Consider the following 230686-nt stretch of genomic DNA (forward strand, 5'->3'; position numbering starts at 1 on the left):
ACATCAATTTGGATCTCCTTTTTGGGAACGAATTTCAATCCCAATATTGATGATCATTATGGGTTTTAATTTGGGAAACTCATCGAAGGGAATAAATCACATGAAATTAAAAGATTATTATACCCGATCTTATTTTGAGAAGAAATTGAAGCGATATTTCATCCCCTACCTCATTCTTTACTTCATTCACGGTATAATGAGGTTAATTGTAACATTAGGGGAGATTCAAATAAATTCCCCTGCAACATATGATTCAGCGGTCTTTCGGTACCTAGGATTCACGCTCTTTTACGGTCCAGGCTTGTGGTTCATCCCGGTTCTCTTTGGAACAATACTAGTGTTTCCAATCTTACATTTCTACTTTAAAAAAATGCCATCAACAACTTTTTTTGCAACTTTTTGTATAGAATTTTTGACCCAATTTATTGTATTAATGATCCTTAGTACCAATCAAGGTAATATTCTAGGAGTATTTTACTTTCTTTACAGTGTTTTCTGTTTGTTCAGTGCTATTGGAATGGGATTATGGCTTTCAATTGATCATAATATGTCATCCAAACATAACGTAGTAATTTGGATCCTTTTTCCAATCAGTTTAGGATACATGATTATCGCTATGATATTCCCAGGGCTTTTATTTTTCCCAATTGGTGATTATCAAATGTTTTATTTCCCCTATTCTGCAGTAATATTTATGTGTTGCATGAAACTTATCCCCGAAAATCCCAAAGGTACAGTTAGTGAGTTTATTAGGAAAGTGAGTAAATCCACATATCATATTTTATTAGCCCAGATATTTTATTTCTCAATTGTTTTTCAATTCTTTTTGATAATGACCGATGGAGATGCTTCCACCCTTGATATTTTTGATGCAGCACCTTTGAACTATTTATGGTTCTTTCCACTAAATTTGGTTATTACATTTGGAATTGGATTATTTTGGAACCATCTTGAAGAGAAGTTTTATAAAAAGATGCCTGAAAAGAGAGGATATCAAAAAATATATGCTTTTATGCTAACATTGGCCGTGATCGCATTTGCAGCATGGATAATTGGACAAATTTTATTTTTCTTTGTGGTATTTTAAAGAAAAAATAGTTTACTAAATAAGCTTCTAAAGTTTTTTTTTGTTTTTTTTTTTTTGATTTCCAACATTAATTTATTCTTGATTTGGTTGGATCCAAGGTAGAATGTAACTTAAGCGGATAACATTATAAATATAAGGTGAAGGTGAAAAAAACTAAAACCGGATAATTTCTCCCAAAAGGAACATCACAACCACGGTGATGACAGTTAAAGCCATCAATCCATATACTATTTGAGTTCGTTTTTGATCATCAAGATCGACTTTGTTGCTTTTAGCTTCGGTACTATTTATTAGGAGAAAAATAGCACTAACAATCAACAATGAACCCCCAACGATGGTAAAAATGGATCCTGCCATAGGATCATAATTTGCCCGAAAAATAAAAACTGCAGGAAAACATGCACATGCACCTCCCATGCAGTAAAGCATCAAAATACCACTCAATCGATTTAAGTTTAACTTCATTTATATACCTCAATACAATTCTGTCAAAGTAGTATTTAAATTAGTATGCTCCACATGGATTAAAGCATTTTTTGCTAAATTCGATTGGGTATTGATGCGGTAGATTGTTCATAAAATTTATATATTATTGAAATATTATATCAATTACAAATTTGAAATCTTCAAGAATATGAAGGTAATAAATTTCTCAATTTTTGATGGGACTGTGGATTTAACATAGGTGCATTTGAAAAGCCTTAAAAAGTGCAGGATTTCCATGGTCTTGTCAAATCCAAAGAATTATCACAATATTTTTCCAATTCATTGCACGAATTTAATTTCAATATTTTGAACATTAAACTATTGAAAAAACCCGTTAATAGAATTACAAAATTAGTTCAGCATAATCTTCATACCATTATAAAAATTAAATTTTTCTTCAATCTAATCGATCTATATGCCTAATTCTTCCCATCATTACACCAAATTGTTCCATTAATAACTAAACGGAATAATGGGAAAAAGAATTGTACTAAAGAATGGTAGAATTTTCATTATATTTAATTTCGATCAAAACAATCTATCAAAATGTATTCGAAAATCTGTGACAACCCATGAAAATGAATTGTATAGATTTTCAAATATTAATATAGAAACGTGAAAAAAAATATGAAGGTAAAAAATTTCTCATTTTTTTTGATGGGACTGTTGGTATTTAATGTCGCTGCAATGGTTGGTTTAAATTATGCGGCAGCTTCCATGAATCCAGCGATTCCGGATTATGAACCAATGTCTGTTTCTGAAAAACTACTCCACAACGATATGTCACAATTGATTAATCCAAGTGATGTTGTTGGAGAAGATTCAGATTCTGGTTCTGAAACCGTTGTAGAAGAAGCCATTGTTGGTGAAGTCAAATACTTCCTAAGTTATGATGATGTAAACGGTATGTTTGTTGATGCATATCAGTTACAAGCCGCAGGACCTCTCACCGAAATATGGGTTCAATTAGATATGACATATCCTGAAGGTGATCCTCGAGAAGATCCCGTTGTAACCCAAGAACAATTAGACTATCTTTTAAATGAATTTGAAAGCAATATCTATCCAATAGATACGACGTATTTTGGGACTCCTGACGAACATACTGGCGAAGCAGCACCTTTAGCAGGTATGCTTGGACTTCCAGAAGATTATTATCTTAGCAATGAAGGTAAAATTATTATTCAAATCTCCAACATTCGAGATACCGCATATTATGATTATACATATCCATCATATATTGCCGGTTTCTACTGGGGAACTTATGAATATTACTTCAATCGAAATATTATCAATATTGATTCCAGTGATTGGGAAAATCGAGTGGGACCAGATGTAGCCCGACCATTTTTATATGAAGGTACAATTGCTCACGAACTCCAACACTTAATTCATGCAGATTATAATCCTGCTGATGACACCTTTATGAATGAAGGATGTTCTATGTACTCCGAACCACTTTGTGGGTATGGATACTCGTGGGGTCGAATGGGAGATTACTTTGCAACTCCAGATAACAGTTTAACCAATTGGGAAGATCAAGGTGGTCTCAATGTGTTAGCTGATTATGGATGTGCCCAATTATGGACCGTCTATTTAGCAGATCATTATGGTGGTGCAGCATTTATAAGCCACTTTGTCCAAGCAGGAATTGGTGGAATCGAGGGGATTAATGCAGCCTTGGCTTACTTTAATTATACCATCACCTTTGATGATATCTATCGAGACTGGAGAATTGCTAATATGCTTGATTTAGATGATAGTGTCTATGGATACCCATCAATAGATTTTGATGAAGTAGACAATCCACTTCGAATTTATAATGTTTCTACACCCGTTGCAGATTTGTTAGGTACCGATTTTGGCACCACAACAGGTTATGGGGGAGATTCAGGTATTTCTAAACTCGGATCTTATGGAAGCGATTATATTAAATTTACTCCAGGAGATTACAATTTCTTTGATATCTTCGCATTTGATGGAGATGACACCGCTGAATATGGTTGGGAATTAACCGAAGATGGATGGTATTCTGGAGCAGCAGCATTATATGATGTTTCCTTAATTAGCACAGCAACAGTAGATACTGCAGACCCATACTTGCGATTAGACTCTATGTGGTCTATTGAAGATTACTGGGACTTTGGATTCGTGCAAATTTCTACCGATAATGGAGAAACTTGGACCTCTTTAGCCAATGAAAACACTACCACTGATTTTGATCCAAGTGGTCACCCAGATATTCAAGCCAATTTACCAGGTTTAACCGGAACTGGTGATGGAATCATTGAATTTGATCTATCCGCTTATGCAGGGCAAGAAGTTATGTTATCTTTCCGATACATGACTGATTGGGGTACTGAATTTGCGGGTTGGATTATCCGAAGCGCAAGTGTCAGTGGAGTAGAAATTGAACTCGTAAATGTACAACCTGAAGCCGAATTCTTAGTTACCATTGTAGAAGTATACAATTGGTGTGGAGAAGACTACTATTACATCTATGATTTAAATCTCTATGATGCCTACGAAACTGGATTTGGAATTACTGCTGCTGATGAATATTATATGATCGTCTCGCCAACTATGGAAAATGGTATGGTGGATTACGAGATCAACGTTCTCAGTTTCGGTATGAACTGTCACCGTTATCGACATATGCGTGTCTAATTCAATTTATTTTAGTCACATTTTTTTTTCTTTTTCCTTCTCGTTCCCTTCGTTGCTCAATAATTTTGTTCCGCACTTCATCCTTGAGCGATTCTTGCTCGTTCAAAAAATTGGAATTTTGCATGTTTGCCGCCATGTTAGCAGCCATTATTTCTGCTACACCTTTTGCGGTTTGTTTTGTTGGGGTTATCTTGTCTTCATTTTGATTTTCACCCTTTTTAACTTCGACATCAATTGATGAGTTCATTTTTTTTTGCATAACAACTCAAGGGAGATGAAAGTAAAAATTGTATGTGTCTGGATAATATATCATTTAAACTAAATCGGAACTTCTATAGAGAATTTTCACTTCTTATCCACGAAATTTGATATGAAGAACAACATATATATTAATAAGGATTCAAATCCTAGTGAAAGTACTATGAACCGATTAGTCGAAGCCCTTGCTCAAGCTTATGTGGGTGAATCTCAAGCGAGAATGCGCTATACTGAATATGCAAAAATTGCTGGTAAAGAAGGATATGAACAAATCAAGGAAATTTTCCTCGAAACCGCGAATCATGAAAAAACTCATGGAAAGAATTTCTTCCGTATGATTCAAAAAGTGATGGAAAAAATTGGTGAAAAAACGGAAATGTTGGAAATTCAAAATGTCGCCGTCCCCGTGGTGCGAGGGTCAGTTGTTGAGAATCTCAAAGCTTCTATTGCAGGAGAACACCATGAAACTTCAGAAATGTATCCAGAAATTGCAAAAATCGCTAAAGAAGAAGGTTTTGCGGATTTATCCGTTCAAATCCTAGGAATTGCGAAAGCTGAAGAACATCATGAAAAACGGTATCAAGCAATATTAGATGCATTGGAATCTGCCAGCATGTTCAAAAGCGAAGGGAAAGTATGGTGGTTATGTATGGAATGTGGTTATTGGCACTATGCGGAACATCCCCCAAAGATGTGCCCATCCTGTGATCACCCTATGGCATTTTTCAAAAAGATGGATAGTTCATTTATGTAATTTTTTTATTTTTCTTCTTCTAATGTGATTAATGAATTCATTTGTTCGTGTAAAACCAAACGTTGGTCATCATTTAATTCCGTATAGGTGTTATGATGAAAAGTTTCAATATCATACAATGAATTGATGAGAATTGCAATATTATTACAAATATCATTCGTGGTTATTTCATCTTTACCTAAAGATTGGAAAAGTTCCGTAATCAAGAAGGCTTCCTTGATTGCATATCGTAAAAACACATCTTTCAACTCCCCGTTTAATAAATCTTCATATTTGCTAATAATATGATTAAAATAATTGATATCGTTGGGAATGGAGTTTTTTGGCATTGAAAAATATCCTTTAATCCAAGTGAATTCTCTGTTATCTGTTACAAAGCATCCTACAAAATAAAAATTGAGACTATCAAAAACGTAGTTGTTCAGTCATTATTTTCTTTTTTTGGATGTTCTCGATAGAAGAAAAGTATTGAAATGATCACTACAGTAATGCCGATTAGATGAATCACTGTGAATTTTTCATTTAAAATAATTAAAGCAAAAATAGAAGTCACTATAGGTGTCAAGGCATAAATTGTTGTTGATTTAGAGAGATCCATATATTGAAGCACTTTATACCAGCATATATGGATTATTGAGTAAACAACTCCGGCAAGGAGTAAAGATAATAGATTTTGTAGATCCAATAATATGAAAATACTCCGATCTGGAAAAGCAATGACGTAAAAAATCCCAAGTACTAAGCTTCCTATAGCAGTGCGGGAGATTACAATTGTCATTGGGGGAGATTTTTGAACATCCATTAATTTTTTGGTGAAATAGTGGCCAAACATCCAAAGGAGGGGTAAGAAAAATAACATTATAGCACCGATATTCATTTCAACAACTGCCGCAAAACCATTTGTAAGGGTAAAAAATAGACCAAACAATAAGGTAAGGGTGAAGACTAATTGCTGTTTAGTTACTTTTTCATGAAGTAAAACAACTCCAATTAGCATTGAAAAGATTAAACTTGATTTTAGAACAATTGAACTTAGTATTGCACCTGCTATCGGTAATGCATAAAATTGTATGATTAGGGCTACAGCAAAGATAATACCAATAATGATATTGGATAAAATGATTTGATTTCTTGATAATTTCGTCTCAAGCTCGGTTGCATTTTCCATTAGATATAACTTATTTTTAAATTTTTTTCGTTCTGCAATCATTAAGGGAAAAATGAAAATTGATTCAAAAATCATCGTAAACCATGCAAAATAGAATGCATCCAAGGCATCTGGTCGTAAATTAGTAACAACCGGTAAAAAACTTTCTGCAATGACACCAAAAGCCCCAAACATTAACCCTTTTTTTGTGTTTTTATTCAAGAAGTATCATGATTTTCAACCGTTGAAATATTTAAAATGATGGTAAAATGCACATTTTAAATAGGGCACTTACAGAAATTCAGACAAAACATGCTTTATGGAGTCAATGGTGTAAGGTTTATTCAAAACTTGTGAAAAACCATATTTTTTATAATTAGCAAGAATGGGATCATTCGAATAACCGCTTGAAACTATCGCGATAACATCAGGGTCAATTTTTTTAAGTTCGGATATTGTTTCTTTTCCTCCAATTCCTCCTGGAATTGTGAGATCCATAATTACCAAACGATATTTTTCATTATTCTTTATTGAGTTTGCATATTTTCTTAACAATTCTTCACCATCATAAGCAATATCTACGGACAAACCAAATTTTGTAAGTATTTTGGATAATATCTTCAAGATCATGGGATCATCATCCATAATAATGACTTTACCTTGAAATTCCTGCTTTAAAGCAGATTTCTTTAAATTGTTTCTTATTTCCTTTTCACTTATCGGGAGATAAATATGGAATGTCGTACCTATAGCCATTTGAGATTCAAATGTAATATAACCCCCATGTCTTTTAATAATAGAATAACATGTTGCTAAACCTAAACCATTTCCCTTCTTTTTTGTAGTGAAATATGGTTCAAAAATATGTTGCTGAGTATCTAACGAAATACCTTCACCTTGATCTTTAATTGAAATATGGATATAATTCCCATCCGCTAATGGAACATCAACAGAATTCACCAATTCGATAACTTCAAGAGAGATTAAAATAGTTCCCCCATCTATCATAGCTTGATTTGCATTAATTAGGAGATTATTAAAAACTTGATTCATTTGGCCAGCATCAACTTCGACTACAGGAATTTCCGAGTTCTTTTCCACTACGCATTTTGATTTTGATCCCCGCATTACAAATGAGAGCGATTCTTCAATAATCGAAAGAATATCGTGTGTTTTTTTCAGAGGTGCACCACCTTTTGAAAATGTTAGTAATTGTTTTGTCAGATCTGTTGCTCTTAAAGTTGCTTTTTCTATATCCCGCAATGAGTCTAACATTTCATTAGAAACATCATCTTCTAATTGCATGTAATTAACATTACCAAGTATTCCGACTAAAATATTATTGAAATCATGAGCAATTCCACCAGCCAGAAGAGCTATTGATTCGATTTTTTGAGAGCGTAATTGTTCAGAATCTCGACGTTTTTGTTCAGAGATATCCCGAATTATTGCTTGAATGAATTTTTCACCATCCAATGAAATAATACTAGCAGTTACATTAGATTCGAAGGTCTCACCGTTTTTTCTCTGCATTATTATTTCATAAAGACCACGGGAACCGCTTAGAAATTCATTCGTCAAGTTCTTTTGTAATATCTTCTTATCTGTAGGATGTAAATCATCAGTAACGAAACTTAATAATTCTTCTCGAGTATAACCAAATAAATTGAGAGCACTTTGGTTCGCCTCAATAATTTTCCCAGAAATTTCATGCAATATTATAGCATCACGAGAATTATTGAACAAATCATTATATTTTCGCTGGTTTTCTTGAATTATCTGAAGAGATTTTTTATACGCCGTGATATCTTGATGAATAACTACAATATTTTGCATCAAATTTTGATCATTCTTTATGGGAAAGACTATTGTCCTGAGCCAATGTATCTCTTTATTATTATTATTAAACATTCCCGGTTCTAATTTGAAATCAGGTATCTGAGTATAATTTCCATTAAAAGCTTCTTGAATATAAGGAAGCAAAGCTAACCTATCAAAAAGAGGTTCTTTCAGTAAATTAAATCTTCCAATAGCATTCTCTGGATCAATCCCCCAAAAAACTTGAAAATTCTTGTTAACTATTTGTAAATATCCTTTTGTGTCATAAATTTGAATGTCAAAGGGGGCTTGATCGATCAAATTTCGAAACCTTTCTTCGCTTTCAATCAAAGAAAATTCAACCTGCTTTCGTTCAGTAATATCGATAAGAGATCCAATCATGTAACAAGAATCATTTTGATCTATTATAAAAGCAAAACGATCTAAAAACCACCGATATCCTCCATCTTTATGTCTTAATCGGATTTCAAGCTCACTGGAACGAGAAAAATTATTAAGATTTGTGCGAGTAAACTCAATAATGGACTCCATTTGATCCAAATCATCAGGGTGAAAAATAGTTTTGGAAAAAGAGCGCCCGTCTTCTAAAAATTTATTTAAAGGCCACCCTAAGATTTCTTCAACAGAATTGCTTATATACACATAGGATGAACTGGTTAAATCAATTTTATATGAAATATCTTTTGAATACCTCAGAATTTCATATAGATTTTTTTGGTTTTCAAGCAATTTGTCAACAGACTGATCTGGTAAATTTTGGTCTTGAAATGGCATCTTTTACAAAATATCCTGTTTTCTTATCAAATCTTGAATCTTCTGGTTGAATTCAGCTTCAAATTGAGCATATTCAGATCCAAGAGCTTTGTAGTACAATATCGTGGCGTTTGGTCCTTTTTTTTTATGGAGTTGATCAAGATGGGCCGCAATGAGTTTAATTTGAGGAATCTTGTCGGGATTTTCTTCAACATATCGTTTTAGATTGATTTTAAATTTCTCTTGAACCGATGTAACATATTTAATACCAAGATCAGCTCGCTGTTGATAGAGATCTTCCTCCTTCATAAATATGTAAGTAAATATCGATCCTAAAGGGTTATGGATTTAAGGTATGATGAATGCATCATTAATATATGACCTCCCGATTATATTATGAAAATGGGTATCTTTCAAAATGTCAAGCAAAAGTTATTGAAGTTAAAAATATTAAAAGAAAGTTCGGAATCTGCCTTGACCAAACATGTTTTTATCCCGAGGGTGGAGGCCAACCGGGAGATATTGGTACAATGAATGATATTGAAATTCAAGATACTCAAAAAATCGAAGGTCGAATTTATCATATTACTGACAAATCAATCCCAATCGGTTCAAATGTCGAGCTTAAATTAAATTGGAACCATAGATATGAATTGATGCAAGCACATTCAGGTCAACATGTTATCTCAGAATGTTTTTGGGAGTTAATGCAAGCAGAAACATTTTCAGTCCATTTGGGGAAAAAAACCCTTTCAATTGATGTAAAATTACCCTATTTTTCATGGCAAGATGCAGCTCGAATAGAATCTAGAGCAAATCAGATCATTTTTGAAAATAGACCCATTTTAATTCACTGGCATGATCACCTAGAAGATTTAGAACAATATCCACTTCGTCGACCTCCCAAAAAGAAAGGTGAAGGGGGATTTCGAATCGTGATTGTAAATGATTTTGATTATTCGGCGTGCGGAGGTATCCATACAAGGACTACGGGTGAACTTGGATTAATGAAAATCACAAAATGGACCAAGATGAAAGAAGGAATCAAGGTTGAATATGTTTGTGGTAATCGAGCTTTGAAGAATTATCAGCAAAGGAGTGAGATTTTGCGTGATTCATCAGAGAAATTTAAGTGTAGTGAAGAAGAACTAGTACCCTTGATTGAAAAAGTTCAAGCAGATTTAGAGAAAACACAAGAACAATTATCTAATCTTTCTAAAAAAATGATGGAATATGAAGTTCCAGAATTAATAGCACAAGCTCAACAGATATCCGGAGTGTATTTGATCATTCACCAGTTTTTCAATCGAAATATGCAAGAATTACGGGAAATCGAGTCAAAACTTATTAAAAAGGTAAAATCCATTGTAATTTTTACGAATCTGATCGAAGATTCCAATAAACTTCAACTTATCTTTGGAAGAACCCCAGAAATAGAAAGTAAAGAACTACATATGGGGAATTTACTTAAAGAAACTGCAAAAATTCTCAATGGAAAGGGTGGAGGAAAACCAGAATTTGCTCAAGGCGGGGGAAATCCCACCAATCTTCCCCAAGCATTGGAATTCATAGAAAATAAGATAAAAAATATAATTTTTGAGTAAAAATAGAAAATAAAAAAACTTATTGGCCTGTACTTGATAACAAAATAGACACTACGAGCCCTAAAAGAAGCAAAACTAATAGAATAAAATAATATTTTGGTTTCCATTTTTTGATATACTTCCCATCGAGTGCAAATCCCTTGAATTCGCCCGGAAACATATTAAATGTCCCTAAAACGCAATTTAAGGATCCCCCTTGTAAGAAAATCATCTTCAAAGTAGATAAGGATCCGGGGAGTATGAGTGAAATTAGAATAAATACTAATCCAAGGATGAAATTTGAAGCGGGACCCGCAATTTTAATCGCCCCCATTTTATCTTTATCATCGTCAGGATCAACCCCAACAGATACGGCAGCTCCGGGTAAAGCGATTGGAATTCCAATTATTGCAGAACGAAGGGTTGTTTTCATCCCTACAGTTGTTAAACAAAAACGACTTTGGAAATGAAAATGTTTCCCTGTCTGTAGATGAGCGGTTTCATGCACAATAAAAGACAGAGAAAAGATTAAAGCAATAGGGAGAGGTTCAAAAAATATTGCAGATATGCCGATAAAGTATTGATATTGGATATAATAATATAAAGCAGTTAATCCCATAACATTAATATAAGAGTGATACACCATAATAAAAAGTAAACTAAAGGCAACAAGAATATGCCATGTTTCACTCTTTTCTAATTTATAGACCATTCCCAAATCTAATCCAGAATCTGGACGAAAGGCATTTGGAGGAATAGGCATTTTTCTTTTGACTAAAATGAAACTATTGGAAGTAAAGGAAGGATCCTCTGGATCCATAAAAATTGCATTCCGTCTTCGATAAGCAGGAGCCATAGATGGATCATGAACTGGGGGAACGGTGGGTGCCTGGGTTGGATCAAAATAAACTCCACCAGATGACGATTCTTCGCTAGGTGCCACCGTTGGAGATTGAGTAGGATCAGTGAAGGAATGATGCGAGCGTGAAGGAGGTGCCACAGTAGAAGCAATTGTGGGATCTTTGAATGGTTCTTCATTTAATTTTTCTACTTGACTTGAACCACTTCCATTTGGAGTGTTAATTGTAGTATCATGAAAAATAAGATCCATTTGAATCAACGTACCGTTTTCTTCGACAGGTACAATAATTTTATCACCATTTTTCAAGAGTTGTGGGGTTGTTTGTTTTAAATTCAAGTTTCCCAGGTAAGTTCCATTCGTACTATTTAGATCCTCGATGTAATAACGATCTCCTCTTAAAGAAATAATAAATTGTTGTTTAACATAACTCCCGGTTTTTGGATCTTTTCGAACACTCGAAATAGCGGAAAATAGTGCGGGATCAACGCTAAGTGTTGCAGATTTTTTGATATCCTTCTTTCCTATGTGAAAAACGTGTTGATTTTGAGGGAGGAGAATTTTACCACCAATTTTGGGAATTTCCAGATAAATTTCGCGAACAACCATTGATCAATATATCTGTAAATTAAAGGTAAAAAGGTTCTGATAAGAGAAGAAAAAAATTGAGACCTTCAATAAATGCCCGTAACCACGCGGCGTCCAAATTTATTAAACATTAATTTCCCACCTAAAATACCCATTAGCTGTCCAACATAAGAAGCAGTTGAGATTCCGGTGAAAAATATACCTAAAATTGCAAATACAGAGGAATAAGCAATTAAAAAATAAAGAATATATTTCGCTTTGAGTTTAACGGGAATGAAATAGAGATACATTCGCATTTCTCGATTTAAACCAACAAGATGCAATAGGAAAGTCATCATGCCAAGAATAGCGCACCATTGAGTAGAAATCAAGAATAAATCCAACAATCTCCCGATAGAAAGTATCATTCCTAAAGATTGGACAAGCACTATTGATAAAACACCCAATCCACCGCAAGCTAAATAAATGGTAGCCATGAATTTTGATCCAAATTGCATTTCAATGGATTTACCAATAGAATAGAGCATTAATTCAGCAAAAAGTAATCCAAAAATATCGCGAGGGGCAAACATAGATGTTATTAAAGTTGGAATTGCTAAAATACTTGAAAATAGATTTAATGTATTGAATAGAATATATGGTTCCAATATTGGAAAGAGCGTTAGGACGAAGAAAAACGCTGATAAGCCCATAAACGTATAGGTGACTTGCATCTTATTTGTCCGTGAAATAAATGGACTATAATTTTCACCAGTGGGACGACTGCCTCTAGTAGGAGGAGGGGGCATAGCTTGACGTTCTTGAGCCCGGATATAATCGCGCATTTCCCGTTCCATTTGTTTTTCGGTATCTTCAGGAGTGGTATAGTTCGGAGTATTAAAATTATTTTGAGCGGGATTATAAGATTCTTCTGGCACTGAAGTAGTTGATGAAGCAACTGTCGTCCGAGCACGAGGGTTATCATTCATAGAAAACGTACAATCATGATTTTCAGGTAATCGATGTAGTTTACAAAAAGTTCCGCCACAATATCGACATTTAAAAGGGAGATAAGTCAACGTTTCGTTGCAATCGGGAGTATCGCATTTAACCATTTTTTTTTCCTCTTTATTAAATAATAGAAAATGTGCTTAGTTAAATAATTTAATGACACCTTTGTTCCTAAAGAGCATATTTTTCATGAATAACATTTAAGTTAAAAGGAATAGAATTTGACGAATAGAATAAAAATAAAACAAATTTCATCAATAAATTCAGTTGATTCCTTCGATTAATTGATTCACAAGGAATTTATCAGGCGTGTAGACACCACGGAAATGTTGATAAATTAAATTGAAGATTTCTTGTTTTTTGGAAGATTTCCCACTTTTTTTAAAACTAGTAAAGTCCATTTTCTTTAAAAAATGAGTTATTTTCTCGGTTAAAGCAATTTCACAATTTTTAACCATCGATTTATCAGCAAACCACCATATATTTTCTTCATTTATAGAGAAAATTGGTAGTTTTTTCACCAACTCCATGAATTTCTCGAGATTCGCCATTGGAAATAGTCCTTGTTCGAATAAAAATTCATCAATTAAATTAGAAATCCAAATGAAAGAAGTAGGTTCCCCGCGATGAAAGAGAATTTTTTGGATACAAGTGGAAATTTTGTTAATTATTTGTTCATCTGAAAATTTTTTCTGAGAATTTTCCCTTTGAGTTAAATAATCTTCATGATTTTTAGGTTTTTGAAATCGAATATAATAATCTCCAATAGGAGATCCATTGTAATGAAGCATAGATTTAATTGAAACGCGAGGAGGAAGTTGGAATAAAATTTGTTTTAAAAGAAAAGAAGAATTTACGACAGAAGAAATTAAAGCATTACGAATTTTCAAAGAGGTGTTGTGAAAAGTAATTATCATAAAACGTTCAGGTTTTAAAACCCTATGCATTTCAGAGAATACTTGAGTAAGTCGGTCTTGATAAAAATCGATTTTTTTTCCTTGTTTTGAATTAATAACTATTTCTTCAGCTTCTATTTGTGAAATAAATTTTTCCATGTTCATATTGAGCCATGCACCCCAAAGAGATGATAGTTCCCCATATTGGATAGAATCCCCATAAGGTGGATCTGTAAATATAAAATCAATGGAAGCATCCGGAATGGGTAAAGAAGAGCTAGAAATATTGAGAAGGAAAACGGGAGTTTCAACAGATAACGTAGAGAACGAATCAGCTAAAGAGAATTTAAGAGATGATTGTAAGTTACGTTGATTTGAATCATTTTTACCTCGAAGAATCTTCTTGAATCGTTCGCAAAAACAATTCCACGGATTGACTTCAAAATATGAGGAGGGATCCCAAAAAAAATGATGAGTCCAAGAACCTACTTGTTTCTTTTTCAATTTCTTCCCGTTACGCTTATCGATCACCCACACCATTTTACTCGCTTGTCCAATAGCACTTGAAAACACAAACATAAATATTTCAGAAAGATCTGTAAATGGAGTGGGCAAATTAATAATCAAATCTCTCAAATAAGTGAGGAAGACAAGGTTTCTTTTAGAAAAAAGCATATCCAAACCATTATTAGACCGGAGATTATGACGGAGTTGTAAAAAGGGAACTTCATTTGTATACTTAAAATTAAAGAGAGGAGGATTAATTCGTTTAGTATTTATCAAATTTTGCGCGAATTTTTCTCGTTCCAATATAGTTGTGAATGTTTTTTCTAAATATGAGGTATTTTGAGAAGAATTAACAATAATTTCTTTGCACTTGGAGCATTGATAGCGGACTTCTTCAATTTCATCAACTTTTTCTAAACCATCATTTTTTCTTATTAAATGAGTCAAAATGGCAGATTGCCCACAAATAGGGCAATTAAATTGAAATAAATCATGATATAAAGAAGAGTTCTCCACTATTTGAGTTTGAAGAAATGTGAAGCAATCTTGCATCTTTTTTAGATCAACACGGATTCCTGAATTTTTGCAAATAAACTGGGACATTGGATTAATATCAATCCCAATTGCCTTTCTTCCAGCAAAAATGGACTCTAAAACTGTAACTCCTGATCCTAAAAATGGATCTAGAACGATCCCATTAAGCGGACAATACCGATTAATATATGAAGAAACAATGTTGGCAGGTTTTCTTGCCCAATACTTATGCATCAAATACATCGACGAATGAGTTTTTGGAAGAATGATATAATCTTGCTCTAAATCAGAAATTATATCTTCCTTTTTTTCATGGGCCAAGATTTTTTTGCTCCTAAGGATGGATAAAATTTCAATTTGAAAAAGTTTTTTGGAAATCTCTCCAAAAGTTATATATGTCCAGCCAAATTACTCGGGAATTTAACAAAGAAATGGCAGTCGCTCTGAATGCTAATGTCAAAGTAATCTTAGAAATTGATTATCCAACTCATTTTTACATTGGAAAAATGACTGGGTTTGAAATGGGGTCCCAATCCATTTGTTTAGCAAATGCAAAAGATGATAAAAACAACAAATATGATAAAATTGTTATCCAAGGGTCTAAATGGATTTCATTTACATTGGAAGGAGAACCTTTCCCAATGCAAGAACTCGCTGCTCGTTTGCGTAAAATATTACCTGGTGAAGCTATAGAAATAGCTGAAGATAACACAGTTACGTTATTGGGTGGTAAAATTAAAATTAGTGAAAATGGAGTAGAAGGCAGAGGACCAACTAAAAATCGTGTCCAAACAGTATTCGATAACTTTCTTGCTGATTGGCGAGATTCCCATAAAAAATAATACATTTTTTTTCCTTTTCTTTCAAAATTTTACAATTTAAACTAATCACTTAGAAACCTTTTTTTCCTTCCTCGAAAAATAATATCTAGGAATGAAAAAAAATGCCCGAATTTGAACTTCTTAAGCAAAAGCATAATGATATATTTGGAGAAGACCCCGAATTAATCGTTCATGCTCCCGGGAGAGTCAACTTAATTGGTGAACATACAGATTATTCCAAAGGATTTGTTATGCCGATGGCAATCGATATGGGTATCACCGTGGCAATCTCGAAAATACCAGATTCGAATTTAATTTCAGTGTATTCACTTGATTTTGATAAAAAAATGGTCGCAATGTACTCAGATTTGGTAAAAAGCAATGTAGATTGGTTTAATTATCCTATTGGAGTTGTGAAAGTTTTACAAAAGAAAGGTTACAAATTTGAAGGAATAAGAATAACATTTACAGGAAATGTGCCTCAAGGTGCGGGATTATCATCTTCTGCAGCATTGGAAGTTGGAGTTGCCTTTGCAATTCAAAAAATATATAATTTAGAAATTTCTGGAACAGAGATGGCCTTAATTTGCCAACAAGCAGAACATGAAGTCGTGGGTGTAAAATGTGGGATCATGGATCAATACATCTGCCGCATGGGTGCAGTTAACCAAGCGATGTTAATCGATTGTCAAAGTTTGGAATATCGATTAATTCCTTTGGATCTCGGAAATTATAAAATGATTATCACTAACTCAAATGTCCCTCACAAACTTTCTTCCAGTTTATACAATCAACGTGTTTCAGAATGTGAAGAAGCGGTGAAAATTTTATCGGAAGAAAAACCCGGAAAATTCTTACGTGATTATACAGAAGAGGATTATAAAAAAAGTCATGATATATTTCCTCCAGAGATTAGAAAGCGAGCTTTCCATGTCATTTCAGAAAATCAACGCGTATTAGATGCAGAAAAAGCACTTCAATCTCATGATCTAACAGCCTTTGGTAATTTAATGAATGCATCACATAAATCCTTAGAAATCTATTATGAAGTATCGTCTGTCGAACTTGATTGGCTCGTTGAGGCCGCTCAAACTATCGAGGGATGCATTGGTTCAAGAATGACAGGTGCAGGTTTCGGAGGATGTACAATATCCATATTGTCTCCCGAGGCATTAAAAATATATCTCGAAAAACTTCCCGCCTATGAAGAAAAATTTGGGTATAAACCAATTACTTATGAAGTTACGCCTGTTGAAGGGGTTCATGAAATTTGGAAAAAATAAAAAAATTAAAGATTTGAAACCGTTTTCAAATTCAAATCCTTCATAATATTTTTAAACGCACCCTTTCCTATCGGGGTGATTTCAATTTTTTCCCCACCTTTTGTCCCTTGGAGGGACAAATATTCCAGGGTAATTAGAGATTCGACATCTGACCATACATTTTTAAAAATTTTTTTCATTTTTGCAACGTCCAGATCATTTCCTATTTCATTTGCTGTTGCAATAAGAAGTGCCATGGTTCCGTACATGCTCGGAGTTATTCTTGAATCTTTTCCGGGAGTTGTTACAACGAAATAACGATCTCCTTGAAATTTGGTTCGAATCAATGATAAACCTAGATTTTTAAAATCTGAAACGAGCTGGGGAATAATCTGAGAATACTCTTCATTGGAAGAGCATAAATTCCGGACATCTTGTTCTTTCACCATTCCAGTTTGATTCTGAAGAAGTATTCGACTTAGTCGGGCGGTTAATTGTTCATTTACCATTATTATCACTTTTTTCAATTATCATTTATTAGAAAGATCTATTGTTGGAGAAACATCAAAATTTGTTTGTTCCATGAAAAAAACAACGTGAATTGCCTCTTCTAAAGGCAATAAAAGAATTTGCTCAGACAATAATTGAGTTGCTTTAATGAATGTTTGTTTTGTTACTATTGACGGAGGAAGAGATTTGAATTCAATCGGAATTAGACTTATTCCTAATGTGAGATAACAACTGACAATCAGAGTTAAAATAAGATAAGCTTTTTCAACTCGTTTTAATTCTTCAAGGTTTGTCTCTACTCCTTTTTTATTTTTCAAAATAAGATTCACCTTCAAATCTTCATTAGACTCCCCTTCAATTGAATTTGAGAAATTTATTTGAAAATCCATAGGTTCCAATAACAAATTCATGAAATTTTGAAGAGATTTTAAAGTGTGAATGTAAGAGCGAAAAAGGGTGTCTATTTTATCATTTTTTTCGAATTCACTAACAGAGCTCGAGATATTTTTCAAAATATCTTCCATTTTTGAAATTCGATTTTCTATATCTTTGGAAATAGTGGATGATTCTGTTGAATGAAAGATCTCATCAAGTTTCGAGAGAATTAGATTTTGACGTTGTTTCTTTTGCATCAATAATTCTTCAACTTGAGCCAAAGAAGTATAAGGAATATGATCAAGAGACAAATCAATATTGGATGAGGATGATTTACCAGAATCCACCATCAAATTCAACTCAGTTTCAATTTCTTGAATTTGTTTTTGTAATGATTCAATTTGAGAGCGTAAACTTAAAAATTTGGCTTCAATTTCTTGAAATTGGGGTTGAAAAGAGCGTAATTCCTTGTTTGATTGTTTGAATTCATTTCTGGATTTTAGTAATCTCTGCTTAATACCCTTACTCTCGTTCATTATGCTATTCCGATGAGATTTTAGTTTATCATATTCAACTTTTAATGTATTATATTTCTTCTGAATACGTTTGTAATCTTCTGCTTGAAGTTCGGGATCTAAATCTGCAAGTTTATCAAGATAGGTTTGCATACTTGGATCTCTTTCATCCATCATCTTAGTTATCTCATTAGTTTGGCGAAACAAGACACGTTGTTCTTCTTTAAGAGATTTTTGAATAGAATTATAATCATTCTTCTTTTTTAGATAATTCTGCATTCGATCAGCATAAACAGAATATTCATCTTTTTCAATTTCAAATTTTGGCTGCAAATTGGCCAATTCTTTTTGCAATTTAGCCAATAAATCTTTCTTGGTAATATAAAGACTGTTTTCAGTAATTTCTTTTAACTTAAGCTGATATGCTATCAAAGTCGTTATTTCTTCTTTAATAGTATTTTGTTCAGCTAAAATTGTATTAATCCTTAAGATATTTGGAAATACTTTGGAAACATTATTCAATTGATTAAAGGCATGTACAACTCCTGTCCAAGTTTGAGCCGTAGATGATGAAATTTCTTTGTTAATTAAGTTTGAGCTCGAAAGAATGGATGGAAATAAATGAATAAATGTATTCAGTTTTAGAGGATTTTCAAAAATATCAGGAAAATATTCATTCCATTCTACAATTTTTAAATTTTCTCCTGAAATCGAAGATACATCGCAATCCCCTTTTAGAAATAGTAATGGAGATTCTATAAGAATTGCTTGGTCATTAATTATTATTTTATTATTCATTTTATTAATACTTCCCTCGTCGAGATTTCTTTGTGTATTTTCGTTTACTTATAGATTTTCTTTTAGCCCGTTCTAAATCCCTTTCACTCATTTTAAAATATTCTTGATAATTATCAAAAGATTTTTTTTGTTGTGCCTTTTTTTGCTCCAATTTTTTATGTTCTATAGCTTTTTCAAAATCTTGACGTAATTGTTCGGATTTTTCTGAAGATTCAGATTCTTCTTGAGTTGATGAATCAAATTTTTTAGGTTTATTCAATTCTAAGAAATCCGCAAAAGAAATCTGTTGTTTATAATATATTTTTCGATATTCTTCACGAACTCCGTCATCAATTTCCATGGGAACTTTGCTTAACTCTAAGTCAATCTTCGTATCCAAAAGCTGTAAATAAAAATTTTGCAAATTCGATAAGATGGGTAAGAATTTGTCGGTCGTAAACAAAATTTGTTTTATTTTAGTCCAGTAATCAGGGGATATCGAGGAGACCAAATGAGCAGTTCCAATTGATTTTTCTAAAATCTGATTACCTATGAAATATAATCCAATTTTTTGAGTTTGTAATGGATTTGCTTGATTTTGGATATCATTTATTATTTGGGATTGATAATCTTCAAAAATCACATTTTTTATGGGAGAAAAAATGGAATCGAGTCTTGAAAAGAGAGTGGATAATTTAGTTTTCACATTTTTCAAGGATTCAGGTAAATTTTCATATAATTCCATGTTTAAATCAAGATCTGAAAGATTTCCTCTAATCTGATCTGATATTTGTAAGATTTTCTGCAGGGAAGCCTTGTCAATTATTTGATTCTGAGACATTTTTCATTCACTTTGAAAAATTGATTATAAATCGATATCTAGGTCATCTAAATCATCAATTTTCGATGATTTATTTGAAATAGGGGAATTTGTGTTGGAAATAGCTGCATTATCAGCAGTATCAGGCGTAATGCCAGCAAGTTTCTGACTTTGGATAACATGAGTTTCAGTACCACCACACACTTCAAGTGATCTCATATAATCTTCATACAAGAGAACAGATTTCTTCAAAGCTTTAAATAAGGCAACTCGCATCGCTCGCATCAAATCTGCCCCAGTATAACCCAATGTATGGTACAGAAGACCTTCTAAATTTTTTTGTTTTAACTCAGTGAAAAGAGAATAATATTCAACATCGGTCAGCTCTCGCCCTAACTTCTTCTTTTGAGCATTATATTTATCAATAAGATAATCATATTCCTTTTTTAAAGAACTTGTTAAACGCTTATCAATAGAAATTGTTGCTTTTTCAAGCCGAGTCAAAAAAGATTCCATGATTTGCTTCCTTACGATAAAATTAGGGAAAGGAAAGGACAAATGATAGGTAAAACGCCGCCATACTGCACTATCTAATTGTTTTTCGTGATTGGTAGCTCCAAAAATTGCAAGAGGGATAGCGTCATAGGATATTTTATCAATAATTTGTAAAAAGGAAATAACAGCCCTTTTAATTTCCCCAACTTCGTGTGCATTAGCCCTTTCACCGGTTATAGCATCAATTTCATCAAAAAACAACAAAAATACGCCATTTTCCTTAGTGAATTCTGCAGCAAGATCAAACACACCTCTCATGTTTTTCACAGTATCCCCCAGCAATGGAGAAACTAAGCGATCGGCTTCAACAAGTCCCATTGGAATATCAAATTTCTTTGCCATCGCTCTTGTTAAAGCTGTTTTTCCAGTTCCTGGCGGCCCATAAAGTAACATTGTAAAATTAGGAGTAATTTTCGCTTCCGCTAATCGGGGGGCAATATCTACATATTTTTTCAAACTTAAGAAAAAATCAGATAGCATTTCTTTTTTATCTTCTAAACCAATGATATCGGTAATTTCTTCTTTAATATCTTCCGGAGTATAAATGGTACCAAATTTTTGAAACCGTTGGCGCATTTCTTCAACTGTAAAGGTCATTTTTTTTCACTTCTACTACTAAATAATTTCAATCTTCTTTTTCAATTCCCAATAACTTTTCAAGTTCATCTACAAGATAAAATGTTAATTTATCAATTGCTTCAATCTTTCCACCAAGGAAATTAAACAATTCCTTACGATAAGTAGGAGAATCACGAATTTTCGTTCGATCAAGCCGTAAATATTTATCAAAACATAATAGCTTCATCAAATACGGCAAAATTTTTTCTTCTGTTTTCATATCCAGAAAAAGATTATAAAAAATGTTCTCGTCTGATAACACGGTGTGCAAGACTGCATTGTAAATAATGAAGGCAAAATTCATTGCAATCCAATTCACTAATTCTTTTGATAAAAAGCCCCTTCGGAAGGATGCTTTGGCAAGATATAAAAGAATTAGAGTTTCATTGCTAAATTGAGGAATCCAACGCGTTTTTCCATCCGAATCTTCTTGGGCAGCGACATACTTATGATCTTTAGCAAGTTCAATGAATTTTTCTGTAGGTCCAACAAAAATCCCCATTATTAGTTGTAATTCCATACGTTGAACAATTCGTTTAATTGATTCTTCTTCAGCATTAGCAATAGAATCTATATAAGGCTCAAATACATCAGAAATCATAATAGTAGGAATTACAAAATCTGGATTTTCTTCTAAATCCATGAAGTTTGGATCCAAATTGAAGAGAGAAGTAATATTATTAACAATTTGATAGGCTTTTGGGCTTAATCCGGGTACGGTCATTTCTCCAATTTTCTCTCTATAAAATGTTGTTGGCTGCAATAAATATCTCTGAGCATCATACCATTCGGGAGAATTTTCAATAAGTTGGCTATAAATATCTTCCAATCGATTTCCTTGAGGAAATAACACTTCAATTAACATATTCGCAAGCTTTCCCATAATTGATTCCGATTGTTTATTATAATCATCTTCAGCCAAATCCAATAATACATCAAAGGCTTTTAGCGCTTCATCAATAAAATCAAGAATATAATCTCGAATATCTTGCAAATTAAATTCAGAGTCTTCTTTTAATTCTTCGATATAATTAATAATGTGGCGATAAATTTCATTTCGGAAAAAAGCATTAAATTCTGTTAAGGATTTGACATTTTTTACCTTTCTTTTAGATTCTTCCTCCAAAATTTCCTTCAAGTTATCGATGTTTCCAAGTTGCTCCAAATCTAAATCAAGAATAGTTCGTTTGGTTTCATGAAGTAACGGTTGAATAATTGAAATGTAAGTCTTATAATACGCAACAATATCTTCCCATCTTTCTCGTGCCATGATTTTTTCTCCTAATAAGTTTTAAAAAAATTAATCAATATCTGAATCCCCCGAAACAGTTACTTCTTGGAATATAGAGCTGATCTCGACAAAAATAGGAATTTCCACACGACAGAGGTTTCCTAAAACCCACTTATTAACATCTTTTATTAAGAATCGTGTTTGAAGATGTAACCGTTTTTGTGCATCACTTTTCTCAATTTTATCATACCATTTAGAGGCACCTAATCTGAATGCGACAATTTCAATGGTGGCGGGTAGTAATTCTGTCAACACATTTTTCATCATCCAACTTTTTGGAATAACACTCATCATCCCAGCATCAAATCCAGGATCTCGCAAAATAGGACTGTCTTCGGCCAATTTTACTTTGGGCATAAAGCTGAGTATTAATATAAGAGCAAAAATGGCGCAAATACCATTTATTTTGTAAGGATCTAAAGAATATCGATCAATTGCAAATCGTGCCAGAAAAAGAGCAGTAAAAACATTTTTATCAAAATCATCATTCACCATTGTTTCGCCCTTTTCTGTTCGGATAACATAGGATCCTTCTAATAATTCAAGGATTTCTTCAGGAAAAGTATAAAATCGGACAACTTTTTCTTCACTTCGGGCCAGATCATGCTTAAAGATCCGCTCTTCCACCACAAGTCCCAAAAAATCGGCAATCTTATCCAATTGCTTTTGAATAGTTTTACGGGGTTTTTCGGGATTGCCAAACATAGCAAAAAAAGCGTAATCCGAGATTCGGAAATTTTTGGATTTTTTGAAGGCTTCAATTATGCGATCCACAATTGGTCCTTCCTTAAAAGATCCAAAAGATTTTGATTGGGATGCAATGAATCCATTGATAAGTTCGTTAATAACAAAAGAATTTTCGTGTTGTTGTTCTAGAGTTTTTAACACTTTAGCATAGGCTTCTCCTAAACTGGAAGTTCGAGGGAAGAATGAATTTTGAATCGATTCATCAATACTTTTTACCATTAGTTCACCATTATCCTTGGGAAGATATCGTTTTAATTCCTCAAATCGGCGAATTAACTGATCTTTTGCCCCAGGAATGTTGTCAATATCTCTTTCTTTAATAAATTCGAGAGATTTGTCCAATGCCGTTGTAAAATTGCCTAATAATTCATTCCATAATGCCATTGCCATTTTATTACACCTAATTTTTGTTAGATTCTTTATGTCGAGTCTCAATTTTTTTTACGTGATTTAATAATTCTGTTTTTTTCATTCGTACCAAGGCCGTTTTGTTGTACTCGTTTGTTTCATCATTATCTAAGATCCAATGAACTATATCGACTTTCTTTGTCCGAATATAAGGTACTTCAGTAGAAGGACTAGATTTCTGACTTACAGATTTAGATTTGGTAGATTTTTTAAGAGATATTTGGTGAGCTTTAGCATCTTCTTCTGCTTTCTTAGGATCAATTCCCTTCGCTTTCTGCCATTCAAGTTTCATCGTTTTCAATGCTTCAATCAATAATGGCACATGTTCCTTTTCATAAATATTGGGAGACATCACACCTTTCTTGGTTTCCCAACGCAAACCTTGTGTATTGCCTAACGAATATTCGGTTGTCATGTAACGCTGTAAATTTCTTTGCCACCAATAAAAGCGCAACCATTTTTTTTCAGGATTTTCTTTCGCATAGATGGTGACTAATGCTTTCCAATCAGCCATAGTGGACCGAACACTAATTCCATAGCTGGGAAGATAGAAATTTACAGGAAAATTTGTAGAGTAACTTAAAGGAAGTGCTTCTGAAGGATAATCAAATATTGGATGTCCTTCATCCAATACAATGATTTCTCCACAACGTTCACATTCATAATATCGCTTGTTCTTACTTTTCTTCATCTTCCATTTACATTTTGGACAGATACGTTTCTTTAAATCAAATACAAAATATTTATCTTCAATACCTGCACGTTCTGGAATCGGATCAAAGCTTATGGTGACATTTTCCTTAGGATTAAAATTCTCATCAAAATCTTCATTAATTCGGTTAAGGACAATCAAAATATTTTCTAATTCTTCAAAACTATCTATTTTGAACATCCCTGCATGGACATTGATCGATTTTTTCCACCATGAAATTCGCAGATATTTAATATTAGGAAAGTTGGGAGAATGACACATAAGTACAGCAATCCACCACTTGTCACGTTCTCTGGCAACAGTGATCCCAGAATCAGCAACTTCCCACTTAGGATTGAGGGCAGTATTCTTCATGAAAAATTCCCCATCTTTCAAAATAGATTCTTGGACTTCTATTTTTTCTTCTTGTATCAGACCACGAAAGATTTTCCTACAATTAGAACAGTTCATTACCCCAGGTACAAGTTCTACTAACTCCCCAATCCCACAGCTCGGACATTTTGTCATATTTGATCAGTTTCTCACTTTAAAATTAATATTTTTTTATTCTCAGGAAAAATAGATGTTGTTCAATCATCGTCATCATCATCAAGTCCTTCTTCAATTATTAATCGCTCTACATCTAAATTTATTATTTTTAATTCCTTCTTGGAATAATCTGCCAGGGTTGTGCTGATTTGTTTTAACGCGTTCCGAGCTTCAATTAAGAGATTTTTAATGATTTCTGAAATATTATCTTCATCATAGGTAGATTTTGTAATAAAAGTCATATAGGGCATAATTTGTTTTTTACCAGAATAATATGCGCGTAATTTATCCATTTTTGCATTTATTTCATCAAAAGTTAGCTTTAAACCAATTAGGATGTTGAATGTATTTCTCCATTCTTGATATTCTTCAGGTATTTCATCCTTTGGAAATTCGACCCGGAATTTTGAAGATAGAGATTTTTTTCGGGATTTTTCCTGAAGATATTTAAGAAAATCCGTTTTTTTCAAGTCCTTTGCCTTTCGGAATTTCTTCATCATTGTCGATTTATAAATTTCTTTATCATACAACCCCAGATAATCATTCAAATCTTGTTCAATTTCCGTGTATTTATCCGCCATAGCTCGAATCATAATTTCGATTCGTAAAGCTTGATAGGGATTTCCAAGTTCCTCTATTATATAATAAAAATCATCATCGATAACATAATAATCGCCGTATTTATGAACTAATTCATGAATAACGGAAGTTTTAGGACACATCATTGCACGCAACCTTTCCAATGATGCATGAATGCGAACTTGAGTCATTTCCCTTATATCGGGGACAATCACTCGTTCTAAGAGATTTTCTTGGAAAAATATATGTACTTCTTCTTCCGATTCAGATAGTTCTTCTCGGGCCAATTTAAGCCCACTCGCTAACCGAATTTTGATATGATCCCCTTTCATTTGAAAAACAGAGTGATTTTTAATGTTTGTAATAATGTGAAATTGAAATAGAGATTTTATTAAGTCTGGAGAGCAAATTCGCCTTAGATCCCCCGCAGTGGGTTCATCGACGTCCATAATGGTTTCAAATTCATCCATCAAATCATCGTCCAAAAGATCTTGAAATAATTCTTTCCGTAAAATAAACATGTAAAGAGCAACGTATCGGAGATCGGGAGAATCAAAGACATCTTCTAACAATTCCCTATCATATTCCATTTCCAAAGTTTTATGTTGTTCAGCCATTAGAACCACCAAGGGGAAATACCACTAATTTGCGGTAGAGGTCGTAAAAAAGATAAGTTGGTTAATGTTTATTTACCAAAAAAGTTTTCGTTTTTGACAATAAGACAACGGTGTAGCTAAAGGTAAAAACTTTGAAAATCAACAAAAACTAATTTTAATTGAAAACCTATGGAAGCGAAGCAATTCATTTATGTGTTAAAATTAAGACAAGATCTACTAAAAGATGAAAACTGGACAAAATTTGATGAAAAAAAAGTTGAAGAACATTTCATTCGGTTAAAACGCGATACTGAAGCAGGAAAAGTGATTTTAGCAGGACGTACTCTGACTGATGAAAATCCTGAGGGATTTGGTATTGTTATTTTCCGCGAAGATTCCATTGAGAAAGCACGGGAATATATGCAGGAAGACCCATCAGTAAAATCTGGAGTAATGACCGCAACACTCTACCCGTATAAAGTAGCCTTACAATCAAAAAACTAATGGAAAGTGAAAAAAAGAGAAATATTTCTTATTTTCTCCTAAAAATGCCACTATATTCTTTTTTTGTTATTGAGAATTTTATTTCTTCCATGCCAATATTTGTGAATAATGCACGAATTTCTGAAACAGGCATGCCATGATGTTGCAATATTGGTTCTTTCACATATATTCTTCCATCTAATGTTAATAGGCCTTTAAAACTTGCAGCAACATCATCCAATAAATGTTTAGAAACCTCATGAAGGCTGGCATGGATAAAGATTCTCTCAAATGATGATTTGGGAAGATTCATTTTAGGTAGATACCCCAATTTGAACTGAACATTCGGAAAGTGACGGAGGCGTTTCATAGCCTTTTTCATCCAATATTCAGATATATCAACACAAGTAAGAATTCCACCTTTGGAGAGAGATTTTGCCAAATGTTTAGATACAGATCCGGCACCGCATCCAAAATCAAGTATCTTTTCTTTTCCTTGCAATTGCAAGGATTTTATATATTGATGATTTTTCCTACTGTTAAAGATATTGAATATCATATATTCCAATACAACAACAATTTTCGATTCGGCCATGCACTCTGAGTTTTTATAAAGTTCAAGAGATTCTAATGACAATACATTTCACCTTCAAAATTGTTTTCGATTCATCAGAATTGAAAAGATCAATATAATGATTATCGTAAAGGGCACTCCAATCAAAGTTGAGAAGATTACGGGGTTTATTGATTCAATAATCAAGCTTGGGAGCATAGAAGCAATTGATAATTGATTTCCAACAAATATTGCAAGAATTGCAGCAACCATCACTGAATTCGCTAATAGACCAATTAAGATTCCTGCTGAAGTTGCAATGGCCATAGCCATCATTGAAATGACTATACTTTCCCATAAATTCTCCAAGACTATACTCATTTCTAATTCAAGAGTAATAGAATCAATAAGTACTCCAAGAATTAAACTAAAAACGGAAGCGATAATCAAACACACATAAGTGGCTAAAAACTTTGCAATTAGCAAATTATGGCGTTTTATTGGACGAATCAGGAATAAATCATATACATTTTTATTTTTTTCATTTACAATGGTAGTGCTAAGCATTACGGAAGCCAGAGTACCTCCAATTTGTGCGAGCATTATTCCGACAAAGGGAGTAATTGGAAGTCCTTCCAAATCAGGTTGAATGAAATGCATGAGAATGGATAACATTGGCATTCCAACCCATAGAACTATCATCACACTCGATTTATAAAATCCACGTAATTCATCTTTGAAAAATAACCATAAGCTCATTAATATTGTCCCTCCACATATTTCAAATACACATCTTCTAAGCTTGCTTTGAGAACATTAAAATTCAACACATTGCATTTTTGTTCAGCGATTAGAGTCAAAATCTCATTAGTAATTTGATCTAAATCACTACTTGCCGGAAGATGAACAAGAATTTTATTTGAAGAAACATTTTCAACAGATTGTACACCACTAATCTTTTCTATGCCTGTACAATTACTGATTGCTGATTTGTAGACAATTTCAATATCATTACCAACCTTGAATTGATCTTGCAATTCTTGAGGTGTTCCAACTTTCAATATTTGTCCATTATTCAAAATCCCAATTTGGGTAGCAATTCCTTGCACATCACTAAGGATATGAGAAGAGAAGAAGATAGTTATATCTTTTTCAGCTAATTTTTGGATGATCTTTCGCATTTGGTAGCGACTGGATGGATCTAATCCAGTCATTGGTTCATCTAAAACTAGCACTTCAGGGTCATGAAGGAGTGCTTGAGCCAGTAATAGCTTTTGTTTCATCCCTCCTGAAAGATGGACAATTTTTCGATCTTTTACATCCGGTAATCCGACTAATGATAGCACTTCGTCAATTTTATTATCTAAAATCGATGAATCCACACCAGAGAGTAATCCAAAAGTACGTAGTGCATGATTGACCGTCCTCCATTCTTGGAATCCTACTGATTGGGGTAAGTATCCAATTAATTTGTGAACTTCAAGACGATTTTTAATCAAATCATGCCCATTGATAGAAACTGATCCAGCAAAATCATGGATTAATCCCACTAAGATTTTAATGGAGGTGGTTTTTCCAGCCCCATTCGGTCCAATATAACCAAAAATTTCACCTTTTTTAACTGAAAGGTTAACACCACTTAACGCTTTAATAGTGCCACCATTATACGTTTTGGCAACACTATGGAATTTAATACAAGGTTCTTTAGCTAAATTTGCAGACATTGGTATTTCTTCGGTTCTCCGTTTATCATTTAATTTTAAATATAATGATTACAAAAATTTAAAATAATGTAATGATTACAAATATTATAGAGAAATGCAACCATAAAAATCTTTTCATTGGTCAATTTCTCTCTATAATGAACTCAACATGAGAATGCAAACATCAGATGCATAAAGAGAGAACTTATATGAAATCCGAAAAAGAGTCACCTAATCCAAATCTTAACGATAAACAAGCTAAATCCATTTTAATTGATCGAGAACAATTATTCGAAATTTTAAAAAACGAAATGGATTTAGAAATTCTCCTCTTACTTTTCATGCACCATGAACTTAATTTGACTCAGTTAGCGGAAATTTTTCACAAAAGTAAAGCAACAATTTCCCGACATTTGAAAAAAATGGTTGAAATTGGTATAGTCGATTTTAGATCTGAAAAAATTCGTGGTGTAGAAGCAAAATTCTTCCATGCTGATTTTCAACAATTTTTATCAATAAAATCCTATAGTATTGAAGACACCAAGAAAATGGGTAAAGAAGATCAAGGAGTACGGCAATTAGAGAATATTCGCGACGTCATATTGTCTTTACTTATTTTTGGAAAAAAAAACCTGGATGATATTTCAGATTATTTAAGAAATTTGTCTAGCGGAGTAGATGGAGAATTGGTTAAAATGTTTAGTAAAGAACCTCCTTTTTCATACACTATTAATTTTTTAACTGAAGAACAATATCAAAAGTATAAATTAATACAACAAGAAATTGGGATGAAAGTGTGGCAAATGATGCAAGAAACAAAAACAAATAATGCAGACAAACCATATTTTGTAATAAATGGAATTTTTCCCCATAAATCCTTTTTAAAAAAAACAAAATAGAGTAATCTACTCATTATTGCATTTTCCTCCTGAATTTCAAAGGATATTCATTATCTATACTCATAATCTTTTTATATATTTTAATCCAATTCTATTTATGGTTCTTTTTACAATTTTTGTAGGCACTGGTCCTTATACAGTGGAACGTCCATATACGGCTTTGCGTTTTGCCTATACAGCTCTATTAGATGGAAATTCAGTCAAAATGTTCTTCTTTGAAGATGGTGTTTTTGCTCTAAAGAAAAATCAAAATCCTGCTAATGTTTACAATGTTGGTGAGTGGGTCTCTCAATGTTTAGAAGAAGAGAATATGGAAATTGCAGCATGTGGTGTGTGCACAAAAGCCCGAGGTGTGGATGGATCCGAATTATTCGATGGAATTCAAATTGGAACCATGGAAATGGCTGTCGAATGGACGAAGCAAAGTGATAAACAGCTCTTTTTCTAACAAATTTTGAAGGTCCTAAGCTATGAAAATTGATCGTATTTTGAATGTCAATGGGAAAGTTTGTCCAATGCCAGCAGCATTAACCCGAAAAATGTTAAAACAAATGGGTTCTCATGAAACCATTGAAATTGTGGGAGATTTTGATCCTGCTCTTGTAAATGTAGTCAATATGATTACTAAAAATAAAGCAAAAGTACTAGAACAAGAAAAAAGCAATAACTATTTTAGAGTATTGGCAGAAAAGATGTAAAATACTCCATAAATATGCAATAGACTATAAAATTTCAAATAATTTACTTTTTATCCATTTTTTCAAAATTTTTCATAAGTTCAACCAATTCTATAATAGCGGGATGATTTGGATCAATGCGTTTGCTGAGAATCCAATCTTTAATTTCTGTTGGATTTGATCTATCTAATTGAGCTGCAAGAAAATCACCCTTTCTTTTATAGAAAATCAAAAATCCCCCTTCAATTTCTTCAATATAATATTGAAGACCAAGTAAATTTGAAGCATTAATGGTAAATTGATAATTATCTCGCATGGGTTTCGGATAATTTGCTTCATATTTTAAAACAACATAATTTTGATGGGGAAATTCTCCAAAGGTATTAATAGCCTCGCTATCATTTCATAAGAATAAATCAGCAAATGGGAGATGATTATCTTTTACAGTTTCGATAATTCTCACAAATCTCTCAAAACTATTTCTATAACAATTTGAAAAATACTCAAATGATGGGTATTTAACAGTAAAGCTTAAACTATCACCATTGTTATGCCACTCCGTCTCAACGCGATGAGTTCGGACGAAACGAGATCTAACGATCTCCAAAATTTGCTCTTTAGATAGAGATTCCTCAAGAGTTGAGATAAGAGAAATATTAATGTAAGGAGTAATCAAAATTGAAATCAAGAATACTTGAGTATGAATTTATATAAATTTAATTTCTTTTTCAATTGCCAAATTTTTTTTGGTTTCCCCCATGCTAAGTATATAGATGCGCTCTTTCGAAAGAAAAGTTCCCAAATTAATTAAAGAAATAATTTTAAATCGGGAAGGATACCAAAATTTACCACAAATTGCCCCTTTATGGAGCGCACAGCTTGAAGAAATACAGCACTTATTTGAGAAAATACAGGCACACATTCCAAATATAGTATATTTGGAACAAATTAGTAAACATTTTTCTGATGTTCTAATCATTGGTGATATTCATGGAGACATAATGTCACTTTTAAAGATAATTGAACCATTTCTTCAAGAACAAGTCGAGTCTTTAGTTTTTTTGGGAGATTACGTTGATCGAGGAAGGTATAATTTCCAATGTCTATTACTAATTATTGCTTTGTCTATTGCATGGCCAGATCGAGTAATAATATTAAGAGGAAATCATGAGGATATAGATATCAATCAATTATTTGGTTTTTATCAGGAATTAGAAGCATTTTTCCCCATCACTCATGAATTTAGCAAAGTTATCGCCAGCATTAATGAAATTTATAATAATATGTCTTTAATTGCTATCACCCCCAATCATTCTATTTGCATGCATGCAGGAATTCCGAAGAATATCACAAACTTACATTTACTTAACTACTTTCCAAAACCTCATTATAATTTCTCCCAGAATTTTAGTAACCTTTCAAAAACGGATAAAGATAAAGTATGGGAAGCTTTCGTTCAATTACGTTGGAATGATCCAACAGAAGTATATAAGTTTCCGACCGCCCGTTCTTATCATGGATATTTCTATTATAATAGAAGTGAAATTATTCGTTTTCTTAAAGAAAACCGTCAACAACGGATAATTAAGTCCCATGAATCTCTCCGAGGTGGATTTGAATCACTATTTGATTCTATGTTGCTTCACATTTTTTCTACAGAACCTTATGACTATAAAATAGAGAAAGCTTTTGTAATTCATGAATCCCCAAGTAGTCAAATCACGTTAAGGGATTTAAATTTCAATCAAGTTAAAATTTTAAATTCCCAGTAGATATATACGTTCGGGTGCGAATATTGGCAAATTAGATCAACTAGGGAATCTCGAAAGCTCGAAATAGTGATGGGAAATTAATTAAGAAAAAAAAATGTAAACTTTGAGGATAAAATTATTTGAACTAGTTGAATCGGAGAACGAAGAGAACGATCACAAAGAGTCCGATGATTCCCATTACGCTATACATCCCAATTTTTAGATATTGAATCATTTTTTTTAGATTTTCCTTTGAGGTAGTAGTAGAGTTTGCTGGGAGTAATGCTCGTTCTTCAGGAGAAGGATTCAAAAAGCGTTTCATAATCAGAATCACCGAAATAATTCCGCTGATATCAATAATAATACCAGGAATGATCCAGAGGAAGGAAGGAGTATAATTGAATTGACCTCTTTCATCAAAAAAGAAAAAAATCCAAATAAATATAAAGATCAAACTAAATATAATCAAAATTAAGCCAAGAATCAATAAGCGAAGTAATTGCTGGAAGGAGTAGGTTTTTTTTTCTTTCTGATCCGAATGCATTTTCATCTGAAGGGATTAATGTAAAATTCCATTAAATATCTGATCATATCTTACTGGAGATTAATTTAGCGTTTTTATGAACTTTGATTGTTTCCAAAATCATAAAATTTTTTGGAGATGGTTAACTTTCTTATCATGAACAAGAAATGGGTAGACGAAAACGAAAGAAAATAACCTATCGCCCGGTAAGATCATTGCCTAAAATCTTTACATGTCCGAAATGTGGACATAAGACTATGAAAGCAAACTTGAAACATGCAGAAGATCGAGTGTTAATAGTTTGTGGGCATTGTGGAGAACAACAAGCAGTAGGAAAACATGAATTAACCGAACCCGTTGATGCTTTCGGTGATTTTATTGATATTTATTATAAAGATCAAGAATATGAACGATTAACCAGAAGAGAAGAAAAATTACTGGAAAAACAACAATATTCTGAATTAAGTCTAGTTTATTCCTTTCTCAGCGACACTGCACAAATCAATGCGGATAAAGCCCTTGAAGAGTATGAGTTAAATAAAGATCCGGAAGATCTTTCTAACGCTGAACAATGGCAAGAAACCGCCCGTCAATATAAAGAAAATGAAAAGAAATTAACTGAACAGTTGAAATCTGGGGTGATTGTCGACGCTGAGCTTGAAGACGAAGTTTATGACGAAATTGAAGACAATCCCTTCGATGAAGGAGAAGCGAAGATTTCAGAAAAACCGAAACGGAAATCCAACATCGAAGATGTCTTGGGTGATTTAGGTTTCTTAGAATTTTAGTTTCCCCTTTTTTATCTTTCTCCCATTGATTAGAAAATTTTTGTCATGGGTTTTTTACCAATAAAAACATATTAATAAATATAGGGTTTTTTCATGTTTCAATGAAAAAACGTAAAATTAAGGACTTTAGGCGATTAAACGAATGGCAGAAGAATTCTTCAATACAATGAACACATACTCTGAGCAGCCTTTAAAAGAACGCGTGGAAGGTTTAGCTGATGTGATTGAGAAAATCATGTCGATAACATTAAAAATTCCAGAGATGACAGATGCTTCAATTCAAATCTTAAACTCAAGTATAACAAACCTGTCAACCAAAGTTTCAAGCATTGAGGCACGATTAAATCAATTGGATTCAAAATTAACAACATTACAATCTTCCGGGGGAATTGCTGCCCCAGCAAATGGATCTGCACCACCACCACCTCCAGGAAGAACTCCTGGATCTCCACCACCTCCCCCTGGAAGAGCCCCTCCACCTCCAGGCAGAGCCCCCCCTGCTCAAGCACCAGCAAATCCTGTATCACTTCGTGGAAGTATAATGGATGAATTGAAAACTCTGTTTAGTAAGCGTCGAACTGATGACGATGATGATGATTAATCATCTTCTTTTTTCACTTAAAATGGCCCCTATTAAGTTGATTGCCTAAAATGGAAGATTCTCACTTAACCCCACCACATCCGAAGCCGGAATTTATTCCTCAAGTGAGTCTTCTTCAAATTATTGGATATTTTTTCTTTATTGTGGCAATTTGGGCAATACCTATTGCAAGCGTACTGATGTTAGGTATTATTTACATTAAACGAGTATTGATCCCAGATATCCAGATCTATGCAAATCCATTATTGGTAGTTCAAAATGCATTTAATGGAAATGTAAAATTTCTTCTTATATCTCTCGCTACTCCAGCAGGAATATTGTTACTTTACTTATTTGAACTATTTTTAGTGGCTCTATTGACAAAAATATTCATTGGATACTGTAATTATCTCTCTCCAGAAAAAGAAATGGTGGGAGCAAAGGGTTTAGGAGGAGATGAACAACGAGATGTGGACATATATCATTTACGTGGAGCTATTTATCGGATTATGAAATGGATTTTTGCACGATGTCCTTTTCCCTGGTTAATAAAATGGGCTTTTTCTTTTGCAGGAAACAACAAATATGGAAAGGGAACTGTGCTTGAGGATCAATATTATTGTCAAGAATTCTTTGAAACTGGAGAAAATGTCTATATAGACAAATTAGCAATTGTTAGTTCCCATTTAGTAGAAGGAGCATATGGAGCAATTACTTTAAAGAAGGTTCATGTTGGAGATAATTGTGTCATTGGGGCTAACGTCGGTGTTTCACCAGGGGCATTTATGGAACCAAATTCTGAAATTGTGAATAATTCCATGGTTCCCAAGTTTAAGAAGTTCAAGTCTGGGGCAAAATATCATGGGATTCCCGTAAAAAAAATGAGTCTTGAAGAATATGAACAATTATTACATTTAACGACAACGGATAAATCAAATCCCGCTAATATTAAACAAATTCAACAGAATGAAACAGAACAAAGGTAACAGAAAAAAATGTCGAGTACAGTACCAACAACATTACGGGCTGGTCCCGCAACAACAAATACATTGGCGTCACAAAGTTTTACTGCAATATATGGACTGATCATATGGTTAGCTTTAATTCCATGCTTCTTTCTAACCACCAAACTAATTACATTATTTGATGATACCCTTCTTTTTATTGCCCTGATTTTACCAATCTTTATATTCCTAATCTATTTTATTTTTTTTGTTTCAGTAATTCTTTGGTCTGCGGTAATTCTCAAAACAGTTAATTTGATTCATACTCCCAAGGAAGGAATTTTTCCACGAGATAATAAAAACCGCGATTATAAATTCTGGAGTTTACGAGCAGTAATAAAAAAATTTCCATTATGGGTGTGCCATAATGTCGGTCCCTTCCCATGGACTGATGTTTTTGCTATGAAAGTATTTGGAAATCATGTGACCTATAAGTCTCCAGTGTTTGATGCTTGGGTTGATGCAGAATTCATGGATATCGGACGGGGCACAACTATCGGTCAAGGGGTGGTTATTATGACATCAATGATCACTACCGACTTTTTAATAATCAAAAGAGTAAAAATTGGCAAAAATGCGGTGATTGGAGCGCATTCGGTAATATCACCTGGAACAAAAATAGGAGATAATGCCATTATTGGAGCTTTAAGTGCCACTGAGATTGACCAGGAAATAGAAAGTGATTTTGTGTATATGGGGAATCCGGCAAGAAAAATCCGAAAAGCTGCATTCAAAATTAAAGATGAGCTATCGGCCCATGAACGAGCCCTTCAGAAGAAATATGATGAAATTAAAGCGAAAATTCCTGAAATTGAGCCAAAAAGACATATTGTCGGTACTAAAGCAAGTTTGCAATTGCATAAAAGTGAATTCAAGGAAAAACGAGCGATGCATCACGAAGAAAAAGCATATGTTAAACAAGCTAAAGCGAAATCCAAAGCTCGTAAAAGTGAATATAAGATTGAAAGACTACAATTTAAAGCAGATAAGCATATTTATAAAGCAGAAAAGCAGAAATATGAATCCATTTTAGCTATGCAAAAAGCTCAGCGGGCAATTAATGAAAAGATCGAAAAAGATCGCCATAAATTGCAAAAAATAGAAAATACGGAGAGAGAGAGAGAAATCAAAGATAAACGTCATATAACTTTCCGATTAAAAAAGAAATCAACCGAAACTAAGGCGGAAGAATAAGTTTTCTTTTTTTTTATTTACAACCAAATGCTTTTTTAATTCGCTTAACTTTAAATTACTCGATTTTCATGGAAGAAGCGGGTGAAGAAAAACAAACAAATTCAAATTCTTCACAAGGATTTATTCCTCGAGCCAGATTAGAATTGGATAAATATTTTATTGTTATTGTGCTTATATGGGGATATTCTTGGCTTATTCCAGTTGCGATTCTTTATCAGTACTACAATTTATTAATTCAACCAGACCTACACATTTATGCTAGTGTCATCCAAATTTTTTCTTCTGAAAAATACATTTTAGTTTTTTTTCTTTCCCCAGTTGTTCTTATTGGACTTTACCTATTTAGGTTGTTTTTCGTAATTTTGTTCAGTAAAATTGCAATTTGGTTATGCAACCTCCGATCTCCCATGAAAGAATTAATTGCATCAAAGGGAATTGGGAAGGAAGAAGCAAGAGACATTAATATTTATCATCTAAGGGGGATGATCCTTAGGATATTAAAATGGGAAATCAGTAAATCTCCTTTTCCATGGTTAGTTCCTGCAGCGTTTAACTTTGTGAATGTGAGTGAAATTGGTAAGGGAACCACTTTGGAAGATCAATTTTACACGCAAGAATTTCTCGAAACGGGAGAAAATGCATATATTGGCCAAGGATCAATAGTTAGTTCGCATTTGGTTGAGGGAAAATATGGCGCAATCACTTTGAAAAAAGTTAGAATTGGTCAAAATGCAGTTCTTGGACCATTTAATCCAATTTCTCCAGGAGCTTTGATAGGAGACTATGCTGAATTCTTACCAATGAGCGGAGTTGCTAAATTTCAAAAAGTTCGTGGATTTTCAAAATATTATGGGCTCCCAGTTGCGAGAATCAGTACCAAGCGATATATTAAAATGTGTCAAATTCCCCCAGAATTAGAATTTCGCGTTCGAGACACAAAATTATTAAAAAGAAAAGTTAAAAAGAAGAAAACGGAAGAATAACATCATGTCAAGTAGCATCCCAGCCAGTTTAAAATCTGGACCGAGCACAACAAATACTTTAGTTTCCAAAGGATATTTAGTAATCTATTTCATTATAATGTGGTTGTCTATTATGCCTCCATTTCTACTAACTTTGATATTTCTTGATAACTTTAAAATTGAAATGGTATATCTTCTCTGGAGTTTTCCCTTATTTTTAATAATTGGATATCTTGTTTTATTTTTCTCGGTGATTTTTTGGTCTTGGGTAATTTTAAAGGTCGTAAATTGGATCCATCCTCCAAAAGAAGGCGTGTTTCCACGTGAAGCAAAGAATAAAGATTTCCGATTTTGGAGTTTAAGATCGGTGATTAAGAAACTACCGCTTTGGATCTCCCACAATTCCCCCATACCATGGGGAGATTCCATCGCATTTAAGTTGTTTGGGAATCATGTTTCCATGAAGACACCGTTGTTTGATGCTTGGATCGATGCAGAATTCTTAGAAATAGGTACAGGGACAACGATTGGTCAAGGTGCAGTAATCATGACTTCAATGATCACCGTGGAATTTCTAATCATAAAACCGGTCAAAATCGGAAAGGATTGTCTCATTGGAGCTCACTCCGTTGTATCTCCAGGAACTCAAATAGAAGATCAAGTTATTTTGGGAGCATTAAGTAGTACGACTTTAGGGCAACACCTAGAGAGCAGCTGGGTTTATTGGGGTAATCCAGCCATAAAATTTAAAGAAATGGCATTTAGAGAACGTGATACATTATCTCCTGAAGAAAGAGCGAAAATGAAAAAATATCGAGAAGTCACCGAAGAGTTATCGGATACTGCGGAATTAAAAGGTCGTAAAAGTGCGAAGGCGTTTATTCAAATTCAAAAGAGTGATTATAAGGAGCGAAAAGCCTCAAGATTGCAGGCAAGATCAGATTATCAAAGATCAAAAGCCGCATATAAGGCACGTAAACTTGAATTACGCGCAGACAAGAAGCAAATTAGAGCAGAAAAACAAAGCTTTGACTCATTACGTGCTTTAGAAAAAGCTAAACTTTCGTTGGAAGCAAAAATTCAGAAAAACCGTAGTAAATTAGATAGCATCGAAAAGAAAGAATTTGAGAAGGAATCGAAACGATTAGAAAAAAAAAGACTCAAAAAAGAGCGAAAACTGCAACATCATCAAAAATAAGGTAATAAACACCTCATTCCTAGTGAAAATTTGTTCTTTCCTGTTAAAAAATTTTTAAAAAATTTTTAAAATGCCAATGCAATAATTATATAGAGAAATGAGCCTTGATAATTTTGGAGTGAAGAGCACTCGGAAAAAAACCGACCCAAAAAAGAAAAAAAACACAACTCCGGTGAAGAAGAGAAAAAAAGAGTCCATAGCTCCAAATACTCCTTCTCCCAAAGTGGCGAATACGAGAAAAAAATATTTCCTTAAATGTTCGACAAAGTGTGGCTATAAAAGGACTTTAAAAAAACGTTCTCTTTCTGATAATGACTACACGTGTCGCAAGTGTGGAGCATCAATGAAATTATATAAGGAAGAATAAAAATGGATAAACGAAAACTGATTGGGGGAATCATTTTTCTGGTTCTGACCTTCAATTTTGGATTTGTGACAGCCCAAGAAGATCTTTCTCCTGAAGATCGGCGACCATTTATCTACGGGACCCTTAGCTTGGCAAGTAATATAGATCCCCATTTTGCGTGGGACGGGAGTTCGATAAACTTCATTGATCAAATCTGTGAGGGTCTTTTCGCATATGATTTAGAAAGTGAAAATTTGAATATAGTTCCAATCCTTGCTGCAAATGCAGGGATATGGAATGAGAATTCCACAGAATATACAGTTGAATTGAAACGAGAGATAGTATTTCATGATGGAAGCCCTTTCAATGCACAAGCAGTTAAGTGGTCTTTTGATAGGTTAACTTCAATTTTAATTCAAGGTAGAACCCCATTCGCTGAATTATATAAACCACTGGCAGAAATATATCCAACGAGACCACTTTTGCTCAATGAAACACGAATTGATTCCGAATATGAAGTGACCTTTAAGCTTAATTATCCCTATATCCCTTTCCTTTCGCTTTTATGTTTTTCTGGGTCTAAAATACTCAGTTCTTTATCAACCCCTATAAATGAAAGTCTTCAAGTTAATTCAGACGTACTTATTGGTACAGGTCCATTCATCCAACAATCTCATACCAATGAACGCACTCAATTCAAAGCAAATGAAAACTATTGGAGAGAAGTTCCAGAAATTCGCGAAATGTTCTGGATTAAATATTCCGATCCAACCAGTTTGCAACAAAGTTTGATCGGGGGGGATGTTCATATGTCAGAAATATTAACTTCGGATTTTTATGATAAATTTGAATCAAGCGAAGAAATAGAATTATCCGAACCCATCGCTTCCGCTTCGATTTCTTTTATTGCGATGAATAATGATCTAATCTCATTACCTCTCAGGAAAGCTATAACCTACGCAGTAAACTATTCTTACATAATAAACCAAATTGGACAAGGAAGTTTTATGCAAATGACATCTATTGTCCCACCCAGTATTACCTACCACAACCCAAATGTCTTGGCACCAACAATGAATATAACCCATGCGCGAAAACTCCTCATGGATCACTTCACCAATCAATCCGATCTATTACCAGGAGAGACAATTATAGATTTTGGTGTGATTACTCCTACGAGTAGCGATGAAGATTGGAGAAATTTCGCAGAAAATACACCCATATGTGATCTAAATTACACTTACAATCTTGGATCTAAAAACCGAGAGGATATCGGATTTCTTTTAAAGGATAACTTAAAAAGTGTAGGAATTGACCTTCAAATCACAGGAGTTACTTTTGAGCAATATTTTCTCAAAATTACTGGAAATTTTCATGAATTAGAACTATTTATCGCTGGTTGGGGTGCAGATTATAATGATCCAAGCAATTTTATTAATCCTTTACTGAAAAATACATCATTATCAAATGGAGCCCAGGTGAATGATCCCTATTTAGAACAATTGATGGATGCTGGATTACTTGAATCGAATTCAACACTCCGGAGGGATATATACTATGAAATTCAAGATTATATTTCCAATGATCTATTTCCATGGATTCATCTCTACTACGGAGTTGTACGCATAGCACATTCTACTTGGTTGAGTAACTATCCCATTAATTCTTTGGGATATGTTTATTTTTATCCATGTTCTTGGCAAGCACCTGCAAAGACGATAAGCAGTTTTAATTTGCTCTTGTTTTTCACTATTAGTTTGGGAACAATTTACTTCATTGTAATTCGAAAGAGAAAGTAGAAAATGTCGTTGCTTAAGTATATCTTGAATCGTTTTTTTTCCCTTATTCCGATCCTTTTTGGAGTTCTTTTCCTCTCTTTTATCCTTTCTCGGCAAATGCCCGGAAATCCATATATGTTTAGCACGGATATTGAAACATTACGAGTCACTCCAGAAGTGCTAGCACTCTATGAAGAGAAAGTTTCCGAATTGGGCTTAGACAAAAACCCGATAGAACAGTTTTTAATATATCTTAAAAAATTATTTACAGGAGATTGGGGAATTTCAATTTCTACCAATATGGGATTTCCCGTATGGAACATACTTTATCCCGCATTTACTCGAACAATTGAATTAACTTTAATTTCCATAACGATTTCAACATTTATTGGAATAAAAATGGGAATTTCCTCAGCAGTAAATCGGAATTCAAGAAAAGATAATAGTCTAAGAATGTTTGCTATTGTTGGGACTGCGCTACCATCATTTTTTCTGGCAAATATCCTTCAAATAGGAGCATCTTTCACCAATTTCATCCCAGTTTCAGGATATCGTGCAAATGATGGAGCAGATCCAAAGTGGATAACTGGCTTCCGGCTTTTTGATTCTCTGTTTTCTGGAGACTTTCTCATTTTTTTTGATACCCTATTACATTATTTTCTGCCAATCGTTTCAATGTCGATTGGTCTTATTGCGGGATTTGCACGATATACGAGAGGGAGCATGTTAGATGTATTACACGAAAATTATCTCAGAACCGCACGGGCCAAAGGATGCACAGAAAAATCCATTTTATATAAGCATGCTTTTCGAAATGCTTTAATTCCGATTTCAACTATAATTTCACTCAGTGTGGCAAGTATGCTAACTGGTGCAGTAATTATTGAATATGCATTTAATATCCCCGGAATTGGTTATATTAGTACGATTGCAATTCAAACTCGTGATTATTTTGTAATAAATGCAGCTGTGTTTGTATTCACAATGATATTTCTTCTAATGAGCTTAATATCAGATATCTTTTATGCGATTATTGATCCTCGGATCCGCTTTTCATAGAATAAGAATTAAAAAAAAATAACACAGAATTTACTTTTTCTTCTTCTTAGAAGATTTTTGCTGTTTTAGATTAGAATTATTTTTAATTTGCGAGGGTATTTGGGACTCTACACCTTGATAAATCTGATATCCATTAATAGGTTCACCCAGAGTAATTTCTCCTGCGATATTGGAAGAAATTAAATCAGTAATCTCGGTTTCATTAGAATAATTGCCTAAAATCCATGCTAGTTTAGTCATAGCCACTTCAGGAAGCATATTTTGTCCAGGAATTACTCCATAGGACTGGATTTCGCGTCCATTTTCATAAACATCCATCCCAGTAAATCCCCAAAGGGTTTGCACGGTCATGATCACAGGAACTTTCGCATCTTGAGCGCGAGCCAAAGATTTAAATAAATCGGAGGGTACATGACCCAACCCAGTCCCCGCTATCACTATTCCTTTATAGTTTTTATCCAAATAATAATCTAAAAGATCAATAGGCATTCCCGGATAGGCATAAACCATGCCAACCTTTTCTTCAATATTTTTTGCGGCAGTAGTCTCAATTTGATTATTAGATCGTTTCTGATAATCGGATGTAAACATGGAAATTTGATTTTCACGGATCATTCCTAAAGGCGGTGTATCTATAGAACGGAAAGCATGACGAGCCGAAGAATGCATTTTTCTCACTCGAGTTCCTCGATGGATGAATCCATAATCATGAGCTGATGAACCCAACATGGCTACAACAACTTCTGCAATATCACTTGTCCCCGCAATTGAAGCTGCATTGATCAAATTCATTGCAGCATCGGAAGAAGGACGATCGCTGGATCGTTGAGAACCAACGCAAACCACAGGCACTTGTAGATCCTTTAATAAAAAGGCAAGAGCTGATGAAGTATAGCTTAATGTATCTGTTCCATGAGCGACTAAAACTCCTTCGACACCAGTATTAATCTTCTTAGCAATGCTTTGAGCCAGTTGTAACCAATATTTGGGTTTCATATTTTCCGAGAAAATTTGATACACGACTTCCGTTTCTAAATTACAGACATTCGAAAGCTCTGGAACTGCCGCATATAGTTCCGCTGGTTTAAAAGCAGGTATAACTCCCCCTGTAACATAATCCAACCGGGATGATATTGTTCCTCCAGTTCCCATCAATACTAAATTAGGTAGTTTTTTATTGCGAGGGGGAGTAATGGGATCAAATTTTACTTCCATTTTTGGTTCTTGGCTTAATACTTCAATTTTGGTGGTTTCATCGAGGAAAATACCAATATTGTAACCATTTTTTAATTTGATTTCAACGAACCCATCCGGAGCGTATTTATTTCGCGGTAGAATGGTACCTTCGGAAATTCCAACTTGTGTTTCAATACGAATTTTACTCCATGTTTTTGCCCCAAATTTTGAGAGAATTTTTATCGATTTGGGTTTATATCCTTCAAATTCATCAATTATATCTGTCATTAGTTTTTACCTCCCTTTTTCTGAGACTTGGAAGATTTAGTTTCTGATTTTCGTGCATTTTTTGTAGGTTTTGATGAAAAATATGGTGTCAAAGCTTGATTGAGTTTGGATGAAAGAATTTTCCCATCTACTGCACCCCGACCGACTGCTTTCATCAAATCACCCATTAATGGTCCCATTGCACCTCGACCACGAGATGTGATCAATTCCAAATTTTTTTGAATTATTTCTTTAATAATTGAATCCAATTTTGTAAGATCAAAAGTTGAAATACCCGCTCGATCTTTAGCCTTAGCTAAATCAAGTGCTGGATACTGTGTCCAAATTTCCAAAATAGGTTCCATAGCTTCTTTAGCCACTTCCCCATTTTTCACTCCACTTATCAATTCAATGAAATGATGATCGGTCAAGTTCTCGATATTTTTTTGATCCCGATGAAGAACTTTTACCATATCAGTTATAGTTCTCACAACGAGGGTTGGATTTTCGGGCATAATTGGAATCAACTTCTCAAAAACACCAAGCTTTCCGTGCATAATCAGATCTTCTACAATGGTGGGATCTAATTCATATTTTTTAGCATAAACTGGAATGATGTCCCAAGGATAGGGGCCAAGTGATTCTTTAATACGGTTAATTCGTTCTTCTGACAAAGAAATTGCGGGAGAATCAGTATCAGGATAGAGTCGTTTCTCACCACCTAATTCCCGTAAAAACAAATGAGTGCCATCATCTTGAGCTTGACGGGTTTCTTCTGGCACACCGATAAAAGCAGCCTTTGTCCTTCCTATAATAACATCCAAAGCAGTGTCCAAGGCTTGTCCTTTTGCGAGTAATAATATAAATAAATCGGAATCTTCAACCTGTAATTTTTTTTTAACTTGAGTTATTTCTTCTTCTGAAAATTTATATTTTCCTATTAGATCTTCATCAGAATGGATCAAACCCTTCAATCCAGTCAAAACTTTAACTTTTCCAGCCACTTCCGTGCCAAACCGAATATTTGGAAATACTTCTATACCAAAAATAGAATTAAATCCTTTGAGCTTCATCCCAGTAAACTTCAATCCTTTCTTAATTCCAGCATTCACAAACTTGCACGGAGTTTCAGTAAAGATTGAAGTAACATCTACCGGGTTACGTTCGATATCATTTACAGAAACAGAGCTTTTTGCTAAAATATTTTTAATTTCAATAAGTTTCAACTGGCGATGACATTCAAAATCGACTAATTCGGGAATCCAATCTAATTTTTGGACACCCTTAATTTCAATTCTTTCTCCATTTTTAATGGAAATATTAATATCTTGGCGAGTTGAACCTAAAACACGCTTTACTTTATTGGTGGAGCGAAGTAATAAACCGATCCGATAAGCGGCATCTTTCGCTTCAAAGGGATCATGAATATCAGGCGTCGTGGTGATTTCAGTTAAAGGGATTCCTAATCGATCAATCCGAAAATACGATGTTTTTCCTTCCGTTTTTGATCGCCTAGCGGCATCCTCTTCCAGAAAAATGTTTTCAATCCCAATTTCCTTCCCATTTTGCAATAAAAGTTTTCCATTTTGACCCAATTCCATCGTCCGCTGAAATCCTCCTGGAACACTTCCATCAACATAATTTTTTCGACAGACATGCATCTCGCGAACTATCTGCATTTTGAAAAGATGGGCAATTTCGAGAACAATATCAATACATTCTGGATTGCAGGCAAAGGGTGGAGTTTCATCCAACTCATAAGTACAAGTTGAATCATAATAACCCTCATAAACTACAGATCCTTTTTTTAAAAATTCCACAAGCATACCTTTATCAAACTTTCCTTCTTCACCCAAAACAGGTCGCTGCTTGCGAAGGAGTTCAAAATCAGGCACTCGTGTCCCTTGAAGTTGATTTGGACAATTACAAAAGAGTTTTTTAGCTGAGGCGAGTTGTTGATGAATTTCAATCCCAATTCGTAACCCTAGCTCTTCGTAATTTAAAACGTTCATGACTACAAATAAAACTCGATTTTATTATTTATTTTGTGTTTTTTGAAAGGATGTCATTAAAGTCTTGCAAGTTTCATTTCTATGAAAATATGAGAAAAACTATGAGAATGAATTTTCTAAAATTAACTCACTTTGGTATTCGTTTTGTTCACTTTTTTATGACCCATGGATTTTTCATTTTGCATAAACTATGAAATTTTGGGGAAAAAGCCATCCTTTTGAATTTAAGTTCATGAAATCCCGAATATATGATCATAAGAGAGAACCAAACATTAATATACTAGATTTCATAATTTTATTTTAGTGAAAGGTGACTATTTATGAGCACAAAAACAATTTCAAAACCAACAGAAACTCCTGAAGTAGATGTCAAAGAAGAATCTGAAAAAAACGATAAAATTCTCTCAGACGCTGAAATCGAACAGAAAGTTTTCCAATATGGTGCACTAATCTCAATAGCCCTTTGGGCGTATATTTTTATAAAAGGTGGAAATGCAGTCTATTTTATCATTCCAGCAATTTGCATCTCACTAACCGTACTTGTCTTATTCGTTCGATATCGAAAAAGAAAAGCACACATGAGTTGGGTAGGAGAATCATTTCGCGAATATAAGACAGAACAATTTAGCCATCATGAGTAATTGAGGAGTAAAATTTTTTTCATTATTCATTCTAAAATTGCCTAAATCAAAATATCAAAGCCATTTTGTAGCGTAATACTATGGCGAGAATAAATTTGTTCCAATAATTCATCCCCTGTAGGTAACATTCGCTCAATAATTTGTTGATCTTCATAATCCGCCTCATTAATGATCCGATCCCGTAATGGCGCAGCCAAATATTTCTCTTGAACTAGTTTATCAATCAATTCCTTTGTAGAATACTCATAATATTTATAAAAGGCATCAAGAGTTGTATAATGAAAATTTTTCCGCACACAATTATGAATCAAATCTTGGGCGTGTTCCGTCATCTGTGCAAGTATTTCTGGATTTTTCTCCAAATACTTAATAATAGGAATTAAAGCAAATTGATCGATTCGTTTGATCAGATGAAACTTTTTAGTTTCTAAGATCCTATTTGAAAGAAGAGCATATCGTTTTTCTACAAGACGATGTTGCCAAAATTTAAGTCGAGATCTTCCCAAGAGCATAATAGTAAATTTAAACTCTATATCAGCATAATTTAACACCAATGACATGCATAAAATGGTCAAAATCATGGCGACAATGGCCCCTAAAAATAGACGTGCATTTGTAGTGATAACTGCAAATATCATAATTCCTAAAAAACACACTATGAAGAAACTACCCCAATAAAAGACATTAATGTTCTGTTCTTCTTCGTGATTATCCATTGAAAAATCTTCCTTCTAAAGAATTGAAAAACAATACGTACTTAAATCTTTTTTTAGGAATGTTTTGATTTCTACCAAGTTCATTTTTTATTGACCTTTCCTAAATATTTATTTTCTTAAATAATCGCTTAAAAATCACTCTTTTTTGCCGATAATTGAATCTAAATTCTAATATCATAGTTTAAATCTTGATCCACAGAATCCACCAAATTTCCAATCCCTTAGGATAAATTTATCTTTTTCAATTATGTAGATCATTTATGACGATCAAAATACGTTGGGGAATACTAGGGTGCGGAAAAATTGCTCATTCATTCGCCCTTTCGATGCAAAAAGTCGAAAATGCCGAAATAGTGGCAGTTGCTTCTAGAACACCAGGAAATGCGGCAAATTTTGCAGAGCAATATCAAGTTCCATCGTTCTTTTGCACTTATGAAGAACTTGTAATGTATCCTGACCTTGATGTGATCTATATTGCTACCACCCATAATTTCCATTATGCGAATATGATCTTGTGTCTAAAGCACAATAAAGCGATTCTATGTGAAAAAGCCTTCACCCTTAACCAAATGCAAGCTGAAAAAATTTTTCGGATTGCTAACGAGAAGCAAATCTTTGTAATGGAGGGAATGTGGATGAAATTCAACCCTTGTTTTAGACACCTCCAAAAATTTATTGCTGAAGGAAATATTGGGGATGTTCGTTTAATAAAAGCAGATTTTGGAGTAAACATCCCTTACGATCCAAAAAATCGTCTCTACAATCGAGAACTCGCCGGAGGTGCCCTTTTAGATTTAGGAATCTATCCCCTTACATTCGCCCAAGCAATATTTGGTCATTCACCGGTGCGTATTGAAAGTACAGCATATCTTGGAGAGACCGGAGTTGATGAAGAATCCTCTTATTTCGTGGAATTTGCGGATAAAAAGCAAGCGATGTTATTTTCATCTTGTCGGGTAGAAACACCTCATGAAGCCACCATTTTTGGGACCACCGGAATGATTAAAGTCCCCGATTTTTTCCATCCTTCCGGTTTTGAGTGGAAGCGTCATAACAAACACAAAGTTCGAAAAGTAGAAGTCCAATATGATTTCCCAGGATATCAGTATGAAATAGAAGAAGTTAATCGTTGTCTTCGAGAAGGAAAACTCGAAAGTGAAATCATGTCACATGCAGATTCAATGGAAATGATGGGGATTATGGATACTTTACGGCACCAATGGAACCTTAAATATCCTGAAGAAATCCAATAACTTTGGATTGTGATAAAAATGGGTCGCGAATGCACTAAACACAATCAAATCGCTTTTTTAGTTTTGTGAGCATTTCCGTATAGAGTCGAAGTTGACTTTTAGTATAATTTTTTATTTTTTTCTCCAATTCTGATTCAGTAAATAACGGTAAATGCAAGAATTGAGTAAAATAATCGGAGTTAATCGGAACGGATGAAACTGTTTCAGGAAAATTTGATACAAAGGCTGCTTGAAGCCGATCATGTTCCTTATACAAAAATTTTTCTTCAAATTCCATAATTTCTTCGTGTCGCTTAATACCACCTTTAATTGATTGCATTTCAAGTCTTAGACGAATATTTTGCCCCATAATATACAAATTTTTAATCAAATCTTCGGTATTAACATACTGACGATTGGGACAAATCGCATCTAACCAAAGGGAGACAAATAGACGATCTCTAGACCCAAAATTAATAGGAAATCCACGACATTCTATCGGACGGATATTATACACAGCACACTTTTCATGTACTAGGAACGGGCACGGAGGACTAATGTAATGAAAATACCCTATCTTCTTAGTTTCAAGATCGGGCTTAATCTTGAGCAGTTTTTCATATTCCTCCTGATATAGGGGGATGTAATACGCCTTACAACATCTTCGATCACACCCCGTACAATCCATAAATGTGAGAGTCGTGAGTATATAATAAAGTAAGTGAACTGGAAAGTGATATTTTTTTTTTCAACATTTAATGAAAAATCAAAACTTATTGTGAATAAAAAATCCCCAATTAGTGAAATTATGCACAAAAATGACATTAATTCAAAAAAACGGTAGTCTCTAATGGTAAATTTGTGAATATATATGCATTAATTGTATGTAGCACGATCCTTTACTGACATTTTCCTTTCTTTAAACGGCGACTTTCTCGATATTGCCAATGAAACATAACCAACCCTTATTACACGAAATTGCAAAGTAGATAATAATGATTCATACCCATTTCTATGGGATGAATTTGTGATAAGGTGAAAATAATGGCTAATGGAATGATGAACAAATTTCTTCACGTCAATTTGTCTTCTAAGACGGTTGAAGAAAAACCAGAATATAATGAGTACATGAAAGAATATCTCGGTGGTTCTGGTGTCGGAACGAAAATTATTTACGAATTAACGAAGGGAAAAGATATTAAAACTATGGATGCCTTCTCGCCAGATAATTTATTGGTGATTGCATCTGGAGCAGGAACGGGAGTAGTAGGGTTTCCATCTCCATCCCGGTATCACGTCATGTGTACAAAATCTCCTCTGACAGGGTCCATTGGATCAGCAAATTCAGGTGGAGCTTGGGGATATCACTTGAAGAAGGGAGGATATGATGGGGTGGTCTTTGAAGGTAAAGCCGAAGGACCCGTTTATTTAGCAGTTCTCGACGGAAAAGTTGAAATTGTAGATGGGACAGATCTTGTAGGAAAGGATGTGTTTGGGAAAACCGATGCTTTGATGGAAAAATATAAAGATCTTGGCTATAAAGTCAGTGTTGCGTGTGTTTCCAATGCCGCAGAAAATGGATCTGAAATGGCCTCTATTATGAATGACTATCATCGTGCTGCCGGTCGTACAGGTGTTGGAGCAGTAATGGCGTCCAAAAATCTTTTGGCAGTGGTCGCTGGTGGTATGCAGACAATTGAACTTGCGGATAAGGATGCCTTCAAAGTAGCATCCAAAGAGGCTTTGGGCAAATTGAAAGAAAACGGATTGACAGGTCAAGGTTTACCCGCGTATGGAACCGCTTTATTAGTGAATGTGATTAATGGAGTCGGCTCTTTACCTCAAAAGAATTGGCAATTTGGTTCCAGTGAAGAATCGGATAAAATTAGTGGAGAAACCTTGGCGAAGGATCACCTTCGGAAGAAAAATCCATGTTGGGGTTGTTCCATTGCTTGTGGAAGGGCTACCAAAGTAGATGATGGTCCTTTTGCCATCGCAGAAACGGAAGGTCCAGAATATGAATCTATCTGGGCTTTTGGTAATGATTGCGGAATTTATGATTTGAAACCAATAATCATGGCCAATCATCTTTGTGACCAATATGGGTTAGATACCATCTCTATGGGGTCCACCGTTGCATGTGCTATGGAATTGGCCGAAAAAGGATTTATCCCCGCTGGTGATTATGCAGGAATTGATCTTAAATTTGGAAGTGGCCAAGGATTAGTAGATGCTATTAAAGCTGCGGGTCAAGGCAAAACAGAATTCGGTAAGCTACTTGCTAAAGGGTCACGACGACTTGCTAAACATTATGGCCATCCAGAACTTTCGATGGAAGTCAAGGGGTTGGATATGCCCGCCTACGATCCAAGAGGAATCAAAGGCATCGGATTGAACTATGCGACCTCCAACAGGGGAGGATGTCATGTAACGGGCTACACAATAGCCCCAGAGATTGCAGGACTTCCGGAGCAGATTGACCGATTAGATTACGAAAGTAAACCTTTCTGGGTCATGGCATTCCAAAATTTGACTGCAATGATAAACTCCAGCGGTTCATGCTTATTCACCTCGTTTGCGCTTGGAGGACCGGATTATGCAAATCTTCTCAACCCAATCATGGGCAAAAGTTACACTGGAGATGACATGTTCGCTATTGGAGATAAAATCTATTGTATGCAAAGAGTTTTGATGGATCGCATGGGAGTTGAGAAAGATACCCTTCCAGACCGGTTACTGAAAACACCCATGCCTGAAGGAGTGTCCAAGGGAGAAATTTGTGAATTGGATAAAATGTTGCCCGAATACTATAAATTACGCGGATGGACCCCTGATGGGAAAGTCTCCGAAGAAAAGATGAAAGAACTCGGAATTTAAACATCGATTTTTTTAAATTTTTCATTTTTCTTTTTTCTTTGTCTGCTTCTTGATAATCACTTCAGAATTGGTAGCCAATTGATCAAATTTAGACAATCCTATTGAATGTTTATGATTCATATCCAGATATTATTATTGGGATGGTTGTGCTCTTCTTACTATGAAAAGGTGGAGGTTACTTGGGATTTATGCGCACTAATCGGAAGTTTTCCAAAAATATTTCTGTCAATGAAAGCGGTGAATGTAATTATCCTGAAGGTAACTGTTTTCCTAATGCGAGGGGATTGAAAAAAGAATCTAAGAAGGCTTTTTCCGTCCAGGAGAAAATTTCGGTGATGAAATCCAGTTCAAAAAATTTAAAAATAGAAATTACACATATGTTTTTACAATTACAGAAGCACTATCATGCTTTACGCGCAAATTAGAGGGAAAATTAACGAGCACGATGATTTATTATTATTTGATATAAAAATAGATAAGAATTAAGCTCTTCTTATGATTTGAGATTTAATATTTATATTCCTTAAAAAATTTTTTAAAGTTTAAGTAAAAGTGTAACCAACGTTATTTTTAATGTGAAAAATATGAGTATCCAATTAGATGAAATAATGAAAAAGAAACCTGGCATAATTCGTTTTGTTAATGCTATTTTAGGTGTCGGAGTCGCTGGAATTTGTATAAATTGGATTTCAGAATATCAGAATACTTTCTGTTATATCATTATTGGCACCATTGCATTTGCATGTATCGTGATCAAAGTGATATTTGAATTTAAGAAAAGACATCCAAAGATACCCCAAAGATTTCCATTACTGCATTTACCATTTGATGAGGGATATGGGGATATAGTAAGTGATAAATCAAGTAATAATTATACAGGTATAATCAACGGTGCGCAATGGGAAAGAGATAATATGGGTTTCAGTTTAAAATTCGATGGAGTGGATGATTTTATAGATATTGAAAGATTTAGATTTCAAGATCAATGTTTTAGTATTAGTTTATGGGTGAAACCTGGAGAAAATCAAGTTTCATGTGCTTGTTTGCTAGATTATAGCCATCATAAAAATCAAAGTAACTGGGCACTTCAACAGTATCACGACAACCAGAATATTTTTAACTTTCCATTTATGTCAAATGGTTGGAAAGAAGGAGGACTTTCTGTATACGTAAATCTAACAGCTCAAGAGTGGCAGTTACTAACAATAACTTTCAATTTGGGAGAAATAAAAAACTACATAAATGCAAATTTAGTAAATTCGGGTAATTTAGGAGGTAAAATTCAATATAACTCAATTTCTACTCTCCGAATAGGAGGTGTTATTGATCTAAAAAGATATTTTAATGGCTCTCTTGCCGATATTCGGATTTATAACACCATTTTGAATCAAATCGAAATAGAAAAACTATATGCAAAAAAAAGGAAGGAACAAAAGCGACTTTCAAAAATAGAGCAGAAACGTCAGCTAAATATTGGTAAAAAGAAAAAGACAGAGAACCAAAGAAAATGAAAGAACTCATATTTAATTAAGAATTCTTCATTTTTCTACTTTTTTAATTATTTTTAAGTTTCATCATCAAAATAATCATCAACTGGATGAAATTTCCAGATATGAAACTCATTTATAGAAAATATCTTTGCTGATTCATGGGTCAAAAAATTTAAAAATAGAAATAACATATATGTTTTTAACCCCACAGTTTTGATCCTTCAATTATAACGAAATATTGAAAAACAAGAGGAAAATGGAAATGAAGCGAAATCTTGGCGCTATGGAAAAAATGTTTTACAATTACAAAAGCACTATCATGCTTTACGCGCAAATTAGAGGAAAAATTAACGCAGAGAGATTAAAAACAGTCTTACGAAAGCTCCAAGATCGCCACCCAATGATGAAAGTCACCATCAACTTAGACGAAGCAGGTCAGCCAATGTTTATTACAAATAATCATCTTGAAATACCTTATAAATTAATCACAAACACTTCGGTGGAAACATGGGTACAAACGGCGGAAAAAGAATTAACTCGTCCATTCAAAATTGAGCAAGAATTATTATGGAAGGTGGTGGCACTCACATCTTCCCATGATTTCAAAATTAGTGAGGAATTTGAGCTGTTAGTCTTTGCAGATCACTGTTTAGCAGATGGGATGTCCTTTATGTTTCTTCTTCGAGATTTATTGGAAATTCTATCTAATCCCGATAAAGAAGTGATTCCATTAGGAGATTTTCCTGCAGTGGACGATATGCTTCCCCCAGAAATAATTAACCAAATTCAGAAAATTGAGCAAAGATCGCATGAAATAACCGACATCCAATCGGAGGTTACTTCAACAATCCCTCAACCGATAGAAGATACCAAAATTCCATCGAGAGAATCCCAGAAACTTGGACTCATTCCATGGACTATGAATTCTGAAATATACGGAAAATTCCGAGATCGTTGCAAATTGGAGGGAATTACACAATATTCTGGATTATGCACGGCATTATTGTTAGCATTTGACCGTGACCCCCCACGAATCAATATTCCTGTAGACATACGGAATTATCTAAAACAGGACGTTGGAGAATCGATTGGATTTTATATCTCGTCGATCAATTTGGGATTGAAAGTAAGGCAAGTGAAGCGATTTTGGAAAATGGCCCAGAAATTTAATTCTCGACTCAAGCAAAATCTTAAAATCGCTCAACTTTTTAATTGGTTTTTACTTGAAAAATCAGCCTATGCCAAAGCAATTAAATCGGTCTTGAAAAATGATCCTCTCACGACATTTTGGGTATCGAACCTTGGATCATTAAAAATTCCGGTTATATATGGAGACTATGAGGTAACATCCATGAGGTTTGCTTTTCCAAATTACCAAGAATTAGGAGTAACCATAAATAGCGTAAAAGATCAACTGTTCCTAACAATCTCGTTTCCTTTCATGGTATATTCCAAAGAAACGATAAACGGAAAAATTAAAAATTTGACCGAAATTCTCCAATCAGCAATCGAAATACCCAACGAGTAATACTTCAATAAGGGGATGAAAAAAAGGAACTAGGAAATATATTTTTTTACCGATTCCAATAATTCAAAGTACATCTGTTTGTACAATCTGAGTTCATTTTCTAATTGTTGAATACGATCTTCCCGTTCAGTTTCCTGTTTCACTTCTACATGTAAATTTTGCAATGTAGTATTGGACATACCAGAGCCATATTTGATTTTTAAATTGACTTGGATATCACGATAGGATACACCCATAATTAGTAGACGCTTGGTAAATGCGATTTTCTCCTCACTAGATTTTCCGATTTTGATCCCTTCTTATGATTTCAAGTTTTTTTAAATATCGCGATCCATTTTTCCTTGGTTTAGAGAAGTTAAGATCTTCTGGTGTTCAGTAACTATTTGTTGAGGAGTTTTGGAAACTAAATCGTGTTGGAATATTCTATTTCCGCAATGAGGGCAAAATAACGAAATTGAATGGGACAAATGACTCAAAATGGATTCATCGATTTTTGTATCGCATTGAGGACACTGATATTGCGAAAAATTTGATCGTGGAGAGCTAATATCTTCCTGATAATATGGAGGGAGATTATTGGGACCAGTTTCAGGGATGAGAGAGGGAATAAAGGTCAATTGCTGACACATATTATAAAATTTCAAGCGAAACATTATTGCGATATTAACTCCAAAAAATATAGTTGGAATATATTGTAAAAGGGAAGGGAGAGCGAGATGATCAACGACTACACGGGTTGTGTGTGTAATGCTTGCCGATAACCAAAAAATCATGTTCACCAATCCAAAAATTACCAAAAAATGAAGGACGACACTTTTTTGATCTTGAAGATTAAAAAAGTGATTGATTTTTACCGAAATATATATTCCATATAAGATCGAGACTGGAAAGACAATAAAATTATTCCATAATGACAGAAGACTAAAAATCAGGGCTCCACCAACGATTAAAAGGGATAGCTGAGGATTGGCTTTTTGTTGTGTCAAATAATATTGATTGAGCTCTTCCTTCTGAGAAATTTTTATCGATAAGAAATAAATAATCAAGAATACACCATTGAAAATCAGAAAGAACCATATCAAGGTATTATCCATAGGCTCAATCTGCCAAGTTGTGTATAAAAATAAATCCAAGCAAATAATAACAAATTTAATGATCTCTTCTGGAATATTGGATTCAGTTGGAAGCAGTAAGCTATTTTTGATGTTATGAGTGAAGGTATTGAGCATGAAATAATAATAAATGCAGAAGGCGAACAAAGGAATAAAAACAGCAAGGGCTAGCCCTTCATCAAAATCAGTAACAGACATTTCGATACGATATGCATGAATAAAAAGAGCAAATCCCGCCAAACTGAATATCCAAAGAAGGGTACTTTCTATGAGATGTTGATAAAATTGTTTATAGTTCATCGTCATCATTTTTTTTTTAGTTAATAATTATCAAAATAATGGTAGATAAGCTATTAAAGTGTTATCATTTTTAGCTATTTTTATGCATTATGAGTCATTATAATATTCTTTAATCCATTTAAACCACTTTTATTTCATTATCACATAGAATCAAATGATAACACTACTTGCATTATTGATATGATTTTTGAGGAACAAAATTGGGAATCATTTTTAATAAAAATTAGAGAAATATCCTAAAAACCATTGGAAAATTGATTGTTCCTTCTCATAATTAATGGAATGGAGTCAAAAATGTACTAAAAATTGATTTAAAACCACATCACCTTCAAACTTGTATTGCTTATTCAGAAATGTTTTTGTTCCTCAATGAGGATTTGAAGTTAGAGAAATCCAAAATATTTTCTTTATCGCCGTAAATGGAACTATTTCCGTCAATTCAACTTTTCAAGTAGGAATTTATCCATTGGAAGTAATTATCACGCACACTTCAGGATATGAGTTACGAGTAGTAATAATAGTATCAATCAACGATTTTCCGCCAATAAACACGAAAGTATCAGATATAATAACTTCCACAGTGCTAAAAGATACAACCGAGTTATCGGATGGGGAAGATATTTGTTTGAAAATTTCGGAATTTTCCTCATTATTGATTTTTGGTTTCAGTCTGATTGGAGCATTGAGCCTATTATGGAGAAGGAAAAAGGAAGGATTAGACAGATAATCCGAATTTTTTTCAATATTTAAATCAATAGTTGATACTACAGTGTTTTTTTTTCAATAATAAATCTAAAAGATCAGAATTTATAGGACGTAACAGTCTTATAATTACGACGATGGTGAACTGGACTCTTTTTGCGTTGAATGATTTACTGACGACATTTGTGATGTTTGTGTTATTCTTTGTCGTCTTGTCCAGTTACATCCGCACCAGATATCGTCATCTGGCGATATTATCATTACTCTTCTTTTCTGTGGCTATAGCGAATTTGCTGTTTACTATAGCAAATCTATATTTATCCTACACAATTTTTGCGATGTTCATCATTTTTATGAGTATCGAGGTATTATTTACAAATTGGTTTGTAGATTTCGTGTGTCGCGAAAGAGTTAATACACCCAAAATGGTTTTATGGGCATTTCTAGCAGGAATGATGATCATCAGTGCTTTTGATTTTGAAAATACTTTTTCTTTGTTTGAATATACAGGTGGTATTTTCCAGATCTCCTATAAAGAAGGAAATCTGCAAATTTTGTTTTCATTGATGTCACTTTTCTGGGCAGGGCTTTTATTATTCTTAACTTTACGTATTTATTTTGAAGTGCCAAAACATTTAAAACAAACTTCATTCCATGCATTAATTGCAACATTAGTAATCATAATTAGGGGAATTTTTACATATCAGTTCAATTTGATAAGTCCTTTTATTAACACAGGTCTTTCAATTATAGGTTTCGGCTATCTTACTTACTATTTCATTAAATTTCCGGAACTGGCATTTATGGTCCCATTTAAAACACTCCACTTACATATTTTAGAAATTAAATCAGGAATGACAATATACTCCTATAATTGGCGAGAAAGTAATGCAACACCGATAGTTAATGATACATTATTTTCAGGTTTATGCACTGGGTTGGATGCCATTTTCAATGCAACTCTTCAAAAGGGAAATATCCATGAGATTCATCTCGAGAAGGCCGTATTATTGTTACAAAGAGAAGCGAATTCTCCTTTGCTATTTATTATCATCTCTACAAAAGCATCTAAATCATTGCGAAAGGCATTAAAATCCTTTACAAAACGGTTTAACAAGGCATTTACACAAGAGATTGAGGAAATGGAGAAGGGTGTAATAAATAAAGCCCATTTTCGAAAAGCAACGGATTTATTAGGAGATTTCTTTCCATTCATTCCAGATTATATGCATGAGATAAAAAAAACTGCAAATCGTAAAAATTTTTTAGTTTCTTTGGATGAAGGCAAATAAACGCTGAATAAAATAGTATCGCACGTATAGAGATTGATAATTGAGTTAAAAGGTAGAAACTCTTAATCTTTTTTTTTCTGGGACATTCAATGCAGAAATACTGAACCATAAATTAAGGAATCCGATCAGAAAGTTCCTTTGGAAAGTGTTCAAGAAGAAGCTTTTTAGAGAATGAAGTTCAAAGTAGTAGTACAGAGGTATTAATATGACTGAAGAAAATAAGTTTTGTCCAAGCTGTGGGGCCTCCATTGACGGAGTGCAATTTTGTCAACAATGTGGTTTTCAAGTCAACCAAAAATCTCTAGAAAAACCCATTGAAGGAAACGTCACAGCAACGAATAACAGCCCAACTACCACCACTACTGCATCTCCAAATTATAATCCCAGTACGTGGAATACATTAGAACCATTTATTTCCTTAGCGGGAAAATTAAGTTGGATTTTAATTGTACTTAACATAATAGTAAGTATAATTGTAGCAGCAGTGAATTTAGCCGAATATGGATATGTTGGCGCATTTGTCTGGGCAATTATCGGAGGAGCAATCTCCTTAGCATTGGCAGGCATTTTTATAAAACCTTTTGCTATCATGTGTGGTAAAAAAGATTGGGAAGGATTAATTAACGATGTTTGGAAATTTGGTAAATATCGAGTCCCTAAAATGTTAGTGCTTGGAATCATCTTGGAAATTTTTACTGATGGATGGGGAGGACTATTGGTATTAATTCCTGCAGTATTAATTTTAATCTTGGGTCCCGTGAAGCATCAATGGGAAGCATAATTTTTTTAAATCATTTTTTATTTTATTGAAAAAAATCCCTGAAAATATCCCTCAGAGCGTTTTCTTAAGTTCAGTCAAGATTTGAGTAATATATTGATGATGCTTCCTAAAAATATCTTCTGTGGAGCAGGATTTATTGAAAATCATCATAATTACGACTTTGGGACTTAATCCAACGACAAATACCACTCCAAAAGCAGTTTTGATCAAAATTTCAGAAAATAGGGGAATATTTTCTGGAAATTGTGCTTTTTGATCAATGACTTGAAGCAGATCTTGAGAATAAACATCAATGGTAGCAAGTAATTTTGAAATAAGAGGAACCATCCGAGTTTGATCGATGTTTGGAGGAGATTTGGGAGAAGTTAGAAGTTGTCCAGTGGAGGAAACGAGGAACACCGTATTAATTTCATCCATCAATTCTAATATTTTTATCAATGTTTGGATTTCAGGAATTTGTGCTTCTGGAAACGAGTAGGTTGGAAAACGAGTTTCCCGTTCTTTTTTCCGTTTAACCCATCTCGCGAGAGTCATTTGAGAGACTTCAAATTCCTTCACAGTCTCTTCATAAGTATGGGTTTCCAAAAAAAGTAAAATTTCTTTTCGTTCTTTTGCTGAATAGCGTTTTCCATGTGACAATTTTTTTACACCTTTGTCAATGGGACTAACACTTCACATTAAACTTATTTAAATAACTACCACTATTTAAAAGTAACTAACACAAATAATCATTGAATATCTGAAAATCATGTTAAGAAGTGTTAGTTCGATTTGAATAGTGGTAGTTTAAACCACGCGAATAATACTTTAAGGTTGAGACGATAAAGTTCAATCATGAATGGATATGATCCATTTAAAAAATCAACACTACTCCCCAGTTATCGAGAGCTCATAGAAACATCGGAATTGACCCAATCCAAAAAGTTCCATATCTCCAGTCAAGAAGATCAGATTATAATCTATTATTACAATTTAATAAAAATCATTGTCTTTGGATGCTTTATTATCTTTTTAGTGGGAGTTTGGATTATTAATCTGGTTTTTTTTCACCCATCATGGTTTGGATTGGTGATTATGAGCTTTTCGATTGGGATTGGAATAATAATAGATTATTTTGTTTTTTTGTCAAGAGCGTTTTTCCTCCAACCATTAATAATTGATTGCGATAAGGAAAAAATAATTACAGGAATTCAAACAATTCAATTTCAAGAGATCCAAAGAATGGTGTTGATTCAAACCGCTTCGGAATTTATGAGCGGCGGAAAACAGTTTTTCAATCTTTTCTTACAAGGGACCAACCCTGAACAGAAAGTTCAACTCTACCCTGCTTTCTTTCCATCTCGACAGATTTTCATTAACTTCGGAAAATTTATGGATCAAATATTCGTCCTGCATGGGCTATCCAAGAAAATGGATTATAAAAATGTGGAATTTACCAATAATTTCGAACATTTTCCCCTTATCGATTGATGAAGTTGTATAGGGTGAGGTGAGATTTCTTTTTTGTATTATTATGCGTTGTTTTTTGAATCCCCCTACTTTAAAATAAACAAGGATTTATTATGTCGGATATCCCAACCTACCCTGAAATACTACAAATAGAAATATCTACACTCTGTAATTTTAGTTGTGCAATGTGTCTACGAAATGGGCGCGAAAATCATTCAAAATCAATTGATATATCCCTATATCGCAAGATAGCCAAAGAAGCATTTCCAAATGTGAAAAAAATTGTTCTATACGGAGTAGGCGAACCACTAATGCACCCCGATTTTTTAGAAATTTTGAAAATTACCAGAAAACATCTCCCTCCCACAGGATTAATTGATTTTACCACAAATGGAGCATTGTTGACTCCAGAATTGCTAACTCAAATTCTTCCATATGGAATCAATCGAATTGTCGTATCATTGGATACCTCTAATTTCAACCGTTTGCAAAAAATGCGAGAAGGAGCAAGTGAGGATGTATTAAACAATTTGAAAAATCTTTCAACCTTCCGACAAAGCAACAAAATTCAAGAGTTGGCCATCGAATCCGTAGTAATGCGATCAAATCTTTATGATCTACCGGATTTAATTGAATTTTGTCATAATTTGAAAGTGGATTCTATTTTTATTTCTCATGTACTACCTTATCATGAAGAAATGATTAAAGAAACACTTTACATTCCCCAATCAAAAGAAAGTTGGGAAATATCCCGTCAAATTTTGGAAGAGACGTGGGATCACTTTTCAAGCCTTATTCAAAGCACATTATACACAAAAGCAAACAAGGGAGGGCCAGAAAAGTTACTGGCAAAATCTAAAGCAAAAATCACCCTCGCACGCGAATCGGGGATTGATATCAATCTTCCCGCAATCATTGGAAATTATCAGAAATTGGCGATTATTGAAGATACTAAACGAATTTTCCATGAAGTGCAAACTTTGGCTGATGATTATCAAATTCGTTTAGAACTCCCTTTTATTTTTCCCGATTTAACGCGACGAGAATGCCCTTATGCGGCTAAGAAGGCTATACTGATAAATGTTCAAGGCGAGCTAGTCCCTTGCTATAATTTATTACACTCTCATCAAATTCATGTGAACGATCACATCCGGGATGAAATACCTTTCCAATATGGTAGCCTAGCAACCCATTCCATTGAAGAATTATATAATTCGAAAAAATTCACCGAATTGAAGAAGTTTTTAAGGGACATGAGAAAAACCGCTGAATGGTGTGGAGATTGCACATATTCAAGTTTAGATTGTTTTTATATCAATACCAATGAAAATGATTGTTTGGGAAACTCTCCAAATTGTAACGAGTGTTTATTCAGTGTTGGAATTGTGAAATGTATTTTTTGAAATGAATTATAGAGAAAAGGAAAAAAAAAATTTTTTCTGTTGATGTAGGACGAGTGCCTTTACTTCCTTTTATGGGGTACTAACGCTTGTACTTCGTGAAGACCAGCTAAATAGATAGTATTACCAATCATGGGGATGAAGAGTGATATTATTACCCCTATTCTCATATGTGCACTAGAAAGCGATAACAGTTTGGAATCTTCTGGACGATTCGCATTGGAAATGGTTTCGCTTAATAATCCATCTAAATACCCAATTAATTTATAATGTAAAATTTTCATTAGTATAAGATTGAATACACTTAAAATAGAGGAAATAACTAAAAGACGATAATTTGAGCTAAATATTTTGTACATGAAAGCAGGACCATTGATGACATGGAAGTCATAAGCAGTATGTAAATAATTAAAATTGAACATAAATATTGTAAGGAGAACTCCTTGAATTATCATGAAAAGAAATATCAGCAAAAGAAATAGTTTATATTGCTTAAATCCTGCTTGAAACGAAACAAAATTTGAATCTACAAATATTTTTACGGCACTAAAAGAAAAACCGATAAAACTAACTACACCAAGGATTACAAAACTAATCCAGATTGGTTCAGTTATGTGATGAATCGATTTTACAGTGTCAGTATTAACAGAAGTTATATATAGCGGAATAAGGAGAAATACCCACACATTACACAATATTTCTAATGGATAGAGCAAAATTCTGGAAAAAAAGTAATGTTTTAGAGGTTTATTGGACATTTTAAGTATTGATTCCATATATTACAAATCGATTTTTTATTTAAAAGAGATGAGGAAAGACTTTCGAACTTTCATATTTTTTGGGAAATAAAATAGTTAACTTATCAACTATTTTTCACGGGAGATGGTTGGAAAAACACCCCACAATTGGAACAGAATCTCGCATTATCTTCCGATCGTTGAGAACCACAACATTGGCAGAATCGCTCGCGATTCCAAGTTTTTTTAGGAGAACTTATTTCCATTTGTTGATTTAAGTGCATAGAATTTGTTGAATTCTCCCTTTCCAAGGTATCAGATTTAAGATTTGTATCACGAAAATTCCCCAATTTCTTGAAACCGTTTCCCGATCTGGCAATGCCAACATTGAATAGCGCATCCCCCAAGGGTACTGATACAAATGAAATAATGCATCCCAATTTCATCAAATTTAAACCTGATTCAAGGGAAATCAACTCAAAATTTGTTGGATCAGCATAAACTTGAACCTTTATCCATAGGTTTAACTCAATAATCGATAGGATTGAGAAAACTTTTGTGATCAAAAAGACGAACACAATCAGCATCCCTAATATACCTAAAGAAATTATTTGGCCAGTATTAGTATTTCGCCGGTAGGTTCCGTAATAATCATAATATCCTGATGATTGATTAGTCATTTGGAGTAGTAGAGCAATGAAAACGAGAATCATGAGTATCAAGAAAGCCATGAAACAGAGTCGCAAAATTTCATAGCGGTTTGCCTTCTTGAAGTGGAAATCATTAATTTGAGCGCTTGTATTCCGCATTTGATAAACATATCTGAAATATTTCACAATCACTGGAAATCCAAAGATAATTATACCACCCCCCAATATTAAAGGAATTGCGACACCATAATCATCCAATACATAAGAGATTCCACTCGATGTCAGCATTGAAGGTAATAAATAAGCAACAATTACAGAAAAAAGCGCTTTGAAGGGATAATACACCCAGTAAGGCACGAGTAAATCTTGAATGGCATTTCCAAAATCATGTAAGGCATTATTCCGATACGATTTAATTTCATCAGATGTTGATTGCATTTTTATCAATCAAAATATCTTCATTTGTTATATAAAGAAATGAGGTAAGAAGATAGAACGTTTCTAGAAGTTCAGCAAAACCAATAGCTTTACAAAAGACTTATTGGGAAAAAATATAACTTCTATTTACTGAAAAAGTTACAAAAATGTGGAAATATCATGAGTGATATACAAACTACAAAATACAATAACATATATAAAAAATATCATAAAGCAGATTTCGGGAAGTGCGATGTTTGTGGACGTGCGATTCCTGCATATTACTTAGGAAAATCGAAATTTAAAGCCCACTCACTGCAAAAGCATCATGTATGCTTAAAAGATGACAAAGCCCATATTCAATTTTATATGGATACGGATGATGATTATGTTCTCTATGAAACATATAGACGATTGAGAAAATTACGATTGCAATTTATGGAGAAATATCTGTTTCCGGTAATTTTCGTGGCACTATTTATTTCATGGACAATTGGATGGGGAATTTATATTGATGAACGAACTCGTTATTATAGAGACGCCACATTAGGAATTTTAATGATACTGTTAGGCATTCTTCTACTGTTTATTGGAATTAGTATCGGAATATTTAGAAGCGATAAGGCCAGGGCAATTTTAGGTGATAAAAAGGATTCTGCCTTCTCTCTATTGAAAGAACGAACAATTCTTATCCAAAATCCTCTTCTCAAACTCTATGTTAAAAATTATCGCCCATTAATCACCACTAATGAATGCACATTGTGCGGAAGACCCATACCTGCATATTATTTAAGTAAAAAACGTGGATATTTACCAAATCTACAAGCATACAATGTATGCCTGAATGGTGATTCACAGCATCTACAATTTTATTTAGAGCAAGATGATAAGCATTTAACTAGTGATGTTTACCGGCGATTATCTGCCCTACTTACTAATTTCATTTCATTTATCATTTTTGGTTGTATATTATTTCCACTTGCTATTTTGATTTGTGGAATTGCTAGTTTAGTTTTATTATCAAGTAGTTATGAATTAGAAACAGGAATTATCTTGCTTCTTATTTCTATACTCCTTTCTATCGTTGATTATAATTTATTCCATGAATATTTAGAATATCGGAAGATTTTGGGCTATTTTGATAGGGAAAGGTATCAAACTTTGAAAGAACGTTATTTATTTGAACGAAAGACCTTCTATATCGGCGATAAACGCAACCGACAAAATCTTGATCAGATTCCAACTGAAATTCGAATGAAACGACTGGAAAATTTATTTGAAGTGAGTAATAATGTCAAGATCAACGACGTCGCACAAATTTTAGGATTAAGTCGTATTGAATTGATAACTACCTTATTGGATAATAAAGATAATTTATCCGGCTTCAAATTAGAACAAGATACCCTGATTATCTCCAATGCAAAAGATTTGACAGGATTTATGTTAGTATTAGACAAAGATTTTCAAGATTGGGAGAATAATGAATCTTCGAATCAAGGAAAGGTTTCTACTTTGGAACAATCTAAGGAAATTGATATTGAGTAATTCATTTTTTCTTTCTTCTTTATTTTAACTAGCAAAACTTATTTTAGATCTGACCGCGAAATAATATTGATGGGCGCTTCATTTACCCTACGGGTACAATTTTTTGCGAATTTACGAGAAATTATCGGTATTAAGGAAACTTCCATCAATTTTTCCGAAAATCAATCAGTGGATGATCTTTTACAAATTCTCCGTAAATCCTATCCGAATGGTGAAGAATTTTATCAAAATGTAGTGGACGAAGCCAATCAAAACCTCCAACCCTATGTGAAGATAATAATTGATGGGCGAATCCTCTTCAATAATATCGCTTTGAACACAATAATCTCTCCAGATGTTAAGACCATTCTTATTTTTCCCCCTGTCGGAGGAGGTTAGATTTGGGCTATGAATATCACACTGAAATTATATGCAAATTTACCTAAAATCTTTGGATTTAAGGAAAAAACCTATAGGTTCTCATCCCCAACATCGGTGGATCAATTTTTCACCTTTTTAAAGCAAACAAATACTACGATTGACCAATATATTTCAAAACTTCTTTCTTTACCTGAAAAACAAAGAAAAAATTTCATCCATGTCGCATCTAATTCAATTTGTGATCTAAAACAGAATGGGAAAGATCAACATCATAAATCGATTACGATATCACTATTTCCGCCTATGAGCGGGGGATAATTCGGAAAAAAAAGTCCATGGAATATTTATTTTAATTCTTGGACAAGTAATATTCTTGGATAATCTTTTTCAGGATTATCCGAAAGCATCAACGCACCTCCTGAAGCATCAATGAAACTTTTATAAAAAGTTTGAATATTATAAACTCCTGCAGGGAGTTCCTCTGTTTCATAATAGAGATGAATATGATCTGTACGAATGCGATAATAACTGATATCATTTTCATCATCTACACTAATAACTAAGGTGGAAATGTTACCAACTCCTTCAATTGCCAAAATGATTTGGAAACTAATAACTCGATCTGCCGTACTTGTCAAGGAGAGAGATGTAGGTGTAGAAAAGACAGCAGAAATTCGAGAATTCTCCTGAATTGTAATATTCATTTTGGTTCCAGGTATCTCCAGAAGTGATGTTTGAGAACTTTGTATGTATGCATGATCAGTAAACTGTTGATATTTGGATTGAAGAAGAATTCCTTCATCTGCTGTTAAATTATCCGCTGTAATAAAATCTTTGATATCATCTTGGGTTACAAGATCTGCATTATCACTTTTTAAGGTTGGATAGAGATAAGGAAAGGCAATATACATACCAGATCCGGTGATTATAACGGATAAGAAGATTGCACCAAGTAATTGTCCCATGTCTTTCATAGTTTTCACTTTAATTTATTGGTATAAATTTTAAACCAATAGCAATAAATTTGCGTTTCACCTTATTAGTCTTTTCCTTTCGTGGCTCTATTAATTATCCCTTTCAATAATTTTACTATTAAAATTCAAAATCCTGTGGATGGAAAATAGAAAAAAAGTGATTTCTTCAAAAAAGAAATTTTTTTACTTTCCCCGCCACTTCGGATCTTCTTTATCGAAAAATGAAGCAACTCCGATCTTGAAATCTTTCGTATTTATTAACACCGAATTCACCATGGCCTCTCGATCTAGCCCTTCAGCACAGGATTCTGTGTATAATGCATCTATCATTCGTTTTCCCATTCCAACTGCAAGAGGAGCAGCCCGAAGAAGAGATTGAACCATAGAATTTACATCACCCTCTAAATCTTCAGGAGTATTTGCAACTCCATTTAAGAATCCCATGCGAAATCCTTCAATTGCATTCACCAATCGTCCCGCTAAACATAGTTCCTTTGTGTGGGAAACATTCACTAAACGCGAAAGTCGTGTTGATCCACCAAGATCGGGAATGATACCAAGATAGGATTCCTTCATTTGAAATGTAGATTGAGTCGTTGCATAACGAAAATCGCAAGCAAGAGCGAGTTCAAATCCAGATCCATAGCAAATTCCATCGATGACGGCAATAACCGGTATTTCGAGAGTTGCAATCTTAGTAAAAATGTTTTGCAATGTGGTTTTCATACCGTAACGAAAGGGTGACCCAGTAAAATCAAATTTTGGTGCCGTAGGATCTTGTCCAGCTAAAAATTTCAAATCTATTCCTGCAGAAAAGACTTTTGCTTTGCTTTTGAGTAAGATAATCCGCACTTTTTTATTGAAACTTAGTGCATCAAGATGGTCTGCGAGTTGAGAAAATATCGCCCAATTTAGAGCATTCATTTTTTCAGGACGATTTAACCACAAAGTGGCAATTTGTCCGGTATCATCCATTTCAAGTAAAACTTTAGGTTCTTGCACCATGATGTATGACAATTGGTAGGGGATCTAGAAAAAGCTTCAGTTTTCAAATTCAGAAAAATTAAAAAAAAATACATTAAGATTACATCTTATTGCCTAGCAACTGTTTAGTTAACATTAGCATAAATTTAGCATTTCCAACCTTCTTCTTTAATATATTCAAGTAGAGCTGAGCACTGTTCTTTGGTGGAACTTTGACTTTTTTATTCCTTTCTAAAACAATTGCTTCTTTAGGACACGTTGGAACGCAGATACCACACCCAATACATCGCGTATAATCAACTATACTCTTTTTATCCACAATTTGAATGGCATCCATTTGGCACCGTTGTTTGCAACGACCACACCCAATGCAGAGATCTTCATGAACAATCGCATGATAATTAGTTGCAAAATACTGAACAGGATTATCAAGGGGCTTAGCTGAAGAAAGAATTTCACAACAACATCCACAACACAAACATATAGCAAATAATTTTTGAGTGTTGGAAGGTTGAACCACGAGTCCATCCTTTTCAGCATTAATTAAGATTGTTTTACATTCATCTTTGGTGATCATTCTCCCCCACCCCTTTTGAACATAACTGCGTGCAGCACTACCAAAAACTAAACAAATTTCACGGTTTTTAGTCACCTTACAAGGGTTTCCTAAAAGATCTTCCCCTTGTTTGCATATACAATTTGCCACTGCAATGGGTTTTGTATATTCATTAATTATAGCTCGAATATCATCATAAGTGCTAATTGGGAGATCCGGAGCAATGCTTCCTTCCGTAGGGATCGTTCGCAACTGAGGAATTTTTGTTTGCAAAATCTCATCGCGGAAAGCTTCATCTAAATATTTTTTAAAAAGAGCATAGAATTCCTTCGTCATGCGGTTAACTTGAAATTCAAAAATACCGATGGCGAGAAAGGTAACTGCATAATACTTTATTCCACTTCTATTTATATGAGTCGTTATCAAACCTCTATCACCTAAAGAATCTAGAGTTGATTCCAATCCTTCAATAGAAATGTGATGTTTTTGAAGTCGTTTAATTATTGTAGGGAGATTTTCTGGAGCCAATTTTAAATGAATGGTTATTTCTGCTTCTTCTGGAGTAAAAAGCATCTTCAAAAGATCTATATCAGAGCCAGATTCGGTTGAAGGATAACCAATTGGAAGTTTATCCAACCTTTGTTGTAGTTTTCGGTAAATGTTATTGTTTTCAGCCATCATGACACTACTATTGGTAGAACTAATAAATTTTTTTTCCTAATATTACTGAATTTGAAAGTTTTTTAATTAATTTAAGTCAAATATCAACTATGAAATTACCATTAGCCAACATAAAGATTTTAGATCTAACGAGACTACTTCCCGGACCTTATTGTACAATGATTCTTGCAGATTTGGGAGCGAAAGTAATACGAATAGAAGAGCCCAATTTTTCCTACCCAACCTCTGTTCCATGTTATCAAAAAGGAAATATCAAACAACCTATCTTTGATACGATTTTAATGCGAAATAAGGAATCAATCAGATTAAATCTGAAGAAATCAGACGAGAGAGCAAAATTTCTGGTTTTAGCACAAACTGCAGATGTTATCATAGAAGGATTTCGTCCAGGAATAACTAAGAAATTAGGAATTGATTATAACACGGTAAGAAAATTAAATCAACAGATAATATACTGTTCTCTTACAGGATATGGTCAATCGGGACCCCATAGCGATTTTCCCAGCCATGATATTAACTTCGCAGGGCTATCGGGAAACCTTTTTGTGCCCTATCAAAAAACAGAAAAAAATCAAGGACAAGAACACAAACCACCTCAACTCCCCATGTATCAAATTTCAGATATTAGTGGAGGTTTTTATTCCGCAATTGGGATTCTTGGAGCAATAATTGAACGAAGGAATAATTCAGATCACAAGGGACAGTACATCGACATCTCAATGTTAGATAGTGCTTTTGCATTCAATCCACTCGGCATTGCATCAGTTTTAGCGAATAATCTAAAATCTTTAAGCAATTTTAATGGAAATACTCCAAATTATACAATATACCGCACAAAAGATGGGAAATATATGGCAATTGGCAGTTTGGAACAAAAGTTTTGGTTTCAATTATGCGATACTTTGGGGCTTTCAGAATTGAAATCGCAACTAAATGTCCTTGAAGATGAAAAAGAAAAAATATACTCATTGTTAAGTCAAAAATTCAGCACAAAAACTCAAGAAGAATGGAAATCAATTTTTCACAAAGTTCAAGCGTGTGTTTCCCCAGTGTTGGAATATTCCGAAGCTATAAATCACGAACAATTACGATTTCGCAATATGATTACAGAAGAATTCCATCCACATTTTGGAAAGATTTTAAATTTAGGAACTCCAATCAAGTATTCCCGTACCCCGCTTTCCATTCGAAAATCCGCTCCGTTAGCAGGAGAAGATACAAATGAAATACTCAATGAATTTCAGATTTCAAAATAAGAAGAAAAAAGGGAACGAGGCAAATAATTTATTTGATTTAGCAAGATGGCTAATATAATCATCCAGTATTCTTTTTTATTTGAATTATTTAATTTTTCAGTATTTTTTTTCGTATGAGGACAGTAAACCATTCAACTGAAAACTTATACTTTGATCTTTTCCATAGCGTAGTAATACCATACCATAAAGATAATTGCATCGCAACAAATGTAAACACTTCCAGATGTAATATAAAGGATGTCTGTGGTAGCAGTTTCCAAAGAGGGATGAACCACAACATATTGAGAAGGCATAACACACTCTCAAACATATAGACTGTCATAGTGACACTTCCATATTGACGAAAGATACGAGTCCTTTTTCGCAGAATTTCTGGTGAGGTAGAGGAGAATTCAATTTTTTTTATGAAAAGAAGGGTTAAGATTTGAATAACTGCAAAATCGAGAAGTTGGATTTCAAGAGGAAGAAACAGACCAAATGAATCAGGGGAAAGACTAAATCCATTTAATAATACAACTATACCAGCAGCTCCAAGAAAGATTATTGCTAAAAATCCACAAGACTTCTTAAAGAAGGCATAGTTTTCTCCTTGAGCAAATGCAAAGCCATAGATAATCCCAACAAATCCAAATGCAAAATTAGGGAAAATGCTCTGAGGAGGCCCTACAATGAGTTTTAATAGTAGAGTAATCCCATATTGACCCGCATTGAGACTTTCCCAGAAAAGATCATCGAAAACCAAATGTAGTATAGGAGAAAGGATAAACCATCCAAAAACCAAGCCAAAAAGTATCATTAAATTACGTTTAGGCTTATAAAAACCTTCTTTACATAATAAAAGGCTAATTAAGCCCACATTAAAAATTCCACTCATGGCGATAAGACCGATCGCATCAGTTTGGAAAAAGACCTCATAATTGATGGGAAGTATTTTTCCCGTTTCAATAATACCAGTTAGGATCGTGTGTTGTACGGTACCATTCCAATGAAGCCCATAATGAAAAAGAAATACATGAAGAAGTGAGGCACCAAGTAAAACGGCATAATTGATGAGATTCTTTTTAATAATGCGGAGTAACATGGGATTTCTAAACGAGATCGAGGTTGGATTTTCAGATAAAGTATGTATTTCTTTTTGGGATTGGATGAATTTCTGAACATCTAAATAAAAGTTATACGATAATGCACTTGCTGAGATCTGAACAAATACTGGTGCACAAGTCGCGATGATGATAATTGGAGATAAAATAATAATGGCAACAATCGAAAAGTCTTCTAAAGCAATTAGGCTCATATCCCAAAACATTAGATGAGAAAAAGCGTGAGCGATGATAATGACACATGTATAAAAGCCTCGAGAAGTGTCTAAACTTAAAAGACGTTTCCGTTGAGTTCCTTCCATAAAGAAAAAAACTTAGCACTTCACAAAAAACTTTCCAAAAATTAAGTTCTCAATAAATAACTTCAAAAAAAAAATTGAAACATATAAATCATTTAATAAATGGAATAAAAGTAATTTGATAGATCCGAATGATGGAATAAGTAATCCAAAACTCATTTTTTTTTATTTAGATATTGGAATGAATAAACCACGACTTTTTAAAACATTTGACATTGCCATAACCATATATAACTGATTTGAAGATTCTTGATTTTTTAAATGATTAGACTTGAAAAGTGAAAGATATGCTCGATCCAAAAGAAGTGGATTATGAAAAATTAGGTTTTCATGCTGGACTAGAAGTACATCATCAGATAATTTCTCCTGACAACCGAAAACTATTTTGTTTTTGTCCACCAGATTTAGTCAAAAGTAATCGTGCCCCCGATTATCGCTTTGAACGCTATTTTCGCCCAGTATTGGGCGAAATGGGCGATTTTGATCCAGGTATGCTGATAGAATATGAAAAAGGCTACCGATGCATTTATAATGCATGGGAACATAACTGTTGTATTTACGAACAAGATGAAATGCCCCCTCATTGGCCTGACCTCAGTGCAATCAAACAAGGATATAAGTTAGCTCATTGGTTTGATATGTCTGCTTTAGTGGATGAAATTATTTTTGCCCGGAAACAATATTTAGATGGCAGTATTACAACGGGTTTTCAACGCACAACTATTGTGGGTCGAGATGGCTATTTAATGCTGGACGGGAAAAAAATTCGAATTTCTAACATTACGGTGGAAGAGGACAGTGCAAGACGCATTAAAACTGAAAATCAAGGGCGAACTGTCCACTATAGTTTAGATCGTCTCGGTGTGCCTTTAGTCGAAGTAATTACAGATCATCGCGATGTTGATACTCCTAAAGAACTGGAAAAAACGGCCCGTTTAATTGGTTTAACCCTTCGGATAAGTGGAATTGGAAAACGAGGAATTGGAGCCGCTCGACAAGATGTGAACATCAGTATTGCCGGGGGTGATCGGGTGGAATTGAAAGGAGTACAAAACCTGAATTTATTTGGAAAATGGTGCTGCTATGAAGTTTTACGCCAAGACATGTTAATTAAAATAGCTAATACTTTGAAGGAAAGAGGTCTTGTTAAAGAGGCATTAGAACACACTTATACTGATTTGTCCGAAAAATTTAATCACATCCCAACTGATTGTGTTGTAATGGGCATTCGATTGCCCAAATTTGCGGGTATTTACAATGAAGAAATTCAACCAGGAAAAGATTTTGGATTAGATATTTTGGAAAAAGTAACGCTTATCACAGGAGTTCAACTCGATAGAATGTTTCTCTCCCATGAAATTAACAAAGAAGCACTTCGATATAAACGTGAAGGAGCAGATTCGAATTATTTCTTTGAGAGAATAACGAAGGAAAAGGACTCAGAAATAAGAACTGCACTAAATCTTGGGGATGACGATGCCTACTTCTTGGCGGTAGCGTCTCAAAAATGGTGTATCCATGCTATGAAAAAGGTGATTGAACGATCTAAGATAGCCTTAGATGGAGTCCCTCAAGAAACTCGAAGGGCGACTCTTGATGGAAATTCAGAATTCTTACGCGTAATTCATGGAAAGGGAAGATTATATCCAGATACTGATACTCCAATGATTGATATGGATATGGAAGAAATTCATGGTTTAAAAAGCACAATTGGTCGAAAACCGTGGGATATCGAAGCATTTTATAAAGCGAATTATGGGTTTTCTTTCAAGCAAGTAGAGCAACTTATTCGTCATGAAAAATTAGAAATATTTGAAGAAATGGTAAATACGTATCGAATTAATCCAAAACGAGCTTTTACCTTTTTAGAAAGCACACTGATTTCCTTACGGCGCAATAAAGTGGAAATTGATTCCTTAGCCAAAATTGATATGATCAATATCCTCACAGCCGCCCAAGAAGGTCAATTTGACTTTGCTCAAGTTCCGAAAATAACGGAACAAAAAGCCAAGAATCCCCAAAAGACCATTGATGATATTTTGGATGATCTTAAGATCAAGAAAATCTCTGATGAGGAACTAAAAACAGAATTTTCTGAAGCCTTATCTGAATTTGAGAAATTTCAGAAATCTAAAGCCAAGTTAATTCAAGTTGCAGAATCTAAATTGATCCAGTACAAAACCAATCAAATTACGGGAATATTGATGCGGAAAATTAAAGGATCTATTCCCGGTAAAAAGGTTCATGCATTTGTACAAACCCAATTGGAGGCTACAAATTAAGGAGAGAGTATCATGGCAACCGAAACGAAAATAGAAAAAGATCCTACAGGATATCAAGGAAAACTCCGAGAACGTTTGATCAAGGAAAATATTGGAGTTTGGAGTGTAGTTAAAATACAAAAAGGGAACGCAATCTATGAAGGAGTTGTATTACCCCGCAGTGAAAACACTTCAGAAGGATATTTGGTTATTAAAGTCGATACAGGGTATAATATTGGAGTATTCCTTACTGATGACTGCACAATGGAAGAAATTGGTTTTCAAAAAGGAGCCTATAAACTCCCAGAAGTTGAAGTTAAAACCAAACCTAATCTCCCTAATGTTTCATTGTTAGGCACAGGTGGAACCGTCGCCAGCAGACTTGATTACCGTACAGGAGCAGTATTACCAGCCTTCACCCCCGAAGAATTATTCTCCGCTGTTCCGGAATTAATGAATATATGTAATTTAACCCCCAAGAAAATCTATGGAATTCTTTCGGAAAATTTTAAACCAGAGTATTGGATAAAAACAGCACGGGAAATTATGAAGGAATTTGATAGTGGAGCTAACGGTGTAATTATTGGACACGGCACAGATACGATGGCATTTACAGCTTCAGCTCTTTCTTTTATGTTTCAAGATTTAGCAGCACCAATTGTATGTGTCGGGTCCCAAAGAAGTTCAGATCGACCTTCTAGCGATGGACCGTTAAACATTATGGATGCAAGTACAATTGCAGGTCATGCAGATTTAGGAGAAGTGGTTGTATGTATGCACGGTAATTCCAGCGATAGTTACAATTTAATTCATCGCGGAGTTAGAGTCCGTAAAATGCATTCTTCCCGAAGAGATGCTTTTCGCACACTAAGTGATATCCCTCTTGGGATGATCGATGCCAATCAGAATATTAAATTTCTCAAAGATGATGTGAAACCTCGGGGAAATATAGAAGATACTTGGCTCAATGATAAAATGGATGAGCGAGTAGCGATGTTGTATTTCTATCCTGGAATGAACAACGACATTTTGGACTCAGTCATTGATAAAGGCTATCATGGCGTAGTAATTACAGGTACAGGATTAGGACATGTGAGTTCCTACATGTTTCCAGCTCTTGAACGAGCTAAAGAAGCAGAAATTCCCATTTGTATGGTTGTTGAACCCCTATTTGGATCATCAAACCTTCGAGTATATGAAACGGGGCGAGATATGTTAGCCCGTGGAGTGGTGGAAGGAATGAATATGTTGCCCTCCGCAGCTTATGCTAAAATGATCTGGACTTTGGGTCAAACTCGTAATTACGATGAAGTACGCAAAATAATGGGTACAAATCTCCGAGGAGAAATAACCTATCGCGAACCTAATAAAGGTTATCTTTTCATGCAAGGTGTAGAACCAGGCATGGATGATCTTTTAAAGAAATTAGATCCAAATCCCCGTTTTGATGCCTACAGATAAGCGGTTATTTTCTTTTTCATTTTTTTCCTCACGATTATTGATCAAATTGAACTTTTAGCCAAATAATTTAATAGGCAATTTGAACAAATTTCTATCAACAAAAAGTGAAAAAAATGTGGTACAATAGAATTCATCGAAAGGACTATAAATGTAAGCGATGTGGAAAACATGAATCTACATTGAATCAAAACCCAACATGTGCGGGATGTGGAAAATTAATTTGCAATACATGTACAGTGAAAAAATTGTGTATTGATTGTTTTAAAAAACTTGAACCCGAAGTTCATGATTCTTTAATAAAAAAAAGAGTGGCTTTAAGGTTGTTTTACATCATTGCAATCATATTCCCTTTTTATTGGGGATCTTATACAAACGATTTTTATTTTACCGCTACTGGATCTCTATTGCTATTACTATTTTTGTCAAATATTATTGTTCCCAACTTGGTGAAAGGTCCTTTGCGATTATTCGCCCAACAAGCCTACAAAAAAAATAATATTTTAGAGAAACAGATCTATCGGGAAGAAATCATCGCCGAGCAAAAGGAAGTCCTTTCAAATGATGATATCAAGAAATTGGTACGAAAAAATGGACGCCATAAAACAGTAGACATATTAACTGAAAGGGAGATCTCAATAGCTTCCATTAATGGCGAGAGCATGGGTTCATTTGATGCACGCATTCGGGCTAATGAATTAATTGATGAAGCAATAAGTGACAAAAATAGTCAAGTATAGTAACACAAGTTGGCTGTATTTATTTAATAATTCATATTCTAACACCTTAGCAATGAATTTTTTTTTTATGCAGTATCTTCTATTAAATCGGCAACTATGTTTCTTTCTTGGGAAAAAGAATCAACAACGGAAGTAAAGCGCTGAGTGGAGATGATTAAATGATCTACTTTGCTACAAATAGAGTTATAACCATGAAGAGATGAATATTTTTCTTTCTCTTCGATGAGGGATTTTTGAATTGCTTCTAAGCGGGGAGTGAAATCGAAAATAATCCGATTATCCCTTATTATAAAATCCATATAGTTAAGTGATATATATTTGATTTGGAAAATACGGGGAGTGGTAGGAGATTCAAAAGGAAGCCTACTAATGAGATTCTTATCTAACAATTGTTTCAATTTTTGGGACACCGCACCAGAGGAATTTCCAGTAAGATCTTGTAATTTTTTTTGAGTTATATTCTTCCGTAACATGATATAAGCCATAATTTTGCTCAAAATAGGTTTTGAATCAAAAAGAAACTTATTTTCCACAAGATAGGATACAATATCAAATTCGATAGCTTCAATTTCGGGAGGAAAATCAGTGATTTCTTGGGAAATTGGTAATAATCTATCGTTTTCAGGCAAAAATATTGTTTTTCCTTTTATAGCGAAGTTTCTTTGTTGAGCTTGAATATAATTAAGTATGCCATTGAGACGATAAATAAAAAATTGACTTTTCACAGGATAAATATCCATCAAGGAGTGACATTTTTGGATGGTTTGTTTGATATATTTGAATAGATTATTAAGCCGTTCGAGTATATTGGAAAAAGGTTGATAATTAAATGGGATGAACTCACATGATGGAAGTTTATACAAGTGCGTATGGGTGCCAGCAATTAGGTTTTTTTTTATCACTCGCATTTGAACCAGATGAGCTAATCCAGTAGATATGGTACTATATGAATATTTGGTAAGTTTTTTTAATTGTTTTTGAGTTAAACTATCATATATCACGAGATAAGCATATATAACGGATAATTTTAGATTTCTCCCAAGATTATTTGCATAATTTTTATAGAATTGCACTATTTCTTGTTCAATTTCCTTGAATTTTCCTTCATACAAATGTTCATGGAGTTCCATGGGTATTTAATCCTAATTTGTTTAAATTTTGTGTTATATTACAAAGGTAGAAGCATTTTTTAAGGTTTAATAAATTTTACAAAAAAAGTGTTAGAAAAAATCAGGACTCGACAAAAATAGACTCCTGTATGGGATTTTCTTTAAACAAAAGAAAGGAGTTTTTGAGAATTTGTTGATTTTTGCCTTTATTATAATCAGAATCATCAAATTTTCCCGGATGTAAAACTTTCGCATCATAGTAATAATACATTTTTATTTTCCCCAATTATCGAAATTACTGAAACCTATAGAATTATAGGTATTTCAAGTTTAAAAAGGTTTTCATCCCCTTCGAAATTTGAAAATAATAAAAAACAACAGTTGGAAAAAGTGGAAAACATCAAATTATCCTTGTTCTTTGTAATCAGATAAAAGTTCCCCTTTATCTACTTGCCTATAATCAGAAAAGAATGCAAAAAGGAGAGTTATAACCATATATGACCCTGCCAATATGATAAATAAAATATTTATCCCTATTAATTCAGCGAGGGGGCCAGCGATCAGACTTGATATGGGCATGATTGAAAAAGATAAAGCCATATCCATTGCATTCACTCTTCCTTGCTTATCTAGAGGTACTTTTTCTTGCAAAATTGTCATATACAGGCTATTTAGTATGGGTATTCCAAAGGCAAGGATAAACAAACCGACTCCAATTATTACAAAATTACTTTTAGATGCTAAACCAGTTATTAAATATCCCGTTCCAACAAGAAATTGAGCCACTATCATAATGATGCTTTTATGTTTCCAATTTTTTTTTATAGCGATAAAGATTGCTCCACATATCATTGCAATTTGAGAAACCGCAGATAAATAAGACAATATCTTAGCGTCACCTCCATGATAAATACTTATGAAGTATGGTCGAAGTACTCCTGAGGGACTAAGAAGAAAATTGCCAATTATAGCCATCATGAAAAAGGCAAACATGCCCCGAATTTGCATGATAATGTGATAGCCTTCCTTCATTTCGTGAATAAATGAAGTTTCTTCATCTTTCAATTTTGAAGATCCTAAAATTGAAGGAATCGTAATAAGAAGCGTTGGAATAACTGCAATTAAAAAAGATCCGACGTCAATCCATAATATAAACTTGATATCCATAAATCCAATTAATATTCCAGAAACTATGGGTCCAATTGTAAAAATCGCTGATGATGCAATCATATTAATAGAATTCATTCGAGAAAGTTTTTCTTTTGGAATCATAACAGGAATAATAGCTGCTACTGTGGGTCTATGAATCGATTGAAAAACACTACGAATAATTATAATTCCAAGTACAACCCAAACGCTTTGTAAATTGAACACGAATAAAAAGAAAAGAATGAGGGTGGCCAACGCTTGACAAAAATCAGTAAATACAATTATTTTTTTTCGATCTAGACGATCAATCCACACTCCAGCAAAAAAAGTTACAAATATTCTCGGCAGAATTGAAAGAAATGCAGTAATTGATAAAATTGTTGCACTTTGTGATTCAATTGTAATCCAATAAATGAGAGCAAATTCCACTATCGATGATCCAAGAAGAGAACCCAATTGACCTAACCAAAATAGCAGATAATGGTGGAAGGTATCTTTTGTCGCTGTAATTTGGTTCACAGATGCCATATCTTAACTAATTCAACTTAATTAAAAAATGGCACTTTATTCCATTAATTCTAAAAAAAATGAATTTTTCGATATGAGTTTGGCAAAACACATAAAAAGATGGAATTTATTGAATGATATGACATTTTATGAAAAATATATCATGGCAAAAGCAATCTTTATTTCTTGTTCTTACAATTTTTCTAATGATTGTTTCTTCAATTCAATTCCCTATGTTTGAAAATGCTGCAAGTCAAGAACTCAATCAAATTCAACATTCACGAATTGAAATTCCTTGTTCACAAGATGAAGATAGTCCTTATGTTGAAGAAAAACTATCTAATTTATCAATTTACTTTCAAATTCTGGAATCAGAATCAAAAATAACAGGACACTTAAATTTGAGTTATTTCAATGCAGATCCAATTGCATTTTCTCAAATTCCCTTTCACCTATACTTATCTGGAATGGAATATATTTCACGAAAAGGTAAAATGGAGATTTTAGGAGTTCGATTACTTGAATCCCCATTAACATCTTTACCATACCAAGTTCATGAGGACCAACAGTTAATGTGGGTAAATCTAAGCTCTGATTTGCAACCGAATGAACGAATCAAAATACAGATTAACTTTACATGCACATTACCCGACGGTGGGATTGATCGAGCCAATGAACATGGAAAAGATGCTGATAGTTCCCGAATATTCAAGGCATCTCATTGTTATCCAATTCCTTGTGTCTATGATCAATGGGACGGATGGAATACAGATCCTTATCTTCCCACAGGAGATCCCTTTTATTCTGACATGGCTTTCTATGATATATTTGTAGAAGCACCAGCAGGAATGATCATTGCATCAACAGGAGAATTATTTAGTAAAAAATCAGTAAATGGCAGTATTCTTCATCATTACAATTCAGCATTCCCCGTAAGGGAAATTACCTTTGCAGCGTCACGATATTTTCAAACTGAAACTGAAAACGTCAACGGAGTCAATTTAACAACCTATTTTCTCCCAAAATCCACAATTTTATGGAAAACGAATGCTCTTCGATTTGCAAAACAAGCATTAACATTATTTAATGCAAGTTTTGGGACCTACCCTTACCCTACCTTAAATATTGTTCAAGAATATACCAACTATGGAGGTATGGAATACCCCTGTCAAGTGTATATTTCGCAAGCTTATGATGATATGGAAAATGCAATTTATCGAATTGAGAAAACGATTGTCCACGAAACAGGGCATCAATGGTTTTATCAACTCATTGGAGTTGATGAAGTGGATTGGGGATTTTTAGATGAAGGATTAGTATGTTGGGCAACGGATTTTCACTATATCGACAAATATTATCCAGAATCCTATAGTTTTTCTGGAATTGAAATTCTCAATCGTGTAAGAAATTATGCGATCAACACAGAATTTAAACCCAACACCATCAATTTATCTGTATACGAATGTGAAGAACAAAATGTGGATTACTGGTACGTAGCCTATGGAAAAGCACCAGTTATATTTGAGAAATTATCTCTCACTTTAGGACCTGCAATATTTTTACAAGGAATTCAATTGTTCTTCACCCAATTTCAGTTCCAAATTGCGATGTTAAGCGATCTTCAAGCAGCAATGGAGCAAGTTTCGGGAGAAAATTTAGATTGGTTTTTCCTTCCTTGGTTTGATAATCCCCAAATTCCAAAATATGCCGCAACCGATGTAAGATATGATAAAAACACTCAATCGGTATCATTCACCATTATAGATTCAAATGAGAATTATAATCCATATAAGTTTTCTCAGCAGTTACCAATCAAAATTTTGAAACGAGATAATATTATTTATGAAGGTTTAAAATGGATTAATGGAACCACAACACTCAATATTTCAGTAGAAGAAGCCCCTTCAAAACTTAAAATAGTATTTTCACAAGATATCCTCCACCAATTTGATCTTGAAGAAGAAAATTGGCAGGAATATACAATCAAAGGAGGATCCATCCCGGGATTTGACAGTGTTCTATTGATCGGATGTTCAATCTTAGCAATCGGTTTCCACATCTTTAATACCCGAAAAAGAGCGCAATAATTTTTTTTGTTATATTCTTCCATTTCTCGAAACCCTAAAAAAAACTCATGCGTTAGATTACATACCATGAATTTTCCGAAACAACAAGTCATTCGATGGATAAATGAACAAAAAGAAGATATACTGGAAATATACAAATCTATTTTACGAATTCCCGCCTTGGCTCCAAAAAATGGAGGAGATGGAGAGTGGGATAAAGCACAGAAAATAATAGAGATCATTACATCTTGGGGATGGAAGGATTGGTTGGAAGTCGTAGAAGTTCCAGATCCAAAGGCAAAAAATCAATCACGGCCGAATATCATAATAACTTACAACCCAGAAAATCTTTCAACTCCCGCAATTGTAAGTGTAGCCCATATGGATATCGTTCCTGTGGGTGATTTGAGCGAATGGGATCATGATCCATTTGACCCCATTGTAAAAGATGGAAAGCTTTTTGGTCGAGGCACTGAAGACAATGGTCAAGGACTAATCTGCTCTCTCTACGGTTTGAAGTGCATTGTAGATCTAAAATTAACTATCGCAAATCCAATTAAAGTAGTAATCGTAGCGGATGAAGAATTAGGAAGCACTTATGGAATCCGCCCCCTAGTTGAACAAAACCGATTTTCACCAGAAGATATCGTGGTAGTACCCGATGCGGGAGTGAAGTCTGGATTAGAAATTGAAGTAGCAGAGAAAAAACCATTTCAAGTTCACATTATTACGGAAGGTCATCAAGGCCACGCGGCTCGACCGAACGATGCACTCAACACACAACCTGTAGCAAACGATCTTGCAAGCAAACTTTTTGAAGAGCTCCATACGCGATTTACTGAATCGGATCCCTTATTTTATCCTCCAGTATCAACATTTGAACCCACGAAGCGAGTTAACAACGTTGAAAATACGAATACCTTACCTGGACGCGATGAACAATGGTGGGATTGTCGTTTACTTCCCAATGCACCTGTAGAAGAAATCAAAAAAGTTTTCCAAACTACCGCGGCAGAAATTGAAAAGAAATGGAACGCTAAAATTACAGTAAATATTAGAACGCGGGATATTAAAATTCCTACTATAAACGCAGACACACCTGTAGTTCGACGTTTGCAAAAGGCAATTGGAACAATGATTGAAGGAGAAACTACGCTAGTAGGAATTGGAGGAGGGACATGTGCTGCTTTCTTCCGAATGGCAGGCATAAAAGCCATCGTTTGGGGGCATATGGATCATAAAGCCCATGAAACAAATGAGTACTGTGTTGTTGAAAATCTCTATACCGATATTGCAATCTTCACGGCATTTTTCACAGCATGAATTTCATGTGAAAACATAAATTTCTAAACCAATTTTTTTTTTCTTTACATACATATGAAAAAACTTGTTATCATCGATTGTTATGAAAAGATCATCACCCCTCATCGGGACAAAGGCTTTCAAAACGCTTTTAACAACCTTGATAATCTAAATTGGGAATATATTAGATATGAAGAATTGATAAATCCTTCCAAATATACTCTTGCACTGGAATCGGATGGAATAATTATATCTGGTTCTCAATTGAATATCCCAGATCCTTCTACACAAGAAAAAATGTCTCTTCTCATAAAACTTGTCAAGGAATATTCCAAACCCATCTTAGGTATTTGTTTTGGGCTTCAACTCATCGGGTATATCTTTGGTTTTATAATCCAAAAGATGGAAAACCCCGAAGCTGAATGGGATAAGGAAATAACTTTGACATGTCAACCTCCTTTTGCTTTATTAGATGATCAAACTATTGAAGTTGATGTACATCATGCCTATGAAATCCAATATATTCCAGAATTAGAAGAAATTTTCACTTGCCACGCATCAACCGAAGCATGTAAAGTAGAAGTGATAACACATAGATCTCGCCCTATATATGGTGTGCAATTTCACCCAGAAACCTATAAATCGGAAAAAATTGTTGAAAGTGGAAAAGAATTATTACGGAAATTTGTTGCTTTACTATGATTTCCTAAATAAGTCAACTGAAATTTATATCAAGGTTAAAATCTAAGGATTACAGAAATTTGGACACATAAGGGCCATCTATTTCATATCCTTGTTTGTAGAAATATGGGCGGACTCCGATGCCAGCGATAACAAAGATTTTCTTACATCCATAAACCCGTGCAATTTTTTCTGCTTCTTCCATTAGTCGTTTCCCATAGCCACGATGTTGGATTTGTCCAATTTTAGGATCAGAATTATGACCAACTAATTCCCCAACAACCCGAATTTCACGAACTATTGCTGATTTTTCAGAAATGATCTCCATACGATGAGCTTGAGGAGAAGGAATTCGTAACCGAAGATAACCAATAAGCATGTTTTCTTCAAGATCTTCGAAAGACAGAAAATGTTCTTCTCCTTCTGAGGCTTCATAAGGAAAATCATAAAATTTAACATTAGTCATATTGACTGCTTCTTGAGTAGCATTTCGTTTATGAGCATAAAATCCTTCTTCTCGACAACGAATACAATTACACTTCTTTCCTTCGATTTTCATCTTTGTATGAACAATTTGCCTAAGGTTACTATTTTTTACACCGTCCACAATTAAATTGACTGGAATATCTCGCTGAATCCGTTGAATTCGCACATATCGGGGTAATTCAGATTTGATTTGGGCAATGACTTCTACAATTTTTTCTTGAGAGTAAGGATGATATTCTCCTGCTTTATACAATTTATAGAGTTGTGTGCCTTCAATCACCAAACAAGGATATATTTTGAGCATGTCGGGTCGGAAATTTGGATTATCAAATAATTCGCGAAAGATTTCAACATCAGTTTCAGGAGAAGAAAGCGGAAGATTCGGCATCATATGGGCATTCACTTTGAGTCCAGCATCTTTGCAAACTTGAATCGCCTTTATGTTGTCAGCAACAGAATGATTACGATGGACATAGGTAAGAATATCATCCCGAGTCGTTTGGATACCAATTTCTATTCGAGTAGCACCCAATTCGAGAATTCGATCAACATGTTCTTCTAAGGCATAATCAGGACGAGTTTCAAATGTAACTCCAATTAATCGGGTTTGAGATGACTCCAATCGCTTCTTTGCAGTCACTAAATCGGGAGAGCGGATATTAGAATTATAATCCGGCTCTCGAAAGTTCAAGATCGCATCATAACAGCCTTGGATAAATTCATTTTGATAAGATTGTGGGAAGTAAAGGAATGTTCCTCCCATTACAATTAATTCAATTTTATCTACTTCATGTCCAATAGCGGCCAGATCTATTAATCGATGTAGAGTTTGTTCATATCCATCATAATGATACATTGCTGATCGCATGGCCGCAGGTTCTCGTCCAGTATAACTTTGAGCTACTTTTTCACCAGGCTGAGAATCAGGTCCTGGACAAAAGATACATTCACCCGGACAACTTTTTGACCCTTCGGGAGTGGGTGCAGTCATCACTGCGACAATGGTGACACCTGAGAGAGTGCGAGTTAAACGTCGTCGTAAAAGAAAAGAAATTTCTTTTAATTCTTCTTCAGTAGCATAAGACGCAATGATTGAATCTTTGATAACATTCACAAATCCATATTGTTTCCCAATACGCCCTTTAATCGCGGTCAACTGCTTTTTTTTCATTGTAGGATTGGCAAGAATGTACTCAATAATTGCCCGAGCAGTTTTTTGAGTTATTTCTTCGGAGTTGGGATTAATACCTTTATGGACCATGAATAGACCTTCGTTTTTAATAAATGGAAAAAAATGGAGTTAAGCATCCAGCGGCCGTTTCTTACCACCGAATATTGCAATTTCAAATACTTTAAAGAAAATATCAACGTCTATAAACCCTAAATCGCGTAACCAATCGGTTTGTCGTTCTGCTGTGGCGAGAATATTAGATTGCTTAAGAGCTCGAAAGAAGTATTTATTGGCAATTTCTTCCCGCTTTACATCAGGATTCGATTTTTTATGATAAGCAAAGAGGCTATCCACATAATTTTCAGCATTAAGCTTATCTCCTAAGGGAGAAGGGGATTTGACCCGTTCTAGATTGAGGAAAAATCCACCTGGGGAGAGAAGATCATAAATTTCCGCATAAATTTGACGTTTTCGATTATGGGTTAAATGATGGATCGCCAAACCCGATACAACAACATCGTAAGGACCATGTGCTTTCAGGTCAATATTCCAAGATTCTGAAGACATATCTGCGGTATGATAATACACTTCCGTTGCGATTTTTTCTTCTACAACTTTTTCACGTGCCGTATTCACCATTACATCAGACATATCCGATAGGGTGAGCCTTGCTGTAGGATAATTATGCAGAACAGCTCTTCCTAAAATTCCATCACCACAACCAATATCCAGAATATTTGAAACTTTCTCGGTTCCAAACTGAATGATTTTTAAGAGCAATCGGATTTCTTCTTGAGCTAAGGGAATAGCAGCGCGAGTGCCTTGAAGATAATCTTTAGCAACGGAATCATCTTCCCATACATTTAAATTAGTGTTTTTAGACATTTTTCTTCACATTTTTTATATTTTGAAAGGTTTTCCACTGAAATCACGATGGAATTTTCCAAAATCTGTGGTTTTTCGCAAAACTTCGTTTGTGAAGATAGGTCCATCAAAACAAACAAGTAATCCAGTGGGTTCCAATGCGCACAATCCGCACATCCCAAATCCACAACGCATCATTCGTTCTAAACTCGCTTGAACTTCAACATTATATTTTTCACAAATCTCGAAGACTTTTTTCAGCATGATTTCTGGTCCACAAGAATAAACTGTGATGGGTGAAGTTTCATTTCGAGCTTTTTGAGCTTCAATTTCTTGTTGTAAAAGCATATCCAATTTTTCAGTGGTAAAGCCCTTAAATCCACAGCTTCCATCATCGGTACAAAATTCCATAGCGGTCTCATCTGCATAGATATCTGCGATTTCATTCATAAATAATAAATCGGATTCAGTTTTAGCACCTTCAATACAAATTACTTGATCCAGTTCAAATTGGGTAGGATTTTTTTGTTCTTTTACCAATTGATCAATCAAGGGAAGCACTGATGCCATACCAATCCCGCCCCCAACTATGATGGCAGTCCCATCCTTAGGTTCATACCAGTTTCCATAGGGACCTCGAATCCCGATTTGATCGCCAACTTCCAATTTATGTAACGCTTCAGTGGCATCTCCAACAGCGGCAACAGTAATCGCCATCCGATTTTCCCATCCAATATGAGATATAGACATCGGAATTTCATCAATACCTGGAATCCACACCATAACAAATTGACCCGGTTTCATTTCAATGGGTTCATCAATAGGGTTATAATCCACGATGAAAGTTTTCACGTTCTTATTTTCTTGTTTAATTTCGATGATTGAGGTTAAAAAAGGTTTATTTAACCGGAAATCGATATTGGGTTTTACTGGCATTCTTTCGGTTTCGCCTCCAATTGATCCTTAAAGGTGTGGGCTTTTCCACGTAATTCTTGTAAATTATTAATCTGATTTTCTTCTAGAAAGTTTTCCAAACCAGAGGTAATACTATTAATGATATCTGAGCCTTCAGCAAATGCTGAACCTATTTGAACAGCAGTAGCACCTGCATAGACATATTCAAGGACATCTTTCCATGTATACACACCACCACATCCGATGATCGGAATTTTAATATGAGGAAAAATCTCGTACACCACCCGTACACCAATGGGACGAACTGCTTTTCCAGATAAGCCCCCAACGCCATGAGAAAGAAGAGGTCGTCCAGTTTTATAGTCCAAAGCTAAAGCCCGAACAGTATTAATTACAACAATTGCATCGGCACCAGCTTCTTCAGCAGCTTTAGCAATAGGGACAATATCAGCAATATTTGGGGTTAGTTTTGCAAACACAGGAATATTTACAGCTTCTTTGACAGTTCGAGTAAATTCTTTGGTTAATTTTACAGATAACGAAATGGATGCAACCTCAGCATGAGGGCATGAAATGTTGATCTCAATGGCATCACACCCTGCTTGTTCCGCCTTTTTTGCAATTTCTGCAAATCCTTCAGGTCCATCCCCAAAAACACTAACAATTAAGGGTGAAGAAACAGTATGTTTTATTTCTTGAATTTCTGGAATGAAGGCTTCAATCCCAGGATTAGCCAATCCAACGGAATTTAGATAGGTTCCATCATCAATCTCTATAATACTGGGATTACTGTATCCAATTCGAGGACGTGGCCCTACAGTTTTTGTAGTCATGCCTCCAATTCCCGCCTTGGATAAGCGAATCATCGAAGAAGGCGCAACTCCAAGTATACCTGAGGCAAGAATGGTAGGATTCGGAAATTTTATTCCCGCAATTTCAAACTCTAACTTTTTTGACATTTTATTCCTTGTTCCCTTGCTATTTCTCATCTTCAATAAGTTTTAATGAGCAAAAAAATTTTGTATTTCAATAATCCAAATCTACGGTTATAAAAAGCAAAAAAATTTTGAATCTCAAAAATCCATATCAGTAATAGGAAGATTTTATTGTTCAAGATACCTTGTACTGCAATCCAGAGGAAACCATTTTATTATCTTTTTTATAATGATTAGTGACATTATACTTATTATAAAGAAATTCGAATATCCAGGAATGTTCTTAGATTCCTTATTTTGGAACTTGAGAATTTCCATCCCATCCTCTGCGTCAGCAACATATATAATATTCGATTCTACAAACATATCCATTGCTCTACCTCCATCATTGAAGCGACAGATTTCATAAGGATTAAGTGGGTCTGAAATATCGCATGCAAAAATACCTCCATCAAAATTAGTAATAAAAGCAATATTATCTTGAAACTCTATATCAATTAATCTTCCATTGAACTGAAGTTCATTCAGGACGCTAATATTCAAGAGATCAGAAATATCCAACGTTAATAATTTTCCATCACGCGTAACCATATACCCAAAATTGTAATGTTTCTTTATACATTTCATATCATAAGATAAATTTCCCATACATTGTATATTTGATATATTAGTAGCATCAAAGATAAAAGTGGAATCCCCACCAGAAATAAATAAGTAATCATCAATGAAGTCAATTGGTTGTAAATTTTTTGTTGATGGATATGAGCCAACTTTATCCAAACTCCCATTAGAATTAATATTGAATACTTTTAGTCCATCAAACCAGTCAGTTGCATAAAGATAGTTTTCTTTGATAGTTATATCATTAAAAGTTCCCCGTATAGTAGATATTTTTACTGGGTTGGTTGAATCACTAATATTGATGACTTCTAATCCTCCCTTATTATCGGCAATAAATGCCAAATTTTCATTTATAAGAATTTGATGGGATAAGCCATCATCGTAAAAATTGCTCAGTTTCTGAATATTTTGTGGATTTGATACATTTAGGATTAATAGTCCGGAGTCTCCTTGTGGATCAAAACCCATATCAGTCAAATAGGCGATTTTATCCTTAACTTGGACATCTCTCGCAAATAATGTAGGGTATTGACCTAATTCGACCAATTCATACACCTCAGGAGTTGGAGATGCAGAGGAAAAACTTCCACTATTAATTACGGAAAAACTAATTAAGATTGAAATCCACGCACAAAATTTCAATATCTTTTTTTGTTGCATAAATCATTCATTCAGATATTTCATTAAAAGATTTCATAAATATTTCATTAAAAAGTTCATCAATATTGGTTATTACTAAGGAAAATTGGGTTTGAATCTACTTGAAAGTGATCTAAATTAGTCATTAACGCCTATTTCAGAGAATACAAATGGTATTTCCTGACTTTTATTTTCTTTTTTTTTAGAGTCCTTCATCATATTGTTTTTCCTTTTTCCTACGTATTAACAGCCTCTAATGGATTTTCAAGCAAATAAAACACTTGTTTTTCGGAATTAAGAGCAATATATCCACGCAAATACCTTCCCAATAAAATTATTAATTAGCCTTTTTTTTCTGCGAATTGAAAAAAATTAAAATACATTTTCGCTAATTTTTCTGAATTGCATTATATCTCCAATTGACAAAAAATTTATTGAATATCATGCCTTTATAAAATTGAGAATAATGAAAGCCTTGTTATTACCTTCCGTGCATGGAGTATTGGCGGTTAAAGAACGGACGAAAAAACTATTGGGATATACGTTTAGCGATTTGACAGTCAAAGAACTAGCAAATAACTATCTCATGATGCAAAAGGGAGAAATTCCCGAAGATTTAAAGATAATGCTAAACACCCTTAAAGGACAAGGCGTCACCAGCATTGAAGTTGAAGATCCAACATATAAACCCATAATTGATTCCTTCGAAGGGTTAAATGGTATAATATGTGATGATATTGCTTTTCTGAAAGAATGTCGTGAGAATATGATCCAGTTTTGGATGGATTCAAAAATTCCATTCACCGCAAAAAAAATTACCGAACGAGCAAAAATTCTTTCTGAAATTATGATTAAAGCTCAAATTGCTGAGAGTGCTACCCAAGAAGATTTTCAAGTTAAACAAGCAGTGGATACAATTGATGATTTAGATAAATCAATTAATTTCTTTTCATCCCGCTTACGGGAATGGTATGGACTACATTTCCCCGAATTAACCGATAAATTGATAGGAGATAATATACAATTTGCACGGTTTGTTTCAAAGGTTGGATTAAGAAGTAATTTTACCCCAGAAATTCTTCAACGAGAAATTGGATTAAAAGAAGATCGTGCCATATTTTTGACAGAAAAAGCACAACGATCCATGGGAGGACTTCTATCACCGACTGATTTTCAAATTATTCAAGACCTTTCCAATCGAATTTTAGACTTGCATGCCTATCATGATCAGTTGGAAAACTATATTTCCGAAACATTAGGGCGAATCACCCCCAATTTAAAAGCAGTTATTGGAGCACCCATCACAGCCAAACTTATTTCCATTGCAGGAAGTTTAGAACGCTTAGCATACATGTCCTCGAGCACAATTCAAGTATTGGGCGCGGAAAAAGCGCTTTTTAAGGCGATGCGAGCGGGTGGAGATACACCAAAATATGGAATTATTTTCCAATGGAATAAAATTCGAGGAGAAAAATCCTATTTACGGGGAAAAATCGCTCGAATGGTAGCAGGAAAAATCAGTATTTTAGCCAAAGTAGATTATTATAAAGGCGAATTCATTGGAGATCAGTATAAAGTCAATATTGATAAAAAAATAGCCCACCTCCAGCGTCAATTCCCAAAACCACCTGTGAAAAAAGAATATTCAAGAGATAAATCCAACCAGTATTCAGATCGTTCCGATAGGGGTAAAAAGAAGTATGATAGAAATAAAAGTTCTGGCTACAGTAAAGGTGGAAAGGGAGGCTCCAGTAAAGGTAGAAAAGGGGGCTACAATAAAGGTGGAAAAGGGAGCTACAGTAAAGGTGGAAAAGGGAGCTACAATAAAGGTGGAAAAGGGAGCTATAGTAAAGGTGGAAAAGGGGGCTACAATAAAGATGGAAAATCAAAAAATTATAAGAAGGAGAACTAATTATGGCACGCTTTAAGAAACATCCAAAATTTGAAGGTATTTATACATCTGGATTCAAAGAACGGCAACGAATCTATACAGTAAACTTTGATCGAAATCGTGTGGTTTATGGAGAAAAATTATTTGATGATGGAAATACTCAATACCGAGAATGGAATCCATATCGATCAAAACTATGCAGTGCAATAAAAAATAATGCACGAAAAACCAATATTGGTAAAACCACAAATTTACTATATTTAGGCGCATCAAGTGGAACTACAGTAAGTCATTGTAGTGATATTATTACCCACGGTTCAATTTATGCCGTCGAATTTTCTCCGCGCAGTCTTCGAGAATTAGTTCAAAATTGCACTGATCGAAAAAATGTTATTCCAATTTTAGGTGATGCTAATAAACCAAGCGAATATAGCATGTTTATCTCCGGATCAGTCGATGTTATTTTCCAAGATGTAGCTCAACCGAATCAAACTGAAATTTTAATTAAAAATGTCAAACAATTTTTAAAACCCCGCCAAGGTATGTTTATTTATGCCATTAAGGCCCGATCCATTGATACAACTGCAGATCCAAAAGAAATTTTTGATAAGCAAATTAAAATGTTAGAAAAGAACGGATTACAAGTCACCGACAATGTGAATATTTCATCTTTTCAAACCGATCATGTCGTACTCTTTGGTCGTTTAGTGGAATAAGATCATATAAAGGAAAATTTTTTTTACTACCCTATTTAATTTCTTTAACTCTTCCAATCTTTCCTGAGGTTAATCGAACTTTGATTCCATGGGGATGTTGTGGCGAATTTGTTAAAATATCTTTCACAACACCAGTAGTTAATTGTCCATTGCGTTGATTCTGCTTTTCAACAATGGATACTGATAAACCAGGTTTGATATTTTTTCTTAAATTACCGCTCATTAATAAGTTAGGAATAACAAGATGTTAAAGTTTCTTTGAACAAAAAATTAATATTACCAGAAATAAGAGAAAAAAGTTTATTATTAAACTCATTAATTTAGAAATCTGTTAGTTTTGTTTGTTTTTTCTTTATATTATATTTATTCACAATATTTTCAGCCGTCTTCCACCAGGTACGGACGATCGGAGGGAAATTTTTATGTTGTTGATAGTATTCATCTAAGAATTTTTTTGTATAGGGATCAGAGGGATAACCACTTCCCACCCGTCCATATTTTTCAGTATAGGATGCCAATATCAAATCTCGCTCATATTTAGCCAGAATTGAAGCAGCACCCACCACCTTGAATATTGAATCCCCTTTATGTTTAGAAATGATCTTTTGTGGAGAAAATTGCAACATTGACCCGATTGTTCTGCCAAATCGATCTTCTTTGACATCGCACGCATCAAGAAATATTTCATCGGGTTTGTTCTTCACGTTATTTAATAGCTTAGCAAAATTGGTTTCTTCAATTTGGTTCAATGTTAATTTTTGTTCGTCATGTAGGTGGTTGATTTCTGTTGGTGAAATAACTAATACATCCCAAAAATCAACAACTTCTTTGATCTTTTGGGCCATGGACGCTCTTTTTTTCGGAGAAAGTTTCTTTGAGTCATCAACACCGATCTCTTCAAGAATGTCCAGTTTATCATGAGCAATAATGGCACATCCAATTACGAGAGGTCCAATAACAGGTCCCCGCCCGGCTTCATCTAATCCAGCAATTAACATTTTTATATCCATGTTTGAAAAGATAGAGACAAATAATTAATTTTCTATTAAAAAACAAGAAAATTTGTTTCTATAATGAATGGTCTTGAGATTTTTGGGTACTGTTCCTACGTTTCTTGATCAGTTTCTTAAATTGATCAGGATGTTCCAATTCTTTGAACTCTTTGGGTAAAATGTAGGGAACAGCATTTTGCTTGGCAATTTCTTCATCATAGATGTTTTCATCATAAACAACTCCACTAGAATTTTGTCGGGGAACGTGCTGGATGAATTCTTTTTGAGCTTCATGGCGTGGGCTGGCAAAAATTCTGTCACACTGCGTTCCTCCAACAAAAGTATAATCAGCGATATCTCTGCCTTCTTCGTCTTCTTGATATACAAAAAGATCAAAGGGTGATGTGCGAGGCCAAAAAACTTGATACCCTGCGTCATTTACAATTTCATTAATTTCTCCCATAAATTCCCGAGTTTTGGAAGAAATCCGCTTTTGCAAAGCAGAATCCAGTTTAAAAGCACGCATCGAATTCTTTAAGAACTTAAAAAAATCGAGGGGTTCTATGACCGATTCTCCAAATAATAATTCCATTTTGTTAGCATGGTCAATAGAAGTGCGCATATTCTTTAATTCATATTGTGAAATTGCTTTTGGAGAAAGATCAATTTTTTCTGCTAAGGATTTTCGAGAAAGATTATGTTTTTTTCGTAAATCAGAAAGTTTCTCACCATTAACGTCAAAAAATAAACCTCCTTTCTTTGCAAAAGCTAATGCCATAGGAATTTGAGGAGATTGAATGATTTTATGAAAGGTATATAAATTAATCGCAATTAAGTCTTTTCTTATATAAATACTATCATCTTCTAGCAACGTGTGGCGATTTTTGACAGCAATTAGCAAGGGGATCGCAGCCATTAGACGACTTACTAACTTTATTTCATTCACAATATGGGGTTTTATACTGTCGATATTTTCAATAATTTTAATTAACAGATTGGGAGCATATTCTGACTTAGATTTATGGCGTGCTATGATCTCAAAACACATCTCCATACCCGAATAGATGTTCACAAATACATCATACCCAGCTTCCTTAAGAAAGCCCATAGAATTCGAATATATATCTTGATGTGAGATCATTTCTTTCTCCTATCTTATTTTAAAAACTGAGGCAATAAAAGAATTGAGAAAAATTTAAAACTAAGACAATAAATGAATTGAGAACAAAAAAAAATCAATCCAACTCAAGTCCATAGTCATAATTCATAAAGACGCGTGCCATCTTTCTTCCATTTTCGGTGAAATAGATGCGATAACTTTTTCCTTGTTTTTTCCGGGTAATGAATTTCCAGTGATCCCGCAATTTAGCAATAACTTTTGAATTTAACCGTATTTTTTCAGAAGAATCTTGCTTCCGAGGATTGCTGTTGGGAGTAACTTTCATTATTTTGTGCTTATTGAAAATCAAATTTTGTAAATCTTTTTGCATCACAAATTTTCTCTTCCGCTCGTATCGGTCATTTTCCATCAACCATAAAATTAACTGCATAGTTTGAATCAAAAGGAGGGAAGGTTTACGAAATTCCATTTTGGGAGGGACAGCGGAGAGCATTGCACCTTTATGAGTGGATTTTTCTTCGGGATTATAATCAAGGGAATAGGGATAGGTAAAGGAAATATTATCCCATAATCGGACTGCATCCATATTAGCGATCGCAACCATTTTACTTCCTGTGCCCATATTAATCATGAATTCTGTTGAAATTTCAGGATGACTCAGATTTTCTGTGGATATTATTTGGGCAAGGAGCGATATAATATCATAATAATCTATATAATCCGCCCCTTTTTGAACGATTGGAGTATTAGGTAAACGTTTGGTTATGGTTTGAATATTAGTTTCAAGATGTTCTTGAAAAATATCTTCTTTTTTCCCGTTATGATGAATATAATAAATTACATCTGGTTGTTCTTTGAAAATAGGATCAGTAATTCGATCAAATTCCTTTGAATTATAGGTAATATGAACTTTCCGAAAAGATTTTCCACTAGTGTCATCTTTGGTATTTTTTGTCTTGGGCAAAATATAACCTCCAACTAAATTAAAGAGTCACCTATATTTAATATTTCTCTATTAAATCAATTTCCATTTAGTTAATTTTCGACCATTAAATTCTTCATTATTTGATTGAGTAGAAAGGTAATGCCAAACCAATATTTCTGAAAACTCTTGAGAAATTTGATTGCAGATTGATCCTTCATTATCAACATATAATATATAACTATTTTTATGATCAGATAGAATCTCTTCCATGACTTCTATTTTAAAAAATTGATCTGCATCATCTTCATTAGGTTTCATTATTAGCTTACCCGTAAATCGTTCAAAATGAGTGATCATTTTATGGAGGGTTTTCAGCGTTCCATTAGTCATTAAGAAAGCCGGTCTTCCAGTAAGAAAAATAATTTCTACATTTAATCGATATAACTGCTGGAGAAACTTTTTAGCACCTGGAATAATTTGATCATGATGTAAATATTGTTCCGAAAGGAAAGATTTAAGAAATTGGGCATTAATTTCTTCAAAGGTTATTTTCTCCGCCACAAATTCAGAAATAACTTCCATAATAGAATATAAGCAGTGTTTATTTTGATTAATTTTTTGAGTAATTTGCACCCAAGGGAGATGTGGAAAGTGAGGTTGGAGGTGTTGTTGAAGAATTACCATTTGCCTCGGGAAATTATCGATAAGCGTTCCATCTAGATCAAGAATCATTGTGATCTGCTTAGACCTATTTCGGAGTTTTTTTTTAATGAGTTGGAGAAGTTGATCACTTGTATTAATTCGAGAATAGAGAATATTCAATAAGGGATTTTTGTCGGAGTTATCTCTAATATAGCAATTTTCAGAGTTCATCATTCATATTATAATAGACAATTCATTTCAATATCGATAAATTAGCATGACGAAAACAAATCTTTGGAAATCTGCAATAAAAAGAAAAAATTATAATAATGGCTCAAAGATCTGAATTAAGGCGCGAATATTCTTTTCTACAGAAAGGTTCAGAGATTTTTGATATGCATTATTGCTACACTCACTTAGAAGTTTTGGATCACTCAGAAATTTGGTAAGAACAGTAGCACTTTGTTCGGGCTTATTTAAATTCAACTTTAAACAACTTTCTTTATGTATCAGTAGATCTCCTGCACCAATTCTAGGAGTATCATCTAACACAACTAAACATCTGCACAAAGCAGCCTCCATAATGGTCAATCCAAATGGTTCATAGCTACTGGGATGTAGATAAACATCGGATTGATTCAAAGCAACAATTAATTCTTGTGGATTTTTTCTTCCTTGAAAAGTTATGTTAAAATCAAGGTTATAATCTGATACATATCGACGAAGTTTCGAAGCATATTCCAAATCAACTGGTTCCCCATAAATATTGAGATGAAAAGAAAATGTAAAAAAGCGACAAAGATTAATTACTCGCTCTACTTCTTTTTCTGGGGATAGACGACATATAACAATGAATTCAACCTTTTTTTGTCTAGAATTCGCTAAGGACAGAATTTTGCGGGATCGAGGATGAACAGTTGCATTTTCAATAAAATTTGGGAGAATTGGAGGATATACTACTTGGGTTGGGACTTTGAAATGCGATGAAGCCCAATACGCAGCATCTTTACTCAAGAAAATACAAACTGTCGCCATCTGGGCTATTTTTTTTTCAAATTCATATATTATTTGAAAATCTTGGTCACTATCAAAAAATTCAGGGGCTCGAGAAAAGCAGCGGAAAAATTGATATATCAGAGGTATATTAGTAATCCAATTCAATTTTTGCAATGCTTCAGAACAGTGCCAATCTACAACAAGAATACAATCGGGATCAAAATTATTGATTGTGGATTGATTCGCCAAAATGCCCATACAATACGAATGATAATCTGAGGAAAATCCTAAATTTTTCTGAGAGTGGACTGGAATAGCTACAATTGAAAGTTTTTCGGAAAAAATCGGCAATTTTTTAGTGGCTTGTTCTTGAGCACACACCACCAGAAGTTCATGTCCTTGTTTGATCAATTCAAAAACTTGTAATCGGGACACGGTGCCATTTCCAGAGAATATAGGCTCTAAAAATTCAAAAGTAAAATAAATAATGCGCATGCTAATCGAGATCTTATTCTTCAAAAAGTTTCTTCTGAGATCTGAAAATTAAATATTCCAATTTAATTTCGTCATTTTGACCTTTGATTTGGCCTTGATCATCGAACCAGTCGGGATGTTTTTGAATTTCTTCAGCAATATCGTTTAATAAAAATTGCTCATCCCCTTTTAAAAATCCCAACGAAGTATCTAACGCCGGAGAAAAATTATCAATATTCATGATCAAGAGATATCTTTGCCCAGACATCTCAAAGTTATTAAAAATAATGAAATCGTATCCTTTTTGTTTTGGTTTTCTGCATTTTATGTTTTGTAAAGTCAATTTTTGTTGTTCCACAAAACTTTTTAATACACTATAGGTCATACCTTCCAAACTTTGAGCTGTTTGATCTTCTTCTGTCCCCCAACGTTCATATTCCCCATTAAGTGATGAATAGATTGGAGTGATTGGCATTCCATAGGAATTTACTAATTGAATTTCAAAGAATCGCATGATTTTTTCCCATTCAATTGAGGGATCATAGATCGAATCGGAACCAACATCAATAAATTTTGATGAAAAAGAAGGTGAAATTCCGGCTTTGAAAGAATCTGCTACAGATTTAAATGCAGTTTGTAAATTTTCTTTAGTGCGCTTGGTCTCTAGTTGGTAATGTCTTTTCTTATCCTTTAAATAGTTCTGATAAAACGTAGCGATTTGTACATCAACCCAATTTAGGTAAAATTCTGCCCCAGAGACATCTGAAAATTGCCCTTTCGACATCCGTTTAAAAAATTCCGCAAATATATGATGGGCATTCTTAACTGAGGCCGGCCAATCATATGGGTTAGTTTCCTGATATTCTGATACAGCTAAAATCCCAAAAAATCCTCCATGGATGAACTCCTTTTCAACATAATAATAGGAATAGAGAGAACTATCAGGTAATCCTAGTTTAATCCGAATGATGTCTCGATTAGGAAAGGCAGAAATATAGTTTAAGAAAATATCTTCATGATCTTCGATAATCTTCTCTTTAAATTGCCCATTTTCATATCTCCGATGAAACATGATATCTTGGTCCCCTTCAAGCGAACGAGCAAAAATTAAATCCCAAACGAGCATAAATAAAATCCTTCCTTTTATATCATTAATTAATTCCATTTGTTTTATTTGGGTTGTATTGGAAATTTTTCACAAAAATTTTCTATTTCCTAAATTTGATATTTAATGAAAAATTCTTCATCCTATGCAGAACTCTCCAAATTTATCACCTCAACAACAACAAGAAGTAGTGAGATTACAACAACTTCAACAGAGTTTAGAAATGATTATGCAACAAAAAGCAACGATGGATGCTCAAGCAAAAGAAATGGACTTTGCAGTTGGCGAACTTGAAGCAGCTCCTGAGGATGCAGTTGCTTATAAATCAGTTGGTGGGATATTCATTAAAAAAGATCGAACTGAACTTTTAACTTCAACCAAAGATCGAAAAGAAACATTGGAAATGCGCGTTAAATCATTGAGTAAGCAAGAAGACAACATTAAATCTCAATTTGAATCCCAACGCAAAAAAGTGCAAGAAATGTTTAAAGCAGCAGGGATTCAATAAAATTTATTATTCACTTTTTTGGAGTTTTTTATGTTGAAACTAGTTGAAGTTCAAGAATCAATTAAGCAATTTCTACCCATGTTTCTTTTGGAAGTGAAACAAGCCACTTCCATAGGGATTACTGCCCATACAAATGCGGATCCCGACGCATTAGCTGCTGCAATGGGGTTGAAAAGTTTTCTTATCCACATGTTTCCAAGCAAAGAAGTAAAAATAATTTTACCACAATTAAACAAAATTGCAGAAAAGGTTTATAAAGAAGTATTTCCCGAAATTCCAACTTTTTTAATTGAAAGAAACTGGCCACCCGCTTTAGATTTACTCATTTTGGTTGATACAGGAGATTTAAATATTACTGAACTACCTCCAAAGTTTATACAAGATACAAAGGGAAATTTAGTAAAACGAATTATTATCATTGATCATCACACTCGACTGGAGAACTTGGATGACCGTGTTATTTGCAGTTTGATTTTGGGAGATCTTTCTTCCACTGCAGAAATAATATCGCTCTTCTACCAACTTCAAAACATAATTCCCACTCCAGAAATAATCAAAATCCTACTCTTAGGAATTATTACTGATACAGGCCATTTTAGATATGCTAATACAGTATCATTAGAAAATACTAAGTATTTATTGGAAGAAGGGGACATTCAACTTTCGGATGTGACATTACATCTGCAAAAACCGATGACACGTTCCGAAAAAATCGCTCGGATCCGGGGAGCGATGAGAGTTGAAAAGTTGCATTTGATCAAAGATTATGTGATTGCTTTCAGTCACGTTTCAAGTTATGAAGCGAGTGCATGCAAAGCTTTAATTGAGCTGGGATATGATGTTAGTTTTGTAATTTCTTATGAAAAGAACAAGAATGGTTTTCGCATTTCATCTCGGGCTAAAGAGCAGATTATTAAACATGAAGGTCTTCATTTAGGGAAATTACTGACAGAAATAGGTTCAGAATTTAATGGTTCAGGAGGGGGACATGATGGGGCCGCAGGATGTTATGGAATTTTGGCCAAAGAAGCATCCAAAAATAAACCAAAAACCTTCATGGATCAAATTATACCCCCCGTTTTAAAGAAATTGCGAAAAATTATTAATAATCCATAAAAAGATACTCTTTTTAATCGTCGTCTTCAAGATCAGCAGCATAGAATTCCTGATAGCAATCAGGACACAATCCATGTGAAAATAATAATTCTGAATTCTTTAAAAAAAACGACTCAATTGGAAGCCATTCATCTTCCCCATCTCGGATTTGTTTGCAATGGGAACAAATAGGAAGTGTGTTTCCAATATTTTTTAGCTTAGCAGCTGTTTCTGATTGAATTAAGGAGTTGATCAATTTTGGTTCAAGATAAAAAGAGAAACTCACTAAAAAAGCCCCTGTTGCTAAGGTTACAAGCATTAATCCAGGGATAGTTTTTGTTAGACGCGTTAAATACAAAATAAAAGCGAAAATACTAAAAAAAAACCCCCCAATTAATGTTATCGATGCTTTTTTTTTCAAATTAGACGGAGATCGATAAAAAATTAGCAAACAATAATAGAAAAAGAGCATTGCAATTAATCCCGTAAAAATTGTCAGCCAAATATGAAAAGATCCGTTTGTTTGAAAACTTTCTGCCCCGGTTTTAAGAATGATGCTAATTGCGGCGTCTTCCTCAAAAGAACTTATCACAATTCCGGCCGTAAAAATACCAAAAACTAACATTTTGATCGGATCTAATGAAGACCGAGTCAATTTATCAAATACAGAAACAAGAAAGAAAGAACTAATGATTAAGATAAAAATTTCAAAAATAAAAAGAGTTTTAGAAAGAATTAGCAAAGCAAACCCACCACCTACGATGTAGAAGAAAAGGGAAATCCATGAAAACATTAAAAATTTGTTAAAATCAGATTCAATCCGTTTATATTCGCGATACATTATAAAAGCACTCAATAAAGCAATCAGACTTGCCAAAAAATACATAATTACTTCAATATTCCAATTGAGTGAAAGTAAAACCATAGCATCTAATCCTTTGCAACGAGCAATTTTTGTAAAATAATATTTATTGCTCAATTAAGTGATTATTCTTAATTAATCTAGTTACTAAATAATTCTTTTTTATTCTAACATTTGGGGAAATGGGAGATTTTTTCAAACATCCCACTTGCGAGTTTCGTCACCTTGAATTTTTTGAGTTGCGGAAGCATCTCCTCGAATAGTTAATTGATTAATATCATCCGCTTGATTTAATAACAAATTGTACTGCTTCATCAAGCTATGATTTAATCGAAATTGCGTTGGATCATCAGAAAATTTAAGTTTTAGTTCTTTCTTTAACGTAAAAACAGAATCTCCCAGTTGTAAATTGAAATCCAAGATCGAGATCGGAGCAGTTGCGGATATCGCAGCAGGGTTAAAAAAATAATCAAGTTTTAGCATGAACTCATAAATTTCACCCGCTTCAAAGGGACGGAGCCATGCTTTCCAATTTTGACCAATTTTTTCAAAAGGAAAGCGAATCGTAGTAGGTTTGTGTTGAATTGCTTCATACATCTTACATGAACCGACTGTAGGAGTCATTAACAGAATGGGATTTGGATGAAGAATTTGCGTGGCTTGTTGAGTTAATATTTGGGATTTTGTTTCCAATTCAACCGCATCTTCAGCAAAAACAAATTTTCCTGTTGATTGAAGTGCAAAGTTATACATTAAGAGAACATTATGATCATTTCCAATACCAATGGAATCAATAGAGGCACCATATTCCTTTGCCATGTGAGCATATTCCATATAACGTTGAAACCGATTTTCATGAATATCCTCAGAAGAACAACCCCAATCCGGTTGCCCATCACCCAATATTATGATTTTCTTCGTTAAAAGTAGACCATTATACAGTCTCAGTCGCTTCAATGCCAGATCAAGTGCATCGCGTAAAGGAGTACTCCCTTGAGGAATCAAATATTGGATAGAATTCAACAAATCTTGGCGAGATATGGCATTAATCTCTTTTTCATCAATCACCACTTGAACTGGATCCCCAAATGTGATCAACGTAAAAATCGTGCCATCGGGTAAATTTCGAATTTGTTCCAATAAAGAAGAAATTGCAGCTTGATATTTATTATCGTCAAACATAGAATTTGATAAATCCAATAACCAGATCCCAAAAAAAGGTAGTCGAATTGTTTCTTTATTCGGAATTACCTTCAAATTGATTGCGAGAGAAAGATGATCACTGCGAGGAGAACATGTAATAGATTGTAAGATATCAAGATGGGGAATATTGGAATTCATAGCAAGCACACGAAATCTGACTAATTTCATCTTAAATTTTGTTTCTTATATGTTTTTATTTTTATGTAAACCTTTTTTTTTCTGTAAACATTTATGCATTTGGTTTCTTCTCATGAAAGCACTGTTGGCAGATCAAATGACTTTTATCTACAAAAATGCTGAAACAAAGGCATTAGATAATATTTCCCTTGATATTGCTCCAGGAAAATTCATTTTACTGTGTGGTCCAACCGGATCGGGAAAAACTTCTTTTATTAGGGCGATAAATGGGCTGATTCCTCATTTTTATCCGGGAAATTTCTATGGGTATTTTAAAGTCCTAAACCTTGATACGGTTGAATCGAGTCCTGCCCAACTTTCCACCAAAGTGGGTACAGTTTTCCAAATTCCAGAAAACCAGCTTTTTGCAATGGATGTGGAAAGGGAATTGGCTTTCGCATTGGAAAATCTAAATTTCAGCCGTGAAGAGATATCCAAGCGAATTGAAGCAGCAATTGAATTGACCAAGATCTCTCATTTGCGTCATAAAGCTCCTTATGAATTAAGTGGTGGAGAGCAACAAAAAATTGCCATCGCATCCCTCTTGGCTCTGAATCCAGATATCTTGGTTTTAGATGAACCTTTGGCAAACTTGGATCCTTTTACAGCGAATCAAACCATAGCCCTTCTCAAAAATTTGCAACGACAAGAGCATAAAACCATCATTATTTCAGAACATCGAATTGAATATGCACTCCCCTATGTGGATGAAATAATCATTGTCAAAGATGGAAAGCTTGTTAATCGAGGTACTACCCAACAGGTGTTAGATGATGACCGAATATATTCATTGGGACTCGATTTGCCTCCGTTGTTAACTTGGTTCAAACACTTAATAAATACGGGACAAATTCAAGGATCTGTCCCCTTTCAATTTAAAACACAAATAATACGAATAGAAGAATTTCTTAGTTCGAATCCTAGCGTATTAAAAAAACTGGCAAATAACAGCATGAATTTGAGCAGAGAAATTCACGATATCACATCCAAAATTCCTGAAATAATCTTTGACAATGTTTCCTTTGCCTATGATCAAAGCTCTGATCAAAAACCTGCCTTATCAAACTTATCCTTTTCTGTTATACCCGGCGAAATTCTTGGTGTTTTAGGGCCGAATGGAGCAGGAAAAAGCACAATGATTCGATGTATCAACGGTTTAATTAAGCCTGATTCTGGAAGTATATGGGTGAAGGGGCGTAATATAATTGATGTGCCTGTATATGATGTAGCACAAGAAGTTGGTGTGATGTTTCAAAATCCCGATCACCAATTGTTTTCTTCCACCGTTGAAGATGAACTCAAATTTTCCCTTAAAAATCTTAAATTGTCAAAAGAAACGAAGGCTAACCGGATTGAAAACTATTTAGATAAACTTGGATTACTTCCTCTGCGAGATTTGTCACCTTTCAATATTTCAGGCGGTCAAAAAAAAAAAGTATCCTTAGCCTCTGTATTATGTCGTGAAACAGAAATTCTGGTGTTTGATGAACCCACTGTAGGCCAAGATGCGCAGCAAAAGAAAAAATTACACGAAATAATAAATATTGCTCATCAGAAAGGTCGGACGGTTCTTTTAATATCCCATGATTTAGATTTCATTGCCCAAATTGCGACGAGAGTATTGGTTATGTCCCAAGGGACAATATTTTCAGAAGGAACCCCTAACAAAATTTTAACCAATCAAAAAATTCTGGATCACTGTCGCTTGGGCAATCTTCCAATCACAACTGTTGCTGCAGCTTTGCATCAGAAATATCCCGTATTTCCTAGAGATTTGACCACTCTGTTTGAATTGCAGGAGGCGTTTAAATAGATGTCCATGGAATTCGCAAAAGTATTTAATTTTCTCCGAGGAACCACCCTAATTCATCAGATCGATCCTCGTGCTAAAGGAATGATGATCCTATCCTATTCAGTTTTGGCGTTCGTTCTTAATGATTTTTGGTTGTTAATGGGATTATTCCTTCTCGCCCTCCCTCTGCTATTTATTGCCAAAATAGCCCCCCAATTCTTTCAAGGAATGAAAGGGTTATCAGTTTTGCTCTTTATTATTTTAATTATAAATACTTACGCAATTTCATTTTACTCCGCTTTAACAGTCATCATGCGAATTCTCATCTTGATGATCGTATTTTCAACCTACTTTCAAACCACAATTCCAGAGGATATTACTCAAAGTTTAATAAAAGTAAAAGTTCCATATTCTATCGCCTATGCTTTATCGCTATCCTTTCGATTTGTGCCCACCATGGCAAAAGAAACAGAAATCATCTCCGAAGCTCAACTTTCACGGGGGCACAAACTAGAAGTAGGAGGGATGATCAATCAAATAAAAAATTTATTTCCCCTATTAATTCCCCTCCTAATGAGTTCTATCCGCAGAGCCTTTCATGTTGCAGAAGCTTTGGAAACTCGTGCATTTGGTGTGAAAAAGCATCCAAACTATTACTTCCCTTTAAAATTTAAGAAAATGGATTGGTGGGTAACTATATTTTATGTTGTTTTCTTAGCTGGTGTGATAGTGCTGTGGTCCACAGAATCTTTGAAAATTCCATCTTGGTTATTATTTTCTTTGTAATAGGACTAAACATCAATCCCATATTCTCGTTTTGCACATTCAGGACAAACACTATGAGTAAATTCCGCTTCAGAATGAGCACGTATATAATCTTCGATCTGATTCCAATAACCCTGATCTGAACGAATTTTTTTGCAAAAACTACAAATTGGAAACATGCCTCTTAAAATGGAAACATTTTCCTCAGCTTCTTTTCTTTTAGTCACATCTCGGATACTTCCTCGATAGCCAAGAAATAGTCCTTCTTTATTATTGATACTAGTGCATAATATTTGGAGCCAATGAATTTCTCCCGATGGATGTTTAGTTCGAATTTCTATGGGAAGTCCTGCATCGATTTGCAGTAAAAAAACTTTCCAATTTGAAAGATCATTTGGATGAATGATTCTTGTCATAAGATCATAAAAATTAGAGACATTTTTTGAAAAATACCCACTAATTTTTTTACAAGATGGAGAATTATATTTAAACTTTCCATCTTTATCAAACCAAACTTCCCAATCACTACTATGGTCAGCGACTATTTGAAAACGCTCTTGTTCTTTCCGAATTTGGGTGTTTAAATCAATGTTATTAAAAACATGACCCCAATATTTAGAGAGGAGCACTATCAGCTGTAAATATCGCTCATGAAATTCCGATTGATTAAAATTGGAAAACATAAGATACCCAACTAACTTATGATTAGATAGAACAGGGAGTATCAGATTAGTGTTAGAATCTATCCAAATATAAGTCTGATTTAACTCGGGGAGATCTTGTGGGAGAATTGAAACTTTTTTTGAAATGTTGTACATTTCTAAAGTGTATTCAATGATCTTATTTGCTTCATCTGTATCATTTCTGATATCAAAAAAATGGATTTTTTCGGGAGAAAAGAGAATATTAAAAAATTCAAGACTTTTCTGAATCATTTTTTCCCTATCAGAAAAACTAAAGATTCTATTCATGAAATCCAAAATCAATCCAGTATCTGCATTTTTCCGATTTTCATTATCATTGGATTCAGCAATCTTAGAAATATTTGAATTATGTGAATGTTCCGTTGAGTGCACCTTCTTAATCATACCGCCCGTAAAGATCAATGGCTTTGGATATTCCTTCCATCACAACATTCGGTACAGCATAGGGTATTTCACCATGGTTATCAGCAATAATTGTTCTCCCATAAGGTTTTACTATATTGATCAGATTTTTGACATGATCCATGGCATCTTCCTTGGTCCAATTGACCATATTGATTCCACTTAAATTCCCCAAAATCGAAGGTCCATTGGGATATTTTTGAATTAATTCTTTAACATCATCTTGAGTGCTTACCCCTATTACTATTGGATTTAAACTGGAAACATCATTAAAAGTATTAGTTGTTCTTCCAGAAGCATAATGAATCGCAAACGGACCATCAAACCCAGCAAAAGTCTCTTTGGCAACATCATACCCAAGTTTAAGATACATTTCTCGTGGAATCATATCAGTTGAGGACATGGGATCAAAGTAGACAATAAAAGTTGCTCCAGCGGCAAGTTGAGCGTTAGCCCATTTTTTACAATATTCAATATTGATATGCATCAAGGTTTGAAATTCATCAGGTGAATTATAGAGAAGTTCAATGTATTTATCAAACCCCATTTGAGTAATTGGGATAGAAAAAGGGGATAACACACCACCAATAATTGGCATTGTATCAGAATATTCGGATTTAAGCCCTTTGATAACCTGCAATGTATTTTGATAACTTTCTATATGTTCAAAAGATGGAATTTCTAATGAATTAATCAATTCTTTATCAGCAAGGGGAGGGAGTCCGGTATTTGGAGGCCCATCAGCAAAATATATTACATCTCCTCCAAAGGCCTCGATTTCAAAAGCAAAATAATTAGCACCCATTACCGCATCATGCTGATACTTGTTTTGTAGAATTTTTTGACCTTTAATAACATTAACAGGATTTGCGTAGTAATCCTTTATACTTAAGTTAAGTTCTTTGGCCCCATGATGTGTTAAAGTCAGAATAAAGGGAATGCGATCCACTTTCTTGTGAGATAATGTATTCAATATTCGTTCCATAGAATTAAGGGTATCTTTTTTCATTGTTGTTCCTCCAAAAATTTCTCTACAATCGGAATAGATTTGCTTGCAGTTGATGCTGTTGCATTTGCACCGACTTTTAACCATAACTTTGGATCTATATTAAAGGGGGCACCTCCAACAATAACACGAGTTTTTAGTTGTAAATCCTTAAGTTTTTTAATTAGTAACTCAATTTTCAAAGCAGAGTGAAGCATTAAGGTAGAAATCATTAGAATTTCACATCGATCTCTTTGGACATATTGTACAAGATTTTCTACAGAAACACCGATTCCATAATCAATAACGTTATACCCAGATAACTTCAAAATCGATATGAGCATCTTTGCACCCAAAAAATGATAATCTTCCAACACCACTACATATATAGGCCCTTTTTTAGTTTGGTTTGTGAAATTATTAGGCAAAAATTCATCTAATATATCATTACACAACATTCCAGCCATATAGACTTGAGAAAGAGCGACATCCCCCGTTTCCCACAGATCTCCAATCCTTTTTTGACTTTCAATTAAAATTCGCTCATTTCCAGAAAATTCAGATGAATTTGGGGACAGGGAAGCTTTAAAAATATTTTTTACTAAATCAATATCCAAATTAATAAGAGCTTGTGTAAGATCTGAAATCACCTGTTCTTGCATAGGGAAACTAGTTGGTTCGAACCTAAATTACTTACTTGGTTTCCTAAAAATTTTTTAACGGGAATTTATTACCAGAATATCCAAGATGAATTTAATTGAAAAGAAAAGTATTAGCGCGATTACATTCTATTGCTTAAGCATTATTTGCTTTGGTCTTACGGTGTTTTTTAATTTGTTTGAGAACCAAAACACCCCATCAATGTTCAAAAAGTATCAATCCACTCTAATTTTAGCAAATATTCTTGGTATTATTGGATATTGTGATGTTACATCAAAGAAAACAGAAAAAGAGCCGCAAATATTATTTGTTCTGTTCTGTTTCGTATTGTGTGGAAGCTCATTCATCTATGTTCTTAATATTAATCTAATTGTCAAATCTATTTCGATTTCAGCAATGATATATTTTGGTATTCAAACATTGCTTTACGGTGCCACTTTACTTAAAGTGAGGAAAAAAAACCATCAATTCTCTAATAAATAGCTTAATAAAGATAAACAAACAAATTCAAAAAATAAGCTTTCTTTAGCAAGGTAGGAAGGTATTACAAAATGAGCTTAGATCACGAAGTAAAGGAAGGAGAATATTATTTTACTTACACTCAAATGCATCGACTTGTACAAAAATTGGCCGAAGAGATTAAGAAGGACGGATTTAACCCCGATTTTATGATCGCAATTGGTACAGGCGGCTTTATTCCAGCCCGGATGCTTAAAATCTACATAAATAAGAAAGTTCTGACAGTCGGACTTTCCTACTATGATGATGATAATAATCCGATGGAACATCTACAAAAAATCCAATGGTTAGAAAATGATCAAGAAAAGCTACGAGGAAAAAAAGTTCTCTTAGTGGATGAAGTAAATGACTCCGGTTCTACCCTTGAATATACCTTAAAGGAATTATTGGCATGCGATCCAGAAGAAATTGCAGTTGTTGTGTTGCATGATAAGGAAAAAGAGAAGAAAGGTCATATTCCTCCAGAAATCAAGAAATATTATGTTGGAGAAAAAACGGGTCCAGGCTGGATCCATTACCCATGGGAAGCAGAGGATATCGACTATCAAAACTATATGGCCGCTAAATTTGTGCGAAAAGCAGGGCGTTACATTTTTGAACATTAATTTTTTTTTCAATTTATTTTAGATGGTTGAGGATGACAAATACAAATCTTGAATATATACAGATAAATTCAAATTTATCTATGTGGATCAATCATTTTTCAGATGAAATCCAAAATTACTATCCAATTTCATCCTCTGAAACATCCTACGGAGAAATACCCGATATTATTCCACCATTTAAACAAATTCAAGATCAATTATGGTCAAAATATCACGTCCATTACCAAATTTTTAATCCCACCATGATATTAAACCTTGAACAAATTAGATGGGCATTATATCATAGTAATAAAACATTTTCAACCAATGCCAATATCTCAAACAATGAAGGTGTAGAATTTTTGTTATATCTCGCCCAAGAGCGCCAAATAAAGTTAGCTTTTGAAAAGGTTGGAGTCAGTGCACCAGCAAAATTTACCGATATAATTTCTCTGGGAGAACTATTATTTGGGGATCCAATTCAACTCCCCAAAGCAGTAGAAATGTTGCAAAATATTCACAAAAAAACAAAATTTAGTGGAATTCCTTATATTCCAGAAACAAAATGGGGGTTGTTTGTGCAACATTACGATATTCCTGTAAACCAAATCTTAACAACGTTGAAATCCTATAATTGCACAAATGAGATTTTGCATGCAAATGATTTACCAATTGATTTTACTCAAATTCAACAGCATATTACCAAACCAGAATTAGAAAAGGCGATAATAGACATTTATAATCACGGGTTAATCTCTCTCTATTTGACCAATATGAAAGGATTAGCTCTATCACAAACATAGAAAGGAATTTAATGATGCAAGTTATATTTGATAATACAAAAAATGGCGAATTAAAAGTACTCATTGATTGTTTAGACGATCTTTGGGTATTATATAATATTTTGCAGCCCGAGGATCAAATAAAGGGGCGAACTATACGGAGAGTTGTTAAAAGAGAAGGAGACCCTGGAATTCGAAAACCAATGACTTTAACGATCACTGTGGAAAAAGTCGAATTTCACGAATTTACGAATCGTTTACGAGTATTAGGTGCAATTATAGATGGTCCAGAAGATTATGTCTCTACCGGACAGCATCACACATTCAATTTAGAACCGACTTCTAAAATCACAATTTTTAAAGAAAAATGGTATAGAAATGATATACAACGAATTCGACGGAATTTAGATAAGAAAGAAAATTCCATGATATTGTGTGTTGCTATTGAATCAGGATTGGCCAATTTAGCCTTATTGTCAAATTACTCTCTAACTCCAATAACCGAAGTAAAAGAAAATATTCCTGGCAAGCGGTATAAAAAACAAGCCCATAAAGAATATTTGACTCGTTTCTACGAGAATGTTAAACAAGTCATAAATGAAAATTTGGAACGCCACCCTATTGGTTTAATCATTGTTTGTGGTCCAGGATATTTTAAAGAACACTTCATCGAAGAATTTGGAGACCAATTGAAATTAGGTAATCAAATTATTCAGTCAAGAGCATTGAATGCAAGTTCGGGAGAAATTAGTTCGATTTATGAAGTATTGCGAAATGGAGCGATTGCCAATCATAAAGTTGATTTTAAAATCGCCCAAGATGAAATGATTATGAACGAATTTGTGGAACATTTGGGAAAAGATCAAGGAACTGCAATGTATGGAATAGAACAATCTCAATTATGTGCCCAAATGGGAGCAGTCGAACATTTGCTCATCTGCGATGTTTTGTTACGAACTGCTGATTCAACACTCCGCACTCAAATTGAAAGTACCCTAAATGATACGGAAAAAAACCGTGGTGAGGTTCATATTCTCAGCACTGCGAATCCGGCGGGAGAACAATTAGAATCCTATGGAAAAATTGCCGCAATTTTGCGTTATAAGGTGGATTTATAATGGATGATGAAAATCTGAACTTGAAAGAACAAATTTCAAAACGATTCATTGTAGATGAAAACAGCCATATACCCCTATTTGGGTTAGATTTTTTAGGGATATTGGATCGTGGTACTAATGTGTTAGAAGTTAAGCCGATAACCGTATGCAATCTGAAGTGCAAATACTGTTTTGTATCGGCAGGTGATTACAATTATAATTTTATTGCCGATCATGAATATTTACTAACTTGGGTCAAAAAGGCGATTGGTATCAAAAAATGTGATGATATTGAAATTCATCTAGCCCCCTATGGAGAAATTTTTCTCTATCCTCATTTAGAAGAATTAGTAAAAGGATTAAAACAAATTCCGGAAGTCAAAATCGTCTCAATCCAATCGAATGGCTTATTATTAACTCCCGATAAAATTAAAATGTTGGAGACTGCAGGTGTGGATCGCTTGAATTTGTCTCTCAATAGCATGGATCCAGAAAAATGTGCCGATTATTGTGGAGTAAAAAAGTATAACCTCGCACATCTATTAAAGATGTTTGATCTTGTATTGGCGAGCAATATGGAGTTATTAGTGGCTCCAGTATGGTTCCGAGGTACCAATGATGATGGTATCATGGCTGTAATTGATTATATTAAGCAAAAAAAAGTAGAAGGGTTTGATTGGCCGAAATTACGGCTGGGTATTCAAAATTACTTGACCTATTCTTCTGGTCGAAAAATAAAGAAAGCAAAAATGCGAGAATTTGCATTTTTCTATAAAGTTTTGAAAAAATTAGAGAAAGAACATCAGTTAAAACTCAAATTAGGCCCAAAAGATTTCAATATTCACCGTACCGATGCAGTTCATCCTCCAGTCAAATTGAATGAAACGGATACCGTGGAAATAATCAAAAAAGGGCGCTATGATAATGAATATATTGCTCGATTAAATGAAACATGGGCAGTGAAAGTGTTGATTAAAGGAGAACTACCCATTGGGGAAAAACTGCGAGTAAAATTTATAAAAAGCTCTCTTCGCGGGAATTTACTAACAGCAATTCCCATCTAAAGGTTTTTGTCAATTAATATTATAAAAAAAGATAGAAACTACTGATTGTTTTTTTTAAGCCTAATTTTTTTTGTGGCCCATTGTTCCCCAAGATACCAGATAATGCCTAAGGGTACACAGATGGTCCACATTAACATGGTATATATCCAAACTGCAGAAGTGTAATTGGAAGGATCTGTCAAGAACTGGGATTGTAATGTTCCTGTGAAATAATGTTCCCCATAAATGGCTTCCATAATGGCAAAAATTAACATTTGGGATAGCAAAATATGATAGGATGCTTTTCCAACCAAGCTAAATTTCTTTAGTGTAAAATTTCTGCATTTAATTATCTTAGTATTTTTCAGACTTGAAGAAATATTGTGAGGAAATACGGTCAATACCATCAAAACTATTAATGCTGAATATGGATAAACCAAGAAGTGATAATCACCCATAATTTCATGATAACGAACATTATCATATTGATAAACGCATAAGTATAGCCCACTTACTAGCGAAAGTACCCATATTACCCAATTAGTATTCTTTGGAGAGAAAAATATTTGAAGGAGATAAGGGAGTGTGAAAATCGCTCCTATTAAAATAAAAAGGAAAGTTGCATGCTCAGCCTGGAATGTTTCATAATTAATTGAAACAGTGTTAAAATAAAGGTTGGTTAGAATTCCCATGGAAGCACACATGATAAATGAGAAAATGAATGTTATCAAAAACTCTACACGGGGTTTATAGAAATATAAGCCCGTTGTAAGCCAAATGAGCAAAATTGTGACAAATGCCGAGACCCAACGGGGATCTGGTAAAACACTCATGATAATATCATCGATAAATGGACTTAAGGCAAGTTCGCTAATTGATATGATCAAAATTAACACAGGTAAGAAATGAACTTTTCGGTAATCCTTCGAGTCTTTGGCAATTTCTGGGATCTGAGAGGGGTCACTTAATTCTTGTTCCAATTTCTGTTTAGGAACACTCAAATTAACATGATCAGCGATCCAAAAACCAATGACTAAAGCATTGATATAAAGAAAAATACTACTCTGGATAAAACGTCGCCCAAGCGGGATTTCAGGCCACCATTCCGTCCAATGTCCAAAAATTAAAAAGACACCCACTTGAACTAATATTTCCCATGCGAGACTCCCTAAAAGAGCTAATTTTGGATGTTTGAGATATAATTTGTAGAGAAAAGGGAGAATAATCGCAGCTTGAAATAACACCGGAATGAACCAATTCCCCGGTCCATAGAAGGGAAGAATAAAATAAGCCAGAAATGAACGATCCCAATGAGGATCAAATTGTTCGGCTAACATTGTTGAAAAATTACCATAAATAATTAAACCGATTACTGTAGAAATGATCAACAAAACGATGAAAGGAATTCCATATCGTTTTGCTTTGTGCACCAAATAGTTTCCATAGGATTTTTTAGATTCTATAGGTATCCCTCGTTTTTTAAAGGAATAGGCTGCATTGAAACCCAACAAGATCATAAAAACGGGAATCGATATACGTTCCCAAAGTGAATGTCCCCACTCACTTCTCACGATGGTTGGAATGGCATGATCAATGATAACAAGTAAGATCATTGCACCTTTTAATAGATCTACTTGAGGGAAGTACTTCTGAGTTTCTTTCGTAATAATTTTTTGATTAGATAACATTACCTACCAAATTTCACTTTTTAATTAAAAATAATGCATACTCCGATTGTTAGCAAAGATATGTTTTCATGAACTTCGGTTTCCATCCCTAGGATGGAATTATGATTTACCATTAAACAAATCAGTATACCATCTATCATTTAGTTCTTTTACTATTTTCCAAAAATCGAAGATAAGAAAAGTAAAAATGGATGAAATAAAGAAAATATACTCAATGAAGGTATTAAAAGAAAAAAAATTAATTAAATATAAAGGAAATCTCTCGATTGGCAGATTCTGGTGAATCTGAAGCATGAATGGCATTTTGAGGCATTTCACCGCCAAATAAATTTCGAATCGAACCTGGTTTTGCTTTTGCCGGATTTGTATTACCGATAAATTCCCGAAAATCGAGGATGCAATTTTCTTTTTCAATCACCATGGCAAATACGGGGCCGGAGGTCATAAACTCAACTAATCCTTTGAAGAAGGGTTTTCCATCATGTTCGGCATAAAATTTTCCCGCAAATTCAGGAGTCATTTGCATTTCTTTAGATTTGATAATTGTATATCCCGCTTTTTCAATCATGGAGATAATTTTATCTTTATTTGCAAATGCATCGGGTTTGATCATAGTATAACTTTGTTGGGTCATATTGATTCTTAAAATGTAGCAAGCATTTTATGTTTTTCTCCAAGATTTCCTCATTACTTTATTCCGTTTTTTCTGGATACTATCCTACAAATTTCATAAAAACCTTAAATAAAACATTTTATTTCTTCCTTTATCATGAAAGAAGATATTCTTCTGACTGAAAAACAAATTAATACCGTCTTGAACAATATTGGGGAAGAAATACTCAGTTTTCATTTATTTGAGGGGGGATTTATTAATCCGATTTACTTCATAACCACAAAATCTCAGTTAGAATTGGTTCTTCGTATTACAAATCCTTTACCAAAATGGAGACACTGGAAAACACTTAATGAGATAGAGGTAATGAAATTCCTCCGAACTAATACAAGTATCCCTGTGCCAAAGGTTTGGGACAGTTCAGTTGCAACTGATCTCATTGGTTATGAGTATATCTTGATGGAAAAAATTGAAGGGATACAGATGAATATTGTTTATCCAGATGCTTCATATGATTTGAAATGCTCATTAATATCCCAGATTTTATCTTTCATTAAAGAAATGCAAAAATTCACTTTTCTAAAAATTGGATCCTTTCAAGAAAATATGGTACTTGGCCCTAATTATGATATAGAGGCGGGTCCATTCGAATCAATAAATCAATTTCTTAGCGCGGCATTGGAAAGTAGAATGAATGATATAGCAGACAATTCCCGATATTTTCATTTCATTTCTCGATTGGTCAAATTGAAAGAAAAAATGGGAGAGATGAAATTGAAACAATTTCCATTCGTTTTAACTCAATGTCTTGAGGATAAAAACATTCTAATTAAAAATGGGAAGATTTCCGCTCTATTGGATTATGAATGGTCCGGTTCCTATCCCATATACACCGATCTTATGAATTTTGAAGAAATTTTGCAATTTCCTCAATTTCCCAGAATTGAAAAATATTATCGCGAGCAATTAAACGAATTACAGCTCGAATATAGCATTCCAGAGAATATACAAGATTTTCAAGAGATTGAATTTTTAGCGATGTGTTTAGGTTCGTATAAGGCTTGGTTTGTCGGAAAAGAGGCCGAAGGGGAAGAATTCATTCAAAAGAGATCTCAACAGTTAAATGATTTGCTCAAGAAATATAATTGCTAAGTAAGAATGAAAATTGATGATTTTTATCGGTAGGAGTTCATACCCAACTTGATATCTAAAACGGGTGTGCCATCAACAGCATCTAAACCTTTAACATATAAGGTAGTTTCTTGGATTTTCAACAAATCAACGTTAGTAATGGCTATTGGTGTTAATCGGTCCGGGGTCCGGGATGCAAAAACACCTACTTTAATTCTAAAAAAACTAAACTAATTTCATATTTTTTGCTAAATTCCACCCAACTAAGGTTGAGGCGTGAATTAAATCACCTTCATCTTGTAATAAATCGATTTCTTCTGGAGTAAATAGTTGCATCTGAAGAAATTCATTAGGGTCTAATGCCTGGCCATTTCCCTCTTCTACATCTGCATAAAAGAGATAGCACCAACCTTTGGCGATCCCAAAAGGATGGAATTTCATTAAAAACCGAAGATTAGTTACTCGATACCCTGTTTCTTCTTCTACTTCGCGCACGGCCGCATCTTCGGGTAATTCTCCAGGATCAATGATACCCGATGGAATTTCCCAACTCGCAGCCATCCAAGGATAACGAAATTGTCTAACCATAGGCAACTTATGATCCTTGGTTTTGCATATCACTGAAGCAAAGCTTTTATTCTCGACCACGATAAAATCTACATTTACACCATCGGGGCGAGAGGCTATATCATTACGAAGTCGAATGAATTTGTTTTCGAACACTACTCTTTCTTCGACAGTTTTCCATTTTAATTCTGAATCATCAAATTTCATTTTAATATCGTGCCTCTATTACTTTGATTACTTCTCTTTTCTTAATATACGAGAAGCTATATTATTCATTAAAGGAGTATATTCTCGAATTTGGGAGAGATTTGGTTCTCTAAAGGGAATTATTTCCAAAATACCCGCCTTTAATTTGTATTCATTTAATAAATCGATAAAATTCTCATCCTCAGCCAAAAAAGAGGGTACATCCAAAACACCACGGGCTAAATTCAAGCCAATCATAGATTCAGGCATCCCTGCAGATTCCAAAAGAGCTAAATTCAATTGTGAGAGCTCACTCGCAGCTCCTTCAATCCGTATAAATAATAGACATCCATCTTCATTAACAACTTCGTAAGGAAATCGTATTTTATTCGCTCTGCGAAGATAGCGTTGTCGGATTTGTACACTATCTTTTGATAATACGGAGCAAAAATGAATAGATAAACCTCCACGGGGAGAAAATTCAGATAAAAACTTGTTAGCATATTCATGAGAATGCGCAACCGTTGCTAAAGAATTTTCTTTGAGTGTAAATCCTCGAGCAATCAGAGCATCTCGATTGGTAGCACACATCTCAAACTCATTTAGATTTAGAAAGTCTGCTCCAATCATATCAAGGTGATCTGCTAAATGCAATAAATATGCATGATTTTCGAGAGTCGGTATCACAGGAACTTCTGCTGCAACAGTATAGTGTCTACCGGTAGCAAATTCTAAGCGATGAAAATCTTTTTCTGCGGGATGAAAACGTAAATCGTCTAACCCCGCTTGTTCGAGTTTATCGGCAGTAAGATTATCAAAAACGGTACCAGAAGTATACAAATGCACATGAAATTCATCTGTCAGTTCAATTTTAATAGCTTTAATAATAGCACACACCCAATCAACTTTTGCGGAAGTGGAAAGTGGGTCACCTCCAGTGATGCTCATCCCCGCAGCATCCATTGCTTTAGCTTCTAAAACTAATTGTTTTACTACAGCAGTAAGGTTCGTAGGGTTTTTAATTGGTAGCTCATTAATAAAATGGGCGGAACTAGACTTCCGTTCATCGGAGAGAGGGCAATACCATTTACAACGTGAAGGAAGCGAACAATCTCCTCCCATGAAATACACCATTTTCATGCCATGAATACAGAGGCGACAGCCTTCGGGAAGAGAACCTTGCACCCAACTTCCAGCTACGGATGGAGTTATTGGAGAATCAATAAGGTGAATATTTTTATCTTTTGGTGTCATTTTCATCATTTTTTTTAGTAAAATTCATTAGCTTACCGATTTAATCTTCGACGAATCATAGGATTCTTTCGAGCAAGATTTCTTAGCGTTTCTTCGATATTTTCGGACAAAGCCAGAGAGTGATTCAAAAAGACTCCTGTACGACCCACTTTATCCCGCCGAGTTAAAACTCGCATTCGCTGCGAAACCATAGAAGCAGAAACCCCAACAACTTTTGCAATAAGATGTGCGTTATTCTCAATAGAACGCTCAACGTGACCAGTTTCGGTAGGTTGAATTAATACTAAACGCTTATCTACTCCAGGCACCCGAATATTATCTTGTAGTTGGTTGAAGGAGAGGGCTCCCCCAAACTTATAAAACTCAAAGGGCATTGAAGTAAAATCAGTTAACAATAGAGTAAGGCAAATCTCCCCTTCCAACTCAAAATGAGCTTTGATGACATCATTTGGAGTTGCTTGAATTAGTTTTTTAGAGATAAGCGGAAATGGAATTTCATCAAGAATTAATTCAACACGATAACTTGGAATGAGAGTAGTTAGAATAATATCTATATCGCTTGTTGGTTTGACATCTCCTCGTGCAATAGAACCATAAGTAAGCGTATCAAACCCATGACGGGCAAATGCTTGAGTTACTTCAATCGCCCGAGAGCGTATCGAATTTAGCAAATCCCAATGATCCGGGGTGTAAATAATCTGAGATTCTTCATGTTGCTTGACTTTCATTCGTGGCATATTCATCACATGGTTAAACTTCATATAAAAATTGAGCAATATATCCCAAGACAACGGTTTCATTGCGAAAGAAACACCAATTTCCTTTTGTAAACGTGATACATTGGATATTTGGTACCGTAAGCGTTTGTTCCATCCAATCTTGCTGCACTTTTAAAAACTTGGGAGAGATCCAAGTAAAACTTGGATTGATAAAACGAATAGAATCTTTGAAGAGAGTGGGGGATGGTAAAGATTGCATATCTACTGATATATTTAGTTTGGAATTAAGAGGAAATAATGAGAAATACCAAGAACTATATTTTGAAAGTTTTTTGCGTGAAATCCAAGGATATGTGAACGGCAGTAAATGATTGCTTGGCTGAATAAAATTCCAATTTAATGTAGGACGTATAAAAATCCATTTCAGCTTCAATTTTTCTCTTTCCAGTGTGGAAATATTGGAATAGATCTGCATGATAGGAGAAATTGCATAATCAAAAGCAATCACCTTTGATATTTTTAATTCTTGTAGGATAGTTTGGAATGTTTTAGAAGATCCATGAGCATTGGGAAAGAGTTTACAAAGCTGATCCGCCGAAATTGTTATGACATCAAACCCCAAGAGAGCTAAACTCATAGATAAATAATATTTCTGCTGAGTTTTAGCAAATATTGGGGGAAAAAATAAGATTTTGGGGCAAGAATTTTGATTAATCGGTCGATATGGAACATTTTTTGCTGTCACTTGTGAAGTTTTTTCTCGATTTGGAGAAGATTTAACATAGCAGGGAATTTTTTGATCTTGAAAATGCCAATATTCCTCGTGTACATGGCTTACTTCAATTGGGCCCCACCGATGTCTTCGGCGTAATAATCTTAAGATGAATATTAGAATAATAATAATAATAATTTGTATCGGCATCCATACCAACCAATTCACCGTCACCCAATTAAAGAAAATCATCTTGATTCACACTCCATCTGCATATATGATTAGATTTGTATTACATAAAACTAATCGGTTTTGGAGAAGGTAATATCTTTTGAAAAAAAATATGATTGGTTTCATAAAAAGGGGCCATAACCCCTCCTTCCATATTGCAAATTTCAGTAGCATCGGAAGATAGGATAGAAAATCCCATTTTCAAATAAGCTTCAATAGCCCATTGTGCGTTCTTATTACTGAATAACCGTAAATCGGTGAGCTTATCTTGGTAAGTTCGCATTTCCAAAAATTGCAGCATTTTTTTACCATATCCTTGGCGATGATAACCATCTTGAACAAACAAATAACCGATGTATGCAAAGGATCCGATTTTTTGGTAAGAACACATGCCCACATATTCTCCTTGATCCCGTGCGACATAAAATTCACGACGAGCAAAATTTTTTTCAACCCAGGCTTCATCCACTTGATGTTCGGAAATATCTTCTGGATGAACAATGATATCTTTATAAAGGTAAAAATTACTATTAATGATCCTCTGAACCTCAACCATTAAAGTACGGGAAGCACGTATGACTGAAAATACCATGTTATCCATTGATTAAATGCGACTTCAGTTTAAAATTTCATTTTTTATTAAGACTTTCATAAGAAATCCACAGAAAAAAATAAAGGTCTCTTAAATATAGATTGTTTCAATATACGTACCATGGAAAGATTCTAAAATTAGGGGTTGTATTTTAGAAATATCACAATGAATATTGATCAAAAAGAGAATCTTTCTAAAGAAACATCTATTATTCGATAAAATTCCAAATTGAACCTATTTTTAATAATGGGTTAAGAATGGGAGAGATATTCCATAAAACTTATAAGGCACTTTTGAATTTTTTGGTTATAACCAACTTAAATCTTACGGTTTTTTTTTCTCGAACTAAGATGGTTTTAATTTTCAGGTAAGAATTATGACAACACCCTATGGACTTAACTTTGATGATTTTGATGATGCCTCCAATGATTGTTGTACTACACCCAATGTGACTATAACGGACGATGGATTTCGCGTCTGTCAAAACTGTGGGTTAGTTTTCGGTCAAGAATTTGTATCTTCTGAACGAAGGGCATATACTGCAGATGAAGTGAAGAATCGACGCCGTACCGAACCTCGTTGGCGAAGTTATGGCCCACGCACGGTGATAGGCATTTCTAAAACTGATTGCAAAGGCGCCACATTAGACAGTAAACGAGCTCAACTTTTTTCTCGACTATCGAAAATTCAAGGCTCCCTAATCAATAGTATTGAACGAAATTTCTGGGAATCTAAGCCCAAACTAATGAGCCTTTGTCAAAAATTACAAATACCTCAATTTATCGAGGAAAGTGCATGGAAAATTTATTCTCAAGTCGCTCGACAAAAACTCACCATGGGTCGTTCAATTGAATCCTTCGTGACTGCATCATTATACGCAGCCATCCGGATTCACAATTTTCCACGATTATTAGAAGAAATTGTGGAAGTGGCTTTGATCCCCCTCAGATCTGTCCACCGCAGTTTGGGGTTGATTGTTCGCTTGATTTTGCCACCAATGGGTTTCAAATACAAACCAATTTCACCCAACCCTCTAATTTATCGTTTTGGTGCAGAATTAGGATTAACCATTACCACCCAAAAGGATGCCTATTCGATTTTACAAACCGCATCAAAACGTGGATTGAAACGTATGGGTAAAGATCCAAAAGGTATTGCTGCTGCGGTATTATATCTGGCGGCGAAACAAAATGGAGAGCGAAAAACCCAAACTCAAATTGCAAATATTGCCCGAATTACAGAAGTAACTTTACGAACAAGGGCAAAACAAATTCGTGGGCACATATTAGTTCGATAGAGTCTTGCAGATCAGTATCAACATTTTTTTCCTCTTCCTCTATTTTAATAAAAAAAAACACCCTAAATTTGATTTTCCCGTTTTTCATGGGATTAATATGAAGCATTAAATAGGGTCGAAGCATAGATGTTTATATAAGTATATTTAAAAACACACTTGTGTGGAGTTGATTGTTCGATGACAGAAACTGCAGATTTGGTTAAGGAAGAACCAAGAGATAAGGTAGAAATTCGAAAACGATTAATTATTATTGAAAATCAAATCAAATGGTTAAAGAAAATTAGAGAAACACTTCAATTGCAGTTAAAGCAATGAAAATTTTTTACTAAGTTCAATTTTTAAAACAAGAAGGAAAAAAGAGGTATTCAACCCTTTTATCATTTATAGATAAGATTTAATTTGTTTTACCCGAGTTCGCAAAGTAACTTCAGTGATTCGCGCCACATCGGCGATTTGGGCTTGTGTACGTTTTTCGTTTGAATTCTTACATGCCATGTATAATGCAGCAGCAGCTAATCCCTTAGGATCCTTACCCATTGATTTTAAACCTGCTTTTCGACTTTTGTCCAACATACCTGCTGCTTCCGTTTGAGTAGACATCGAAAGTTTTAGCTCATTACCAAATCGATATACCAGTGATTTTGTTGTGACAGGTTTGTATTTCATTTTCAAAATTGGGAATACATTCCTAACAATTAATCCTAAAGATCGATGGACACTTCGTAATGGAATGATAGCCACTTCAACGATTTCTTCTAATAATCGTGGAAATTCATGAATTCGAATGGCAGCATACATGGAGGCAGTCACAAAACCATCAATGGAGCGACCCATGGTAAGTTTTTGTCGGGCAACTTCAGTATAGATTTTCCAGGCAGTTTCTTGGATTTGAGCGGGGATATTTAGTTTCAAACTTAAGGCATTTAATTTTGGCTTAGCTTCCCAGAAGTTCCGTTCCAGACTCGAAACGAGAGATCCTTGAATTTTACTAAGACGACTAAACAAAGCTTGTTTTTTAGCTCCAAGTTGATGGCCTCGAGCATCAGCTTGAACACCAGTAATTACTGTACGTGGTCCGAAAGAGCGCCATTTTGGTTCAGTACGGCGACGAGATTGTACTTCTTCGGAGGTATAAGCCCGACGTTCAGAATCAACAAATGCTTGTCCAAAAGTTAAACCACAATTTTGGCAGACCCGAGTACCATCATCATTAACAATGACATCAGGGCTTGGACAACAAGGTTCATCATCGTCGTCTTGATCTTTAAACATATTTCTTCGATAGGACATAGATTTTCAACACTTATAAGGATTAATAATGAAAGGACAATTATCATGAGATTAAAACGTAATTTTTAGTAGTTCACCACGAAATTTTCCAGCACATTAATAAATCCATATTCAACTTTTAAATGTTATTTTTAGACATTTTGCAAATTTACAGAATACATTCATGGTTCACTTTCAAAAAAGTTCAGAATGAACAAATGTTTTTCTAACAAGATAAAGCGTTTTAATCCCCATAGGATTGTTTTCGTTTGAGAATTGATTTAGACTCAATGAAAGAATGTGCAACAAAAAGACCTAAGTATATTAAAATTTATACATTTGAAAATTTACATTTTCATAATATTTATATTTCCGAACGTTATATGAAATACTATAGTGAAATTATTTTTTTTTCTCATAAAAAAATAAAATTTCATGTCTATTGGTGAAACTCAATGTATTATTACTTTGATGAACAGATTAAGTTAAATGGGAGATTTGTGCATTTTAAAGACACTAAAATTAAAGAAAAACCAAAATTGGCATCCCAGACATATAAAAATGATGTAAATTTTCAGTTCTTGAAAGTGAAATCAAGTTAAAAAAAACCTAGGTTTCATTATATTTAAATTTTAATTTCCTTAAACAAAAAATCACAGATTAAAAACCCTTAACATCCGCATTTTTACCTTTCATAAGATTTTTAAGCATAATTGTATCCAATCTTATTCTTTCTTTCATTTTGAAAATAATGTCTTATTTTACTTATTTTTATTCAAAAATGAATATATTCAGAAAATAGTTTTCATTTTACTAAACACGATTTTTATTGAATTAACTTATTTTCAATTTTGGGCCAAAAATAATATTTTGACAAATATTGAAAATCAATTTTCCAAAATAATGAATCTGATAAATTGGACCAACTTTGAAGTGATTTGGAAAAAAATATCAATCTTCATTATAATTTCAAGCCCTCAACATCAATCAATAATTTTCATTATTCAATTACTTTGGCAGACCACATAAATGAAACATAGTTTATAGGCGAGGATTTAAATAATAAAGCTTCTATGATTACAATGTTCTTAGAAAAAAATTGTTAAAAAAAATGCCTTTTTTTAATAATGAATAAGAACAAAGTGATTGAAATGAAACACACCAAAATGTATGTCGTAATGGCAGCTCTTCTTTTTAGCACCATGATCCCCTCAATGGTCATGGCAGAAGAAGAAGCAGCCGAACGACCATTTATATATGGGGTGGGTTCCCTAGTAGTGGATTTAGATCCACAAACCGCTTGGGACAGTGCCTCCGGAGATATGATTTCTCAAATTAGTGAAGGTCTTCTCTCTTACGATTTAACCGATCCTAATTTGGCCCTCCAACCACAGCTTGCCAAAGATTTTGGAAATTGGTCTGAAGATGCAACAGAATACACCATTGAACTCAAACAAGGAGTAAAATTCCATGATGGGGAAGAAATGACTGCTGATGATGTTGTATTTACCTTCGATCGATTGAACTATTTCTGTTCTAATGAAACTCCAACCCAAATTGCAGAATTATACGAACCACTAGCTTCTATATATCCTGATACACCTCTTTTAATCAACAAAACCGAAGCTATCAACGATTATACTGTGAAATTCACACTTAACTATCCATATGTTGCTTTTGAACCTTTGTTATGTTTCTATGGATCAGTTATTTTGTCTGAAAAAAGTACACCAGCTAGAGAGTATTTAATTACTGCCACAGACACTTTAATTGGAACGGGCCCATACTATCAAGAATCAAATAGTGATCGATTAACCGTCTACAAATATTTTGAAGATTATTATGGGGAACACATTCCTGAGATTAAAGAAATGCACTGGGTGTTATATGACGATGCTACCACTCAAAACCAAGCATTTTTATCCGGTGATGTTGATGCTGTTGATGGAATTAGTTTAGAATTTATGTCAGAATATGAAGGTAGTGAGTACCACACAGTTGGAGATCGATTGCAATCGACAGTTATTGTTTATTTAGGTATGGATAACACTGTAATCAAGCTTAATACTCGACTTGCTATTCAGGATGCTATTAACTACACCTATATTATTGATGAAATTGGAAAGGGTGAACTAGCTCAAATGACTTCTATCGTTCCAAAAGGTATTATGTATCATGATACAAGCATTGAAGCGCCCGTTCAAAATCTTACCGCCGCTCGGTTACATATATTAGATGCAATCGCCGCTGGAGAATTAACTGCACCAGCCGGATTTGATTTGGATGAAACTAGTCCCGATGAAGAATGGGCCGCTGTTGCAATCGAGAGTTATTCCTATACTTACAACACTGGAAACGCTAATCGAGAAGCAGTTGGCGAATTATGCAAAGCGAACTTAGATAAAATCGGAATCGATGTAGCAGTCAATGGAAAAACGTGGGGAGAATTCCTCAACGATTTAGATGAAGGAAATGTAGAAATTTATATGCTTGGATGGGGACCAGACTATAACGATCCTAGCAATTTTATCAACCCCTTGATGTCTAATACATCTTCAGCGAACGCAGCTCACGTTAATGACTCCCAATTACAAACTATGATGTCTGATGGTTTAACTGAAACAAATATGACTAAACGTGAAGAGCTCTATCATGAAATTCAGCAATATATTGCATATGATATTGTCCCATGGGCTTATTTGTATACTGGAAACGCTCGATCAGTTCGTTATAATGGTGCTGAAAATACTTGTCGTAATGCGATGGGAATTCCATATTTCTACCTATGGACCTTTGATTACTCTTCAATTCCAAAAGGTATTCCAGGATTTAACATTCTTGCCCTATTTGGTGTTGCAGCAATTACTTTTTCAGCGTTAATTTATAAAAAACGCCACTAAGTACTGAAATAAATAATTTTCAATACTTTTTTTTTCCAATCATACTCATAAAACATGAAATATAACCAAAATTATATTGATTTAATCACACAATCGATCCTCTAGATCGGATCACCACACCGTTTGATAGCAAACAACTCCCATCTAGAGGATCACCACTGGTAAATCAATGCAAAATTATTGCAGTAATGGGAATTTTGTTTAGTGAATTTTTTTCATTTGAATGTAATTATGAAAAATGACGAAAAAATCATAATTCACTTTTTTTATCTATATTATTAAGTTATTTTAAATTATTTCAGATTTTTAATATTCATAATTGGGCCAACTAAGTCTTTCCATTTTTCATATATTTTGAAATACCTTGAATAGAATAACCATCTAATCAATTTGGTAAATATTCTATTCTTAAAATTAATAATATTCGGCCTTTTCTCGGTTTTATTTTTGCCGAATTTTAATTTGGATAAACTAGATTGATGAACAAGGGTCAAAAAGCAAGGATTTATATAGTAATTTTTCTATGTTTATCTTGTTCTTAAATCTCACCATTTCTAAAAATCGAAATTAAGAACATGTGATTGAAATGAAACACACGAAAATGTATGTCGTAATGGCTGCCCTTCTCTTTAGCACTATGATCCCAGCAATGGTCATGGCTGAAGAAGAAGTAGCTGAACGACCGTTTATATATGGCGTTAGTTCTTTGGTGGTAAATTTAGATCCACAAAATGCTTGGGACAGCGCTTCAGGAGATATGATCACGCAAATCAGCGAAGGTCTTTTTTCCTATGACTTAACCGATCCTAACCTAGCGATCCAACCACAACTTGCCAAAGACTTTGGAAATTGGTCTGAAGATGCAACAGAATACACAGTTGAACTCAAACAGGGAGTAAAATTCCACGATGGAGAGGATTTCACAGCAGATGATGTTGTATTTTCTTTTGAACGCTTAGAATTCTTTTGCGTGAATGAAACACAAACCCAAATTGCAGAATTATATGAACCATTAGCTTCCTTATATCCAAATACACCTCTTTTAATCAACAAAACCGAAGCTATTGATGATTATACAGTCAAATTCACCTTAAACTACCCATATGTAGCATTTGAACCTTTGTTATGTTTCTATGGATCAGTTATTTTGTCTGAAAAAAGCACACCCGCTGAAGAATATTTAGTTACTGCCACAGACACTTTAATTGGAACGGGACCATATTATCAAGAATCAAACAACGACCGATTGACTGTCTACAAATATTTTGAGGATTATTACGGCGAACACATTCCTGAAATTAAAGAAATGCACTGGGTACTATATGATGATGCCACCACCTTAAATCAAGCATTTTTATCTGGAGATGTGGATGCTGTTGGTGCAATCTCCCTAGAATTTATGAGTGAATATGCAGGGAGTGAATTCCATGAAGTTGGCGACCGCTTACAAGGAACAGTAATCATCTATTTAGGGATGGATAATGATGTAATTGGTGTTAACACACGTTTTGCAATACGAGACGCCATTAACTATACTTACATTATTGAAGAATTAGGAAAGGGTGAATTAGCCCAAATGACTTCCATTGTCCCAAAAGGTATCATGTATCATGATGAAAGCATTAAAGCACCTGTTCAAAACATAACATCTGCCCGATTGCATATTTTAGATGCAATTGCTGCTGGAGAATTAACAGCCCCATCAGGCTTTGATTTAGACGAGACTAGCGCCGATGAAGAATGGGAAGCTGCCGAAATTGCCAGCTATTCATATACCTATAATGCAGGAAATGCGATGCGAGAAGGAGTTGGAGAACTATGCAAAGCAAACTTGGCCAAAATTGGTATTTCCGTCGCGGTCACTGGAAAAACATGGGGTGAATTCTTAAACGATTTAAACAATGCAGAAGTTGAAATCTACATGCTTGGATGGGGTCCGGATTATAATGATCCAAGTAATTTTATCAACCCTCTCATGTCAAATACCTCTTCAGCTAACGCAGCTCATGTAAACGACAGCAAATTGCAAAAAATGATGTCTGATGGTTTAACTGAAACAAATATGACTGCCCGTGAAGAAATTTACAAGGAAATGCAAAATTATATCAATGACGAAATTGTTCCATGGGCCTACTTGTACGTCTCAAATAGTCGATCAGTAAGATACATTGGTGTCGAAAACACTTGTCGTAATGCAATGGGAATTCCATATTTCTACTTATGGACGTTTGATTACACAAAAATACCAAAAGGGATCCCTGGTTTCAATATATTAGCAATCTTCGGAATTGCAGCTATTTCCTTTTCAGGATTGATGTATAAAAAACGAAACTAAGGTATTATTAGATTTTTTTTTTTTTTTTGAATATACCCTATCACACTGCTCAAATCACTTTGTTTTTAATCACACTCGATCTTCAGGACAGGTCACCACTTTGCTTTGGAAAGCATTCCTGTCCTGAGGGTCCCATTTTAAAATAATTAGCTTATATCCAAAGGAATTTTGATGTCTGCAATAGATTCAAGCAATATTAAGAAGGAAAAAAAAAAAATGATTGAAATTTAATCACACAATAGATCAATAGAAAAAAGTCACCACACTCTTTTCTAAGGGTCACCACTATACACAATCTATCTATAAAATATTAAGAGATATCAACTTTTAAAATTATTTTATTACGATGGTTTTCGGTAAAAAATCAAGTAAAAATAATCAAATTTCGAATTTTATGAGCTGAATGTATATCACAAAATTGGGGATTTAGAGTAGAAGGTCATTTCTGGTTAGAAAATTGGTTAAAACGTCCCCTTTTATATATTTGAGATAAATTCAATAATAACATCCTTTTTTCGGATATTCATTCACTAAAAAAGAAAAAAAAGGTTTTTTTGCAATATTTTGTGTCTACTCAAGATCGCCTTGTAAACGAAGTTCATTTTCCAATTCTGCCCAGAGGTCATCAATATATTGATTCCATTGACCAATTATTTCTTCAGACATACCCTTGAATCGATTTTGCTTAGCTAAATAATCTCGAATATCCTTGCGCTTTTCTTTATTTAGATAGCGTTTACTTGGTTGAGAAATAGTTAATTTTCCATTCTCACGTTCGAATAGAGGCCAATATCCTGATTCAACAGCCATTCGTGTCATTTGAATCGAATCACTCATTGGAAATCCCCAACCTGGTGGACAAGATCCGAGAATTTCAATATAGCGAACACCTTGACCATTATATTCACGAGCTTTCTTGAATTTTTCATAAATATCCCGTGGATGACTAATTGAACAGGTGGCAATATAACTTAACCCATGAGCAGCCATAATTTTAAGCATATTCTTTTTGACTTGCACTTTTCCTTTAATTGGAGTGGTTGTAGTCTTTGCACCAAAAGGCGTAGCACCAGATCTTTGAATTCCAGTATTCATGTATGCCTCATTGTTAACACAAGCAAAAATGAAGTTATCACCCCGTTCAGCAGCACCACTTAATCCTTGAATTCCAATATCATAAGTTCCCCCATCACCAGCCCATGCGAGAACAACAATTTCTTTATCTTTCCCTTGAGCTTTAAGTGCTGCAGAAGCTCCGGCAGCATTAGCTGCTACGGTTTCAAAACAACAATAAAAAGCTGGAACCTTCATAGGAGTATAACCACCAACACCACCGCACACAGTAGAGCATGATGCTGGATTAGTTATGATTGTTTTTGGACCAAGAGCTTTAAGTGCCCAGCGATAGGCAAGTTGAATTCCACATCCGGAACATAATCGAGTTCCCGATTGAATATATTCTTCTTCAGGCAATTCAGAAATTTTTAAGACCATTTTAATTTTCCTCCTTTTTATAACCCAACTCTTCTAATTGAGTTCCTATAAATTCAGTATGTACATTTGCTTGGATATCATGATTTCCTTGTTCTGCAATGGATTTTTTAACACTATTGTATAAATCATCATGGGTTACATCCCGTCCACCGAGCCCAACAATGAAGCTCCGAATTTCGGGGTGATTATTTCCAGCATACAAAGCAGCTTTTAATTCATACGATAAGATTCCTTCGTATCCATAACCTACATCACGATCGAAGACCACAATAAGTTTTGCATTGCTGAAGGCTTCTCGCAAATATTTTACCGGGAAAGGACGGAAAAGTTTTAGACTGATTAAACCTACTTTTAATCCATCTTCTCGGAGAGTATCGACCACACCACGGGATTCAGAAGCAACCGATCCAACACCAAAAATTAGCACTTCGGCATCTTCGGCTTTATAGGCTTTGTAGATCCCATTTCCATAAGATCGTCCAAACTTGGCTTCAAAATCTTTAGCTACTTCTTCAATGACTTCAAATGCGTATTCATGGGCCTTTTGCATGGAATATCGGAATTCGTAATAACCTGGAGTTTTTCCTTCGGGGCGTACTGACATTCCTGGAGGAGTCACAGCATTGACACTTTTAATATTGTTAAAATCTGTTAAATTAATGTGGTGTTTTAATGGGGGAAGAAATTCATCTACTTTTTCTTGGTCCTCAATTTGCACAGGCATCATAGTATGAGATAAAATATAACCATCATAACTGACAAATGCAGGTAAATAAACACGTGGATCTTCAGCAACGCGATATGACATTAAAACAGTATCATATGCCTCTTGATTTGTTTCAACAAATTGTTGGATAAATCCCACATCTCTCACAGAGAATGCATCTTGATGGTCTGTCCAGACCGACCACGGAGCACCTAATGCACGAGTTGCAATACACATGACGACAGGTAAACGAGATCCAGCAGCCCAACATAGCAATTCGTACATATAGGCAAGACCATTTGCACTAGATGCAGTAAAAACACGAGAACCCATTTGACTGGCTGCTATAACAGCTGCAATCGCGCTTTGTTCGCTTTCGACGGTAACAAATTGGGTATTTCCCATTTCTTCTGCTTCAACAAATTCAGATATTTTTTCAACAACAGGACTTTGAGGAGTAATCGGATAGGCGGCGACTACTTCAACACGCGCACTTCTGCACGCATAAGCCGCTGCATGATTACCAGTAATTACTTTTTTTTCGGGCACTTTTAGCACACTCCATCACGGGATTCTTTTTCAGAAACCATTTCAATACATTTTGTTGGACATTCAGTCGCACAGATCCCACAACCTTTACAATAATCAAGATTAAAGGTCGGAGGGATTGTTCGAGTGACAGTATTTTCTGGACAATACATCCAGCAAAAATGGCAAGTAGGTTTCCCAGTTTTCACAACCGTACATCGACTTGCATCAATTACTGGGCGAACTGTTCGCCAAGAACCGGTTTTTCCAGCTTCCCCAACAGCAGGAGTCTGCATTGAGGCAAGAATGGAACGAGAAATATTTTTCTCATAGTTTGCATCTTTTTCTGTAAATACCATTTTTATCATCCCTTAGTAAATTAATTAACTTCTCCCACTTCAGCAAGTTCAGCAGCCATTTGAGCCGCTTTCACATTTAGGGCCGTTTTTGAACTAGCTCCAAATTTATTTTCAATAGCCTTTTGTGCATCAGCTAAATTGATCTTCACCGATGATTTGGTAATAACGCCTAATACCGAAGTATTCACAATTGGTTGATTTTCTTTGGTTGTTAATTTCAAATCAAAAGCAATCTGGGTTAAATCCGCAGTAACAATCGTAATTTTTGAATCTCCAAAATCATAAGTTTCTCGAATTTCACTAGGACATTTGGGAGTATTTAAGATAAGAGCACCTGTTTCTTTTATACTGCTTATAATATGTGTTCCAAAAACGGTTTCATCTAAAACAATGGCATAATCTGCTTTTTCAATATGGGCACGAGTCCAAATTGGAGTATCTGAGATCCTACAAAATGCTTGAACAGGCGCACCACGCCGTTCGGTCCCAAAACTTGGAAAAGCAGACACTTCGGGATAGTTTCCACTAAGGATTGCCGCATCTGCAAGAATTTTACCTGCAGTCACAGCACCCATCCCACCTCTTCCGTAAAATATAATTTCTATCATGTTCGTCACCAAGCAATTCCACAAATATGTGAAAATTTGTTGCTTTTTTCGTACATTGGATCATTTTTCAATCCGGATTTATTAAAATACACCATTATCCCCGCAAAAATAACCATTCTAAAATATCCTCGATACGGGGAATGCATCGGATTAACGATTAATCATAATACTTATTTACATTTAATTTTTCTATTTATGATGATTTTGGGAGAAAGAACCCACTTTCTAAAAAATTTCCATGAAAAAATATCTTCAACTTTTTATTGGTTGGGTTTTAATGAACTTGTTTTGGAAAGGGAACAACTGAGTTTTGAGAGAATTTAAAGCACAATAATTCCATTTCTAATGATTTTAATGAGTACCCTAGAAAAATACTCTTAATAACTCCTTCCGATTGGCACTAATAAAAATAAACGATTGTTCCAAATGAAAAAATAGTTTTACCCATTATAATTCTCAAGAAATACCGACAAATAGTTTTTAATTTAAATGCACAGATTTTTTACAAATAATTCATTTTAATCATTTGTATAAAATATGACAGACTCAGAATTGAAAAAAACGAGGGAGCAACTTGCCCGTGCTTTGCGCGAGCGGGACAGATATCGTAATGAATTGGATAGACTCCAACGTAGAATACAAAAAATGGCGATTCCTCCTTTGCTTTTAGCAACTGTCTCCCGAATAGTTGATGATAGCTTCGTTGTTATTCATACTCCTTCTGGAAATGACTTTTTGGTCGCTTCTCCCTTTGAAACCTTAAAATCTGGAGATGTAGTGGGAGTCGACCAACAAACTTTAAAAATCGTTAAAATCTTACCTCCAAATGTAGATGCTTTCGTTGCTGGGATGGAATTGGATTCTAAACCAGAAGAAACCTATGAAGACATTGGTGGATTAGACGACATTATTCTTACAATCCGTGAAGTAGTCGAACTTCCTTTAACAAATCCAGAAATTTTTGATATAATAGGAATCGATCCTCCAAATGGAGTATTATTAGAAGGACCACCAGGAACGGGAAAAACATTGATCGCACGCGCAGTAGCTAATGCCACGAACGCAACCTTTATCCGATTAGTGGGATCAGAATTAATCCAGAAATACATTGGAGAAGGTGCCCGATTAGTCAGGGAATTATTTTCCTTAGCTCGCGAAAAAGCCCCAGCCGTTCTGTTTATTGATGAAATCGATGCAGTTGCATCCAAACGAACTCAGGATTCACAAGTCTCAGATCGTGAAGTTCAACGAACTTTAATGCAATTATTAGCTGAAATGGATGGATTCGAAGTTAATCAACAGGTTAAAATTATCGCTGCCACTAATCGCCCAGATATTTTAGACCCTGCCATTATGCGTCCAGGTCGCTTTGATCGTATTATAAAAGTTGGATTACCAGACGTTAAAGGACGAAGTGATATCTTCAAAATTCATACCAGAAACATGCCTCTTCAAGATGTTAATTTAGATAAAATTGCGATGAATTTAGATGAACTTTCTGGAGCTGATATTAAAAGTATTTGTACTGAAGCAGGAATGAATGCAATCCGAGCAAATCGTAAAGTCGTACTTCGAGAAGATTTCCACAATGCTTACAACAAATATATTAAGAAAGTCCGTGAAGGACGCCCAGCAGCACCAGTCTATTCCTAATTTTTTTATCCTTTTATTACCACACTTCTACTGCAAAAAGTTATTAATTTTGAGAGAAGAATATAGATCGATGGTAACAATTCTAACCCACTTAGATGCCGATGGAATTTGTAGTGGATCCTTAATCAAAATGACGAAGAAATATAAAAATGCACGGGTTTTTTTTACTCATCCAGCGGGTTTAGCAAAAGATCTCAAGGGAATAAATGATGATCTGCTAATTTGTGACATCGCAATTGATATTAAATCCTATCATAAAACATATGCCCTACTAGAAAAAATATCCCAAGAGCATGAAATCTACTACTTTGATCATCACCATCTTCCGGAAGCACTTCCAGAAAAAGTCATCAATATCCATAATGAAAGTATTTCCGCCACCGAAATAGTTTATCGGTATTTTTATCATGCTCTTCCCAGTTATGCAGATCATATTGCTCTTTTAGGGGCAATTTGTGATTATTTGGACAATTCTCCTTTAATGAAGGAATTATTGCACCATTATGAACGTCGCACTTTATTTCTCGATGCAGGATTATTAGCGGAAGGGTTGAAAAAATTTTCTCATGGTCCGAACTATGATGATCTCCGAAAAATCGTTCAGCGATTAAGTCAAGGAGAATATCCTTGTGAAATTCGGGAATTGACTCGAGCCGCTTTAAGCAGTACACGAAGGGATAAATTGCAACGTAAGAATATTCTCGAAAACTATGAAAAACGATTAAATTTTGCCTATATCATGGATCCAGATGCAGGGTCAAGATCGAAAGTCGCCCATTGGATCATGGGGCATTCCGGAACATTACTTGGTATTGTAATAATTCAATTACGATCAAAACCCGATATGGTCGATTTGACGATTCGAGGGCGACAGTTGATCGATTTAAGAACGATTATTCCAGAAATAGCCCAATCTATTGGAGGAAATGCAGGTGGTCATTCGAATGCAATTGGATGCCGAATCCCGAAAAACAAGTTGAATAGATTTCTCACGATTCTTGATGAAAAATTATCGCAACTTCACATCCCAAAACCCTTTAGAATTGCAGAATTAATTCAATTTGATTAAAAAAATGAAATTTTTTTTTAGAAATTTAAGAATTTTTGATGATTTCTAAAGCTGCTATCGTTCCATCAGCAACGGCGGTTGTAATTTGACGGTAGGATTTGTCTCGGATATCTCCCGCAGCATAGACTCCTGAAAGATTTGTTTTCATATGTAAATCGGTCTTGATATAGTGATATGAATTCAAAGCCAAATTCACAGGGCGATTTAAAAGAAAATCACTATTAGGAAGCATACCTACAAAAATAAATACCCCATCACGACTTATAGTCGTTTTTTCTCCAGTCTTTAAGTCTTCTATCTCAACAGAAATTTTATCACCCTCAAGATTAAAGGAACGGGGTTCATGAGACCATAGAACTTGAACTTTCGGATTAGAGAGAACTTTATCTGCGGTGATTCTTTCTGCTTGCAGATGATCAAATTGATGAATAACCGTGAGAGAACGAACATGTTTCAAAAGTAAAAGGGATTCTTCCATGGCACTATTACCTCCACCGATGACAAAGATATCTTTATCCTTATAAAATTCGCCATCACAAGTAGCGCAATAAGAAAGTCCATTTCCTCGTAATTCCTTTTCACCCGGCAAACCTAAAAATCTGGGAGAAGACCCAGTAGCAACGAGGATAAATTTAGAATAAAATTTTTCATCCTCATCAATTTCAATCCATTTGATTTCATCTTTAAAGCAATAATCTGTGATATCTGAAGCCAATTCGAATTTAGTTCCAAAAATCTCTGCTTGTTCCTTCATATTAGAAGATAATTGTAATCCAGATATGGGTTCAATAAATCCGGGGTAGTTAGCAACAATCGATGTTGTTTTTACTTGGCCACCGGCGGGAGCTGATTCATCAACGATAAGTGTAGATAACCCTGCCCGAGAAAGATAAATTGCTGCAGATAATCCTGCTGGTCCAGCGCCTATCACAATTACGTCAAAGGAATTCGATTGATGATCTTGTATCATTGTTGAAATCTCCAGTGAAATGTTCAAAAAAAAAAACTTAAGCATACACTTCTTTCAAAATCGATTTAACATCTTTGGCAGACTGAATACTGGAAGTTGCTTTAACGACTTTTCCATCTTGATAGTAAATTGTGAAAGGTAGACCCCGAAAATTTTGAGCTTCCGGTAAATTTCGAATAACTGCAGCATCGGGATTATCGAACTCAAAATCGCTAAACGCAATATTTTCAAATTTAGGTTCCAAGGCTTTCATAACACCATAAACTGGAAGACACATAGGACCGTTTCGGCCACATACGACCACAGCATTTTTGTTTTCTGAAATGAACTTTGAATGTTCATCTTTAGACATAATATGTTTTAATTGAGATTGTAACATTTTCCACACTTTGTATGTGCAATAATTATGCACACCCTTAACCATTAAAAATATTTATAGTATTTAAATATGTGCTTTTTTTTTTCACAACCTTCAATCATCAAAAGAATTTTTTTAATCCACAATATTCTTTTCTGGAAAATATCCACTTATTGACACTTTTAAGTTGGAATAATAAGGTTTTAATTCAAACTCCTTAAAACTGCAGAGAATTTTAAAAAAGGGGATATTTTACAAAATTTGGGAAGGTCACTGATTTTAGGAAAATATGGACTAGCATGTATAAAAAGAAAAAGAGCATATAGATGATAATAATGTACGGTGTAACAGGTAAAATATTGAACATCAATTTAACCGATCAGTCTGTTAAGGTCGAATCCCTCTCTGAAGAATTATATCGGAAATACTTGGGAGGATATGGGCTGGGTGCCTATTATATATACAATCATATTAAGCCAGGATGCGATCCCTTAGGACCTGATAATATTCTCGGGTTTATTCCAGGATTATTAACAGGTTCTGTAGCTCCTATGACTGGGCGGTTTATTGTCTGTGGAAAAAGTCCGCTTACAGGAAAAGGAAAGCGAACAAATGGAGAAGAATGTACTGGCGGATGGGGAAATGCAAATTCAGGTGGTACCTTCGGACCAGCGATTCGAAAAGCAGGATTTGATGGTATTTTCATTACAGGGGTGGCTGCGAATCCAACTTATTTGCTAATTGAAAAAGATTCAATAACTTTAGAATCCGCAGCCAGTTTATGGGGAAAAGATTGTGTTGAAACGGAAGAAATTTTGAAAGAACGGCATGGGAAATCGGTAAAAGTTTCTTCGATAGGACGAGCAGGTGAAAATAAATCCTTAATTGCAGGGATAGTGAATGATAAGGGACGAATTGCTGCCCGCAGTGGGTTAGGTGCAGTCATGGGGTCAAAGAATTTAAAAGCTCTTTGTCTAAAGGGAAATACTAAGGTTGACTTTGCAGCAAAACCTCACATGCTTGAACTTAGTAAGGCATACAACAAAAAAATTAAGTCTCAACTCAAATCCAAAATGATCCGAGGTATGATTCCCATGTTTGATGTTATGACTCCCTTAATCCGAGTATTAAAAATGCCAATTGGCGGAGACGGGCCACTAATGTCCCGAATTGTTTCCAATGGGTTTGGAGGAGCGGCGATGGGTACCACCATGGTGAATGTCCTATCATCCCAAAATGGTGATTCTCCAGTCAAGAACTATAAAGGAGTCGGATACAAAGATTTTCCATGGAAATCAGCAATGAATTTTCGAGGAAAAACATTGAAATCCAAAATGAAACGCCAATATGGGTGTTTTTCATGTCCCGTTCGATGCGGAGCGATTCTCGAACATGATGAATTACCTTATGATGATAAAGAAACTCATCGTCCCGAATATGAAACGTGCGCTGCCTTTGGATCGCTTATTTTAAATTATGATTTGGATGTGTTAATGCAAGCGAACGAGTATTTGAATCGAACTGGGATGGATACAATTTCTGCAGGCAATATCGTCGCATATGTGCATGAATGTGTCGAAAACCAAATATTTACCAAAGACGATTTCAAGTGCAATGCCTATCCCGATGGATTTCTTCCTAGCTGGGGAGAATCTCAATTTATTTTACCCCTTCTGAAAATGATAGTTAATCGGGAAGGCTTAGGAGATAAACTTGCTGATGGATTGTATATGATCAAACAACATTTTCCACAAACTGCTGCCTATGCGATTACCTCCAATGGCCAAGAACTTCCAATGCACGATCTCCGTTTGGATCCAGGACTGGGATTAACTTATTTGACCGATCCAACACCTGGACGACATACGGCGGGGACCATTGATTTTGAAGGAGGAATGGGACTAAACTATTTCTTGAAGGAAGTCGAGTTTAAAAACTCCAAGGATCCCTATCAAAAAGGATTTCACTCGGCAGATGTAGTTAAAGTCCATCAATTGATCGAGACCCTCGGATTTTGCATTTTCGGGAATAACTTCGGCAGATATCCATTTGTGGAAATGATTGAAGCGGCTTTTGGTTGGAAATTCACAGCGGAAGAAATTTTGACAACGGGACAACGAATCCAAACATTGCGCCAAATGTTTAATGCGCGAGAAGGAGCAATTCGCCATGAACTCAATCAACGTACGCTTGGCAACCCACCCTTAGAAAAGGGGCCTTTGAAGAAAATTTCTGTCGATTTAGAAATAATGGCCCAGGGTTATTATGAAGGGATGGGATTTGAAACAAATGGCGTCCCAAAGAAGTCAACCCTTGAAAAATTAGGATTGGAAGCACTCGTATCCGATTTAGAACACTGTACAGGCGCCCCAGAAGCACTAGTGAATCAATATCTCTCTTCGGGAGATAAATCGGTGAAGTCTAGCCCAGATGTAACACCTCTTCGCGGAGGCTAATCTTCACAATTAACTATTTTAATCCTTTTTTGCTATTTTATTCCACTATCAATTAAATCTATGACCACTTTTTCAATACATATAATTCAAAAGTGCAGTAGATCAAAAAATTTTAATCAGTATTGAAATACTTCCAGTTATGTCTTCCACGAACTATAAAGAAATATGTATTTGGAAAGACGAAAGTAATTGCGAAGGCTGTGAAGTTTGCCAACACATATTTTGCCGGTATACTTCCAAATATCGTCTGATGTACGCAGCATCGTTCATTCCCATGTTGTTTGCGGGATTAACAATTGGCTTTTCAGCTTTATCACTAACCCTAAAATTAGTGAGTTTAATTGGCTGGATAGTATACATGTTTTTCTTTCTCAATGTCTGGGAAAGCCATATGTTGTGTAACCATTGCGTCTACTACGCCAATCCCAATGAGAAAACCTTAAACTGCCCGATTGATAAAGGAAAAATGAAAACTGGAACTTACAATCCAGGACCTCTAACAATCAGTGAAAAAATCCAATTTTTCACGGGTTTTGCGCTCTTTGCAGGGTTTCCAATCCCCTTCATGATTATTGGAAAACTTTATGTCGTTCTTGCTATATATGTGGCATTATTTGCACTCTGGATCTTATTAATTCAAACGAAAGTGTGTAATGCGTGTGTCAATTTTGCCTGTCCCATCAATAGAGTAGATCCGAAAATTCGAGCCGAATTTATGAAGCGGAATCCGTTGATTCGTAAGGCATGGGAAGAAAAAGGATATCATTTTGATTAGCATATTTAAAATTCAAAAACATCCAATGAAGGCTTCATAATGCCTATTTCACTCTAAAAAATCTGTGAATCATCTTTTCCAAATTATCATTTTTTCAATTATTGTTTTTATTCTTCTTTATCAAGTATTTTTTAATCCAAACATTAAAAGAATAAATTTTTAAAATTATTTCAAAATATTAAAGAAAAAGGGGAAAATAGCATGTTGAGTTCAAAATTACCTATTTTCTTAAATCTCGTGTCTTATAAAATCCATATAGATAAGCACTGAAGATAAAGATTAAAATAATCCATAAAGGAATTAATGCGTTGAAAGTATAAATCATAACATTTAGGATGAGCCCCAAAATGACGGGAACAGCCGTAATTATTAGAAGAGCAGATCTTTCAATTGGTTTTCGAGTCCCCCAATAGAGTAAGAGTGTCCATCCCCACATGAGGGTAGCAGCAAACCCCATTGAGTACTTGTAGGCCAACGAATTTTCAACAGCAATGAACACACCAGTTCCAGTAAGAGCTTCGTATGACAAAAATATTGCAGCAAAAAAATCTGCAATGCAACCTTTCCAAAATAGAAATTTGGTCAACTTAATTTTTTTTTTTTTGGTTTCAAACATCAAAAAGCACCTAATTATAAATTGCGTATTTCGTAAATTACGATTTTCGCAATAATAAATTATGGTTTCTGATATATTTCAACATTACGAATTTGGAAATATATGAAAACAGAAACATTAAAATCGACTAATTCCTTCAAAAGCTAATTCCTTCCTTATCAATTTTAAGAAAGAATATAATTTTAGAATGGGGATATCAATGTTCGAAAATATGAATAAGGCTTTTCTACTCGCGGGTATCACAGTCAATAAATTTCTTGCTAAAGAAGAAAACAACAAAGAATTTATCAAAATAAAAAAGCATCTATTTATTATTGGCTTAATTGGATCGAAATCCGATTGTACAATTAAGGACATTGTATCATTTCTTCAGATTCCTCCCAGTACCGCTACAAGTCGCCTTAATGGTTTAGTGAAAGATGGGCTAATCAATCGGGAAACGTCGTCTACCAACCGTCGGTACATGGCACTTTCTCTAACTGAGAAGGGAGAAAAAATCCACCAACACCTCAATCAACATTTAAAAGCCCATATTCAGCAATTGATCCAACCCCTTTCCATGAAAGAACAACAAACATTTCTTGCTTTATTTGATAAGATTTTAAACTCCATCGGTGAAGAATGAAAGAAATTTCCTTAGAGGACATCATAAATTATTGATATCTAAGCAATACGATATGAAGATAAAAATTTTGAATAAAAAAAGAATATTAATTACCAATTTACATTTCCTTCAGCATTTGGGCTAACATGAATTTATTTCCATCAGGATCATAAAAAGTGACCAATTTTACCATATCTGCTACCACATACGGATCGCTTTCAAGTCGAATTTGAGCAGATTTAAATTTTTTTGAAAGATTATCAATATCCTTGACTCCAAAGGTGAGTGTAGCTCCGCCTTTTACTTGAGGTTTTTCTACTTGCGATAACCCGACATTCACTCCTTCTATTGGAGTTTTCATCTCGCACCAGCCAATTTCATCCATTCGATAAATCAATTCAAAACCTAGAGATTTTGAATACCATTCAATAGAAGCATCAAGATCCTGAACTTCAAGAGCACACGTAAGTGTACCATCAATACTTTCCGAGTTTAACATAGTTTTTTTCCTCATTTTTTTAACTACATCATTTTCCCATCGATTAAATTCTGAAAATGATAATAGTATGGTTTTTATACTTTGTATACTTTACAGACTATATAAAGATTATGATTATAAGTAATATTATATTGCTCCATTATCGTTGGGCAATACCCATCATTGCAGAAATTTTTAGAAATAATGGAGTAAAATACATATATTTACATAAAAAATTGAAAATTAATAAATCGGTATTGAGTAAAACCCTTCAAGTTTTAGAAGAAAGCAATTACATTAAAAAAAATCCTGGATATGGTCATCCTTTAAGACCAGAATATATTATCAATGAAAACGCATTTTTTATTTCCGAGAAATGTAGAAATCTTTATGATTCTTTAATTGAAATGAATATGCAACACATTCTGGCTACAAAATGGATCGTACCAATTTTACTGGTGATTCAAAATAAAAAATTACGATTTTCAGAAATTAAGAAGGAACTAGATAACATAACGTCCCGATCCTTAACAATTGCATTAAAAAAGCTTGAAAATGAAGAATTTTTAGAACGAACAACTACCTCAGCATATCCTCCTACCAGTCATTATCAAATTAAGAAAAAATTTCACCTCCTTTTTCCAATATTACTCAATTTCAATCAATAAATGAATTATAAACTGAAGCAAAAGATGAACTTGCAGTTTTTTTCTAACATTCGAGTGGAAAGATAAAAAAGGAATGTTTTTTTCCTTACTATCATGCTAAGCAAAGTCTATTATATTGGAATGGAAGCCCCTGAATTCGAGGACCGCTTCCAAAATAAAATTGTACGGCTTTTTGAAGCTGCCGGATTGGGCGACGCGATCACAAAAAAAGACTTAACTGCTATTAAGACTCATTTTGGTGAAAAGGGAAACACAACATTCACTCACCCATGGAACATCCGAACTATTGTCGACGAAGTGAAAAAGAAAGGAGGAAATCCGTTCATCACTGACACAAATACATTATATAGTTATGCGCGAAAAAATGCTGTTGACCATCTTTTAACAGCCACATCCCATGGTTTTACTGAAGCCGTGGTAGGTGCCCCAATCATTATTGCAGATGGTTTAACTGGACGAAACGAGCGAGAAGTAACAATCAATAAGAAACATTTTAATAAAGTAAAACTGGCAGGTGATATTGTGCAAGCCGACAGTATGATTGTAGCATCACATTTCAAAGGACATCAAATGGCAGGGTTTGGGGGAGCGATAAAAAATTTAGCCATGGGATGCGCCACTGTCGCAGGTAAAAAAGATCAACACAATACACGACCCTTCGCCGATGAAGAAAAATGTACTGGGTGTGGAACTTGTGCGAATGTCTGTCCTGTATCCACCATTGAAATAGTTGACGGGAAAGCCGAAGTTAATTCTGAAAATTGCATTGGCTGTAATGAGTGTGTGACCCACTGTCCCGAGAAGGCAATGATGGTCGATTGGGATGAAGATCTTCCAGAATTCATTGAAAGATTGACCGAATACGCTTATGGTGCCTATAAACAGAAGAAGGGAAAAATTGGTTTCATCAATTTTGCTATCAATATTACCCCGGAATGCGATTGTTTTGCATGGTCGCAACGCTTGATTGTTCGAGATATTGGCATTTTAGCATCAAAAGACCCTGTTGCTCTTGATAAAGCCTGCTATGATCTTGTGAACCAAGCCCAAGGAAACAAAGAGTCCTTATTGAAATGTAATCTCGAACCCGGAGCAGATAAATTCAAAGGGTTGGCCGAAAATACAATTGGAGAACGTCAACTGTCTTATGGTGAAGAAATTGGCTTAGGTTCCCAAGATTACGAACTCATTAAGCTCTGATTTACAATTTTGTTTGGAAAAGAACTTATGTTTTTTTTTAATTCAGAATATTTTTCCTTTTTTCTATTAAAAACGAAATTTGTATTTATGCAAGATTACCCAACATAAAAGCATCCATCAAAGTGAAAACTTTCAATTGTGGATAGCTATCTTGCAAATTCTTGTAGAAGTAGTAATTTATAAAATTTTTATACTTAAAAATTTAAATAGGTATTCACAGAGTTTTTTGTATGGTTTTAGAAGCACAAAATTTAGAATTAATTAATCTTATTAATCAACGAGATATCTCCCAAATTGACAGAATGCTAAAAAATTGGCCTAAAAAGGACTCATCTATGGATGATTTCACTGACGAAAAAGGATATACAGCGCTCCATTTAGCCTTAACTCAAAGTTTACATGAAATAGCATGGATTCTGATAAATAAAGGTTGGAATATTACACAACAAAATCTTGATCAAAAAATCCCATTGCACTATGCAGCAGCCCGAGGATTATTAGATATTGTAAAATATTTCCACAATCAAAACGTTAAGCTCGATGCAAAAACCTTAGATGGATTGACACCCCTCCATTTAGCCGCTTATGAAAATCAAGCAGAGGTGGTTAAATATTTTCTTCAGTCAGGAATCAATATCAATATCCTCGAATCAAACAAACTTACACCTTTACACTATGCAGCGTATAATGGTCATCCCGAGATGATAAGATTACTCATCAACCTTAAAGCAGATGCAAATCTGCAAGATAATAAGGGTAATACACCCATATTCTACGCGATCATGAATAATCATGTAGATGCGACTCAAGTTTTTTTGGATTTCAATGTAGACTTGGAAAAGCGAAATGCTGATCAAAAATCAATAAAAGAAATAATCCAAGAATTGGATAATAAGGAAATGTTAAAAATGATAAAAATTAGACACTAGTGATCCAGTTACATTAGGTTAAACCTGCTAAGAGCGGCATCTTGATATGTCTAACATCGAAAAAAGTTAGAATATTGGACACCAGTAGTTTTTTGTTCCATCTCCACGCGTTATTATTTAATTCGTTAAATAAAGGAATAGCGTGGAAGAAGAATCCCCACTTTCTGGAATAATCTATGCAGATTTTTTTAAAAATGAGGAAATGGAGATCAAAAAGTGATTGAAGTATTTAATTTTAAACCAGAACATGTCGAAACTGCAGCAAAATTATTTGTGGAAGGATACAAACGTTTAGGTAAAACCTATTTAGATTTACCTTCGAAGTATGGTGATTTATATTTTGTTGGCTCGAAATTAGGAAATATCATTAAAGAGAATCCTTCTTTTGTTGCCGTACGAAATGGTGAATTAATTGGTTATTTAACAGGTTTTGCAAATATTCCAAATTTAAAAGGGAGATCCATGGGAGTATATATTCCAGAATGGGCACACGGTTCAATAAATACGAAAGATAAGGAAAAAATTTACAGTAAATTATATTCACATCTATCTAAAATATGGATTGCTGAAAAAATTTATACACATCTTATAACCTATTATGGAGAAGATGTTAAATTAAATGCGCAATTTCACAAATTTGGTTTTGGACTTCTTGTTATTGATGGTTATCGCACTTTAACACCTCTAAAAATTAATGATAACCCTGCCTTTTATATCAGACAAGCAAAAAAAGAGGATTTGAGGATTCTTTCGCATTTCAATGAATTAATTTATAAACACCTACGAGATGCTCCTACTTTCTTATATTCATCGCCTTCCCAAAAATCTCTGGAGGAGATTGAGAAAGATTTCTTAGGAAGTAATCGAATAACATTTGTGGCTGAACACGAGGGCAAAATAGTGTCCATTATTAGAGCCATGCTAAATGAAGGACCAGGATGTGAAGTTGTTCAAGATACCGGCACTTTAGGTGTGAATTTTGGGTATACATTACCAGAAATGAGGGGTTCAGGGATCGCTTCCTTGGTATTAAATAAGTTAATAGAATGGGGCAAAAAAAAAGATATGAAACGATGTGTCGTAGATTTTGAATCCCAAAATATTGAAGCATATAATTTCTGGTTAAGATACTTTCAACCAATTTGCTATTCTGGAATCAGAAAAATTGATGATAGGATAGAATAGATTCTCGAGGTCAAAAAAAAACGGATATTTTTTTATTCATCAAACGGAAAAGCAAATTTCTTAAAAGTTTCAGCAAAATCAGAATATTTTGCGATGTATTTTTTCATTTCAGCATATCGTTCAAATGAGGATAAATAAGATACGATTACATCTGCTTCGTGAATTTCTGTGAGAAGAAATTCAGAATGTCGTAAAAATCCCATTTGTCTTTTTTCTTGAGTGTTTGGGACGATTATTGGAGAATTCTCAATAGTAGGGTCGATTTTTTGAAATCCATCTTTTGATGCTCGAAATCCATAAACAAAATTATATTTAACGTTTATATTGGGAAAAAGTTCATTGAATTGGTTCCAAAGTACATCCAAACATCCATAGCAAGGAGTTTTCTCAGATAGAATAAATAGTTCCCCCGTTATTTCAGTTTTATCTTCATGCTCTAAAAGACCCAATTGACTAACAAAATTGTTGAGTATTTTAAATTCACTATGGTAATTATTCTTCTTTTTCGGATTAGCTTTGACATCGTGGGGATGTAAAACAAGATTAGGGGTGAAAATGGGGACCAAATCTTGTTCAAACCAAAGCGAAGAGATGTGTGGAACGATTTCCTCATTCTTGGGCTTGATGCATTTTTCAGTGACAGACCCTTTAGTCTCCATTTCATGAAGCTGTTTTATGAGTTCAAGTTGATAACTGGAGTTGGAACTTACAACCTTCTTTCCATCAAGAATAACCATCGGTCCTTTATCATTAAAAGAAATGAGATAACCTTCTACTTCTTCCCGGTTGCCTATTTTGATTTTGTATATTCCAATCGAAAGATGTAATGTAGTCCCTCGCATTCCCGTTTGGGTATTCCTTATTTGAGGAATAGTTTGGTGCCAATTCAATAGATTAACGTAATCATTATCCCTCTTATACAATTTAAGTTCTGTATTCTTAATCGTATTGAAAATTTGGTATCCTTGATATCTCGAGATGTTAGAACCAATTGAAATATTATCAAGGGTGAAAAGATTCTCGAGTTTAGCATTTTTATGAACAAAATCTTTAGGCATCGGGTGTGGATCATAAAAATGGATGAGATACTCTGTATTGAAATATGTTCCCAAATCTTGTGTAGTAATCTTTATCGCAGGGGTTGGATCAAAGCGTCCTATTAACTTCAGCGAAGCACGGGAGTAAACATCAATTCGTATCAGGCAACCTGGAGATAAATTGAACCTTTTACGGCGTTGTTGAGCATTGAAGAACTTAAAGAGATTTTCTGGGACTGAGCACTCCCCATCTTTCCTAATTTCTCGAACAGTCTTCTGAATAACTTGAACACATCTCTTTGGCTCCAACCCGGGAAATATTGTAAAATAAAAAATTGAGTCAAAAAAATAGACATTTTCATTTTGACAGGTAGATTCACTTAAAAAGTTGAACAATTGTTCTTTTTCATCAATCGAGGGAGTATTTTTCATTATTAATCGTTTTTTTAAAGGGAAATTTCAAAGCGGAGTTAAATTATATAATTACAATCTTTTCCAAAATTAACTCAAGACTTCTTTAAAGATGTTACATCCAATGCTAAATCAATTCATAGATTATTAAAGAAATTTTGGGTGTTAAATAAAGGATAATTTTTAGTTAGGTGTGAGATGGCGATGAAATTTCGAGTTCAAATCTCGTTAAAGAAGCAAGTCGAGATATTCTTAGTTTTTCCAGCAATCTACTCCTTTAAAATTTAGTTGGGTCCATTTAAGAATATTAAGATTTTGAAATCATTCATCTACATTGAAAAGGAACCGCCATCAATTTAATTTTTCACTAAAACACCCATAAAGTCCGAGTTGATAATATTCCCCTTTTTTTTAATAATGGATCAGCTATAGAAATTATGATGGAAATGAAATTTAAGAGGAATGGATAAGTCTTTATATCAAATTCCAATCAAAAATCAAGAAGAAGATTTTAATAAATCTGACCTACTTTTCATTCAAAAATGATCAGGAGAACAAAACGATTTGATGTAACAATTTTATTTTTCATTTATGTGATCGTAGGAACCGGATTCATAACAAGTACTAATAATAGAATTTTGGAAAGCCTTGATTTTCAAGATCCTATTGATTCGAATAGCAAAAATTCATTTAGTAAAGGGGAAATAGGGATTACCACGAGAAATCCATTCAACAATGAAAAATATAGAATTCTATCTGAGGAAAGTGACCAAGTGTACACTAATTTAGATCCTCAAGACCCTTTAATCTATCCCGGATATAAAATACCCGTTGTACAATTTTCAATCGAAAACGAAGATCTCATTGCAGATACCGAAATTCAATTCACTGATGAGACATTTTCAGGCAATTTACCCTTTCAATACATTTGGAATTTTGGCGATGGAACATCGAATAGCACACAACAACACCCTTCTCATATATTTTCAACCCCTGGAAATTATTTAGTTTCATTAATAGTGATCGATTTCGACGGCGACTGGGATTCGGAAACGCAGTTAATTACGATTAGAGAAAGTATTCGTCAAGCGATTCCATTAGATTATAGGGATCAAAATGCTGCCAGAAATATTTCTAGTTATCCTCTCTTAGGATTATTTATCTTAGGAGGAACTTTGGTTGGAATTTCAATCGCAATGGGAGGGATTAAAGCAAAGAAATAAGGAGGAAGTGTAAAAAAATAATCGTTTTTTCAACTTTATTATTTCCACATAAGTTTATGAAGAAACATTTATGACTTTACGATGCTGATGATTAGCAATAATAAGTATAGTAGAGTTTACCAGTTTTCTTCAGTATTATATAGGTTTACTAAAAACCCTCAAATCGTCTCTATTGAAAGTTATCTAAATTTAGTTAATAAATTGACCCCTACATTAATATAGAAAAAAGGCGATGTGTTTTCTTGATAACAATGGAAAATAAAAAAAAATTTGGTATCGCGTTATCCCTCATTTTGATCGTTGGTTTTGCCCCAATTGCAAATGCAGAGACAATACCAGGGATTGCAATTTCTCCTGGAGATTCATATGTATGGAAAGTGATTAAAACTTACACCGGTACAGATGGATTTGCAGAAAATCAATCCTATTATCGATTAATAAATGTTACTGGGATAAGCACTCTGGTAGAAACAACTGATGTGACCTATAATGACTATGTAGCGAATATTACAGCTTATGAAGGTAAGGAATTATGGGTTGTGAAATGGAATGAAACGAATACGGATGAACATTTGATCCTAAATAATACTGATCCAAAAAACAATTTTGGTGGATTTGCAAATTTAGACACTGCTGACTTGACCATTATAGATGATCTAAATGAAACCGAACAGCTAGACTTCTTATTGGATTTTCTTGCAGCATCTTCCTATGATTTCTTAATATTCGCGTTTGTTGTTGCATTAACTGCTGCTTTTAGTACTGCGACTATCAAAGTTCCGTCCAACTCATCAACGATTACATCAGCCTCTAAAAATGCTATTGAAGGTTCACTAACCTTGGGTTATGGATTATACAATGAGGTATCGACACCAAATGTTTGGAAGAATTTATCGATTGAAGTTGATTATTCCATTTCTCTCGATGATACGACGAAGATAATGACTACATCATCCTATGATATGACATTAACAAGCAAACAATTTAACGAGACCAGCGCGGCCTATTATACTGATACTTCCCGAAGTGTTACAAGTGAAGAATTAGTCTATCCGGAAGAAATCGCTAGTTCGGGAATAATGGATATTGTCCAACCAATATTTGATAAACTCGAGGATCTAACGGGATTAGATGGATTATTAGCGGCTGGAATAGGTGTTGGTGCATTATTATTAATTGTTATTGTGATTTGTGCTGTAGCAAGTAAAAAGAAGAAATAAAATAGTTTTTCTTCTTAACACTTTCCTATTTTTTTTCTTTTACATATTTTTTAAAGTTTTATTTTATTATTATTTTAAATTTTTGTTTCTACTTAGAAATGGGCTCAATTATCGATTCATATGAATAATTCGAACATTTTCGTGCAATATATAATTGAACTGATTCATATTTTGGGAAAAAGAAGATCAATTCGATTATCATTTTAGCTAAACAAAAAAACGAAAGATCAGAATCCTGTTGGAAAAAATAACTTAAATTTTGAGATTAAAAGCACAATATTGCCCCCAAAAGCGGGGTTCTCGCCAATTGGAATATTCTTCGATGAAAAAGGTGCCTTTCAAATCAGGGTGTGCATTTGAAATGAAATTTAAGTTAGACATACTCATTGACATAGGTTCCACCCTTAAGAGTTGTTTCCGCTCTCGAAACTCATCTTGTTTAAAATTTAACAGATGAAATTCCCGCCCCCATAGAAAAGCGTACAAAACAAAACCCCCTGTACTATTAATCTCCAATTCTTGGGGATACAAGTCGGTTAAATCTTCAAAATGAGTTATTTGCCATTTCTGAGTATTTGAATCCCAGAGAGCTTGAGCTAAAATATCCTCTCCATCCGATTGTTTAAAATTATAGAAAATGACTGGAGATCCATCTTGCTGAAAATTCGCAGCCATCCGCGTATTGAAGAAATCAACATCGTACCCATACTCAAAAAGGAAACACGATGCTTCAAATTCACTTCGATTAACACAAGTCCCTAAATCATCTCCCGCTGCAGAGTACAGATGCTCGGTGTTAAAATCGTAAAAGGTATAATAATGATCATCAAAAAATGCATTATGAAGCTTATGTAAACCAAAGGTTATTAATAGGCCTTCAGGATTTGTTGAATATTTCACCGCTTTAGTATAAATAGTCCCCCAATTATCATCATAAGGAATGGGGTTGATCAATATTCTCCGTTCAAAAGAGTTACCATTATCGCGGGAAATCCAAACAAATTCAGGTTCATAATCGGGAGTGGAACCGAGCCTAACCCGTCCTAAAAAATAGATGTCACCATTTAGTGCTTGGTAAGCGGCACCATAAGTCACCCCGGTACTATTTGGAAGATATTCAATATTCCAAGCGTTTATGGAATGGGGAGTTTTTGAAATCGCATGGACCACAGGATGATTTCCGTGAAACGAATGGAATACATGTAAATATCCCTGTTGATCATAGATGATTTGGGGATAATTGTGAGCATCGGGTTCCACAGGTGAATCCATTATTTTAACCGGATCTTCCCAGCTATTCGTCTTGTGATCATAACAGGATATGAAAGGAGCACACGCCGAATACGTCCCATTTTTGCCTGAAGAATAAACAATGAAGGTTTTCTGAACCGTATCTGAATACACTCCCGAAGAAAGTTGAGTTTTTTGGCGTGCATAGCCATTGACCGTATAATTAGCAAACTGATTAATAGAAAGATCCCCTGTTTCGAGTTGAATATCATCAAAACCAGAATATGTTCCCCGAAGGAAAATCCACCAATAACCAAAGGAGAAAAAACTCCCCACAATTAAGATCAATATAGTTGTTAGGATAAGTTTCTTTTTCCAAGTTTTATTTTTCATATTAATCACTAAGAATCTTAAATAGATAAAGGAGAATGAAATTCCCATCCATGGATAGTAAAACCTTTCCATTGCTTGAAAATATGATTGACCAGTTCAGTAAAAATATCTACCCGTTCACCATCAGAAGTGACTTGTAGTGCTTGAACAACTAAATTACCAAATTCTTCATCAGGAAATGGAGGAAGAAGATATTTCCGGCGATAAGATTGTGATGTAAAGATTTCGTAGATTTTATCTGGTTTGATCACATCATAACCGAGATATTTCCGATAAAGATCAACTAATTTGAATAAATAGTAATGAAAGCTACAAAAGAAACTCGGTGATTTTCCAGCATTCAAGGCGATAAGATTATCGCGCATATCCCAAAGGCTATATTTTTCCAACTCAAGCATGGATTCATTCAGAGAGGGCAGGGGCCGATCAAACCATTCTTTGGCTTTGACTTTTAACTGGTGTACTATCCCATGGGGGTCACTTATAATGTATCCAGTAAGAAATTGGACCATCGCGACACGAGAATAACTCTCAAAATCTTCTTTAAAATATTGCTCGATTTGAGCGGGAGGATTTGCAAAATATTCAATGAGGATTCCATCAACAATCTGATTACCTCTTTCGCGAAAAGACGTATCAGCACTCAAAACAATATGAACATCGAGATCGGATTGTTTTGTCGGGCTTCCGGTAATAAAACTCCCACATACAAGTACACCTACCGTTTTTTGTTGATATTTCCATTTTGTGAGAAATTTATTTAACGCTTTTTCCCAAGGTTGAAGATCACCCATAATCTTTAGAATTAAAGGAAAAAGAAAAGATTTTAGAAAGAGTTGGGGAGATTTTTGAAAGTTATTGATGTGCTTATAGTCTTTGAAGAAAAAAAATTATCCATGATTACACTAAAGATTTAAGAAATTCATCAATAATTCCATCGTATTCAGCTTCTTGAGTGAAAGACACAAGGTGTCCTTCATTTTTAAAGACATGAATATGCGGATCAATAAATGGTGCTGCAAACTCTTTCAAATAAGGATATCCAGAATCATTTGCACTCATAAAAATCAAAGCTTTTCCGTTCCAATTTGAATAATCTCGTGTGATTGCAGAATCTTTATAATTCCACAACTTTGTTAAGAGAGATTGACACACTATCACGGATTTTGGTACTTGCTTGAATAACTCCACATAGTAGGCCTTCATAAATGAAAATTGTTCCCTTTGATCGGGAGTTAAGTTTTCAGGCACATTTTCAAAATATTTAAGCAATTTGCGAGCGACTACTTTTCGTATTATCTTTTCTGGCAATATTTTTAGAAGAACTACCATCTGTTTGTAACTCTTATTCCATTCTGTTTTGGGAGGATAACTGTTAGCAAGGATAATTCCATCAACCCGGGAAGTATTTCGGTGAAAATACGCTTGAGCTACCATGCTTCCAAAACTTCCAGATCTAATTATGACATTTCCAACTTTCTCTCTATCCAGAATAAAATTAATACCATCACATAAATCGTCAATTGATGTGAATTGGGTGATAGAAGGGGCGATCACTCGGTATTGTGATTCATATTTGGAAATTATTTCGTAAGTCGTATAAGCATTTCCGGAAGCTCCATGAAAGATCAGTATTGATTGATTTCCTGAGCCCGCTGCAATATAATCAAGATGATATCCATTGAACTCAACAAAAGATAAAGGATGGTTATTATAAAAAGAAATTAACGTATTATATCGTGCTAAGGATGCATCCTTCAATGATGATGAATTGATTTTCAGAGGAATGTAGGATGATTTTTTCTTGACCATGTTTAACATCATATATTAGGCACGTCTAATTTAAAAATGTAACTAACGTATTAAATTTGTTGAATATTAAAAAAATTTCAAATAAATTCAGTTTGCGGAAATGTCACCAACAGCATCCGATATTTTTGGTGACTTATGCAAAGAATCTGCATTCTTTTAATTCGTAAAAAAAAAATTCAGAATAATTATTATTAAGCTAGAAAAATTACTTCTTTTTGCCTTTCTTATAACTCGGATTAAGTTCCGCAAATTTGAGATAAAATTCTAAGCTTTCCCCCGATCCACGAAATACCGTATTGTAAGGCAAAGATTTTAGAAGATGCATCATTGGTTTGTTTGAAATCAAGACGTCTCCACACATTCCAATGAAACCTTTTTGTTGTGCCATTTCTATCAACTTTAAAAGAATATGACGGGCGATACCTTGTCCCCTAAATTCTTCTTCCACGGTTAGAGCAATTTCTACTAAACCAGTGTCTTTATGCAAAAAATACGTTCCGATTGATACGACGCGCTCATCCTCTTCATGACCATAAAACCCAATGATAACCATTGAATTTTGATAATCACACATAATTTGAGATTGTGTTTGCTTATGAGAAAATTTCTTTTGAAAGGTAAAAAATCGCAAGATCCGATCTTCGGGGCTTAAGCGATAATAAAATTCTTGCACCATCCGTTCATCGGTGGGTTTAACAGGTCGGAAGAAGATGGTCTCCTTTTCCGATGTATGAAATTCCCAAAATATATCAGGATAAATAATGACAACTCCATCATTTGTGGTTGGAAGGCGTTGATCTTTATAAACATAATTATATTGTTTAGCCGTTTCCAATAATTCCTGTCTATAATTCGGATGAGCAATCCCAATCATTTGGAGGATCCGTTCTCTGACCGATTTTCCTCGTAAATAAGCAATCCCATATTCTGTGATAACATAATGTACATCGACAGTTCGTAGATTGATGGGTTCATAGGTTAGGATTGGAAGAATGCGCGATTTACCACTTTTGGTAGTACTTGGAAGAGCAATAATACACCGACCTCGTGCTGATAGATTCGACCCATGCATGAAATCTGCTTCCCCTCCCATTCCTTCAAAAGCAGTAAATTTTAAATGATTGGTGGCTTGTCCTATCAAATCTACTTTCATAGCTCCATAAACGGAGCATAATTTATTATTCCGGGAGATTCGTATCAAATTTGTAATAAATGCGGTTGATTGGAATTCAATAAAAGGATTATTCGCAACAAACTTGTAAAATTTATCCGTTCCCACAATCATTGAAGTCATACAGTGCGGGTAATAATTTTTCGAGCAAGTAACTACATCATTTTCGATGAGCGGAATAATACTCTCGGGTAAAACCTCACTATAAATAGCCAGATTCTTCTTATCCATCAAGTACTTAGGAAGCAAATAAGGAATTTTTCCTAATCCTAAATTGAGAGTGGATTCATTCTCAATCAGACGTGAGACATATTCGGCGATTTTTTCATTTTGAGCATGTTGTTCAGGAGTTTCAGGTGATCGATCGAATTTATAAGGGGTATACTCAATCAATGGTGAATCATGATATACGAAGTGATCAATTTCACTAAATTTGATAAAGGAATTCCCCATGGTTCGGGGCATTTGGGGATTAATTTGTGCTATGACAGTCTTTGCCACTTCCACCATGGTTTTATTAATATCAACATTAGTACCCAAAGAACAGTAGCCATTTTGATCGGGAGGTGACACCTGTATCATAGCCACATCCACAATAATGCGGTTGCGCATTCCCGCTAACATCCGAGGGATTTCCGAAGACATAATAGGAGTAAAATCGCTTTTTCCTTCTTTGATAGCCTCGCGAATAATAGGACTTCCAATAATTGACAGAGTATTATGCCGAAAATTGCTGGGGTTAGTATCATCAAAGAATTTGCGATCACTAAGGGAGAAGAAGTGAACAATTTCGCAGTCATGAAACCGCCATTTCGCTTTTTCGAGTTCTCCTGTCAAAACCAAAGGTTCTGACACTCCACTTCCAAAGAAAATTCGGGATCCAGACTCAATAATTTCAATCAATCCTTCAGGTTGGATTTCTTTTTCTTTATAAGTTTCTCTCCAGTTTTCGAAAGCAAATTTCCCCATGAGTAACTCAATAATGTCAATGTTCTTAAAGATATTGAGGTAAATTTTCCACTTTATAGTGAATCGCACCCCCCATTTATCCCTAGATACAAAAAAAAAACGGAATTTTTGAGTATTTTCATAAAAAAGCAACTCCAAAAAGCTCAATTAGGCAAAAAAATAGGTCCAAATTATCAATTTTTAGTGAACTGAATACTCCTTCTTAATACATATTTTGAAAAAGTGAAAGAAAGAATTTATTATGCCTCTTTTTTTTCTACCGCATTTCGGTTTTTTGTTTCATGAGCTGCTACACCAAGAAATTTGGTAAACCGAAGCACAGTTTTCACTTTCCGAATTTTCAACTTTCCAGTAAGAATCGCTTTCACAGGATGGACCTTGCCCATTGCAAATCCAAAAAAGGTCTCAATATCAGTAGTAAGGCGGGGTTTGATCTGTTTTTTTACGGGATCAATAAACTCAGGCTTATTCTTCACTTGTTCTATAGCTACAGTACCATCTTTGACACGCACAATGGCAGCTCGTCTATCATCAGTAGCAATCAGCAGCAAGTTAAAATGATCTTCACCATAAATTTCCTTAAAATAGGAACTTTCGTTAAGAATTGAAAGCTGATTCCAAATAATCTTTGGAAATCCAAGCAATTTCTTCTTCTTTTTTTTTACTTTTAATTCGTTTATTTCTGGTGTAGTTTTTTCACTCATAGCTATTCTTTATTTAAATTTCTATATAAAATTACTTTTAGTGATTATTCTCAGGACAAAAAAAATATCATTCATCTTAATAGTAAGAATTTGTTAAAAAATATTGATGAAGGTCGGGATCTTCTATTTTTCGGGAACTGGAAATACAAAGATTGTCGCAAAAATTATTAAACAAGAGCTAAAGAATCAAAATCATATTGTTGTTTTACATAAAATTGAAGATCTTTTAAAAGAAGCCATGATGTTTGATACAAAACACTATGATATGGTAGGAATTGGCTATCCTGTTCACGCTCTAAATGCCCCCCGCTTAATTTATCAATTTATTCAGATCCTTGGAAAAGATACGAGGAAACGGGTGTTTCTGTTTAAAACTGCTGGAGATCCTTTGTGGTTAGGAGGACCAACTTCACTACTTAGAAAACGACTTAAAAAAAAGGAATTTGATGTCTTTTATGAATTTTTAGAAATTATGCCCGCAAATGTAGTTGTAAGTTATGATGAAAAGTTAGTTAAACAACTATATCAATTGGCAGAAGTAGATACAAGAAATCAAGTTCAAAATATTCTTGCTGGTCAAAGATCCCTTCAAAAGTTAGGATTTTTTAAATCAATCTTCTCGCTTTTGTTCAGCACTATGGAATCTCTGGGAGTAAAAATTGTAGGAAAATGTTTCCGAGTCTCATTGGACTGTACAAACTGTGGAGCGTGCATTTTGGGCTGTCCAATGCAAAATATCATAAGAAAAAATGACCGAATCAAGTTTAAATTTCAATGCAGTTTGTGCATGCGATGTATCTATAGTTGCCCAGTAAATGCGATCCACCCCCGAATCTTTAGATTTTTTGAAATTAAGAGAGGATACAATATTAAGCCGATTATTACTGACTCCTCTATAAAGGGTGATTTCCTTTCTTCCGAAACTAAAGGATTTTTCAAAAGGTTTGCGAAATATTTCGGTTTAAACGAATAGAATCCCTATATAACAAGAGCTATGTTATTTGATCAATCAGATTAGAAGAAATCATCCAAACTCCGAAATTTTTTGAATTCTTTGAGTCCAAGACCTAAAGCCTTTTTGAAATCATTTACATCACGGGGAGAAAAACCCCGGAAATGATTATTGAAAATGACTAAAATATCCGTTAAAGAGGGATTATTATTTAGTGATTGCACATTCACGATCAAATCATGCCATTCTTCTGGTTGTTCTCGTTGTAGATGAGAGAAATCGGTTAAACTTCGATCCCCAATCATGCGAATATACTGAAATGATTGAGATGATTTATAAAAGGAAGATAAATTTGGCATATAAGTAGTCGCCAGTGAAAACCGCTCATCTAATGGAAGATCATCTAAAACTTTAGGAACGAACCAGGAATTATGGCGTAATTCGAAAACATAATGATTCCGCTCTGGTAGAAGATGAATTAAGGTGGTTAGGAATTTCTGATGGGAAATAGATTCCACAAACCGGGGAGGGAACTGAAGTAGATAAGTTTGAATTTTGGAGGAAAGAACACTGAGAGAAGAGAAAAAACGCTGCACTGCCTGCTCTAAATCCCCATTTCCTTTGCGATGAGTTATTTCTTGCCACATCTTGACCGCAAAACGGAAATGATCTGGAGTTTTTTCTTTCCATGACAGTAAAGTCGATTGAGACGGAATCGCATAAAAAGTGGAATTAATTTCGGTGAAATCAAAAAATTTGGCATAGTAAGACAAGTAATCGGATTTTTTCAAAGCTTTTGGATAAAATTGACCTTTCCAATCGTCGTATGACCACCCAGCCGTCCCGACCCGTATTGTTGTCATTTCTTTCTTCCTTTCTCCTTTAAGAAAATTGCTTCCAAAACACTTCGGATTCATATATCTAAACAATTTTTTCCCTTAAAAATAGAATCCAATATATTAATCCGCCATTATGGCTGTTTTTTTATATTGCAAAATAAGATCAAGAATAGATCTTTTTCTGAAGTATTAGGTGAAATGCAATCACAGTAACAGAACCCAAAGATAATAAATTACTTACCGCTGAAGAACTGTTCAAATCGGGGAAAATGCCGGAAATGACCAAACATTGGTATAGTATCCGTAAACAGTATCCCGATAATTACTTGCTCGCATATAGAATGGGGGATTTTTATGAGTTTTTCTATGATGATGCAGTGAATGTCTCAAAATATCTCGGTTTAACGCTCACGAAACGTGGAAGTGGGCCAAGCCGGCACCCCCTAGCAGGCATCCCCCATAAAGCGACTCAACATTTTAAAACACTCGTAGGACAAGGGCAAACTGTGATCATCGTTGAACAATTGGAATCCCCAGCAGAAGCGAAAAAAGCGAAACGGATTGTCAAGCGAGGAGTCGTTCGCATTTTAACCCCTGGCACCATTATAGATAATGATCTATTGGAGAGCAAGTCCTCAAACTATATTTGCACTATATATAGAGAAAAGAAAAATTATGGGGTTGCCTTTTTAGATCTCTCTAGTGCGGATTTCTTTACTTCCGAATTCTTTGGAAAAAATGCCATCCGAGCGTTATGGTCAAATATTGCTCGATATTCACCCGTCGAATGCATCCTCTCTAGCGAAATTTTAGCAGATTTTCCTTTTATGGCAGAACTCCGCGAAAACACCAGCATGATTATCAAGGAACATGGGCCCTACCATTTTAACTACTCCACTGCCCGAGAATTACTCTTAAAACAATTTAAAGTCCAAAATTTAACTGGATATGGAATCGATGATAAAAAATTATCCATTTGTGCTGCGGGAGGACTACTTTCTTTTATTAAAGATGCACAGAAACGGGAATCCTTAGATAATTTAAAGCGGATCAAATATCTCCAAGACGAAGATTATATGTTCTTGGATATCAACTCCCAAAAGAATTTGGAATTATTACGCAATCAGAGTGATGGTGGTAGTTTTGGGAGTTTATTCGAAGTCTTAGATGACACAAAAACTCCAATGGGTACTCGGCTATTAAAATCTTGGATTGTGCAACCACTTCTCTCAAAAGCCACCATTGAACAACGTCAAGAGATTGTGCAATTTTTCATTGAAAATTATGATCTTCGCCTGACTTTGCGCGAATTTTTAGGTCAAATTGGTGATTTAAGTCGTTTAATTTCTCGTATTAACTATTCCAATACTGTCAATGCCAGAAATTTACTTCAGATTCGCAATGGTTTGGAGATAATTAAAGAAATCAAAGAAGAATTTGCATCCTACGATAATCCCTTGGTAACCTCAATTATTGCCCAACTTGCCAGTTTTGATCATATCATCGAACTTGTTGGGAAAGCAATTCATGAAATGCCTCCCAATACGATTACTGAAGGAAAAATCATTAAGGATGGTTATAATGCCCAGGTTGATGAATATCGAGATATCTTACAAAATGGTAAAAGTTGGATTCTCAAATTTGAAGCCTCGGAAAAAGAAAAGTTAGGAGTCAGTGCAGGGGTTAAAATTTCCTATAATCGAGTGATCGGATATTTTATCCAAATTACCGAAAATGCAATGAAGGGGATCACCATTCCAGATGATTATATCCAACGTCAATCTATTAAAAGTGGAATTCGCTATGAAACCCCCCGTTTAAAGGAAATGGAAGCCAAAATTCTGTCAGCAGATGAAAATGTCAAGGATTTAGAATACGAACTTTTTCAAGAAATACGAGCTCAAGTGCAAGCAGAAACTTTAGCGATTCAACAAAATGCTGATATTGTAGCAGAATTAGATGTTCTTAGTAATTTTGCGGAGAATGCCCAAAATTACGGTTATTGCAAGCCCAAGATAGAATCTCACACACGACTTGTAATAAAAGAAGGCCGTCATGCAGTTGTGGAACAAATTAATACAAAGGAACGCTATGTTCCCAATGATTCATTATTAGATACCGAAAAAGAACAAATTTTAATTATCACGGGTCCTAATTGGAGTGGAAAATCAACTTATTTACGCCAAACGGCACTTATCGTCTTGATGAGTCAGATCGGAAGTTATGTTCCCGCCACATCAGCAGAAATTGGGTTAGTGGATCGAATTTTCACCCGTATCGGAGCATCAGACGATTTAACCCGCGGTCAAAGTACATTCATGTTAGAAATGAATGAGATGGCCCATATTCTCAATTATACCACGAATCGCAGTTTGATTATTATTGATGAATTAGGACGGGGGACCGGCACGGTGGATGGCGAATCCATTGCACAAGCCGTGTTGGAATATCTCCATGATTATGGTGTGAAAACCCTCTTTTCCACCCATTTTCACCAATTAATCAACTTAGATATGCCCCGGGTGCACAATTATCATTTTAAAATCATTGAAAAGAAGGATTCCCGCGAATTAGTTTTTCTTCGCCAATTAACCGATGGAGGAACGGATAAGAGTTATGGTATCCATGTAGCAGAAATGGCAGGACTTCCTGCCCGTGTTATAGATCGAGCTTTCGATCTAATGGAAGAAACTTTCAATGGAGAAACTCCTAAAAACACACCTACTCGGACAAAACCAACTCCAGAGAGCAAAGGGCAAAAAACCTTACCCATCGTAAAAAAACAACCTGAAAAATCTGAGGCAACATCGATCTCCAAAAAGCGGAAAAGGGTCCAAACCAGCCTTTTCCCAGTCAAACGTTACGATGATTCGGAACTGGTGATTCTCCTCCGATCCTTGGATTTAGATCATATGACCCCCATTCAAGCCTTTGAGGCCCTTATTAAATTAAAACGGAAACTCAGCTCGGGTGACTAATGACCTCTCCAGATTCCTTCAGCTTTCGGTCAAAATTTTCTTCGGAAGAAGAAAAAGAAAAAGCCTTGGTTACTCAATATCGCGATCTCTTACACCAAAAACAGGGAGAACTCCAAAAAACATTACAAGCGGGGTTAAAATCATTTCATGAAGTAGATCTAGCGCAAGCGGCGCGTGAATTTCGAAAACTGGCGAATGATCTGAAATTATTAGAAAAATTGGCTACCGATAAGGGCAATCATACCGATCGGAATACCCTTAATGATCTCTCTGGGAAACAATGGATTCAACATACAAAAAGTTGGGTGGTTGTGGATGGTAGGCCGGGGAGTATCACCAAGGAGATCAAAGATCATCCCGCCAGTTTTCCTCCTTCGCTCGCAGAATTTTTCATATCCTACTTTACTAAACGGGGACAATGGGTTATGGATCCGTTCATGGGAATTGGTAGTACTGTTGAAGCATGTTTTACAACCCAACGGAATTGTTTTGGGACTGAACTCAACCCTAAGTACTGTGAATTTGCCCAATCACGAATTTCGAAAATACTGAACAAAGATAAAAAACGTAAAGAAAACATACCCAAAGATCTCCAATGGAATATTTTCAACTCAGATGCACGGAATGCCACTTCTTTATGGCAAGATCAAAACACCCCTCCCATCGATTTTCTGATTACATCCCCTCCCTATTGGAACATGCTCAAAAAATCCCGAGGTGGAGTCAAATCGGTTTTAAAGCAAAGGGTGGAAAAGGGATTAGACGAGTATTACAGTGAATCTCAACATGATTACGGGAATATTGACGATCTTGCTGGATATTTATCTCAACTCACTGATTTATTCGTAAGTTTCAAACCTCTATTAAAGCCAAAAGCTTATCTCATGATTATTCTCCAGAATTGTCGGCCAAAAGATGGTGAGATGCGCCCCATTGCATGGGATTTTGCCAATCACATGAAAGAACATTTTATTTTGCGACAAGAATTTATTTGGTGCCAAGATCAGAAATTTGCTGGAATTTGGGGTTATCCCACGACATATGTCTCCAATGTCCACCACCATTATTGCTTAGTATTTCAAAATTCCAGATAATCATTATATTATTATATCAATTTGATTGGATCTTGAATCAAAATCATGAATATTTAAATTTAGAAAGAACGGTTATTTACTTATGATTAACCGTCCTCTTGAATTTTACGAAGCAATTCATGCGTATAATTGTGTTGGATTGGTAGCGTTTATTAATGCAAAATTATCTAAAGATGAGATCGATCAAGCGTGGTATTACACACAACTTCGTCATCCCTACCTACGTATGAACCTTAAAAATGATGAGAGTCTTCCATATAAACTACGATTCCAAGAAAGAAGTGCGTTAAAATCGATTCCAGATAATCAATTCTATTCAGAAATCGGGGATATAACAGAACAATCTTGGAAGTTAACATTACAAGAAATGACAAGCCAATCCCGAAAAGATTATCCTGAACTATGGTATCTCAGATTACGATCAAATCAAAAACTGACCGATCATCAGTTGTTTTTCATGATTAATCACTGTGGATCGGATCTTATCGGAGCTTTTGCGATCTTGGATACCTTTTTGAATTTCTTAGACAAAATTCTCTCCCAAGAACCCATCCCTGATGTAAAATCTTTAGAATTTCTGAATATTCAAGCCCACATCCCTCCTGAAGCTATTGAAATCCCATCGTTCAATAAAACAAAACCTTTTTTACCGCCTTTAAAATATCAATCAAACCTCGATCCAAATGATCCCGCTCCTGTATCTGCGGTATGGTTTGATTTTGACAAAGAAAAAACGGAAAGATTTCTAATAGCATGTAAAAAACATAATGTTACTGTACAAGCAGCTATCTCCTGTGCAGAGATGCTTGGAGTGACAATTAATTCTCTAAGTCTCACACCCTTTCCTCATCATATGCTAATCTGGATTCCTGTGAACTTGCGACCTTATGTAACCCCTCCAATTAAGAACGAACATTCAGTTTGTGGGACTTCAGCGTGTATGTGGGAACAAGATGTCGATTCTGAAATGAAATTATGGAATTTAGTCCAAGAAACAACTCATCTTATAAAAAGGGGGCTTGAATCCAAGTATCCATTAAAGTTTAGGTTTGATGTTCAAAACCAGTCGAACATAATGGTAGAACCCAATCCATTCACATGCATGGCATCTTCTGTTGGTAATATATCTATTCGGACCAATTATCTCGGTTTCAATCTTCTTGGAGTCAAAGCTATTGCGGGGGGTTATGATACACCCCGTGTATCGAGTGCGGGAATGGTAGCCCATGCCTATACAGTTCACGATTGCTTTAATGTCACCTTTGGATACACAAATCCATCGTTTTCTACCGAATGGGCATCCAATTTTGCGAAGATTATGGAAACCTTTCTCACCATTCTCGCAACAGACAAAGAAGGAAATCAAACCGTTGCGGAATTTATTGCAAATATAACAAATGGATAAATACTACTGCTTTAGAATCTCAGTTATGATTTTTTTATTTGATCTATAATATGGTCTGTAGTATGTTCCCTATATTCAATCGAAACGAAATTTTTATCCTTTCATGTTTAAAATGAAAAAAAAGCGATTTGCTTCTCTCCTGGATTGAAAGTTTAAGATTTTCCAAGTTTTAAATATTTAGAATAGAATCCTATAATTTATTTAGTGTATAATTTATACATAATTCAATCACTTAATGTATGTTTCAAACACCCATCTTATATACTTTAGTAATATATTGTATATTAGGTATTATAATTAATTGCGATACCAAAAAAACTTATGGAGGAAAAAACCATGGACCCAATATTTGATCCTGATATGAAATTGCTTTTATTTTTCTTATAGAGTCTCAATTATGAGCAATTTTTTTTTACAGATTCATGCCCTAATTTCGAATAAAGTCACCAATCAACTAGGAAAAGTATTGAATACTATTTTAATACAGGTTTAGTGCGAAAAAGATGCTGAACTGCAATAATTTCAATTAAATATCATCCTTATTAGCATAAAACATTTAACTTTTGGATTTCATAGTCCAACTATATTGGTTTATTTCTTCAGGATATACGAATTGGATTTTTTTATTGTGGAATTGATTAATAATTTGAGGAAAAATATCAGAAGATTCGAGATGATCATGAATTAGGATTATTTCATGCGAATCAGATTGTAATCCACGGCCTTCTTCAGGTAAATTTTCATCCATTCTTCCAAAAACTTTTTCAACACAATCAATTCCGTGAATGGGATTATCTGCATTAATTGACCAGTCTAAAGTATCAAAGGTCCATAACCAATCAACATCATCATCCAATTCTTTATGAAAATATTTATAGTCTATTTTTTCGAATAGAGGTCTTTGATAGCCATTATTTTTAAGATATCGTTGAATAGCATCTGTTTTCTCTTTAGGACCTTTTTTTTCACCATAAGGAAATCTAAAATATTTAGGATAGCTCTTTATTCCGGCTCTGTGATATATCTCTTTAATAATCAGATCCGTTTTTGATATTTGGTTAATGCAGCTTTCTAATGATAATTCGGGGAAATGTGGATGGTCAAAACTATGATTTCCGATAATAAAACCATTTTCAATTGCTTTTATTGCAATTTCTGATCGCTTTTCTAAATTAGAGCCAGTACAAAACCAAATAGCTGGGATGCCAGAATTAATTAAAAAATCAAGCTTTTCATTCATTTTTTCAGATGGTGCATCATCTATAGTTAGATATACCTTTTTCATCATTGATTTAATCCCACATAGCAAATCTTATATTTTGTTCTAAATTAGTTTTATTATTGATGACTACTCAAAGTAGTTACATTTTTAGTTTATAATAAATATTGGTATTTGAATCTGTTGCTATATTAGCACTAAATTAAATTTTGTGATAGAGTATGGAAAAAGTAAAGTTAGGAGAAAAAACCAAACGCGAAGTATGGGAAATTCCAAGAGCGATACAGAATTCCGTTTTCAAAAAAGAAAATAGAGATCGTATTTTTGAAATCGCCAAGGGAATTGTTGAAAGTAAATGCGTGTCGATATACATTTTTGGCTCAGGAACCAGCTATCATGCAGGATTAGTTGCAACTTACTGGTTTAATCAGCTAGCACATATTCCCACTCATTGTGAACTAGCTCCTGAATTTCCATATTTAATCGAACCAATAATAGCCCCCAAACATGTCTCAATTTGTATAAGTCAATCTGGGGAATCGGAATTGACAGCTTATTCTGCAAAGAAAGCAAAAGAGGTCGGTTCATATGTTATCTCAATAACAAATCAAAAAGAAAGCACTTTAGCCAAATTGGCAGAAGAAAATACAATTTTTACAGAAGCAGGTCCCGAGGAAAGTATTTTAGCAACAAAAACATATCTTTCTCAGCTGGCAGTTCTTGCAGCTTTGGCAATAGATCTTGCATATCTGAGAAATAAAATGACTGAGGAAGAATATAAGTCCATTTGGGCAGAATTTCAAGTTATTCCAAATCTAATTGAATTAACTATGCCATTATTTCAGAAAGAAATTCAAAAAATCGCACCTTTCTTTAAATTCTCAAGAAACAATTTTGTTATAGGAGCAGGGCCAGATTATGCAAATTGTATGGAAATTGCACTAAAACTCAAAGAAGGTGCAAGAATTTTCTCACAAGCCTTTTCTACAGCAGAAACACCTCATGGACCGATCACTCTTTTATCAGATCCAAGAGATGCATTTGTAATATGCATGATACCAAGACTTGAAGCGAAATCACGATATCAAGATATTCAAAAATTAATAAAACGATTACAGGAACGAGGAATAACAATCTTAGGAATTAAAAGCTCCGAAGATGATGTTGAAGGATTAAATTTGTTCATAGAAATCCCTAAATGTAGGGAAATATTCTATCCATTACTTTCAATTATTCCAGTTCAATTACTTGTTGTTGAAATCGCAATTATCCAAAATATAAATTGTGATAAGCCAAAAAATCTGTCAAAAATTTCTAAATTGTGATAACTTTTTTTATCATCTTATTAGGATTCTATTATATTCCGAGTGATTGAAGAACCAGGAAGATTTGAAATTGAATAAGAGGCACCTTTGGTTGCATATTTAACTGCATTTTCAATACTTATGCCTTTTAAAAGATATCCAATAATAATGCTATCAAATGTATCTCCAGAACCTACTGGATTTACTATTTCAACTGGTAACGCTGGAAAGTTCCTTTTTTTAACTTTAACTTCATTTTTTGCAGAATTTAATTGATATATGGAACTTCCTTTTTCTCCTTGATGTACAACAATTAATTTAGCACCTTTTGAAATTAACTCATCAACAGCCGATTCAAGTATATAATTTTCGGTTAAGGTACAAATCTCAGATTCGTTTCCAAATAGTATATCAACATATTTTAATATATTGAGAAGCGATTTTCTTCTTATCTTAGAAATTGTTTCTTCTTTATAAACATTAGGCAGATTCCAGAATGGATCAAATCCCAGATCAAGTGAAATTGAAGCAGAGGTATTTTCTTTCAGCCAAATTAACAATTTTTCCGCTTGTAATAATAATTTCTCAGAGAACCAAATCCCTCGATAAGCTACATGGTGAGCATCAATTAAGATATCCTTTGGAACATCATCTATATTGAATTTGGCCAAACCACCTAAAGATGTGATGAAATGCCTTTTGCCATTACTATAAGTAATAGCTAGTGATGTCTGTGTGGGACAGGTTAAATCTTGATTAAAATAACAATTAATATTCTGAGATTGGAATTCATTGATTAAAAAATCCCCAAAAGGATTCATTCCAATTCGTGAGACTAAATGAATATCGCTAGATGGAAATACACTCTTATATACTGAAGCAAAATTTCCTGCACAACCCCCTCTTTGGTATTTTATTGAATCTACAAGAGTTTCACTTTCATTTAATAGCATTTCTTTTTTAATTGGGAATGGACTGGAAATCGCATCCAAGATGACATCTCCAATGATCACAATTTTTTGAGAAAAATTATTCGTTTCATTCATTTTACTAACCTATCAAATAAAGATAAAAAAACCGAATTCCAAATTGACATTGCATCCAACTATACAGTATTGAATCCAATTATTTCTATTTCGGGGTCTCCAGAAAAGTAGGAGACATCTACTTGTGCTTTAAGGATATATTTTTCTTTAGGTACTATCGAAATGCAATTTCTATTCCAATAAACAGGTGAAATATAAGACTTCGAAGAAGAATCTTTTATTTTAGCCCATATAAAGAAAGCTATGACATCTGTTGGATTGTTAAGTTCCACTGTTATGTAATAGTTATTTTCTGCTTTTTCGATAGAAATCTCTTTTAACAAATTGGTTTTTGGCAAATTTCTAACAGAACTTAAATCAGCTGCTTCAATTGTTGGTGTAAAAGGCCATTCATGTTCATCAGCTAAAATATCTTGTTTTTTTGCCAACCAATAGAAGTTTTTTGATTCACATTCAGGATCAGATAATTTTCTTAAGGTTAGATTTAAGAAGTAGTTTTCTGGTAGATCCTTGAGATCAATTAAATCATTTAAGTTATATATTGATATTTGGTCATATTTACTGATTGAAAGATTTTGGATGAGTTGAGAGCCTATTAATTTTGAATTGATATCAAAAATCTCAATACTTGCCGTTAAAGATGTTTTTTCTTTGTTTGTGTAATTTATTACCCAGATAGAATGATCATCGTATGAATATTGGATATGAATTGGTTCGCACGCAATTTTGGACCCATAATACGCACCATTTGCATTGAAATAATAGTCATAAAGTTGCCAAATTAAACTAGGCCAAGGACTATTCAACATCCAACCAATAACACCAGTACCTTTTGGGAAATTTCGTGCATAAGCTTCAAACATAGCTCGCCACGCTTCATAACCTAATATTTGAGAAAGTTTGACAAATTCAGGAAGATCGTCAAATGGACCGTATCGGTTAATTACAGATCTCTCTATTAAAGAAGTATCTTTGAAAGCACTTAAACCTGCGTGAAATTTCCAAGCATCACTATCTAATCTTAATTCTGCTTGAGGGATCATCTTCTTTATACTTTCCAGAGGAGGAATGCAAACGTCGGGACTGGTCTCAGTATTGAAATTTTCAGCACCACCAATTTGATTCTTATCATACCAATAAATCGGTGGAACATATGTGTAGGGCCCAGTCATTTTAACCCCAGAATCACCTGTTAAATAAGATGGATTATGAGATGCACTTGAAAGTAATGGAAGATTAGGAACTAATTCATTTAGAACTTCTAAATACTTAGCCTCCACTGATTTAATTGGAGGAAAATCTGAACCATACAACCAACACATAAAACTTGGGTGATTTCTTAGCCGGAAGAGTTGGCTTTTTGTCGACTCTAATGCAATATCAATATCTCCCGCTTTCCATTCATCCCATTTTTCCCAATGACTGCAACAGCACCATCCAGCCATAACTAAAATTCCTTCACTATCACACAAATCCCAAAATTCATCTGAAGCTAATTTTCCCTCTAATCTGACGGTATTAAAGTTTAGGTTTTTTAACAAGGCAATATGGTTTCTATCATCTTCAATATTATGACGTAGCATTAAGTCACATGTCCATCCTGCACCACGAACGAGAATATCTTGCCCATTTATTTGGTAAAGTCTGGAACCAAATTCATTGATTCTTGAATTTATCTCTCTAATTCCAAATTTAATGTTTCTTTCATCAGATAAAATTAGTTTCTTTTCTTCATTCGATGAAATAATAAGTTTTAAGTTAAGTTCATATAATTCTGGGCTTCCTAGTTGATAAGGCCACCAAATCCGAGGATTGATTATAGTTAATTGTTTAAAACTTTCAGATGTCAAACTAATAACTCTTTTTTCATATGGGGCAATTTCAATGGTTTTAGATAATTTCAAACTTTCTATTTTGCCTTGGATAGTTACAAATTCATGTCGATCAGATGTGTTTTCAACAGTAAAATCAATAGATATACGGGCTTCTTCAAGATCAGAAGATATCTGTGATTTTACGTAAGGATTTTTGATAATTACACTTCCAGATTCGCATAAGTAAATTGGTTGCCAAATTCCCATATCATCATCAGGTGGTAAAGGACTCCAATCCACAAAACTAATTCCAAGCTCATCTGGTTCTGATGAAAAGACTTCTAAAGCAATAACATTAGTTTCGTTAAACTTTAAGAAATTTGTGATATTTAATAAAAATCTTCGATAAGATCCAATAACATGATCAGAACCAGCAATACGTTTTCCATTTAACCAAATATTAGATCGATAATGAATTCCTTTAAGAAAAATCCAATATTGATACAAATTATCTTGTTCATTGGTACTTAGTTCAAATTCTGTTCGGAACCACCATGAAGATCGGTAGGGGCTATCTGAAGGTTTATAATGACTTTCAAAATTTTGACCATCAAGCTCTACTTTATATCCATTCATTTTTTTCAAGTTCATATTATAGTAAGGATCTTCAATTTTTCCAGATTGTAATAATCCATTAACAACAGTAGTAGGAACTTTTACAGCATTCCAGTTATTAATATGAACGTTAAGTGAAGATATTTCCTTCCCAGAAACCCTAATATTGTCTGATGATTGCATCTTCCAATTATTTTCTAATTTAATCATTTTTTTCATACTTAAACCCCTTAAAATATCAATAGAAATTTTAACTACTTTTAGTAGTAACTAGTGTTTTAATATTTATTAAATATTGGTATAATTGGAATCTCAAAAAAAAAATCATCCCACATTTTGTATTTAGAATGAAGATTCAACGTGATAAACTGGGTGTATTGAAGTTTAAGTTAATTCTAAGCCATATTTTTAGAATAAGAAGCAGCTCATAGATTTTTTGAAATTAAGAATAAAATTTAAAACTCAATTCCACCCCAACTTAATAATTTAGGCTAAACGTGGAAAAATTGAAAAAAGTTGGGGGACTAAGAGAAGAAATAACTCTTCTCTTAGAAGGGGTTAGTAAAACATTAAAAAAACAATTGGTTTGGTTAATTATTTTTAACAAAATATTCCTTAAATATCTTTGCAAATCACACTACTCTTAGTGGTCTATCAAAATTTTTATCAACTTTTTTTGATCAAAAGAAAGTCTTTCCCATGACCAAAAAATAAATCCATAAGAAGGATTTTTAGAGCTCTCTTTAATATATTTTCTAAAATAATTGTTACTTATTTCATCTTCTAAATAGCACCTTGAAACTTGAATACTCGGTATTACTTTACTTTTCGTTGTATTATAAATATCATTGACAACAGAAGCAATCCAAGATGGTTTTTGTTTTATCATATGGGCGTAAGTCATCGGTGAGAGAAAATCTGCAATTTGAGCCAATTCTTTTAAATCTTGTCCAACTACTACTTTAAGTGCTTGATTAAAGTCTTTTTGCTGCCATGGCACAACATGAATGTTTATTAATATAGATGGATTGATCTTTTTTATTTCTTCAACCATTTCCTTGACCATCGATGTGATCAGCTCAGATTTCCATCTTATCCATTCTTTCTTTTTATATTTCATAATCCATTTATAATATTCATTAGGACTTTTTGCAGGTATTTGCCCATCAATTAATTCTTGAAATGTTTTCATGCAATTGTCACAAAAACAGGTGTTTGGTAAAGATTCAGGACTTGTATTGGGATATACTTTCTCCCAAAAAATAAAATGTCGAATAAAATCAATGCTTACTCCATCTGGTTGATATTTTTGGACCCATTTTTTCAACTGTTCAATTTTTAATTTCCGGAAATCCAAGCGTGAAGGGCAAACAAATTCCACCCATTCCGTTTTAGCAATATTACCATTCTTCTGAATTGCATAATGACTAGGATTTTGTTCTAAAAATTCTGGAGAATAAAAGGTAGGGAAGAGGAGAAAGCGTTTTATTTGATTTTTTTTGGCGAGACGACAAAAATCAGGGTTTTCATTTAGCTTTTTTGAAGCAATTACCACATTTATATGGATATCTTTTAATTCATCGAAAAGGGTTAATAAATCACCATTATGTTCATAGATTTTAACCCCTACAATAAAACCATCGAGAAAATGCAAATCATCCACAAGATTCACCAATAAAGACATCAAAAAAAAATTAGGAATTCCATTTCCGATACAAACTAGGGACACTTGCAAGCAAATTTTGAGTATATTTATGCTGCGGATTTAAGAAAACTTGTTTGGTTGGACCTTGTTCGACTAAAAATCCATTCTCCATGACGATCACTCTATCCGAAATAAATTGAGCTTGACCAATATCATGGGTGATGAATACAATGGAAATATCAATCTCTTTTCGCAAACGTTTTAAAAGGTTTAGAATCTCGGCTCTTGCACATGCATCAACCATACTAGTAGGTTCATCGGCAATCAAAATTTTTGGTTCAATGATCAAAATTCTTGCGAGTAGAAATCTCTGGAGCTGCCCACCACTCAGTTGATGAGGATAACGACCGAGTACTTCATCAGGATTTAGGCTTACTAGTTTTAAGGAATCTTGAATTTTTTTTAGCCGTTCTCCTTTTGAAATCTTTTTCCCAAAATGAAAATCTACTGCTTGATTTAGCACTCGATCAACTTTGAAGAAATAATTGAAAGAACTGAAAGGATCTTGAAAAACCATTTGAACTTGATTATAATAATCATTAAGAGAATATTCAGAAATCTCTGTCCCACTCACAAATATTCTTCCACTTGTCGAATCTAATATTCTAAGAATCATATTTGCAATAGTTGATTTGCCGCTTCCACTCTCCCCCACTAAAGATAAAATTTCACCCTTTTTGATATCAAATGAAATATCATTTACCGCGGTGGTTTTAGTCACCTTGATTAATCCTGAAGTATAGATTTTGCTAACTTGCTGTAAACTTAATATAATATCATCTGAATCCATGAATTATGCTTCCTCCAATTTAACTTCAAGTTGATCATCATATAACCAACATTTCACAGGATGGTCCTTTCCATTTGGATAATAAGAATTCGGTATCTTTTCTCTACATATATCCATCACCTTTGGACAGCGAGGGTGGAATCGACATCCACTTGGAGGGTCTCGTAAATCAGGAGGTCGACCTTCAATACGAGACAACTCTTTTTCTGTTGAGCCATCCGGATTAAAGGAGACAATCGCTCCAATTAAAGCTTGAGAATATGGATGTTTTGGGTTATTAATTATTGTATCCATGTCAGCATCTTCAACGATTTCTCCTCCATACATGATAATACAACGTGTACATAATTGGCGTAAAGTTGGGATATCGTGAGATATAAACAACATAGATTCAACGATTTTGTCTTGTTTTAATTGAACAAATAAATCTAACAATTTTTTTTGAGTCGAAACATCGAGAGCGCTAGTTGGCTCATCAACAATTAATAATTTTGGATTCCACAATGTCGATATGGCAATAACTGTTCTTTGTTTCATCCCTCCACTCAGCTCATGAGGATAAAGATCTAAAACTTTTGGATCCAATCCCAATTTCTCCAAATGAATTATTGCTTCTTGAAGAACTTCTTCATCAGATTTCAATGTATGAGGAGGTAACCCTGAAATTGATTCTGGAAATAATATTCCCCAATTAGGATTTATTCTAACGATATCTTGATTTGCAAATACCATTTTAAGCATAGGATCAATCGCTGGTTGAAGTTTTTTATATATTTTCCGATTAATCGAAATGTGAAGCATTTTGATAAAATCTTCTTCAATTTCCCACTGCTTAAGATTGTTAATACTATTCAATAACAGATCATGGATTACTGTTGCGTTAGTTGTTTTTATTAAATTAGTTAGAAATGCCGAGAGTTCTTCGTCTTCTTCAAGATTAATTTTCATGGCCATTTTATTCTGAATATGAGAAGGAACTTTATCCTTCATTATTTTAAATGAATGAAAGTCAAGGTCTTTCTCAAAAATCTTGGTTAAGAAGAGTGAAAACTCATAGGTAGGATTTTTAGCGATTTGGGAATATCTTAAAAATAGCTCTATGAAATTATGAATTTCTGAGTCTTGAATACCGATTGCATCTTTATTTTTAATACCTTCCAATATTAGCATATTACTTAATCGAATTTTTCTTCCAAGCCCCAATTGCTGCGCTGTTCTTTGTTTCATTACATCCAATAGAAATCTTTTGACTTTGAGAACAGGATTAAGGGAATTCATAGATGCTTGGGGGGCATATCCTATAATTTGACTTAGTACTTCGGATCTTAATATATTTTGATCGATTCGATAAATATCATATCCCTTAACTTCAATAAGTCCGCTATCGCAATGTAAAAGAGGACGAGGCATCCCTGAGACTAATTCAGCTAAAGTAGATTTTCCCGAACCTGATTCTCCAGCAATACCTATAACTTCCCCACTTTTTACTTTAAACGAAACATCATTTACAGCATAAACTTTTCCGAAAGAACCTTTATAGCATCCAACGAGTTTATTTACATTTAATATTTCTTGTACCATTACATACCACCTATGATTCCCGCAATCGGGGATTAAAAATATCCTGCCAATTTGTATTAATAACATACATCAACACCAGGAATGAAGTCAAAAACAATCCAGTAGGGATCCATAAATGAAAATATCCAGGAGTGACATGACTTACTCGATCAACATCCAACATTCTTCCCAATGTCCAATTTTCTGTTTGTCCAATTCCAATAATAGCAATTCCTGCTTCGGTGAGAATTGCAACATTAATCAGAATTGTAAAAACTAAGAAAATATATGAAAACATATTAGGTAATACATCGACGAATGCAATTTTTATTGGATGTTGTCCAGTAATTCTTGAAATTTTAACAAAATCTCGCTCTTTCAAAGAAAGAACTTGTGATCTAATGGAACGAGCAGCCCAAGGCCAATTGAAGAGTGCAATAACTAAGACAATATGCCATGTTTTTGTTGTTTGGAATGTAGTACTTAATAAAATAATAAAAGGAATAACTGGAAAAACAAGAAAGATGTTGGTTATTAAAACCAATGCATCATCAACAATTCCCCCTATAAATGGTCCAATTATACCGATTAGAACTGCAAGAACAACACATAATAAACCAGCAATAATCCCAATAATTAGGGAATTTTTCAAAGCATGCACTAAAATTGTAAACCAACTTTTGCCTTCTCCATTAGTTCCCAAGGGTAAATCGCTAAATTGCATGTAAGGAGTTCCATACAAAGGACTTTTTCGATAAAGAAATTCCAACCATGCAGGATACGAAAGATTTGTTCCGAGTTCTCCATCAGATTTTTGGATATAAATAAAATCTGGATCATTCCAAATAACTGATCCTACAAATCCCAATAGAAGATAGCCTATGAGTATAATTAGAGGTATAATTTTTGCTCTATTTTTTTTCCAGAATATACTAAAACGTTTCTGTTTTTCTTCAATAACTAAATTTGTTTCTTCTAGAGTTAAAGTGGAATTCAGTGATTTTTTACTAACTTGTGCCATTAATCATTACCTCCAGTTATTCTAATTCTTGGATCGATGAATCCGTATAATATATCAATTAAGAAATTCCCAAAAACAACAATAATAATGTTTACTACAAAAGTACCGACCATCAAAGTATAATTCAGTGAAGACATTGCGTTAATAGAAAGAGCGCCTAAACCAGGCCATGCAAAAACATATTCAATTATGAAAGTTGCACCTAAACATTCATTAAACCTTAGATTTAATCCCGTTAGTTGAGGTAACATTGCATTTCTGAGGGCATATTTACGTAATTTACTATCTTCAAAACCCAATTTCCTACAATATAAGATATAATCAGATTCAGTTTCGTAAATCATCATAGATCTAGCTCCAGTAGCCCACCCTCCAGAAAAGCAGAGAGTTAATAATACAATAATCATAAAATACATTCCCAAGGTATCTACAAATGGTGTTGTAATTGATGGAGGGGTCAATGGAATTGGCCCTTTCGTTATAAAAATATATTGAAAGATGTATGCCGTCCAGAAATAAGGAGCAGATTGAAGGAATACGAATAAATAATAAATGCGCATGCTAAATTTTGATTGACGATATCCTGCCCAAGCACCGACATTATTACCAATCAAGAAACTTCCAGCAACAACTGGAATTACAACGAGCAAACTATAAATCAATCTTGGACCGATAACTTCTGTTACTGGGGTTAATTCTTTATTGTAGGAAAAGCCTAAATTTCCTTGAAAGAAATCTCTCCAAAATAATAAATATTGCATAAAGAGAGATTTATCTAAATTTAAATAAGATTCCATTTCATGCTTTCTTACATCCCATGCAGCTAAAGCTTCTGGAGTAACCATACCTTGAGGGGGTCGAAGCAATTTTGCTAAAGGATCCCCAGGTAAAAGGCGAGGAATCAAGAATGCAATTGAAACAGTTATCCAAAATACAAATAAGTAAAAAACAGCCTTCTTCAGAATAAATTTAACATATGAATTAGAGAAAAATTCAGTAAAATAGCCCACAACACTTTTTTTTTTCTCAACTTCCTTAATTAGTAGTGTAGACTCAATGTCTAATGATGAAGAGGTGTTTTGATCATACGAATTATGGTCGTTAGCACTTAAGTTTGATGCCATATCAATCATTTTTTTTTTTAATTAAAATTTATCAATTATGTGTGAAATTAGAGTGAAATAAAACCTTCTTTATCACTAAGATTATTTTCCATTCAAATTTTTTTTTTTTATAAACTCTGTTCATGAATCAAAGATGATATAATTTGATAATAAACCTATACTTTCAAACTAACTATTGCCAAATTCTTCCAGAGTATTTTGAGAATTAAATAATCGAGAAGAAAAAAAAAAAGAGTAATAGATTCACATTACTTTAACTTAATTTCGCTTTCGCATTTTCATTGTTTGAATAGCAGCTACAATGATTAGACCTGCGAATATTGAGAATCCAAAACCACTCCATGGAATACCTCCGGAGCTACTTCCAGTAGATTTCAAACCTAAGTATAATCGTTGTTTTAATGCATATTTGTTGATACTATAGGAAGTTTGAGGATCTTGCCAATAATTATCTGCAGAAGGCCAGTTTTCCCAATTTTCAGTGTTGGTTAAGTACCAAAATCCATTAACATGTGAGACAATAGTTGGTTTTTCTTTAGCGAGTATTTCTTGCATGTTTGACATGTAAGTTGCTCGATCTTCAGGAGCAGCTTGTGCATATGCAGTATAGTTTCCAGCAAAATCTGCACTTTCCCACCAAGAAGCATTATTCCATGGACGTGAGTATTCACCTTGCCATCCACTCATAATAGTGAAGGGGTTTTCTCCAATTTCAGGAGTACAACATTGCATGATCATATCAAAATCGCCTTCTTCGTCTTTTACAATCCAAACATTATCAAAATCGACTTCTTTCTTAACAGTTGTAATACCTAAAGCAGACATATCTGCAGCCCACATTGCAGTTGCAATTACTACATCAGTCCAACCAGCAGGAACTAAGATTTCATAATCATCAACAGCTACTTGGAATCCAGTCATTTCAGGAATCATATCTGTTTCAGCGCCTAATTCACCTTGATATTCAGCTGATACATTGGTATACCATGTTTCATCATTATAAGCAGAATATAGAGGTAAAGAAGTATTCAATTTGAAACAATGTTCATTCATTATTGCTAGAGCAGCGTCAAAATCATAATCAACACCATATTCTGCTTGAACATCAGCATCATATTCTGATAAATGGCTTGCAGATCTATTATCGATAACACCTTGTCGCGAACGACTCCAGTATCCACTAGCAGCAGCAGATGGAATTATATCGTAATTAATAGAGTAAGCAACCGCCTCCCGGAACCATAATTGATTGAAAGGAAACTTCAAATGATTTGGGGCAATTTCAACGGTCGAACCAAGTCCTAAATAGAATTCTTCAAAGCTTCTTCCAAACCATGTTTCCAAATGTTCATTTGCAGCTAAAGCAGTCCAGACACTTGCGTAATATCCAGAGTGTAAGTCAACTTCACCGGTCAATATTGCAGTATCGGCAGCTGTATTATCAGAATAGGCTCGAAGTGCAACATATTTTGCATCAGGTGTTCCATCATATTCAGGAATATCCATATGAATTTTTTCTGCACCCCACCAGTCTTCTCGGTAAACAAAAATTTCTTCTTGGGCAGTCATATCTCGAGAATATGGAACATAAGGACCAGAGGTAACTTTCCAATCTTCATTAAAAGTTGCATCATGCCAATCATTAGTAAATTCAGAAGTTTCTAAAGCGCCAATATCAGTACTAGCGTTATAAAGCGAGTGGCAAATTTCAGTAAATACGTGTTGTGGAATAATTGGGATATCAGTGTGTAAATATTGTTCCATTTGGAAGTTATAATTGTTATTATCACTCATCGCAAAAACAACATCATTTCCAGAAACGGTGATACTATCCCAAAGATCAGACATTCCTTCCCAGCGAGATTGGGCAGCAGCTAGTTCGTAGCTGTACTTAACATCATTGGCATCAACAGCTTCTCCATCGGACCATTCAGCTTGATCAGTTACTGTGACTGTCAATTCACTTCCATCAGCATTCCAGCTGTAGGTGGTACCTAAAACTGGAATTAACTTATCGGTTGCGCCGTTGAATCCAAATAAGGGTTCATATACGAGAGCAATGCCGAATGATTGAGTAGGATCCCAAGGGTTCAAATTTTCGACAAAACTATCATATCCAGTACACCAAACAATTTCATTCCGTTCTGGAACAGCAGCAGTCGCGGAAGAGAATTGAATAGCCGTGGAGATGACAAATGTAAAAATTAGGAAGAACCCAATAGTTCTATTATTTTTTTTCATAATTGTTTCTCAACTCTTCATTTTTTTATAAAAAAAAGTATCTCATTAGATAAAAATCAACTACTTAGAGTACTCTTATTTTTTATTGATAGTAATTATTTAAAAAACTTACTACTTTTAGTAGTCGAAAAAAAAAGAAACAATATTACAATTTGGTATAATTGTTTAAATCGAGAAAAAATCCCTTTTTAGAAGAGATAGATTTATCGAAATTAGGTTTATTCCAAGCCCAAAGTTCAAGAATTATAAATACATTACTCCAAAATAATTATTTGAGAAAGAATAAATAGATTTCAAGACAATTTTCATGTTTTTAACCCCGAAATAGAAGTTATTTTACATTTTTATATTGAAAATATGACAGAAATCTTTTAAATAATCCAAAGATTATAAAGGATTTAATTAACTACTATAAATGGTAATGCTTGCATGCAATAATTACATCATTGCAACAAATTCTTTTTTAAATTTCACACAACCCAAGTTTAATATACAAGAAAATAACTGGAAAATGATTAGAAGTGGAACCAAATACGAAGAAAGATATAGAAGCCTTAGATGATCTAAAAAAATACTTGATATCTGCAAATATACAAGATGATGAAAATTGGCGAATCAGAACTTTACTAAATAGACTTGGTTTAACAAAATATGAAGCTGAGGCATATATAGGACTCGTTCAAGGAGGAACTTTAACTGTTAAACAACTTGTTCAAAAAACAGGAATTCCACAATCTCGGTCATATGATACACTTGGAAGTTTGGTCAAATATGGAATGGTAGAACAAACACCCCAGATTGAAAAAAAAGGAAAACAAGATAAACGATTTCGAGCAGTTGGACCGGATTTAGCAGTCCATAATTTATTCTCATATTTTACTTACATAAAAGATGAGGCCATTGCAGAATTACAAAAAATTGAAGCTAAGAAAAATAAAAAATCCCAAATCTGGGAGATTTTTGGTAAAAAGAATATCATAATGGCAGCCAAAAATCTGATAAAAGGTACTCAATTTGAAATTTTAATAATAGCAAATCTAAAAATGCTGAAAAGTCTAAAGGAAGAGCTACTGGAAGCAGAAAAGAGAGGTATAAATATTACTTGTATTACTGAACAACCCAAAAAGTCTGATCAAGAAGTTGAGATTAATTGGGGTGAGTTCTTCAGAATTGAAAAAATCATTCAAATACCCATGCCTTTCATTATAAATGATTACAAGAAAGCTCTTGTATGGGGACATGAAACATTCGAACAAGATGTCAGTAGTGATTATGTTGTTGCTCAATTTATTGAAGGACGAGAATGGGTTAGCACTTTAGCAGATAATTTTTTTATTACCCATTGGAATTTAGCTAAACCATTCTATCCTGAGAACCCAAAAGAAAATATGATATTTCCAAAAACATTTGTACATATCCAAACTGCATTAGATGGAGCCAAATACTTATTAAATAAAAAAATGATCCCATATGCTGATGTAGTTGGTACAAACTCGAAAAAAATGAGTATTTCTGTTTCTGGAGAGATTGTTGATATCAAGGAAGATTGGAATGAGGGAATATCAACAATTATAATAAGACCTAATGATAGTAAGAAGGATGTACAAGTCACAGTTGGGGGAAAATATGCAGCTTTTGAAGATATCAGAATGGAAAAAATCACAATCAATACCATGAAAGAGAGAAACTAAATTTTGGGCAATATTCAATCTTAATGAACAACTTCTACTTCTTTTTATATCATTTTTCTTTCTTTTCATAGATAGCTTAAAGTTACTTACCGATTATTTTTGTAAAGGCGCATTCGATCTATTTGCAATTAATTTGGCAGCAATCTGCGCATCAAATCTACAAAAAAAGAATTTTCATGTACAATTTAACTGATTTCAATTTTAAAAGTGATAAGAAATGGACCACTTAATAATTAAGTTTTTACAATTTCACAATACATATGCAGAATTTGTAATGAAGTGAATATATGAATAAGCAGGACTATATGAAAAAATATCCAGTGTCTCTAATTGATCTCATTTTAACCCCAATTATTATGAAAGGTTATAATCCAATTCTAAAAGATCTTCCACCTCCGGGAATATATCACATTCGGGATTTATGTTCATTCGGAGGTTATTCATATTCAGCAATCCAAACTGCAATGTCTCGCGCAAAGAAAAAAGGAGAAATAATGGAATATATTGACGATATCGGTGTAAAGCGGTACAAATTGTGTAGAATGTATCAAAATATTGGCGAAATTGCTAGAAAAAGTTATGAGGATTCGGATGATTTTACTATGATCATTTTTTCATTTAGAACCAATGATGAAATTCAAAGAAGAAAAGCAAGAAAAATTCTCAATTTATTTGGATTTCGATATTTTACTAAAAATGTGTATATCAGAAAGAAGATATTGGAAAAACCATTCATGGACACTATAAAAACGGAAGGATTGGAGCAAAATGTTTTTCTCTTCCACTGTGAGGATCCACATTCAGAATTTTTCAAACAAAAATTACTCAAACAAGTTCATATGAAGGAAGCGGTACAAAGAACTATTGATTATAAAAAAAATATGGAAGAATTTCTTTCCGCTGATTTGAATGGAAGAGAATATTCTAGGCGGTACTTTTATAATGGACCAAATCATAATAAAATCTGTTTTGACGAAGAACCTCCAGTTCCAGAATCGTACTTTCCTCATCAATATCCCATGAAAGAACTTAAACAATCAATTACTTCAATTTCTGAGAATAGAATTAATGATATAATAGAATATTATTTGGAAATTGAGAATAAATATAAAAAAAATAATTAGCAGATAATATTCAAACCTTTTTTTCCCATACAAACGTTTGGAAATTAAACTAAATGGAAATGGAGATTGAAACACCATGGAAAATAAGAAAGAATTAAAAAACACAAAAAAAAAAAAAGTTGTAATTATTGGTGCGGGAGTTGCAGGTTTAGCATCGGGAATTTATGCAAAAAAAAATGGATTTGATGCAGAAATCTATGAGGCTCATTCAAAACCAGGTGGATTATGTACAAGCTGGAAACGAGGAGGATATATTTTTGAAACCATGCATTGGTTAGTGGGTACAAAGAAAGGGAATTTTTGGAATAAAATTTTTACTGAAGTAGGAGCATTTCAAAATTTAGAAATGAAAACGTATGATGAGTATATTCGATATTGTTTTCCAGATAAGGATGATATAATTTTCTATACAGATATTGATAAACTTCATGATCACTTTATGAAAATTGCTCCAGAAGATAAAAAAGAGATAAATAAATTCTGTAAAACCGTTAAAAAATTAGTCAATTTCAACTATATACCTGAAAAACCACGTCAACAGATGAATTTTTTAGATAATGTGAAGTCTGCATTCAAAATCTTACCATTCTTGAAAATTCTCTCATCTTGTATGAAGATATCATTGAATGAATACTCCAAACGATTTAAAAATCAGCAATTACGACGAGCATTCAAGAATATTTTTCTAAATGATGAGACATCAGTATTTGGTTTCTTCTATATCTTAGCAATGTTCCATAAAGGAACTAATGGTTATCCAATTGGAGGTTCCCTAGAAGTTATAAGGAATATGGAAAAAACATATTTGAATCTTGGAGGAAATATTAATTATAACTCACCTGTTAAAAAAATCCTTCATAATGCGGGAAATGTATCTTCTATAGTGCTAGAAAATGGAAAGGAGATTTTCGGAGATTTTTTCATTTCATCAGGAGATCTATTTGTGGCTTTGGAGTCAATGTTGGGAATCAAATCTGAAAATTCACCATACAAAGATCTATTTTTGGAAAAAAATATGTGTAAACCTTGTTTTCAGGTATCTTTGGGGGTTAATCACAATTTTATAAATAAAACTAACAGCGTTTACAGATATCTTCCCTTGAAAGAAACGATAAAAATAGCAGGGCATGAATTTGATATCTTAGAAACACATCAAAATTTTGGTTTACCATTTGCACCAAAGAATAGGTCAAACCTTGTGATTTCCTATAATCATTACTCAGAATTTGAATCATGGTTTGAATTTGCTGAAGATAGAGAGAAATACTCAACACAAAAAAAAGAAATTTTGGCAATCACAATTAAGGCATTAGAAGAACATTATCCAGGTATTTCTAATAATATTGAAACCACTGATGTCGCAACACCCAAAACTTTCCAAAGATACACACAATCATGGAATGGAACATTCAATTCATGGCATCCGACCCCGAAAAATGCAAGATCAATGATGAAACAACGTCCTTATCAATTAAGGGAGTTTCAAAATCTCTATTTTGCTGGAAGATATATATTTCCTCCAGGTGGAATTCCTCCAAGTGTGAAAACTGGACGTGATGTTTTGCAATTGATTTGTAAAAAGGAAAAAAAAATATTCAAAGCGGATTAATGAAAGTTTACAATTTTCGAAGATTATCGAATGTAAGTTTTAGTCCTTTTTTCTATTGTATTTTACTTTTCACATAAATAACCCAAAATTTACGGAGGTTTAATTCCTAAATCTTCAGCAAATCGTAATAAATAGCCATCTGGATCTTGTACGAGAAACTCTTTATTTCCCAATAGAAGATCATCTTGTCTATACCAATTTTCTTTGGGTTCAACAAATAGAGGATAATTGTTTTTTTTCAGATTGTCTAAAATCGGTTTAATACTCTCAACTTCAATTTGAAAATTGATCCCCCTTCCAAAGGGATGCAATAATTCCCCAGTTACCCAGCAATCATTGATTTCTTCAACCATTAACTGGCTTCCTTGAAAAGAAATCATGGCAAATTTAGATTCATCACGTTTATACTCAATCTTGAATCGGAGGATATCGATATAAAAGTGTAAACAACTTTTAAAATTAGAAACACTCAGTTCAGGAATTAATTTGTTGAATCTCATGATAATACTAGTGAATGTCAAGTATAAATCTTTTTTCCCTGCATAAATCCCAAAGATGTTAAAAAAAAGGTAAGGATTTGAATCAATGGGATAAAAAGTTTAAAAAAGCAGAGAGAAAGCTTTTTGCATCACCTTTCCAATTAGGAGGCAAGAAAATTTTGTTCCAATTATCTCCAGTTTGATCCCCTGTGAGAACTGGGAAAACTTGATCGAGTAATTCGATATTAGGAAGAGAATCGGAAATTTGACCTTTCATCGCTTTGGTAACTTCTTCACCAGTATAACAATTGAAGACAGCAGCTTTTCGGATAGTGGATGAATGTTCAATTTTACCTAATTTCTTGACATATTTAATAAGAGTACTCGTAGGTTTTCCAAAATGCGTGGGACCTCCCACCATGATCGCTTCCGGTTGGAAAGTATTTATGGCAGATGCTTTAGTTTTAGTCGTTCTAAATAATTGAGTTTCATGACCAGCTGTGCGTCCTTCTGTTGCCAAAAATTCAGCGATTTTTTTCGTATTGCCGAATTTACTATCATATAAAATTGCAATTTTCATTGGTTCTTCCCTATCTAAATGAATTTTTTTTTCACTTATAGTTTTCTTCTTGCGTCTTTGAACTCCTTCGAATTCCAAGATGAGGAAACTTTATTTTGTGTGGTAATATATCGAATTCAGAGTGTCACCAGATCATAAGATACCAAATGAAGTGCTTGAGTGGTTGTTAGAACCCTCTAATCCATCGGTACGCTATCGAACGATGTTAGAATTACTCGATTATTCGCCAAAGGATCCCGAAATTCAGCAAACCTACAAGGAGATTCTGAATTGGAAACCCGTCTTGAAAATTAAAAAGGCAATGCATCCAGAGGGTTATTGGACCGTCAAAGTAGAGAAAGGCAATATTATTGGTAAAGGTACGGAATATCGGACGTTCAATACCACACATTGGGTATTAGGATATCTTGCAGAATACGGACTTACGCGAAAAGAAGACTTTGTTAACATTGCTAGCAATCGCTATTTAAATCTTCAAAAAGATGATGGGGATTTCTGGCAACATTTATCTTGTCTTTACGGTTTAAATCTTCACACATTTTCAAAACTGGGTTTTAATTCTGATCCTCGAATTCAGAAAACCATTGAGTTAGTTACATCCTCAATTAGACATGATAATGGCTATTTATGTGATCTTAATGAGAGAAAAAAGAAACCTAAAGGAAGAGAAATCAAGAGTTGTTTTAGGGGGACGCTCAAAGTGTTATTTGGACTTTCTGAGTTTTCATCATTGTGGGATCAATTATATGCAAAAAAACTTATAGATTACTTCTTAAACCGTGAACTTATTTTTAAAAGGAATAAACCGACCGAATTAGTGGTAAAAAATGCGGAATTATTGGTTTTTCCCTTCACTTATCGAGAGGGATTATTGGAAACTCTATATCCCCTTCTTAAAATGGGGTATGGAAATCACCCCAAATGTGTACGAGCTTGGGAACTCTTTGAATCTAAGAAATTGCCTGATGGACGGTTTCCTTTAGAATGGAATCCGACAAATAAATTCCTTCGACCCGGGACTCGGGGAGAACCCAATAAATGGGTTACTTTCTATGCTTATCTCCTATATAAGTTAAAGGAAACATAATAGAAATCTCAAAATCCAAAAAAAATTTATGAACTTACTTCTTCATTGTTGGATCAGACAGCCTTCCCATGAATAGGATGAGTCCAGTAGATTTTTCTTGGATAAGGAAAATAAATGGATGATCTGCTTCAAAACTGGGAGTAGCACACTTAAATCCCCCAATTACCGCAGTAGCTGCCGCGGCTTCAGCTCCTTTTTCATCAACTTTGATATAAGCTTGATGAATAACCTTTGTAATCAAAAGTCGAGGATCCAAATTCATTTTTGAAAAATTTGCATCGTCAGTGAATGCTGTTGGCATCCCTAAATCTTCAAGAGTGTTTTGCATGTCATATCGGGTTTCAAACTCAAATTTTGGCAGAGAAATAGAACTCAATTTAGCTTCATGCAAGTTGTAATTATATTCTATTAGTTTTTCATTGGACAACGAGGATTCAATCAAATCCATATTAGAGTTTGGTAACAGAATGATCATTGAAAATTTCTCCCCCAGATATGGCAACTCAAGAATTTGAAGATTATCAAGATGAGAGTAATTAAAATTTTGATTTGTTCCAGGGTCCAGTTGCATCATAGGAGCTATTACTTTTTTTCCTACCGCCAATGTGAAATCCTTGTCTTGTGTATCTGCTTTATCAAACTCATTGAGCCAATTCCCTTTAAAAAATATCGCATTAGTTAAGACAAATTTAGTCAAGCTAACAATGTCCCCTTTTTGAAGCAAATCGTTGATTTTTCCGTTTGTTTGCTCGTCGATAAATTGATTGATGGTTTGTCTCGATTTTTCAGTTTGTTTTTTAAAATCGAGGTTTGCTGCTTTGGCTCCATAATATTGTTCTATGCGATTTGAAAAATCCTTGAAGAATGGAAAGTCATGTTGTGCCCATAAGGCATTTCCCATTCTCAGATTTTCTTGGCCCTTATCTTGATTTAATTTATTATAAACTGCGGCATAGTTTGGAACTAGCTCATTGTTATTTGAAAGATGTAATACTGATAATAATTCTTCTTCTGTTTTTCCAGAAGCCCCTTCATAAGTCATGGCTAAGGCGGAAAAAATACTAAAGGGAGAAAAAAAGAGGTTATTTTCATTGGATTCTGCGAATTGTAAATATAAATCGCATGCAAACTGATTACTCGCATCTACTATCGCTTGCATCCCCGGTTGTGTGGATCCAGTATCATTCAGTTTTGGGGGCTGTTTTGGTTGATATGGAAAATTGAATAAAAATAATGTAGTGGTTAGAGTAACTCCAAGAAGAATGGCTGATGTAATTGTTAGATTTTTTTTATTCATAAAAATAACCTGTTAGGAATATTATGGGAAATTTGCTTAGGGACGTGAGATAAATTCTATAGCACTCGTTATAACATCAAAATAAGACTGTATTTAAAAAAAGTGAGGTAATAAATTCGAACGGTTTATTACCCAACAATTATTTGACTTTTTCTTATTTTTCATGATAGTTCTTTATTTTAATAAGTATAGACGCAATTCCCAAAGCCGAAATTATAAGAATTGTTCCCGATGTATATCCAGGAATATCAATAATGCTTATTTCATCAGAATCATCGGATTTTTCACCATCTGTTGTATCGTCGTTTTCTTCATTCTTGATATCAACTTTATGGGAAGTCTCAGCTTTAAGTCCAACATGATCATAGGCAACAGCGGTAATATTATGAACACCATTGCTATAAGCGGTAGTATCTAGAAAATAATAAACGATAGGATAAGGTTTAGTTAACATCATTTCGTCATGTATTTGCACTCCATCCATGTAAATTTGAACCCTATCGAGTGCAATATTATCATCCGCTTCAACCTTGATAGGAATCTTTCCAGAAACACCGGCACCATCTGCGGGATCAAGAATTTTAACAGTCGGAGGAATTCGATCTGCAGGAGCTTCTTCACCTTCATCCAAAAAGGTAACCCGACTTCTAACAACATCAGAAATTACCCCTTTATCGTTGCGAACATAAGCACAAATTTGATACTCTCCAGTTTCACGCATTGGGATTTCAAAGCTTTTATCCAATCGATTTATGTCAAGGGCTATTGTTCCATGCTCTCCATCATCCATCACTATCCCATGGTTTCCATCATCCATAACTTGTTGGACCGCAGGTAAATAATCTTCCAAAAGAGAATGAACTCCTTTTTCATCGGCAACTTCTGCTTGCTGATTTATAAGTTCAGATGGATCCCAATTCGGCGGTATGAACTTGATTATCGCCTCGCTAATTTGGACATCCTTTGATAATTCAAGTTCTAAAACATATTTAAATTCCCAAATGTTGATATATTGCCATTTTGGGAGATATAACCGAAAAGGAGGCATACAAGAAACAAAATTTCCGATAATAATGTTCAAAGCGTCGTCTCCATCCCCCCCGTTAGGTAAATACCCAGAAGCATCGGTTTCATGAGGCACAGAATCATGATTGTCATCAATCCATGGGAACTGACTTGTAGCATGCCCAGAAGCTACCACAAATGCTCGTGCATCTTCAAATGCCCTACCAATAGTTCTACATTTTGCTACAGAAGACCAAAAGCCTTCTGAAAAAGTCGCCCAATTATGACTCGGATTAACCGAAGAGCCATGATCTTGATCGGTTGCCGTTAAGATAATGCGGTTTTCTTGACTTAAATTATCAATAAAGGATCCAGAATGGCAAGCTTCATAAACAATAATATTTCGATTACATCCAGTAGCAGTTTCTAGGTCATCAAGTTCACTGTCTAAATGGGAAGCGGAAAGATCCGTTCCAGGTATGCACATAACATCGACGCCTCCATGGTCAAAAATATACATCCCAAGTCCTTTGGTCTCATCAACTTTTCCAGCCGCCCAAGTCCCAATCGCATAGTCAATATTCACAAGAGTAGTCACATCATCATTGTAGAGCGATTGGGAATATCCATCTACTTCGGGCGCAAGATAGTAGATATCATCAGCACTAACTCCTAAACCAGTCAGTGTATTATGTACTTGTTCGCACCCATAAATTATATAGTTCAACTTATCGTGATCACTTCGATCACCAGCAATAATTATCCAAGCCCCTAAATTCGCATAGGGTGATGATTGTGGAGATTTAGAGTTTTGGGGATCTTCTGATGCCACTGCAGAGTAATTAAATGAAATAAAAGCATTCAAAACAAACAATGACACAAGAAAATAAAATGCAAAATGATTTCTTTTGATGTTCATAAGAATCACTATATTACATATTTTGTATCTGATTAATAATTGTGTCGTATATTTTACATTATGGATATATTGTTTTTTTTTTTCTAAAAAATCTATATTTACATTAAAAGAATTTTAAACACATAGGTCGAATACTAACCTATTTTTGACGATTTTCATATCAAAATAATAATATATTCAAATTATGGGAAGAAACAATAAATTACAACATTTTTACCATTACTTTGAAAACATTGAAAATAACCTAAAGAATTTAAATGGAGTTAATTATATTGCAAAGTATGGGCACTCCAAATTCAGTAGAAGATTGGAAAAAAATTCGAGAAGATGCCAATGCAGGACTTATGGCAAAATCAAATTTGAATATTAAACGTTTTTTTAATTTGGATACCAAAGCATACCATGACGGGGCACTCCCGGCAAAAACTAAGGAATTATTAGGACTTGTTGCATCCATGGTTCTACGATGTGATGATTGTATCACTTACCATATTATTCAATCTGTTTTAGCAGGGGTAACGGATGAAGAATTATACGAAACCTTTAATGTTGCTTTGATAGTTGGAGGATCAATTGTAATACCGCACTTGCGAAGAGCTGCAACTCGTCTAGAAGAATGCAGAGAACTTGAAAAGACAGATCCAAAACTTCTTTCATTAGATTCAACCGAATAATCACACATATGAACAAAAATGTTGATTTTTTGCCCTTTTTTCATCTGTTTGTTAAATTTATCAGCCACAAGTATCTACAATTTCATTAAATTGATTTTTACTGAAGGCAGGTTTTAATTTTTCTTTAAAAAGGTATTTTATTTTAGACCTACGCAGTGATTTAAACAATTCATTGTATTTCTTAACAAATTCATCATTCCAAAATTTCTCAATCAGAGTTGGGTCTCTGCTGTAATTCTCAATATTTTCTTCAGTGCAAAGTAATCCCACACGACTGATCATAGTTTCAACAAAATCGGGATTGATCTCAGTCACATACAAAATGCACTTTACTTTTTTGATATTTACATTGAAAGTAAGATATAGATAAACACAATCCTCTTCAAAAAATAGCTTGTCGCTAACAATCTTAGACTTATCCTTATTTGAGGTTTCTAAAATCTTTGTATCTCCAATTCCTTCGGTTAATGCTTGATATTTCCGAATATCAGCATTGATTGATTCTAAAGTGGGGGCTGACATCTCTATAAAATTCATAGATTTTGACGATTTTTATAAAGGGAGACCGATACTATTTTTTAAAATTTTGAAAAATCTATCTAGAAACTTTTTAATTAACATTTCTGCTAATGAAAATATGGAAGAAACATGGAAACCGAAACCTATTGATTTGGGACTCTCACTTGTTATAGCTATCGCATTCCCATTTATTGCACAATACTTATATTCGAAAACTGGGGCCTTAATCCCAATGATTCTATACTATAGCCTTGCTTGGGGGATTTCAAAATGGCGTCGTGGTTCGACAGGTTATTTTAATGCTTTCAAAACTAAATACCCCAAGATGTTTTTGGTCAATGTAGGAGTTATCATTGCAAGTTTGATTTGTGCCTACTTTGCGCGCATTGTTGATGATGATCCAAATATCACGGGAGTTATCCTAACAGCTCTCATTTGGGCAACGATCAATGCTGCATCGGAACAACTGCTCTGGATTTATATCTTTGAATCTTGGGACCTGTATCTTCCCTGGACTGAAGAAACCAAAAAGAGAAACTGGGTTTACCGTATCATTGGTCTTCTTATCTTTTCAGCTTTTGTAGGTTCCATTCACACGCTGTATTGGGTTAATTTTCTACATACAGTTGATTCAACACAAATTTTTGGAATTATCTTTGTTTTACTCACAACCGTCTCAGGATTTTTACATCTGATAGTTTGGCGAAAAGGCAATCAAATGATATTTACCTTCATTCCTCATTTTATGTTAAATCTTATACCATTATTCTGGACAGGGTATTCAATTATTCCTTATCTCTTTAATTAAACTCAAAATAATTACAGTTAGTGTGTTTTTTTATTTTTATTTTTACTGCTAAATTTTATCCCCAAATCACACAAAAAAAACTCTTTCTATTAAAGCAAATTCCTTTAGCCATACGGTGATTTTCAAGATTATCTTGAATATCAATTTGTGATTTGCAATCATGTTTTTAATTGCAAAGCCAAATTAATGGCTTTATATGGCTGATTTCTTCCAAAAAAATATCGTCACTACTATAACATTCCACAGTTCTAAACCTCAGAAAATGATATTCTTATGAACTTTAAGGATTTTGGGATTAAAATATTAAAATTTTTTACAAGGAAAGCTCCTTTCTTAGAAAAATTTAATGAATTCAGGGAGATAATGAACTAAAATTTTTTCCAATCTAAACAGAAAGCACAAAAATATGCAATATCTAACGATTTGTGAGAAAATCGATGTCTTGATCAAATGGGAAAAGAATTGATTAAAATTAAAAAGAAAATTAGGAAGAAAAAATATGCAGATTCAAATTTTAATTCTATATATTGCTAATTACTCAGATTTTTTTGTTTTATGATGATTATCGCTTTCTGCGGCTTGTTGTCGGGCAAGGATATCATTGATGCGAATTTCAGCAATATCACCACAAATATTACACACTCGTCTGATAGGGATCAAATACTCGGTATCGGGATGATTTTCAAAGATCAATTGTTTGATTTCAATTGAATATTCTTTAATATCCCGAGTTAAAGAGAAGAATTTCAAAGAATCTTTACGCCAATAGTAATCTTGAATAGTATGATAGTATTGAACCATCCCATGGAGATGTTTAAGAACAAAAGGTCGATCTTCTATAGGCTGCATTTTTAGCAATTTAGCTAGTTTGGTGATGTGATCCCCAATCCGTTCAATTAATCGAGTATTTTCACTATAGTGTAAACATTCCACCGATGATACATTGATAAACCGGCCCAAGGTTGGATAGGTTAAAATTTGATGAACGTATCGTTCAATTGCATACCGATGTTCATCAATTTGATTATCTTGTTCAATTAACTCATCAACCATATCTTCTACTTCCTCAATAATGGAGTCTTCTTCTACCATTTCGACAAAATTGCCCATTAACAACCCTACTTTGTTGAGAAGTTGTTTACTCATAACTCGCAAATCAATTTCATCTAAGTGCTCTTCTACCACAATTTGAGTCTCACTTTCAGAGATAACAACCATCCCATACAGTTTTCGGGTCATTTTATGGATTCTATTCTTAACCTTCAAGGGAATTTTAGTACGCTTTTTAAGAATAATTGTATGATAACCTATAATATAAGCAGTCAAATACAGATTAAACAGATAATCTATATATTCTTCCTTAGAACAATCGTCAGGACGTTCCATATCAATGTCCAGATCAATTGTATAGGAAGTTTCCATTTCCAGTGCCTTGGAATTGGAACGAATTAAAAGTGAATCGTCGGCAAGTTGCTTTAAAAATATACGTTTATCTTCTGCAACACCATATTTTTTACACCAGCTTTTTGGGAGGTAGATGTAATAGCTTCCCTTCACTTCTTGAACTTTTTTTTGTTCAAACTGATCAAATTCGCTTAATGCCATTATGTTATTCCTCTATTATCTGATTTTAATAATTACCATATGGTTAAAAAGATGATCTACATGATTAGGAAAAGTGGGTAAAAAAAAACATATGGAATCACTATTAAAATGGAACTTTTACTTAGATTTCAAAAATGGGAATATTCCAACTATTTTTTTCGGGCATAACATTGTAAAATTTACCCGATATGCGTAATTTGGCAACATCCTCATCGGAAACTCCGTGCCAATGCCCCCAAAAGATCCCAATAATATCTTGTTTTTTCCCATTTAATTGCTCAAAGAATATCTTGGGAGTTTTAGGTTGACCATGATGACACACCAAAATAGGCATAGCGGACTTATTATGGCGTTTTTTCTGGATTTGTGCCACTTTCTTGAGAAAAATTTCTATCATAGTCTCTCGATGTTCCTTCCAAGTAGTATTATCTAATTCCTTATTGTGATATGGAAAGCCATAGATATAGAAATTTTGAATTAAAATTCCAGAATTTCGGAGTAAATGCATGTTACTTCCTATTTCAAAACGATTTTTATGTGAAGAATTGCGAGGAAGTAATTCAATAACTTTATTCGCTTGAAATTCGGTCAGTTTGTAATGAACAATGAGAAAATCTGCATAATGCGTTAAATTCACAAATGCTTCACCATTTTTAGAATAAACACATGTTTCAAACCAAGGATCATGATTACCCTCAATCAATATTAAGGGAATCTCGCTATGCAGCCATTGACGCATTGCCACAAGTTGAAAAATAAACATGTTGTAAAAATTCCATTGATTATTTGGGGGAATAATCGGTAAAGGAGCAAATTCTTTATAATCCCAATAGAAATCACCATCAATAATAAAGGCACCAATATTATTTGGCTGGAATTTTTTGATCTGTTCTTCTATGGACTCATAGAATGCATCGGTATATCCCGATTCAGAATAGAGAATGGTTTGTTGGGAAATATTTTTAGGAAAATGAAGATCGGATATGATGGCAATTTTCATAAGAAGTCAACAATTGGGTTAAAACAAATAAAAATAAGTTAGCATTAGAAAAAAGTAATTTCACTTTTGCATAAATGATAAAAAGAGTTTTTAAAAAAATGGGTCTTTCGATTGAAGAAATGCGAATTCAAAATCGTAAATTCAAGGCAATCTCCGCTGGTCCTAAACCTTTTCTCAAATGGGTTGGTGGCAAAAGACAGCTCTTAAAACAAATTGATCCGTTTTTACCTTCTACCTTCAATAAGTATATTGAACCATTTGTTGGGGGGGGTGCTTTATTTTTCTATCTCCTACCTGAAAATGCAATTCTAATTGATAATAATCCAGTATTAATTAATTGTTATCAAATGATCCAAAAAAAAATCGATCCCTTGATTGAAGCTCTTCGAGGACATAAAAATGAATCAGATTATTATTACTCAATTCGAAATGTCGATCGATTACCGGAGTTTAGTCAATGGACAGATGTTCAAAAAGCAGCTCGAATTATGTATATGAATAAATGCTGTTTTAATGGTCTCTATCGCGTAAATAGCAAGGGATTTTTTAATGTTCCTTTTGGAAAATATAAAAATCCCCGATTTTTAGATGAAGAAAATTTACGAGCCATTCATACAGTATTGCAAACAGTCACAATTCAAAATGGCTCCTTTACCAAGTCTCTTGATCATGCTAAAAAGAATGATTTCGTTTATTTTGATCCACCCTATTACCCTATAACTAAGACTGCGAATTTTACCAGCTATACAAAAGATAATTTTTCTGAACATGATCAAATTCATCTCGCAAAAATATTCAAAGAATTGGATAACCGAGGATGTAAGCTAATGTTGAGCAATTCTTACTGCGATTTTATTTTAGATCTTTATAAAGACTTCCACATTGAAAAAGTACATGCCAAACGAGCGATTAATAGCGATGCATCAAAACGTGGAGCAATAAAGGAAGTATTAGTAATGAATTACTGAGGGATCAAATCAAATTTACATTTCTGCACTATTAATTACGGTGACATCGGAAATGGATAAATTTTCAATGAAAGAATATTTAGGTTCAATTAAAGAATACACAATAGGATGATTTCGCTTGGGTTATTTGCTTTGATTTTTATTCCAATGGTGATCATAATAGGAATTGCAGCATCAACAATCTCGTTCACTTCTTGGAGTTTAGTCGTGCCCTTGTTGTTCGGTGGGTTTGGATTTGGCATATATGAAGCGTTATTTTTTGCGATTGTCTTAGATTTATTGAACGGAATTGTATTATCCGTCCGCTATGCCCAAATTAAGGAAGTTGATTTTAAGTTGGGTCTAATTTCAAGCATTCCAATGCTTATAGGAGCTTTCGGAGGATTCTTTCTATTACAAGAGAAAATTTTGGCTCACTCCGAAATTCTCAAAGGAGGGATTGGGTATTTAGTATTATTAGTAGCACTATTATTCTTATGGAAAGGAAAAAATGACACTAAATTGCAAAATATTGAAGAGAATAATAATGCAATGCTTGAAATCCAAACTGAAAACTCTGAAAGTTCGACTTTCTCGTTGAGATTACCCAAAAAGTGGGCAATCATTATTTTAATCATCGGATTAATCATTTCAGGGGCTTTAGGGGGTATTGTAGGAGCAGGATCAGGTATGAATTATGCTCTACTTTTCATGGTTTTTTTAAATCGAGATTTAATGCGCGCGACGGGTACGAGTAGTTTTATGATGGCAATTGTTATGATTGTAGCATTATTCTTGTTCATGCCTTTGGTGAATTTATCACAAGTATGGTCTTATCTGCTAATTGGCACCATTTTCACAGTTATTGGCACAAATGTTGGGTTGAAATATGCACTACAAATGTCCCGAGCAAAATTAAACTATATGGTGGGCTTTGCACTTTTAGGAACGGGAATTATAGCAATTATTCAAGCAATTGTCCTTTAAGCAAGATTTATAACACAAATATAAAAAATGTAAAATTTTCAAAAAATTTATTCTTTAGGTCGAGAATATCCTTTTCGCCATTCAGGAGCTTGTTCAACTGCTGCCCAATATTCGGTAATTTTACTAATAAGTTCATCTTTGAATTCATAAACAGAGGTAGCAAAATATCGATCTGGTTTATCTTTGTAAAAAACAGATACGATACTCACTCCACCCCCATTTTCAAATAACTCCACTTTTTGGGGAATTGTGCGCCATTTACCAGGATAATCACAATTTACTTTAATAAAAGCATCCCGTGAGGGAAAAATTTCATTAGAAGTTTCCCATATAGCTGTAAACTCTTCATGCAATAAAGGTCTCACCATTTCAAACTGTCGTTGATCAAAAAAAGACCACAAATCTCGAATTAATTTTTCTCGAAAATCCATAATAATTAACATTACGATTTCAAAACCTAATAAATTCCACCGCTAAGGATATTTTTAAATTAGTTTATGTTATTTCGTTTATGGCCAAAAAACGTTGCTGGGGAACAAAAAATGATTTAATGGGTCAGTATCATGATAATGAGTGGGGAATCCCACTACATGATGAAAAAGCACTCTTTGAACTCCTCATTTTGGAAGGAGCACAAGCAGGATTGAGTTGGAGCACAATTTTGAATAAACGGGAGAGTTATCGCCAAGCTTTTGATCATTTTGACTACAAAAAAATAGCAAAATATTCTCAAAAAAAAATTGAGGAACTGCTTCATAATCCTGGAATAATTCGAAATAAACTCAAAGTAAAGGCAGCAATAACGAATGCAAAGATATTTACGAAAATTCAAGAAGAATTCGGGAGTTTTGATAAGTACATTTGGAGTTATGTCAATGGAACACCCATCCAAAATAATTTGGAATCCTTTAGTGAAATGCCAGCTAAAACGGAACTTTCGGAGCAAATCAGCAAGGATATGAAGAAAAAAGGATTTAAATTCGTGGGTCCAACAATAATCTATTCATTTATGCAAGCCATTGGAATGGTTAATGATCATCTTACATATTGTTATCGCCATCAAGAATTAAAATAAAATTCTCTTCCAGACATTTTTATAGTAGTGCAAGAAAATTCATCTTGATGGTCAAAACAACAATTGAAAATAATTCGGTCCAAGCGACAATGGTAATGCCATTATGGGGACGGGCTAAATATAGTCGAAAATATCCCAATTTATTACTTGATCCATTAGTCCACGATATTTTTGATCGTTTAATGCAAGATTTTAACTTTGATTTATCGAAGGCTGAGAAATATTATGGAGACCGTGAGGAATATTTTGGCCTCATCTTTCTAGCACGAGCACGAAATTTTGATGATGCTCTCCAAAAATACTTACAAAAGTATCCCAAAGCCACAGTGATCAATTTGGGGGCAGGATTAGATACGGGATTTTCGCGAAATGATAATGGTCAACTCTTGTGGTATGATATTGATTTACCCAATATTATTGAACTTCGACGGAAATACATTCCTGAAACTGCGAGAAGCATTTGTATATCAAAATCGATTTTAGATTTTTCATGGATGACAGAGATCAAGTATAATTCTCAAAATGGAATTTTTTTCATTGCAGGTGGGCTTTTGATGTATTTCAAGGAAGAAGTAGTACAAAGGTTATTGATCTCCCTTTCTGAAAAATATCCTGGAGGAGAATTAATTTTTGATGGAACTTCAAAATTGGGTCTTAAAGTTGGGAATAAGCGTTCAATTAAAGCAGATAAAAGTGAAATGATATGGTACTTCTATCTCAAGAAACCCAATAAACAAATAAATCAGTGGTCACCGAAAATTAAAGTCATTGATTATTTTCCATATTGGGCTCGTACAAAACGAAATCCAATATGGGCAAAATCGACTATTAAGTTAATCAAAATTTCTACTTTTCTTAAATTGGGCTTAATTGCTCATATAAAATTTCTGAAATAGCAAGGTACCCCAATTAAATATCATATCCATTTTCATGGATATGTACTTTCTAATTTTTATTCTGAATTTATTTTTATAAATTCCTAAAAATGTAGACATATATACTAAAATAAATTATGTTCCAATAATACAGAAATAGAATCTTTTTAATTGGTGAAACAAATGGGCATAATAAATAATTATAATCATCGAAATTTTGTAAATGAATTACCTGTTGGAATCATGCTGGTTGATAAAGAGTTTAAAGTTTTCCAAATTAATGAAAAATTTACACAAATTACTTCCTTTTCAAAAGAAATCTTAGGAAAGAAATGTTATGATTTCTTCAAAACTGAAATGTGCAACACTGAAAAATGTCCTATAACAAAAGCAAAAAATGCTAAAAAAGCTATTGATGTCGAGGACCTTCGAATCGGAGATCAAACACTACAGATTGGGGGAGCTCCGTTGTTTAACGGACGAAATCAAATTATTGGGGGGATGGAAACTTTTACCGATGTGACTGCCCAACGAAATACCATTGGAGGTCTCCCTGTAGGTGTTATGACTGTAGATAATGATTATAAGGTTAAAATAATTAATCAGAAATTTATAGATATTACAGGTTTTACCGATGCAATAATTGGGAAAAAATGCTATGATTTTTTCAAAACTGACATGTGTCGGACTAATAACTGCCCAATTGAAAAAGCTAAACAAAAACGAAAGATAACTGATATGGTAGATTTAGCTACAGGAGGAAAAGTGATTCAGGTAGGCGGAGCCCCTCTTTTTGGAATTGGAAATGAAATCATTGGTGGAATGGAAACATTTCAAGATGTAACCGCGGTTCGTAGTTTAGTGAAGAACGTTCAGCAAATTGCCGGTGAAGTATCTTCTATGTCTTCACAAATAGCCGAATCAAGTAATCAAATAAACTTATCAGTTCAAGAAGTGACAGGGGGTACCCAAGAAGTTGCGAAAGGAGCCCAACATCAAACTCAATCAGTTAATGAAATTTCAACTGCAGTAGTTAAAGTGCAGACTGAGAGTAATGAAATCGTGAAAAAATCGGACAACCTAGCAGAACAAGGGGCCGAAGGACAAAGAATGGCGAGAAAAGGCCAAGAACTTACCGATGATTTAGTTCTCCAGATTACTGAAATTACAAATGGGGCAGAAAAAGTTGCTACAACAATGACATCCTTAGAAGCAAAGAGCAAAGAAATAAATAAAATCGTAGAAGTTATTGCGGGGATTGCCACGGAAACTAATTTGCTTGCATTGAATGCAGCCATTGAAGCAGCTCGTGCAGGAGATGCGGGGAAGGGATTTGCAGTGGTTGCAGAACAAGTACGGAAGCTCGCGGAAGATTCCAAACAAGCCGCAAATCAAATCAACGATTTGATCAAAGCAGTGCAATTTGAAGTAGGTGATGCAGTCACGGCCACGGATGATACAGTTAAATCCATCCAACGAGGAGAAATTGCTTTATCAGGTACAAAAGACCAGTTAGATCAACTTTTCAATGTGATTCATAAAACAAACTTAGGAATTAAGGATACTATTCAAAAGGTAACATCACAAGATAAGGATATCTCCAATATTGTTGACAATGTCGAAAAAATAAATGTAGTTATTGAGCAAAGTTCAGGTACTGCCCAAGAACTTTCATCATCCACAGAAGAAATGGCATCTACATTGGAAGAGATGAGTGCCGCCGCCGAAGAATTAAATGCTGCAGCGGAAAAACTATTTGAAGAAGTTAAACGAATTTAATATGACAATTTCCCTTTTTTAAAATTTCTCAAAATTTCTTGTTTAGGCGATGAGCTTCCATGGATTGAGTTTCATTAAAAAGCAAATTATAGTGTTCATCGAGCTTTAAGCAAGCAAGAACAGCAAAATCAAGCTTTTTCTTTAGAGAAGATGAAATTTTTAGAGATTTGGAATTCCGAGGCGTTTTATCAATAATTTCTTTCATAGAAGATTCTACTTTTTGAATATTTTTGGCTGGAATTAATCGAATATCGGGGATCTGAAATTTTTTTAGTTCATATACAAGCAATTGTAAATCCCCTTGACCCTCCCAGCGACCCATCATATGTGCTTGCCAATAAAAGAAGGTTGAATTACATACACCCAAATAAAAGAGAATATGGGTAGAATCATGAATAGATAACCCCCGCACCCCATCAGCCACAATACAACCAAGTTGATTCCAAATGGCTCGAAAATTTTTATCAATATGCCGCAAAAAGAGTATATCTGGCGAATCTTGATTTGATGGAGGAATTCGATACCAAGGTTTCCATTTAATAGAGGGTCTTTTCGGATAAGATTTCACTTGTTCACCATGGTGGATATAAGATTGTAAACCCGGAAATTGTTCTAAAATTATTGATTGAGGAATATTTAAAAATATACAATCAGATCGAGACACAATAAATGATTTTGGTAATGATCTTCCAGATTTAATACCTGGAACTAAGAATTGAGATTCAATATTGAAAGTATTTTGTGAAAAAGATGAAGGAAAGTAAAAATCATTTGCTCCAGTTTTAATTCCACCCACAACAGAAGTAATTTCTTGATTATGCATTGAAATTAAGGGAACTTTTTGTAGAACTTGAGCAAATTTACTTTGGAATAAATACTTCAAAGACCATTTTTCATCCGAAACTAGTTTATTTTGTGAAACAAAGGTTCTAAGGAGATTTTCTTGATTATTGAAAACATAACTTTGAGATTTTAGCTGCAATACTATGGAATCGGGTGTTTTGGAATAAACTATATCGTGAATAGATTTTCTTGAAGAATTATCAAGTAAGGATAAGAATTTTACGATATTTGAGTCACGTTCACGTTTACAAGAGCATTTTTGAGCAAGGATAATCACAGTAGAGACTTGAGCTTCTTGAAAAACATTTTTTGTAAATCCGATTAGAGCTAAAATTTTATAATTTGAAAGAAGAAATTCTTTAATATTCTCCCCATATTTTACATCCATCCATTTATTTGGTATAATAAAGCATATCATGCCATTTTCTCTTAAGAAATAGGTACTATACCATAAAAAAAAACCGTAATAATCGGTTTTAGCAGTGAGGGGAAGTTTAACTTTGGGAATTTGCCCAGAAAGCCGTTGTGATTGGTTTTGAATAGAGCGATAAGATGCAAACAAAGGTAAATTCTTGAGCATCAATTTTTTATTTGGGATTAGCTCTTGCTTAATATAAGGAGGATTTGCAAAGATAACATCGAATTTGTGAGGCATTTCTCGTGTTAAAAGTTTTCCTGAAGATAAATCTTTTGTCCTAACAATATACTTCTCCATTGGTCCCATTTGCATGAAATCTTCCAATAAAACACCAGCAACATGAGTAATTTGCGAGAGATCAAGGTAAGCTAATGTCATCATTGCTAAATGAGCGGGAAATTCATCAATTTCAACGCCCCAAATTTGATCAAGTAATTGGGTATGACTCAAGGATATAGAGCTTGCTTGTCCTAGTTTTTTTTTTTGATCATATGCTTTTCTGAGAAGTGTTCCACAGCCACAAGCAGGATCAAGAATAATATCATCCGGCTTTCGAATGCAAAGTTCAGCCATTAATTCAGCGATATCCCTAGGTGTATAAATTTGGCCTAATGCTTTCCTATTTTTGATGGGAATTAGTTTTTGAAAGAGTTCGGCGATAAAATCATCACTTAATTGAGTGATGTCAAAAGTTGTGAAATGATTGATAAATGTAATTAAACTTGATTCTAAACCCTCTGGAAATGTATAACCGCGATCCCAATTGTTTTCATGGAAAATAGGGGCAAATTCATATTCAGAACTCATCTGGGCAAAATTTTTTTGTAATTGAATCGAAAAAGGGACCAATAAGCTCGGATCATACAATTTAGAGATCGATCTTCCGAACTGGTGATAAATTTGAGACCGAATGACATAATAACTAAAAATTTTGTTCAAAATCAGATAAGTCGCTTGAATTGCATGTTTTTCAAGGATATCTTCATGAAACTCGGAGTTTTTGGTAGATTTCAGAGAAGCGGGAGATGTATTATTTTTTAAAAAGGCTTGAAAATGGAAATTAGTTTCTTTAAAAATTCGATGATAAAAATGCAAAAATTCTTCTTTATTAATTTGGGGAATACTCGCTAATTTTTCCCTCTGTATTTGAAAAGAGGATTTTACACTATTTTTCATCACCATTTTTTCAAAATCAACCCGTAGATCACTTGATAATAAAATCAGTGATCTTAATATCGTTCATAACATAACGATATGATCCAATAAGAGTTTTTAAAGTAAAAAAATATGCCGACAAAAAGCCCGAAGGTGAAAATAGGGAGAAAAAAAAGATCTTAATACACTCCCCGAAATTATTGTCGGTAAGCAAGGATCCTATACGGGTTAATACCTAAGATTGTATTTGCTTGGAAAAAATGTACTCAATCTGTGTTTTTAAATTTGGGAATAGAGATCTTCGAGCCAATATTCTGCGATGGTCGCTATCTTCTTCATTGTAACATTTTGATGGTTTGAATCTATCTTTTCTTCGAGAGATCTTTGCAAAGATGTAACCATTTTATGAATTTCATCATGCCGCGCCCGATCTTTAGCAAGGAATAATGTGGATAGTTTGCGATGATTTCGTTCTTCCCAATGATTTAATACACTTTCCCCTGATTGTCGAATAAATTTGAGATCAATTCCCGTGATCTCACCAATACGTTCCACCATTTGATTGAACTTCTCATGGCGATTTTCAGATCCAATAAATTGATTTTTAGTAACCATTGTGTCACACTTCCAATATTATTGATTTTATGCGAGCAGAAGGCAAAAAAGGTATGCAATAATGTAGGGAAAAAGAAATCATAAAAATCGATATAAATCATTAAAGTTTTCAAGGAAAATGAATAGAATTATAGATGAAAAAATAGAATTATTCAGTTTCTGAAACCAAACTGACTTCACAAGAGTTCAAATCAATAAGAACTCCTTCTAGTTTTCCTTCTTGACATGTTCCACTGTTGGTATAGATTTTGGATCCGAATTCTTCTTTTGTAAGGTAATGGCTATGAGCACAAACTACAATGTCATATCCTTTATCCAACAGATTTTTTCCATAATCCATCACCTTTTGTCGAGTTCCCTTGTTTAAATAATACTTGTGAGCGAAAAAATTGTCAATATTCGGAAAAATGAGTTCAATTTTTCCTATAATCCAACAAAAAAATCGTCCAATTTTATTTTTGAGATGTTTTTCATTTTTAAATCCATGAGTGATGCAAATTTTCTTCCCATTATTAGTAGTGAGAGAAACTTTAAAGGCACCACCTAATGTATAGTCATGATTTCCACAGATTTTTATGACTCTCGAGTCATAATCCATAAATTTTATGATTGTTGGATGAGCATTGATGATTTCAGCCATTTTTACTTGCCATAATTCATAAATATCTCCATTAATGTAGATATTTTGAGGGGAATATTTTTCCATAAAAGCAATTAGGCGATTTTCTCTTTCTAGACTGTTCGATTTAAGACTAAAATCATCTAATTTTGATCCATCAGCTAAATGGAAGTCAGAAACAATCAAGATTTGATCAGAATTGGACATACATAGATGTTCGTTTTTTAACTTAAATGTATTGGGAAACCAAAAATCTATCAAAAAATGAAATATGAAAAAAACTATTTCTCTTTAACAAGAAATCCTCGTAATATTTCAATTAATCCAATATTCAATGAAACTTGTCCAATGATTTCGAGGATAATACCAATATCACCAGCAACATTTCCAAATAGGAAGAGTAAAATACCAACAATAATAAATATCATACCGATTGAGAAAAGTCGTAATTGTTTTCTAACGCGAGTATCACCCGCTTTTTTGACTAATAGTATGAATTTAATTAAAACATAAAACGCAATAGCTAAGCGGTATATTGAAATGTAAATTAAAAGACCGGGCTCAGTATGAGTATTTACTTCCCCAAGAGCATAATTTTCAGAATCAACAGTTGGTGTCCAAATAAAATATCCAAAAATTGATGAGAGAAATAGACTAAAAGTAATAAAAAGGAATTTCGGAGACATGGCTTTCTTTTCTGAAAATTCAAGTATAAATTCAGTCATTAACAAGCAAGCCAGACATAAATTGAGCAAAATATTTGTTGTAACCATGATATAAATGACCCAATCTGAGCTATTCAAAATTAAATGATAGAGAACATACCCAAAGAAGCCTAAAGATGCAAAAGTAAAGAATAATGCAAAGAACCTATTTAACCAATAGTCCGGATTTTTTTTAATTTCAAGATATGCACTAATAACACCAACAAACACCAAGATAACAGCGAGTACGATTTTGGTTACAGTGAGGGGCTCCATGGTTGTCTTATGAGCGAAGAACCTAAAAATATTGTGCGAAGAAATCTTTGTGATCAGAAAAATTTCGGGAGTGCAAAAAATATTTCAAAAGATTACAGGATAAAAATCATTTTTCCAGTAAAAGAAGACAATTATATTTGCAGATAGAGAAAAAAATAGTAAAAATTTGTTTGAATGAAGATTAAATCTTTTTAATTTCCTCAAACAAACGATTTGAAGCAGCACTTAATTCTTCGGCGGCAGCAGTCATTTCTTCCAAAGTAGAAGCCATTTCTTCGGTTGAGGAGGAAAGTTCTTCAGCCGTACTTGAGCTTTCTTCAATCACACCATTAATATTTTCCACATTAGTTACAATTTGGGTGATTTGATTGTCTTGGGTATTAACATTAACGATTGTATCCCGAATACCAACATCAGTTTCATTGATCACCGTAAATAGAGCATCCAACTGCAATTTTGTTTGGTCAATTGCAGTGAATCCTTGTTTAGCAGAATCAACCGTTAAATCCGTGGCACTCACTGCATCTTGTACTTCTTTTTGGATCATATTTATTAATTCATTGATTTGATCTGCAGCTTGTTTGGAATCTTCGGCAAGTTTTCGCACTTGTTCAGCCACAACAGCAAAACCTTTACCCGCATCTCCAGCACGAGCTGCCTCAATTGCAGCATTCAAAGCAAGTAAGTTTGTTTCTGTAGCAATCCCAGAGATCACATCTACAATTTTATTGATTTCTTTACTTTTTTGAGATAAGGATCCCATCGTTTTAGAAACTCGTTCGGCACCGTCGTTAATCTCTTGAATCCGGAGTAGTAAATCATCAGTTAAAGCTTTTCCCTTTTTAGCCATACTTTGGCCTTCTTTGGATTTCATCGCAATATCTTCGGTACGAATAACGATTTTATCACTCAAGCCTTTTATTTGAGTTACAGCATCAGATATCTGCATGACTTGTTGGGATTGACTTTGAGCACCTCGAGCAACTTCTTGGGATCCCCCAGTTACTTCTTGAACCGAAATATTAATTTGATTCGAAGATTCAGAGATCTGTTCTGCCATGGAATTAACTTCACTAGCGATTGTTTCAACATTTTCAATTAGGCCTCGAATGGTAGTCATATCAACAAATGTGGTGAGATTTCCAAGGGGAGTACCGTTTGACGAATAGAGAGATTTAACAAAATTACTCACAATGATTTTTTTATTTTTAGCATTAGCAAGTTCATATTCAAAATCAGAAAAGCCTCCATCTCGCTTAAATAATTGAACTGCTTCATCACATCGTTTTGAATCCACAAAAAATACATCAGGATTACGACCTAAAACATCTTTTTCTTCGAATCCGGTCAATTCAAGGAAGGATTTTCCTACCATAGTTATCGCCAAGTTCTCATCCATCACCACCAAGGGAGATGAAGAAGAATCGACTATGCTTTTATTCATATCGATAAGAATTTTGGTTTTACTAACCATTTCTTGTATATTTTGAGTAAGACCAACTATTTCGGTATCATTTGATTTGCTATAGATTTCTGTGTCATAACTGCCCTTGGCAACTTCTTTTGCTTGAGATTGCAATTGTTCAATTGGGTTACTAATTGTTTTTGAGATGAAGAAGATTAGAAGACCTAAAGCAACAACTCCAACAAACATTATAATTAAAGTGATGATTAGAAGGGAAGAAACAGCACCCAAGATTTGACTTCGAGGAAGGACGAAAGCAATGGATCCATCAATTAAAGATATTGGCTTATACACTACAATAAAGCTGCCATAATCCAATGAACCAGATTTAGCACCCTTCATTTCAGTTAAAATTGTTGTTAAAGCCGCTTTATCGGTAGTATCTTGATCAATTAAATTATCTGTATTAAAGTATTCCCCTTCATCATAAGTCGCTGCAAAGGTGACTTCAACATTATCATGGGCTAAAATCGCACCCATTTTATTATCCAAGAGAAAAGCATAACCTCCATCCATCGTCCCACTAAGAGCTTTTATCTCAGTTTGTAAATATCCAATATCAACATCCAAACCTGCGACACCAATAATTGTATCCCCATCATATATCGGAATTGTGGCGGACATATATAAGAAATCGAGCACAGGATCGTAGTCCGGTTGTGTCCAAGTGAAATTTTGAGCGGTGATTGCTGTCTCATAGTACAGAGACCCATCATAATCGGCATATGAATAATATTCCAACACAACTGCCCCATCTCCATCAAGATATGCCAACGGCATATATTCAGAAGTAGTTGCCCCCGCTGTTTCATTCCAAGCCATATTCGGTTCAAAAGCCACCCATGCATCATAAAGCCAAATATTTGCAAGCACTAATTCGCCTAAATAAGCTTGGGTACTTTCCATAAAAGTAGCTTTATTGATTTCCAAATCTTTTTCAACTTGTTTCCCAAGTGATCGAACGATATGTTCATATCTCTCAAATTGTTGATTAAATCCTGAAACATATTCACCAACTTGCATTTCAGCGACTTCCACAACTTTGGTTTTATATTTCGGTTGGATGTAGAGGTATGAGATCAACCCACTTGCCACTAACGCTATCAATGCAGGAACAAGAATAAATAACAACATACGTTTCTGTAAATTCATCTTTAGTAGATTCTGATTTTTTACCAATTTTTTCACCTAAAATATCTCCAAGCAAAATTCACCCTTTTCACTAAATATATTGTTGCATTGATAACAATTCTTAGAAAAAATATGAAATCTGTAAATAAAATTACGAATAAGTAAATTCAAATCTAATTTAACATTCTTTAAATCGTATTCAATCGATATGATGTGATATTAGCAACAACAAAACAAGATCAAAAAGTCTTGATTATTTACGTATCTTATAAATAGAATCTTTTATGGATCCCCTTTTTTTTATCAAGATACTATTTCTGGGAAATAAATCTAAACCATAGCTTTTTGGACAAGCATGAATTGTATCATAAGTAGGAGTTGCTCATAAAACTTGATTAACTATTTCTTGCTGGGTATAACAATTGGTCTCTTCATTATCATCTTAATTGTTTTTAGCCGTGAGAAGATGGATTATGTGGGATATTCGCTAATTTGTGCCTTAATTGCTTGTATATTGACGGCCTTCATGATTCCTATAGAACAAGTCGCGGATACACTAGATTGGATAGATCCAACCAAAACATCTAGTCTCACATGGATTCAAGTATTTGTGAACATGATAGAATTCAAACCTCTTATGTTCATTATGGGCATGCAAATGATAGTTACCATTTCAGAACGTTATAAAATATTTCAATGGGTGGCGGTGAAGACCCTTCATATCACTAAAGGAAATTACCGACTTTTTTTTTATACCATTTGTACCATCGCGACTATTGTCGCTGCAGTAATAGCCGATGTCACAGTCGCCGTGATATTTGTCCCCTTGGTGATTCGAGCATGCCGGATATTAAAAATCAATCCAGTTCCCTTTCTCTATGGTATCAGCATCACAATTAATATTGGTTCCGTCCTGACCCCCTTTTCTTCCTCGAAAAACATTCTCATTTCATCTGAATTTGGATTAAGTTTCGGGTGGTTTTTAGGAAATATGGGCCTATTTATAATTTTTAGCCTTATATCCACACTAATATTGCTTGATCTATTAGTACTCCGAAAATATGATGCACCTACAGAGCGAAACCGGACAGTGTTTTTGGAAATCATGAATCCCAGCTTAGTTATTGCAGATCGCAAACGTTTTATCTTCAATGGAATTTATTTTTGTATCATTATTTTAGGCTTCATGCTATTTTCAGATTACTCATCAATAATTGCCTTTTTTGGAGCTATTTTAATGGGGATTTTAAATGGAGAACCTTTTATTCAAGTTATCAAGGAAATTGATTTGAAGGTTATATTCTTTTTCATTGCACTATTTCTTTTGATAGGGGCCATGGAAATAAATAATGCATTCAGCTTAATCTCCACAGGACTCTCTGTCTTTGATTTAAATAATACTTATGTGGTAGCCTTAGGAGTTCTTTTAATTTCGAGTTTCTTCTCAGGCTTTTTAGCCAGTAATCCAACAGCAGTCTTTTTAATCATCGTGTTACGGAGTGTGTTTCCAGGTGAAGTTCCAAGTGTCATTTTGATAGCCTTCTTATTTGGAATCAATTTGGGAGGTAATTTACTACCTCAAGGAGCAACGTGTGATTTGATGACACTTAATTTAGCAAAAAAAAATAACGTCGAGGGATTCACATACAATTCTCTTTTGAAAACGGGAGGATTATTCGCCATGTTGCATATTATTATGTGTATAATTTACCTAACACTATATTTTCTCATTATTGGATAAAAAATCGAGAAATCAATAAGAGTTGTTTTCTGAGAGTTTTTGTCTGATGTGGTTTTGAGGTACATATGATTCGACCCATGGAAATTTCCGATCTTCCAACAATAACCCATATTTTCAAACAGGCCAATCCGAAAACAACTGCGGAAGCTATTCACAAATATACTCTCCCGGTTCTCCAAGAATTTCCTCAATTTTGCTGGATAGTTGTTCATTCTGAAGGAACAAAAATTGTGGGTGGAATCACCGGAATTATCCAAAAGGATCGATCTGCAGGTTATATCATGGATATTGCGGTGGAATCTTCATATCATCATCAAAATTTTGGGCATTTATTGATGGCGAGAGAATTGAAGGCTTTTGATGAAGCGAATGTATCTTCAGTGGAATTGGAAATCCACTATCTCAATGCCAAAGTCATTCCCTTCTATTATCGATATGGATTTCGACTCCAAAAAATCAAGAAAGATGAATATGGATCCGGTCAAGATGCAATTGAAATGAATAAAACTTTCAAAGTTAATTAGATTTTTTTGAATTTTTTTTAACTAGATTTAAGCGGGATTTCTTTAATATGGCACAGAGCAAGTGCAATTTAATAAGGCGGAATTTTTTATAACCGTGTTTTCACTTTGTATATGGAGAACTTGAAATGGAAAATATTCAACTTTTAGCAAATAAAGAAGATCAAATCAGTCGATTGATCAAATCCATTTCAAATTTTAATGATAGTTTAGAAGAAGTAGAGATAATTGAACTTTCATCTTTAGTGGCAAGTTATTCTAAACAACTTAATCGATCTTTAAAGGATTATGCAATAATTAGTTATCAAAACGAACCACGACGAAAAATTGCCACGAAAGCGAAAATTAACTTTGCATATCACATTCTCTCATTACTCACCAAAATCATTCGCCTCTTTGAACAGACACAAGCAATATCGGGTGAAATCGAAATTAATTTTCAAACTTTGATTGAGATCATTGATCAAAAAGAAGCACTTCTTATCAGTTCTTATGAAGAAGCTGCTTTAAAGGAGCTAGAATCGTTTTATAACCCCGAAATTCGAGATAAATTGCAGAGTGAACTTGAAAAACGCATTTCCAAGAAATACCCCTCTTCTTGATATAATAATAGAAATAAAAAATTTAGGGAATATTTTGCCAAAAAAAGGGTTTTTGAGCCAATCAAGAAAGCCTAATTTAGCGAATTTAAACCAATATTAAATGCATGAGTAATAGTACGCTCATCTCCATGAAATCTATCTAAATTCCGTTCACTTTCTTGAGGGACATCAGGATGGTGAGTTTGGATATGTGTATTTTTTGATCTTTTGTCCAATATCCATGAAATTAAAAGACTCAATGAAAAAACTGTAACAACGACAATCATACCTATTGAAAATCCGTTTAAATCTTCCATCATTATAATAGATTATAGAAATCTTAATGCAATAGAAAATGACCTATTGATACATTTGGATACATTTGGTTTTCTATTTCTAATTAAAGAATAATTTTTTGCACTAGTTTTGATAAATAATTGATGGATGCTGGAAAATCACACATCTATAAAATAATTATTGCTAAATTGAAAAAGGAGGTAAAATCATCCTTGTGCTCCATAGGATGATCTACCAAGGGATTTTTGTTGTCAGACAAAAATTGGTATTTTTGGATGGTGATAGATGCACAAAATGCACCCATTCCTAAAGATCTAGAGTAAATTCAACTATTTAAGTGATTCGTAAAGTTTCGTGTGTCTCGTTTGAGACATAAAAAAAAAACCCCCCCCTTCATTTTTGAACGTTATGTTTCGATCGGAACATGTGAGTTCATCAAATCCCAGCCCTTCAATCTAAAAGAAATCGAGTAACTTAAACAAAATTTAAAAGTTGTTTTTTGATATACTTTACTGTGAGCAACATATTAGAAAATGGTTCAATGATCAAGATTTTAAAAGGGCTTAATGATATTCAGGGACCCTTTCAACGGGTTATTTATAGGAAATCCTTCAATGTTAGCTCAAAACCGGCTATGCGAGACCATGATCTTCTATATAAACATAAACTCATTCGTTCTGTTCCAGATCCTTCTCGACTTTTATTTGAAGTTACTGAAAAGGGAAAAATAGTTGCGCAACTGGTGAATTGTGTGGATTACATTATACATAGTCCATATAAAAATTCCGATTTTTCCCTTCCTTCACTCAAGAAACGTAAGAAAAAAAAAAAAAAACCAACAGACTTCATAGAACTAATTCCTAAACTAAGTACCCAACTTGAGGCGGTACTACGAGTTTTAGATAATACCGTTTTAGATGAAACGTATCATCATGCATCGAAGAATTTAATGGATGATGTTATAGATTTTATCGAATTATTTTCTCCACAGAAAAAAACACAAATTAAAAAACCCGCTTACAACAAATTTCCAAATTTTGAAGATTATCCTGTAAAATCGGTTGGAAATGCTTTTAATAAGTAAAGAAAAACTTCGACGAGATTAGGAGAAACGCTTCTCCATTAGATTTTCATCTATATATGTAAACTTTTTCTACAAAACTCATTTGCTAATGATATTTACACTGATTTTTCGGGTTTCGGTAGAAATACTTCAATTTTCAATAATAAAAAAGTATATTTTAATCATTTGTCTTATTTGAATTGAGAAGGGGCGAATTCATGGAAGTCAATCGCAAAATTATTTAATTATGGCATATTTTTTACCTCAATTAACCTATTAAAAAAGGTCTAGAATTATGTCTTATAAACAAGAGGAATGTACTGCTTGTGGTAATTTAGTTGCTCCAGGCGAGAATGCCGTTCATTTTCCATGCCCTAAATGTGGAGATGTATTATTATGGCGCTGTGAAAGATGCCGTCGATTTGCAAGATCTTATACTTGTCCAAAATGTGGATTTGAAGGTCCATAATCTCAAAAATAAATTAAGTGAATAACATGGCAGAAAAAAAAGTTAAACCCCCAAAAAATCTATTAGGTGTCTTTGAAATCATTCCAGAAGATATGGATAATCTCGATGACTTAATGAATAACGTTGTGAAACCTGCAGTCGATAAAATGGGTGCAGCAGTCGAAACCTATCGGATCGAGCCAATCGCCTTTGGTGCAAAGAAGATTATTGCACGATTAATCTTCAAAGAAGCAGAAGGCGGAACCCAACCATTAGAAGATGCAATCACAGACTTAGAAGAAATCCAACGAGCCGAATGCTCAATGGTAACCATTATCTCATAAGATTATCTACATTCATCTTTTTTCTCTTTCCTTCTTAAATTTTTATTATATTATTTCTTTTAAGGGTGTTAACAGTATTTTAAAGGTGATTAGAGAGAATTTCATGCTTTATTTCCAATAGGAACTTCAGATGTTTTAGATTTCTCGGGATGGATTTGACATTTCCACATCTTTTTTTTCAAGTTGCTCAAGCTTGATTTTATAAATATACCATATAATTCCAAATAGTAGCAAAAGAATCGAAATAACAACAATTTGATTAAGTACGGGGTTAATTAAAGTAAATCCAATGTTCCAGATAATATGTACCCCCATCGAGATAAACAAATTATTCGAAACAATGTAGACAATGCAAAATAGAAGACCTATAAGGATCAAGAAAGGAATATTGATAATGATATCTATGAAAGAGAACCCTTGTATAATTCTATTTGGGATATGGATTAGCGCAAAGATTATACTAGTGGATAATGCACCTAACACTAAAGATTTAATTGGTTTTTTATCATTTTTGGATGAAATTTTTTTTGTTAATTGAGATAAGATGTATCCTCTAAAGAAAATCTCTTCAAAAAATACATTCCCAAAAATCTGGGCTATCAATAATCCAAAAGCGGAAAGAATCGTTTGTCCATCATATAACCACATTGGGTACCAAATTGGTTGAACATTAAAAATTAGACAGGCAATTAAAAAAATAAGATTTAAACCACACCAAAATAGGAAATAAAAAAGAAATCCTTTCAATAATTTACCCTTCTGTATTCCAATACTTTTCCACGAATTTCTAGCAACTATTACTACGAATATAACAAGTATAATTAAGATCAAAACTAAGTATACAATAAAAGTTTGATTAATCAGGCCATCTGTGTTATTATCCACAAAGTTTAGCCATCCTTTTTCATAAACCACAAAAATTATGAAAAATATCAGACCAACATAAAAAAGCAAAATGCTAAGTACGGTTTTCCAGGAGTTTTGTTTAGTGTTACTGCACAAATCCTCAGAAAAATTGCGTAGATGATTTTTAATCATGATGTAATTTCTTTTTTGGTTATAATAAACATTAATAATTTACTCAACGAATTTCATATTGAGAGAATCCTTCATTAGAAGTTATATGTAAGAAAAAAAATGTTCTGTAACTTGAAAATAAAATCAATAGGCGTATGGAACCCCTATTAAAGTTGGTAGATGATATCGGTCTTTACAAATCTTTGCAATTTTTTGCATTGCTTCAGCTAATTCTTCGCAATAGGGATGTAAAATTTCAGATAGATTAACATTAAAAATACTTTTCTTTGTCTCGAAGATGGAGATAACTAAAGAAAATTCGGATTTTTCATCCTCGGGATAATTTTTCTTTAACTCAATCTTTATTTTTTCGATTAAATCAGTCTCAAATGAATGTGATATTATTTCAGTTTGAGAGTCGAAGAAATTGATACGTTTTTCACAGAACTGAATGGAATCAAATTTTTTGCAATATTTTTGAAATGAAAATTTCTGAACATTTGGCCTAATAATCAACAATTCTTTCTCATGATTCAATTGTGGAATAGCTAACGATTTAAAATGGTAGTTATATCTGCTTTCACCTTGAATGGGCACACCACTCAAAGCTTGTGTTTTAGTAACTAGTTTCAACATAATTTTTGCTTCCTTATACGTCAAAGATAAATAGGTGAAAAAGGTAATATTTTTGTTCCGTATTATTCATATGGCACCAAATAGATGAAAATCAAAGCCTATGAATAAACTAGAAAGAGAATTGAATTTGAAAAGAGAAATATTTTGCAAAGAGAGAGATTAAATGGATATTTTTTTTCTAAATTTCTCAAGGGCAGGATTTTTTTCTTTCATCAATTGGACAAGATATGATTTGTTTAAAAGATCAGGTTCTTCTCCATTAAACTCATTTATTTTCCCATCTTTGTGATCTGGACAACATAACTGAAGAATTTCTGAAGGACGCCTTATACTTCCATTAAAAACCAACTTAGATTCTTTTGCTAAATCAGACTTGAGATCTTCCGAGGGAGCAAAATCAATTGGATCGATTTCCAAAGGTTGAATTTTTGGTGGAGGAACCGGAGTGCCCGATGGAGGGCGAGGAGGAGGAGGAGGAGGTGTTGGATAAGCAGGAGCACTAGGAACAAATTGATTAGAAGTTAGATGCATCCCACCTCTGTAGATGGATTGCTTCAATAAATCTTGGACGTACATTTGCATTGTATCGAGTTCCTTTTGCAATTTTTCATTCTCGATCTTCATATCTTCGTACTTTTGAGAATGATCCCGCCAATGTTGTACGACAAGATTTGCAGTTCCCTTGATACCAAGACTTTGTCCAATTTCCAGTTTCAAATTTGAAATTCTCTCGAACATTTCACCATCGACGTAGATAGGTTTAGTTTTTCTAACTGAATTTGATTTTGGACTACATTCTTCCATATGGGGAGTGCTCCTTTTTTGTGATTCCCTAGTACGTTACACTATATATGTTACATAAGTATATAATCTAATAAAATTTTGTATTAAAAGATTGGTGTCAGAAGTACAGCAGAAAGGTATAATAATTCATCAAGAATTGTAAAGCTGATATATGATCTTTGTGAAAAATTATCATCCTCAATTAAGATCATATTGATTTTCGCTTTAAGAACAATGATTGAAAAGAAATTATCAATGGTTCATTAAGAAAAGTCGTTTTTCCTTTTATAAATAAATTCCTTAAGTAAATTCAGTATGCGATAAATTGCTCAGGGAACAAATGAAAAATAATCTTCTACATAATCTTTTATGAAGAAATAATCATTCAAAACCGTCGAATAAACATAATTTCCCGTAATCCTGTGATCTGAAAATAATTTCTTTGTAAAGGCATCTAAAGATTTAATTAAAGATGGACTTGCTTTATCTGTTATGATGACTGCAAATAAAGGAGTTGTTGAAGAAGATTTAACTAATAAGGTTGCATTTTCTAAAATTATTTGTCTTACCTTCCCACGATTCAGCGTATAGTCAAATAAGTTTCCTGTAGCTTTCATAAATCCAGAAAAAATAGCTTCTGGAAACTCTTTACCCTTGTCGTTAAACTCATGGGTAAAAATGGACATTCCATTGTGAGAATCAATTATTAATAATCGTTCTAAAGTAAAGGGAAGAATAAAAGCTAATTGGGGCGTATTTATCAATGTGTAGGTTGCGATAATCACTCCGATAGCAATAGCACTATTTGCAATTCCAGGAACTATTTTCTCGAGTTTTGTGTATTGAATTATATAGGGCAGTATACCGTACATAATAAAACCAAAGAGATTATTACGAGAATGATGAAGCAAATGCTTGGGACTCCGTCGTAATAAATTAACATTTGAGAAGAGCAATAATGAAATAATGAATGCCATCAACATCAGATTTGCAACTCTGAAACGACCATGCATGGTTGGGTAAGGTTGAATTCCATCATAATCAATAATAACGGCATTTTCATCAAATGAAAAGACAATAACTAACATAACAATGGCAGTTAACACAACAAACTTTCGAATATCATGTGTTTCAAGGGTTATAACATCAACATAAAGAATTGTGAAATAACCAACTCCAATTAAGGCATAAAAACAGATCAAATGTAATTTTACGGAGAGAAATAGGTCAGATATGGCTTGAAATACTTCCCAAATAAACCAAAAAACCCACATAATCGCATAATAAAGAAGATGTTTATAATGAGTTTTTCTATAGTGGTTTAAGGTAAATAAAACACACAACAATATAAATAATGCTGCGGAAAATGAAATAATTACACCAAGTGTCCAAAATATTTGTGCCATATTTTCTCATTGAAGATTTTATCTACTAATAAACCAAAAAACCTTAAATAATTTTGCTTGAAGAGATATGGAGAAATCGATTCTTTCTCTTGAAATCAAGCAATTTGGAGACCTTCTGTCTAAAGCAAAAAAACCTTCTGATTACAATTTAAGTAATTCGATGAAACCATTTATCTAAATCTTGGTAAGATATTTTGATATAAGTGGGTCGCCCATGCGCGCAATGATGGGGATTTTCTGTTTCATCCAATTTTTTGATTAATCGACGAATTCGTTCTTCACTCCAGATTTCATCCCCAGCGGTAATACTCATGTGGCAAGCCATGTACTGCATCATCTCACGTTTAATAATGGAAAAAGAACTTTCTTTGCCTTTATGAATGATTTCTAAACACATGTCAGTAATCAATGATTCTGACCGCTTCTCTTGTTTGAGAAGTGCGGGAATAGTGCGAATGATAAAAGAAGTTCCCCCAAAAAACTCCAATTCAAAACCAAATTTCTTAATATCCGGAATTGCATCTTTCACAAAATCAACTTCATTTGGGGCCACTTCTATTTTCATCGGAGTAAGTAACGTTTGAACCGTGATTTTTTCTTGTTCAAACATCTGTTGGACTTTTTCATAGTTTATGCGTTCATGAGCAGCATGCTGATCAATAATAATAAGTTCCTCTTCATTTTGAAATACCAAGTAATTTTTTCCCCCCTGAATACCGCTATTGAGTAAGGATAATGGAGGAAGTTGTTGGACAGAAATTGTGGGAGAACGAAGAGTGGAAGATTTTTTTTCAACAGAAGAAGCAAATGGATGAGAAGAAATGTCAGATTTCTTTTTTGGAGTTTTAAAATGGGTTTGAATCGCCTTAATCGAGGATTTCCGAGGGGAGAGGGTTTGTTGAGGATCCTTAGGGATTTTTAAAACAGGGGAACTTTTTTTCTGGGAAACTGCGGATTTCTCTGAAATTGATGGAGAAGAAGAGGTCCCAGATCGACTCGGTTTGGATGTTTGTGGGGTATTAGGTGAAACTTTTTTCATGGTTTTTCGAGAAGAAGGAGCAGAAGGGGTCCAATAATCCATGGAAGAATCCATCCCTCTTCGAGATTTTGCGGATTTTTCTTGATTGGAAGAAATTAAATCGGCTTTCACATGTTCTTTAACGAGTTGAACGACAATCATTTCCAGATTGGCAAAAAATTCCCGTTCATTAAGAAAATGGACCACTTTTTTTGAAGGATGGACATTAAAATCCACTTGGTCGGGTGCCAGATGAAGAAAAAGCACATAAAAGGGATATTTTTGGCGCATTAAATAATCTTTAAAAGCCGTTTCCATAATAGATGCGATGGAATTATTAGTAACTAAGCGATCATTGACAAACAATGAAGCCGCGGTTCGATCAGAGCGAGCAATTCCAGGTTTCCCAATAAACCCATAAACGCGTACCATATTATCCTGAAAATCTATAGGAATCATTTGATCGAGAACTTTTTTTCCATATATGGACTGAATCGCATGTCCAAAAGCTTCAAGAGGGAGGAGGGAAGGAATAATTGACTGGTTTTGTGAAGCCACCCAAGCAGGAGAGTTGGTTAAAGACAAGCCATTATGGAGCAGCTTGAAATGGACTAAAGGATACGCCAAGGCATATCGACAAACGACATCAGATATATGTCCCATTTCGATGCGATCGCTACGCATAAATTTCTGGCGGACAGGAAGATTAAAGAATAAATTTTTAACTTTCAAGGTAGTCCCCACCGGACCTCCACACACACCCTTCCTTACATCAGCACTTCCTTCCATGCATAATTCCACCGCATATTCTTGATTCAAAGGTCGACTTATAATTTCAATTTGGGATACTGCAGCAATACTAGCTAAAGCTTCCCCACGAAATCCTAAAGTAGTCAATTGGTCCAGATCATCAGCAGATTCAATTTTTGAGGAAGTATGGCTTAAAAAAGCCACATCAAGATCTTCTTCAGGGATCCCGCATCCATTATCTTCAATTTGGATCAATTGTTTCCCAGCTTTCTCAATGGTAATGAAAATTTGTGTAGCATGGGCATCCAAAGAATTTTCGATTAATTCCTTGACAACGGAAGCGGGGCGTTCAATCACTTCCCCCGCTGCGATTTTTTCATAACCAGAAATAAGCTTTATTTTGGGCATTGATCTTAGCTTTATTCTTCCATCCTTTTTAATCAATTTACTAAGGGGTAATTAGAAGGAGAACAAACCAATTTTTTTTTCTTTCCATTTTTGAGAAATGATGTATGATTTTCAGATCAATTATGTATAAATATTCACACATTGTGACTAAGAATAATGGAAGCTTTTTATCAATAAAGGTCAAACCAAAGCATTATGAAGAATAAAAGTCTCTTAAATGGGACTTGGAACCTAATTGTCGATCCCCAAAAAAAAGGAGAGAAAGAATCTTGGTTTTCCCCTACTTTTCTAAATAATCAAAAATATTCTGTAGAAAAAATTGCAGTTCCTTCTAATTATAATACAATTCCAAAGTTATTTGAATATACTGGGGTTGTTTGGTATATCCTCGAACTATCGGAATTCCCAGCAATTTCATCCAAAGAGGATTTATTCCTATGTTTTGATGGGGCAAATTACATTGCAAAAATTTGGATAAATGGCCAGTTTATCGGCGAGCACGAAGGAGGTTTTCTTCCCTTTAAATTTAGATTGCCTAATCCCTTGAAATTAAAACAACCTAATGGAGATAAAAATTGGTTAGTGGTGAAAATTGATACCTCAATTGTAAAAGATGGAATTCCAGGGGAGAGTACAGACTGGTTTAATTGGGGAGGACTACACCGAGATGTGTATTGGGAAATTAAGAATAAAATTCGGATTGATCATGTGAAGATCAAGTCATCTTTTAATTCTCCGTGGCCACATTCGGCACAAATCTCCATTTCTATTAAAAAAAATAACTTTTCAAAAAACCTATTAGATGAACATGTATTGACATGTAGAATTTATGAGCTAAGAAAAGATAACCTAACTCAAATTAAACGTGCATCCCAGATTTATATTCAACAAGAATTTTCTCTTGATACGAGATCAATTCAGCAGTTCAACATGGATATACTTAATCCAAAACTTTGGTCCCCTACCGAACCCAATCTTTACGAAATAGAATTGCAAATTAAAAACTTAACTTCACCAGTTATAGAACGCTTTGGAATTCGTATGATTGAAACCCAAGAACATTTACTTCTACTTAATAAACGCCCGATCAAAATGAAAGGAGCTTCACTTCATGAAGAACTAGAACCTTATGGACGGCACTATAGTACCCAGCTTCGGCGATCTGAACTCCAAGCAATGAAAGCTTTAGGATTTAATGCCCTTCGCTCTGCCCACTATTCGCATGATGAACGACTTTGTCAATTGTGTGATGAAGAAGGATTACTACTTCTAGAAGAAATACCTCTATATTGGAATATTGAATACACAAATCGCAAAATTATCAAATTAGCAGCTCAAATGATTCGCGATTTGATATCTCGCGATTTTAATCACCCATCAGTTATTGTTTGGTCTGTGGGGAATGAAGTACCGGTTGAAGATTTGGGGTGTCGCCAAACAATCAAATTATTGCTGCAATATGCCCGAAAATTGGATCCGTCTAGACTTGTAACTTATGCAAGCTGTCGAATGGTTTCTGATGTAACTCGAAAATATAGCAGTATCAATGCAATTAATTTTTACTTCGGTTGGTATTACATGACCCCCTATAATCTCAATTTCTTTTTAGATGCCATGTACTATGGAACACACCCAAAAACACCATGGATAATGACAGAATTTGGAGCAGGGGCAAAATATGGAGAACATAACCTTAAAGAACAATTTTCCGAAGAAAATCAAGCCCGAACAATCGCCCATCAGATTCAAGTGATGAATTCTAAACCCTATATGGCTGGATGGTTCATTTGGATCTATCGAGATTTCCGGTCTTCACAACGTTTAAATCGATTTCAACAAGGATTCAATCGGAAAGGTATCGTCAGTGAGAAGAATGAAAAAAAACTGATTGCTCGAATAATGCCTCAGTTGATCAATAAAAAAATAGAGAGAATTCGCCATTATCGAGGGTTGGCTCAATTTTACGCATATATCATGCGTTGGGTTGAAAGAGTAGCGGTTAAAATAATATTTTTCTTAGAATTTCGCAAAGAAAGAAAAATGGTTAAATCATATTACCATACCGAGTTAGATTAAAAGGGTAGGGAATTATTATAGCTAAGTGCAAAAGTTCAATATCTGAATCAAATTATAACTTGTTTCTCCAAGAAATAACATTGAATTTAATATATAAGTAAAATTAAGTTCAAATTAATGAGCTTGGAAATTGTTCTTTTCTATTTCTCTGGTACAGGTAATACAAAATTAATCGCAACTCAGTTAAAGCAACAATTGGAACGAGCATCCCATCAGGTTACTTTAATTTCAATTGAAAATCTGCAGGAATTAGATGATATACGCAAGTGGTTCAAGCCAGGAATACTATTAGGCTTTGGGTTTCCTGTTTATAAATTCACTTACCCCGCGATTTTTGACGATTTCATTAGTAAAATTGAAGTTGTGAAAAGAAAAGAGATGAATGAAAATACAATGCGATACTTCTCTTTTTGCACTTATTGTCGATTTCCCGCAAATTCCCTATATCAATTTGCACGAAGAATGAAAAAAATCAATCTTTTCCCCATCGCAACAGAAGAGTTCAAATGCCCTTCCAATGGAATTGCAGCAATGAAATCCTCAGATGATTATGAATACAACACCGTGATGTACTTTGAAATAGGTATAACGGCAAAAATAAAGCAATTTGCTCGCAATATCGAAAAAAGTTTCCTTTATATAAAAAGAGCAAGAGTACCAATCCATCCGATTCGAAATTTATTTGACTCGATTCAGCTGAAAATAGTGGAAAAAATCGAAGCGGTAAAATATCCCAAATTAACTATAGATAAAGAATCCTGCATTCTCTGTGGATTGTGCAGTAAGCAATGCCCTCAACAAAATTTAATCCAAAAAAGCACCCAAGTTCAGATCGAAGATCCATATTCCTGTCTTCATTGTCTTCGTTGTATGCATTATTGTCCTTCTAAATCGATCAGTTTCGGGGAATTAACTTTTGGTCCTCAACAATATTCTTCCAAAATTCGCCAAAATCTTTTTTTAGCAGCGGATCAACCAATTCCAACAGAAAAAATGTGGATTCATAAAAATGCATCAAAAATTCTTCGAAGATGGAAAATGAAAGCGATTTTATATTGGATTACCCAAGGACACCGAATCTTGCGAGAGCGAAAGAATGAATAGTTATAAGAAAGTTATCACCAATAGTAACGTATGAACTTTCTAACTTTCAAAATCATTATTGGAGACGATCCAGGGGCAAAAACCTTTAAAAAACTAGCTCGTTGGTGGAATTCCATTCGTCAGTTGGATGAGAACGATCCGAGTCCAGAGCATTTCTGGATGTTTTACCAACTGGGAGATTTTGATCAACAAACTCATATCATCAAATGGGAGATTTGGTCTACGTGGCGTCTCAAGCAAAATTTTGATGATTTTAACAAGGGGATTTATATTGGAGCGACATGTGGCTTATTTTTCTATTATCCTGATATTCCAGCGTCCTATGCACAGCTAAAGAAGACTATGAACGTGTTTTTTGAGAAACGGAAAACCAAAATTGCACCCTTTTTCATCGTGGCTTTAAGCGATCTCGGACATAATGACATTCCCACAGAACAGCAATTATTTATTGAGAGTAATGGGGGAAAAATTCTCCCGTTAGCAACTGAAGTACTTGATAAGGACATGCGCCCCTTGCTCAATAAATTATTTAAAATCTTTCTGCAAGAGTTAGATCCAGAACGCTGCCGCCAAATAGACATTCAAAAGAATTATTGGGCACTTTCCCTTGAAGAATTGCAAAAAATTTTGTATGAAGATAAAAATGGGATCAAAATTCGACCCCGTCATACCCCTCCACTTGCATCACCCATTGCATCCTATCCTAAAACGGAAGAGCAATCTATTGAGGTTCCGCGAGCAAAACCAGGATTTGAAGCACGCAAATTGACCGAAGCAGATCTTACGGAGGAAGAACGCAAACACATTGCCATTAGTCCCGATGGAGATATTGTACTCTTAGAAAAAGATATTTCTCAAGATAAAATTGTGGAGATGGTGAGTAAAGGATATCAATTACCAGCATGGATTGTGGTCCCCCGCCACTGTCCCAAGTGCTTGAATCAAAATCAAGCCATGATTCGTGAAGTCATAGATAGAGACAATGTTCTCATGCAATATCCCACAATTTATGGAAAGAAGTATATATGTGGAAATTGTGGGAATGATTGGCATTAGCGCAATAAGAAATTGAAAAAAGTTTTTTTCGACAATTCTAATTTAGATCGAAATAGGTTTTCCAGTAAAGGGGTTGAATAATGCAGTAACATTCATTCCAAAAAGGTCTCTCATTCTAATCCGGAAGAGATAAGCGACAATGTTTTGCAGAATAATGAGCAACAATAGTATACAGTTTAAACCTCCAATGACGGCAATCCAAATCAAATCAGCCCGCCCTATTACCATCAATGTTATACACAAAGTTTTAAGCACAGCACCTCCCACCAAGGACCATAGTTTATGCATTAACGAAAATGCTTCTTTATAGATCTTCTCATACTCGTTTCGAATTTTTATTTTATCTTCCGTTGGAATCTGAGGTGGAATGCTTAATTTCGGAATTGGAGCGATGGCTGTGTAAAATTTTTCAACTAGATCACCAAGATATTCGAAAAAGTTTAGTTTTTTCTTCTCTAGCGCAGAATTTTCATCTTCTTCAGGAAAACAAAATATTTCATATGTCTTTCTATTGGTGGTTTGCAATCCTTTGACATATCTTGCACGGAAGTGATCATAAGCCAAGACTTGGAGACCCAATGATAAACCAATCACAATCCCATAGAGTAAAACCATCCATCCGCTTTCAGCAGATTCAAAAATCATTAAACCAACTACAACAAACACAAATCCTAAGGTATCACAAGCAGCATCAAAAATTGCACCAAATTTGGTGTATTTTTTTAAATTCCGAGCGAGAGATCCATCGGTGCAATCTAAAACATGACCAGCAAAGAGCATTATTGCAGCCGAAAGAAAATTACCTGTAGCAATTAAAATACCTGAGATAATAGTAGTAATGAATCCAATTACCGAAATGGCATTAGGAGTCAATTTTAATTTCTTTGCAATCATAACAAAGGGAAAAGCGAGGGGTCGATAAAAATACTCATTTAATACTTCCCCGTTTTGCTTAGAACCTTTTTTATATTCTATATTAATTGTTTCAATAATCGAATTCATATAACAACAATAATGTATTGGTCTGAAATAAAATAAAGTTACCACTTCCCCAATGAAACTGAATTTAGTCCAACATAGAAGTGTCTTGAAATCAGAAATTGAATAACTAAAGAAAGATATAAAAAAAAAGTTGAGAATTTTGGAATTTTACTAGAAATTATCGCATTAGAAATCGAAAATAATGTGAAGATTCACAGCTTTTCTGGCGTTGAAGTTGGTGAAATTCAGTAAATTGAATTTTGGAAATCAAATCAGGATTCATGGTCGGTTTTTTCATTAGGGTTCACAAATTGTTTTTGTTAATTAATATATGTATGGCACCTCATTTGATTAATATCCAAATAGTCCGCTAGATACCATATGGAATTATTTTTTCAATAAGGTTCTTAAACTCCACTTTTTTTTACTCAAAAATTACTTTGGGGGGATTTATCCCTATTAAACTTATTGAATCTCTCACCTCATTAATAGGAAAATTTGGCATTTCAATTGTTTACATTCATATTATTTAGAACTTCTTGATGAAAATTGCGCTATATTCTTAAAAATCATTTTAGTCTAACATCATTTCAAAGAATTATCATTCTAAAAGTGATTATGTATGAAAAAAATTAAAATTATTATCGGATTCTCACTTCTAATCTCCGTTTGCACTTTTTCGTTTGTGTTTGCATTTAATCAAAAAAAATTTCCCGGATATACCGTAGGTTATCGAATATATGCGGATGACGAGTACGCTTATGTTTCCCATAATGACGGAGTAGAAATAATTGACATTGAGAATAAAAGACATCCCAAAATTCTCGAAAATATAGAATTTGGAGATGGCGCTTTTGGAATTGAAAAACAAGGGGATCTTCTTTATATCGCTGGATGGTCTGAAGGCTTAATCATTGCAAATGTGAGTAATCCGAAACAACCTTCTATTTGTAGCAAAACACCGTTTGAGGGAGCTGCAAATATGCTAACTTACCATAACGATTTAGTGTATATATTACTTAGCTCCAACGTGGTGAAAATAATGAATGTTTCAAATCCTTATTCTCCAGTTCTTCTCCCGACTTTCACAACTTCCCAAGCGAGAGATTATCGAGATATTAAAGTTGCAGAAGATGTCATCTTTATTGCAGATGTTCAGCGAGGTATCGATATAATTAATGCAAGCAATCCATCATCCCCCGTTCTACTTAACACAATCAAAACTTCGGCTCCAATTGCTCTTCATATATATGAGACAAACCTATTTCTAGGTTGTCATGGGGTTGGAGTAAAATGGTATGATATTTCTAATTTGACTTCTCCAATTCTTAAGGGAACTTATCAGGAACCAGGAGGTGAAGTCTACGGAGTTTGGGGGAATGTAACTCATTTATATGTAGCAGATTTGCAAAGAGGAACCTATTGCTTAGTGACTTTGGGAGGACGATTATCAAAAATCAATCATTATGAGGGTGCAGCCCCCCATGACATTTCAGGTTCGGGAGAAACGATTTATTTGGCAGATCAAGATCTTCGGTTAATGATTTTTGATGCTAATCTTAATTGTTTGTATGACGGACACAAGAAGAGTTATTGGTTCCCAATTGGGTTGACTATAATACCCGTAAGTTTGATTGTATGGATGAGAGGAAAAGTAAAGAAAAACTCGCCAATCTAAGAGTTCGTAATTTAAATTAATTGATTCCTACACCCAAATTTAAAAAGAAGAATTTCTATTTTAAAAACAGAAATGACCTTACATGACAAAAAAAAAATGGAAGAGAGCCTACAACCTTTTCTGGAACAATCTCTGAATTTACCCGAGAACATTCTAAAAATCATAGATTTCTTCTTTGAAACAATGCAAGCTATATTTCATAAAGCCAGTCAACTTTATCCGATGTTAGAGGAATCAGCCTTTGATTTGCCAACATTTAATACAATACTAGAAAATGTCAATGATCTTGAAATCCACTTCAAGAAATTACATCATTTGGATAAAGATCATGTAAGCTTTTTCCAAACTTTGAACCAACTTCTTGAAGATCCCACGAACAAAATGGAAAAAATTCGGTATTTATCCAAGTTAGGCTCGGGTTTTTCCTTGACGGGTAGCCATGATCATGTTAGTGACAGTGATTTTGAAGTAGGATATTTCTACAAGCTCTCCTATAATACTCTGAGCAAGCCAATTACTGATTTAGAATCGTTAAAACCGTTCATGCAAACTCCAAAAAGTTCAGAGCAACATCATCCCTGTACGACTTGGATTCACAAGTTCATTCAAGACTTAGCCCAAATAATGCTAAATGGTCTTGGAGAAATAATACCGGGAGTAGTCTACTATGAATTCCCCCCCTCAATTATGCATTATCATCAAAGATCCCAAGAGATTGCTCAAATCTTTGATCTTCCATTATTTATCAACCCAGAGAATAAAGTTTCCAAATATCTTCAATTAGTAATTCGAGAATTCAATAAAATATTGGATGAGAATCGTTATCGTGAAAAGAAAATCAAAATGAATGGAATATTGAGTGATAAACCAGGATTATATGAATTTCGAAGAGTTATCAAGTCCATTAAAAAATTCCAGACCAAATTTGAGAAATTAGGATTTTTAAACTAGAAACACTAATTCAAAATTCTCACTCTTTTCTTCTTTGAAGTCAATTTTATAAGATTAAAAAGAGATTGAATCAAAGTTTAGGACTATATTTTTTGATCATTATTATTGTTTTTCTCCCAATGCTCAAATTGATTATCTAATACCTCCAAATATTCCTTAACACCATAATTCACAAATTCCCTTTTATCGGTAATTTCCCCTTTAATTTGATTTTTGTGAATAAGTATCTGAATGAACTCAAAAACTTTCTCCTCAGGATACTCTATAACTTCCGCGATTTCAGATATTGCAGATAATTTTTTTTGATTCAATAGAAAGAGAATCATTTTTTCTTCAGCGCTGCCTAAGGAACGATATTTAGGCATAATTGAATTTCTAAAGATGATTAACTCTAAATGAAGATTATCATATCGGAGAAATACTTTTGCAATGATTTGCATGATAATATATCCCAACAAAACCACTGTCAACCAATTACTGGATGGTGTAAACCATTTCATAATGGGCAGAATTACAAAATTTAAAAAGAGAATCCAACATAATAAGGGAACCACGAAAAGATTGGAATCATAATTACCACTTGATTTCAGAATTTTATAATAGGTCACAATCTGCCCAATTTCAATTATGGCGATAAACATAGCATAGAATAACAATATATTTGATAGGATGAAGTTTCTCCCCAAAAAAGAATATTGCAATGATCGAATCAAATATAAATCAGGACTGAAAATTTCGATTGAGTTGACAATAAATGCAATAAGGACAGATAAAACGAGTGAATTTTCTAGTAAAACAAGAATCCCAATTAAAATCTTGTAAATCCCTGTGATTAATGGCTCTTCAATAGTAATAACTTGCGTTTTTTCCGCATTTTTGGGAAAGATGGAATCCATATTCTTACGGAATATTAAATAGTCTGAAGAAAGAACATTTTGACACACCCAGATCCCTACTATCGATGAATTTACTATCAACCAGCTGATCAAATCATCATCTATTATAAGGAAAATTACGGCCATAGAAACCACTAGGACTAAAGATAGGAAGTGTAATGGAATTAGATAAAATTTCCCATGCATCTGCTTTCCATCATATATTTCTTTAATCTTTACAACATAAAGAGCAATGAAAATAAAAACCACGAGCAAGATAAAAATTAAAAAACCAAGAGAATCGACCAAATCATCGTAGACCATTCTTCTATAGGAATAGATATTTGAAAAGAATAAATTAAAACATATAAGCATCGGAGTAATTGCATGAAGAAAGAACACAATTTTTTTCATTTTCTTTGATGGAATTATCCATTTCCCAGATAAGAGAACAACATCTAGAATCACAATAAGGTTAAAACTTATAATAATAAGGAGGCGAAGTTGACTAAAGGGAATAGTTATCGTTTGGAAAGTGTACGGTATCCCAGAAAAAATGAAATCTACATCTGAGGATTGCATTGAAGCTGCAAAGATATCTAACCAAAAACAGGCGAATATTTCAAGAAATATAACAAATGTTCTTTTTATTGATTTTTTCTTCAAGAATTCCATCTCTTCATAATTAATAAATTTCCTCAGTAATTTTATGGCAAATTACTTTAATAAATTTGATTTTTTTGAGGGACGTCAACTCCTAGGAAAAAAAAAGAATCAGAATAAGACTGATTTCAAAATATTAAAGAAATTTGTTCTTGCAAACTTCTCAATCCACGGCTTATGCCCACATTTTTCCAGCAGAAAAAATTTAAAATTCTCAATTTTTTGTTCTAGGGGAATTTTGACTCCATTGGCAGGGTGAGGATCATAATCCCCATGAATAGCTACGACTGGACAAAGTATCTTCTCTGCTTGTTGTAATAACTCACCCGATTTTCGCATACCAATCACTTCATTAAGGGCTTGCTGAAAGTAAGTGCTTCGGTCCAAGTCAAAATGTGGAGAAGGAAAGGATTTTTCAAAAGGGTCTGGATGGTATTGATCAATTTTACTGCACAAAGCACCTAATTGGGAAATTAATGAATTCTTATTAGATTCATCGGGATCTCGCAATTTTTGAAGGATCTCCAAATAAAGTTCTTTTTGGGAAGGATTCATTCGACTTTCGCGAGTCTCCAATAACTTCAGAAAATATTGATGTTCATAGGGTCCGCTTCCTACCAGAATTAATTTTGTGACCAAAGCGGGATATTTTGCTGCAAAAAGATACCCCAACCATGCCCCCCATGAAAATCCAAGTAAGGACACAGTTTTCAAATGTAGTAGTTGAATAATTTGCTTTAGCTCATTTAGTTGCCCTTGTAGGGTTTCTTCTAAGAAATACGGTTCAATAACACCACATTTATCAGCAATTTGGTCTGCTACGGGTGCCATCTCCCCCCAAGCCCCAGGGCCACCATGTAATACAATAATTTGATAGGGTACAGACCCATGAGTTTTGAATTCAACCATTTAGAAACACCAGCAATTTACAGCTTGTCCAACCAGTAGTGATAGCCTAAGTAATGTGCTTTTTCCACACAATATTTTTTACTAGCGGTTCCCCATCGGAGACCTTTTTCAAAATTCGATCGCAGTTGTTCATAATCCACTATTGCAGATCCACCTAAAATATCAACACCACGATCGAAAAGAGGATCTGGGATAAATCCCGCTGTGGGGCCAATGACTGCTATGTACTCTGCACTTGTGCAATACTTTAAAATATCATCCAAAGAATTGTTTAACACTGTGGTACTCGTGATGAGAACTTTATTACACCCCTTTAAACACAAAGGATCCAATGTAACCTTCCATTTTGGATGGGTTTGCACCAAGGATTCCTTTTTTTCAATCACGGTAAGCGGGATTTTTTGATCACCTAGCTGTTTTACAAGGGGGGGGAAAAAACCCACCATTCCGACGTGATCCGTTTTCTTCAAGGCAAAATTACCCATCGAATTGGTAGTAAAGTCTAAAGGAAGCTTACTTTGGTCAAAAAAATAAGAACTCATCGCATTTATCGTGCCTAGAGCTAGTGCTTTTTGCAGTTCACTACTATGAGAATGACTTAGCCATTGTGCTACTGAAAATGGATTTTGCCCTGGAAAAGAATCTAATGCAAGTGATGCTGCTTGTTCAAGATATACGGGAGATAAACTTAAATAAATTATGCCGGATGCACCCCCCTCCAATTGAATTAGCCCAAAACTTGTTTTTTCGGGGGATTCGGGTGAGTACTGAGGAATATAGATATCTTTAATCATTGGAAAGGGAAATTTTGCATCGATCTCATGCAAAATTGTCAAAAATTCTTCCGCAATTGTCATCGAGTGTATAAATGCAATGGTGATTATGAAGTTTCTTCTGATGGAAAAGAAAAAGGGATTTCGGATATAAGAAATCCAAGATCTCACTAAATTCTTTGTATAGACAATGTTTTGAATGATTAAGATCAGTTGATTAAATTATGATTTAGTGCCATTTTGATGAAATTTCTTCAAAATCTTGACAAGTTTGTCATCTATCGAACATCCATTCATTTGCGGAGACATTTTCTAATAATTTTAAATATTTTGAGAAGAAAATAATACATAATCATTTACTACAAACAAAATTGTTGGAAAATAACGGTTATTATAAAATAATAAAAAGATGATCATATTTCGAGTCTTTTGAGGGTCTTTTGAAAGAATGCGTTTCTATTATAACAGTTATTGAAGAAACGGGTAAGCTTAGTTATAAGTTTTATTTCCGATGATTTTAGAATTAATGGAGAATGACAATTGATGAAACAATTAATGAAAAGAAATAAAATTCCAATTCGAATCTTATTCCTGGGTATCTTATTCATGATTTTGATACCATCCTTCATTCAAACAGGAATGAATAAAGATGATAACTTTGAAAATCCCAGAAATTATTCGAATAGGACCCCAAACAGTCAGGTTGACCCAGAGGGAAATGAAATTTCCGTTGTATTATCGCTTAACACCACAGAACTTCCAGCAGGGCAATCCATAGGATTTAGCGCAATTTACACTGGGTCTGAAAATCCGGGACTATTGAGAATTTGCACGTCCTATGAAGGATATAGTACAGTAGAATATTCCTTTGATATGTATGAAGCAGATCCCGATAATACTGATTATGCCAGTGGAAAAGAATATATTACAAATATTTCACAAAGCCTCTTGTCTATCATCATGCCCAACCACTTTGACTTTTATTGTTATGCAATTCCAACCTTTAAAAATGTTGTAGTAGGCTTTAATGGAGATGAATCCAATGTTGAATATTTTCAAATAGTAACAGCACCACCTATCGTGGATGATATCACTTTATCTCAACACCAAGTTTATTTTAATGAGCAATCCCGCACTTTCCTTGAATGTAGTGTATCTGATTTCGATACTGCTTTAGAAGATCTATCGGGAAAAACCTTTCTGAAAAATACAGTCAATGATGAACAAGTGCTAGTTCTAATGCATCCGTTATCCTATTATGTCTCAGATTATATTTGCAACGAACTTCCTTTCTATAATTATTTGGAGTTTATGTTAAATGACATGGGAGATATTTTTGCTACTGTCGAAGAATTAGAAGCAGAAATTAATACCCCCACTTGTTTATACGCTCGGATAGACACGAGATCGGATCCAATTAATACTGTGATCAATTCAGCGGGACCATGTATTCTAAATTATACAGTTCAAATCACCGATGGGAATGCGTCCTCAAGTTCCGTTCCAATCCTACAAACAGTGAATTTTTATGAGGATATTGAATCCATCAATCGACCGAACATAGCACCATCCCTCAGCGCTTCTATCAACCCTAGACCTATTTGGATAGAAAATCCTGTCTACCCGACTATTTCTGTTACTTATTACGATGAGGAAGATTATCAACCCGACACGATCCGCATGTTCGTTTATGATCCTGCAGGAAATACTCGATCCTATACTCTAGCCTATGACACAGAGAAAACTCCGATTCATAATTCCCCAGATGATGGAATTGTTTATTCTATAGATATTGAACCCTATGGGAATCAATTCGAGGATGAAGGAGTCTATCGAGCCTATTTTACTTTTTCGGATGAGGATAATGATTGCCGTTATCCCCTCGATTCATCTCAAACAGTAAAGCTATTCTATGTCGGAGATTTAGTCGCCCTACTTGGAGGGGAAGTATCCCAAACCCGGATTGATTATTATGACACGGACAAAATAACTTTTTCGATTGATTATATGCACTATCAGAATACCGCTCCCGATTCAGATGTGATTCTCACCTTGAAAAATCCACGCAGCGGTACTATAAACACGCATCCTTGTGTTCTCATTGAAACTGATCCAAAAATTTCCAAGGGTACCACTTATACTTACTCAATGCTTATCGGAGACACTGGTTTTGAGGATATTGGTACTTATGAATTTTGGTTTAGTACGATGGTTGATAGTACTCCGGTCCAATCCCAAGTGTACAAAGGACCAAGTGTTAGTCGGGAACAATTTTCAGCCATATTCGTCAATGGTCCAACTCGCGTGCGAATCAATTCCAGCCAAATTCTTTCTTTTGAAACATTTTATCAAGATAGATATTCACTCCCTGACAGTGCCAAATTGTATATAATTCCGTTAGGAGAAGAAGAGAATACCACGGAATATAATTTAGCCCATGCAATTAGTGATGTAGATTATCAAGACGGAGTGATTTATAATATTTCGTTGGTAGAAGGTGAAGGAATTCTAAATCGAACAGGTAGCTATGAATATTGGATAGTGTTCAATCGAGATGGGGAGGTACAGCGAATTCCGGGGATGGAAGACAACTATCAATTTTCCATCCATAGTGAAACGACAATTATTTCAACGATAACTGATTCGGAGATCTTTTTAGAAAAAGGAAAGGGCGAAGAGGCGGAAATCCATTTTACACTTTTAGATCCATTAAATCGATCCTATCTTACCAGTTTCCACAAACCATATTTCAGAATTAGATATGAAAATAACACAAAAGATAAAGTTCCTCTTATTTGGGGGGATAATTTGATGGAAGTGGATAAATACGATGATAATTGGGTCGATGGGAAAGACTTTTACTTCAAGTTGACGGAGGGTGAAGGTGTTTTAAATGCAGAGGGAGTCATAGAGGGATACCTTGAAATTATACCAGAAGATGGAGATGAAGCATTATTTTGTCCAGGACCCCACGAATATACCTATACAACAGTTTTTAAGATCTATGATTATGCAAGTTTTACTTATGATGCAGCGGTCCATTCTTCATTGACCCCAACAATTGATCAGAATTTTAAGTGGAAATCAGGCGAGGATATTATTTTTATAGTAAATTATTCGCAACCTCAAAATTTCGAACCCAAAATGATTGCCTTAGCAATCGACGATGGGATTGTTCCTGATCAGAAACCTCACTATCCTATGGAAAAACTTGATCCTTCAGACAACAATTATACCGATGGATGTTTATACTCGATAAAAGTGGAAATGGGAGGAGAACTTCTACCTTCGATTGGAGACTACTCGTATGATTTTTATTATGGCATCGAACATCACCGAATTTTCAGGGGTGATTTGGGACAAGGTGAATTCTATGCATTCACTATAGAAAATGACGCCCCACAACTTTCTAATATTCTTGTAGATGATCCGATTCTAAAAATAGGCGAATCTATTCCAATTGTGGTAAATTATACGGATTCTGATGGCGTAGCTCCCGATGAAATTAAACTTTCCCTTTATAATGAAGGGGACGAAGGCGTTTTTGACCATTATACCAATTTTACTATGACCCCTCAGACTGTAAATAACCGTGATTATACAATGGGAGTGCTATATATTGCCATGGTGGAAGCAGGTACATATCGTTTCAGCGAACTTGGAAATTATTCGTACTGTATTTGGGCTACAGATGGGTTAGAAACAGATTTACTCACCGAAACAGATTCGACTTTATATCCCGAACTCGAAATTCAAGATTCAATGTTCACGTTATCAGAAGGATCATCAAATCCGGCCGTAGTGAATTACTCGAACCCCACTAATGTCAACTTTTTAGTCTACTATACCGATCCAGATGGGGACTTTCCAACCTATGTTAATGTGTCGATTTATTCAGGAGATACTCTCGAAACAACCTACGATCTAGCCCAAATTGGAGGAATTCATTCCGATACCACAAGACCAGTTCCTTATGCTATACTTCGAGATGTCACTGCATCTTTAACCCCAGGAAATTATACCTATGTCTTTGGAGCTTTCGATGGAACAACGTACTTGGAACTTGCCGATGAAAGCTTCACATTGGAAATACAACCATCTATGTTCACATTATCGGACGGATCTGCAACTCCAGCGGTGGTTAATTATTCGAATCCAAGCGATGTCGACTTTTTGATCCACTATACCGATCCGGATGGCGACTTCCCAACCCATGTCAATGTGTCGATCTATTCAGGAAGCACCCTCGAGACAACTTATGACTTAACCCTAATTGGATCCTTTTCCGATACCACGGGATTAACCCCCTACGGCATCAGCCAAGATGTTACGGCATCCTTAACCCCAGGAAATTATACCTATGTCTTTGGAGCTTTCGATGGAACAACGTACTTGGAATGGAGTGAAGAAAACTTCAAATTAGAAGTGAAAAATTCCCTCCCCCTCTTAAAAAATGGAAGTGTGAGCAATGCTACCCTCGATTTTGCTTATCCCACCAATACAACATTTTCTGTGTATTTCCAAGATAATGATGGTCCACTTCCGGAATTGGTGACATTGTGTATCTACACCACCGCTGGACAATCGGTTGTGAATTATACCATGACTCAAGCCAATCTTGGAATTACCACAGCAGAATCTTGGGTGGAATATATCTTTACGGGTAATCTGTTCTTGAATATCACAACTACCGGTACATTCTATTGGGGTGTGGTCGCCCAAGATGAATATGATGAAGTACAACTGTCAGATCTTACATTTATTTTGACCATAAGCAATTCGACAACAGTGCCTTCTCCAACAGATACTACAACCACCACGACTACAACAACAACCACAGGAACGAATTCTTCCACTTCTTCAACAACTGATACCACAGAACCAGAAGGAGGTGGAGGAGGTATTCCAGGATATTCCGTTGGATTATTATTAAGTTGTGTGTTCTTGAGCCTTGCGATTATATTCAAAAAACACCCAAAATCGTTCAATTAGAGATGTGGGAAACATTTCTGATTTTTTTTCCTTTTACTTCTTTCTTTTCCGATTTCTCATCCAAATCTACACTTCAAGTCCGAGGATTCATCCTAAATTCAGCTGAAAAAATTCTAAAAGTGCGTCGTGTTAGGGAAAGTATCGTATGTCAGATTATAACAATTGGTTGATCGAACAAGATATGGGCATTTTTTGGCTCAAACTAAATCGTTTGGATAAAATGAATTCTTTTAGTGCCGAAGTTGCTACCGAGTTAGATGAAATCTTACAAGGTTTTCTCACAAATCCAGAGATTCGAGTGTTAATTTTATCTAGTAATTCGGATCACTTTTTCTCTGCGGGGGCAGATATTGACTGGTTTATTGCCATTGATGGTGAACAAGCAGAAGATGTATCCGTGCGTTGTCATGATATTTTTGGACGGTTAGAACAAATGCCGTTTCCGGTGATTGCCGCCATTAAGGGCTTATGTTTAACCGCAGGATTAGAATTAAGCATCTGTGCGGATATAATCTATGCCGCAGAAAATGCGAAATTTGGACAGATCGAAACCGTCTATGGAATTACTCCTGGTGGAGGAGGTACACAGCGCCTTGCACGACTAATTGGACCAAATCGCGCCAAGGAGTTGATATTCTCTGCACGGGTGATAGGAGCAGAAGAAGCGGATAAAATCGGGTTAATAAATGCAGTATTTCCTCTGGAAGGGTTTGATGCAAAAATCAACCGGATTGCCCGAAAAATGACCGTGAATTGCAAAGAAGCCATTGCACGGAGTAAACGATTGGTAAACGAAGCCACTTTTACCTCAGAGAGTGGATTTCGATCCGAAGAAATTGCCTTCAATGAAAGTTTTGCTTCGGGAGAACCTCGGGATCGACTTAGCCATTTCAAAAAGCAGCAAGAAAGAGAACGAAAACGGAAAGAAAGAAAATTGCGAAGAGCACAAAAAGCGGATTAATTTCCTTTTTTTTAGATAAATGTTGATCTTTTGAGATAAGATTCTTTGAAAATTGATTATAATTGTGAATTTTCTCGATTTTCGATCTTCGTACGGAAAACAGTTTTTAAGTTATTTCACATTAGTTAGGTTAATTCATTTTGAATCCTAAGAAAAAAAAAAATTCGGATTTTTTCGAAGGATTTGATATATTGGTGAACAAACATGGCACAATTCCGATTTCGATTAACAGGAGTTCCTCCTGATCAAGCAATCAAATTAATTGATGTTGATACCGGCAATACAATTGCAGAAATTAAGAAAGAAGTACAAAAAGCTTATAAATTGAATCCTATTTTAGCCATTCAATTTATTTTCAAGGGAAAAGTAATTCCTGACAATTTGAAGTTCGCAAAAGTAGGTGTGAATCCAAAGACTGATGTAATCACAGTTATGGCCACACAAGCTGGTGGATATTAATTTTTTTTTTTACTACTCCTTTATCATTTTAACCCAAGTAACTCACGATAACTTAAGCTAGTGACTTTGGGCAAAATATAATTAAAAAAATGATAAAAAAATATTCTTGAGCCCACTGACGATAGAAGTAGGACAAAATTTATGCAATACAGTTCTATTTGCTTTGGATCATTTCATTTTGTAGAAACATTAGATTTTCCGGGTGTCAATCTTATAGACTACTTGAGTTTTGTTGATATCTTCTTCAAATCCAAATTTAGTTGGTAATTCAATATCCGAAGTGTTTTTGCCTGATGTATTAAATTGCACCATTTTATTACCTCTTTTATTTAAATTTTGAAGTGCAGTACCCATTAATGCTTCTCCAATTCCCTGATTTTGATATTTTTTCCGAACACCAATACTTCCGATAAATCGACTGACATTATCTTGTTTAGAATCTAAAACATTGCATGCTCCAACGATTTTCTTACCTTTATAGGCATAGAAATGAACCGGATCAAAAGTTTTCTTTTGCATGGCTTCCCAATCTTGAATATTTTCAGGAGTATCGGGGATCCATTCATCCTTATTTTCATAAGCCTCATTCATTACGGATACATGTTGTTTTGGATCAATAATTTTATCGGCTACCTTTATTTCAATACCCTTTGGAATGGTAACTTTGGGAATATTGTTCAAGTTTTTTAAGTTTAAAGAGTAGATGTAATGATCGGGTGTGAAGTTAAGAGTTTTCAAGGCATTGTTTAAGATAGGTCTCATTTTATCCGAGGTAATTTTGATACCCGGAGCATTTTGTTCTTTCGCTTGGTTTAAAACAGTGGTGATTAATTGAGTCCATATTTCTTCCGTTTCTACTTCAGGAAGAACATTACACAATAAAATCCATGGATCTTTAGCAACTTCAGTTCGCATAAGTCCCGCAAATCCAATTACTTTTCCATCATCATCCATTGCGAAGATGGAATCCGCCTCAAGAGTTGAATTCACATATATGGTTTTCATAACATCGTGTATCCTATCCTTGGTCAAAGGTGGATTGTTTGGATAGAATTTTTTCCGGCTTTGTTCCGCAATTTCAACCATTGCATCTATTTTCGATTCATTATCATACTTAACAATTTTCATATACATTCCCCCATAAAAGATTTGATCATGCCATTTATGTAAATAGCATGACTATCAAGTCATAAGAACTAATTGAAAATAAATGTTCCCAAAATTGACATGTATTCAAAAAAAATGAAAAAAAGGATTAAAATTAACACCAATTAAAGCAATTCTGAAATGGGATTGGGATTTTTATTTAGCTCAAGCTCAGTCGCCCGTTGCTTTAAAATGTTCGAGATGCGCTTTACATCTTTTTTTATATATTTCGCTCCGATTATCCAAAATAAAGCACCGATCATACCAACACTCATAGTTATAATTGCTGTAGTTTGATAGTTATTGTTAAAGATAGTTAGTAACACTCCAGCAATAATAGGTCCTAAACCGCTTCCTATCATCTCAAGAAGTTGATTTGCAGAACTCACAGTTCCTTGCGCTTCAGGCAAATTGATTTTTTGCAAAACTACGGGTTGATTCATATTATATACCGTTATTACAACTTTTCCGAGGAAACTCATCCCACCGAATGCCCAAAGAATTGGATATTGAAATAATATACTTAGCTGCATTCCTTGCTCAATTGACAAATAAGGTAAAGGAAAGAGGAAAGAACCAAGAAAGATCCCAAAGAGAATAACCATTGAAATAGTGATTAAAACTAGCCGATTTGAAATATTTTTCTTTCCCAATCGATCTGAGATCTTCGCAAAAGTTAAGGAACCTAAGATTGCTCCC

Annotated in this window: 210 protein-coding genes (2 of these 210 cut by a window edge); 98 read left to right on the top strand and 112 right to left on the bottom strand. The window is 34.2% G+C overall.

Going from position 1 to position 230686, the window contains the following annotated elements; translation table 11 throughout:
- Positions 1 to 1087: the 3' portion of an acyltransferase family protein gene (locus tag NEF87_RS10820; RefSeq protein ID WP_457919816.1), read on the top strand. Its footprint begins 146 nt before the window's first position; the window shows 1087 of its 1233 coding nt (coding positions 147-1233); the start codon falls outside the window, past its left edge; it ends in the stop codon at positions 1085 to 1087.
- Positions 1088 to 1240: 153 nt separating this feature from the next.
- On the opposite strand, the gene NEF87_RS10825 is transcribed toward NEF87_RS10820, so the two are convergent.
- Positions 1241 to 1552, bottom strand: a complete 312-nt coding sequence (locus NEF87_RS10825) for a hypothetical protein (protein ID WP_371806557.1) — start codon at positions 1550 to 1552, stop codon at positions 1241 to 1243.
- Between the two features lie 648 nt (positions 1553 to 2200).
- Between NEF87_RS10825 and NEF87_RS10830 the strand changes: the two genes are divergently transcribed.
- On the top strand, positions 2201 to 4240 hold the full coding sequence (locus NEF87_RS10830; protein ID WP_457919817.1) for a hypothetical protein: 2040 nt from the start codon (positions 2201 to 2203) through the stop codon (positions 4238 to 4240).
- A 1-nt stretch (position 4241) separates the two neighbouring features.
- Here NEF87_RS10830 and NEF87_RS10835 read toward each other — a convergent pair whose 3' ends face one another.
- Positions 4242 to 4499: a hypothetical protein gene (locus NEF87_RS10835; RefSeq protein WP_457919818.1), complete on the bottom strand. Its 258-nt coding sequence runs from the start codon at positions 4497 to 4499 to the stop codon at positions 4242 to 4244.
- 162 nt (positions 4500 to 4661) lie between these two features.
- Between NEF87_RS10835 and rbr the strand changes: the two genes are divergently transcribed.
- Complete coding sequence (gene rbr, locus NEF87_RS10840; protein WP_457919819.1) at positions 4662 to 5252, top strand: rubrerythrin; 591 nt, start codon at positions 4662 to 4664, stop codon at positions 5250 to 5252.
- Between the two features lie 5 nt (positions 5253 to 5257).
- Here the strand turns inward: rbr and NEF87_RS10845 are convergent, their stop codons facing one another.
- From NEF87_RS10845 to NEF87_RS10860, 4 genes are all read right to left on the bottom strand, one after another.
- Entirely contained in the window at positions 5258 to 5581 is a 324-nt protein-coding gene (locus NEF87_RS10845; protein ID WP_371806561.1) for a hypothetical protein, read from the bottom strand.
- Positions 5582 to 5673: 92 nt separating this feature from the next.
- Positions 5674 to 6621, bottom strand: coding sequence for a DMT family transporter (locus NEF87_RS10850; RefSeq protein ID WP_457919820.1), 948 nt, complete (start codon positions 6619 to 6621; stop codon positions 5674 to 5676).
- Between the two features lie 69 nt (positions 6622 to 6690).
- Entirely contained in the window at positions 6691 to 9012 is a 2322-nt protein-coding gene (locus tag NEF87_RS10855; RefSeq protein ID WP_457919821.1) for a hybrid sensor histidine kinase/response regulator, read from the bottom strand.
- Between the two features lie 3 nt (positions 9013 to 9015).
- Entirely contained in the window at positions 9016 to 9300 is a 285-nt protein-coding gene (locus tag NEF87_RS10860; protein ID WP_457919822.1) for a hypothetical protein, read from the bottom strand.
- A gap of 68 nt (positions 9301 to 9368) precedes the next feature.
- Here NEF87_RS10860 and NEF87_RS10865 point away from each other — a divergent pair, with 68 nt between their 5' ends.
- The gene (locus tag NEF87_RS10865; protein WP_457919823.1) at positions 9369 to 10595 is read left to right on the top strand and encodes an alanyl-tRNA editing protein; all 1227 of its coding nucleotides are present in this window, start codon (positions 9369 to 9371) and stop codon (positions 10593 to 10595) included.
- A gap of 19 nt (positions 10596 to 10614) precedes the next feature.
- On the opposite strand, the gene NEF87_RS10870 is transcribed toward NEF87_RS10865, so the two are convergent.
- The 3 genes from NEF87_RS10870 to NEF87_RS10880 form a co-directional block, all read right to left on the bottom strand.
- Positions 10615 to 12042, bottom strand: coding sequence for an FHA domain-containing protein (locus NEF87_RS10870; protein ID WP_457919824.1), 1428 nt, complete (start codon positions 12040 to 12042; stop codon positions 10615 to 10617).
- A 65-nt stretch (positions 12043 to 12107) separates the two neighbouring features.
- On the bottom strand, positions 12108 to 13115 hold the full coding sequence (locus NEF87_RS10875; RefSeq protein WP_457919825.1) for a rhomboid family intramembrane serine protease: 1008 nt from the start codon (positions 13113 to 13115) through the stop codon (positions 12108 to 12110).
- A gap of 159 nt (positions 13116 to 13274) precedes the next feature.
- Positions 13275 to 15269: a DNA methyltransferase gene (locus tag NEF87_RS10880; RefSeq protein WP_457919826.1), complete on the bottom strand. Its 1995-nt coding sequence runs from the start codon at positions 15267 to 15269 to the stop codon at positions 13275 to 13277.
- 74 nt (positions 15270 to 15343) lie between these two features.
- Between NEF87_RS10880 and NEF87_RS10885 the strand changes: the two genes are divergently transcribed.
- Positions 15344 to 15790, top strand: coding sequence for an Lsm family RNA-binding protein (locus NEF87_RS10885; RefSeq protein ID WP_457919827.1), 447 nt, complete (start codon positions 15344 to 15346; stop codon positions 15788 to 15790).
- 101 nt (positions 15791 to 15891) lie between these two features.
- Positions 15892 to 17052, top strand: a complete 1161-nt coding sequence (locus tag NEF87_RS10890; protein ID WP_457919828.1) for a galactokinase — start codon at positions 15892 to 15894, stop codon at positions 17050 to 17052.
- Positions 17053 to 17057: 5 nt separating this feature from the next.
- Here the strand turns inward: NEF87_RS10890 and NEF87_RS10895 are convergent, their stop codons facing one another.
- From NEF87_RS10895 to NEF87_RS10930, 8 genes are all read right to left on the bottom strand, one after another.
- Entirely contained in the window at positions 17058 to 17540 is a 483-nt protein-coding gene (locus NEF87_RS10895) for a hypothetical protein (protein ID WP_457919829.1), read from the bottom strand.
- 21 nt (positions 17541 to 17561) lie between these two features.
- Positions 17562 to 19229, bottom strand: a complete 1668-nt coding sequence (locus NEF87_RS10900) for a hypothetical protein (protein ID WP_457919830.1) — start codon at positions 19227 to 19229, stop codon at positions 17562 to 17564.
- Between the two features lie 4 nt (positions 19230 to 19233).
- Entirely contained in the window at positions 19234 to 20049 is an 816-nt protein-coding gene (locus NEF87_RS10905) for a hypothetical protein (protein WP_457919831.1), read from the bottom strand.
- A 24-nt stretch (positions 20050 to 20073) separates the two neighbouring features.
- Positions 20074 to 21180, bottom strand: a complete 1107-nt coding sequence (locus NEF87_RS10910; RefSeq protein ID WP_457919832.1) for an AAA family ATPase — start codon at positions 21178 to 21180, stop codon at positions 20074 to 20076.
- 28 nt (positions 21181 to 21208) lie between these two features.
- Positions 21209 to 22471, bottom strand: coding sequence for a hypothetical protein (locus NEF87_RS10915; protein WP_371806575.1), 1263 nt, complete (start codon positions 22469 to 22471; stop codon positions 21209 to 21211).
- 30 nt (positions 22472 to 22501) lie between these two features.
- A complete protein-coding gene (locus NEF87_RS10920; protein WP_371806576.1) occupies positions 22502 to 23629 on the bottom strand; it encodes a hypothetical protein in 1128 nt (375 codons plus the stop codon).
- Between the two features lie 10 nt (positions 23630 to 23639).
- Positions 23640 to 24866, bottom strand: a complete 1227-nt coding sequence (locus NEF87_RS10925; RefSeq protein ID WP_371806577.1) for a hypothetical protein — start codon at positions 24864 to 24866, stop codon at positions 23640 to 23642.
- 62 nt (positions 24867 to 24928) lie between these two features.
- Positions 24929 to 26083 carry a hypothetical protein gene (locus tag NEF87_RS10930; protein ID WP_371806578.1) on the bottom strand — a complete coding sequence of 385 codons (1155 nt, stop codon included), beginning with the start codon at positions 26081 to 26083 and terminating at the stop codon, positions 24929 to 24931.
- Between the two features lie 168 nt (positions 26084 to 26251).
- Here NEF87_RS10930 and NEF87_RS10935 point away from each other — a divergent pair, with 168 nt between their 5' ends.
- Complete coding sequence (locus NEF87_RS10935; RefSeq protein WP_371806579.1) at positions 26252 to 26566, top strand: YciI family protein; 315 nt, start codon at positions 26252 to 26254, stop codon at positions 26564 to 26566.
- 28 nt (positions 26567 to 26594) lie between these two features.
- On the opposite strand, the gene NEF87_RS10940 is transcribed toward NEF87_RS10935, so the two are convergent.
- From NEF87_RS10940 to NEF87_RS10950, 3 genes are read right to left on the bottom strand one after another with little or no spacing between them, the layout of a single operon-like run.
- Entirely contained in the window at positions 26595 to 27182 is a 588-nt protein-coding gene (locus NEF87_RS10940) for a class I SAM-dependent methyltransferase (protein ID WP_371806580.1), read from the bottom strand.
- Between the two features lie 12 nt (positions 27183 to 27194).
- Positions 27195 to 27857: an ABC transporter permease gene (locus NEF87_RS10945; protein WP_457919833.1), complete on the bottom strand. Its 663-nt coding sequence runs from the start codon at positions 27855 to 27857 to the stop codon at positions 27195 to 27197.
- A complete protein-coding gene (locus NEF87_RS10950; protein WP_371806582.1) occupies positions 27857 to 28822 on the bottom strand; it encodes an ABC transporter ATP-binding protein in 966 nt (321 codons plus the stop codon). Before NEF87_RS10950 ends, NEF87_RS10945 begins: the two co-directional genes overlap by 1 nt.
- Before the next feature lie 188 nt (positions 28823 to 29010).
- Here NEF87_RS10950 and NEF87_RS10955 point away from each other — a divergent pair, with 188 nt between their 5' ends.
- The 3 genes from NEF87_RS10955 to NEF87_RS10965 all read left to right on the top strand — a co-directional run bounded on the left by NEF87_RS10955 (position 29011) and on the right by NEF87_RS10965 (position 30398).
- Positions 29011 to 29700, top strand: coding sequence for a winged helix-turn-helix domain-containing protein (locus NEF87_RS10955; RefSeq protein WP_457919834.1), 690 nt, complete (start codon positions 29011 to 29013; stop codon positions 29698 to 29700).
- A 97-nt stretch (positions 29701 to 29797) separates the two neighbouring features.
- Positions 29798 to 30148: a DsrE/DsrF/TusD sulfur relay family protein gene (locus NEF87_RS10960; protein WP_371806584.1), complete on the top strand. Its 351-nt coding sequence runs from the start codon at positions 29798 to 29800 to the stop codon at positions 30146 to 30148.
- Between the two features lie 22 nt (positions 30149 to 30170).
- Complete coding sequence (locus NEF87_RS10965; protein ID WP_457919835.1) at positions 30171 to 30398, top strand: sulfurtransferase TusA family protein; 228 nt, start codon at positions 30171 to 30173, stop codon at positions 30396 to 30398.
- Positions 30399 to 30441: 43 nt separating this feature from the next.
- Here NEF87_RS10965 and NEF87_RS10970 read toward each other — a convergent pair whose 3' ends face one another.
- The gene (locus tag NEF87_RS10970) at positions 30442 to 30693 is read right to left on the bottom strand and encodes a hypothetical protein (protein WP_457919836.1); all 252 of its coding nucleotides are present in this window, start codon (positions 30691 to 30693) and stop codon (positions 30442 to 30444) included.
- Positions 30694 to 31150: 457 nt separating this feature from the next.
- Here NEF87_RS10970 and NEF87_RS10975 point away from each other — a divergent pair, with 457 nt between their 5' ends.
- Positions 31151 to 32149, top strand: a complete 999-nt coding sequence (locus NEF87_RS10975; protein WP_457919837.1) for a metallophosphoesterase family protein — start codon at positions 31151 to 31153, stop codon at positions 32147 to 32149.
- Positions 32150 to 32273: 124 nt separating this feature from the next.
- Here the strand turns inward: NEF87_RS10975 and NEF87_RS10980 are convergent, their stop codons facing one another.
- Entirely contained in the window at positions 32274 to 32678 is a 405-nt protein-coding gene (locus NEF87_RS10980) for a hypothetical protein (protein WP_457919838.1), read from the bottom strand.
- Between the two features lie 140 nt (positions 32679 to 32818).
- Here NEF87_RS10980 and NEF87_RS10985 point away from each other — a divergent pair, with 140 nt between their 5' ends.
- The 9 genes from NEF87_RS10985 to NEF87_RS11025 all read left to right on the top strand — a co-directional run bounded on the left by NEF87_RS10985 (position 32819) and on the right by NEF87_RS11025 (position 41560).
- Positions 32819 to 33439: a hypothetical protein gene (locus tag NEF87_RS10985; protein WP_371806595.1), complete on the top strand. Its 621-nt coding sequence runs from the start codon at positions 32819 to 32821 to the stop codon at positions 33437 to 33439.
- A 142-nt stretch (positions 33440 to 33581) separates the two neighbouring features.
- Positions 33582 to 34040 (top strand): hypothetical protein, encoded by a 459-nt coding sequence (locus NEF87_RS10990; RefSeq protein WP_371806596.1) that lies wholly within the window; start codon positions 33582 to 33584, stop codon positions 34038 to 34040.
- A 50-nt stretch (positions 34041 to 34090) separates the two neighbouring features.
- Positions 34091 to 35005 (top strand): hypothetical protein, encoded by a 915-nt coding sequence (locus NEF87_RS10995; protein WP_457919839.1) that lies wholly within the window; start codon positions 34091 to 34093, stop codon positions 35003 to 35005.
- 9 nt (positions 35006 to 35014) lie between these two features.
- Complete coding sequence (locus NEF87_RS11000) at positions 35015 to 36217, top strand: DapH/DapD/GlmU-related protein (protein WP_457919840.1); 1203 nt, start codon at positions 35015 to 35017, stop codon at positions 36215 to 36217.
- 68 nt (positions 36218 to 36285) lie between these two features.
- A complete protein-coding gene (locus NEF87_RS11005) occupies positions 36286 to 37200 on the top strand; it encodes a hypothetical protein (protein WP_457919841.1) in 915 nt (304 codons plus the stop codon).
- Positions 37201 to 37204: 4 nt separating this feature from the next.
- Positions 37205 to 38377 carry a DapH/DapD/GlmU-related protein gene (locus tag NEF87_RS11010; RefSeq protein ID WP_457919842.1) on the top strand — a complete coding sequence of 391 codons (1173 nt, stop codon included), beginning with the start codon at positions 37205 to 37207 and terminating at the stop codon, positions 38375 to 38377.
- A gap of 97 nt (positions 38378 to 38474) precedes the next feature.
- Positions 38475 to 38744: a hypothetical protein gene (locus tag NEF87_RS11015; RefSeq protein ID WP_457919843.1), complete on the top strand. Its 270-nt coding sequence runs from the start codon at positions 38475 to 38477 to the stop codon at positions 38742 to 38744.
- A gap of 2 nt (positions 38745 to 38746) precedes the next feature.
- Positions 38747 to 40522: an ABC transporter substrate-binding protein gene (locus tag NEF87_RS11020; RefSeq protein ID WP_457919844.1), complete on the top strand. Its 1776-nt coding sequence runs from the start codon at positions 38747 to 38749 to the stop codon at positions 40520 to 40522.
- Between the two features lie 3 nt (positions 40523 to 40525).
- On the top strand, positions 40526 to 41560 hold the full coding sequence (locus NEF87_RS11025; RefSeq protein WP_371806603.1) for an ABC transporter permease: 1035 nt from the start codon (positions 40526 to 40528) through the stop codon (positions 41558 to 41560).
- 30 nt (positions 41561 to 41590) lie between these two features.
- On the opposite strand, the gene gatD (NEF87_RS11030) is transcribed toward NEF87_RS11025, so the two are convergent.
- Complete coding sequence (gene gatD, locus NEF87_RS11030; RefSeq protein WP_457919845.1) at positions 41591 to 43024, bottom strand: Glu-tRNA(Gln) amidotransferase subunit GatD; 1434 nt, start codon at positions 43022 to 43024, stop codon at positions 41591 to 41593.
- Positions 43024 to 45015, bottom strand: a complete 1992-nt coding sequence (gatE, locus tag NEF87_RS11035; RefSeq protein ID WP_457919846.1) for a Glu-tRNA(Gln) amidotransferase subunit GatE — start codon at positions 45013 to 45015, stop codon at positions 43024 to 43026. Before gatE (NEF87_RS11035) ends, gatD (NEF87_RS11030) begins: the two co-directional genes overlap by 1 nt.
- Positions 45016 to 45335: 320 nt before the next feature.
- On the opposite strand from gatE (NEF87_RS11035), the gene NEF87_RS11040 reads away from it, so the two are divergent.
- Positions 45336 to 45656, top strand: coding sequence for a hypothetical protein (locus NEF87_RS11040; protein WP_457919847.1), 321 nt, complete (start codon positions 45336 to 45338; stop codon positions 45654 to 45656).
- Positions 45657 to 45697: 41 nt separating this feature from the next.
- On the opposite strand, the gene NEF87_RS11045 is transcribed toward NEF87_RS11040, so the two are convergent.
- Positions 45698 to 46372, bottom strand: a complete 675-nt coding sequence (locus NEF87_RS11045; protein ID WP_371806607.1) for a hypothetical protein — start codon at positions 46370 to 46372, stop codon at positions 45698 to 45700.
- Positions 46373 to 46632: 260 nt separating this feature from the next.
- On the opposite strand from NEF87_RS11045, the gene NEF87_RS11050 reads away from it, so the two are divergent.
- Positions 46633 to 47625, top strand: a complete 993-nt coding sequence (locus NEF87_RS11050) for a Gfo/Idh/MocA family protein (RefSeq protein ID WP_457919848.1) — start codon at positions 46633 to 46635, stop codon at positions 47623 to 47625.
- 34 nt (positions 47626 to 47659) lie between these two features.
- Here NEF87_RS11050 and NEF87_RS11055 read toward each other — a convergent pair whose 3' ends face one another.
- On the bottom strand, positions 47660 to 48292 hold the full coding sequence (locus NEF87_RS11055) for a YkgJ family cysteine cluster protein (RefSeq protein ID WP_457919849.1): 633 nt from the start codon (positions 48290 to 48292) through the stop codon (positions 47660 to 47662).
- A gap of 356 nt (positions 48293 to 48648) precedes the next feature.
- On the opposite strand from NEF87_RS11055, the gene NEF87_RS11060 reads away from it, so the two are divergent.
- The 4 genes from NEF87_RS11060 to NEF87_RS11075 all read left to right on the top strand — a co-directional run bounded on the left by NEF87_RS11060 (position 48649) and on the right by NEF87_RS11075 (position 53499).
- Positions 48649 to 50481, top strand: coding sequence for an aldehyde ferredoxin oxidoreductase family protein (locus tag NEF87_RS11060; RefSeq protein ID WP_457919850.1), 1833 nt, complete (start codon positions 48649 to 48651; stop codon positions 50479 to 50481).
- Positions 50482 to 50660: 179 nt separating this feature from the next.
- Positions 50661 to 50906, top strand: coding sequence for a hypothetical protein (locus tag NEF87_RS11065; RefSeq protein WP_457919851.1), 246 nt, complete (start codon positions 50661 to 50663; stop codon positions 50904 to 50906).
- 159 nt (positions 50907 to 51065) lie between these two features.
- A complete protein-coding gene (locus NEF87_RS11070) occupies positions 51066 to 51992 on the top strand; it encodes a LamG domain-containing protein (protein ID WP_457919852.1) in 927 nt (308 codons plus the stop codon).
- A 241-nt stretch (positions 51993 to 52233) separates the two neighbouring features.
- The gene (locus NEF87_RS11075; protein WP_457919853.1) at positions 52234 to 53499 is read left to right on the top strand and encodes a condensation domain-containing protein; all 1266 of its coding nucleotides are present in this window, start codon (positions 52234 to 52236) and stop codon (positions 53497 to 53499) included.
- Positions 53500 to 53528: 29 nt separating this feature from the next.
- Here the strand turns inward: NEF87_RS11075 and NEF87_RS11080 are convergent, their stop codons facing one another.
- Both NEF87_RS11080 and NEF87_RS11085 read right to left on the bottom strand, forming a co-directional pair.
- Positions 53529 to 53678 (bottom strand): hypothetical protein, encoded by a 150-nt coding sequence (locus NEF87_RS11080; protein ID WP_457919854.1) that lies wholly within the window; start codon positions 53676 to 53678, stop codon positions 53529 to 53531.
- Positions 53679 to 53816: 138 nt separating this feature from the next.
- Positions 53817 to 54911 (bottom strand): hypothetical protein, encoded by a 1095-nt coding sequence (locus NEF87_RS11085; RefSeq protein WP_457919855.1) that lies wholly within the window; start codon positions 54909 to 54911, stop codon positions 53817 to 53819.
- A 466-nt stretch (positions 54912 to 55377) separates the two neighbouring features.
- Here NEF87_RS11085 and NEF87_RS11090 point away from each other — a divergent pair, with 466 nt between their 5' ends.
- The 3 genes from NEF87_RS11090 to NEF87_RS11100 all read left to right on the top strand — a co-directional run bounded on the left by NEF87_RS11090 (position 55378) and on the right by NEF87_RS11100 (position 57686).
- Complete coding sequence (locus NEF87_RS11090; RefSeq protein WP_457919856.1) at positions 55378 to 55638, top strand: LPXTG cell wall anchor domain-containing protein; 261 nt, start codon at positions 55378 to 55380, stop codon at positions 55636 to 55638.
- A 112-nt stretch (positions 55639 to 55750) separates the two neighbouring features.
- A complete protein-coding gene (locus tag NEF87_RS11095) occupies positions 55751 to 56905 on the top strand; it encodes a hypothetical protein (RefSeq protein WP_457919857.1) in 1155 nt (384 codons plus the stop codon).
- A 205-nt stretch (positions 56906 to 57110) separates the two neighbouring features.
- Positions 57111 to 57686 (top strand): hypothetical protein, encoded by a 576-nt coding sequence (locus tag NEF87_RS11100; RefSeq protein ID WP_457919858.1) that lies wholly within the window; start codon positions 57111 to 57113, stop codon positions 57684 to 57686.
- A 51-nt stretch (positions 57687 to 57737) separates the two neighbouring features.
- Here NEF87_RS11100 and NEF87_RS11105 read toward each other — a convergent pair whose 3' ends face one another.
- Complete coding sequence (locus tag NEF87_RS11105) at positions 57738 to 58325, bottom strand: hypothetical protein (protein WP_457919859.1); 588 nt, start codon at positions 58323 to 58325, stop codon at positions 57738 to 57740.
- Between the two features lie 195 nt (positions 58326 to 58520).
- Between NEF87_RS11105 and NEF87_RS11110 the strand changes: the two genes are divergently transcribed.
- Complete coding sequence (locus tag NEF87_RS11110; protein WP_457919860.1) at positions 58521 to 59156, top strand: hypothetical protein; 636 nt, start codon at positions 58521 to 58523, stop codon at positions 59154 to 59156.
- 92 nt (positions 59157 to 59248) lie between these two features.
- Positions 59249 to 60538: a radical SAM/SPASM domain-containing protein gene (locus tag NEF87_RS11115; protein WP_457919861.1), complete on the top strand. Its 1290-nt coding sequence runs from the start codon at positions 59249 to 59251 to the stop codon at positions 60536 to 60538.
- A gap of 59 nt (positions 60539 to 60597) precedes the next feature.
- Here the strand turns inward: NEF87_RS11115 and NEF87_RS11120 are convergent, their stop codons facing one another.
- Together NEF87_RS11120 and NEF87_RS11125 are read right to left on the bottom strand one after the other, a co-directional pair.
- Positions 60598 to 61311 carry a hypothetical protein gene (locus NEF87_RS11120; protein ID WP_457919862.1) on the bottom strand — a complete coding sequence of 238 codons (714 nt, stop codon included), beginning with the start codon at positions 61309 to 61311 and terminating at the stop codon, positions 60598 to 60600.
- A gap of 86 nt (positions 61312 to 61397) precedes the next feature.
- Positions 61398 to 62360, bottom strand: a complete 963-nt coding sequence (locus NEF87_RS11125) for a zinc ribbon domain-containing protein (RefSeq protein ID WP_457919863.1) — start codon at positions 62358 to 62360, stop codon at positions 61398 to 61400.
- Between the two features lie 159 nt (positions 62361 to 62519).
- On the opposite strand from NEF87_RS11125, the gene NEF87_RS11130 reads away from it, so the two are divergent.
- The 3 genes from NEF87_RS11130 to NEF87_RS11140 all read left to right on the top strand — a co-directional run bounded on the left by NEF87_RS11130 (position 62520) and on the right by NEF87_RS11140 (position 64562).
- Entirely contained in the window at positions 62520 to 63884 is a 1365-nt protein-coding gene (locus NEF87_RS11130) for a hypothetical protein (RefSeq protein ID WP_457919864.1), read from the top strand.
- 69 nt (positions 63885 to 63953) lie between these two features.
- Entirely contained in the window at positions 63954 to 64262 is a 309-nt protein-coding gene (locus NEF87_RS11135; protein ID WP_457919865.1) for a MoaD/ThiS family protein, read from the top strand.
- Between the two features lie 9 nt (positions 64263 to 64271).
- Entirely contained in the window at positions 64272 to 64562 is a 291-nt protein-coding gene (locus NEF87_RS11140; RefSeq protein ID WP_371806625.1) for a hypothetical protein, read from the top strand.
- A gap of 26 nt (positions 64563 to 64588) precedes the next feature.
- Here the strand turns inward: NEF87_RS11140 and NEF87_RS11145 are convergent, their stop codons facing one another.
- From NEF87_RS11145 to NEF87_RS11155, 3 genes are all read right to left on the bottom strand, one after another.
- Positions 64589 to 65218 carry a hypothetical protein gene (locus tag NEF87_RS11145; RefSeq protein ID WP_371806626.1) on the bottom strand — a complete coding sequence of 210 codons (630 nt, stop codon included), beginning with the start codon at positions 65216 to 65218 and terminating at the stop codon, positions 64589 to 64591.
- A gap of 183 nt (positions 65219 to 65401) precedes the next feature.
- On the bottom strand, positions 65402 to 66223 hold the full coding sequence (locus NEF87_RS11150; protein WP_457919866.1) for an enoyl-CoA hydratase/isomerase family protein: 822 nt from the start codon (positions 66221 to 66223) through the stop codon (positions 65402 to 65404).
- A gap of 79 nt (positions 66224 to 66302) precedes the next feature.
- On the bottom strand, positions 66303 to 67436 hold the full coding sequence (locus NEF87_RS11155; protein ID WP_457919867.1) for a 4Fe-4S binding protein: 1134 nt from the start codon (positions 67434 to 67436) through the stop codon (positions 66303 to 66305).
- Positions 67437 to 67528: 92 nt separating this feature from the next.
- On the opposite strand from NEF87_RS11155, the gene NEF87_RS11160 reads away from it, so the two are divergent.
- Entirely contained in the window at positions 67529 to 68695 is a 1167-nt protein-coding gene (locus NEF87_RS11160) for a CaiB/BaiF CoA transferase family protein (RefSeq protein ID WP_457919868.1), read from the top strand.
- Positions 68696 to 68783: 88 nt separating this feature from the next.
- Here NEF87_RS11160 and NEF87_RS11165 read toward each other — a convergent pair whose 3' ends face one another.
- Entirely contained in the window at positions 68784 to 70097 is a 1314-nt protein-coding gene (locus NEF87_RS11165) for a hypothetical protein (RefSeq protein WP_457919869.1), read from the bottom strand.
- A gap of 284 nt (positions 70098 to 70381) precedes the next feature.
- On the opposite strand from NEF87_RS11165, the gene gatE (NEF87_RS11170) reads away from it, so the two are divergent.
- The 3 genes from gatE (NEF87_RS11170) (at position 70382) to NEF87_RS11180 (ending at position 74553) form a co-directional block, all read left to right on the top strand.
- The gene (gene gatE / locus NEF87_RS11170; RefSeq protein WP_457919870.1) at positions 70382 to 72376 is read left to right on the top strand and encodes a Glu-tRNA(Gln) amidotransferase subunit GatE; all 1995 of its coding nucleotides are present in this window, start codon (positions 70382 to 70384) and stop codon (positions 72374 to 72376) included.
- 12 nt (positions 72377 to 72388) lie between these two features.
- Positions 72389 to 73816, top strand: a complete 1428-nt coding sequence (gene gatD / locus NEF87_RS11175) for a Glu-tRNA(Gln) amidotransferase subunit GatD (protein WP_457919871.1) — start codon at positions 72389 to 72391, stop codon at positions 73814 to 73816.
- A 113-nt stretch (positions 73817 to 73929) separates the two neighbouring features.
- Entirely contained in the window at positions 73930 to 74553 is a 624-nt protein-coding gene (locus tag NEF87_RS11180) for a hypothetical protein (RefSeq protein WP_457919872.1), read from the top strand.
- Positions 74554 to 74618: 65 nt separating this feature from the next.
- Here the strand turns inward: NEF87_RS11180 and NEF87_RS11185 are convergent, their stop codons facing one another.
- Positions 74619 to 75683 carry a hypothetical protein gene (locus NEF87_RS11185; RefSeq protein ID WP_457919873.1) on the bottom strand — a complete coding sequence of 355 codons (1065 nt, stop codon included), beginning with the start codon at positions 75681 to 75683 and terminating at the stop codon, positions 74619 to 74621.
- A 384-nt stretch (positions 75684 to 76067) separates the two neighbouring features.
- Positions 76068 to 77339, bottom strand: coding sequence for an MFS transporter (locus NEF87_RS11190; RefSeq protein WP_457919874.1), 1272 nt, complete (start codon positions 77337 to 77339; stop codon positions 76068 to 76070).
- 185 nt (positions 77340 to 77524) lie between these two features.
- On the opposite strand from NEF87_RS11190, the gene NEF87_RS11195 reads away from it, so the two are divergent.
- The 3 genes from NEF87_RS11195 (at position 77525) to NEF87_RS11205 (ending at position 81388) form a co-directional block, all read left to right on the top strand.
- Positions 77525 to 79405: a M1 family metallopeptidase gene (locus tag NEF87_RS11195; RefSeq protein ID WP_457919875.1), complete on the top strand. Its 1881-nt coding sequence runs from the start codon at positions 77525 to 77527 to the stop codon at positions 79403 to 79405.
- A 66-nt stretch (positions 79406 to 79471) separates the two neighbouring features.
- The gene (locus NEF87_RS11200) at positions 79472 to 80707 is read left to right on the top strand and encodes a M20 family metallo-hydrolase (RefSeq protein ID WP_457919876.1); all 1236 of its coding nucleotides are present in this window, start codon (positions 79472 to 79474) and stop codon (positions 80705 to 80707) included.
- 54 nt (positions 80708 to 80761) lie between these two features.
- Entirely contained in the window at positions 80762 to 81388 is a 627-nt protein-coding gene (locus NEF87_RS11205; RefSeq protein ID WP_457919877.1) for a glutamine amidotransferase-related protein, read from the top strand.
- A gap of 49 nt (positions 81389 to 81437) precedes the next feature.
- Here NEF87_RS11205 and NEF87_RS11210 read toward each other — a convergent pair whose 3' ends face one another.
- The 5 genes from NEF87_RS11210 to NEF87_RS11230 form a co-directional block, all read right to left on the bottom strand.
- Positions 81438 to 83114: a tRNA uridine(34) 5-carboxymethylaminomethyl modification radical SAM/GNAT enzyme Elp3 gene (locus tag NEF87_RS11210; RefSeq protein ID WP_457919878.1), complete on the bottom strand. Its 1677-nt coding sequence runs from the start codon at positions 83112 to 83114 to the stop codon at positions 81438 to 81440.
- Between the two features lie 39 nt (positions 83115 to 83153).
- Positions 83154 to 83909, bottom strand: a complete 756-nt coding sequence (locus NEF87_RS11215) for a class I SAM-dependent methyltransferase (RefSeq protein ID WP_457919879.1) — start codon at positions 83907 to 83909, stop codon at positions 83154 to 83156.
- A gap of 15 nt (positions 83910 to 83924) precedes the next feature.
- Positions 83925 to 84824: a dihydroorotate dehydrogenase electron transfer subunit gene (locus NEF87_RS11220; RefSeq protein ID WP_371806642.1), complete on the bottom strand. Its 900-nt coding sequence runs from the start codon at positions 84822 to 84824 to the stop codon at positions 83925 to 83927.
- Complete coding sequence (locus NEF87_RS11225) at positions 84815 to 85762, bottom strand: dihydroorotate dehydrogenase (RefSeq protein ID WP_371806643.1); 948 nt, start codon at positions 85760 to 85762, stop codon at positions 84815 to 84817. The genes NEF87_RS11220 and NEF87_RS11225 overlap by 10 nt, the downstream gene beginning before the upstream one ends.
- A gap of 144 nt (positions 85763 to 85906) precedes the next feature.
- Positions 85907 to 87019 (bottom strand): LVIVD repeat-containing protein, encoded by a 1113-nt coding sequence (locus NEF87_RS11230; RefSeq protein ID WP_457919880.1) that lies wholly within the window; start codon positions 87017 to 87019, stop codon positions 85907 to 85909.
- 445 nt (positions 87020 to 87464) lie between these two features.
- On the opposite strand from NEF87_RS11230, the gene NEF87_RS11235 reads away from it, so the two are divergent.
- Both NEF87_RS11235 and NEF87_RS11240 read left to right on the top strand, forming a co-directional pair.
- Positions 87465 to 88910 (top strand): hypothetical protein, encoded by a 1446-nt coding sequence (locus tag NEF87_RS11235; RefSeq protein ID WP_457919881.1) that lies wholly within the window; start codon positions 87465 to 87467, stop codon positions 88908 to 88910.
- 2 nt (positions 88911 to 88912) lie between these two features.
- The gene (locus NEF87_RS11240) at positions 88913 to 89605 is read left to right on the top strand and encodes a fibrillarin-like rRNA/tRNA 2'-O-methyltransferase (protein ID WP_371806645.1); all 693 of its coding nucleotides are present in this window, start codon (positions 88913 to 88915) and stop codon (positions 89603 to 89605) included.
- A gap of 31 nt (positions 89606 to 89636) precedes the next feature.
- Here NEF87_RS11240 and NEF87_RS11245 read toward each other — a convergent pair whose 3' ends face one another.
- The 7 genes from NEF87_RS11245 to NEF87_RS11275 all read right to left on the bottom strand — a co-directional run bounded on the left by NEF87_RS11245 (position 89637) and on the right by NEF87_RS11275 (position 95919).
- Complete coding sequence (locus NEF87_RS11245; protein WP_371806646.1) at positions 89637 to 89828, bottom strand: YwbE family protein; 192 nt, start codon at positions 89826 to 89828, stop codon at positions 89637 to 89639.
- A 97-nt stretch (positions 89829 to 89925) separates the two neighbouring features.
- Positions 89926 to 90615, bottom strand: a complete 690-nt coding sequence (gene rnhB, locus NEF87_RS11250; RefSeq protein ID WP_371806647.1) for a ribonuclease HII — start codon at positions 90613 to 90615, stop codon at positions 89926 to 89928.
- Between the two features lie 58 nt (positions 90616 to 90673).
- Positions 90674 to 91738: a helix-turn-helix domain-containing protein gene (locus NEF87_RS11255; RefSeq protein WP_457919882.1), complete on the bottom strand. Its 1065-nt coding sequence runs from the start codon at positions 91736 to 91738 to the stop codon at positions 90674 to 90676.
- 94 nt (positions 91739 to 91832) lie between these two features.
- The gene (locus NEF87_RS11260; RefSeq protein ID WP_457919883.1) at positions 91833 to 92681 is read right to left on the bottom strand and encodes an HFX_2341 family transcriptional regulator domain-containing protein; all 849 of its coding nucleotides are present in this window, start codon (positions 92679 to 92681) and stop codon (positions 91833 to 91835) included.
- Between the two features lie 51 nt (positions 92682 to 92732).
- A complete protein-coding gene (locus tag NEF87_RS11265) occupies positions 92733 to 93518 on the bottom strand; it encodes an HAD family hydrolase (protein ID WP_457919884.1) in 786 nt (261 codons plus the stop codon).
- Between the two features lie 87 nt (positions 93519 to 93605).
- The gene (locus NEF87_RS11270) at positions 93606 to 94799 is read right to left on the bottom strand and encodes a glycosyltransferase family 4 protein (protein WP_457919885.1); all 1194 of its coding nucleotides are present in this window, start codon (positions 94797 to 94799) and stop codon (positions 93606 to 93608) included.
- Entirely contained in the window at positions 94789 to 95919 is a 1131-nt protein-coding gene (locus NEF87_RS11275) for a hypothetical protein (protein WP_371806652.1), read from the bottom strand. Before NEF87_RS11275 ends, NEF87_RS11270 begins: the two co-directional genes overlap by 11 nt.
- A gap of 85 nt (positions 95920 to 96004) precedes the next feature.
- Here NEF87_RS11275 and NEF87_RS11280 point away from each other — a divergent pair, with 85 nt between their 5' ends.
- Both NEF87_RS11280 and NEF87_RS11285 read left to right on the top strand, forming a co-directional pair.
- The gene (locus NEF87_RS11280; protein WP_371806653.1) at positions 96005 to 96367 is read left to right on the top strand and encodes a prefoldin subunit beta; all 363 of its coding nucleotides are present in this window, start codon (positions 96005 to 96007) and stop codon (positions 96365 to 96367) included.
- 30 nt (positions 96368 to 96397) lie between these two features.
- Positions 96398 to 97483 (top strand): DHH family phosphoesterase, encoded by a 1086-nt coding sequence (locus tag NEF87_RS11285; RefSeq protein ID WP_457919886.1) that lies wholly within the window; start codon positions 96398 to 96400, stop codon positions 97481 to 97483.
- A gap of 13 nt (positions 97484 to 97496) precedes the next feature.
- Here the strand turns inward: NEF87_RS11285 and NEF87_RS11290 are convergent, their stop codons facing one another.
- The gene (locus NEF87_RS11290; protein ID WP_457919887.1) at positions 97497 to 98441 is read right to left on the bottom strand and encodes a hypothetical protein; all 945 of its coding nucleotides are present in this window, start codon (positions 98439 to 98441) and stop codon (positions 97497 to 97499) included.
- Between the two features lie 78 nt (positions 98442 to 98519).
- On the bottom strand, positions 98520 to 99665 hold the full coding sequence (locus NEF87_RS11295) for a vWA domain-containing protein (protein WP_457919888.1): 1146 nt from the start codon (positions 99663 to 99665) through the stop codon (positions 98520 to 98522).
- Between the two features lie 112 nt (positions 99666 to 99777).
- Between NEF87_RS11295 and NEF87_RS11300 the strand changes: the two genes are divergently transcribed.
- Positions 99778 to 101517, top strand: a complete 1740-nt coding sequence (locus tag NEF87_RS11300) for an ABC transporter ATP-binding protein (RefSeq protein ID WP_457919889.1) — start codon at positions 99778 to 99780, stop codon at positions 101515 to 101517.
- Positions 101518 to 102282, top strand: a complete 765-nt coding sequence (locus NEF87_RS11305; protein WP_457919890.1) for an energy-coupling factor transporter transmembrane component T family protein — start codon at positions 101518 to 101520, stop codon at positions 102280 to 102282.
- A gap of 5 nt (positions 102283 to 102287) precedes the next feature.
- Here the strand turns inward: NEF87_RS11305 and NEF87_RS11310 are convergent, their stop codons facing one another.
- Genes NEF87_RS11310 through NEF87_RS11320 form a run of 3 tightly spaced genes read right to left on the bottom strand, consistent with a single transcriptional unit; the run spans position 102288 to position 105014 of the window.
- Complete coding sequence (locus NEF87_RS11310; RefSeq protein WP_457919891.1) at positions 102288 to 103349, bottom strand: PAS domain-containing protein; 1062 nt, start codon at positions 103347 to 103349, stop codon at positions 102288 to 102290.
- Positions 103342 to 104376 (bottom strand): uroporphyrinogen decarboxylase family protein, encoded by a 1035-nt coding sequence (locus NEF87_RS11315; RefSeq protein WP_457919892.1) that lies wholly within the window; start codon positions 104374 to 104376, stop codon positions 103342 to 103344. Before NEF87_RS11315 ends, NEF87_RS11310 begins: the two co-directional genes overlap by 8 nt.
- On the bottom strand, positions 104373 to 105014 hold the full coding sequence (locus tag NEF87_RS11320) for a cobalamin B12-binding domain-containing protein (protein WP_457919893.1): 642 nt from the start codon (positions 105012 to 105014) through the stop codon (positions 104373 to 104375). The genes NEF87_RS11315 and NEF87_RS11320 overlap by 4 nt, the downstream gene beginning before the upstream one ends.
- A gap of 549 nt (positions 105015 to 105563) precedes the next feature.
- On the opposite strand from NEF87_RS11320, the gene NEF87_RS11325 reads away from it, so the two are divergent.
- The 4 genes from NEF87_RS11325 to NEF87_RS11340 are packed head-to-tail and all read left to right on the top strand — an operon-like array spanning position 105564 to position 109058.
- Complete coding sequence (locus tag NEF87_RS11325) at positions 105564 to 106136, top strand: phosphoribosyltransferase (RefSeq protein WP_457919894.1); 573 nt, start codon at positions 105564 to 105566, stop codon at positions 106134 to 106136.
- A 32-nt stretch (positions 106137 to 106168) separates the two neighbouring features.
- Positions 106169 to 106918 (top strand): KEOPS complex subunit Cgi121, encoded by a 750-nt coding sequence (gene cgi121, locus NEF87_RS11330; RefSeq protein ID WP_457919895.1) that lies wholly within the window; start codon positions 106169 to 106171, stop codon positions 106916 to 106918.
- Positions 106919 to 106929: 11 nt separating this feature from the next.
- Complete coding sequence (locus NEF87_RS11335) at positions 106930 to 108015, top strand: mRNA surveillance protein pelota (RefSeq protein WP_371806665.1); 1086 nt, start codon at positions 106930 to 106932, stop codon at positions 108013 to 108015.
- On the top strand, positions 108015 to 109058 hold the full coding sequence (locus tag NEF87_RS11340) for a radical SAM protein (RefSeq protein ID WP_457919896.1): 1044 nt from the start codon (positions 108015 to 108017) through the stop codon (positions 109056 to 109058). Before NEF87_RS11335 ends, NEF87_RS11340 begins: the two co-directional genes overlap by 1 nt.
- Before the next feature lie 38 nt (positions 109059 to 109096).
- Here the strand turns inward: NEF87_RS11340 and NEF87_RS11345 are convergent, their stop codons facing one another.
- Together NEF87_RS11345 and ndk are read right to left on the bottom strand one after the other, a co-directional pair.
- Complete coding sequence (locus NEF87_RS11345; protein WP_457919897.1) at positions 109097 to 110725, bottom strand: acyltransferase family protein; 1629 nt, start codon at positions 110723 to 110725, stop codon at positions 109097 to 109099.
- Between the two features lie 238 nt (positions 110726 to 110963).
- Positions 110964 to 111359, bottom strand: a complete 396-nt coding sequence (gene ndk / locus NEF87_RS11350; RefSeq protein ID WP_457919898.1) for a nucleoside-diphosphate kinase — start codon at positions 111357 to 111359, stop codon at positions 110964 to 110966.
- 135 nt (positions 111360 to 111494) lie between these two features.
- Between ndk and NEF87_RS11355 the strand changes: the two genes are divergently transcribed.
- Complete coding sequence (locus tag NEF87_RS11355; protein ID WP_457919899.1) at positions 111495 to 112490, top strand: phosphotransferase; 996 nt, start codon at positions 111495 to 111497, stop codon at positions 112488 to 112490.
- Positions 112491 to 112513: 23 nt separating this feature from the next.
- Here the strand turns inward: NEF87_RS11355 and NEF87_RS11360 are convergent, their stop codons facing one another.
- From NEF87_RS11360 to NEF87_RS11385, 6 genes are all read right to left on the bottom strand, one after another.
- On the bottom strand, positions 112514 to 112684 hold the full coding sequence (locus NEF87_RS11360; protein ID WP_457920125.1) for a TrmO family methyltransferase domain-containing protein: 171 nt from the start codon (positions 112682 to 112684) through the stop codon (positions 112514 to 112516).
- Positions 112685 to 112694: 10 nt separating this feature from the next.
- Complete coding sequence (locus NEF87_RS11365) at positions 112695 to 113243, bottom strand: NUDIX hydrolase (protein WP_371806675.1); 549 nt, start codon at positions 113241 to 113243, stop codon at positions 112695 to 112697.
- 27 nt (positions 113244 to 113270) lie between these two features.
- Positions 113271 to 114476 carry a hypothetical protein gene (locus NEF87_RS11370; RefSeq protein ID WP_457919900.1) on the bottom strand — a complete coding sequence of 402 codons (1206 nt, stop codon included), beginning with the start codon at positions 114474 to 114476 and terminating at the stop codon, positions 113271 to 113273.
- A 32-nt stretch (positions 114477 to 114508) separates the two neighbouring features.
- Positions 114509 to 115213: a nucleotidyltransferase domain-containing protein gene (locus NEF87_RS11375; protein WP_371806677.1), complete on the bottom strand. Its 705-nt coding sequence runs from the start codon at positions 115211 to 115213 to the stop codon at positions 114509 to 114511.
- Positions 115214 to 115226: 13 nt separating this feature from the next.
- Entirely contained in the window at positions 115227 to 116117 is an 891-nt protein-coding gene (locus NEF87_RS11380; RefSeq protein ID WP_457919901.1) for a hypothetical protein, read from the bottom strand.
- A gap of 82 nt (positions 116118 to 116199) precedes the next feature.
- Positions 116200 to 116730: a GNAT family N-acetyltransferase gene (locus NEF87_RS11385; RefSeq protein ID WP_457919902.1), complete on the bottom strand. Its 531-nt coding sequence runs from the start codon at positions 116728 to 116730 to the stop codon at positions 116200 to 116202.
- Between the two features lie 376 nt (positions 116731 to 117106).
- Here NEF87_RS11385 and NEF87_RS11390 point away from each other — a divergent pair, with 376 nt between their 5' ends.
- Positions 117107 to 118027, top strand: coding sequence for a transcription initiation factor IIB (locus NEF87_RS11390; RefSeq protein WP_371806680.1), 921 nt, complete (start codon positions 117107 to 117109; stop codon positions 118025 to 118027).
- A 177-nt stretch (positions 118028 to 118204) separates the two neighbouring features.
- Positions 118205 to 118342 carry a hypothetical protein gene (locus NEF87_RS11395; protein ID WP_457919903.1) on the top strand — a complete coding sequence of 46 codons (138 nt, stop codon included), beginning with the start codon at positions 118205 to 118207 and terminating at the stop codon, positions 118340 to 118342.
- Positions 118343 to 118408: 66 nt separating this feature from the next.
- Here the strand turns inward: NEF87_RS11395 and NEF87_RS11400 are convergent, their stop codons facing one another.
- Positions 118409 to 119317, bottom strand: coding sequence for a transcription initiation factor IIB (locus NEF87_RS11400; protein ID WP_371806682.1), 909 nt, complete (start codon positions 119315 to 119317; stop codon positions 118409 to 118411).
- 434 nt (positions 119318 to 119751) lie between these two features.
- Between NEF87_RS11400 and NEF87_RS11405 the strand changes: the two genes are divergently transcribed.
- The 3 genes from NEF87_RS11405 (at position 119752) to NEF87_RS11415 (ending at position 124531) form a co-directional block, all read left to right on the top strand.
- Positions 119752 to 119898, top strand: a complete 147-nt coding sequence (locus NEF87_RS11405) for a hypothetical protein (RefSeq protein ID WP_457919904.1) — start codon at positions 119752 to 119754, stop codon at positions 119896 to 119898.
- 549 nt (positions 119899 to 120447) lie between these two features.
- Complete coding sequence (locus NEF87_RS11410; protein ID WP_457919905.1) at positions 120448 to 122196, top strand: ABC transporter substrate-binding protein; 1749 nt, start codon at positions 120448 to 120450, stop codon at positions 122194 to 122196.
- Between the two features lie 586 nt (positions 122197 to 122782).
- Positions 122783 to 124531 (top strand): ABC transporter substrate-binding protein, encoded by a 1749-nt coding sequence (locus NEF87_RS11415; protein ID WP_457919906.1) that lies wholly within the window; start codon positions 122783 to 122785, stop codon positions 124529 to 124531.
- Between the two features lie 570 nt (positions 124532 to 125101).
- Here NEF87_RS11415 and NEF87_RS11420 read toward each other — a convergent pair.
- From NEF87_RS11420 to NEF87_RS11435, 4 genes are read right to left on the bottom strand one after another with little or no spacing between them, the layout of a single operon-like run.
- Positions 125102 to 126025 (bottom strand): thiamine pyrophosphate-dependent enzyme, encoded by a 924-nt coding sequence (locus NEF87_RS11420; RefSeq protein WP_457919907.1) that lies wholly within the window; start codon positions 126023 to 126025, stop codon positions 125102 to 125104.
- A gap of 1 nt (position 126026) precedes the next feature.
- On the bottom strand, positions 126027 to 127280 hold the full coding sequence (gene porA, locus NEF87_RS11425; RefSeq protein WP_457919908.1) for a pyruvate ferredoxin oxidoreductase: 1254 nt from the start codon (positions 127278 to 127280) through the stop codon (positions 126027 to 126029).
- A 2-nt stretch (positions 127281 to 127282) separates the two neighbouring features.
- Positions 127283 to 127618, bottom strand: coding sequence for a 4Fe-4S binding protein (locus NEF87_RS11430; RefSeq protein WP_371806687.1), 336 nt, complete (start codon positions 127616 to 127618; stop codon positions 127283 to 127285).
- A gap of 20 nt (positions 127619 to 127638) precedes the next feature.
- Complete coding sequence (locus NEF87_RS11435; RefSeq protein WP_457919909.1) at positions 127639 to 128226, bottom strand: 2-oxoacid:acceptor oxidoreductase family protein; 588 nt, start codon at positions 128224 to 128226, stop codon at positions 127639 to 127641.
- 537 nt (positions 128227 to 128763) lie between these two features.
- Here NEF87_RS11435 and NEF87_RS11440 point away from each other — a divergent pair.
- Positions 128764 to 129879: a proteasome-activating nucleotidase gene (locus tag NEF87_RS11440; RefSeq protein WP_371806689.1), complete on the top strand. Its 1116-nt coding sequence runs from the start codon at positions 128764 to 128766 to the stop codon at positions 129877 to 129879.
- A gap of 70 nt (positions 129880 to 129949) precedes the next feature.
- On the top strand, positions 129950 to 130948 hold the full coding sequence (locus tag NEF87_RS11445) for a DHH family phosphoesterase (protein WP_371806690.1): 999 nt from the start codon (positions 129950 to 129952) through the stop codon (positions 130946 to 130948).
- Positions 130949 to 130973: 25 nt separating this feature from the next.
- Here the strand turns inward: NEF87_RS11445 and NEF87_RS11450 are convergent, their stop codons facing one another.
- Together NEF87_RS11450 and NEF87_RS11455 are read right to left on the bottom strand one after the other, a co-directional pair.
- On the bottom strand, positions 130974 to 131918 hold the full coding sequence (locus NEF87_RS11450; protein WP_457919910.1) for an NAD(P)/FAD-dependent oxidoreductase: 945 nt from the start codon (positions 131916 to 131918) through the stop codon (positions 130974 to 130976).
- Between the two features lie 37 nt (positions 131919 to 131955).
- Positions 131956 to 132297, bottom strand: coding sequence for a thioredoxin (locus tag NEF87_RS11455; RefSeq protein WP_457919911.1), 342 nt, complete (start codon positions 132295 to 132297; stop codon positions 131956 to 131958).
- Between the two features lie 305 nt (positions 132298 to 132602).
- Between NEF87_RS11455 and NEF87_RS11460 the strand changes: the two genes are divergently transcribed.
- On the top strand, positions 132603 to 134732 hold the full coding sequence (locus NEF87_RS11460) for an aldehyde ferredoxin oxidoreductase family protein (RefSeq protein WP_457919912.1): 2130 nt from the start codon (positions 132603 to 132605) through the stop codon (positions 134730 to 134732).
- Between the two features lie 139 nt (positions 134733 to 134871).
- Positions 134872 to 135507, top strand: a complete 636-nt coding sequence (locus tag NEF87_RS11465) for a hypothetical protein (protein WP_457919913.1) — start codon at positions 134872 to 134874, stop codon at positions 135505 to 135507.
- Positions 135508 to 135727: 220 nt separating this feature from the next.
- Here the strand turns inward: NEF87_RS11465 and NEF87_RS11470 are convergent, their stop codons facing one another.
- Positions 135728 to 136123, bottom strand: a complete 396-nt coding sequence (locus tag NEF87_RS11470) for a hypothetical protein (RefSeq protein ID WP_457919914.1) — start codon at positions 136121 to 136123, stop codon at positions 135728 to 135730.
- A gap of 199 nt (positions 136124 to 136322) precedes the next feature.
- On the opposite strand from NEF87_RS11470, the gene NEF87_RS11475 reads away from it, so the two are divergent.
- Positions 136323 to 136748, top strand: a complete 426-nt coding sequence (locus NEF87_RS11475) for a MarR family winged helix-turn-helix transcriptional regulator (RefSeq protein ID WP_457919915.1) — start codon at positions 136323 to 136325, stop codon at positions 136746 to 136748.
- A gap of 97 nt (positions 136749 to 136845) precedes the next feature.
- Here the strand turns inward: NEF87_RS11475 and NEF87_RS11480 are convergent, their stop codons facing one another.
- A complete protein-coding gene (locus NEF87_RS11480; RefSeq protein ID WP_457919916.1) occupies positions 136846 to 137226 on the bottom strand; it encodes a VOC family protein in 381 nt (126 codons plus the stop codon).
- A gap of 110 nt (positions 137227 to 137336) precedes the next feature.
- On the opposite strand from NEF87_RS11480, the gene NEF87_RS11485 reads away from it, so the two are divergent.
- The 4 genes from NEF87_RS11485 to NEF87_RS11500 all read left to right on the top strand — a co-directional run bounded on the left by NEF87_RS11485 (position 137337) and on the right by NEF87_RS11500 (position 141187).
- Complete coding sequence (locus NEF87_RS11485) at positions 137337 to 137873, top strand: winged helix-turn-helix transcriptional regulator (RefSeq protein WP_457919917.1); 537 nt, start codon at positions 137337 to 137339, stop codon at positions 137871 to 137873.
- Positions 137874 to 137966: 93 nt separating this feature from the next.
- Positions 137967 to 139073, top strand: a complete 1107-nt coding sequence (locus NEF87_RS11490) for a DUF362 domain-containing protein (protein WP_457919918.1) — start codon at positions 137967 to 137969, stop codon at positions 139071 to 139073.
- A 230-nt stretch (positions 139074 to 139303) separates the two neighbouring features.
- The gene (locus NEF87_RS11495; RefSeq protein WP_457919919.1) at positions 139304 to 140002 is read left to right on the top strand and encodes an ankyrin repeat domain-containing protein; all 699 of its coding nucleotides are present in this window, start codon (positions 139304 to 139306) and stop codon (positions 140000 to 140002) included.
- A gap of 216 nt (positions 140003 to 140218) precedes the next feature.
- Positions 140219 to 141187, top strand: coding sequence for an N-acetyltransferase family protein (locus tag NEF87_RS11500; RefSeq protein WP_457919920.1), 969 nt, complete (start codon positions 140219 to 140221; stop codon positions 141185 to 141187).
- 32 nt (positions 141188 to 141219) lie between these two features.
- Here the strand turns inward: NEF87_RS11500 and NEF87_RS11505 are convergent, their stop codons facing one another.
- On the bottom strand, positions 141220 to 142656 hold the full coding sequence (locus NEF87_RS11505) for a deaminase domain-containing protein (protein ID WP_457919921.1): 1437 nt from the start codon (positions 142654 to 142656) through the stop codon (positions 141220 to 141222).
- A 521-nt stretch (positions 142657 to 143177) separates the two neighbouring features.
- Here NEF87_RS11505 and NEF87_RS11510 point away from each other — a divergent pair.
- Together NEF87_RS11510 and NEF87_RS11515 are read left to right on the top strand one after the other, a co-directional pair.
- Entirely contained in the window at positions 143178 to 143858 is a 681-nt protein-coding gene (locus tag NEF87_RS11510; RefSeq protein ID WP_457919922.1) for a PKD domain-containing protein, read from the top strand.
- Between the two features lie 251 nt (positions 143859 to 144109).
- On the top strand, positions 144110 to 145078 hold the full coding sequence (locus NEF87_RS11515) for a hypothetical protein (protein WP_457919923.1): 969 nt from the start codon (positions 144110 to 144112) through the stop codon (positions 145076 to 145078).
- Between the two features lie 252 nt (positions 145079 to 145330).
- On the opposite strand, the gene NEF87_RS11520 is transcribed toward NEF87_RS11515, so the two are convergent.
- The 5 genes from NEF87_RS11520 to NEF87_RS11540 form a co-directional block, all read right to left on the bottom strand.
- Complete coding sequence (locus NEF87_RS11520; protein ID WP_457919924.1) at positions 145331 to 146701, bottom strand: BNR-4 repeat-containing protein; 1371 nt, start codon at positions 146699 to 146701, stop codon at positions 145331 to 145333.
- Positions 146702 to 146718: 17 nt separating this feature from the next.
- A complete protein-coding gene (locus tag NEF87_RS11525; RefSeq protein WP_457919925.1) occupies positions 146719 to 147495 on the bottom strand; it encodes a nucleotidyltransferase domain-containing protein in 777 nt (258 codons plus the stop codon).
- Positions 147496 to 147601: 106 nt separating this feature from the next.
- On the bottom strand, positions 147602 to 148513 hold the full coding sequence (locus NEF87_RS11530; RefSeq protein ID WP_457919926.1) for an alpha/beta hydrolase: 912 nt from the start codon (positions 148511 to 148513) through the stop codon (positions 147602 to 147604).
- Positions 148514 to 148718: 205 nt separating this feature from the next.
- Positions 148719 to 150653, bottom strand: coding sequence for a bifunctional acetyl-CoA hydrolase/transferase family protein/GNAT family N-acetyltransferase (locus NEF87_RS11535; protein WP_371806715.1), 1935 nt, complete (start codon positions 150651 to 150653; stop codon positions 148719 to 148721).
- A 239-nt stretch (positions 150654 to 150892) separates the two neighbouring features.
- Positions 150893 to 151357 carry a hypothetical protein gene (locus NEF87_RS11540; RefSeq protein ID WP_457919927.1) on the bottom strand — a complete coding sequence of 155 codons (465 nt, stop codon included), beginning with the start codon at positions 151355 to 151357 and terminating at the stop codon, positions 150893 to 150895.
- Between the two features lie 106 nt (positions 151358 to 151463).
- Between NEF87_RS11540 and NEF87_RS11545 the strand changes: the two genes are divergently transcribed.
- A complete protein-coding gene (locus NEF87_RS11545; RefSeq protein ID WP_457919928.1) occupies positions 151464 to 152330 on the top strand; it encodes an EFR1 family ferrodoxin in 867 nt (288 codons plus the stop codon).
- 41 nt (positions 152331 to 152371) lie between these two features.
- Here the strand turns inward: NEF87_RS11545 and NEF87_RS11550 are convergent, their stop codons facing one another.
- On the bottom strand, positions 152372 to 153172 hold the full coding sequence (locus NEF87_RS11550; RefSeq protein ID WP_457919929.1) for a DUF72 domain-containing protein: 801 nt from the start codon (positions 153170 to 153172) through the stop codon (positions 152372 to 152374).
- A 245-nt stretch (positions 153173 to 153417) separates the two neighbouring features.
- Between NEF87_RS11550 and mutS the strand changes: the two genes are divergently transcribed.
- From mutS to NEF87_RS11565, 3 genes are all read left to right on the top strand, one after another.
- The gene (gene mutS, locus NEF87_RS11555; RefSeq protein WP_457919930.1) at positions 153418 to 156126 is read left to right on the top strand and encodes a DNA mismatch repair protein MutS; all 2709 of its coding nucleotides are present in this window, start codon (positions 153418 to 153420) and stop codon (positions 156124 to 156126) included.
- A complete protein-coding gene (locus NEF87_RS11560) occupies positions 156126 to 157220 on the top strand; it encodes a DNA methyltransferase (RefSeq protein ID WP_457919931.1) in 1095 nt (364 codons plus the stop codon). The genes mutS and NEF87_RS11560 overlap by 1 nt, the downstream gene beginning before the upstream one ends.
- A gap of 82 nt (positions 157221 to 157302) precedes the next feature.
- Positions 157303 to 158625: a phthiocerol/phthiodiolone dimycocerosyl transferase family protein gene (locus tag NEF87_RS11565; RefSeq protein ID WP_457919932.1), complete on the top strand. Its 1323-nt coding sequence runs from the start codon at positions 157303 to 157305 to the stop codon at positions 158623 to 158625.
- Positions 158626 to 159181: 556 nt separating this feature from the next.
- Here the strand turns inward: NEF87_RS11565 and NEF87_RS11570 are convergent.
- On the bottom strand, positions 159182 to 159913 hold the full coding sequence (locus tag NEF87_RS11570) for a polysaccharide deacetylase family protein (RefSeq protein WP_457919933.1): 732 nt from the start codon (positions 159911 to 159913) through the stop codon (positions 159182 to 159184).
- A gap of 152 nt (positions 159914 to 160065) precedes the next feature.
- Between NEF87_RS11570 and NEF87_RS11575 the strand changes: the two genes are divergently transcribed.
- A complete protein-coding gene (locus tag NEF87_RS11575; RefSeq protein ID WP_457919934.1) occupies positions 160066 to 161169 on the top strand; it encodes an SIS domain-containing protein in 1104 nt (367 codons plus the stop codon).
- Between the two features lie 20 nt (positions 161170 to 161189).
- On the opposite strand, the gene NEF87_RS11580 is transcribed toward NEF87_RS11575, so the two are convergent.
- The 8 genes from NEF87_RS11580 to NEF87_RS11615 form a co-directional block, all read right to left on the bottom strand.
- Entirely contained in the window at positions 161190 to 162194 is a 1005-nt protein-coding gene (locus tag NEF87_RS11580) for a carbohydrate kinase family protein (protein WP_457919935.1), read from the bottom strand.
- Positions 162195 to 162253: 59 nt separating this feature from the next.
- A complete protein-coding gene (locus NEF87_RS11585) occupies positions 162254 to 164842 on the bottom strand; it encodes a glycosyl hydrolase 2 galactose-binding domain-containing protein (protein ID WP_457919936.1) in 2589 nt (862 codons plus the stop codon).
- 424 nt (positions 164843 to 165266) lie between these two features.
- Complete coding sequence (locus NEF87_RS11590) at positions 165267 to 166286, bottom strand: hypothetical protein (RefSeq protein ID WP_457919937.1); 1020 nt, start codon at positions 166284 to 166286, stop codon at positions 165267 to 165269.
- Positions 166287 to 166317: 31 nt separating this feature from the next.
- Positions 166318 to 167118 carry an ABC transporter ATP-binding protein gene (locus NEF87_RS11595; RefSeq protein ID WP_457919938.1) on the bottom strand — a complete coding sequence of 267 codons (801 nt, stop codon included), beginning with the start codon at positions 167116 to 167118 and terminating at the stop codon, positions 166318 to 166320.
- Between the two features lie 3 nt (positions 167119 to 167121).
- Positions 167122 to 168699, bottom strand: a complete 1578-nt coding sequence (locus NEF87_RS11600) for an ABC transporter ATP-binding protein (RefSeq protein WP_457919939.1) — start codon at positions 168697 to 168699, stop codon at positions 167122 to 167124.
- A gap of 10 nt (positions 168700 to 168709) precedes the next feature.
- Entirely contained in the window at positions 168710 to 169699 is a 990-nt protein-coding gene (locus NEF87_RS11605; RefSeq protein WP_457919940.1) for an ABC transporter permease, read from the bottom strand.
- Complete coding sequence (locus tag NEF87_RS11610) at positions 169699 to 170823, bottom strand: ABC transporter permease (RefSeq protein WP_457919941.1); 1125 nt, start codon at positions 170821 to 170823, stop codon at positions 169699 to 169701. Before NEF87_RS11610 ends, NEF87_RS11605 begins: the two co-directional genes overlap by 1 nt.
- 258 nt (positions 170824 to 171081) lie before the next feature.
- Positions 171082 to 173064: an ABC transporter substrate-binding protein gene (locus NEF87_RS11615; protein WP_457919942.1), complete on the bottom strand. Its 1983-nt coding sequence runs from the start codon at positions 173062 to 173064 to the stop codon at positions 171082 to 171084.
- Between the two features lie 521 nt (positions 173065 to 173585).
- Between NEF87_RS11615 and NEF87_RS11620 the strand changes: the two genes are divergently transcribed.
- The 3 genes from NEF87_RS11620 to NEF87_RS11630 all read left to right on the top strand — a co-directional run bounded on the left by NEF87_RS11620 (position 173586) and on the right by NEF87_RS11630 (position 177488).
- Positions 173586 to 174755 (top strand): TrmB family transcriptional regulator, encoded by a 1170-nt coding sequence (locus NEF87_RS11620; protein ID WP_457919943.1) that lies wholly within the window; start codon positions 173586 to 173588, stop codon positions 174753 to 174755.
- A 287-nt stretch (positions 174756 to 175042) separates the two neighbouring features.
- The gene (locus NEF87_RS11625) at positions 175043 to 175879 is read left to right on the top strand and encodes a hypothetical protein (protein WP_457919944.1); all 837 of its coding nucleotides are present in this window, start codon (positions 175043 to 175045) and stop codon (positions 175877 to 175879) included.
- Positions 175880 to 175955: 76 nt separating this feature from the next.
- Complete coding sequence (locus tag NEF87_RS11630; RefSeq protein ID WP_457919945.1) at positions 175956 to 177488, top strand: phytoene desaturase family protein; 1533 nt, start codon at positions 175956 to 175958, stop codon at positions 177486 to 177488.
- 89 nt (positions 177489 to 177577) lie between these two features.
- On the opposite strand, the gene NEF87_RS11635 is transcribed toward NEF87_RS11630, so the two are convergent.
- The gene (locus NEF87_RS11635; RefSeq protein ID WP_457919946.1) at positions 177578 to 177988 is read right to left on the bottom strand and encodes a bleomycin resistance protein; all 411 of its coding nucleotides are present in this window, start codon (positions 177986 to 177988) and stop codon (positions 177578 to 177580) included.
- A gap of 82 nt (positions 177989 to 178070) precedes the next feature.
- Positions 178071 to 178547 carry a flavodoxin domain-containing protein gene (locus tag NEF87_RS11640; protein ID WP_457919947.1) on the bottom strand — a complete coding sequence of 159 codons (477 nt, stop codon included), beginning with the start codon at positions 178545 to 178547 and terminating at the stop codon, positions 178071 to 178073.
- A 121-nt stretch (positions 178548 to 178668) separates the two neighbouring features.
- Between NEF87_RS11640 and NEF87_RS11645 the strand changes: the two genes are divergently transcribed.
- The gene (locus tag NEF87_RS11645; RefSeq protein WP_457919948.1) at positions 178669 to 179634 is read left to right on the top strand and encodes a hypothetical protein; all 966 of its coding nucleotides are present in this window, start codon (positions 178669 to 178671) and stop codon (positions 179632 to 179634) included.
- Positions 179635 to 179668: 34 nt separating this feature from the next.
- Here NEF87_RS11645 and NEF87_RS11650 read toward each other — a convergent pair whose 3' ends face one another.
- Positions 179669 to 180931 (bottom strand): serpin family protein, encoded by a 1263-nt coding sequence (locus tag NEF87_RS11650; RefSeq protein WP_457919949.1) that lies wholly within the window; start codon positions 180929 to 180931, stop codon positions 179669 to 179671.
- 154 nt (positions 180932 to 181085) lie between these two features.
- Positions 181086 to 182855, bottom strand: coding sequence for a C13 family peptidase (locus tag NEF87_RS11655; protein WP_457919950.1), 1770 nt, complete (start codon positions 182853 to 182855; stop codon positions 181086 to 181088).
- Between the two features lie 281 nt (positions 182856 to 183136).
- Here NEF87_RS11655 and NEF87_RS11660 point away from each other — a divergent pair, with 281 nt between their 5' ends.
- On the top strand, positions 183137 to 183529 hold the full coding sequence (locus tag NEF87_RS11660; RefSeq protein ID WP_371806736.1) for a carboxymuconolactone decarboxylase family protein: 393 nt from the start codon (positions 183137 to 183139) through the stop codon (positions 183527 to 183529).
- 60 nt (positions 183530 to 183589) lie between these two features.
- Here the strand turns inward: NEF87_RS11660 and NEF87_RS11665 are convergent, their stop codons facing one another.
- A complete protein-coding gene (locus tag NEF87_RS11665) occupies positions 183590 to 184051 on the bottom strand; it encodes a hypothetical protein (RefSeq protein ID WP_371806737.1) in 462 nt (153 codons plus the stop codon).
- Positions 184052 to 184166: 115 nt separating this feature from the next.
- Here NEF87_RS11665 and NEF87_RS11670 point away from each other — a divergent pair, with 115 nt between their 5' ends.
- Complete coding sequence (locus tag NEF87_RS11670; RefSeq protein WP_457919951.1) at positions 184167 to 184856, top strand: hypothetical protein; 690 nt, start codon at positions 184167 to 184169, stop codon at positions 184854 to 184856.
- Between the two features lie 534 nt (positions 184857 to 185390).
- Here the strand turns inward: NEF87_RS11670 and NEF87_RS11675 are convergent.
- Positions 185391 to 186461: a PhoU domain-containing protein gene (locus tag NEF87_RS11675; protein ID WP_457919952.1), complete on the bottom strand. Its 1071-nt coding sequence runs from the start codon at positions 186459 to 186461 to the stop codon at positions 185391 to 185393.
- Positions 186462 to 186582: 121 nt separating this feature from the next.
- Positions 186583 to 187461: a metallophosphoesterase gene (locus NEF87_RS11680; protein ID WP_457919953.1), complete on the bottom strand. Its 879-nt coding sequence runs from the start codon at positions 187459 to 187461 to the stop codon at positions 186583 to 186585.
- A 98-nt stretch (positions 187462 to 187559) separates the two neighbouring features.
- On the opposite strand from NEF87_RS11680, the gene NEF87_RS11685 reads away from it, so the two are divergent.
- Together NEF87_RS11685 and NEF87_RS11690 are read left to right on the top strand one after the other, a co-directional pair.
- Positions 187560 to 188429: a DNA adenine methylase gene (locus tag NEF87_RS11685; RefSeq protein WP_457919954.1), complete on the top strand. Its 870-nt coding sequence runs from the start codon at positions 187560 to 187562 to the stop codon at positions 188427 to 188429.
- A 108-nt stretch (positions 188430 to 188537) separates the two neighbouring features.
- Positions 188538 to 189395 carry a TSUP family transporter gene (locus tag NEF87_RS11690; protein ID WP_457919955.1) on the top strand — a complete coding sequence of 286 codons (858 nt, stop codon included), beginning with the start codon at positions 188538 to 188540 and terminating at the stop codon, positions 189393 to 189395.
- A 47-nt stretch (positions 189396 to 189442) separates the two neighbouring features.
- Here the strand turns inward: NEF87_RS11690 and NEF87_RS11695 are convergent, their stop codons facing one another.
- Positions 189443 to 189826 (bottom strand): nuclear transport factor 2 family protein, encoded by a 384-nt coding sequence (locus NEF87_RS11695; protein ID WP_457919956.1) that lies wholly within the window; start codon positions 189824 to 189826, stop codon positions 189443 to 189445.
- An 80-nt stretch (positions 189827 to 189906) separates the two neighbouring features.
- Here NEF87_RS11695 and NEF87_RS11700 point away from each other — a divergent pair, with 80 nt between their 5' ends.
- The 3 genes from NEF87_RS11700 to NEF87_RS11710 all read left to right on the top strand — a co-directional run bounded on the left by NEF87_RS11700 (position 189907) and on the right by NEF87_RS11710 (position 193124).
- Positions 189907 to 190470 carry a DNA-3-methyladenine glycosylase I gene (locus NEF87_RS11700; RefSeq protein WP_457919957.1) on the top strand — a complete coding sequence of 188 codons (564 nt, stop codon included), beginning with the start codon at positions 189907 to 189909 and terminating at the stop codon, positions 190468 to 190470.
- 47 nt (positions 190471 to 190517) lie between these two features.
- The gene (locus NEF87_RS11705) at positions 190518 to 191366 is read left to right on the top strand and encodes a class I SAM-dependent methyltransferase (protein ID WP_457919958.1); all 849 of its coding nucleotides are present in this window, start codon (positions 190518 to 190520) and stop codon (positions 191364 to 191366) included.
- Positions 191367 to 191528: 162 nt separating this feature from the next.
- A complete protein-coding gene (locus tag NEF87_RS11710) occupies positions 191529 to 193124 on the top strand; it encodes a methyl-accepting chemotaxis protein (protein ID WP_457919959.1) in 1596 nt (531 codons plus the stop codon).
- 28 nt (positions 193125 to 193152) lie between these two features.
- On the opposite strand, the gene NEF87_RS11715 is transcribed toward NEF87_RS11710, so the two are convergent.
- From NEF87_RS11715 to NEF87_RS11735, 5 genes are all read right to left on the bottom strand, one after another.
- A complete protein-coding gene (locus tag NEF87_RS11715; protein WP_457919960.1) occupies positions 193153 to 195567 on the bottom strand; it encodes an HsdM family class I SAM-dependent methyltransferase in 2415 nt (804 codons plus the stop codon).
- 252 nt (positions 195568 to 195819) lie between these two features.
- Positions 195820 to 196155: a hypothetical protein gene (locus tag NEF87_RS11720; protein ID WP_457919961.1), complete on the bottom strand. Its 336-nt coding sequence runs from the start codon at positions 196153 to 196155 to the stop codon at positions 195820 to 195822.
- 148 nt (positions 196156 to 196303) lie between these two features.
- Complete coding sequence (locus tag NEF87_RS11725) at positions 196304 to 196981, bottom strand: metallophosphoesterase family protein (protein ID WP_457919962.1); 678 nt, start codon at positions 196979 to 196981, stop codon at positions 196304 to 196306.
- Positions 196982 to 197055: 74 nt separating this feature from the next.
- On the bottom strand, positions 197056 to 197754 hold the full coding sequence (locus tag NEF87_RS11730) for a hypothetical protein (RefSeq protein ID WP_457919963.1): 699 nt from the start codon (positions 197752 to 197754) through the stop codon (positions 197056 to 197058).
- Between the two features lie 181 nt (positions 197755 to 197935).
- Entirely contained in the window at positions 197936 to 200398 is a 2463-nt protein-coding gene (locus tag NEF87_RS11735) for a methyl-accepting chemotaxis protein (RefSeq protein ID WP_457919964.1), read from the bottom strand.
- Between the two features lie 343 nt (positions 200399 to 200741).
- Between NEF87_RS11735 and NEF87_RS11740 the strand changes: the two genes are divergently transcribed.
- From NEF87_RS11740 to NEF87_RS11750, 3 genes are all read left to right on the top strand, one after another.
- Positions 200742 to 202091: an SLC13 family permease gene (locus NEF87_RS11740; RefSeq protein ID WP_457919965.1), complete on the top strand. Its 1350-nt coding sequence runs from the start codon at positions 200742 to 200744 to the stop codon at positions 202089 to 202091.
- A 65-nt stretch (positions 202092 to 202156) separates the two neighbouring features.
- A complete protein-coding gene (locus tag NEF87_RS11745; RefSeq protein WP_457919966.1) occupies positions 202157 to 202615 on the top strand; it encodes a GNAT family N-acetyltransferase in 459 nt (152 codons plus the stop codon).
- 125 nt (positions 202616 to 202740) lie between these two features.
- Positions 202741 to 203214: a hypothetical protein gene (locus NEF87_RS11750; RefSeq protein ID WP_371806759.1), complete on the top strand. Its 474-nt coding sequence runs from the start codon at positions 202741 to 202743 to the stop codon at positions 203212 to 203214.
- 71 nt (positions 203215 to 203285) lie between these two features.
- Here the strand turns inward: NEF87_RS11750 and NEF87_RS11755 are convergent, their stop codons facing one another.
- Entirely contained in the window at positions 203286 to 203510 is a 225-nt protein-coding gene (locus NEF87_RS11755) for a hypothetical protein (protein ID WP_457919967.1), read from the bottom strand.
- 494 nt (positions 203511 to 204004) lie between these two features.
- Here NEF87_RS11755 and NEF87_RS11760 point away from each other — a divergent pair, with 494 nt between their 5' ends.
- From NEF87_RS11760 to NEF87_RS11770, 3 genes are all read left to right on the top strand, one after another.
- On the top strand, positions 204005 to 204574 hold the full coding sequence (locus tag NEF87_RS11760; protein WP_371806761.1) for a hypothetical protein: 570 nt from the start codon (positions 204005 to 204007) through the stop codon (positions 204572 to 204574).
- A 274-nt stretch (positions 204575 to 204848) separates the two neighbouring features.
- Positions 204849 to 205022, top strand: coding sequence for a zinc finger domain-containing protein (locus NEF87_RS11765; protein ID WP_371806762.1), 174 nt, complete (start codon positions 204849 to 204851; stop codon positions 205020 to 205022).
- Between the two features lie 26 nt (positions 205023 to 205048).
- On the top strand, positions 205049 to 205345 hold the full coding sequence (locus NEF87_RS11770; RefSeq protein ID WP_371806763.1) for an elongation factor 1-beta family protein: 297 nt from the start codon (positions 205049 to 205051) through the stop codon (positions 205343 to 205345).
- A gap of 135 nt (positions 205346 to 205480) precedes the next feature.
- Here NEF87_RS11770 and NEF87_RS11775 read toward each other — a convergent pair whose 3' ends face one another.
- The 5 genes from NEF87_RS11775 to mutL all read right to left on the bottom strand — a co-directional run bounded on the left by NEF87_RS11775 (position 205481) and on the right by mutL (position 211363).
- A complete protein-coding gene (locus NEF87_RS11775; protein WP_457919968.1) occupies positions 205481 to 206383 on the bottom strand; it encodes a CPBP family intramembrane glutamic endopeptidase in 903 nt (300 codons plus the stop codon).
- 123 nt (positions 206384 to 206506) lie between these two features.
- Positions 206507 to 206998, bottom strand: coding sequence for a hypothetical protein (locus tag NEF87_RS11780; RefSeq protein ID WP_457919969.1), 492 nt, complete (start codon positions 206996 to 206998; stop codon positions 206507 to 206509).
- A 159-nt stretch (positions 206999 to 207157) separates the two neighbouring features.
- Positions 207158 to 207802: a hypothetical protein gene (locus NEF87_RS11785; protein ID WP_457919970.1), complete on the bottom strand. Its 645-nt coding sequence runs from the start codon at positions 207800 to 207802 to the stop codon at positions 207158 to 207160.
- Positions 207803 to 208110: 308 nt separating this feature from the next.
- Entirely contained in the window at positions 208111 to 209187 is a 1077-nt protein-coding gene (locus NEF87_RS11790) for a hypothetical protein (protein WP_457919971.1), read from the bottom strand.
- Between the two features lie 148 nt (positions 209188 to 209335).
- Positions 209336 to 211363, bottom strand: a complete 2028-nt coding sequence (gene mutL / locus NEF87_RS11795; protein WP_371806768.1) for a DNA mismatch repair endonuclease MutL — start codon at positions 211361 to 211363, stop codon at positions 209336 to 209338.
- 195 nt (positions 211364 to 211558) lie between these two features.
- Between mutL and NEF87_RS11800 the strand changes: the two genes are divergently transcribed.
- From NEF87_RS11800 to NEF87_RS11810, 3 genes are all read left to right on the top strand, one after another.
- Positions 211559 to 213439, top strand: coding sequence for a glycoside hydrolase family 2 protein (locus NEF87_RS11800; protein WP_457919972.1), 1881 nt, complete (start codon positions 211559 to 211561; stop codon positions 213437 to 213439).
- Between the two features lie 117 nt (positions 213440 to 213556).
- The gene (locus NEF87_RS11805; protein ID WP_371806770.1) at positions 213557 to 214543 is read left to right on the top strand and encodes an EFR1 family ferrodoxin; all 987 of its coding nucleotides are present in this window, start codon (positions 213557 to 213559) and stop codon (positions 214541 to 214543) included.
- 30 nt (positions 214544 to 214573) lie between these two features.
- On the top strand, positions 214574 to 215599 hold the full coding sequence (locus tag NEF87_RS11810; protein WP_371806771.1) for a hypothetical protein: 1026 nt from the start codon (positions 214574 to 214576) through the stop codon (positions 215597 to 215599).
- Between the two features lie 42 nt (positions 215600 to 215641).
- Here the strand turns inward: NEF87_RS11810 and NEF87_RS11815 are convergent, their stop codons facing one another.
- Positions 215642 to 216601 carry a CDP-alcohol phosphatidyltransferase family protein gene (locus tag NEF87_RS11815; protein ID WP_371806772.1) on the bottom strand — a complete coding sequence of 320 codons (960 nt, stop codon included), beginning with the start codon at positions 216599 to 216601 and terminating at the stop codon, positions 215642 to 215644.
- Between the two features lie 601 nt (positions 216602 to 217202).
- Between NEF87_RS11815 and NEF87_RS11820 the strand changes: the two genes are divergently transcribed.
- Complete coding sequence (locus NEF87_RS11820) at positions 217203 to 218258, top strand: LVIVD repeat-containing protein (protein WP_371806773.1); 1056 nt, start codon at positions 217203 to 217205, stop codon at positions 218256 to 218258.
- A gap of 72 nt (positions 218259 to 218330) precedes the next feature.
- Positions 218331 to 219209, top strand: coding sequence for a hypothetical protein (locus tag NEF87_RS11825; RefSeq protein ID WP_457919973.1), 879 nt, complete (start codon positions 218331 to 218333; stop codon positions 219207 to 219209).
- A gap of 83 nt (positions 219210 to 219292) precedes the next feature.
- Here NEF87_RS11825 and NEF87_RS11830 read toward each other — a convergent pair whose 3' ends face one another.
- The 3 genes from NEF87_RS11830 to NEF87_RS11840 form a co-directional block, all read right to left on the bottom strand.
- The gene (locus tag NEF87_RS11830) at positions 219293 to 220750 is read right to left on the bottom strand and encodes a hypothetical protein (RefSeq protein WP_457919974.1); all 1458 of its coding nucleotides are present in this window, start codon (positions 220748 to 220750) and stop codon (positions 219293 to 219295) included.
- A gap of 108 nt (positions 220751 to 220858) precedes the next feature.
- Positions 220859 to 221656 (bottom strand): alpha/beta fold hydrolase, encoded by a 798-nt coding sequence (locus NEF87_RS11835; protein WP_371806776.1) that lies wholly within the window; start codon positions 221654 to 221656, stop codon positions 220859 to 220861.
- Positions 221657 to 221673: 17 nt separating this feature from the next.
- Positions 221674 to 222513 carry a Rossmann-like domain-containing protein gene (locus tag NEF87_RS11840; RefSeq protein ID WP_457919975.1) on the bottom strand — a complete coding sequence of 280 codons (840 nt, stop codon included), beginning with the start codon at positions 222511 to 222513 and terminating at the stop codon, positions 221674 to 221676.
- 459 nt (positions 222514 to 222972) lie between these two features.
- On the opposite strand from NEF87_RS11840, the gene NEF87_RS11845 reads away from it, so the two are divergent.
- From NEF87_RS11845 to NEF87_RS11855, 3 genes are all read left to right on the top strand, one after another.
- Positions 222973 to 227421 (top strand): hypothetical protein, encoded by a 4449-nt coding sequence (locus NEF87_RS11845; RefSeq protein ID WP_457919976.1) that lies wholly within the window; start codon positions 222973 to 222975, stop codon positions 227419 to 227421.
- Between the two features lie 145 nt (positions 227422 to 227566).
- Positions 227567 to 228382: an enoyl-CoA hydratase/isomerase family protein gene (locus NEF87_RS11850; RefSeq protein ID WP_371806779.1), complete on the top strand. Its 816-nt coding sequence runs from the start codon at positions 227567 to 227569 to the stop codon at positions 228380 to 228382.
- Positions 228383 to 228586: 204 nt separating this feature from the next.
- The gene (locus NEF87_RS11855) at positions 228587 to 228841 is read left to right on the top strand and encodes a ubiquitin-like protein (RefSeq protein ID WP_371806780.1); all 255 of its coding nucleotides are present in this window, start codon (positions 228587 to 228589) and stop codon (positions 228839 to 228841) included.
- A gap of 189 nt (positions 228842 to 229030) precedes the next feature.
- Here the strand turns inward: NEF87_RS11855 and NEF87_RS11860 are convergent, their stop codons facing one another.
- Positions 229031 to 229969 carry a GNAT family N-acetyltransferase gene (locus NEF87_RS11860; RefSeq protein ID WP_371806781.1) on the bottom strand — a complete coding sequence of 313 codons (939 nt, stop codon included), beginning with the start codon at positions 229967 to 229969 and terminating at the stop codon, positions 229031 to 229033.
- Positions 229970 to 230112: 143 nt separating this feature from the next.
- Positions 230113 to 230686: the 3' portion of an MFS transporter gene (locus tag NEF87_RS11865; RefSeq protein WP_371806782.1), read on the bottom strand. 902 nt of this gene lie beyond the right edge of the window; the window shows 574 of its 1476 coding nt (coding positions 903-1476); its start codon lies beyond the right edge, outside the window; it ends in the stop codon at positions 230113 to 230115.

Origin of the sequence: Candidatus Lokiarchaeum ossiferum (assembly GCA_025839675.1) — an archaeon.
In the GTDB taxonomy this organism is placed as follows: Archaea; Asgardarchaeota; Lokiarchaeia; order Sigyniarchaeales; family Promethearchaeaceae; genus Lokiarchaeum; species Lokiarchaeum ossiferum.

Bases quoted from the DNA above. Each gene is read 5' to 3' on its own strand.
- NEF87_RS10825 (WP_371806557.1), bottom strand. From the start codon at position 1,552: ATGAAGTTAAACTTAAATCGATTGAGTGGTATTTTGATGCTTTACTGC.
- NEF87_RS10830 (WP_457919817.1), top strand. From the start codon at position 2,201: ATGAAGGTAAAAAATTTCTCATTTTTTTTGATGGGACTGTTGGTATTT.
- NEF87_RS10835 (WP_457919818.1), bottom strand. From the start codon at position 4,499: ATGCAAAAAAAAATGAACTCATCAATTGATGTCGAAGTTAAAAAGGGT.
- rbr (WP_457919819.1), top strand. From the start codon at position 4,662: ATGAACCGATTAGTCGAAGCCCTTGCTCAAGCTTATGTGGGTGAATCT.
- NEF87_RS10845 (WP_371806561.1), bottom strand. From the start codon at position 5,581: ATGCCAAAAAACTCCATTCCCAACGATATCAATTATTTTAATCATATT.
- NEF87_RS10855 (WP_457919821.1), bottom strand. From the start codon at position 9,012: ATGCCATTTCAAGACCAAAATTTACCAGATCAGTCTGTTGACAAATTG.
- NEF87_RS10860 (WP_457919822.1), bottom strand. From the start codon at position 9,300: ATGAAGGAGGAAGATCTCTATCAACAGCGAGCTGATCTTGGTATTAAA.
- NEF87_RS10865 (WP_457919823.1), top strand. From the start codon at position 9,369: ATGACCTCCCGATTATATTATGAAAATGGGTATCTTTCAAAATGTCAA.
- NEF87_RS10870 (WP_457919824.1), bottom strand. From the start codon at position 12,042: ATGGTTGTTCGCGAAATTTATCTGGAAATTCCCAAAATTGGTGGTAAA.
- NEF87_RS10875 (WP_457919825.1), bottom strand. From the start codon at position 13,115: ATGGTTAAATGCGATACTCCCGATTGCAACGAAACGTTGACTTATCTC.
- NEF87_RS10885 (WP_457919827.1), top strand. From the start codon at position 15,344: ATGTCCAGCCAAATTACTCGGGAATTTAACAAAGAAATGGCAGTCGCT.
- NEF87_RS10890 (WP_457919828.1), top strand. From the start codon at position 15,892: ATGCCCGAATTTGAACTTCTTAAGCAAAAGCATAATGATATATTTGGA.
- NEF87_RS10895 (WP_457919829.1), bottom strand. From the start codon at position 17,540: ATGGTAAATGAACAATTAACCGCCCGACTAAGTCGAATACTTCTTCAG.
- NEF87_RS10900 (WP_457919830.1), bottom strand. From the start codon at position 19,229: ATGAATAATAAAATAATAATTAATGACCAAGCAATTCTTATAGAATCT.
- NEF87_RS10905 (WP_457919831.1), bottom strand. From the start codon at position 20,049: ATGTCTCAGAATCAAATAATTGACAAGGCTTCCCTGCAGAAAATCTTA.
- NEF87_RS10910 (WP_457919832.1), bottom strand. From the start codon at position 21,180: ATGACCTTTACAGTTGAAGAAATGCGCCAACGGTTTCAAAAATTTGGT.
- NEF87_RS10915 (WP_371806575.1), bottom strand. From the start codon at position 22,471: ATGGCACGAGAAAGATGGGAAGATATTGTTGCGTATTATAAGACTTAC.
- NEF87_RS10920 (WP_371806576.1), bottom strand. From the start codon at position 23,629: ATGGCAATGGCATTATGGAATGAATTATTAGGCAATTTTACAACGGCA.
- NEF87_RS10925 (WP_371806577.1), bottom strand. From the start codon at position 24,866: ATGACAAAATGTCCGAGCTGTGGGATTGGGGAGTTAGTAGAACTTGTA.
- NEF87_RS10930 (WP_371806578.1), bottom strand. From the start codon at position 26,083: ATGGCTGAACAACATAAAACTTTGGAAATGGAATATGATAGGGAATTG.
- NEF87_RS10935 (WP_371806579.1), top strand. From the start codon at position 26,252: ATGGAAGCGAAGCAATTCATTTATGTGTTAAAATTAAGACAAGATCTA.
- NEF87_RS10945 (WP_457919833.1), bottom strand. From the start codon at position 27,857: ATGAGCTTATGGTTATTTTTCAAAGATGAATTACGTGGATTTTATAAA.
- NEF87_RS10950 (WP_371806582.1), bottom strand. From the start codon at position 28,822: ATGTCTGCAAATTTAGCTAAAGAACCTTGTATTAAATTCCATAGTGTT.
- NEF87_RS10955 (WP_457919834.1), top strand. From the start codon at position 29,011: ATGAAATCCGAAAAAGAGTCACCTAATCCAAATCTTAACGATAAACAA.
- NEF87_RS10960 (WP_371806584.1), top strand. From the start codon at position 29,798: ATGGTTCTTTTTACAATTTTTGTAGGCACTGGTCCTTATACAGTGGAA.
- NEF87_RS10965 (WP_457919835.1), top strand. From the start codon at position 30,171: ATGAAAATTGATCGTATTTTGAATGTCAATGGGAAAGTTTGTCCAATG.
- NEF87_RS10970 (WP_457919836.1), bottom strand. From the start codon at position 30,693: ATGCGAGATAATTATCAATTTACCATTAATGCTTCAAATTTACTTGGT.
- NEF87_RS10975 (WP_457919837.1), top strand. From the start codon at position 31,151: ATGCGCTCTTTCGAAAGAAAAGTTCCCAAATTAATTAAAGAAATAATT.
- NEF87_RS10980 (WP_457919838.1), bottom strand. From the start codon at position 32,678: ATGAAAATGCATTCGGATCAGAAAGAAAAAAAAACCTACTCCTTCCAG.
- NEF87_RS10985 (WP_371806595.1), top strand. From the start codon at position 32,819: ATGGGTAGACGAAAACGAAAGAAAATAACCTATCGCCCGGTAAGATCA.
- NEF87_RS10990 (WP_371806596.1), top strand. From the start codon at position 33,582: ATGGCAGAAGAATTCTTCAATACAATGAACACATACTCTGAGCAGCCT.
- NEF87_RS10995 (WP_457919839.1), top strand. From the start codon at position 34,091: ATGGAAGATTCTCACTTAACCCCACCACATCCGAAGCCGGAATTTATT.
- NEF87_RS11000 (WP_457919840.1), top strand. From the start codon at position 35,015: ATGTCGAGTACAGTACCAACAACATTACGGGCTGGTCCCGCAACAACA.
- NEF87_RS11005 (WP_457919841.1), top strand. From the start codon at position 36,286: ATGGAAGAAGCGGGTGAAGAAAAACAAACAAATTCAAATTCTTCACAA.
- NEF87_RS11010 (WP_457919842.1), top strand. From the start codon at position 37,205: ATGTCAAGTAGCATCCCAGCCAGTTTAAAATCTGGACCGAGCACAACA.
- NEF87_RS11015 (WP_457919843.1), top strand. From the start codon at position 38,475: ATGAGCCTTGATAATTTTGGAGTGAAGAGCACTCGGAAAAAAACCGAC.
- NEF87_RS11020 (WP_457919844.1), top strand. From the start codon at position 38,747: ATGGATAAACGAAAACTGATTGGGGGAATCATTTTTCTGGTTCTGACC.
- NEF87_RS11025 (WP_371806603.1), top strand. From the start codon at position 40,526: ATGTCGTTGCTTAAGTATATCTTGAATCGTTTTTTTTCCCTTATTCCG.
- gatD (WP_457919845.1), bottom strand. From the start codon at position 43,024: ATGACAGATATAATTGATGAATTTGAAGGATATAAACCCAAATCGATA.
- gatE (WP_457919846.1), bottom strand. From the start codon at position 45,015: ATGAACGTTTTAAATTACGAAGAGCTAGGGTTACGAATTGGGATTGAA.
- NEF87_RS11040 (WP_457919847.1), top strand. From the start codon at position 45,336: ATGAGCACAAAAACAATTTCAAAACCAACAGAAACTCCTGAAGTAGAT.
- NEF87_RS11045 (WP_371806607.1), bottom strand. From the start codon at position 46,372: ATGGATAATCACGAAGAAGAACAGAACATTAATGTCTTTTATTGGGGT.
- NEF87_RS11050 (WP_457919848.1), top strand. From the start codon at position 46,633: ATGACGATCAAAATACGTTGGGGAATACTAGGGTGCGGAAAAATTGCT.
- NEF87_RS11055 (WP_457919849.1), bottom strand. From the start codon at position 48,292: ATGGATTGTACGGGGTGTGATCGAAGATGTTGTAAGGCGTATTACATC.
- NEF87_RS11060 (WP_457919850.1), top strand. From the start codon at position 48,649: ATGGCTAATGGAATGATGAACAAATTTCTTCACGTCAATTTGTCTTCT.
- NEF87_RS11070 (WP_457919852.1), top strand. From the start codon at position 51,066: ATGAGTATCCAATTAGATGAAATAATGAAAAAGAAACCTGGCATAATT.
- NEF87_RS11075 (WP_457919853.1), top strand. From the start codon at position 52,234: ATGAAGCGAAATCTTGGCGCTATGGAAAAAATGTTTTACAATTACAAA.
- NEF87_RS11080 (WP_457919854.1), bottom strand. From the start codon at position 53,678: ATGTCCAATACTACATTGCAAAATTTACATGTAGAAGTGAAACAGGAA.
- NEF87_RS11085 (WP_457919855.1), bottom strand. From the start codon at position 54,911: ATGAACTATAAACAATTTTATCAACATCTCATAGAAAGTACCCTTCTT.
- NEF87_RS11095 (WP_457919857.1), top strand. From the start codon at position 55,751: ATGGTGAACTGGACTCTTTTTGCGTTGAATGATTTACTGACGACATTT.
- NEF87_RS11100 (WP_457919858.1), top strand. From the start codon at position 57,111: ATGACTGAAGAAAATAAGTTTTGTCCAAGCTGTGGGGCCTCCATTGAC.
- NEF87_RS11110 (WP_457919860.1), top strand. From the start codon at position 58,521: ATGAATGGATATGATCCATTTAAAAAATCAACACTACTCCCCAGTTAT.
- NEF87_RS11115 (WP_457919861.1), top strand. From the start codon at position 59,249: ATGTCGGATATCCCAACCTACCCTGAAATACTACAAATAGAAATATCT.
- NEF87_RS11120 (WP_457919862.1), bottom strand. From the start codon at position 61,311: ATGGAATCAATACTTAAAATGTCCAATAAACCTCTAAAACATTACTTT.
- NEF87_RS11125 (WP_457919863.1), bottom strand. From the start codon at position 62,360: ATGCAATCAACATCTGATGAAATTAAATCGTATCGGAATAATGCCTTA.
- NEF87_RS11130 (WP_457919864.1), top strand. From the start codon at position 62,520: ATGAGTGATATACAAACTACAAAATACAATAACATATATAAAAAATAT.
- NEF87_RS11135 (WP_457919865.1), top strand. From the start codon at position 63,954: ATGGGCGCTTCATTTACCCTACGGGTACAATTTTTTGCGAATTTACGA.
- NEF87_RS11140 (WP_371806625.1), top strand. From the start codon at position 64,272: ATGAATATCACACTGAAATTATATGCAAATTTACCTAAAATCTTTGGA.
- NEF87_RS11145 (WP_371806626.1), bottom strand. From the start codon at position 65,218: ATGAAAGACATGGGACAATTACTTGGTGCAATCTTCTTATCCGTTATA.
- NEF87_RS11150 (WP_457919866.1), bottom strand. From the start codon at position 66,223: ATGGTGCAAGAACCTAAAGTTTTACTTGAAATGGATGATACCGGACAA.
- NEF87_RS11155 (WP_457919867.1), bottom strand. From the start codon at position 67,436: ATGGCTGAAAACAATAACATTTACCGAAAACTACAACAAAGGTTGGAT.
- NEF87_RS11160 (WP_457919868.1), top strand. From the start codon at position 67,529: ATGAAATTACCATTAGCCAACATAAAGATTTTAGATCTAACGAGACTA.
- NEF87_RS11165 (WP_457919869.1), bottom strand. From the start codon at position 70,097: ATGGAAGGAACTCAACGGAAACGTCTTTTAAGTTTAGACACTTCTCGA.
- gatE (WP_457919870.1), top strand. From the start codon at position 70,382: ATGCTCGATCCAAAAGAAGTGGATTATGAAAAATTAGGTTTTCATGCT.
- gatD (WP_457919871.1), top strand. From the start codon at position 72,389: ATGGCAACCGAAACGAAAATAGAAAAAGATCCTACAGGATATCAAGGA.
- NEF87_RS11180 (WP_457919872.1), top strand. From the start codon at position 73,930: ATGTGGTACAATAGAATTCATCGAAAGGACTATAAATGTAAGCGATGT.
- NEF87_RS11185 (WP_457919873.1), bottom strand. From the start codon at position 75,683: ATGGAACTCCATGAACATTTGTATGAAGGAAAATTCAAGGAAATTGAA.
- NEF87_RS11190 (WP_457919874.1), bottom strand. From the start codon at position 77,339: ATGGCATCTGTGAACCAAATTACAGCGACAAAAGATACCTTCCACCAT.
- NEF87_RS11195 (WP_457919875.1), top strand. From the start codon at position 77,525: ATGATTGTTTCTTCAATTCAATTCCCTATGTTTGAAAATGCTGCAAGT.
- NEF87_RS11200 (WP_457919876.1), top strand. From the start codon at position 79,472: ATGAATTTTCCGAAACAACAAGTCATTCGATGGATAAATGAACAAAAA.
- NEF87_RS11205 (WP_457919877.1), top strand. From the start codon at position 80,762: ATGAAAAAACTTGTTATCATCGATTGTTATGAAAAGATCATCACCCCT.
- NEF87_RS11210 (WP_457919878.1), bottom strand. From the start codon at position 83,114: ATGGTCCATAAAGGTATTAATCCCAACTCCGAAGAAATAACTCAAAAA.
- NEF87_RS11215 (WP_457919879.1), bottom strand. From the start codon at position 83,909: ATGTCTAAAAACACTAATTTAAATGTATGGGAAGATGATTCCGTTGCT.
- NEF87_RS11220 (WP_371806642.1), bottom strand. From the start codon at position 84,824: ATGCCAGTAAAACCCAATATCGATTTCCGGTTAAATAAACCTTTTTTA.
- NEF87_RS11225 (WP_371806643.1), bottom strand. From the start codon at position 85,762: ATGTCAAAAAAGTTAGAGTTTGAAATTGCGGGAATAAAATTTCCGAAT.
- NEF87_RS11230 (WP_457919880.1), bottom strand. From the start codon at position 87,019: ATGCAACAAAAAAAGATATTGAAATTTTGTGCGTGGATTTCAATCTTA.
- NEF87_RS11235 (WP_457919881.1), top strand. From the start codon at position 87,465: ATGAAAGCCTTGTTATTACCTTCCGTGCATGGAGTATTGGCGGTTAAA.
- NEF87_RS11240 (WP_371806645.1), top strand. From the start codon at position 88,913: ATGGCACGCTTTAAGAAACATCCAAAATTTGAAGGTATTTATACATCT.
- NEF87_RS11245 (WP_371806646.1), bottom strand. From the start codon at position 89,828: ATGAGCGGTAATTTAAGAAAAAATATCAAACCTGGTTTATCAGTATCC.
- rnhB (WP_371806647.1), bottom strand. From the start codon at position 90,615: ATGGATATAAAAATGTTAATTGCTGGATTAGATGAAGCCGGGCGGGGA.
- NEF87_RS11255 (WP_457919882.1), bottom strand. From the start codon at position 91,738: ATGATCTCACATCAAGATATATATTCGAATTCTATGGGCTTTCTTAAG.
- NEF87_RS11265 (WP_457919884.1), bottom strand. From the start codon at position 93,518: ATGATGAACTCTGAAAATTGCTATATTAGAGATAACTCCGACAAAAAT.
- NEF87_RS11275 (WP_371806652.1), bottom strand. From the start codon at position 95,919: ATGGAATTAATTAATGATATAAAAGGAAGGATTTTATTTATGCTCGTT.
- NEF87_RS11280 (WP_371806653.1), top strand. From the start codon at position 96,005: ATGCAGAACTCTCCAAATTTATCACCTCAACAACAACAAGAAGTAGTG.
- NEF87_RS11285 (WP_457919886.1), top strand. From the start codon at position 96,398: ATGTTGAAACTAGTTGAAGTTCAAGAATCAATTAAGCAATTTCTACCC.
- NEF87_RS11295 (WP_457919888.1), bottom strand. From the start codon at position 99,665: ATGAATTCCAATATTCCCCATCTTGATATCTTACAATCTATTACATGT.
- NEF87_RS11300 (WP_457919889.1), top strand. From the start codon at position 99,778: ATGAAAGCACTGTTGGCAGATCAAATGACTTTTATCTACAAAAATGCT.
- NEF87_RS11305 (WP_457919890.1), top strand. From the start codon at position 101,518: ATGTCCATGGAATTCGCAAAAGTATTTAATTTTCTCCGAGGAACCACC.
- NEF87_RS11310 (WP_457919891.1), bottom strand. From the start codon at position 103,349: ATGATTAAGAAGGTGCACTCAACGGAACATTCACATAATTCAAATATT.
- NEF87_RS11315 (WP_457919892.1), bottom strand. From the start codon at position 104,376: ATGAAAAAAGATACCCTTAATTCTATGGAACGAATATTGAATACATTA.
- NEF87_RS11320 (WP_457919893.1), bottom strand. From the start codon at position 105,014: ATGCAAGAACAGGTGATTTCAGATCTTACACAAGCTCTTATTAATTTG.
- NEF87_RS11325 (WP_457919894.1), top strand. From the start codon at position 105,564: ATGAGCTTAGATCACGAAGTAAAGGAAGGAGAATATTATTTTACTTAC.
- cgi121 (WP_457919895.1), top strand. From the start codon at position 106,169: ATGACAAATACAAATCTTGAATATATACAGATAAATTCAAATTTATCT.
- NEF87_RS11335 (WP_371806665.1), top strand. From the start codon at position 106,930: ATGATGCAAGTTATATTTGATAATACAAAAAATGGCGAATTAAAAGTA.
- NEF87_RS11340 (WP_457919896.1), top strand. From the start codon at position 108,015: ATGGATGATGAAAATCTGAACTTGAAAGAACAAATTTCAAAACGATTC.
- NEF87_RS11345 (WP_457919897.1), bottom strand. From the start codon at position 110,725: ATGTTATCTAATCAAAAAATTATTACGAAAGAAACTCAGAAGTACTTC.
- ndk (WP_457919898.1), bottom strand. From the start codon at position 111,359: ATGACCCAACAAAGTTATACTATGATCAAACCCGATGCATTTGCAAAT.
- NEF87_RS11355 (WP_457919899.1), top strand. From the start codon at position 111,495: ATGAAAGAAGATATTCTTCTGACTGAAAAACAAATTAATACCGTCTTG.
- NEF87_RS11365 (WP_371806675.1), bottom strand. From the start codon at position 113,243: ATGAAATTTGATGATTCAGAATTAAAATGGAAAACTGTCGAAGAAAGA.
- NEF87_RS11370 (WP_457919900.1), bottom strand. From the start codon at position 114,476: ATGACACCAAAAGATAAAAATATTCACCTTATTGATTCTCCAATAACT.
- NEF87_RS11375 (WP_371806677.1), bottom strand. From the start codon at position 115,213: ATGCCACGAATGAAAGTCAAGCAACATGAAGAATCTCAGATTATTTAC.
- NEF87_RS11380 (WP_457919901.1), bottom strand. From the start codon at position 116,117: ATGCCGATACAAATTATTATTATTATTATTCTAATATTCATCTTAAGA.
- NEF87_RS11385 (WP_457919902.1), bottom strand. From the start codon at position 116,730: ATGGTATTTTCAGTCATACGTGCTTCCCGTACTTTAATGGTTGAGGTT.
- NEF87_RS11390 (WP_371806680.1), top strand. From the start codon at position 117,107: ATGACAACACCCTATGGACTTAACTTTGATGATTTTGATGATGCCTCC.
- NEF87_RS11395 (WP_457919903.1), top strand. From the start codon at position 118,205: ATGACAGAAACTGCAGATTTGGTTAAGGAAGAACCAAGAGATAAGGTA.
- NEF87_RS11400 (WP_371806682.1), bottom strand. From the start codon at position 119,317: ATGTCCTATCGAAGAAATATGTTTAAAGATCAAGACGACGATGATGAA.
- NEF87_RS11405 (WP_457919904.1), top strand. From the start codon at position 119,752: ATGTATTATTACTTTGATGAACAGATTAAGTTAAATGGGAGATTTGTG.
- NEF87_RS11410 (WP_457919905.1), top strand. From the start codon at position 120,448: ATGAAACACACCAAAATGTATGTCGTAATGGCAGCTCTTCTTTTTAGC.
- NEF87_RS11415 (WP_457919906.1), top strand. From the start codon at position 122,783: ATGAAACACACGAAAATGTATGTCGTAATGGCTGCCCTTCTCTTTAGC.
- NEF87_RS11420 (WP_457919907.1), bottom strand. From the start codon at position 126,025: ATGGTCTTAAAAATTTCTGAATTGCCTGAAGAAGAATATATTCAATCG.
- NEF87_RS11430 (WP_371806687.1), bottom strand. From the start codon at position 127,618: ATGGTATTTACAGAAAAAGATGCAAACTATGAGAAAAATATTTCTCGT.
- NEF87_RS11435 (WP_457919909.1), bottom strand. From the start codon at position 128,226: ATGATAGAAATTATATTTTACGGAAGAGGTGGGATGGGTGCTGTGACT.
- NEF87_RS11440 (WP_371806689.1), top strand. From the start codon at position 128,764: ATGACAGACTCAGAATTGAAAAAAACGAGGGAGCAACTTGCCCGTGCT.
- NEF87_RS11445 (WP_371806690.1), top strand. From the start codon at position 129,950: ATGGTAACAATTCTAACCCACTTAGATGCCGATGGAATTTGTAGTGGA.
- NEF87_RS11450 (WP_457919910.1), bottom strand. From the start codon at position 131,918: ATGATACAAGATCATCAATCGAATTCCTTTGACGTAATTGTGATAGGC.
- NEF87_RS11455 (WP_457919911.1), bottom strand. From the start codon at position 132,297: ATGTTACAATCTCAATTAAAACATATTATGTCTAAAGATGAACATTCA.
- NEF87_RS11460 (WP_457919912.1), top strand. From the start codon at position 132,603: ATGATAATAATGTACGGTGTAACAGGTAAAATATTGAACATCAATTTA.
- NEF87_RS11465 (WP_457919913.1), top strand. From the start codon at position 134,872: ATGTCTTCCACGAACTATAAAGAAATATGTATTTGGAAAGACGAAAGT.
- NEF87_RS11470 (WP_457919914.1), bottom strand. From the start codon at position 136,123: ATGTTTGAAACCAAAAAAAAAAAAATTAAGTTGACCAAATTTCTATTT.
- NEF87_RS11475 (WP_457919915.1), top strand. From the start codon at position 136,323: ATGTTCGAAAATATGAATAAGGCTTTTCTACTCGCGGGTATCACAGTC.
- NEF87_RS11480 (WP_457919916.1), bottom strand. From the start codon at position 137,226: ATGTTAAACTCGGAAAGTATTGATGGTACACTTACGTGTGCTCTTGAA.
- NEF87_RS11485 (WP_457919917.1), top strand. From the start codon at position 137,337: ATGATTATAAGTAATATTATATTGCTCCATTATCGTTGGGCAATACCC.
- NEF87_RS11490 (WP_457919918.1), top strand. From the start codon at position 137,967: ATGCTAAGCAAAGTCTATTATATTGGAATGGAAGCCCCTGAATTCGAG.
- NEF87_RS11495 (WP_457919919.1), top strand. From the start codon at position 139,304: ATGGTTTTAGAAGCACAAAATTTAGAATTAATTAATCTTATTAATCAA.
- NEF87_RS11505 (WP_457919921.1), bottom strand. From the start codon at position 142,656: ATGAAAAATACTCCCTCGATTGATGAAAAAGAACAATTGTTCAACTTT.
- NEF87_RS11510 (WP_457919922.1), top strand. From the start codon at position 143,178: ATGATCAGGAGAACAAAACGATTTGATGTAACAATTTTATTTTTCATT.
- NEF87_RS11515 (WP_457919923.1), top strand. From the start codon at position 144,110: ATGGAAAATAAAAAAAAATTTGGTATCGCGTTATCCCTCATTTTGATC.
- NEF87_RS11520 (WP_457919924.1), bottom strand. From the start codon at position 146,701: ATGAAAAATAAAACTTGGAAAAAGAAACTTATCCTAACAACTATATTG.
- NEF87_RS11525 (WP_457919925.1), bottom strand. From the start codon at position 147,495: ATGGGTGATCTTCAACCTTGGGAAAAAGCGTTAAATAAATTTCTCACA.
- NEF87_RS11530 (WP_457919926.1), bottom strand. From the start codon at position 148,513: ATGGTCAAGAAAAAATCATCCTACATTCCTCTGAAAATCAATTCATCA.
- NEF87_RS11535 (WP_371806715.1), bottom strand. From the start codon at position 150,653: ATGGGGAAATTTGCTTTCGAAAACTGGAGAGAAACTTATAAAGAAAAA.
- NEF87_RS11540 (WP_457919927.1), bottom strand. From the start codon at position 151,357: ATGAGTGAAAAAACTACACCAGAAATAAACGAATTAAAAGTAAAAAAA.
- NEF87_RS11545 (WP_457919928.1), top strand. From the start codon at position 151,464: ATGAAGGTCGGGATCTTCTATTTTTCGGGAACTGGAAATACAAAGATT.
- NEF87_RS11550 (WP_457919929.1), bottom strand. From the start codon at position 153,172: ATGACAACAATACGGGTCGGGACGGCTGGGTGGTCATACGACGATTGG.
- mutS (WP_457919930.1), top strand. From the start codon at position 153,418: ATGCCGGAAATGACCAAACATTGGTATAGTATCCGTAAACAGTATCCC.
- NEF87_RS11560 (WP_457919931.1), top strand. From the start codon at position 156,126: ATGACCTCTCCAGATTCCTTCAGCTTTCGGTCAAAATTTTCTTCGGAA.
- NEF87_RS11565 (WP_457919932.1), top strand. From the start codon at position 157,303: ATGATTAACCGTCCTCTTGAATTTTACGAAGCAATTCATGCGTATAAT.
- NEF87_RS11570 (WP_457919933.1), bottom strand. From the start codon at position 159,913: ATGATGAAAAAGGTATATCTAACTATAGATGATGCACCATCTGAAAAA.
- NEF87_RS11575 (WP_457919934.1), top strand. From the start codon at position 160,066: ATGGAAAAAGTAAAGTTAGGAGAAAAAACCAAACGCGAAGTATGGGAA.
- NEF87_RS11580 (WP_457919935.1), bottom strand. From the start codon at position 162,194: ATGAATGAAACGAATAATTTTTCTCAAAAAATTGTGATCATTGGAGAT.
- NEF87_RS11585 (WP_457919936.1), bottom strand. From the start codon at position 164,842: ATGAAAAAAATGATTAAATTAGAAAATAATTGGAAGATGCAATCATCA.
- NEF87_RS11595 (WP_457919938.1), bottom strand. From the start codon at position 167,118: ATGGATTCAGATGATATTATATTAAGTTTACAGCAAGTTAGCAAAATC.
- NEF87_RS11600 (WP_457919939.1), bottom strand. From the start codon at position 168,699: ATGGTACAAGAAATATTAAATGTAAATAAACTCGTTGGATGCTATAAA.
- NEF87_RS11605 (WP_457919940.1), bottom strand. From the start codon at position 169,699: ATGGCACAAGTTAGTAAAAAATCACTGAATTCCACTTTAACTCTAGAA.
- NEF87_RS11610 (WP_457919941.1), bottom strand. From the start codon at position 170,823: ATGGCATCAAACTTAAGTGCTAACGACCATAATTCGTATGATCAAAAC.
- NEF87_RS11615 (WP_457919942.1), bottom strand. From the start codon at position 173,064: ATGAAAAAAAATAATAGAACTATTGGGTTCTTCCTAATTTTTACATTT.
- NEF87_RS11625 (WP_457919944.1), top strand. From the start codon at position 175,043: ATGAATAAGCAGGACTATATGAAAAAATATCCAGTGTCTCTAATTGAT.
- NEF87_RS11630 (WP_457919945.1), top strand. From the start codon at position 175,956: ATGGAAAATAAGAAAGAATTAAAAAACACAAAAAAAAAAAAAGTTGTA.
- NEF87_RS11635 (WP_457919946.1), bottom strand. From the start codon at position 177,988: ATGAGATTCAACAAATTAATTCCTGAACTGAGTGTTTCTAATTTTAAA.
- NEF87_RS11640 (WP_457919947.1), bottom strand. From the start codon at position 178,547: ATGAAAATTGCAATTTTATATGATAGTAAATTCGGCAATACGAAAAAA.
- NEF87_RS11650 (WP_457919949.1), bottom strand. From the start codon at position 180,931: ATGAATAAAAAAAATCTAACAATTACATCAGCCATTCTTCTTGGAGTT.
- NEF87_RS11655 (WP_457919950.1), bottom strand. From the start codon at position 182,855: ATGAACATCAAAAGAAATCATTTTGCATTTTATTTTCTTGTGTCATTG.
- NEF87_RS11660 (WP_371806736.1), top strand. From the start codon at position 183,137: ATGGGCACTCCAAATTCAGTAGAAGATTGGAAAAAAATTCGAGAAGAT.
- NEF87_RS11665 (WP_371806737.1), bottom strand. From the start codon at position 184,051: ATGTCAGCCCCCACTTTAGAATCAATCAATGCTGATATTCGGAAATAT.
- NEF87_RS11670 (WP_457919951.1), top strand. From the start codon at position 184,167: ATGGAAGAAACATGGAAACCGAAACCTATTGATTTGGGACTCTCACTT.
- NEF87_RS11675 (WP_457919952.1), bottom strand. From the start codon at position 186,461: ATGGCATTAAGCGAATTTGATCAGTTTGAACAAAAAAAAGTTCAAGAA.
- NEF87_RS11680 (WP_457919953.1), bottom strand. From the start codon at position 187,461: ATGAAAATTGCCATCATATCCGATCTTCATTTTCCTAAAAATATTTCC.
- NEF87_RS11685 (WP_457919954.1), top strand. From the start codon at position 187,560: ATGGGTCTTTCGATTGAAGAAATGCGAATTCAAAATCGTAAATTCAAG.
- NEF87_RS11690 (WP_457919955.1), top strand. From the start codon at position 188,538: ATGATTTCGCTTGGGTTATTTGCTTTGATTTTTATTCCAATGGTGATC.
- NEF87_RS11695 (WP_457919956.1), bottom strand. From the start codon at position 189,826: ATGGATTTTCGAGAAAAATTAATTCGAGATTTGTGGTCTTTTTTTGAT.
- NEF87_RS11700 (WP_457919957.1), top strand. From the start codon at position 189,907: ATGGCCAAAAAACGTTGCTGGGGAACAAAAAATGATTTAATGGGTCAG.
- NEF87_RS11705 (WP_457919958.1), top strand. From the start codon at position 190,518: ATGGTCAAAACAACAATTGAAAATAATTCGGTCCAAGCGACAATGGTA.
- NEF87_RS11710 (WP_457919959.1), top strand. From the start codon at position 191,529: ATGGGCATAATAAATAATTATAATCATCGAAATTTTGTAAATGAATTA.
- NEF87_RS11715 (WP_457919960.1), bottom strand. From the start codon at position 195,567: ATGGTGATGAAAAATAGTGTAAAATCCTCTTTTCAAATACAGAGGGAA.
- NEF87_RS11720 (WP_457919961.1), bottom strand. From the start codon at position 196,155: ATGGTTACTAAAAATCAATTTATTGGATCTGAAAATCGCCATGAGAAG.
- NEF87_RS11725 (WP_457919962.1), bottom strand. From the start codon at position 196,981: ATGTCCAATTCTGATCAAATCTTGATTGTTTCTGACTTCCATTTAGCT.
- NEF87_RS11730 (WP_457919963.1), bottom strand. From the start codon at position 197,754: ATGGAGCCCCTCACTGTAACCAAAATCGTACTCGCTGTTATCTTGGTG.
- NEF87_RS11745 (WP_457919966.1), top strand. From the start codon at position 202,157: ATGATTCGACCCATGGAAATTTCCGATCTTCCAACAATAACCCATATT.
- NEF87_RS11750 (WP_371806759.1), top strand. From the start codon at position 202,741: ATGGAAAATATTCAACTTTTAGCAAATAAAGAAGATCAAATCAGTCGA.
- NEF87_RS11755 (WP_457919967.1), bottom strand. From the start codon at position 203,510: ATGGAAGATTTAAACGGATTTTCAATAGGTATGATTGTCGTTGTTACA.
- NEF87_RS11765 (WP_371806762.1), top strand. From the start codon at position 204,849: ATGTCTTATAAACAAGAGGAATGTACTGCTTGTGGTAATTTAGTTGCT.
- NEF87_RS11770 (WP_371806763.1), top strand. From the start codon at position 205,049: ATGGCAGAAAAAAAAGTTAAACCCCCAAAAAATCTATTAGGTGTCTTT.
- NEF87_RS11775 (WP_457919968.1), bottom strand. From the start codon at position 206,383: ATGATTAAAAATCATCTACGCAATTTTTCTGAGGATTTGTGCAGTAAC.
- NEF87_RS11780 (WP_457919969.1), bottom strand. From the start codon at position 206,998: ATGTTGAAACTAGTTACTAAAACACAAGCTTTGAGTGGTGTGCCCATT.
- NEF87_RS11785 (WP_457919970.1), bottom strand. From the start codon at position 207,802: ATGGAAGAATGTAGTCCAAAATCAAATTCAGTTAGAAAAACTAAACCT.
- NEF87_RS11790 (WP_457919971.1), bottom strand. From the start codon at position 209,187: ATGGCACAAATATTTTGGACACTTGGTGTAATTATTTCATTTTCCGCA.
- mutL (WP_371806768.1), bottom strand. From the start codon at position 211,363: ATGCCCAAAATAAAGCTTATTTCTGGTTATGAAAAAATCGCAGCGGGG.
- NEF87_RS11800 (WP_457919972.1), top strand. From the start codon at position 211,559: ATGAAGAATAAAAGTCTCTTAAATGGGACTTGGAACCTAATTGTCGAT.
- NEF87_RS11805 (WP_371806770.1), top strand. From the start codon at position 213,557: ATGAGCTTGGAAATTGTTCTTTTCTATTTCTCTGGTACAGGTAATACA.
- NEF87_RS11810 (WP_371806771.1), top strand. From the start codon at position 214,574: ATGAACTTTCTAACTTTCAAAATCATTATTGGAGACGATCCAGGGGCA.
- NEF87_RS11815 (WP_371806772.1), bottom strand. From the start codon at position 216,601: ATGAATTCGATTATTGAAACAATTAATATAGAATATAAAAAAGGTTCT.
- NEF87_RS11820 (WP_371806773.1), top strand. From the start codon at position 217,203: ATGAAAAAAATTAAAATTATTATCGGATTCTCACTTCTAATCTCCGTT.
- NEF87_RS11825 (WP_457919973.1), top strand. From the start codon at position 218,331: ATGACCTTACATGACAAAAAAAAAATGGAAGAGAGCCTACAACCTTTT.
- NEF87_RS11835 (WP_371806776.1), bottom strand. From the start codon at position 221,656: ATGGTTGAATTCAAAACTCATGGGTCTGTACCCTATCAAATTATTGTA.
- NEF87_RS11840 (WP_457919975.1), bottom strand. From the start codon at position 222,513: ATGACAATTGCGGAAGAATTTTTGACAATTTTGCATGAGATCGATGCA.
- NEF87_RS11845 (WP_457919976.1), top strand. From the start codon at position 222,973: ATGAAACAATTAATGAAAAGAAATAAAATTCCAATTCGAATCTTATTC.
- NEF87_RS11850 (WP_371806779.1), top strand. From the start codon at position 227,567: ATGTCAGATTATAACAATTGGTTGATCGAACAAGATATGGGCATTTTT.
- NEF87_RS11855 (WP_371806780.1), top strand. From the start codon at position 228,587: ATGGCACAATTCCGATTTCGATTAACAGGAGTTCCTCCTGATCAAGCA.
- NEF87_RS11860 (WP_371806781.1), bottom strand. From the start codon at position 229,969: ATGAAAATTGTTAAGTATGATAATGAATCGAAAATAGATGCAATGGTT.